Source organism: Qipengyuania sp. MTN3-11 (assembly GCF_042851825.1).
GTDB lineage: Bacteria > Pseudomonadota > Alphaproteobacteria > Sphingomonadales > Sphingomonadaceae > Qipengyuania.
This window is the reverse complement of record NZ_BTGM01000002.1, coordinates 165,478-392,659: the sequence shown is the minus strand read 5'-3', so window position 1 is coordinate 392,659 and position 227,182 is coordinate 165,478. Positions and strand designations below refer to the sequence as shown.

Sequence of the window (227,182 nt, the reverse complement as noted above, 5' to 3'; positions counted from 1 at the left end):
CCTTCCGGACCCGGTTCGCGCAATTCGAGAAATGCGAGGCCCAGTTCCTCGATCACCCGCGCCGCAGCGCCGAAAGTCGCGGCCGGGTTGCTGTCGTCGCATCCCTGCGTTTCGCCGTTCGGCGAAAGCCGCACGCCGACCCGGTCCGCGCCCCAGACCGAAACCAGCGCCTCGCACACCTCGCGCAGGAACCGCGTGCGGTTTTCCGGCGAGCCGCCGTATTCGTCCTCGCGCAGATTGGTGCCGTCGCGCAGGAACTGGTCGACCAGATAGCCATTCGCGCCGTGCAGCTGAACGCCGTCGAAGCCCGCTGCCTTCGCATTGGCAGCGGCCTTGCGATAATCATCGACGACACGGGGGATCTCATCTTTCTCGAGCGCGCGAGCGGGGACATTGTCCTGACGCCCCGTGGGTGTATGCGCGTGGCCGGGGGCCTGGGTGGCGCTGGCAGAGACCGGCGCATCGCCGCCGAGGAAGTCGGAATGGACCAGCCGCCCCATGTGCCAAAGCTGAAGGACGATCTGTCCTCCTTCCTCATGCACGGCTCGGGTCACCTGCTTCCAGCCTTCGGTCTGCTCCTCGCTCCAGATACCCGGTGCGGCAGGCCAGCCGAGCCCTTCGACGCTGATGCCGGTTCCCTCGGTCACGATCAGTCCCGCCGAAGCGCGCTGGCTGTAATAGGTTGCCATCATCTCATTGGGCACGGATCCCGGCTGGGTCGACCGACCGCGGGTGAGGGGTGCCATGACGATGCGGTTCTTCGCCTCGATGGCGCCCATGGCAAGCGGCTGAAACAAGGTGTCGTGCATCTCGCGGGAAAATCCTTTTTGCTGGCGCGGCCCGTGGCGGGAGCTAGGGGGCGTGCATGGCGAAAACAACCGCCCATGCCCCGATAGTCGCGGCTCCCGGCGCATGGCACTTTGCCGCGCTGCTGGGCGGCAATGTAGCGCTCGCCTTCGGGCCGTGGCTCGTGCGCCTTGCCGACACCGGTCCGGTGAGCGCGGGGTTCTGGCGACTGTTCCTGCCGATCCCGCTGATCGGGTTCTTCGCCTGGGTCCAGCACCGCCGCGAGGCCGGCACGGCGACCATCGACCGCGGGCTGGCGGCGCTGTGTGTGGTGGCGGGCATCTTCTTCGCGCTGGACCTCGCCAGCTGGCATATCGGGATCGAACGCACCCGCTTGGGCAACGCGACGTTGTTCGGAAATTCGGGCAGCGTGATCCTGATGGCGTGGGGTCTGGTCGCACTCGGCCGCCGGCCACGGGGGCGCGAAGTGCTGGGGATTGCCGCGGCGCTGGCCGGGGCCGCGATCCTCGTCGGGCGCAGTCTCGAGATCTCGACGGCGACCGCGCTCGGGGACCTGTTCTGCCTGTTCGCGGGGCTATGCTACGCCTTCTATCTTCTGCCGGCGCAGCGGGCGCGGGCGCGGATCGGCCAGTGGAGCGTGCTGCTGATGGTCTGCCTGGCCGCCGCGCCGGTTCTCCTCGGGATCGCCTGGCAGCTGGGCGAGCCGATTTGGCCGACCGACTGGCGGCCGGTGATCGTCCTCGCCGTGACGAGCCAGGTGATCGGACAGGGCCTGCTGGTGTTCTCGTTGCGGCACTTCTCGGCGCTGGTGATCGGGCTCGCGTTGCTGACCCAGCCGGCAATCGCCGCGACCGTGGGCTGGCTGGCCTTCGGCGAGACGCTTTCCCCTATGGACTTCTTCGGCATGATGCTCGTCGGGGCGGCGCTGGTTCTGGCCAAGACCGCCGAACGCGGGCGCTAATGCCCTTCTAGCGGGCGATACGCTGCAGGAACGACTGGTAGCGTGCCTCGACGTCCAGCAATTCCGGACCCGAAAGATGTTCGCGCGCCTGCTCCGCCAGCCGTGTTCCCTCGTCGTGCAGGACCTTGCGCCGGGTTTCGTCGTCGAGCGTCGTCGCCGCGTCGATGATCGTCTCGAAGGCGACCTGGGTGGCGATGCGGTTGGTGGCCACCCCGCCGCGCAGCGATCCGAAGCCACGTTCGACGAAGTGGCGGAAATCGTCGTCCAGCAGCGCCAGATGGGGTTCCTCGCCTTCGTGAGCATAGGTGCGGACCAGCTTGCGCCGCCCCAGTTCGGCGGTTGCCGCACCGAGCCAGTGGAGGGCGGTCACGGCCGTGAAAGGATCGTTGATCCCGGGTGAAAGCGCCCGCAGACCGATCTCGACGAGCTCGTCTATCAGGAATTGCATGTCCTGCGTCGGCGTTCGCCGTCCGCCGAGCGTGAAGCAGTCCCGCACCTCGCCATCGGGCAGGTCCTCGGTGATGTCGAGATCGGTCCAGTAGGCGATGACCACGCGCGGATGGACGAAGTCGCCCGCGCGCACCGCGAGCTTGAGCTTGCCGTTCTCCCGGCGGGCGATCCGCTCCAGCCGCTGGAAATCGATCAGCTGGATATACCCCGTCGTGCGCGCGGCGATCGGCGAGCCCTCCGGCGCGGGTCCAGCCACTTCGCCGTCGTTCTCCTCGGGATAAATATCGCGGATGTCTTCGATGAGGCGCTCGCCGATGCCCTCGAGCACCGTGTTGATGCGGATCGAGGCGGGAATGTGGTTGAGGAAATAGACCAGCACCGCGACCGAAAAGCCCATCAGCACGAAGGCCACCAGCAGCGACAGCTGCGGCACGAAGCCGGGCAGGATCGTCGCCACCGCATCCTCGATGTTCGGCGGCGCTTCGTCCTCCGCGCGCACCGTTCGCAGCACGGTGATGGCATAGACGAAGGTGCCGACGAAGGTGGCCAGGCTGAACTGGTTGCCGCGGTCTTCCATGAAATTGGTCAGCAGCCGCGGGCCGTAATTGCCACTGGCATAGGCGACCGCAGCGATGGTGATCGAGAACACGGTGGACGCGACGCCGATCATCGCGCCCGCGATTACGGTGAGCATGTTGCTCGCCCCGTCGGGCCGGGCGGGCTGAATCCAGCTGATGTCGTTGAGGACGTCCGCGAAGCCGTTGCGGTCTAGCCACAGCGTCCCGCTCGCCAGCACCAGCGCCAGCACGGCGAACAGCGCCGGCAGGAACCAGTAGGTCGCGTTGACGTCGCGCCAGACCTTGCCGATCCGTGCGATCATGCTTCCACCGCCTTGAGCGAGGCTGAGGGCTGCTCGAACCGCGCATAGGCGCGCTCGATATCGCTGCGGTCGGAGGGGTGCTCGGCAGTGCTCACGGCGTGGTCGCGCAATTCACGCGCACTCTCCTTGAGGAAGACGAGCAATCCCGACGGACATCCCTGTTCGCCCAGCAGCGCGCACAGCCGCGCGTAATTGTCGATCATGCGAATGGAGACGGAGGGATAATCGGCCGCGGCCTGGCGAAAGGCCTTGAGCGGGCCCTCGAACAACCCGCGAAAATCCTGCCCCGGCAGCTCGAAGCGCGGCGCGGGCGCATAGGCGGCGACTTCACTTTCCTCGATCCAGGTGGAGGCGTGACCCGATATCGCCGCCGCGAGCCGATCGGCGCAGGCGAGCGCGGTGTAAAAATCGTTGATCCCCGGCGAAAGCGCCCGCGCGGCCACCTCGACCAGCAAGCGAACCTGATAGACGGTGGATTGCACGCCCGAGCGGAAATCGCCGATGGCGATCGCGCGCTTGATCTCACGGTCGTCCGGCGGCGGATTTTCAAAGCGCACCAGCGGCTCACCTTTGAGAACATGCTGGCCGGGCGCGGCGCAAAAGCGGACCGCGCCGGTGTGGGTCGCAAGCTCATCGCGCAGCGCTTCGAGATCGATGCCCTCGACATAACCTTCGCGCGGGGCGGCGATCGTGTGCGCCCAATCGCCTGCGAATGGCGCGGCACCCGTGACGGGCACCGCGACACTCGCCGCTTCGCTCCCCAGATGCGCGATCGAGCGGTCGACGAACATGGTCCGCCCCAGATCGTGGATCGCCACGCCCATCATGCCGATATTGATCAGCTGGAGCGCGAAGACGCCCAGCAGCGCGAAATGGGGCAGTTCGGCCACCGGCGCCTCGGGATCGATCCGCATCAGCACGATCACCGAATAGACCAGCGTGAAGGTCAGCCCCGCCATCGACAGCCGCACCAGCCCCTTGTCGAGCCAGCGATCGACCAGCCGCACGCCGAGATTGCCGGTGGCGAGCGTCAGCACGATCAGCGTGACCGACCAGTAGAGCGTCAGCAGCGCGGTGTTGAGCCCGACCACCGCGATGGCGAGATCCTGCGCGGTGTCGGGCGCGGTGAGGAGATTGAGGCCGTTCTCGTAGAGCCAGCGCCCGGCCATAGCGCGGTCGAACCACAGCGTCGCCGCGCCCACCAGCGGGGCGACCAGCACGGCGACCAGCGGCAGCGACCAGTAATTGGCCACCAGCCGGTGGATCACCCATTGCTTGATGCCCCTCAGCGGGCCCTTGCCAGCCAAACCGCGTGTTCCCTGTCGTTCACGGACGGGGTCATAACGCGTCAGGCGGGGATGGGTGCCTCATTCGGCCTCGCTGCCGATTTCGCGGTTGAGGAATGCCAACAGCAAACCCGCGCGCTTGGCGTCTTCCTCGTGATCCGCGCCCACGGAATGGCCACCTTCCTTGTATTCGTGGTAATAGAAGGTCTGGCCGAATTCCTCGTGCCGTGCCGCCGCCTTGCGCGCGTGGCCGGGATGCACCCGGTCGTCGAGCGTCGAGAGGTAATAGAACGCAGCCGGCGCGTTCTCGATGTCGCGCATGTTCTGGTAGGGCGACCATTCGCGCATGAAGGCCCAGTCTTCCGGCACGTCGGGATTGCCGTATTCGGCCATCCACGAGGCGCCGGCGAGCAGCTTGTTGTAGCGCCGCATGTCGATCAACGGGCTGCCCGAGATGATCGCGCCGTAAAGCTCGGGCCGCTGATTGGCGACCGCGCCGACCAGCACGCCGCCGTTGGAACGGCCCGAAGCGGCGATGCGCCCCGGTTCGGCGAGGCGGCTCGCGACCAGATCGTCGGCCACCGCATGGAAATCGTCGAAGCTGTTCTGGCGCTTCTCGCGCAAGGCCTCCTCGTGCCAGCGCGGACCGTATTCGCCCCCGCCGCGGATGTTGGCGAGGACATAGGCATTGCCTTCCTCCAGCCAGAACAGGCTCAGCGGACCGCTGCGATAGGGCTCGTCGGTGAGGTATTTGGGCGTCTGCGCCGCGCGGAAACCGCCATAGGCGTGGATCAGCGTCGGCAGCGGCCCGGTCGCGCCCTTGGGTCGGACGAGGTAATAGGGGACCCTGGTGCCGTCCTTGGAGGTGGCGAATTTCTGCTCGACCGCGAATTTGGAGGCGTCGAACTGTGCCGGTTCGCTGGCGATCGCCACCGGTTCGCCTTGGGATGGCACCGCGTAGAGCGTCGGCGGGGTCAGCATGCTTTCGACCGTGACATAGGCGGTGTCGCCCTTGCCGCTGGTCTGAGCGATCTGCACCGTGCTGTTGGCGGGCAAGTCCATCGCGCGCTGGGTCCAGCCCGATGCGGTCGGGGTAAGTTCGATGAGCTTGCCCGACACATCGTCGAGCACCTTAACCCACAGCTTGCTTTCCGAAGAGGCGACCTGTTCGACCGCCTGGGTTTCGCTCGGCCGGAAGACCACGGTGGGGGCAGGCTCGGCGCCGCTCAGGACATCGTCGAGCGACCAGGAGAGCAGGGTTCCGGGCTGGGCTTCTCCGCCGGCCGTTTGCAGCGATGAATTGAGCTTGGCGATCAGCGACCCGTTCAGCACCGCTTCGAACTCGGCATCCTCGGGGACCGGAAGGGCGACGGTGCTGCCGTCTTCGCGGACGAGCGATACCTCGTTGGTCCAGAAACTCGGTCCACGGCGGACGAAGCGCCAGCGGGTCTCACCGTCGAGGACCGAGAATCCGCCGATGCTGACGTCGCTTTGTTCGCCCTCGGCGATCAGGCGAGCTTCTTCGAAGGGCGTGCCGCGATCCCACAAGCGAACGAGACGGGGATAGCCCGAATCGGTCATCGTCCCCTCGCCCTCGTCGGTGCCGACGAACAGCGTGTTCTCGTCGAACCAGGCGACGCTGGATTTCGCGGCGGGGAGGGTGAAGCCGTCGGCCACGAATCCGCCGGTGGCCACGTCGAATTCGCGAAGCACGTCGGCATCGGTTCCGCCGGGGCTGAGCGAGATCAGGCAGCGGCGATACTCGGGCGCGAGGCAGTTGGCCCCGTGCCACACCCAGCTTTCCCCTTCCTCGCGGCCCAGCGCATCGACGTCGATCAGAGTTCGCCATTCGGGCGTACCGGCGCGGTAGCTCTCGATCGTCGCGATCCGCCATACCCCTCGCGGGTTGTCGGCATCGCGCCAGAGGTTGGTGACCATGTCGCCGTGGATCGCGCTCGGCATGGCGATCTGCCGGTCGTCGTCGAGGATCTGCTTCGCCCAGGCCCTGGCGATGGGATATTCGGGCTGCGCGGTCAGCACTTCCTCGGTCGCCGCGTTCCATTCATCGACCTGCGCCAGTGCGCGTTCGCCCTGGATTTCCTCTAGCCAGATATACGGGTCTTCGGCGTCGGTATCCTGCGCCGCGAGGGCGATCGGGCTGACGAGGGCAGCCGTGGCGGCGAGGGCGGCGGCAAGGCTGGAAGTAAAGCGCGGCATCGGGGCTCCCGGGTCGTGGTTGGAAGCCCCTGTTATGCAAGCGGGCGGCTGAATGCCAGCCGAAGCCGGATTAGACCTTGCCCAGATCGCCCATCCCGATGGTCCCGCTGGCCATCTCCAGCATGCGGTCGAGGCTGCGCTTGGCCTGCAGCCGCAGGCCTTCCTCGATCTCGATGCGCGGCTCCAGGTCGCGCAGGCAGGCGTAGAGCTTTTCCAGCGTGTTGAGCGCCATGTAGGGGCAGATGTTGCACGAACAATTGCCGTCCGCGCCGGGCGCGCCGATGAAGTTCTTGCTCGGCAGCGCTTTTTCCATCTGGTGGATGATGTGCGGCTCGGTGGCGACGATCAGCGTGTCGCCTTCGAAGGTCTCGGCGAATTGCAGGATGCCGCTGGTCGAGCCGACGTAATCGGCGTGATCGACGATGGTCGGCGGGCATTCCGGGTGCGCCGCGATCGGCGCGCCGGGATATTGCTGCTGCAGCTTGAGCAGTTCGGTTTCGCTGAAGGCTTCGTGGACGATGCACACGCCCGGCCACAGCAGCATCTCGCGGTCGAACTTGCGGCTGAGGTAGCCGCCCAGATGCCGGTCGGGCCCGAAGATAATCTTCTGGTCCTTGGGAATCTGGCTGAGGATCGTCTCGGCGCTGGAGCTCGTCACGATGACGTCGGAGAGCGCCTTCACCTCGGTCGAGCAGTTGATGTAGGTCAGCGCGATGTGATCGGGATGCGCCTCGCGGAAGGCCTTGAATTTTTCCGGAGGGCAGCTGTCTTCGAGGCTGCAGCCGGCATCCATGTCGGGCAGGACGACGATCTTCTCCGGACTGAGGATCTTGGCGGTGTCGGCCATGAACTTCACCCCGCAGAACGCGATGACGTCGGCATCGGTCTCCGCCGCCATCTGGCTGAGCTGAAGCGAATCGCCGACGAAATCGGCGAGGTCCTGGATCTGCGGCTTCTGGTAGTAATGCGCCAGGATCACCGCGTTGCGCTCCTTGCGCAGGCGGTCGATCTCGGAAAGCAGGTCTTCGCCCGTAGGGAGCTTGGTTTCGGCAGTCATCTATCCGTCCGTGATATGCGTGCGGGGTCCATATAGGACGAACGGGCCCCGAGGGGAGGGTGTTCCGATAACGCGGGGGGCTAGAGCGCGAAACCGGGAGGAAGAAAAGCCTCCATCGGTCGCTCCGCCCCAGGCGTGCCGGCGACCACCGCTTCGGTGATCGCGATGCCGGCCGGGGTGTAGGCCAGCAGCATCGATCCGGCGAAGCTCGCGACCACGATCCCCATGCCCCACCAATAGGCCGGGTGGACATGCCCCCGGCGTCTCGCGTCGCGCCCCATCGCGATCGCCGGGAAGACCAGTGTAGCGATGAAAGAAATCGTCCAGGCGTGTGGGATGAGCAGCGGCATCGGCAGCAGACGGCCGAGGCCGGGTCCGACGAGGATGGTCATGGCGCACAACATCAGCCGGCGGTGCCAGCCGTTGTGGCGCCGGGTGCGCAACGACCACAGGGCGAGCCCGCCGAAGCACAGCAAGCCGACGATATTGCTGATCAGGAACTCGTTGACCGAGAAGAAGAAGGGCCCGCCGGTCCTGCGCGCCACGACGATCATGATCGTGACACCCATGGCCACCATCAGCGGTATCCAGACATAGGCGATCTTGCCGAGGCGGATGTGAAGGGCACGCCGACCCGTGGCGATGGTCGCCGATTGCGCGACGAAAAGCGCCAGCCAGCCCATGAACACCGCGGCATGGGCATGGTAGGCAAATGGCACGGCGAAGGTCGAACGACCCATCGCCAGGTTGAGCGAAAACCCGGCGACGATGGTCGCCGACATGGCGATGGCCATGACGAGGAAGAAACGGCGTTCGGCGCGCTCGGCATCGACCGGCGGCAGAACGAAGGACGAGCCAGGCAAGGTGGCCATCGCGAAAACCCTCCGATGCGACCCGGCGTTGATCCGGTGCGACATTTACACCGGGCCGGCTGGCCTTGGAAGACGCTTTGAGCGGACCGGGATTATCCTTCGTCGGCGAAGCGGACGTTCACCACGGCCTCGTCGTAACCGGCGATCTGCAGCGGCACGGTCAGGTTCTGGCGCACCGCCTGCCGCGCGGCCTGGCGGGCGAGGGCAAGAATTTCGGGATTCCTGGCGAAGGCGCTGGCGCGGCGTTCCGCCTGCTGCGAATTGTTCCGGGCTAGGTCGGCGCTGGCATCGCGGGTGACCCATGTGCCTTCGGTAAAGGTGCGCGCCGCGCCCTCGTCGATATTGGGGCGGGTGGTCTGAATCTGCGGCAGGCTGACGGTAAGCGTCTCGGCCTCGGGATCCCAGTCGAAATCCTGGCGGTCCATTCCCGACAGGTCGAGCCGGTATTCGACGCTCGCCGGCACGATCGTCGCTTGCCGGCTGCGCAGGACCGGCACCCCCAGGACGCCGCGCGTATCCTCGCTCTCGGCGACGACTTCGAAGCGCGAGGAAAACACCGTCAGCGAATTCTGCCGTTCGAAGGCGAGCATGGCGCTGCCCACCGGGTCGCCCTCTTCCTGATAGTAGAAGGCCCGCCAGACGAGCCAGGCAACGGCGGCCAGCAGCAGAGCCACGACGATCCACGGCGCGCCGGCGAACTTCTGCAGCGGCGTTTCATGCGACAGCTTGGGGGCGAGCGTGTCGTCGCGGCGGTATCTCAGCTTGCGTGCCATACCTCTTCCTTACGCCCCGCGAGCCCGCGGCGTTCCAGATCGATGAGGTGGGCGGTGACCGAAAGCTGCGCCGCCTTGGTCAGCCGGGGATCGAGCCCCTTGTACATTTGCGGCACCAGATCGGCGGCCGTCCCAGGCGCCTCGCCCAGCAGGCGCAGGATCTGGTTCTCGCGCTGGCGGCGATGGCCGATCATTCCGCGGACCAGCTGGCGGGGCTTTTCCACCGCCGGCCCGTGGGCGGGGTAATAGATGCGGTCTTCCCGCTCGTAGAGCAGGTCGAGACTCTTCATGTAATCGCCCATGTCGCCGTCGGGGGGCACCACCACGCTTGTGGACCAGCCCATCACGTGATCTCCGGTGAAGAGGGCACCGCTTTCCTCGAGTGCGAAGCACAGGTGGTTGGAGACATGGCCGGGGGTCGCGACGGCGGTGAGGGTCCAGCCGGAGCCGGTCATCGCCTCGCCATCTTCCAGCACGCGGTCGGGCGCGTAATCGGGATCGAAACCCTCGTCGGCACGGGGACCGCTCGCGTCGAAGGCGAGGGGAGCGCAGCCGACGATCGGCGCTCCCGTGTCTTTCGCGAGTGGACGAGAGCCGGGCGAGTGGTCCTTGTGCGTATGCGTACACATGATCGCGCGCACTTGTTCGGCGCCGATCGCGGCCTTGATCGCATCGAGATGGGCCTCGTCGTCCGGCCCGGGATCGATCACCGCGCAGCCATCCCCCATCCCGACGATGTAGGTCTGCGTGCCGGTATAGGTGAAGGGCGAAGGGTTGGGGGCCAGCACCCGGCGGACCAGCGGCTCGATCTGCTCGGCGATACCGGTGGGCCAGGGCTCTGGGGGCGCGGAGGGCATGGCCGGACATGTAGGAGGCGGAAGGACGTTTCGCCACCTTGCCGCCGCATCCCGTCTTTCACCCATCCCGGATTTGGGGCTAGATGCCCGCCATGGGAGAAAACATTCTGGTCCTCGACGCCGGGACGACCTCGACCCGAGCCATGCTGTTCGCGCCGGACGGACGGTTGCTCGGGGTCGCTCAGAAGGAACTGACGCAGCACTACCCGCGGCCCGGCTGGGTCGAGCACGACGCGGCGGAAATCTGGTCGCGAACGCTCGCCTGCGCCCGAAGCGTCTGTGCCGAGGCGACCGATGGCGGCGTCGCCGCGATCGGCATCACCAACCAGCGCGAGACCGTGGTGGCCTGGGACAAGGCAACCGGAGAACCGCTCGCCCGCGCGATCGTGTGGCAGGACCGGCGCACCGCGGATGTCTGCGCGAAGCTGAAGGAGGCAGGGCACGAGGACGAGGTTCAGCGCCGCACCGGCCTGCTGCTCGATCCCTATTTCTCCGCCACCAAGATGCGCTGGCTGCTCGACCACGAGGGGCCGGTGCGCGCCGCCGCCCAGCGCGGCGCGCTCGCCTTCGGCACGGTAGAGAGCTGGCTCGTCTTCAAATTGACGGGGGGCGAACACCTGTCCGACGCGAGCAATGCCAGCCGCACGCTGCTGCTTGCCCTCGATGGCGCGCAGTTCGACTTGGGGCTGTGCGAACTCTTCGGCGTGCCGGTACGAAGCCTGCCGCGCGTGGTCGACACGCATGGCGATCTGGCCCGCTGCGATCCGCAATGGCTCGAAGCGCCGATCCCGATCTGCGGCCTGGTCGGGGACCAGCAGTCTGCGACCATCGGCCAGGGCTGCCTGTCCTTCGGCGAGACCAAGGCGACCTACGGCACCGGTGCCTTCGTGCTGACCAACAAGGGCGGCGACATCCCGCGCTCCGACCACCGCCTGCTCGGAACGGTGCTGGCACAGTCCGGCGGTGTCCGGACCTACGCCCTCGAGGGCTCGGTCTTCGTCGCCGGCAGCCTTATCCAGTGGCTGCGCGACAGCCTGGGTCTGATTTCGAGCGCCGCCGAGACCGAAGCGCTGGCTCGCTCGATCCCAGACAGTGGGGATGTAACGATCGTGCCGGCACTGTCCGGCCTCGGCGCACCGCACTGGCGGCCGGAGGCTCGCGGAGTGATCGCGGGGCTGAGCTTTTCGAGCGGCCGGGCGGAGATGGCCCGCGCCGCGCTGGAGGCGATGGCGCATCAGACCCACGATCTGGCGGAAGCCTTCGCCGCCGACGGCGCGCCGTGGACCGGCCTCAGGATCGACGGCGGGATGAGCGCCAACGACTGGATGGCGCAGGATCTTGCCGATGTGCTCGGCATGGCGGTCGAACGGCCCGATTTCGTCGAGACCACCGCGCTCGGCGCGGCGCTGTGCGCGGCGACCGGGGCGGGCATCCACGCGTCTCTGGAAGCGGCGGCCGTGGCGATGCGTGGTTCCGCGCGCAGTTTCGAACCGGCGATGGACGAAGGAACGCGAAGGGCCCGTCTGGGCCGCTGGCGCGCGGCGCTCGCCGCGGCCTAGATCAACCGGTGGCGAAGACCTGGGTCAAACGTCCGTGCATCCGCTCGACCGGGCTGTTGCCGGCTTCTTCGTGTCCGGCATCGAGCCGCGCCGCCCGGGCATAGAGCCTCTCGGTGTCGCGGATCAGCGCCCGGGTCGCGGGCAACAATTGCGCCATCTGCGCCGGATCTGCAGGCCGGTCGTCAGGCAGCCCGCCTGCGTCGCGAAGTTGGCGTTCGGTCAGTTCGCCCGCCAGATAGGCACGGCGGTTGAGCAGCCAGGCGAGAAGATGCATCACTCTGGTGGTTGTCTTGAGCCCCTCGATCGACAGGGCGATCCGCACATTGTCGCGGTCGGGTCCGTCGGTCTCCCGCGCGCGCAGGTCGAAGACGGTGCGCGCCTCGTCGGCCAGCACCAGCGCTTCGGAATAGAGTTCCTCGATGATCGCGCGGCTGAAATCGGGAGTGGTCATGATCGCCTCGGATTACGGCGCGCGCGCCGGACCTGCCAGAGGCTTAACCACGATTGTCCCGGTTTTGGATGCTCCGCGGGTCAGGCGATGATGTCGGGCAGCAACGTGTCCTCGATCGCCGCGATCTGGTCGCGGATGCGCAACTTGCGCTTCTTGAGGCGGGCGATCTGAAGCTGGTCGGTATAGCCCTTCTCGCGCCCGGTCTCGACCAGCGCGGCGATCGCGGTGTCTAGGTCGCGATGCTCGCTCTTCAGCGCCTCCAGCCGCTTTCGAAGCTCCTGTTCGTTCACCCCCACCTCGCGCAACTGGACCGGCGGCCGACTCCGTTCGCCGCTCGTCAGAGGGGGCCGAGCGGTAATCGATCGGGCGGGGGTTCGCAAAAGATTAAAGCTGTGGTTTGATGCTTGTCCGGTGGCTCGCTCCGCCAAGGACGAGTCGCCTGGACCACGGGGTCGCGACCCCACGCACATCAACCGGCAGGAGACAGCCCAATGCAATCATCCCACGTCGAAGCGCTCCAGACCAAGCACGCCGGCCTCGAGGCCAAGCTGCGGCAGGAACAGGCCCGTCCGGCGCCCGACGATGCGGTGATTCGCCAGATCAAGAGACAGAAGTTGAAGATCAAGGAAGAGCTCTCCGCCGGCTGACGCTCCCTTACCAAATCCGCGGGCGCTGCTATAGGCTGGGGCCATGACCGCCGCCGCCAGCGCCCGCCAGATTCTCACCGGCCTCCACGAAGTGATGGCGGGGCGCACCCACGCGCAGGCCAAGCTCGATGCGGTGGTCGAGATCATCGGCGAGAGCCTCGATAGCGAGGTCTGCTCGATCTACCTGCTGCGCGAGGGCGCGCTCGAACTCTACGCCACCCGGGGGCTCAACCCCGAAGCGGTCCACGTCACCCGGCTGGGGCTGGGCGAAGGGCTGACCGGAACGATCGCCAAGAACATCGAGACGCTCAATCTCGCCGAGGCCAAGGCGCATCCCGACTTCCTCTACCGGCCCGAGACCGGGGAGGAGAAGTTCCATTCCTTCGCCGGCGTCCCGATCGTCTACCGCGAGCGCGCGGTAGGCACGCTGTGCGTCCAGCATGTCGATCCGCGGCGCTACGAGGAAGTCGAGATCGAGGCGTTGCAGACCACCGCCATGGTGCTGTCGGAACTGATCGCTCACCACGAATTGATCGACGGCGAGCATGCGCTCGGACTTGGAGAGGCGCATACCGGCCCCGAGGTGATCGAGGGGCTGTCGCTGGTCAAGGGGCTCGGCGCCGGGCGGGCGGTCTTCCACCAGCCCCGCGTCTCGATCGACCAAGTCATGGCGGAGGACATCGAGGCCGAGCGCCAGCGGGTCTACCGGGCCTTCGACCGGATGCGCGAACAAATCGATGCCATGGGCCGCGAACCCGAATTCGGGAAGGGAGGCGAGCACGACGAGGTCCTCGAGACCTACAAGATGTTCGCCTACGACGAGGGCTGGTCGCGGCGCATAAACGAGGCGATCGATTCCGGCCTCACCGCCGAAGCGGCGATCGAGCGGGTCCAGCAACGCACCCGGATGCGGATGCGCGAGATCGACGATCCGCTGCTCGCCGACCGGATGCACGATCTGGAGGACCTTTCCAACCGGCTGCTCCGGATCGTCTCGGGCCAGCTCGGTACCGCGGCAACGCAGGGCCTGCGGCGCGACACCATCCTGATCGCGCGCAACCTCGGCCCGGCCGAACTGCTCGAATACGACCGCCGCCGCCTGAAGGGCGTGGTGCTCGAGGAAGGTTCGGCCACCGCGCACGTCGTGATCGTGGCGCGGGCGATGGGGGTGCCCGTACTGGGGCGGGTGCCGGGCATCCGCCGGCTGGTCAGCGAGGGCGACGACGTTCTGGTCGATGCCGAAAAGGGCACGGTCAGCTTGCGCCCGTCGCAACAGATGCGCGATGCCTTCGCCGGGCGGTTCGAGAAGACGCGGGCGCGCCAGGCGGCCTATGCCGAACTGCGCGACGTCGAACCCTTCACCCGGTGCGGCACGCGGATCACGGTGATGATGAACGCCGGCCTGCGCGACGACGTTTCGGCCCTGCAGCTCACCGGGGCCGACGGGATCGGCCTGTTCCGCACCGAATTCCAGTTCCTGGTCTCCGCGACTTTGCCCCAGCGCGAGCGCCAGCAGCGTCTCTATCGCGACGTGCTCGATGCCGCGGGCGACAAGCCGGTGGTCTTCCGCACTGTCGACATCGGTGGCGACAAGGCCGTCCCCTATCTCGCTTCCGAAGCGATCGAGCGCGAGGAGAACCCGGCGATGGGCTGGCGCGCGCTGCGCCTGTCGCTGGAGCGCGAGGGGCTGCTCAAGGCGCAGGCGCGCGCTCTACTGGAAGCGGCGTCGGGGCGCCGTCTGAGCGTGATGTTCCCGATGGTTTCGGAGCCGTGGGAATTCGACGCAGCCAAGGCGGTGTTCGAGAAGCAGGCCGAGTTCCTGCGCGCGCGGCGAAAGATCCTGCCCGAGGAGATCCGCTACGGCGCGATGCTGGAAGTGCCCGCCCTTGCCGAAGTGCTCGAACTGATCGCCCCGCGGCTCTCGTTCCTGTCCATCGGGACCAACGACCTCACGCAATTTCTCTTTGCCGCCGACCGGGCCAACCCCAAGCTTGCCGAACGCTACGATTGGCTCAGCCCCGCGATCCTGCGGTTTCTCGACCGGGTGATGAAGAACGCGATCGGCCATCCGATCGATATCGGCGTATGCGGCGAGATGGGCGGGCGGCGGCTGGAGGCGCTGGCGCTGATGGGTATCGGCTATCGGCGCCTGTCGATCACGCCGGCATCGGTCGGCCCCATAAAGGAGTTGGTGCGCAAGGTCGATCTGGCCGAAATTTCCGCGGCGATGCAGCGCTGGCTCGCCTCTCCGCCACCGGATTTGCGCGCGGCACTGGAGCAATGGGCCGCCGAGCGCGAGATCGAGACGGATTGAGTTCATCGCGCGTTCGGACCGGCTGGTCCTTTATGATATGATATGATTCGCAACCTTGGTTGACACAGTCGCGGTTGCATCATCTTCGCCGGACAAGGGTAAAGGGTCGAAAAACAGGGATCGCATGGAAGAAGACGTTATCGTCGAGGATGCGCCGGCACCGCCGGCGGGCGCAGGCGAAAGATTGAAGGCGGCGCGCGAGGCTCGGGGACTGGAGATTGCCCAGGTCGCCGCGGAGACCCGCATTCCCGAGCGCCACTTGCTCTCGATCGAGAACGGCGATTTCGATCGGCTGCCGTCGCGCACCTATGCGATCGGTTTCACCCGCACCTACGCCCGGCTGCTCGAACTCGACGAGAAGGAATTGCTCGACGCCGTCCGTGCCGAACTGGCGGCCAGCAATCCGGAACGCAGGGCCTCGCCCGCCAAATTCGAACCCGGCGATCCGGCGCGCGTGCCCTCGCGCGGTCTCGCCTGGCTGTCGGCCGCCGCCGTGGTGCTGTTGCTGGTGGGCGGCTTCTCGTTCTACCGCAGCTATTTCGCGCCCGGCATGGGCCCCGCGCCGCTGACCGACGATCGGCAGCAGGCGGCTCGGGACGCGGACGAGCGCCGCCCTGAGCAAAGGCAGGCCGCCGCCGCCGTGCCGTCGGGTCCGGTGGTCTTCACCAGCGAGATGGATGGGACCTGGGTCAAGTTCTACGATGCCGGGGGCGAACGGCTTTACGAAGCGCAGATGGACGCGGGCGACAGTTTCACGGTACCCGCCGATGCCGAAGGGCCGCAGGTCTGGACGGGGCGCCCCTATGCCCTGGCGATCACGGTCGGCGGCCGCAGCGTCCCCAAGCTGTCGGAAGAGGACGAGATCGTGCGGGACGTGCCGGTGACGGCCGAAGCGCTGCTGGAGCGTGGCAGCGCGCCCTCAGCGAACCCGGCGCCGGCCGCCAGCGCTCCCGGCACTGGGGACGCCTAGCGCCATCCGTGGGCTCGCTGTGCGAATTGGAATGGGATAAGCGCCTTCATCCCCTCGACAGCCGCGCAAGCCTACGCCAATTTTCTTCGATCCAACCGACAGCAGGAGCCTGCCCGCGATGACCGGCCGCAGCCTACACATTCCCGCCCGCAATTTCGCCCTCGCCGGAATGGCGGCCGTCATGAGCGTGACGGCCGTTCCCGTGCTCGCCCAGGATTCTGCGGCCGAAACCCGCATCCGCAAGCTCGAGGCGGAGGTGCGTGCCCTTCAGCGGCGGGTTTTCCCGGGGGCCGACGGCCGCTACTTCGAACCCGAGGTCACCGCTCAGCCGCAGCAGAACAACGCCGGCCCCGCGGTGCCTTCGACGACGGCGGTCACCGATATCCTCGCCCGGCTCGACGCGCTCGAAACGCAGATCCAGCGCCTGACCGGGCAGTATGAAGAAGGCTCCTTCGCGGTGCGACAGCTGACCTCCAGGGTCGAGGCGCTCGAGGCCGCCCCGCCGAGTGCCACCGTTCCGGCGCAGGCCGGGGTTGCGACGGGCAGCCTCTCGACCCCCGCGAGCTCGGGCGGCACTGCTGCGGCCACCACCAATCCTGCGTCCGCGCCGGCCGGCACCGGCTCGGGGCCCAGCGCCGAGCGCCTCGCCGCGGTCCGCGCGATCGCCAAGCCCCAGACCGACGATCCCGGCGACGACGAATATTCCTATGGCTTCCGCTTGTGGGATGCGGGCTATTTTCCCGAGGCGATCCAGCAGTTGACCCTGTTCGTCGAGCGCTATCCGAACCATTCGCGCGTCACTTACGGCCGCAACCTGCTCGGCCGGGCCTATCTCGACGACGGCAAGCCAAACGATGCCGCGCCGTGGTTCCTGCGCAACTACCAGGCCGACAAGAACGCCGCGCGCGCCGGCGACAGCCTGCTCTATCTCGCCGAGGCGATGATCGCGCTGAACGATACCAACCGCGCCTGCATCGCGCTTTCCGAATTCGCCGAGACCTATCCGGCGCTGGCCACCGGACGATTGCAAAGCCAGTATGCCGCGAACCGGGCCAAGGTGACCTGCGATTGATCCGACGCGGCTAGACGAAGCTCTGCGAGAGCGGTTCGCCGCCGCTTTGCGATCGTTACGCCCTCCGGGCAGGCTGGGTCTGGCTGTTTCGGGCGGGGCGGACAGCATGGGTCTTCTGGCGCTGGCCCGCGATGTCATCGCCGACGAGGTGGAAGTCGCGACTGTCGATCATGGACTGCGGGCTGAAGCGGCCGACGAATGCGCGTTGGTGGCGAGCCATTGCGACGCAATCGGGATTCCCTGCCGAATTCTTCCCGTGCGCGTTTCCGAGGGAAACCTGCAGGATCGTGCCCGCGCCGCACGGTACGCCGCGCTGGGCAGGTGGGCACGGGAGCAGGGTCTGGCGGCAATCGCGACAGGGCATCATGCCGACGATCAGGCCGAAACGGTGATCATGCGGCTCAACCGGGGGAGCGGTCTGGCCGGTCTTGCGGGAATCCGACCATCGACCCTGATAGAAGGCTGCTGCGTTCCCGTCATCCGCCCGCTGCTGGGTTTCGGAAAAGCCGAACTGTTGGATTTCGTGAACCGCAGAAGCATTCCCTTCGTAGAAGACCCCAGCAACCGGGACTCAGCTTACGATCGGGTGCGGATCAGGCGCGAACTGGCGCAGGTCGACTGGCTGGACCCGCTGGCCCTCGCGCGCTCCGCAGCGCATCTGGCGGAAGTCGATAGCGACCTGCAAGCACTGGCGGACCGGGAATGGGATCGCGAGGCGGAGGTGGCGGCGACGAGGATCACGGTACCGGTCGGCGAATTGAACGACACGACCGCGCGGCTGATCGCACGGGCAATCGCCACGCTCGGTGGATCGGCCCGGCATGGCGAAGTCATCGGCTTTCTCAAGACCGACGTTTCAAAGGGCAATATCGCCGGGGTTCTGATCGAGAGGGTGGGCAAGACCTGGATCTGTGTCCCGGAACCGCCGCGGAAGAGCCGCTAGGTCGCGATCTCGTCGCCGATGTCGAGGCGCTTGCCGTCGGTGATGATCACCACATCGCCCTTCTTCGCCGTTTCGAACAAACGGTCGGCGAATTCGTCGGGCACGGCGATGCAGCCGTGGCTGGCATAGCCGTTCTGGACCTCGCTGCCGCCGTGGATGGCGACTCCATCCCAGGTGAGGCGCAAGGTCCATGGCATCGGCGCGTTGCCGTATTTTTCCGAAACGTTGTGGCGTTCCTTGGTGAGGATGGGGAAGGTGCCGACCGGCGTCGGATGCTCGTCCGTGCCCAGCATCGCCACCGCGGCGCCGATCTCGTGCCCGCCCTTGAAGGCGGAAATTACCCGCGCCTCGAGATCGACCGTGATCACCAGCTTGCCGTCCTCGGGTGCTTTCTCGGTGTTCCAGTGCCATTCGCCGTATTTCATCGGACCCTCGATCGGCAGGATCGAGTTGATCGTGAAATTCGGATCGGGCCGGGCGGCGACGGCGGCGAACTTCGCTGCGATCGCGGCTTCCGCCCCGAGTAACGGCATCGCAGTTACCTCGGTGGCAACGGGGGGTGCCTCGGCCTCCGCGCTGCCCGAGTGGAAGGCGAGGGCCAGTGCCATCGCCACCACCAAGGTGGCACCGCCGATCCATTTGAACATTGCGCTCATGGAGCCGACCATAGCGACCCGCCGGCGATTCTTCCAGAACTCACCCGGCGGCGTCCCGTAGCGAGACCAGCGCACGGGCGAACTTAAGCGGCTTGGTTAATCCGCCACGCGCGTCACGGTGACCTTCGAGTGCTCGAAGTCATTGGCGCCGAAGCTGGTGAGGAAGCTGACGTCCGCCGCATCGCGCCCGACACCGATCTTCACCGTCTCGGCCGGATCGGCCATGCCGGTCGCATCGACCAGCTGCCAGGTGCCGCCGCCTTCTGTGTCGGGATCGTTGAGGAAGACCTCGGCGATGGCGTGGAAGTCGGGCGGTTCGACGCCGGGGGCGTAACACGCGACGTAACGCGCGGGGATGGTGCTGGCACGGGCGAGAGTCACCATGACATGGGCGAAATCGCGGCAGATGCCTGCCCGCTGGACGAAGGTGTCGAGCGCGCCGGTTCGCGCGTCCGACACGCCCGACTTGTATTCGAAATTTTCGGCGATCCAGTCGCGGATGGCGAGGATGCGCGCGCCGCCCTCGGTCCCGCCGAATTCCGCTTCGACGAACGACTGGAACTTGTCCGCCGGGCAATAGCGGCTGTCGAACAGGTACTGGACCGCCTCGCCGGGCATGTCGTGGGGCAGCAGGCGCTTGAGCGCGCCGAGATCGGGAAGCTGGCGCCGGGGGCGGACCCGGGCGCGGTAGTCGACCTCGAACCGGCCTTGGGCGCGAATCCAGATTCGCTCCCCGATATCGTCCTGCGCCGGCACCCAGGCGCAATGCTCGGCCTCGGTCATCTGCGTATTGCGTTCGAGAAGTTCCTGTTCGGGAATGTCGGCCGCTTCGAACTGGAGAAGCACATCGGTCGGCTTGTCGAGAGTGAAGGCGAAGCGGGTCTTTATGGAAATGGTCACACTCAGCGAACGGCGGGGGGAGAGAAGGTTTCCGAAAACTTGGTCCCTTGGCGGGTTTTCCCTTGCCGGGACCGTCGCCCAACGCATAGCAGGGGCTACGAAGACGGGGGGGAAGCTTTTGATGACGGCCAGATTTAGGGCAAAGACCAAGGCGTGCGCGCTGATGGCGATGCTGGCGGTAGGTACGGCGTTGGCCGCGCCGTTCGCTGCCTCTCCTGCATGGGCGCAGGAGCGCGCCATCGCCTTCACCGGCGCGCGGATCATTCCGATCGCGGGCGCCCCTATCGAAAACGGCACGATCGTCATCGAAGGTGGCAAGATCGTGGCGGTGGGCGCCGATGTCGCCGTCCCCGCCGATGCGGAACGCCGCGATGCGACGGGCCGGACGATCATGCCCGGCATCGTCGATACCCATTCGCATATCGGCCAGGTCGCCGGGGCCGACAGTTCTTCCCCGATCCAGCCCGAAGTGCGGGCGATGGATTCGATCAATCCCCGCGACGCCAGCATCGCCAAGGCCCGCGCGGGGGGCGTGACCACGGCCAACGTCATGCCCGGCTCTGGCCACCTGATGAGCGGCCAAACCTTTTATATGAAGCTGCGCGACGGCAACACGATCGAGGACATCGCGTTCTTCTGGCCCGACGGCGCGGTGATGGGCGGGATGAAGATGGCCAACGGTACCAATCCGATGCGCGCGACGGGCGGGTTCCCCGGAACCCGCGCCAAATCGGCCGCGCTGGTCCGCAGCGCCTTCACCCAGGCCAAGCCCTATTGCGCGGGCAAGCGCGAGAAACCCGATCTGGGCAAGGAGGCGCTGTGCGAGGTTATGTCCGGCCGCCGGCTGGTCCATTTCCATACGCACCGCGCCGACGACATCATGACCGCGGTACGACTGAGCCGCGAGTTCGGTTTCAACCTGCTGGTCCAGCACGGCATCGAGAGCTGGAAGATGGCCGATGAGCTGGCGGCCGCGAACATACCGGTGTCGCACATCACGCTCGACGCGCCCGGCGGAAAGCTGGAGGCGCGCGACGCCCGGCTGGAAGCGGCCGGCATTCTCGAACGCGCCGGCGTGATGGTCTCGCTCCATTCGGACGACGGGATCATCGATTCGCGCTTCCTGCGGCGTTCGGCGGCAGTGGCGGTGCGCGGCGGCATGTCGCGCGACGGTGCGCTCGCCGCGCTGACCATCAACGGCGCGCGGCAGATCGGCCTCGCCGACCGCATCGGATCGCTCGAACCCGGCAAGGATGCGGATCTCCTGATCCTCGATGGCGATCCGTTCTCGGTCTACACCAACGTGCTCGAAACCTGGGTCGAGGGCGAGAAGCTGTTCGACCGCTCGACGGAGGAAGGGCTGCTGATGGCCACCGGCGGATATGGCGCGGGCGATCCCCGCGATCCCGCGGCGCATCACAACGAGCTTCACGGGGAGGCGGAGTAATGAACATGCCGAAAAGATTCGCCGCCGGTCTCGTGTCGGGAGCTGTGCTCGCCTCGGCGCTTGCTGTTCCTTCTCTCGCTCAGGATGTCGCCGTGCGCGGCGGTACGGTGCACACCATGGCCGGTCCTGCGATAGAGGACGGCGTGGTCGTCATCCGCGACGGCAAGATCGTCGCCGTCGGTCCTGCCGCCACGACCCCTGTTCCGCAGGGCCTCGAAACGCTCACTGCGGAAGTCGTGACCCCCGGTCTGGTCGATGCCCGCACCGTGGTCGGACTCGCCGGCTATCTCAATCAGGAAGACGATCAGGACCAGCTCGACGAGGGCGCGCCGATCCAGCCGCACCTGCGCGCGATCGACGGCTACGATCCGGCCGAGACGCTGGTCGACTGGTTGCGCAATTTCGGCGTCACCACGATCCACACCGGCCACGGCCCCGGTACGCTGGTCTCGGGCCAGACGATGGTCGCCAAGACCTGGGCCAGGACCGCAGATGCCGCGGCGATCGTCCCGAGGGCGATGGTCGCCGCCAACCTCGGCCCCGGTTCGCTGGGCGACGAGGGCGGGGCGCCCGGTACCCGGGCCAAGCAGATCGCGATGATCCGCACCGCGCTCACCCAGGCACGTACCAGGGCCGCGCTCGACAACACCGAGCGCGATCAGGCGAAAGGCACCGATGCGGAGGTCCCCGGTCTCGAGGAGCAGGTGATGCGCGAGGTGATCCAGGGTCGCCTGCCGCTGATGGTCACCGCCAACCGCGCGCAGGACATCATGAACGCGCTCAGGCTGAAGGAGGAATTCGGCATCGATCTCGTGCTCGATGGCGCGGCCGAATCCTATCTCCTGCTCGACGAGATCCGCACGGCTGAGGTGTCGGTGATCCTCCACCCGACAATGACCCGCCACGGCGGCGACTATCAGAACGCCAGCTTCACCACCGCCGCCAAGCTGGCGGAAGCGGGCATCCCCTTCGCGCTGCAATCGGGCTTCGAGGGGTACGTGCCCAAGACCCGCGTGATCCTGTTCGAAGCCGCTGTGGCTGCGGCCAACGGACTGCCCTGGAACGACGCGCTGGAGACCATCACCATCGACGCCGCCAGAATCATCGGCGTGGGCGACCGGCTAGGTTCGCTCGAAGTGGGCAAAGACGGCGACGTGGCGATGTTCGACGGCGACCCCTTCGAATACACCACCCACGCGACCGGCGTGGTGATCGGGGGGCAGGTGGCGAGCCGCGCCGTGCAGTAACGCGGGGCTATTCGCCCGACAGGTGCAGCGCCACCTCGCGGCGGTGCGGGCGGGCGCGGTGTTCGATCAGGAAGATGCCCTGCCACGTGCCCAACATCATCCGGCCATCTTCGACCGGGACTGCCAGCGATACGCCGGTGAGTGCAGCCTTGAGATGCGCGGGCATGTCGTCCGGCCCTTCGCTGTCGTGCTCGTAGATGTCGCTTTCCGGAGCGATCCGGCCGAGCCAGGCGACAAGGTCGCGTTGCACGGCGCTGGCGGCATTCTCGTTGATCGTCAGGCTGGCCGAGGTGTGGCGGCACAGCGCCGTCAGCAGCCCGGTGCGGATGCCAGTCCGTTCGATCCAGCCGGCGATACGTGCGGTGAGGTCGATCATCCCGGGGCCGCTGGTGTCGACGGCGAGGATATGGGTGTGATGGCTCACGGTCTGGTGGGCACGCCGAACAGGTCGTGCGCGTCGGCGTCTTCGATGACGGCGTCGATAATGTCGCCCGGCGCGCAATCGCGGGCCACATTGCGCAGGAACACCTGCCCGTCGATCTCGGGAGCGTCGGCCTGGCTGCGGGCGGTTGCGCCGATGTCGCCATCCTCGTCGGGCTCGCCGACCTCGTCGACGATGACGGGCAGGGTGCGACCGACCTTCGCCGCGAGCTTCGCCGCGCTGATGCGTTCGGTGACTTCCATCAACCTTGCGTAGCGCTCCTCCTTGACCTCCTCCGGCACCGGATCGGGCAGGGCGTTCGCCGCCGCACCCTCTACCTGTTCGAAGCGGAAACCGCCGACCCGGTCCAGTTGCGCTTCCTCGAGCCAATCGAGCAGATAGCGGAAATCCTCCTCAGTCTCGCCGGGGAAGCCGACGACGAAGCTCGAACGCACCGCGATGTCGGGACAGATGTCCCGCCAGCCCTTGAGGCGTTCGAGCACCTTCGCCTCGTTGGCGGGCCGTTTCATCGCCTTGAGCACCGCGCGGCTGGCGTGCTGGAAGGGGATGTCGAGATAGGGTGTCAGCAGCCCCTCGGCCATCAGCGGCATGACCTGGTCGACATGCGGGTAGGGATAGACATAGTGCAACCGCACCCAGGGCGGGGTGCCGTCCGCCGTCCGCAAGCCGCCGAGCTCGCGGGCGAGGTCGGTCATGTGCGCGCGGACCTGCTCGCCTTTCCACTCGCGCGCCTCGTGCCGCGTGTCGACGCCGTAGGCCGAGGTGTCCTGGCTGATCACGAGCAGTTCCCTGGTCCCCGCCGCGACCAGCTTCTCCGCCTCGCGCAGCACCGCGTCGATCCGCCGGCTGGCGAGCTTCCCGCGCAATTGCGGGATGATGCAGAAGGCGCAGGAGTGATTGCAGCCCTCGGAGATCTTGAGATAGCTGTAGTGCCGCGGCGTCAACTTCACGTCGGGTTGGGGGATCAGGTCGATGAACGGCCCCTGCGTCGGCGGAGCATGGGTGTGGACCGCCTCGACCACCGCCTCGTATTGGTGCGCACCCGTCACCGCCAGCACGCTGGGATGCGCGGCGCGGATCGCGTCGGCCTCCTCGCCCATGCAGCCAGTCACGATCACGCGGCCGTTCTCCGCGATCGCCTCGCCGATCGCCTGGAGGCTCTCCTCCTTGGCGCTGTCGAGGAAGCCGCAGGTGTTGACCAGCACCACGTCGGCGCCGGCGTAGTCGGGCGACATCGCATAGCCGTCGGCGCGCAGCCGGGTGAGGATGCGCTCGGAATCGACCAGCGCCTTGGGGCAGCCGAGCGAGACCATGCCGACCTTCTTCTGGTCGGGAATCGAGGTGGCGGTGGCAGTCATGATGGCGCGGCCCTCTACACCCGCGAAGGGATTTGCGCTAGCACGGCGTCGGGACGTGCTTCGGGAGGAGAGCGGCGATGAACCTGCTGGACGTAAACTGGGTGGCGGTGGTGATCGCCGCTTTGGCCGGCTTTCTGGTCGGGGGCCTGTGGTACGGTCCGATCATGGGAAGACGGTGGATGGCCGCGATCGGCCTGACCGAGGAAGACATGAAGAGCGCCGATGCCGGCAAGCTCTACGGCTTCACCTTCCTGCTGGCGCTGCTGGCCAGCTGGACGCTGGCCCACACGTTTGCGAGCTACGACCAGTCGCTCGGCTTCATGGTAAAGCTGCTCACGGCGTTCGGCGTGGCGCTGGGGTTCATCGTTCCGGCGCTGTGGACGAACTACCTGTTCCAGCGCGCCGACCGGCGCCTGTTCTGGATCGATGCCGGTTATTGGCTGCTGTTCTATATCGCGATGGGCTTGGTCCACGCGTCGATGGCCTAGGCGGCGGAGCGGAAATCGGATGGGACCGGTCGACTGGACGGCGGTGATCGCCGGATGGGGCGTGGCGGCGCTGCTCGGTGCCGCCTTCTACGGGCGGGCGGCGGTCCCGCGGAGCAATCTCGCGCTGCACGCGCTGGCGGCCCTGCTGCTGTTCGTCAGCATGGCCATGATCGGCCATATGTTCGCGCGGGTCGGGGCGGCGACCCTGCAGGCGAAGCCGTGGCTCTATTTCATGATGGCGGGCGGGCTGGCATCGACCTTCATCGGCCCGGCGGTGCTGATCAATGCAGTGCGCCGGGAGCGTGCGCTGGGGCCGGCGCTCTTCGATGCGGCCTATTGGCTCGTCGCCTTCCTCGCCGCCGGTGCGGTCTTTTGGCTGCTCGGCTGAACCCTCAGACGAGGTCGTCGGCGACGTGACCGTCGCCCTTCTCCTCGCCGCTCAGCGTGGGGATGATCTCGACGATCACATCTCCGGGTAGAAGGCTCTCGCATTCCGATTCCCAGAAACCCAGCGCCCGGCCGTCGCGATAGACCCTGAGGCCGCGCCCGCCGGTGCTGAGCTGCTGGATGGATTTGCCGCATTCCGCTTCGGTGACCTTGCGTTCGACCAGCTGGACGCGGCCCGAAACCGAGGCAAGGTCGGCAAGATATTCGGCGATATGCGCGCCCTTGGCGCTGCCCGCCAGCAACAGGCCGGTGAAGCGCACCGGGTTGATGACATTGGTCGCGCCCGCCTGGCGCGCCAGGCTCTCGTTGTCGTCTGCGCGCACGACCACGCTGATCGGGACATGCGGGGCGAGCGCGCGGGCGGTCAGGGTGATGAGGATGGTGGTGTCGTCGCGTCCGGCGGAGATCAGCACGTTGGCGGCCTGATCGATCCGCACCGCTTTCAAGGTCTCGTCGCGGGTGGCATCGGCGGCCATGATGTTGCAGCCGAGCGCCTCCGCGGCTGCGAGGCGTTCCTCGCTCGGGTCGATCACCACGATGCAGGTCGGATCGGTGCCGCGCTCGATCAGTTCGGCGACCGATTCCTGCCCGGAAATGCCATAACCCAGCACCACGATATGGTTCGACAATTGCTCCTGGATGCGGGCCATTCGCCATTTCTCCCAGCTGCGCTTGATGATGAAATTGTAGGCCGTGCCCACAAAGATGAAGAATACGGCGAAGCGGATCGGGGTCACGATCACCGCCTCGACCAGCCGCGCCCGGTCGCTGATCGGTGCGATATCGCCGAATCCGGTGGTGGTGATCGAGATCATGGTGAAATAGACGACGTCGAGGAAGCTGACCTCGCCGTCGAGATTGTCGACCAGCCCGCCACGATCCCACCAATGGATCATCACGACGATGAAGATCAGGAACAGTGCTGCGCCGAGGCGAATACCGAGATCCCCCCAGACCGGGATCTTCACCGCCCGGCGAAGTGGCTTGAAGCGGGGTCCGCGATAGACGCGGCGTTCCGATCGGGGTTTGAGGCTCTCGAGCTGGTCCGCCATCTACCGCCTGTGTGTCAGCCCGCGTAGCGTTCGGCAAGCGCGCCGAGCGAGCTGTGATGGGTGAGATCGAGCTGCAGCGGGGTGACCGAGACGAACCCCTCGTCGATCGCCTCGAGATCGGTGCCGTGGTCGAGCGTGTGCTCGATCGCCTGCAGGCCGAACCAGTAGTATTTGAAGCCGCGCGGATCGCGCCCCTCGACCACCGTGCCGCGCGAATAATCGTGGAACCCCTGCCGCACGGCGCGGATGCCGTTGACCTGCCCGGCAGCAAGCGGCGGGAAGTTGACATTGACCAGCGTGCGCTCGGGCAGCGGCGTGTCGAGCAGCGGCGCCAGCACTTTCGCGCCCCAGCCGCGCGCGGCATCGAACGTGTCCGCATCGGCATCGCCGTCGCGGCGGGTGACCTGGCTGAAGGCGATGGAGCGGATACCGGCGAGCGCGCCTTCGATCGCGGCGGAGACGGTGCCCGAATAGGTGATGTCGTCGCCGAGATTGGCCCCGCGGTTGACGCCCGAAAGGATCACGTCGGGCTCGGCCTCGACGATCTTGCGAAGGCCCATGGTGACGGAGTCGGTGGGCGTTCCGGTGACCGAGAACTTGCGTTCGCCATGCTTCCTCAGCCGCACCGGTCGGGTGAGGGTGAGCGCATGGCCCATGCCCGACTGCTCCTCGTCCGGCGCGCAGATCCAGATATCGTCGGTGAACTCGCGCGCGATTTCTTCGAGCACCTCGAGCCCCGGCGCATGGACACCGTCGTCGTTGGTCAGCAGAATGCGCATCAGGTCACAGGCTCCAGTTTGGCGATGCCGCCCATGTAGGGTGCCAGCGCTTGCGGTATCGTGACGCTGCCGTCCGCCTCCTGATAATTCTCCATCACCGCCACCAGCGTACGCCCGACTGCGAGGCCCGAGCCGTTGAGCGTGTGGACGAAAGCGGTCTTCTTCTCACCCTCCGGCCGGTAGCGCGCATTCATCCGCCGCGCCTGGAAATCGCCGGTGTTGGAGCAGGAACTGATTTCCCTCCAGGCGCCCTGGCCGGGCAGCCAGACCTCGAGATCGAAGGTTTTGCGCGCGCCGAAACCCATGTCCCCAGTGCACAGCAGCATGCGGCGATAGGGCAGCTCCAGCGCTTCGAGCACGCCTTCGGCGCAGCGGGTCATGCGCTCGTGCTCGGCCTCGCTGTCCTCGGGCCGGCAGATGCTGACGAGCTCGACCTTCTCGAACTGATGCTGGCGGATGAAGCCGCGCGTGTCGCGCCCCGCCGATCCGGCTTCGGAGCGGAAACAGAGCGTGTGCGCGGTGAGCCGCATCGGCTCGGCGAGATCGCCGAGGATCGTGTCGGCGACCGACGCGGTCAGCGGGACCTCGGAGGTGGGGACCAGCCAGCGGCCATCGGTGGTGCGGAAGCTGTCGTCGGCGAATTTCGGCAGCTTGTCGGTGCCGTACATCGCGCCATCGTTCACCAGCACCGGCGGGTTGCATTCGGTGTAGCCGTTCTCGCGGGTCTGGCGGTCGAGCATGAACTGGGCGAGCGCGCGGTGGAGCCGGGCGATGCCGCCGCTCAGGAAGGTGAAACGCGCACCCGAGAGCGCCGCGCCGGTCTCGAAATCCATCCCCAGCGCCGGGCCGATATCGGCGTGCTCCTTGGGTTCGAAGGCAAAGTCGCGCTTGTCGCCCCAGCGGGAAATCTCGACATTGTCCGCCTCGTCCTTGCCCTGCGGGACATCTGCGGCGGGCAGGTTGGGGAGCCCGGCGAGAAGGGCATCGAGCTCGGCCTCGACTGCCTTGGCCTGTTCCTCCATCGCCGGCATGGTGGCCTTGAGTTCGCCAACCTCGGCCTTGAGCGCTTCGGCGGACTCCTTGTCCCCCTTGGCCATCGCCTGCCCGATCGCCTTGGAGGCTTCGTTGCGGCGGCTCTGCGCCTGCTGGACCCGGGTCAGAGCCTCGCGCCGGCGGGCGTCGAGGGCGAGGATGCGGTCGGCGGCGGGCTCGACCTCGCGCGCGCGCATGGCGGCGTCGAAGGCCTCGGGGTTCGACCGGACGAAGGCGATATCGTGCATGGGCCGGCGCTATGCCCGCTCCCAATCCCGATGGCCAGAGGCGGCGTGCGGGGGCGCAATGGCACGCTTGCTTGTCAGCCGGGTTGTGCCCCTTTAGGCGGCGGGCTTCTGCGTCGGTGGAGCGCGGAACGCCGAATACTACGCTGAGCGAGGGCAAACGATTGCAACCCCATCCTCACCGTCCGCCACGGCGGAGCCGCTTCATAGACGGTCTCAACCTCGCGATCCGGGCCGGGCGCGGTGTCGGCCTGATCGAAGCCGTCCGGCTGGAGAAGGACCGCCTGCTCGCTGCAGCAAAGGAAGCGACCGGGCTCGACGATTTCGGCGATCCTTGGTTCGAACGACCGATGGAGGTCCTGCTCGACAGCGTGAAATCCGAAGCGCGCCTCAATCCGGCAGGCGAGGTTTCCGCGGCGGCGCAATTCCATCATGTCCTTCGCGACCGGTTGCTGGCGCAGTGGTGGTTCGAGCGGCACCCCGAAGTCCTCGCTCGCCCGATCAGGCGCCCGGTGGTGATCGTCGGCCCGATGCGGTCGGGGACGACGCGGCTGCACCGCCTGCTCGCCAGCGACAGCCGCTTCGCCCATCTGCGCAGCTTCGAGACCATCAGCCCGGTGCCGCGACCCGAGTTCGAGCGGGTGCTGGCCGGTGAAAGGAAGGATTTCCGCCCGGTTCTGGCTTCCCGGATCATGAATGTCGCGCGGCTCGCCAATCCGCGCACCCTCTCGATCCACCCCACCGGCCCTTACGAGCCCGAGGAGGAGCTCGGCCTGCTGGTCGCCAGCATGTGGGGGATGAAGCACGAAGCGCAGTGGCACGTGCCGACCTATGCCCGCTGGTGCGAGGGCGAGGATGCGACGCCCGCCTATCGCCACATGGCCGATCTGCTGCGGCTGATCGGCTGGTCGCAGCAGGAGAGCTCGCTGCGCCCCTGGGTGCTCAAGACTCCGCAGCACATGCTCGACCTGCCGGCGTTGCTGAACGTCTTTCCCGATGCGCGGGTGATCTTCAGCCACCGCGACCCGCAACAGGTGGTGGGGAGCGCCGCGTCGCTCGCCTGGAACCAGACGATCATCTATTCCGATCATCGCGATCCGGTGCGGCTCGGGCGGGAGTGGCTGCGCAAGACCCGGTTGCAGGTGGAGCGGATGATGGCGGCGCGAGCGGGAATCGCGCCCGAGAACATAATCGACGTGCGCTACGACGACATGGACCGCGACTGGCGCGGTACCATGGAGCGCATCTATCGCTTTCTCGATCTCGACTTCGACCCGGCGGCTCCGGGAATGGAAACTTTCATCGAGCGCTCGCAGAGGCTGAAAAGTCGCCCGCACCACTACAGTCTGGCGCAATTCGGACTCGATCCCGCGCAGGTTTCGGCCGAGTTGAGCGACTATATCCGCGCCTTCGACATTCCGCGCGAGGGCGACTTCGGCGACCGCCGCGCCGCCGCGCGATCCTGATGGGCACGGCGGAACGCCCACGCCTCTCCTTCGTTGCCGAACCAAAGGAGATTTAGCATGATCGGCAAGGTAATCGGAGCATTCGTCGGCGACAGGCTCGCCAAGCAGACCGGCGGCATCAACGGCGCCACCGGCGCGGCGCTGGGCGTGGTCGCGACCACGCTCGTCCGGCGGCTCAGCCTTCCTGCCATGCTCGCTATCGGCGCAGGCGGCTATCTGGCGAAAAAGCTCGCGGACAAGCAGTCTGCGGACAATTCGTCACGCAGCGACGGGTCGCAGCCGCCCCCCACCTCGACGGCACCCAAGACTGCCTAAACCCGCGATCCTTGCTTGAGAAGAGCCGCCGTCATGGCGGCTCTTTTCGTTCAAACCGCATTTTCGTCCCCCACTGTCCGGATCTGCGAAGATTCTTGCGCTCGTGTATGAGGGAGGCCACGCAGCTCGCGGATTGCGAAGGGAGAGACGTTCCATCGGCGGAGATTTCCTCATCGCGCTGGTTGCCGCCGTGCTGGCGGGCTTCGGCGGACGCGACCAGTTGCTGGCAGCGGCTATCGGCGAACGGCTCGGCATCACGAAGCCCCTGATCGGTCTGGCGCTGGCCAGCTCCGCAGCCACGGCTATTCTTGCCGCGTGGTTCGGCGGCGTCATCGGGTCGGATCTGTCCGACAGCGCGGAGACGATGCTGGTGGCGATCGCGCTGTTGATCGTTGCTGCCGAGCTCGTTCGGTGGCGGCCTGCTATCCTTGCGCGCGAACCGACGCATTCGCTCGGCGCGATGACGGTGGTGCTCCTCGCGCGCCAGATCGGCGATCCGCCGCGACTGATCGTCTTCGCGCTGGCTGCCGGGGGTGCCGTACCGATGGCGACCGGAATCGGCGGAGCGGTCGCTACAGTGGCAGGCATGGCGGTTGCACTGGCTATGGGGTATGATGGTCTCGTCCGGCTTCCCCTGGCGACAATCCGGAGGGTTCTCAGCGGCTTGGCTTTTGTGGCCGCAATCGTCATCGGATTGTTGGCGCGCGGATTGATCTGATCATCGATTATATCGATCAGAGCATCGCCGCGAAATCGCGAAACCCTGCCGTTGCCGAGCCGTTGGCAAGGTGAGACGAAGCGACGAAGGGAAAACATCATGAGCAAGCAGAAAAGCAATTCCAAAGCCGGTCTCGCCGCCAGCCTCAACGGTGCTTTGGCCGATCACCTGGCGCTGTATGTGAAAACCAAGAATTTTCATTGGCATGTCGCCGGGCCCCGTTTTCGCGACCTTCACCTCCTGTTCGACGAGCAGGCGAAGCAGATCGTGGCGCTGGTCGACGTCATAGCCGAGCGGGTGCGCAAGAACGACGAGCTCACCCTGACATCGATCGGATCGGTCGCCTCGAACACCCGCATCGCCGATCAGGACGACACGACTCTCGAGCCGGATGCGATGGTCGTCGAACTGCGCGACGACAACCGGAGGCTGCGCGACCGCTTGATCGAAGTGAAGGAAGCGGCCGAAAGCGCCGAGGACAATGCCACCAGCGGCCTTGTCGATGAGTGGATCGACGAGTGCGAGGAGCGCATCTGGTTCCTCGATCAGACAGCAAAATAGCATTCCCGTCTCTCGCCTCGTCCCGGCGTCGATCTTTCGCCTGATCGCGCCGGTTGCACATCGCCTGCGCCATCGCTGGCGCGTCTGGCGGGGAGCGCGGATCGAGGGTGTGACCATGATCGCTCGCGATGGCGAGGGGCGGGTGCTTCTGGTGCGTCATAGCTACGGCCCCGAAGGCTGGCATCTGCCGGGCGGGGGTTTGCAAAGGGGCGAGGATCCGGGCGATGCGGCGGTTCGCGAACTGGCCGAAGAGACCGGCTGCCGTGCCGAAGGCTTGGTGCTGGTCGGTCGGCTGGAAGAGACCCTGTCCGGATCGCCCCACACGGCCCATCTTTTCGCCTGCACCACCCGAGACCCGCCGCAGATCGACGGTCGGGAGATCGCCGAGGCACGGTTTTTCACCATCGATACTCTTCCCGACAGTCTCGGTCATCGGACGAAGGCCCGGCTGGGGATGTGGAGAGCTCGCGAGCGAGCCTGATTCGCTCCGGAATCAGAACAGCGCGAGCTGCGCGGCGCGCGCGGCCTTCTCCTTTCGCGAAAGCCGCTCGACGCCCTCGAGCGAGGAAAGGGTGAGACCCATCAACCGGATCGGGCGGGGCAGGGGGAGCTGATCCTCCAGCAATTCGCGGGCAATCTGCGCGAAGCGCGCCTTCGCCCCGACCAGCTGCGCAACCGACTTCGCGCGCGTGTTGAGGGTGAAATCATTGTATTTGAGCTTGAGCGTGACCGTGCGGCCTTTGGCCCCGTTCCGCTCGATCCGCTCCCACACGATGTCGACGATCCGCTCCAGCGTCTCGCGCAGTTCTTCGGCGGAATGCTGGTCCTCGTGAAAGGTGCGCTCGCCGCCGACGGATTTGCGCTCGCGGGTCGCGCGGACCGGGCGCAGGTCGATTCCGCGCGCGGCGCGGTGCAGATATTCGCCGAAGCTGCCGAAATGAGCGGTCAGCCATGCGAGCTCCTTGTCGGCAAGGTCGGCACCGGTTTCGATCCCCAGCCGCTTGCATTTCTCCTCCGCCTTGGGGCCGATGCCGTGGAAGCGGCGGATCGGCAGCGACTGGACGAAGTCCGCACCCTGCCCGGGGCGGATCACGCAGATCCCGTCGGGCTTGTTCTGGTCGCTGGCGAGCTTGGCGAGGAACTTGTTGTAGCTGACCCCGGCGCTCGCTGTCAGCTTCGTCTTGGCGCGGATTTCCTGTCGGATCATCTCGGCGATGCGGGTGGCGCTGCCGATGCCGAGCCGATCCTCGGTGACGTCGAGATAGGCCTCGTCGAGGCTCAGCGGCTCGACGAGGTCGGTATGATGGCGAAAGATCGCGCGTATCTGGTCGGAGACTTCGCGATAGACCTCGAATCGGCTCTTGCAGAACACCAGATCGGGACACAACCGCTTTGCGGTGACCGACGGCATCGCGCTCCGGACCCCGAACCGGCGTGCCTCGTAGCTGGCCGCGGCGACCACGCCGCGACCGCTCGAACCGCCCACTGCCACGGGTCGTCCTTGCAGTTCCGGATGGTCGCGCTGCTCGACGCTGGCGAAGAAGGCATCCATGTCGACATGGATGATCTTGCGCAGGCCGTCGAGCTCGCGTGCCTCGTCTCCATCGTTGTCGAAAGCGCTATCGGCCATGCGCGAATAGATAGCGTGGCAGGTTGCAAACCGGAACCTTTGCCGCCACTTCGCGCTTTGTGCAGATGCGAACCGAACAGATGGCGACGGGCGAACGGCCCCAGGCCGAAGCCGCCCGCCGTCCGAAGATCGGCGAGCGCGAACTGATCTGGATGATGGCGCTACTGATGGCGTGCAACGCCTTCGGTATCGACGCCATTCTTCCTGCGCTCGATGCGGTAGCCTCCGATCTGGGCGCGGCCGGAAACAGCCGGCAGTTCGTCGTCGGCGCCTATCTCCTGGCGGCCGGTTTCGGCACGCTGGTCCCCGGCGCCTTCGCCGATCGCTACGGTCGACGCCCGGTACTGTTCGTCGCCCTGTTCTTCTACATCACTCTGTCGCTGGCCTGCGCGGCGGCGACGAGTTTCGACATGCTGGTGGCGTTGCGCGCGGCGCAGGGATTCTTCGCCGCCGGCATCATCGCCCTGCCGCCAGCGATCATCCGCGACCGCGTGGGCGGCGACAAGATGGCCCGGATGATGAGCCTGATCTTCGTCATCTTTCTGCTGGTACCGGCGATTGCCCCCAGCATCGGCCAGTTCGTGCTGCATCTGATGGGCGACTGGCGGTGGATCTTCGTTGCCATGGCCGTGCTCGGTGCGGCGATGACGCTGTGGGTGCATATTCGCCTGCCGGAAACCCTGCACGAGGGGGATCGGCAGGACATCCATGTCCCGACGATCCTGCGCAACATGACGAGCGCGGTGACCCTGCGCGAAACGATCGGCTACACGCTGGGCAGCGCGCTGGTGTTCGGCGGGTTGTTCGGCTTCATCAATTCCAGCCAGCAGCTGATCGGCGAGGCCTTCGGCGCGGGCGACGACTTCCCGATGATCTTCGCGATCTGCGCCGGCTGCATGGCGATCGCCAACTGGTCGAACAGCCGCATCGTCGAGCGGGTGGGCGCGCGCCGCGTGAGCCATGTCGCGCTGTTCGTGTTCATCGGCGTCGCCGCCGCCCAGCTCTATTTCGCCAGCCAGCCCGACGAGACGCTGTGGACCTTCGTGCCGCTGATGGCTGCGAACATGAGCCTGCTCGGCTTCATCGGCGCCAATTTCGGCAGCATCGCGCTCCAGCCCTTCCGCCACATCGCCGGTGCCGCTTCCAGCGCGCAGGGTTTCCTGCGGATGACCAGCGGCGCTGCGCTGGGGGCCTTCATCGGCTATTCCTACGACGGGACGGCGCGGCCGCTCGCACTCGCCTTGCTGGCCACCGCGGTGTTGAGCCTTGTGTTCGTGATGTTCAGCGAGAAGGGCGAATTGTTCGGCCCCCCGGTCGCCGAAGACGATTGAGTTCGCGGGGAGGTCAGCCCTCTTCCGCCGGCTCCACCACCGCGAGCACGGCCTCGACCTGGACCTGCCCGCCTTCGCTCGCGGCCAGTTCGGTCACGGTACCGTCGAAGGGCGCGGTGAGCGCGTGCTCCATCTTCATCGCCTCGAGCACCATCAGCCGCTGTCCCGCGGAGACTTTGTCGCCCTCGGCCACATCGACCGCGATGACCTTGCCCGGCATCGGCGCGAGGATCGCGCCATCGCCCGCCGCCGCTGCGCCGGAGCCGCGGGTTTCGGTGTCGAAGCCGAACGCCTGACCGTTGTCGAAGACGACGACGCGCCTGTCCTCGGCAAAGCCCGTCAGTGACGGTTCGAATGGTTCCTCGTCCAGGTCCACGACGTGCGTGCTTCCGCGATGCGTCAGGGCGACGGCATGCCGTGGTGCGCGATTGAGGCGGAAGCCTGCCAAGCCTTCCGGTTGATCGTCGTTCGAAACCATGGCGATCCGCGCCGCGCCGCGAAGCACGGCCTCGTCCGGCTCGCCCGACGGGATCAGCGCGTCGCCCTTGTCCGCGATGAACCCCGTGTCGAGCCGCCCGGCTATGAAATCATTGTCCGACAGCGCGTTGGCGATGAAGGCGGCGTTGGTGCGCACCGGCCAGACCTCCGCTGTCTCGGCCATTTCGACGAGCAGATCGATGGCATCGTCGCGGTCCTCGCCCCAGGCGACAAGCTTGGCGATCATCGGATCGTAATGCGGCGAAATCTCGTCGCCTTCCTCGACACCGGTCTCGATCCGTCCGGCAACGCCGAGATCGAGCCATTCGAGCGGCCCGGTGCTGGGGAGGAATCCGCTCGAGGGGTCCTCGGCGTATAGGCGTGCCTCGACTGCGTGGCCCTCGATGGCGAGCTCGTCCTGCTTAAGCGGAATCGGCTCGCCGCTCGCGACGCGCAGCTGCCACTCGACCAGATCGACCCCAGTGATCTCCTCGGTCACCGGGTGCTCGACCTGAAGCCGCGTGTTCATCTCCATGAAGAATATGCGGTCGGCGCGCAGGCCCTCGCTGGCGTCGGCGATGAATTCGATCGTGCCGGCGCCCTCGTAGTCGACCGCCTTGGCGGCGCGGACGGCGGCGGCGCAGAGTTCCTCGCGCGTCATCTCGTCCATGCCGGGGGCGGGGGCTTCCTCGATCACCTTCTGGTGGCGGCGCTGGAGCGAGCAGTCGCGCTCGAACAGGTGGACGACATTGCCATGGGCATCGCCGAACACCTGCACTTCGATATGGCGGGGCGAGGTGATCCATTTCTCGAGCAGCACCTCGTCGTTGGAAAAGCTGGCCTTGGCCTCGCGCCGGCAGCTTTGCAGCATTTCCTCGAACTGCGCCGCATCGTCGACCTTGCGCATCCCCTTGCCGCCACCGCCGGCGACCGCCTTGATCAGGACAGGGTAGCCGATGGCATCGGCCTCTTTCTTGAGCCTCTCGACCGACTGGTCCTCGCCTTCGTAGCCCGGCGTCACCGGCACGCCGGCTTCGCGCATCAGCTTCTTGGCGGCGTCCTTCAGGCCCATCGCATCGATGCTCGACGGTTTGGGGCCGACCCAGATCAGCCCGGCGTCGATCACGGCCTGGGCGAAACCGGCGTTCTCGCTAAGGAAGCCGTAGCCGGGATGAATAGCCTCGGCGCCGGTCTCCTTCGCGGCGGCGATGATCCTGTCGCCCACGAGATAGCTCTCGGCGGCGGGCGAGGGGCCGATATGCACCGCCTCGTCCGCCTGTCGGACATGCAGCGCCTTGGCATCGGCATCGGAATAGACCGCCACGGTGGCGATCCCCATCTCGCGCGCGGTGCGGATGATGCGGCAGGCGATCTCGCCGCGATTGGCGATGAGGAGTTTCTGGATCATGCGAGCGCGCTAGCCCTGCGATCCGTGCGCATCAAGCTACCACCCGGCGACGGGGCGGAAATCGTGGCGGCTCCAGATGATCGGTTCGACCGGGGCGGGGGGGCTGTTGACCACCGCCTGGCCCAAAGCGCGCAGGATGTGCCACAGCTTTTCCGGTCCGCTCACCACCACACGCCGGTCCCATGCGAGCTGACCTCGGTCGAGCACCTTGCGCCCGATCGCGCCGTAGATGTTGGCTGCCGCCAGCACCGCCCAGCGCTGGCGGAAACGCAACCGTGCGGCACCGAGCCGTGCCGCCGCCTCGTGCTTTTCCATGAGCGCGATGAGGCGCGGCATGATCCCCGCGAGCTTGAAGCGGTTCTCGGGAGACGCGTGGTTGCCGTTCCCCCAGTCCGTTTCCGCCAGCCAGTCGGCGGGGATGTATCTGCGGCCGGCGGCATCGTCCTCGACCACGTCGCGCGCAATGTTCGCCATCTGGAAGGCGATACCGAGGTCGTTGGCCCGGTCGAGTGTTTCGCCATCCTCTTCCGGCACGCCCATGACCCGCGCCATCATGATCCCCACCGCCCCGGCGACGTGGTAGCAATAGCGCAAGAGATCGCGCTCGTTCGCGGGGGCAAAGCGGCTGGCATCGAGCGCGAAGCCAGAGATGACGTCGTTGGCCATCTCCATGGTCAGATTGCATTCGTCGGCGACCAGGCCGAAACCGTCGAAGGCGGCCTCGGCGGTCGGCTGTTCCTCGAAGGCGCGGCGGGTGAGGACGCGGATCGCCTGAATCCGGTCCTCGGCGTTCTTGGGGGTCCCCTGATCTCCTAGCGGCCCACCCCGGTCCTGATTGTCTGCGATGTCGTCGCAGCGGCGACACCAGGCGTAGAGCAGCCAGCTGCGCTCGCGCGTCAGCCGGTCGAACAGCTTGGAGGCGGCGGCGAAACTGTGCGAACCCTTTTCGATCGACTCCTTCGCCTTGCCGACCAGATGCGCGCGGTCTCGCCCGCCGCCGGCGCGCGCGGGGGTGGCGCGGATGTAGCGCGAGGAGACATATGTGCGCGGCTTGTTCAGAGGTCCTCCACCGTCATCCGGAAGATCGGCGTATGCGGCTCGTAACTTTCCATTTTCTCCAGCAACGCGCTTAACGTTTCCTCGGCGATAATTATCCCCTGATGCGCGGGGCGGACGAAACCGACCTCCGCCATATGCCGGTTGAAGGCGATCAGATGGTCGAAGAAGCCGAAGGCGTTGAGCAGGCCCACCGGCTTGGTGTGATAGCCCAGCTGCGCCCAGCTGACCGCCTCCCACAACTCGTCCATCGTGCCGACGCCGCCGGGGATGGTGACGAAGCCGTCGGACAGGTCGGTGAACTTCTGCTTGCGCTCGTGCATCCCGCCGACGAGATGGAGTTCGGTGCAATCGTGGTTGGCGACCTCCGAATTGGCGAGCGCGTCGGGGATCACGCCGATTACCTCGCCACCTGCATCGAGTGCCCCCTTGGCCACCGCGCCCATCAGGCCGAGCCGACCGCCGCCGTAGACCACGCCGATCCCGCGATCTGCCAGCCTCTGTCCGATCTCCCGGGCGAGTTCGATATAGCGCGGATCGGTAGGGGTGGCGGAACCGCAATAGATGGCGAGACGCTGCAAATTCGCACTCACCTGGCCAGATCCTCCAGCATCAGCCCGGCGGTCGCCTTGGCACTGCCGACCACGCCGGGGATGCCCGCGCCCGGATGCGTGCCGGCGCCGACGAGGTAGAAATTCTCGATCGCATCGTCGCGGTTGTGGCCCCGGAACCAGGCGCTCTGCGTCAGCACCGGCTCGAGGCTGAACGCGCTGCCCATGTGGGCATTGAGATCCTGCGCGAAATCCTTCGGCGCATAGTGGAACTTGGTGACGATCCGGTCGTGCAGGCCCGGGATCAGCCGCTTCTCGATCTCGTCAAGCACGCGCTTTTCCAGGATCGGTCCCATCTCGTCCCAGTCGACCGAGAGCTTGCCCATGTGCGCCACCGGAACCAGCGCGTAGAAACTGCTCATCCCATCCGGCGCGACCGAGGGATCGGTGACGCTGGGGTGGTGCAGATAGATCGAGAAATCGGCGGGCAACACGCCCTTGTCGTAGATGTCCTCGAGCAGGCCTTTGTAGCGCGGGCCGAACAGGATCATGTGGTGTGGGATACCGGGCCAAGCGCCCTCGACGCCGAAGTGGACCACGAACAGGCTCGGGCTGAAGCTCTTGCGGCCGAGCGATTTCGCGTAGCTCGCGCCACGCTTGGTCCCGGCCAGCAGGTCGCGGTAGGAATGCATGATGTCGGCGTTGCTGGCGACCGCGTCGAACCGCGCCTTCCAGCCGCTTTCCGTCTCCACCTCGCTTGCGCGCTTGCCGTAGGTGTGGACCCGCTTCACCGGATCGGCGAGCCGGATCGTGCCGCCGAGCCGCTCGAAATGGGTGACCATGGCGGCGATCAGGCGATTGGTGCCCCCCTTGGCCCACCACACGCCGCCATCCTTCTCCAGCTTGTGGATCAGCGCATAGATCGCGCTGGTCTTCATCGGGTTGCCACCGACGAGAAGGGTGTGGAAGCTGAACGCCTCGCGCAGCCGCTCGTCCTCGATGAAATGGCTGACCATCGAATAGACGCTGCGCCAGGCCTGCTGCCTGGCCAGCGCCGGCGCGGCCTTCAACATCGACTTGAAATCGAGGAAGGGCACATGGCCGAGCTCGACATATCCCTTCTGGTAGACGGCAGCCGAATAGTCGAGGAAGCGCTGGTATCCGGCGACGTCTGCGGGGTTGAGCCGCGCGATCTCGTCGAACAGGTGCTGCTCGTCGTTGGAATAGTCGAACTGCGTTCCGTCGGGCCAGGCGAGCCGGTAGAACGGCATGACCGGCATCAGCTCGATGTCGTCGGCCATGTCGTGGCCCGACAGCGCCCACAGCTCGCGCAGGCAGTCGGGATCGGTGATGACGGTAGGGCCGGCATCGAAGGTAAAGCCGTCCTTCCGCCAGTGATAGGCGCGCCCTCCGGGCTTGTCCCGGCCTTCGAGGATCGTGGTCCGTACGCCCGCCGACTGAAGGCGGATGGCGAGCGCGAGACCGCCGAACCCGCTGCCGACGACGCAAGCGGTCTTTCCGGTCGGCTGGAGATCGGTGGCGTCGGCGGCGAGCGTCGTCTCGGCGTTCATCGCCTGTCCCCTTGGACCAGAGGCGCGGATTTGCCAAGCAAAGCGGTCACGGCTTTGCCGATCGGGACCGGCGGCTTGCCGGAAAGGATGCGCAGCTTGTCGAGAGGGGTCGATCGGGCGGCGTAGAAGCGCTCGATCAGCGGCTCGGGCAGGCGGTAGAAGCGCTCGAAGATGCGATAGCGCTCACCAGGGGCGGCGGCTCCGAACAGCATTCGGCCGAGAAGGCGGTAGAAGCGCGTGTTTTCCCAGTGTCGGCGCGCGCGCTCGGCAACGAAGCGAGCCAGTTCAGGGCCATCGTGGGTCTCCGCCGCTCGCGCGATGGCAAGCGCATTCGCCACCGCGATCGGTACGGTGTAGCTCGTCAGCGGGTGGACGAAACCGCCCCGCGCACCGGCCAGGGTCACGCCCGGCTGGTCGAGCGAGGCGCGGTAGGCAGTGAAATCGCCCCCGGTGATCACCGGCAGCATTCCGGTCTCGGCATGCACGACTTCGCCATCCCAGCCCCTTTCGCCCACATACTGCGCGATACGCGCTTCGATGACCGGTCGGTCGAGGCGGGGTTCGTCCTGATAATAGGTATCCTCGAGAAACAGGTCGTTCTCGCCGAGCGGCAGGAGATACATGAACCGGTAGCCGCCGATCTGTTCCACCGCCGCGTCCATGATCACCGGACGGACCACCCCATGCGGCCGCGTCATCCGCCAGTGCTGGCCGAGGAAGGCCTGCCAGCCGCCGGTGAGGTGCGGCGAGGGCGGGGCCTCGCGGCAATCGATCACGCGCGCCGCGCGGATCGTGCTGCCGGTCTCCGACGTGACCGATCCGGCATCGAGCGCGGTGACCCGCGTTCCGGCAAGGATCGCTTCCTGCGGCAGCAACCGGCGCAGCGTCGCATCGAAATCGCTGCTGGCGAGCGAGCGGTAGTCGGCATCGAGCTGCCGGGAATGCGTGGGGAAGCGCACCTCGTTCCCACCGTTCCAGTGCTTGGCGGGGAAGGCCTCCAGCAAGGCCGTGCCCTGTGGGTCGAGATCGCTCTCGAACCAGCTCCAGCGATGGTTGCCGCCGAAGCTGTCGCCCGCCTCGATCAGGGCCACGCGCATGGCCGGGTGAGCGCGGTGCATGGCCAGCGCGATGAGCCCGCCGGCGAGGCCCCCGCCGACCACCGCGATGTCATAGGAGCGCCCGTTCATGCCTTCCGCACTAGGCGCGGCGACCACGCCCGGCAATCACCCGAGGAACGCGTCGGGCTTCCGTCCGTTCGGAGCAGATCACGAACGAGGGGAATAACATGATCGGTCGTCTTGCCTTGGTCGGCGCAACTCTAGCGTTCGCATCGCCGCTCGCCGCACAGGAGGCCGGAGACGACGACACGACACCGCCGTCCTACGAGGGCACGGTGTTCGACGGAGACTATCTCAGTGTCGGTGCGGGCATCGCCTATGTTCCGAGCTACGACGGGTCCGACGATTACGTCATCTCGCCCCTGCCGATCGTGCAGGGCTCGCTCGGCGGGGTCGACATCAATCCTCGCCCGGGCGGGGTGGCGCTCGATTTCATTCCCGACAGCGACGGGTCGGTCGATCTGTCGCTCGGTATCGCCGGTAGGTTGCAGCGCAACCGCGCATCCCAGATCGAGGACCCCGTGGTGCGCTCGCTCGGCGAGCTCGACACGGCCATCGAGGTGGGTCCGACCGCAGGGATTTCCTTTCCAGGCGTGCTCAATCCCTACGACAGCCTGAGTTTCAGCTCCGACGTGCGCTGGGACGTCGCGGGCGCGCACGAGGGCATGGTCGTCGCCCCCTCGGTCACCTATTTCACGCCGCTTTCGCGAGGCATCGCCGCTTCGCTCACTGTGAGCACCAATCACGTCGATGGCGACTACGCCGATTACTATTACTCGGTCTCCCCCGCGGACAGCCTCGTCAGCGGGCTGCCGACATTCGACGCGGATGGCGGCTTCAAGGATGTGGGCGTGACTCTGTTCATGGGTTTCGATCTCGATGGCGATGTGACGAACGGCGGTTTGGCGATCGCCGCGATCGCCGGATATTCGCGCCTCCTGGGTGATTTCGAGGACACCCCATTCACCAGCATCCGCGGGAGTGCGGATCAGTTCCTCGTAGGGGTCGGCCTGGGCTACACTTACTAGCACGGATCACGCCGGTGCCGCTTGCGCTGTCGCTGCGGACGGAGCATGAGGTCCTCCGAAAAGGGGGAATCGCCATGAAACGACTGCACAATCTCGCTCTGGCCGCGCTCGCGACGGCATCGATCCCGATGGCCTCGCCCGCGCTGGCCGATACCACTGTGATCCATGCCGGATCGGTCATCGCCGATCCCTCGAGCTCACCGAGCGGCCCCTCGACCATCACGATCGAAGACGGACGGATCGTGTCCATCGCTTCGGGCCACAACGCCGCGCCCGCGGGTGCCGAAACCGTCGATCTCAGGACCAAGACCGTGGTGCCCGGGCTGATCGATCTGCACGTTCACCTGACCGGCGATCCCGGCGGCGATTTCTGGCGCGAGGCGGTCGAGCCCGATGAATGGGGTGTCGTCGTGGGGGCCAAGAACGCGCGGGTCACGGCACTGGCCGGGTTCACCACGGTGCGCGAGGCTGGGAGCGCGCAGGAAACCGCCTTCTCGTTGCGACGCGGTACGGCCGAAGGGCTGATCCCGGGACCCAGGATCGTGGCCGCCGGACCTCCGCTCGCCATCGTCGGCGGGCATGGCGATGTCACCGGATTCCGTCCCGAGATCAACCGACTGCTCTCCTCCGGCTACACCTGCACCGGGGCGGTGGAATGCGCCGAGAAGGTCCGGCGAGCCAGCCAGAACGGGGCGGACGTGATCAAGATCACCGCCACCGGCGGCGTTCTCAGCCAGCAGGGCCGCGGGCTCGGTGCGCATTTCACCTCGGCGGAGATGGAGAGCATCGCCGATACCGCGCATTCGCTCGGCCTCAAGGTCATGGCCCATGCCCACGGCGCGCGCGGGATCGAGGCGGCGAGCCGGGCCGGGATCGATACGATCGAACACGCAACCTTCCTCGACCAGGCGGCCGCCCGCGCGATGCGCGAGAACGGCACGGTGCTGATCCCCACGCTGATGGCCTTCAAGGGCGTGTCCGAAGGGCTGGGCAAGGGCATCTACACGCCGGTCGTCGAGGCCAAGATTCGCGAGACCTACGAGACCGCGCAGGTGTTCCTGCGCCGGGCCCTCGAATGGGACGTGCCCGTCGCCTTCGGTACCGACGCCGGCGTCTTCGCGCACGGCCGCAATGCCGAGGAGCTGGGCCTGATGGTCGCGCAGGGCATGTCGAACCGCGAGGCCTTCGCCGCTGCGACCACCGTCGCCGCCGAAGTGCTCGAGATGGAAAACGAGATCGGGCGCATCGCGCCGGGCTATTCGGCCGACCTCATCGCCATCGAGGGCAATCCGCTCGACGACGTCACCGTGCTCGAGGATGTCGATTGGGTAATGGTGCGCGGCCGGGTGATCGAATAGGCGCCGCCCGGCGACGTTGCCCATTTCCGAACCGCGTCTGACGATCTTCGCCCGCTGGCCCGAACCCGGGCTTGCCAAGACCCGTCTGATCCCGGCCTTGGGCGCGCAAGGTGCCGCACGAACCTACCGCCGGCTGCTCGAACACACGCTCGCCGAGGCGAGGGGCAGCGGCCTGTCGGTCGAGATGCGGACCACCGGTGCCGAGCCGGACCGCTTCGTCGCTGAATTCGGACGCGGCATCCGATATGTCGATCAGGGACCCGGCGATCTCGGCGAACGGATGGCGAGGGTGCCGGCACCTGCCATCATCATCGGCAGCGATTGCCCCGATTGCGATGCGGCGATGATCCGGCGAGCAGCTTCCGCCCTGCGCGATCATCCGGCGGTGATCGGGCCGGCGATGGACGGGGGCTATTATCTGATCGGCTTTACCCGCGCGCAACCGGCGCTCTTCGCCGACATGGAATGGAGCACCGATACGGTCTTCGAAGAAACCATGCGCCGGTTCGGCGCATTCGGCATCGAGCCGTTCGTCCTGCCCCGTCTGCGCGATGTCGACACGCCCGAGGACCTGTCCCGCTACCCGCAGTTCGCGCCATGAGCCTGTCGGTCGTGATCCCGGTGCTCGACGAGGAGAGGGTCCTTCCGGGGCTCGCGGCGCGTCTGGCGCAACTCGATCCCGCGCCGCAGGAAATCCTGATGGTCGACGGCGGCAGCATGGATGCCTCCGTGGCCATCGCCCGCCAGGCCGGCTGGCGCGTCCTGGCCAGCGAGCGCGGCCGGGCGCGGCAGATCAATGCCGGGGTCGCGGCGGCCGAGGGCGAGCTGGTCTGGGTGCTCCACGCCGACACCCTCCCTCCGACCGATGCCGTGGCGGTCATCGAAGGCACGCTCGCCGACAAGCGGACCGCGCTCGCCAGCTTCACTCCGGTGATCCGCGGTCCGGGTGGCACGCGCTGGGTCACCACTGCGCACAATTGGGCCAAGACCTGGTACGCCCCGCTGATCACCCGACCGCATCTGTTCCTCCGCGGCGTCCGGTTGCTCTTCGGCGATCACGCGATGTTCTTTCGGCGCGCGGACTTTCTCGCCATCGGGGGCTGCACGCCGGGGGACGCGGTGATGGAAGAGGCCGACCTCTGCGTGAAATTCGCCCGGCTCGGCCGCGTCCGCATGGTCGCGCGCCGGGTCGAGACGTCGGACCGGCGGATCGCGGCATGGGGTCCGTGGAAGGCGAACTGGATCTATTTCAAGGTCGGCATGCTCTGGGCCTTCGGCCTGCGCGACCGCATGGCACGGCACTATCCCGATGTCCGCTAGGCGGCGGGAAGAAACCCCTCGCGGATGCAATAATCGATCAGGCGCCGGACGTAGGTCGGGCCGGTCGGCGGACAGGCGCAGCCGGTAATTGCGCGCGAAGTGCTGTCGTCGAAGCGCGGATCGCGCTGGAAGTAGGCGGCGTAGAGCCCGGCGGTCCGCCGGTAGAGCCGCCGTTCGCGGGCTGGCAGGCCGGACGGGTCGAAACGCTCCGGATCGACCAGCTCGGGCGTCCGGAACTGCGGATAAGCGGCGATGCAGCCCGCGAAATCGGCGACCGGCAAGGGGTTGCCCGAGACCAGATGGCAGGTCTTGCCGGCCGCCTCCTCCATTCTCTCCGCAATCGCCACGATCCCGCCGGCGACGTGATCGATCGGCACGAAGTCGAGCGTCGCGATTGCGGATGCGGGCATGTGACGAACCAGACCCAGCGCGATCAGCTTGAAGGCAGCGTAGATCGTGTCGAACTGGCGGATCGCGCCGTCTGAATGCGCGCCGGTCACGATCGAAGGGCGGGCGATCGCCCAGCGCAGTTTGCTCGTCCGCACCAGACGTTCCGCCGCCGCTTTGCTCGCTTCGTAACCATTGGCGAATCCGGCATCGGGGAGCGGATCCTGCTCGGTCACGGTTCCGCTCCGCGCGCCGCAGACATAGGCAGTGCCGACGTGAAGAAAGCCCATATCCCCCGCTTCGGCCAGCGCCAGCGCATGGGCCGTGCCCCCGACGTTCACCGCCGCATAGTCTGCGTCGGAGAGATCGAAGCGGACGCTGGCCGCGCAATGGATCAGGAGTTCGTGGGTCTTCGCAACTCTTTCGAACCGCTCGGCGTCCCATCCGAAGAGGGATCGCGCGACATCGCCTCGCTCGACATTCGCAACCGCGACGGGCTTGCCATCGTTGGCCCGGATTACCGGATGGCGATGGATAATCGCCGTCACTCGATGTCCCGCCGCGACGAGCCGCGCGCAGACCTCTCCGCCGATAAGTCCGGCGGCACCGGTGACGAGAATTCTCAACATTGCTTCCCTGTTGGCCGGCACGCCGCGCGCTGCGCCAGGCCCCACCTGTCCACCTTGGACGGCATCGCCAAGCGAATTCGCGAATTGCGGTTCGATTGTCCCGCCATATCGGCTAGGCCGCCGGCGATGGAATTCACCCATGACGTGATCGTGATCGGCGCCGGTGCCGGGGGCCTGACCGCAGCTGGAGGCTGCGCGCTGTTCGGGCTGAAGGTGGCGCTGATCGAGGGCCACAGGATGGGCGGCGAATGCCTCAACAACGGCTGCGTGCCGTCGAAGGCGCTGATTGCGGCGGCCCGGCGCGCGGCGGTGGCGCGCGAGGAAACGCGGTTCGGGGTGACCCTCGCTGAGCCACAGATCGAATGGGCAGGAGTGCGCGCGCATGTCCGACAGGCCATCGCCGATATCGAACATCACGATTCGGTCGAGACGTTCGAGGCAATGGGCTGCGAAGTCGTTCTCGGAAGGGCGCGACTGACGGGGAAACATTCGGTCGAGGTCGGCGGACGAGCCCTGCGCGCCCCGCGCATCGTGCTCGCCACCGGGTCCGAACCGTTGGTCCCGCCGATCCCCGGGCTGGCCGACATTCCCTATCTCACCAACGAGAACCTGTTCGAGCTCGGCGAACGGCCCGATCATCTGGTGGTAATCGGCGGCGGCGCGATCGGCATGGAGATGGCGCAAGCCTTTCGCCGGCTGGGAAGTGCGGTCACGGTGATCGAATCCGGCCGGGTGATGAGCCGCGACGATCCCGACAGCGTCGCGGTGATCGTCGATGTCCTCCGTGAGGAAGGCGTGCGTTTCGTGCGCGGGAAGGCGCTGCGCGTCGAGGGCGAAGGCGGCTCGGTGCAGGTTTATGTCGAAGGGGAAAAGCCCGTCGCCGGTACGCATCTTCTCGTCGCGACCGGACGCAAGGCACGGGTTTCGGGCTTCGGCGCGGAAGAACTGGGGCTGGCGCTGGGCCAAAACGGTTTCGCGGTCGATGCACGGCGGCGGACCAGCGTCCCCTCGATCTACGCCATCGGCGATTGCCGCGACGGCATTCGGCTCACCCATGTCTCGGGCTACGAAGGATCGAACGTCGCGCTCGAGATCGTGACGGGCCTGCCGACCAAGGTCGATTATTCCGCGCTGCCCTGGTGCACCTACACCGAACCGGAGGTCGCGCAGATCGGTCTGACCGAGACCCAGGCGCGCGAGCAGCATGGCGAGGCGATCACCGTGGTGCGCGAGGAATTCGGCGAGAACGAGCGGGCGGTCGCCGACGGGGCCTGCGCCGGGCACATGAAGATGATCCTGAAGGGCAAGAAGGTGCTGGGCGTGAGCGTGGTCGGCGCGCAGGCGGGCGAATTGCTGCTGCCCTTCGCGCAGAGCATCACCGGCAAGAGCTCGACCTTCGCGCTCGGCAGCGCGATCGTCGCCTATCCGACCCGCAGCGAGATCTCCAAGGCCGCTGCCTTTTCCGCCTGGGAGCCGACCGTGTTCGGCGGCCTGCCGAAGAAATACGCCGCGCTGGTCGCCCGGCTGCGCCGGCGGTTCGCGTGAACCTGAGCAGCAAGAGCCGCAACGCGCCGGAGGGGCCCTCGCCCTTTCGCGTCGAGGCCGCCGCGCTGCCCCGCGAGAAATTCTCCGATCCCCAATGGACGGCGGCGAACGAGCCGCGCGCCAAGGTCCCGCTGACCAAGCTCGAGACGCTGTGGATCAACACCGGGACGCTTTGCAATCTCGCCTGCGCCACCTGCTACATCGAAAGCAGCCCGACCAATGACGCGCTGGTCTATATCGCGGCGGGCGACGTCGCGCGCTTTCTGGACCAGGCGGAGGCGGCGGGCACGCGCGAGATCGGTTTCACCGGCGGCGAGCCCTTCATGAATCCCGATTTCATGGCGATGCTGCGCGACGCGCTCGATCGCGGGTTCGAGGCGCTGGTCCTGACCAATGCGATGAAGCCGATGCGGCGGCACCAGGACGCATTGCTCGACCTGCTCGGGAAATTCGGCGAGCGGCTTACCCTGCGCGTCAGCCTCGATCACCACACGCAGGCGGTGCACGAGGGCGAGCGCGGGCGGGGCACCTGGGATTTGGCGATGGCGGGGCTGCGCTGGCTGAGCGATAGCGGCTTCGCGATCGCGGTGGCCGGACGGTTGTTGCCCGGCGAGGGCGAGCCGGAAGCCCGCGCGGCCTACGGTCGCCTGTTTGAAGCGGAAGGTCTCGAGATCGATGCGGGGGATCCGGCGCGGCTGGTGCTGTTTCCCGAAATGGATGCGACTCGCGACATCGCCGAGATCACGACCTCCTGCTGGGACATCCTCGGCAAGTCGCCAGCCGACGTCATGTGCGCGACCAGCCGCATGGTCGTCCACCGCAAGGGCGAGCCCGCGCCGCGCGTAGCGGCCTGCACCCTGATCCCCCACGATCCCCAGTTCGACATGGGGGGCGAAATGGGGGAAGCCTCGCGCGAAGTATCCCTCAACCACCCCCATTGCGCGCGCTTCTGCGTGCTGGGCGGGGCGAGCTGCTCCGCCTGACATTTGTCGGAACGGGAAGCATCTGCCTGCTGAAACGTAGGGACAGCATGTTCTTCGAAAACACCCTTCTCGATCTCGTCGCGCGCGCCTTCATCCTGGGCGGCCTGGCCCTGACCTGGATCGTGTTGCTGATCCGCGTGAACGGGCTGCGTTCGCTCTCGAAGATGACCAACTTCGACTTCGTCATGACCATCGCCCTGGGCTCTCTGCTGGCCGGCGCGGCACAGGCGAGCCGGTGGGAGCCGTTCGGCCAGGCCACGGCGGCGATGGCGGCGCTGTTCTTCGTCCAGTGGGCTTCCTCGCGCCTTCGCAAGGATTCGGACGTGGCGGAAACGATCATGCAGAACGAGCCTGTCTTCCTCTTCAAGGACGGCAAGTTCTGCGAAGCGGCGCTCGACAAGACCCGCGTCGCCAAGAGCGACGTCATCGCCAAGATGCGCGAAGCAAACTGCCTGTCGCTCGACGATGCCTACGCGGTGGTGCTGGAAACCACCGGCGACGTTTCGGTGCTGCACGGGGGCAAGGCGGAAGACCGGGTGCTCGACGGCGTCCGCTCGGTCTGAAGACTCAGGCTGGCCTCTCGTCCAGCCACCGGGCCAAGGCCACGCCGCCGGTGATGAGAAACGGAATGAGCACGATGCTGAGCGCAACCTTGGCGATGACCTGTCCGACGAGCAGATTGCCGATGTCGAACTCGCCATAGAAGGCAAGGGTGATGAAGATCACCGAATCGATCGCCTGGCTCAGCGCACTCGCGATCGCCCCGCGTGCCATCAGGCCGAAGGTGTTCGTCTCGCCCGCCCCGCGCAGGCGAGAGAAGATCCAGACGTTGAGCAGCAGCGAGACGAGATAGGCGACCGGTCCCGCCGCCATGATCCGAGGGGTTTGCGAAAGCACGGTCTCGAACGCGGCGAGGTCGCCGGCGCGAAATTCGCTCATCTCGGGGGAGGCCGGGAGCGCGAGGACCAGGAATATCAGCGTTGCCGAAACCGCCAGCGGCAGGAACCCCCACCATACCAGCCGGGTCGCGATCTTCTCGCCATAAAGCTGGGCGATGGTGCTGGAGATCGCCACCAGTAGCAGGAACGCAAAGATCCCCGATTCCACCGCCAGGTCGGTGGGCCACAGCTGGACCTGCTTGAATGCGAGAACCCCCGCTAGCACGGTCATCCCGCCGTAGAGCAGGATATAGACGAACAGGCCGCGCTGCATGGCGGCGGCGCGCATTGGGGATGTCATGTCGGCATTGTCGGTCATGTTCGTTCGCGAATTATGACCGTCCCTGCGAAAAGGAAAGCAAACCCTGTGGATGACGGTGAATTGACTCGACCGCCGCGAAAACGGAATAGGGCGGCTGTCTTCCGGGGTCGGGAATAGCAGGAATGCCGCCAATCGTCATGAGCCTGGTCGGGATCGTCGCGATCCTGCTCATCGCCTTTCTGCTGTCCACCGGCAGACGCCGCATCCGTCCGCGCGTCGTCGCTGCGGCCTTCGCCCTACAGGCGCTGATGGCCTTCCTGGTGCTCGCGACGAGCGGCGGGCGGTTGGTGATCCAGTCGATGGCGAACGGGGTTGCGGCGCTGCTGTCCTATGCCGATCAGGGCACCGCCTTCCTGTTCGGCAATCCGGAAAACAACCCGCTGTCGAACACCTTCGCGCTCGCCGCGCTGCCGGTGATCATCTTCTTCGCCGCTTTGGTCTCGATCCTCTACCACCTCGGCATCATGCAGCGGATCGTGCGCTGGGTCGGCGGGGCGATCGGCTGGGTGACCGGCATTTCCAAGGTCGAGAGCCTGGGCGCGGCGGCGAACATCTTCGTCGGCCAGTCGGAAAGCCCGCTGGTCGTGCGCCCCTATCTCGCCGCTCTGGCGCCGAGCCGCCTGTTCACGCTGATGACGGTGGGCATGGCCGGGGTCGCCGGCACGATCCTCGCCGCCTATGCCGGGCTGCTGGGGGAGCAATATCTGCCGTTTCTGCTCGCCGCCGCCTTCATGTCTGCCCCCGGCGGCATATTGATGGCCAAGATCATCATGCCCGACGATGGCGAACCCTCGCCCGAGGCGGAGGGCGAGCTGAGCCTGCCCGCAACCCGGATCAGCGGCGACGGACCCGCCGCCATCACCGAAGGCGACAAGGCGCACGAAGTCGAGGTCGCCGAGACCTTCGAGGACGGTCACCGGCCCGCCAATGTCATCGAGGCGGCGGCGCAGGGCGCGCAGACCGGCGTCAAGCTGGCGGTCGCCGTCGGCGCGATGGTGCTTGCCTTCGTCGCCCTGGTGGCGCTCGCCAATGGACTGCTCGGCGTGATCGGGGGGTGGTTCGGCTATGCGGAACTCAGTTTCCAGATGGTGCTCGGCTGGGTCTTCGCGCCGGTCATGTTCCTAATCGGCATTCCCGAATGGAACCAGGCCCAGATCGCCGGGGGGCTGTTCGGCACCAAGATCGTGCTCAACGAATTCGTCGCCTTCATCGAACTCGGCGCGCTCGATACCGGAACGCTGTCTGCGCGCAGCCAGGCGATCGTCACTTTCGCGCTGTGCGGTTTCGCCAATTTTTCATCGATCGCGATCCAGATGGCGGTCACGGGCGGCTTGGCACCGAACCAGCGGCCGGTTATTGCGCGGCTCGGCCTGCGGGCGCTGGCGGCGGGTTCGCTGGCGAATCTGATGAGCGCCGCGCTGGCCGGCCTGTTCCTCCCCTATTGAGCGCCTGCCCATGTCCGACATCGCTTCCGTATCCATCGCCCGCCCGCTCGAGGACGTCGCCGACGAACTCGGCCGCAGTTTCGAGGAATTCGGCTTCGCCATCATCCGCGACCACGGCATTCCGCAGGTACTGATCGACCGGGCGGAAGCGCTGTCGCGCGAATTCTTCGCCCTGCCGGACGATGCCAAACGCCGTTACAAGCTCGAGGGTGGCGGCGGCGCGAGGGGCTACACCCCCTTCGGCACGGAAAAGGCCAAGGACGCGAAGGTCCACGATCTCAAGGAATTTTGGCACGTCGGGCGCGAATTGCCCGAAGGCCACGCGCTCGCCGAATTCATGGCTCCCAATGTCTGGCCGGACGAGGTCGAGGGCTTCGGTGAGACCTTCACCGAACTCTACGCCGCGTTCGAGACGGCCGGACTGCGCGTGCTCGAGGCTATCGCCATCCATCTCGGCCTGCCGCGCGACTTCTTCGCCGCGACGGTAGAGGACGGCAATTCGGTGATGCGCCTGCTGCGCTATCCGCCGCTCGAAGGCGAGGAGGCCGAGGGCGCGATCCGCGCGGCGGCGCACGGCGACATCAACACCATCACCCTGCTTCTCGGAGCCGAGGAGGCCGGGTTGGAGCTGCTGACGACCGACGGCGAGTGGAAGGCCGTGGCCCCGCCGGAAGGTGCGCTGGTGATCAACATCGGCGACATGCTCGAACGGCTGACCAACGGCCGGCTGCGCTCGACCAAGCACCGCGTGGTCAATCCCAAGGGGGAGGCGGCTTACCGGGCCCGCTATTCCATGCCGTTCTTCCTCCATTTCCGCCCCGATTATGTCATCGAGACGCTGCCATCGTGCATCGACCCGGCGCATCCCGAGGATCACCCGGCACCGATCTCGAGCCACGATTTTCTTCTCCAGCGGCTGCGCGAGATCAACCTCGCCTAGGTCGTAGCGATTCGGCCCCTTGGTTCCCTGTCGAGACCGCGAAGTTCAGTTTCTGCATTTGTGTGACTGAATTGCAACGGCCGCAAACCCTCGGAATCCCGAGCTTTGTGAAACGAAGGACAAGCGGGCGCGAAGGCTTCGCAGCCCCATGTCTTGACGCTGTAACCTTCGCGGTCTTTGGGGCCTTCGCACCCGCAACACGCCGGGTTCGGCAAACCAATTCCAGCTCGACCTTCTCGCGAGAAAACTAGGGGCCTTCCTCGATGAAACTGAAATATCTCCTGGCTGCTTCCACCGTCAGCCTTGCCGCCGCTGCTGCCGTCGTACCGACCTCGGCTTTCGCGCAGCAGATCACGACTTCGATCCAAGGCACCGTCCTCGACGACACCGGCACGCCCATCGAAGGCGCGACGGTGGTCATCACCGACACCCGCACCGGCGCGGCGCGCGACGTGACGACCGGGGCCGGAGGCACTTTCTCCGCCGGGAACCTCACCACGGGCGGGCCCTACACCGTCAGTGCGGAAGCCAGCGGCTTCGAAGGACAGACCGTCAGCGACGTCAACACCAGCCTGCAGGGCCCCACTTCGCTCACCTTCAATCTCGCGAGCGGTTCGGGCGTGATCGTCGTGACCGCGGCCCGCGTCCAGGCAACCCAGCTTGCCGTGGGTCCGGGCTCGAGCTTCTCGGCCGAGGTCCTCGAAACCGCACCCACCTTCAATCGCGACATTCGCGATGTTATCCGCCTCGACCCCCGCGTCAGCCTCGACCGTGACGATGGCGGCTCGGGCCAGGATCGTATCAGCTGCCTCGGCGGCAACGATCGCGGCAACGCCTTCACCGTCGACGGCATCAGCCAGGGCGACGTGTACGGCTTGAACGATACCGGCTTCTCCTCGCGGTCCTCGACCCCCGTGCCCTATGATGCGGTGCGTGAAAGCCAGGTGCAGTTCGCGCCGTTCGACGTGGATTACGGCAATTTCACCGGCTGCGCGATCAACGTCGTCACCAAGTCCGGCACCAACGAATACACCTTCGGCGGCTTCTTCGAATATTCGGACAACGGCCTGCGTGGCGATACCGTCGCCGGGCGCCCCGTGGCCCCGATCGAGGAAGAAAAGCGCTATGGCGTCTATCTCGGCGGACCGATCATCCGCGATCGTCTGTTCTTCTTCGGTGCTTACGAGCATCAGGAAGCGGGCCAGGCGCAGGACGACGGTCCCGTCGGTGCCGGCTTCGCCAACGAACAGACCGGCATCACCGTCGATCAGTTCAACGCGATCTCGGATGTCCTGAGTTCGGTTTACGGGATCGAGACCGGCCCGCTGGTCTTCAGCCGCCCGTTCGAGAACGACCGCTACTTCGCGCGTCTCGACTGGCAGATCAACGACGACCACCGTCTGGAAACGACCTACCAGCGGCTCGAAGAGGGCACGGTGCGTCCTGACGATCTGTTCACCGGCACCTCGCCGCAGGCGGTGGGTCGCAACACCTTCCTCACCAGCGGCACGGAATCGAACTATTATTCCGGTCGCCTCTACTCGCAGTGGAGCGACGACTTCTCGACCGAGCTGCGTTACTCTCGCTCCGAGGTGCAGGATCTCCAGGATCCGATCGGTGGCGGCGAAGCCCAGTCGGCCAACCCGATCCCGCGCATCATCGTCGGCATCGACAACCCGACCGGCATCGACGGCACGGTGCTCGCCGGCCCCGGCAACTCGCGTTCCGCCAACGATCTGCAGACCAAGATCGACCAGTATCGTTTCGTCGCGAACTTCAACGCGGGTGCGCACACGATCAAGATCGGCGCGGAACTCAACCATGCCGACCTGTTCAACCTGTTCGTGCAGAACGCCACCGGCACGCTTGTCTTCCGTAATATCGACGATCTGCGCGAAGGCCTGCTGTCGCCGGGTACCGGCAACAACCAGACCGATACCCGTCCCAACAACGTGGTCAGTGGCTCGACCGAGGGTGCCTTCGGAAACTTCTCCGCCACGGGCAACGTGACCGACGCCGCAGCTCAGTTCACGCGCGACATCTATTCGGTGTTCGTGCAGGACGACTGGCAGATGACCGATCGGCTGAGCGCGGTGCTCGGATTGCGGGTCGATTGGTATGACGGCGGCAACCCCAGCTACAATCCGCAGTTCGCGGCCCGTTACGGTTTTCCGAACACTGCCGGATTCAGCACGCTCGATCCGATCATCATGCCGCGTCTGGCCCTGTCCTACGACGTTGACGACTTCGCCGTGTTCTCGCGCATGAACGTGCGCGGCGGCGTGGGCATCTTCTCGGGCGGCGACCCGCTCGTCTGGTTCGGCAATGCCTTCCAGAACGACGGACGCGGATTCGCGCAGGGAACGACCCAGGATGCCGCCTGCGGCACCGGCCGCATCGACGTGGTGCAGAACGGGCAGTTCACCGGCGTTCCGACCTGCTTCCAGCAATCCGCCTCGGCCCAGGCCGCCCGCGGTCTCGGCGACACGCAGTCGATCAGTCCCGACATCAAGCAGCCTTCGGTCATTCGTGCGAACATCGGGCTCGTGACGGACATGGACTTTGCGCCGAGCGGCTTCTTCAGCGGTTGGAACCTCAATCTCGATTACATCTACAGCCATTATCGCGATCCGCTGACGATCGTCGACCTTTCGCAGACGGTGAACCCGGCTCTGGGTCTGAACGGTTTCACCATCGATGGTCGGCCGATCTATCGGGCCATCGATCCGACGGTTGCCGGGTGTAGCGCCCAGTTGGTCGATCTGAACCCCGGTCCGGTCTACCAGAACGTCAGCGCGCCTTGCTTCAACACGAGCCGCGACGACGAGCTGCAGCTGACCAATGCCGGCAGCTACGATGGGCACGTCGCGTCCGCGATCCTGTCGAAATCGTTCGACGGGGGACTGTTCAGCCAGGGCGGCGGCGTCGATTTCAACCTCGGCTATGCCTATACGGATACCCAGGACCGCCGGAACATGTACAATTCCACGGCCGGATCGAACTACGATCTGACCGCGGCCTTCGACCGTCAGAACCCGGATGCCTCGCGCAGCTTCTTCTCGAGCAAGCACAATTTCTCTACCCGTCTGGCATTCCGCGAAGAATTCTTCTCGGATCTGGCCACCCGGTTCGCGTTGACTTTCATCGCCCGTTCGGGACGGCCCTACAGCCTGACCTTCGCCGGGGGTGCCGTGTTCAACGATTCGGCATCGGGCAACGACAACGCGCTGGTCTATATTCCGACGGGCCGCACCGATCCGAACATCTCGCCGACGTCCAACCTCGACGCCGTCGACCAGCTGGCGGCGTTTGCCGCGGGCCTCGACTGCGCGAGCGACTTCGCGGGCCGGTCGATCGATCGCAACACCTGCTCGAATGACTGGTATTACGACATGGACCTCTCCTTCTCGCAGGAGATTCCCGGTCCGGGCCGGTTCTTCGGGCGCAACGACCGGCTTCGGCTCTACGCGACGATGGACAACTTCCTGAACTTCCTCGACGATGATTGGAACGTGCAGCGTCGCCGCAACTTCGCGGGTCTGCAGGATATCGCTTCCATCTCGGGGGTCGATGCCCAGGGCCGCTACATCATCTCCGGCTTCAACGGCGCCGCCCAGTTCGAGGACGACAACGACATCAACACCAGTTCTTCGGTGTGGCGTCTCAAGGTCGGGATCAGCTACGATTTCTGATCGACGCTCCTGAATACGACGATCGCGGCGGCCCTTCGGGGTCGCCGTTTTCGTTTGGGGATCACGTGGCGGACAGCAACGCCTTCGCCGCGCGCCTTCTGGCCTCGGTGCCCGCGTCGGCAAGCAGGGCATGCTCGAGGACGGCGGCATTGCGGCCCAATTCGCTTTCGCCGAACAGCGCAGCGCTGCCCGCGACCTTGTGCATCAGCGCGGTTATCTCCCGCGCCCGTTCGGGCGCCAATCGTTCTGCGCCGAGCGCCTCTCGTGCGGCCGCGAAGGCTTGTTCGCGGCGCTCACGCCAACGGGTCTCGACACTTGCCGTTCGGGATGCCCGGGGGCCATCCTCGCCAACGATCCGGTACGGCAACCAGCGCCGGAGCACCGCGCGCAAGTCGTCGAAATTGATCGGCCTGGTCAAATGGCCCTGCATGCCGGCCGCCCGCATGGCTGCCGTATCGTCGGCCAGCACATCGGCCGTCAGCGCGATGATCGGCAGGTGCTCGCCCGTGAGGCCGGCCAGCCTCAGCGCCCGAGCCGCTTCGAAACCGTCGCATCCCGGCAACCGCAGCGCCATCAGCACAAGGTCGTAGGGGCGGTCGCCGTGCTCTGCATCCAGCACCCTGTCCACGGCCGCGTCACCGTCGGTTGCGGTTTCCACCATGAGATCGAAGGTGCCGAGCATGTCCTGGATCAGCCTGCGGGTGGCGTCGTAATTTTCGACAAGAAGGAGACGTCCGGTGCCGGGAAAGCGCAGGTGTTCCTCGACCAGATGTCCACGTCGTTCCACCGGCCCGACCGGAACCGTATTCCGATGGGGCAGGCGCAGCACTGCTCGCGAACTGTCTTGCCGCGAAGTTCGGGTGGTGAGCGAGCCGCCAATCTTTCGGGCCAATTCCTTCGAAATCGCGATCGGGAATTGCCTCGCGTTCGAGAGGTCGCCGCCGCCGACTTCGATCACCAAGGCATTTTCTTCGTGAGCCAGGGCAACCGTCACCCCTCCTTCCCGTCCGGCTTGCGCGGCATGCGAAAGGAGATGGCCGAGTATCCGACGCAGGCGGATCGGGTCGGTCGCCGTCACGCGCGGCGTGTTCCGATCAAGGACGACTTCGAGCGTCCGCCCTCCCTCTTCGATCGCCATCCGGTGATTTCCCGCACATTCCTCCACCAACCGGGCAACATCGCAGGAACGGTGCTCGATCGCGACCTCGCCCGCCTCGATCTTGGCGAGGTCGAGCATGTCGTCGAGGATCGCCATCATCGCCCGGCCCGAATGGGCGATGATGTCCGCATACCGCGCCGGCTCCGGAGCGAGCTCGCACTTCTGGAGAATCCCGGCAAAACCGAGCATCCCGTTCATCGGCACCCGTATCTCGTCGCTCATGGAGGCCAGATATCGCCACCGGGCCCGGGCGGTACGCAAGCTATGCCGCTTGGTCCGTGCGAGCCGACGCCGGAGTCGCGAAAGCTCCGCTTCCCGTTGTCGCGCACTCTCGTCCCGGTTCGCCATCGTTCCCCGGTGCCAGATCAGCAGCGCTCCGATCGGAACGGCATAAGCGCAGGCAGTGACGGATACTGTCGCTGCGAGCGGAAGTGCGGCACCGCTTCCAATCTCGATCGTTTCGAGGCCGACATACGCTGCGATTGCGGGAAGTATCGTTCCTGCCAGAGCAGCAACGATCCGACCTGTGCGCTCGTTCAGGACGGGTAACTTGGCAAATTCGCTGCGGCTCGGCATGGCTGCAGCCTAGATCGCAAAGCCGGAGGGAGCGTAAGCGAGCCCCGAACCGATGGATCGAAAGCGGAGTTTTTGACGCGATTGCCGGACCGCGAGCCCAACTTCTCGACGACGAAGCGCAAGCCCAACCCTTGGGTTATCGCGTTGATAGCGATCATCCATATCGGGCTTTTCTATGGCCTGATCCGAGCTCTCGCCCCGGGCGCGGTGCAGTCGGTCGAGCGGTCCGTCGTCTCGGCTTTCACCGTGAATATCACTGCTCCGGACGATCCACCGGAGCCTCTTCCGGAGCCGGACGCCGGGGCTGAGGGCAATCCGGGCGAAATCGCGATCGCCGAACCGGTCGTCGCACCGAGCCCACGGCAGCCGATCCAGAGTCCAAGCCCGCTCCCCCGCGCATCCTCGACAGGCGAGGCCCCCGCTTCGGGCGCGCGAGAAAGCGGGGCGGGGACCGGTGCCGCCGGCAGCGGAGCGGGTACCGGCAGCGGGCGGGGCGGCAGCGGGCAGGGGGGCGGTATCGCCCGACGGCCCACCGTCCGATCGGGCGAGCTCGACACCGCCTCCGATTTTCCGGTTCCTCCGGGCGGACGGCAGACCCGGTTCGGCAAGTCGGTGACCGTCGCCTTCACGGTAACTGCCGAAGGGCGCGCGCGCGATTGCTCGGTGCTGCGCAGCTCGGTCGATCCGCAGACCACGGCCATGGTCTGCCCCCTCGTCGTCGAACGGATTCGCTTCAACCCCGCCACGCGCGCGGACGGTACGCCGGTCGAGGCGCCCTACGGTTACAGGGTGGATTTCAAAGCGAGATGATTTCGTAATCGCGGCGTGATAGGCATTGCACGATGAGCGGTTTCGATCCCAAGGGGCGGATTGTCCCGGTCATCCTTTGTGGGGGTAGCGGAACGCGGCTCTGGCCGCGCAGCCGCAGGGACCGGCCAAAGCCCTTTCTCCCGCTCTTGGGAGAACGGACCCTGTTCCAGCAAAGCCTGGACCGGGTATCCGATCGAAGCGTCTTCGCGCCGCCCCTGATCGTCGCCGGCGAGGGTCACGTCCGGCTGATCGAAGAGCAGGCTTCGCAGGTCGAGGGTCTGCGCGTCCTGGTCGAACCCACGGCGAAAAACACGGCGCCGGCGATTGCGCTTGCAGCCGCCTCTCTGCCTGCGGATGCCATCATGCTGGTCTGTCCCAGCGACCACTACATCGAATATCGCGATGCCTTCGTCGCCGGGGCCAAGGGTGCGGCCGCCCTGGCCCGCGAAGGCTACATGGTCGCCTTCGGGATCGAACCCTCCAACCCCGAGACGGGCTACGGCTATATCCGCCGGGGCGAGGCCCTGCGCGGGGGGCACCGCATCGCCCGCTTCGTCGAAAAGCCCGACCGGGAAACCGCGGAGAGGCTCTTGCAGACCCGAGATTACGTCTGGAACGGCGGCATCTTCGCCTTCCGCGCGGGGGCGCTGCTGGAGGAGCTTCACCGGCATCGACCCGAGATGGCGGATTTGATCGGCGAGTCGATCCAACAGGCCCAGGAAAGCGACGCGAAGATCATGCCCGCCGCCCCGCCGTTCACTCGGATCGTCGGCGAATCGATCGATTATGCCCTGATGGAGAATACCGAATGTGCGGCGGTCGTGTCCGCCGACATGGGCTGGTCGGACATCGGCAACTGGGATGCCCTGATGGCAGCCCGTCCGGCCGATCCCGAAGGCAATCGCCTCGCCGGCCCGGTCGACGCCGTCGAATGTCGCAACGTCATGGTCGACAGCGATGGCCCACGCGTATCGGTCGTCGGGATCGAGGACGCGATCGTGGTGATCGATGGCGACGAGGTGTTGGTGATGTCGCGGGCTGCGGCCCAGTCGGTCGGCAAGCTCCCCGGCGCGCTTGCACAATGAAGCTCGCCACCCGGACGGTCGAGAAGGTCTGGGGGCGGTGCGAATTGCCCGCGCCGTTCGAGCGTACCTATAGCAAGCCGGTCGGAGAAATCTGGTTCGAGCCGCCGGCCATGCTCGACGGGCTGCTGATCAAATACCTCTTCACCAGCGAAAAGCTCTCCGTCCAGGTTCATCCCGGGGAAGGGCAGGCCGGTCCGGGTCAGCCGGGCAAGGAAGAATGCTGGCTGGTTCTGGATGCCGATGCGGATGCGCGGCTGGCGATCGGCTTTCGTCGCGCGGTCTCTGCAGAAGAGATGCGCGCTGCCGCCCGCGACGGTTCCATCGAAGAGCTTCTCCAATGGCATCGGGTGCAGGCCGGCGATTTCTTCTATCTGCCGGCCGGGACGGTCCACGCCATAGGACCGGGCCTGACCCTGGTGGAAGTGCAACAGAACACCGACATCACCTACCGGCTCTACGACTATGGCCGTCCGCGCGAACTGCATCTCGACCAGGCCATGGCCGTAGCCAAGAGCGAGGTCTACGCGGACGATCGGCGACGCAAGGGGGTCGGCCATCGGAGCATCGCCTTGGTCGAAGGACCCTTCTTTCGCCTCGATCTGTGCCTCGGCGCGCCCGGCGAGGAGATGGCTTCGCGCCACGCCGGTACGGTTGCGATCCTGCCGTTGTCCGGCATTATCGCCATCGAAGGCGAAGCGATCGCTGCGGGCGAGTGCGGGGTAGCGCCTGCACTGGAAGCGGTATCCTTCCGGGCCGGAGCGAAGACGCTGATCGCTTCGATGGCGGGCGGTTAGTCCCCGCTGCCGGATTTGTTCTCTTTCAGAATGTTGCCGAGTTCTTCCTTGCCGTAGGGTTTGACCAGCAGCCCTTGCGCACCGATCTCTTCGAGCTTTTCCTCCATTTCGCCGTAGCCCGTGGCGAGCCAGAAGGGGACACCGAGCGCGACCAGTTCAGCCGCGACCCGTTCGCTCGATTCCGAACCGAGATTGTAGTCGACCACGGCGAGGTCGATCCGATTTTTCTTCAAGCTCTCTAGAGCTGAGGAAACGGAGCCGTCGACGATCACCTCCTTCACACCGAGCTGACGGAGGCATTCCTCCGTATCCATGGCGATGATCATGCTGTCCTCGACGACCAACACGCATTCCGGCGCACCCGCGGTGGCGAACTCCGATTTCTCGGTCTCGCGCTTGGCTCTGCGGCGGTCGGCGTGATCGATGTCGGCGCAAACGACGTATCGGCCGGGAATCCAGAAGCGGGCTTCCACGCCCGAGAGCTTGTATTCCAGCTTGGCCTCGCCGTTCAGTTCGTAGGGGATCGATTTCTCGATGATGGTGCTGCCGAAGCCGCGCCGTTCGGGCGGCTTCACCGGCGGGCCGCCGCGCTCGCGCCATTCGATGGTCATGCCCGCCTCGTCGCAGGCAACGTCTATCGTCAGCGATCCCGACTGGTCGCACAGAGCGCCGTATTTGGCCGAATTGGTGATCATCTCGTGAAGCACGAGCGCCAGCACCGTATAGGCCTCCGGGGATACCAGGGCTTCGTCGCCTTGGAGGACGAGCCGCTCGCGCTTGCCGGAAAGATAGGCATCCGCCTCGGAATCGATGAGGTCGCTCAGCGATGCGTTCGACCAGTTCTCGCGGGTGATGTTGTCGTGGGCATTGGCCAGAGCCGCGATCCGCCCGCCGATCAGCCTGGTGAATTCCTCGATATCGATCGCCTCGTGCCGCGACTGGTTGATCAGGCCGCGAATGAGGTTGAGGATGTTGCGCACCCGGTGGTTGAGCTCGGCGATCAGCAATTCCTGCTGCTGCTGGGCGCGGGCGCGCTCCTGCACCGCCTCGTCGGTGATGCGCAGGATCACTTCGAGAAGCGTGACCCTCAGGCCCTCGGCCAGGCGCAGCTCGATGTCGGTCCATTCGGCGCTGCGCCCCTCGACCGACTGTTGCCACGCCTCGAAGCTCTTGCGGGGCGTAAGCCGGTCGCCGTGCGGGCCCGTCTCGACCGGCTTCGAAGGGTTGCCGGCCCAGGTCACCATGTGCCTGAGTTCGCGCCGCCAGAGGATGAAATAGTCGCGCGGGCTGCGGGAAATGGGGATGATCATCGCGCCCGCCGCGGTCACGGGAAAGGCCGCGCTTTGCGGAAACTTCTCGGAGAGGCGGTCGGTCGCGATGACCCGGCTCGAAGCCGCGGCGTTGAGCATCGGGACCAGCGCCCGGAACTCCTCCTCGCTCGGAGCCGAGCCGCGAGCCTGATAAACCCCGTCGACGAAGACGCTCGCTCCGTCGTGGGGGATCGCGCGCTGGATGATCGGCCGCAGTTCCGGCAGGCTCTCGACCAGCGACTGGCCCCCCACCACCGCGCGCATCAACTTGTCGTGGAGATCCTGGCCGATGCGCTGGAAGTTCGATTGGGTCTGGTTGAGCGTGCGTTCGACGACCAGAGAGAACAGCGCGGAAAACAGCTCGGCCCCGGTGCGCAGCGGATAGGACAGGGTCTTGGCCGAATAGTGGTGACAGGCGAACAGCCCCCACAGCTTCCCATCGACGATGATCGAGATCGAGAGCGAGGCGCCGACGCCCATGTTGCGCAGATATTCGATATGGATCGGCGAGACGGCGCGCAGCGTGCTCATGCTGAGGTCGATCGGCTCCCCGTCCATCGAGGCGCCGGGTTCGATCGGGACCGGCTCGGCATCGACATCGGCGATGATGCGGAAGCGGTTGCGCACATAGAGCGCGCGGGCCTGCCTGGGAATGTCCGTGTGCGGATAGCGCAGGTGGAGGAAGGATTCGAGCTCCTCCGCCTTGGCTTCGGCCACCACGTCGCCACTGCCGTCGCTCTGGAAGCGGTAGAGCATGACCCGGTCGAAGCCGAGGATCTTGCGCAGTTCCTCCGCTGCGACCTGGCCCTGGGCCACGAGGTCGCCGACGTCGTCGAGCTTGCGCATGACCGGTTGGAGCATTCGCAATTGTCCTCCGCGGAAATCGTCGCGATGCGGCTCGATTTCCAGGATGGTGTAATGTCCGCTGGCGTGCAGCGCACAATCGAAGCGGTGTTCGGTACCGAACAAGGCGAGATCGAACACCCGTTCGACATCGTCCTTCTCGACCAGCAGCGCAGCCGTTTGCCGGATCGTATTGGCCGCTTCGGGTAGAAACAGGGATTCCAGGGCGCTGCCCGGTTCGGGATTCTCGTCGAGCCCGGCAATTGCAGCGAAATTCGCGGAACGATGCGCCACCAGCCAGTCGCTGGTGATGGCGATCAGCGCGCCGAAATCCTGGATATGGCCGAGCTCGTGGATCGGCTCGCGGTCGCAATTGGTAAGATCGACCCGACGTTCGAGATTCATGCCGCGAGCCTCGCGGCCTGATTTTTCAAAGCCGTCTCGAAGGCGTCGAAAACGCGCAGCGCGGCAGCCACGGCAGCCTCCTCCTGGCTGCTGGGAACCGGACGTTCCAAAATCGGCAGCAGCCGGCGGAAATAGCGGGGCATCGCCGGATCGGACAGAAACCGGTCCGGACCGCTGGCGGCGAGCTTGCGACGGCGGACCAGCATCGCGCGGTTCCCGAGCGACGAGCCACCGAGCGCCCAGGCGATCCCGCGCCAGTCGGCGCCGTCCAGAGGCGCAAGGGGGACCGGTGGGGGCAGGTCGCGACCGAGCGCTGACAAATCGTCCGCGATCAGGGGGGACTGCGCTGGAGGCTCAAGATCGGGCGGGCAATTTCCTGCGATCCAGTCTTCCAATGGCAGTCGCGCGCTGTACTGGACGGCAAGGAAGTCGGCATAGGCCCTACCGTCCGCCGCGCCGTCGGCTCCCATTTTGCGGTCGAGAGCGTCATGCACCGATCGGGTCGATCGCTTCAACGCGTCCCTGAGCGTTCGGGCCCCATCCCTCGCCATTGTGTGCTGTTCCCTCAAATTCTGCCCGGGAGCCATGCTGCCGCGATCGGCTGTGCATAGCTCGGGCCTCCCTCGGATCGAGGCGGTTCTGCCTGTCGGAAAACAACCCCCTTACGCTCGCCTGGTTCCCCGGCGGGGATACGAGCCCTGTGACACGTGGCGGCTCGTGCGGGCCTATTTCTGTTCGAGCAGTTTCTGGCCCTGGTCCCGGATCGCGCCGGCGACCATCGGCTCGGCGAAGGAGAGGGCCGGGGGCAGGTTGACCTCGAAGATCACCTGCCGTTCCTCGATGATGACCTGCCCGTCGATGCCCTGACCCATCGCGCGCACGCCCAGCGTCATATGGTCTTGGTCCGGCCAGCCCGTGGTCACCTTCGCCATCCCGCCGGGAACGAAATCGGCGATCTCGTGGCTGCGCTCGCGGAGCCGACGGCGGACCTCCTCCTTGGGCAAATCGTGGGCGATCGGAACTCGCATCAGGTCTTGTCCTCCAGGGCGGTCGGAGCCGCCGCCCCCTCGCCGAACTTGTAGTCGAGATAGCGATGCTTGATCGCCAGATCGTCGAGCGATCCTTCGGCCAGCTGGCGGGTGATCGAATCGATCTCGCCGCTGATCTTCCCGAGGCTGTCGGTGAGCTGTTCGTCGGGCGTCGCGCCGGCGCGCTTCTCGGTACGCAGATGCGCCGGGATGCGGCGATAGCTGTCGATCATCTCGGGCAGCTGCTCCCCGACCAGGCTGCGCACTTCGCGCGCCTTGGGGTGGTTCTGGTCTACCCCCTGGAGCTGGAGGCCGAGCGCATCGAGCTGTACGCCCATGTCCTCCACGATCCGCGCGGCCGGCGGGGGCAGGGCGGGGCGCTGCGCCTCGAGCCACAATTCGGTGCGACCGACCATCTGCTGCACGTTGCCCTTGTTGATGTCGGTCCGGCTGGGGACCTTAACCTTCGGAAAGTTCGTGAACACGAACGCGGCCACCACCACGGCAAGAGCCACCGCCATCACCCCGGCGAAGCCGATCCCGTCGAGGATCAATCCGGCAACCGAAGCGCCGACCAGGATCAGGAATACTGCGCCGACGAAAAACCCCAACCGCTTCGTCAAATTCTTTCGTCTAGCGCTGGCTGACCCCTTGCCGATCGATCTGACGCGGCGGTGCCTACCCCCATCGCGATTGTCGTCGCGCAGCCGCCGGGCTTCCTCGATGAGCCGGTTCGATTGGGGCGTCAGATCGGCCAAGTCAGCCCTCCAGGCTCAGCAGGCCGGAATCCGCCACCTGCCGCTGCGCCTGGTTCTGGCCTTCGGCGCGGGCGATGTATCCCTTCGACTTTTCGACCTCGCTCGAGAGCAGCGTGACGGTCTGCTTCATGCTGTCGAGCGCGCGCAGCTTGAAGGCGTCGACCTCGTCCATCGTGTCGTAGATGTTCTGGAAGGCCCGCTGCAGCGTTTCGAGCGGAATGGTGGAAGCCGCGGCCTGTTCGTGGATCTTGCCGGTCTGCTCGCGCAGCATCGTGCTGGTGCTGTCGATGATACCGGCGGTGGTCTCGTTGAGCGCAGTGATCTGCCCGAGCACGAGGCGCTGGTTGGTCATTGCCTCGGCCACGGTCACGGCGGTCCGCAGCGCGCCGACCGTCGTGGTGCTCGCCCGGTCGACACCCTTGACCAGCTCGACATTGTTCTTCTTGACCAGGTCGAGCGCGAGATAGCCCTGCACGCTTACCGCCATCTGGGTCAGCAGGTCCTGTGTGCGCTGGCGGACGTAGAACAGCGCGGTCTCGCGGATCGCCTTGGCCTTGGCCGGATCGGTGGCGTCGAGATCGGCCGCCTTTTCCTCCAGCTTCTCGTCGAGCGCCTTGGAGATGTGGATCATCTGTTCGAGATTCCCCATCGCCTCCCACAGCTTCTGCCGTTCGACATCGATCGCAGCATTGTCCATGATCAGTTCGTCCTTGCCGCTGGCCAGGTTCGACAGGATCGACTGGATGTGGGTCTGCGCGCTCTGATAGCTGCGGAAGTAATTGGTCAGCTTGTTGCCGAAGGGAATGATGCCGAGGATCTTGCGCGTCCCCGAAAGCTTGCCGCGCTTGCCGGGATCCAGATCCTCGACCACGCGGCGCAGCTCGGACAGGTTGGCACCGACACCCTCGTCCTTGTCCATCGCGCGGACCGGCCGATCGAGAAAGCGGTTCGACATGCCCGCCGCAGCCATGATCTCCTTGCGGCCCATATTGGTGATCTGGTCGACCTTCTTGCCGAATTCGGGCGAATTGGCATCCTCGTTGACGAGATCGTCGACGAAGCTGTCGACCTTGCTCTGCAGCTTCGACTTCGTCTCTTCCGAGACCGGGACAAGGCCGGCGGCCTTTTCCGGCGCGACGTCGGGCACCGGGTCGGGCGGCGTCAGTTCGAATTCGCCATCGGTTTTGACGGCCACGGGAGCGGCGGCGGAAGAGGTTCGGGTGTTCAGCGTATCGGCCATCGTTTCGTCCTTTGCCACCATTATGGCGACGCCAAGTGTGTTGCGCAACTAAAACGGCTGGATCGCCGGATCGTTCGCGCGTCTCTTTCGTTCGGTCGCCAGTTCCGTCGGTCTATGAGCCTCGTCAGTCTATGGGATCGCGATAATGAATGGCAAGGCGGGAGCTACCACGGCCGTGGCTCCGAACGGAAACGGAACGGCACCGAGCGGATGGATCGAGCGCGCGCTCGACGGAAGGCTCGAGAAATACCGGCGCTGGTGGCGCATGGCGGTGCTCGAGACGGTCGACCAGGAAGAGGTGATAAGGCAACGGCGGGAAGAGGCCTATACCTCCCCGCGGTATCTCTTCATGCTGGCCATGTCGGCTGGCATCGCGATCCTGGGCCTGCTCCTCTCCTCGCCGGCGGTCGTGATCGGGGCGATGCTGATCGCGCCGCTGATGGGCCCGATCATCGGCGCGGGCTTCGCGCTCGCGATCGGCGACTATACCTGGCTGCGCGGATCGGCGGTGGCGCTGGTGGCTGGCACGGTGCTGGGCATCGCGCTGACGGCGCTCATCGTCTTCGTCTCTCCCTTGCAGACCGTAACCGCGGAGATCGCGGCGCGAACCCAGCCGAACCTCTTCGACTTGGCGGTCGCCGTCTTCTCGGCGTTGGCGGGTGCCTATTCGATGATCCGCGGTCGCGCCGGCACCATCGTCGGCGTGGCGATCGCCACTGCGCTGATGCCGCCGCTGGGCGTTGTCGGCTTCGGTCTCGCCACGGCGAACTGGACGGTCTTTTCGGGCGCGCTGCTGCTCTACGTCACCAATTTGGTGACGATCGCGCTGGTCTCGACCATGGTGGCGCGGCTCTACGGCTTCAGCGCGCGGCTCTCGGGCAAACAGACACGCTGGCAGACCGCGTTGATCGTCACGGTTTTCATCGCGCTTGCCGTGCCGCTTTTCTTTTCGCTCCGCGAGATCGTCTGGGAGAGCAACGCTGCCCGACTGATCCGCACGACCATCGTGGCCGAGGCGGGGCCCGAAGTGCGACTGAGTCAGGTCGAATTCGATCTTGATTCGCAGCCGGTTTCGATCTCGGCAACTCTGCTCACGCCCAAGGTCAGAGAGAGCGCGGAAGACGCGAGCGAAAGAGCTCTGGCCGAACAATTGGGGCGCCCGGTGGACCTTTCGCTTACCCAGTTCCTCGTCGGAACCGGCGAGGAGGCCGAGGCGCTGGAGCTGCTCGCTGCACGGGAAAATTCGCGCAATGCGCTGAACGAGGAATCGCGCCTGCTCGAGGAACGGCTGATCGTGGTCGCCGCCAACGGACCGAACAGCATCACGATCGACCGCGATGCCCGCCGCGCGATCGTGAAGGCGAGCATTCCCGGAGCCGATCTGGCGGCGTACCGGGCGTTGGAGGCCCGCATCGCCCGCGCCTCCCCCGAATGGGCCGTGCGCATAGAGCCTCCGCTGATGGCCCTTCCCCAAATACCTTTCGCGGGCGGCGAACCGACGAGGCAGGGAGTTGCCGCGCTCGAACTCGTCGCCTGGGCCGCGCAGCGCAGGGATCAGCCGGTAAGCCTGACCGGCGGATCGCCCGAAACCCGCGAAATCGCCTCAGCGGAGCTGGCCGATCGGGGTGTGGCAGCAACGATGATTGTCGGCGGACCGGTCATGCAGGCCGGCTGGGCGACCTTAGCCGACGACACGCTCCGATAGTGCGGAATCAGGCGGCGAGATCGAGCGGCTGGATTTCGCCCGAGAGATATAGCCGCTTGGCCTTGGCGCGGCTGAGCTTGCCCGAACTGGTCCGTGGCAGAGTGCGCGGGGGCACCAGCTCGACGACGCAGTTCATGCCCGTGATCGAGCGCACCTTGTCCGAGATCTGATCGCGCAACCGCACCCGTTCCTCGGGATCGGAAACGCGGCAATGGACCAGCACGGCCGGTGCTTCCTCCCCGCTCTCGGTTTCGATCGAGAAGGCGGCGATATCCCCGTGATTGAACCCCGGGAGCTGTTCCACCGCCCACTCGATATCCTGCGGCCAGTGGTTCTTGCCGTTGATGATGATCATGTCCTTCGCCCGGCCGACGATGAACAGATAGCCTTCGGCCATGTAGCCCATGTCGCCGGTATCGAGCCATCCGTCGACGAGGCAGTCTTTGGTTGCCTCCTCGTTGCGGAAATAGGAGTGCATCACGCTTTCGCCGCGACACCAGACCTTGCCGATCTGCCGGTCGGACTTGGGGGCATCGTCCTCGCCGCGGATTTCAACATCCATGCCGGGCAAGGGTTTTCCGCAATTGACGATGGCGCGATAGCGCGCGGGCTTGGAAAGATCGCGCGGGCGGCCCGAAAGCCGTTCTTCCTCGACCAGTTCGACCCGGATACCTTCTCCCGGGGGCATGACCGTGACCGCGAGCGTGGCTTCGGCGAGGCCGTAACTCGGCGTGAAGGCCTTGGCTCGGAAGCCGGCCGGGGCAAAGGCGTTGACGAAATTCTGCATGACGTCGGGCCGGATCATGTCCGCGCCATTGCCCGCCGTGCGCCACCGCGACAGGTCGAACCGTTCGGCCACGTGGCTCTGGCTGGAAATCCTGCGCGCGCAGATGTCGTAGCCGAAAGTGGGCGAGTAGGAGAGCGTCGTCCCCTTGTTGCGGCTGATGAGATCGAGCCATGCCAGCGGCCGGCGCGCGAAATGCTCGGTCTTGAGGTAATCGACCGAGACCTGGTTAGCGATGACCGAAAGGAAGCAGCCGACCAGTCCCATGTCGTGATACCAGGGCAGCCAGCTTACCACCCGATCATCCGTGCCGATGTCCATCGACGCAGCATGGCCGTAGAGATTGTGCAGCAGCGCCCTGTGGGTCACCGCAACCCCGGTGGGGAAGCGGGTCGAGCCGCTGGAATATTGCAGATAGCAGATGTCCTCGGGTGTGGCCGTGGGCAGCTCGCATTCGGGGGCCGGTCGTTCCGCGAAGCTTTCCCAATCCTCGCCCGCGCAACCCTGCTTGTCCGCGGCGGCCTTGGCCATTTCCGCGATCTCGCGGGGATAAAGCAGGATCTTCGGGTCGCAGCTTTCGAGCTGAACCGCCAGCTGGTCGATGTAGCTCTCCTTACCGCCGAAGGTGGTCGGCAGGGGCAGCGGCACCGGCCAGGCTCCGACATAGACGCAGGCGCAGAACAGGGCGGCGAATTCCGGGCTGGTTTCGGCGACCAGAGCGACGCGGTCGTTCTTGACGATGCCGAGCGCTGCCATCCGGCGCGCCATCGTCATGGCGTCGTCGCGCATGCGGCTGTAGGGATAGGCGCAGGTCAATTCACCGCGCATATCGTGAAAATTAAGTCCCTTTCCGCTTCGCGCGGCGTAATCGATCGCCTCGCTGAAGGTCGAAAAGTCCGATCTGCGGCGCGGCAGATCGCAGTAGTTCGGCGTCGGCGTGAGAGCGGCGTCGGTCATATAAGCGGAAATACCCGTGATTTGTCAGCGCCTTGCGGCATCCTCATCTGGTTCCGGCAGTGCGCATCTGTGGTGCGATTGCCCGCAAACTTTCCCATTTGATAAGGACTGTGGCACGAATATGACCAATGGACCATAGTCGCCCTTCGCGCCGTCGCAATTCGCGCACGGCCAAGCCGCTCGACCGGGCGGCTCTGAAAGACCTCGCGATGGCCTATGTCGCCCGCTATGCGACGACCTCCGGCAAGCTTGGGCAATATCTCCGGCGCAAGCTGCGCGAACGGGATTGGATCGGGGACGACGCGCCTGAGGTCGACGGTCTGGTGGCGGAATTCGTCGAGCGCGGCTTCGTCGACGACGAGGGCTGGGCGCAGGCGCGCGCGGCGAACCTTTCTTCCCGGGGGTACGGACGCCGTCGCATCGGCGAGAGCCTGCGTGCCGCCGGGATCGGCGAGACCATTCGGGAAGGGACCGCTCCGGGCGAGGGCGAGGCCCGCGAAGCCGCGGTTCGTCTCGCGCGGCGCAGGCGTTTCGGGCCGTTTGGCGAGCCACTTGCCGGAGAGGACGGCGCCAAGCGCCGCGACAAGCAGCTTGCCGCGATGGCCCGGGCGGGGCATGATTTCGCCCATGCCCGCCGGGTGATCGAATCCCCCGGCGAAGACGATCTCGCGAACTGGATCGCCGAGGCCGAAAGCGACGAGGACACCGCCCGATGACCATTCGACTGACCGCCCCGTGCGCCGCACTTGCCGCCTTGGCCTTGACGGCCTGCTCGCCGCAGACGCAGGCCGAAGCCGCGCCGAGGGTCGAGGAGGCTCCTGCGACACATCCGGTCTCGGGCTTGCAGGTGATCCCCCTGACGGTGCGGACGGACAGCGAGGTGCACCGCTTCCGCGTCGAGGTGGCGCGCACTGCGGAGGAGCAGGCCCGCGGTCTGATGTTCCGGACCGAACTGGGGCCGAACGAGGGGATGATCTTCCCGAACGAGCCTCCACAGCCGCGCAGCTTCTGGATGAAGAACACACCTCTGCCGCTCGATATCATCTACATCGGGCCGGACCGGCGGATCCGCAACATCGCCGCCAAGACGACGCCGTATTCGACCGAATCGGTCCCCTCTGTCGGGGCAGTGGTCAATGTTTTGGAGATTCCGGGCGGGCGGGCTGCGGAACTGGGGATCGAGGCCGGGGATAGCGTCGAGTGGTAGGCCTGCTATCCCCGCTTGGACGCCGGACACCAATCGGCTAGGGCCCCGGTCCATGAGCATTTTCGGCAAGATCTTCACCTGGTGGGACGGGGCCACGATCGGCACGCTCCTCCACACGTCGCGCAAGGGCGAAAAGGTCGGGACCGATTCCCAGGGCAACGCCTATTATCGGTCCAAGCCTAAAGGGACGGAGCGCGAGCGCCGCTGGGTCATCTACGAGGGCGCGAACGATGCCAGCCGGGTCCCTTCCGAATGGCACGGCTGGCTGCACGGGGCATTCGACGACGTGCCGGAAAGCAATCTCCCGCCGCCGCGGATCTGGGAAACCGAATACACACCCAATGCCACCGGCACCGCCACTGCCTATCGCCCGGCCGGTGCGCTGGAGCGTGGTGGCAAGCGCGCGGCGGCGACGGGCGATTACGAAGCCTGGTCGCCGGACGCCTGAGCCGATGCGGCGCGCTGTCCTGACGCTTCTGCTGTTCGCTGGCGTGACGGCATGCGGCGAGGAACCGCCGGAACCCCGACCTGTCGAAACCGAAGTGCCGGAAGAACTGCAGGCGAATCGGCCGGCGCCCGCGGTCCCGGCCGAGGAGGCCGGCATCGGGACGCCGCTGGATGAGCGCGTCGCCACGCTGGGCGTGCTCAACAAGCGCAACAACGTCTCGCAGGACATCGAGATGTCTCCTGGGGAGACGCGGCGCATCGGCCCGGTGATCGTCCGCCTGCAGAGCTGCGAGCGCACGGCACCGTGGGAAATGCCGCAGGAAACCGGCGCTTTCGTGCAGGTCCATGTGCAGGACAGCGAGGGTGCGGATTTCCGCCGCATCTTCTCCGGCTGGCTGTTCAAGAACTCGCCCAGCCTCAACGTCGTCGAGCATCCGATCTACGATGTCTGGGTGAAGGACTGCGCGATGGACTTCCCCGGCGAGGAAGACGGCGACGAAGCCGACGACGAGGCCGAACAAGCCGAAGCGTAGCTGTGCCAGGTCTCTGGCAGGCTGGCGGCCGGTGTCCCACGCGCAGCCTTCAACCGTTCGAGATATTCGCTTTGCGGCATGCTCACCGCGCCCATTCGTTGCAGATGATCGGTCATGAACTGGCAGTCGAGCAGGCGATATCCAGCGGCGCGCATGCAGGCGACGAGCCAGGCGAGCGCCACCTTGCTGGCATCGGGAACGCGCGAGAACATGCTCTCGCCGCAGAACACCCTGTCGAACGCCACGCCGTAGAGCCCTCCCACGAGTTTGCCCTCGAGCCAGCATTCGAAGCTGTGCGCGTGCCCTGTGTGATAGAGCGCCAGATAGCTCGCTTCGATCCGGTGGCTGATCCAGCTCTCGGCATGTTCCTCGCGCGGCTCGGCGCAGGCGGCGATGATCGCGGGAAAATCCGCATCGCATGTGACCCGGAACCGGTCGCACCGGATTGTCTTGCGCAGCGATCGGGAGGGGCGAAAGCTCTCAAGCGGGATTATCGCGCGGCTGCGCGGCTCCACCCAGAACAGCTCCGGATCGTCACGGTGATCGGCCATCGGGAAAATTCCCGCGCGATAGGCGCTGAGGAGCAGTTCCGGCGGCACAGGCTGGGCGGGCATAACGGGCGCATGCATGGCGCCCTGCTTAGCATCGCATCGCGCACAAACACATTGTCTTGTCAGGTGCCATGCGCTCCTTTAGGGGCGCGGGCTTGCTGCAGGGGTGTAGCTCAGCTGGTAGAGCATCGGTCTCCAAAACCGAGGGCCACGGGTTCGAATCCTGTCACCCCTGCCATTTCTTCGAGATGGCCCAAGCGATTCACAAACATCTGGCTCCGCTGAAGGTCAGGTCCGTCCGACCGCTAGTGTCGAATGCGATGGCTCCAGCGCAATTCGCCGTGGTCTCCGGCGGGCTGGTTCAAGCCCGCCAGTAGAGCCTTTCGGGATTCGTCACGAGCAGCTTGCGCTGCAGCTCTTCCGTAATCGCGATGCGGGGAATGACGTCGACCAGCGTTCCGTCGTCGGGAACCCTGTGCTCCATGTTGGGATGCGGCCAGTCGGTCCCCCACAGGACACGGTCGGGAAAGGCTTCCACGATCGGTCGGACAACCTCCACGAAATCGTCGAATGGCGGCCCGTGGATCGAGAGCCGCTCGGCACCCGAGACCTTGGTCCAGATATGCGGATGCGTATCGAGCAGTGCCTTGAACGCCGCGATGTCGCGCCCGTCCGGACCCTGCGCGATGTCCGGGCGGCCGAGATGATCGACGACGACGATCGTAGGGATGGCCTCGAGAAAGGGCATCAGCTCCTCGAGCAGGTCCGCCTCGAAATAGACCACGACATGCCAGCCGAGGGGCTCGATCTGCCTTGCGATCTCGAGGAATTTATCCTTGGGGGCATGATCCACGAGTCGCTTCAGGAAGTTGAAGCGCACGCCGCGAATGCCCCCGGCGTGGAGCCGCTGCAATTCGTCCATGCCGATATCGGGATCGACCACCGCCACTCCTCGCGCTGCACCGTTCGACTTGGCGATGCCGGCCAGCGTCGCCGCATTGTCGGTGCCGTGGCAGCTCGCCTGGACGATCACGTTGCGGGAAAAGCCCAGTCTGTCGCGCAGTGCAAACAGCATCTCGGGCGTCGCGTCCTCGGGATGGTATTTGGCCTTGGGACTGAACGGGAAGTCCGCTTCGGGTCCGAACACGTGGACATGCGCATCCACCGCGCCGGGCGGCGGGACAAAACGCGGCGTGGATGGATTGTCGATCCAGGTCTTGCTGCGCGTCATCCGAACACCGCTCCATCCATAAGCTTACGCGCCGTGCGCAGCAATGCGGCGGACACCACCGCGCCATCCGCGTCGACTTCCAGCACGCAGGTCATCTCGCCGGTCGGATGCTCGACCGACAGCGTCTTGCGCTTCCCATCGGGGATCGTTGCCACTGCGGCCGCGGGCGAGCCGGCAATCAAACATGCGGTCGCGACCCCGACCGCGCCGAGCACCCCGATCGAGGCATGGGCGCGCTTGGGGATGAAGCTGCGCACGCTCACCGCGCCCCCGTGGCGCGGCGGGGCGACAAGCATGATCTTCGGCACCGACAATTCGGTCACATCTCCCAAGTTCATCATCGGCCCCGCTTTCAGCCGGATCGCTTCGATCCGGGCCTTCACGTCGTCCGCGTTGTCCAGCGTCTCGCGATCCTCGTAACCGGTGGCCCCGACGTCCGCCGCTTTGAGCACGATGCACGGCATGCCATTGTCGATCAGGGTGCACGGCACACCGTCGATCTCGTCGACCGCGTTCCCGCTGGGCAGCAAGGCGCCGCACGTCGACCCCGCGGTATCGCGAAATTCGATCGGGATCGGCGCTGCGCTGCCGGGCACGCCATCGATCCGCGCATCGCCCGCATAGGTCACCTGCCCGCCGGGCGTGGAGACTGTCGCGACGGCAGTCTGGCCGGTGTTCTCCATGTGGATCGTCACGCGCGTCTCGTCGCCCTTCACCTGCACCAGTCCGCGTTCGATTCCGAAGGGGCCCACGCCGGCGAGCAAGTTGCCGCAATTCTGCTTGTCGGTCACGATCGCTTCATCGACGAACACTTGCAGGAACAGGTAATCCAGATCGACGCCTTCGCGCGCCGACTTGGCCACCACTGCGACCTTGCTCGCAAGCGGATCGGCGCCGCCCATGCCGTCGATCTGGCGGGGGTCGGGCGATCCCATCATGCGCAGCAGAAACGCATCGCGCTGCGCCGTATCGGCAGGCAGATCGCTCTTCAGGAAATAGCCGCCCTTCGATGTGCCGCCGCGCATCCACATGCAGCGCACGCCATCATTCATAGCGCAGCCCCATCGCCTCCAGCTTGCCGCGCATGCCGTAGATATCGAGACCCAGCTCGCCCGCGGCCAGGCGCTGGCGCTTCTCCTCTTCCTTCGCCTCGCGTTCGCGCGCCTTTTCGAGCACCCTTTCGGCATCGCCGCGTTTCACCACGCACACGCCATCGTCATCCGCCACGATCACGTCTCCGGGTTCGATCGCCGCGCCGGCACAGACGATCGGCACATTGACGGACCCGAGCGTCGCCTTGACCGTGCCTTGCGAAAAGACCGCCTTCGACCAGACCGGGAACCTCATTTCGGTCAGGTCGCGCACGTCGCGCACGCCCGCATCGATCACCAGCCCACGGCACCCGCGCGCCATCGCGGAGGTGGCGAGCAGATCGCCGAAATATCCGTCCTCGCAGGGGGATGTGGGGGCCAGGACCATGATGTCGCCCTCCCGCAATTGCTCGATCGCGACATGGATCATCCAGTTGTCGCCCGGCGGGGCGGAAATGGTAACGGCAGAGCCCGCAATCCGTGCGCCCGGGTAGATTGGCCGGATGCGGCTGGCGAGCAGACCGGAGCGACCCTGGGCCTCGTGCACGGTCGCGACGCCGCAGGCGGCGAGCCCGTCCACGACTTCGGGATCCGCCCGTTCGATGTTGCGTATCACGCGTCCAGTCATGTGCACCTCCGAGGCGGTCGCTCCTCGCGTGGCTCTTCCCTGGCAACAAGCAGAAAGCCTGTTCTCGCGATAAGTTTTTGCTATGTCCCGTCGCGATGGACCCCTTTTCCCTCAATCTCCGGCATATCCGCGCACTGTCCGAAATCGTGACCCGCGGCAGCGTTAGCGCTGCCGCCGAGAGCGTTCACCTGAGCCAGCCCGCTCTCACGCAAGGCATTGCCAAGATGGAGCGGCAACTGGGGCTGCGATTGTTCGAGCGCGGCACCAAGGGTATGGAACCGACGCCGGAAGGATTGCTCCTCGCCGAGCGCGCGGCTGCGGCTATTCGCCACCTTCGCGGCGGAGGTCGCGGTGCGCGGGGCATGGCCCACCCCGAACAGCTGTTGACGGCGACACAGTTGCGGGCTTTCGTTGCCCTGGTCGATAACGGTAGCTTCGCCGCGGCGGCGCAGGCGACCGGGCAATCGCAACCTGCGCTTCATCGAGCGGTACGCGATCTGGAGCAGCTGTTCGCGCTGCCTCTGGTGGAGCGGCGGGGGCGTACCGTGGCATTGACCGGCGCCGGGCAGAAACTTGCGCGCGCGGCCCGGTTGGCTGCCTCCGAGCTGACAGCGGGAATTGCCGAAACGCATCCCGAGGAGGACCGTCGGGGTGGCCGCATCATTGTCGGGGCGATGCCACTGTGCCGCGCATTGGTTTTGCCGCGTGCGATCTCCCGCTTTGTTCGCGCGTGGCCACGCGCCAAGATCGATGTGATCGAAGGGTCGTGGAGAGAGCTGGTCGATCCCTTGCGGGACGGGGAAATCGATCTCATGATCGGCGCGCTGCGCGACGATGATCCGCCCGATCTGGTCCAGTCGCCGCTGATGATCGATCGGCTCGCCGTTATCGGTCGCGCGAACCATCCCTTGACGGGCCGAGCCCCGGCGCTGCCCGATCTTGCGCGCTATCCGTGGATCGTCGGCAATGCCGGAAGCCCGCTGCGGGCGCATTGGGAAACGCTGTTCGACGAGGGCGTCGCGCCCGACGCGCCGATCGAATGCGGGTCGGTGATGGTCATCCGCAGTGTGCTGGCCGAAAGCGACTTTCTTACATTGCTTTCGGTCGATCAGGTGGCGCTGGAACTCGACGCGGGGATGCTCGGGATTATTGCCGGACCGCTCGAGCGGGTGGTCCGTACCATCGGTATCAGCCGACGTGCCAGTTGGCGGCCCACGCGCGCTCAAAGCGAGCTGATCGCGCTGGTGGAGGAGGTCGCTCGCGAAACCAGAATTTCGGAAAATCAATAGGCTTCGCGGGCTTCCGATTGGCGTCGTCGGCAAGTCGCTCCCAGATTGTAAGCGATGCAGACGATTTCCTTCATCGGTTTCGGAGAGGCGGGCCAGGCGTTTGCGGCGGATTGGCCGCCAATGCTGGCGAATGCCCGCGCGTACGATGTGAAGACCGACAGTCCGCCGACGCGCGCAGCCAAGTTTGCAGACTATTCGGCATGCGCGGTCGAGGGTTGCGAAACACGCGCCGACGCGCTCGCTGGTGCCGATGCGGTCTTTTCGCTGGTCACGGCGGACAGCGCTCTCGCCGCTGCCGAGGCGGGTGCGCCGCATCTGACGCGGGGGGCGCTCTGGCTGGACATGAACAGCGTTGCGCCGGAGACCAAGCGCGCAGCGGCGGCCGGAGTCGAACGTGCGGGAGGGCGTTACGTCGACGTGGCGGTGATGGCCCCGGTCCATCCCGCTCGCCGCAATGTGCCTCTGCTTGTTTCCGGGCCGCATGCCGAAGCGGGGGCCGGGCTGTTGCGTACGGTCGGATTCGGCAAGGTCCGCATCGTCGATGGGCCGGTGGGTGCCGCGTCCGCGATCAAGATGATCCGGTCGGTAATGGTGAAGGGCATGGAGGCGCTCAGCGCCGAATGCATCCTCGCCGCGGAGGCGGCCGGCGTGCTCGACGAGGTAGTCGCCTCGCTGGAAGCCACTCCGCCCGAGAGTTTCGCGCAGCAGGTCGATTACAATCTGGAGCGCATGATGCTCCACGGCCTGCGCCGCGCAGCCGAGATGGAAGAAGTGGTCAAGACGTTGGACGGGCTGGGCACCGGCAGCGCGATGTCCCGCGGAACGGTGGAGGGCCAGCGTGACATCGGTTCTCGGACGCTGCCTCCGATAGCCGGTCTGCGCGCGAAGCTTGCGGCGCTGCTCGGCGAGGAAGCGGAGCGCGCCGCATGACGCTGATCATCGACTGTCACGGCCACTATACCACCGCACCCGCCGCCCACAGCGACTGGCGCGAAAAGCAGAAGGGGGCCTACCGGGCCGGGGAAACCCCGCCACCTTATCCCGACATCTCCGACGACCAGATTCGCGAAACGCTGGAGGCGAACCAGCTGCGGCTGCTGCGCGAGCGCGGTGCGGACATGACGCTGTTCAGCCCGCGGGCCTCGGCGATGGCACCGCATATCGGCGACGAGGCGGTGGCCAAGGTTTGGTCGCGGGCCAACAACGACCTGATCAAGCGATGCGTGGATCTCTATCCGGAGACGTTCGTCGGCGTGTGCATGTTGCCGCAGAGCCCCAAGGCGGACATGGCTGGATCGGTCGCGGAGCTCGAACGGTGCGTGACCGAACTCGGTTTCGTGGGATGCAATCTCAATCCCGATCCGGGCGGCGGAAAGTTCGAACATCCGCCGCTCACCGATCGCTACTGGTATCCTTTCTACGAGAAGATGGCCGAGCTTGACGTTCCGGCGATGATCCACGTTTCGGGCAGCTGCAACCCCGGTATGCACGCGACCGGCGCCTATTACATCGCCGCCGACACGCTGGCCTTCATGCAGTTGATCGAGGGCGATCTGTTCGCCGATTTTCCCACATTGCGCTTCATCATCCCGCACGGTGGCGGCGCGGTTCCCTACCATTGGGGCCGTTATCGCGGACTGGCCGACATGCTCAAGCAGCCCAGCCTCGATCGGCATGTGATGAACAACGTGTTCTTCGACACCTGCGTCTATCACCAGCCTGGCATCGATCTGCTGGCCGAAGTGATCGAGACCAAGAACATCCTGTTCGGCAGCGAGATGGTGGGGGCGGTGCGCGGCATCGACCCGCAGACCGGGCAGTATTTCGACGACACCAAGCGCTACGTCGACAGCCTCGATCTTTCCGACGCGGATCGCCACGCGATCTACGAGGGCAATGCCCGCCGCGTCTTCCCGCGTCTCGACGCCCAACTGAAGGAACGCGGCCTGTGACCGGACCTCGCGACATCCATGCCTACCTCGCCGAGTTCGAGGACATTCCCGGCACCCGCGTGTTCACCGCCAGCCGCGCGCGGCAGGGATACAAGCTCAACCAGTTCGCGATGAGCCTCATGAAGCCGGAGAACCGCGAGCGCTGGAAGGCGGACGAGCGCGCCTATCTGGAAGATTGGAATCTTACGCCGGAACAGGAAGCGGCGGTGCTGTCGCGCGATTACAATGCGCTGCTCGACCTGGGCGGCAACATCTATTTCCTCGCCAAGGTCTTTTCCACCGACGGGCTCAGCTTCGTTCAGGCGGTCAGCACGATGACCGGCGTTTCGGTGGAGGAATATCAGGCGATGATGAACGCGGGCGGGCGTTCACCCGACGGGGTCCGATCCATCAGGGAGAAGCGCTGACATGGCCCGAATCACCGCCGGAGTTGCCACAAGCCACGTACCTCTGCTGGGCGTCGCGCACGACCAGAAGAAGGATCGCGACGCCTATTTCGGACCGATTTTCGCAGGTTACGACTGGACCCGCGAATGGGAGAGATCGGAGAAACCCGATGTCGTGATCCTGGTCTACAACGATCACGCATCGGCCTTCGACATGAGGATCATTCCGACTTTCGCGATCGGATGCGGCGAACGCTACGCCCCCGCCGACGAAGGCTGGGGCCCGCGCCAAGTGCCCGACGTGATCGGCCACCCCGATCTCGCATGGCACGTCGCCCAGAGCCTGATCCTAGACGAATTTGACATGACGATTATCAACGAGATGGACGTCGATCACGGCCTCACCGTGCCGCTTTCCATGATGTTCGGCGATGTCGCCGAATGGCCGGTCAAGGTGATCCCGCTCGCGGTCAATGTCGTCACTTATCCGCCCCCGTCGGGCAATCGGTGCTGGGCGCTGGGCGAGGCGATCCGCACGGCGGTGGCAAGTTACGACGAAGATCTGAACGTGCAGATCTGGGGCACCGGCGGAATGAGCCACCAGCTCCAGGGTCCGCGCGCCGGGCTGATCAATCGCGAATGGGACAACCGTTTCCTCGATGGCCTGATCGGTGACGGCGATGCGCTGCGCCACATTCCGCATATCGAATATCTGCGCGAGACCGGGTCCGAAGGGATCGAGATGGTGATGTGGCTCATCATGCGCGGCGCGCTCGGCGACCGGACGCAGGCCTTGCACCGCCATTACCACGTCCCGTGCAGCAATACCGCGATCGGCCATCTCGTGCTGCGCCCCGACAATGGCGAGGGATTCGACATGACGGGTAGCAGCGCCGCCGAGCTCGTGGCGGCGCGATAGCAACTCGCTTCCTCCGCGGAGGGACCAAGAAAGGATAGACTATGAAAATCGCCCTCGCAGGCGCCGGCGCTTTCGGCGAAAAGCATCTCGACGGCCTCAAGAACATCGCCGACGTCGAAGTAATTTCGCTCGTCGGCCGCAGGCTCGAACCCACTCGGGCGATGGCTGACAAATACGGTATCGGCCACGCCTGCACCGATCTCGCCGAGGCGCTCGAACAGCCCGGGCTGGACGCGGTGATCCTGTGCACGCCCACGCAGATGCATGCCGAACAAGCGATACAATGCATGGATGCGGGCAAGCATGTCGAGGTCGAAATTCCGCTGTGCGACAATCTCGCCGATGGCGAGGCGGTGCTGGAGAAGCAGAAGGAGACAGGCCTCGTTTGCATGGTCGGGCACACCCGGCGCTTCAATCCCAGCCACCAGTGGGTGAAAAAGCGGATCGAGGCCGGCGAGCTGACGATCCAGTCGATGGACGTGCAGACCTTCTTCTTCCGCCGGGAAAACAAGAATGCCAAGGGCGAGCCGCGCAGCTGGACCGACCACCTGCTGTGGCACCACGCCGCCCATACGATCGACATTTTCCAGTACATGACCGGCGAAGAGATGGTCGACATGCATGTGCTCGAAGGGCCCAAACACCCCGAGCTGGGCATCGCGATGGACATGTCGATCCAGATGAAATCGGCCAAGGGCCAGATCCTTACGCTGGCGCTCAGCTTCAACAACGACGGGCCGCTGGGCACTTTTTTCCGCTACATCTGCGACAAGGGCACGTACATCGCGCGCTACGACGATCTGGTAACGGGCCGCGAGGAAGCGATCGACGTGTCGGACGTGGACGTCTCGATGAACGGTATCGAGCTGCAGGACCGCGAATTCATCGCCGCGATCCGCGAAGGGCGCGAGCCCAATTCCAGCGTCGCGCAGGTCATGCCGTGCTACCGCGCACTCGACCGGCTCGAGAAGCAGCTCGCCGGGGGATGAAACGCCAGGTCGCGATTATCGGCGCCGGGCCTTCGGGCATGCTGCTCGGCCATTTGCTGCGGCAGGCCGGCGTCGACTGCATCGTGCTGGAGCGGCAATCGGCCGACTATGTGCTGGGCCGGATCCGCGCGGGCGTGCTGGAGACCGTGACCACCGATCTGATGCGGCAGCTCGGCCTCGACGGGCGGATGAACGCCGAGGGCATGATCGAGGGCGGGTTCAACCTTGCCGATGGCGAACGCCGCATCCGGATCGATATCGAGGCGCTCACCGGACGGCACGTCATGGTCTATGGTCAGACCGAACTGACCCGCGACCTCATGGATGCCGCCCCGGATCGCGACCTCGAGGTCATCTACGGCGCGGATGCCGTGACGCTGCACGACATCGATGGCGAAGCGCCCTTCGTGACTTACGTGAAGGACCGCGACACGCATCGCATCGAGGTGGATTTCATCGCCGGCTGCGACGGGTTCCACGGCCCTTCGCGCAAGGCCATCCCGGGATCGGCTGTCCGTGAATTCGAGCGCGAATATCCGTTCGGATGGCTCGGCATCTTGGCGGACGTGCCGCCCTGCCATTCCGAGCTGATCTATTCGAACGGGCCTCGCGGTTTCGCGCTCGCCTCGATGCGCTCGCCGTCGCGGAGCCGTTACTACATCCAGGTCCCGCTCACCGACCGTCTCGAAGACTGGCCCGAAAGCAGGCTCTGGGACGAACTCGCACTTCGCTTCGATCCCATAAGCGAGCGTGGCGTCACGCGCGGTGCGGCGCTCGAGATGTCGATCGCGCCGCTGCGCTCCTACGTCTTCGAGACGATGCGCCACGGTCGCCTGTTCCTCGCCGGAGACGCGGCGCATATCGTGCCGCCCACCGGGGCGAAGGGCCTCAACCTCGCCGCCTCGGACATCGCCTATCTCTCGCAGGCGCTGATCGCCCATTATTCGAAAGGGGACGGCAGTGGCCTCGAGAGCTATCAAGACCGCGCCCTGTCGCGCGTGTGGAAGGCAGAACGCTTCAGTTGGTATCTCACCAAGCTGATGCACCGCTTTCCGGAAGACGGCACGTTCGAACACCGGATGCAGATCGCCGAGCTCGACTACGTCGCTGCCTCGCCGGCGATGCAGGAGTCTATTGCCGAAAACTACGTCGGCCTGCCGCTCTAGAGCCGTATCTAGGAAGAAGATGACCATACCCAAACGCCAGCTCGGGCCCTTTACCGTATCTGCCGTCGGGCTGGGGTGCATGAACCTGAGCCATGCCTACGATGTCGTGCCTTCCGTCCAGGATGCCGCGCAGCTGCTCGACCGTTCGCTCGATCTGGGCGTCACGCTGCTCGACACCGCGGCGCTCTATGGCATGGGCGATAACGAACGGCTGCTCGGCAAGGCCGTCGGGCATCGCCGCAACGACTTCACCCTCGCGAGCAAATGTGTCCTGTTCGGCAAGGACGGCAAAAGGGTGCTGGACGGATCGCCTGCTGCGATCGCAGATACGCTCGAGGCATCGCTCGAGCGGCTGCAGACCGATCATATCGATCTCTATTATCTCCATCGGCTCGATCGGAACGTGCCGATCGAGGATTCGGTCGGCGCGCTCGTCCGCGCGAAGGAAGCAGGGAAGATCGGCGCGATCGGGCTCAGCGAGATGTCGGCCGAAACCATTCGCCGGGCGCATGCGGTTCACACGATTGCGGCCGTGCAATCGGAATACTCGCCGATGGTGCGCAACCCCGAAATCGCCGTCCTCGACGCATGTCGAGAACTCGGGATCGGCTTCGTCGCCTTCTCGCCGCTGGCACGCGGGATGCTGGCGGGTTCCGTGCGCGGCGACGATTACGTGGAAGGCGACATCCGCGCCAATATGCCGCGCTTTTCCGGCGATGCGCTCGCCCACAACCTTTCACTGGCAGATCGGTTTTTCGCGCTTGCCGGAGAGGCAGGGTGCACGCCGGGCCAACTCGCGCTCGCCTGGCTGTTGGCGAAGGGGGATCACATCGTGGCGATACCCGGCACACGGCGGGTCGAACGCGTGGAGGAAAACCTCGGGGCCGCAAAGATCGCGCTGTCGCCGGATACGGTCGAACAGATCGATGAACTGTTCGTTCCGGGTGCGGTGCATGGTCCGCGCTATCTTGCAGGCGCGCAGGCCCAGATCGACACCGAGACCTTCCCCGACGAGGAATTGGCCGCGGGTTGACGGCGAACGCCCCGTTTCAGGCGATCATCGCGCCTGTTCGCCGTCGATCATCTGCTGATCGGGCCCTCCGAGGATCAGCGCATCGAGTGCGACGACGCCTTGGCCCTCGGCAAATACCACAACCGGATTGAGATCGATTTCGCGGATCGACGGCGTACCGGACAGGACCTCGCCTAGTCGGGCGATCAATTCAGCCACCGCCTTCACGTCCAGCGCAGGCGATCCGCGATAACCATCGAGCAGCGCGCCCTGTTTCAGGGAACGCAGTTCCGCTGCTATCTCGTCGGTCGGCAGGTCGTGCGGGATCAGTCTGACATCGTGCAGCAGTTCAGCTGTCACGCCGCCGAACCCCACCAGGATCACGGGTCCCCATTCCGGATCGTTCCGCGCTCCGACGATAAGCTCGGTGCCGCGTGCTCCCATCGCCTCGACCAAAACGCCATCCAGTGCGATCGATGCGTCGAATGCCTCGACGTTTGCGAACAAGCTGCTCCATGCAGCCTCCAGAGCCGCATCGTCCGCGATATTCAGCAAGACACCCCCGGCATCGCTCTTGTGGCTAAGGGCTGCCGATTGTGCCTTCAGCACGACAGGATAGCCGACCCGGCCAGCGATCGCCTTCGCTTCTTCCGCGGTTCTGGCGAATGCGCCTTCGGGAAAGGGAATCCCGGTGGAAGCGAGCAATTCCTTGGCGCGGTATTCCGGTACGACGCCGCCGGGCAGCTCGATCTCCACAGCCGCCGTATCGGTCCTGTCGAATGACTTCTCGGCGCGTTTGGAAAGGTATCGCAGGGCTCTGAAGGCGCGGTCGGCCGATGGGAAATACGGCACTCCGAGCGCATGCAGACCATCGATATATTCCGCCGGAACCGGCGCACCATCGTCGAGCCCGGCGAATATCACCGGCTTGTCCGGGTCCAGGGCCTTCACAGCTTCGATGATCGGAGCGAATTTGCGGGCCGACGTGGCCTCGTCGGTCTGAATTATCGCCAGCACCAGCGCCGCGAACCGATCATCGCTCAGCAAGGGCTCGATGGTGCGGCGATAGAGATCGGGATCGACGAGCGCCTGCGCCGTCAAATCCATCGGGTTGGACACGGGGATGAAATCCGGGATTCCGGCGCGCATCGCCTTCGCGGTGGCACCCTCGACCTGCGGCAGCTCGAGCCCGATGCGCTCCGCCAGGTCCAACGTCAGCGCCTTGAACGCACCGGATTCGGTCAAGACCGCCGTTCCCCCCGGCCGTACCGGCTTGGCGCGGGCGACGATGTCGATCACGTCGCCCAGCGCCTCCAGATCCTCGACCAATATGACCCCGGCTCGCTCTACCTTGGCCTTCATGAGCTGCCAGTCGCCGGCGATGGCGCCGGTATGTGTGGCTGCACTCTCCCGCGCGGCGCTCGAGGTCCCCGGGTGCAGCAGGACGATATGCTTGCCTGCGGATCGGGCCCGCTCGGCGAGTGCCAAGAAGCGGGCGGGTTTGCGGAACTGTTCGACGATCATCGCGATCGCCGGAGTAGCGGGGTCGTCGATCAGGTGAGCGACATAGTCCTCAACCCCCGACGCCGCCTCGTTCCCGGTCGAGACAGATACGGTGATGCCCAGCCCCTTGGCGATCAGCGTGGTTCCCAGCACCACGGCCATCGCGCCCGATTGGCTGACGATGCCGACCGCGGGCTTGCCAGCCAGCTCGAGTACCGGCGTCTCGACGAAGGTCAGCGGTATACCGGCTTGATGGTTGATCAGCCCGAGGCAGTTCGGCCCCTCGACCACCATGCCGTGCTCCCGTGCGATCCGCGCCACTTCGGCTTGGGCGGCGATGCCTTCGTCGCCGCCTTCGGCAAACCCGGCCGAGAAGATGATCGCCGCGCCCACCCCGCGCGCAGCCAGCGCCTGGATTGCGGGCAGAACCGCGGGCCCGGGGATCGCGAGGACGGCTGCATCGATTCCCTGCGGAAGCTCTTCGATGGATTTCAGGCACGGACGCCCGTCGATCTCGTCGCGCTTCGGGTTGATGAGATGGATTTCGCCCGCAAAGCCATGCCGGTCGAGGTTGCGCAGCACCGAATTGCCGAGCGCGCCGGGCGTGGGCGAGGCACCCACGATCACGACCGAACGCGGGGCGAGGAGGCGGGCAAGATCGGGCATCGGGTTCGCTTCTTCTCGAGCGCCTTCCCTTCGGGCAGGGCGCTGCAAGTCCATTACGCCTCCACGCGGTCCTTGTCGTAGGCGCCGAGGCCGGGCTTGTAGCTCTTCTCGTCGATGAACTGCTTGATGCCTTCCTTGCGGCCGTCATTGTCGAAGCTGTTGGCAGCTTCTTGCGCCCGGATGAGGTAATCCTCGGCGTCGTCATAACTCATGATGCCGACGCGGCGGACGGCGTCCTTGGTTGCCTTGAGCGCGACCGGATTCTTCTTGAGCAGCACGTTCGCAACTTCGGTCACGCGATCCTTGAGCTGGGCCAGCGGCAGCGATTCATTGACCAGGCCCCATTCCGCCGCGGTCTTGCCGTCGATATTCTCGCCCATCATCGCGTGATACATCGCCTTGCGGAAAGGCATCAGCTCGGTTGCGACCTTCGTCGCGCCGCCGCCCGGCAAGATGCCCCAGTTGATTTCGGACAGGCCGAACTGCGCGTCGTCGGCGGCAAAGGCGAGGTCGCAAGCGAATAGCGGCCCATACGCTCCGCCGAAGCACCAGCCGTTGACCATCGCGAGGGTCGGCTTCTGATACCACCGCAGGCGGCGCCACCAGCCATAGGCCTCCCGCTGCGCCTGACGGCTGGCACCCAGACCTTGCGCCTCGGTTTCGCGGAAATATTCCTTGAGGTCCATGCCGGCGCAAAAGGCCTCGCCTTCGCCGGTCAGCACCAGCACGCCGACATCGTCGCGGAACTCCAGCGCGTCGAGCACCTCCATCATGTCGCGGTTCAGCGTCGGGCTTTGTGCATTGCGCTTGTCCGGGCGGTTGTACTTCACCCAGGCGATCCCGGCTTCAACGCTGTATGCGACGACGCCGTTTGTGCTCAGTTCGGTCATGGAATGTCCTTCAGTCTTGACGCGCCGCCCAAGTGGCGACCCGAAAATTGGTTCTTCGTCAGATCGGATAGTGACCCGGCTCGGTCTCGATGGTGATCCAGCGAAGTTCGGTGAAGCTGTCGATGCCAGCGCGGCCGCCGAACCTGCCATAGCCCGACGCCTTGACTCCGCCGAACGGCATCTGCGCCTCGTCGTGAACCGTCGGTCCGTTGACGTGGCAGATGCCGGACTTGATCTGTCGCGCGACCTTGAGCCCGCGAGCAGTGTCGCGTGTGAAGACCGAAGCCGAAAGCCCGTATTCGGTGTCATTCGCCAGTTCGATTGCATGATCCTCGTCGCGGGCGCGGATCACGCCGACGACGGGACCGAAGCTTTCGTCGCGAAACAGCTTCATGTCCGGGGTCACCTTGTCGATGACGTGTGCGGGCATCAATACGCCCCCGCCCTTACTCAAGACATCGCCGCCGTTCACCTGCACCGCGCCGTTCGAAACCGCCTCGGCGATCAGCGACCGCACATGCCCGACGGTCTTGCTGTCGACCACCGCGCCCAGCGGAGTCTTGCCCTCGCGCGGGTCGCCGACCGGCATCGTTCCGACCTTCGCCGCGAACTTGTCCACGAACGCATCGGCGATGCTGTCGACGACGATGATCCTCTCGGTCGACATACAGATCTGGCCTTGGTTCATGAACGCACCGAACGCGGCGGCCTTGACCGCTTCGTCGATGTCGGCGTCCTCAAGCACGATCAGTGGCGCCTTCCCGCCAAGTTCGAGCAGAACCGGCTTGAGATGATCCGCCGCCCGCTTCGCGATGATCCGCCCGACTGCGGTCGAACCGGTGAAATTGATCCGGCGCACATGGGCATTGTCGATCAAGGCGCCGACGATTTCGGCCGCATCCTTCGGGGCGTTGGTGACGATGCTGACTGCCCCTTCGGGCAATCCCGCTTCGGCAAACGCTTCGGCGATCAGGCTATGGGTGCGCGGGCATTGCTCGCTCGCCTTCAGCACCACGGTGTTGCCGCAAGCGAGCGGCACCGCGATCGCGCGCACGCCGAGAATGATCGGCGCGTTCCACGGCGCAATTCCCAGAATGACCCCGACCGGCTCGCGCAGCGCCATCGCGATGCAACCGGGTTTGTCCGACGGGATGATTTCGCCCCCGATCTGGGTGGTGAGCGCGGCAGCCTCGCGCACCATGCCGGCGGCAAGCATTAGGTTGAACCGCGCCCACCCCTCGGTCGCACCGATCTCGTCCATCATCGCCTCGACGAACGCGTCAGCCTTGGCCTCAAGCGCATCCGCGGCCTTGTTGAGTGCGGCACGGCGGGCATTCGGACCCAAATTCGACCATGCCGGGAAGGCCGCCGCCGCCGCCTCGGCCGCAGCATCGGCGTCTCCGACACTTGCGGCCATGGCGGTCGTCGCCACCTCGCCGGTTAGTGGATTCAGCCGGGTGAAAGTGGCGGAACCGGTGCGTTCGGGGGCAATAGTCGCCATGGTCGCTCTCCTCGAATTAGTTATGCTATATAGCTAAAAAGATTGGTGCGCAAGTCTTCGCCGTCAGGTCGTTGGCGCCTCGGGCTGCTGCCAGCCGCGCAGTCCGAAAAGTGCAAGGGCGGCGATGGTCGATCCAAGACCCATGAGAATCGCGACGGTTTGCAGCTGATATCCCGCGGCGAATAGGAAGCCGGCCAGTGCCGGTGCCAGCGCCGAACCTCCACGTCCGATCCCGATCACAAAACCCGTCGCGGTTGCTCGCGTCCCGGTCGGGAAGGACTGGGCTATCAATGCGTACAGACCGACGACGCCCGCATTGGTGGCGAAGCCCGCAAGGGCGGCCACCAGCGACAGACCCGTCAGATCGTCCGCGCCCCGCCCGAACAGGATCACGAGCGCGGTGGATCCGATCATCGCGAAGATGGTGAGACCGAGCAGCCGCACACGCGCCGTCAAGAGACCCAGAAGCAGTGAGCCGCTGGCCCCGCCTATGCTCGCCCAGACGAGGACACCGGCGGCGGTGGACAGCACGAAACCCATGTCGACGACGATCTTCGGAATCCATTTCAGAATGAAATAGAACGTCATGATGTGAGTGAGGTAGGCGATGGTCAGCAACAGGGTGGCGCGGACAAGCGCCGGTGTGAACAGGGCGACAAGCGGAGCCTTGTCGCTCTTGGTCTCGGGCTCGGGCAGCGCATCGATCGCCGGGTGTCCCATTCGCGCCAGGGTTCGGTTGATGCGGCGCAGTGCATCGGGGGGGCGCTTGTGCATCAGGAATGCGATCGATTCCGGGGCCCGCCAAAGCACGATCGGAACGAAGCACAGGCTCGCGACGGCCCCGAAGACGAAAACCGCTCTCCAATCGAAATAGTTCAGCAGGACGGCCGAGATCAGGCCTCCGACGATCGTGCCCACCGGATATCCCGCCGCCATCAGCACGACCGCAAGGGAGCGCCGTCTGTCGTTCGCCGCCTCTGCGACGGCGGCGTTCGTCGAGGCGAGCATTCCGCCGATCCCCAGACCCGTCAGCACTCGCCAGGCCGAAAGCGTGGTGACCTCGTCAGCCGTCGAGGCACCCAGCATTCCGATGGTCATCAAGGCGAGACAGCCCAGGATCGTGGCGCGGCGACCGATCCGGTCGGCCACGCCGCCCAGCAGCAAGGAGCCGACCGCCATGCCGACGAGCTCCATCGACAACACGATGCCCAGCGCGGCACGGTCGATCCCCCATTCCGCCGCAATTCCGGGCGAAGCGAAACTGATGGACAGTACATCGAAACCGTCGAGAGCGTTGAGGCCTATCATCGTCCCGACGACACCCCACTGGAAGCGCGACATGGGCGCGCGCTGGATGACTACCCGCGGATCCGTGGACATGTCCTCTCCTGGCCTTTCAATTCCCGCTCACTGCGGTCGAATGCTACGCTTTGTAAACAGTTCGCTCGATCGGAATGCGCCAATCCGAGGAGACCGGGGTGTGGAAGTGTATCAACGGTTTCCGCAGTTGGATGACCAAGAACAAGGAATCGAAACGGGGCTATTCCCACTTGGCCCGCCCCCTCGGCCGATCTGCCGCGCCGGGCACGCGACGAGCAACAGCGCCCCGGGCTAGCCATGTATCGGGCAACACTCGTCAGAACTCGGCCGACACCTGGACGTACCAGTTCCGCGGCCGCGCGAAGATCCGTTCGGCGTAGCCCAGCGTTCCCAGGGATGCGTTGCCCTGGATGAGATAACGTTCGTCCAGCACGTTGATTACGCCGGCGGTCACTTCGAAGCGATCGTTCAGGTCCAGCGAGAGAGACGCGTTGCCCGTGAAATAGCCATCTTCCTCGATCACCGGGACGCTTCCGGTGATGAACGTGATCTTCGAGGTATAGCTCCCGTCGATACGCGACGTCAGCGTGGTCCCGCCACCGATGTCGAATTCGTAGGCGATCCCGAAGTTCGCCTGCAGATCGGGGGTGAACGGCAGGTCATCACCCGGTGCAACGGTCGCGGTCGCGCCCGGAACCGGCGTGATGGTCTGAATTTCATCGTCCAGATAGCCGGCACCCGCATCGACGATGAGACCCCACGGCGACCGATAGCTGAGCTCGCCCTCGAGGCCGCGTATGCGCGCTTCGCCGGCATTGAACAGCAAGGGAACCACGCCCTGCCGGAAGATCAGCTGGATATCGTCGTACTGCGCCTGGAATGCGGCCAGATTGACCCGGACACCCGCGAAGTTCGTCTTGACCCCGACTTCGTAGCTGGTGACCGTTTCTTCATCGAACGGCAGCGGCACGAAGCCGGCGGGGGGAGCGTTGTAACGGGTATTGACCCCCCCCGATTTGAAACTGCGCGCATAGGAAAGATAGGCGCTGACCGCATCGCTGAAGCGGTATTGCACGTTGGCCGATCCGGTCAGGGCCGAAAAGGTATCGGTGAACGGCCGGTCGAAGATGAATAGGGGCCCGCCCTCGGGAATGGCCAAGCTCGGCAACGGATCCGGATCCGGCTGGTTCGCCGGGAAGAGGTTGAATACCGTCCCCTGGAAGGTCTTGCGATCGGTGGTGTAACGCAGCCCACCCGTAACCTCGACACCCGATACGGGTTCGACACTGACTTCGCCGAACACTGCCAGCGAATCCGTCTCCAATCGCGAGACTTGCAGATCGCGGCTCGCAGGACCACCGGCAAGGATCGATCCGATCACCGGCGGAGAGGGCGGAAAGGACAGCGGAACGGTCGCACGTTCGTGGGTGACTTCGTTAAAGTAATAGCCGCCGAGTATCGCGCTGACGCCGGTCCAGTCCAACTGCATCTGGACTTCCTGGCTGAATTGCGCCGACTGAGCGCCCACGTCGGTGGTTATCAGCAGGAACGGCGTATTGTCCGCATCGCGGATGCCGCGCGAGTCGGTCTCCCGATACGCGCTGATCACCTTCATGGAGACCACGTCGGTCAGATTGATATTTCCGGTCGCGGCGATGCCCCAGACTTCGGATTCACTCAGGACATCGGCGGTGCCGCCATTGACGAAATCGCCGCGTGCCTGGAAATCGTTGGCACAACGCGGATCGTCAATCAGCGGTACGTTGGGCGCTCCGAACCGCGGATCACCCGGGGTGAGCGGCGCGAAGGGAATGGTCGCGCCCGGGCAACCGGCCGCCACACTTACGATCGCCGCGACGGGCGCCTGTTCGTTGATACCGGCAAAAGTGAAGGGCGCTCCGTTCTCGTCGCGCCGATTATAGTCGCCGCGCACGTAAAGGTCGAAGTCGCTCGACGGCTCCCATTTCAGCGCGCCGTTCAAGGAATAGCTGTCTTCGTTGCCCAGATCGAGCCCGTCGAAAGCACGAATCACATAGCCGTCGCGCTTGCGGAAACCGCCGGAAACCCTGGCTGCGACGGTTTCTCCGACAGGGATATTGAGCGCGCCGAACCCTTCGTAGAGATTGTCTTCCCCGACCCGAAAGCGCCCACGACCCCCGAACACGCCGATCTCCGGCTGCCGTGTCCGTACCAGGATCGCACCGCCGATCGTGTTGCGCCCGAACAGGGTGCCCTGGGGGCCACGCAGCACCTCGACCCCCTCGATATCGCCGAAATCGATAGCGCCACCAACCGCGCGGCCCAGGTAAACCTCGTCGAGATAGATGCCCACGCCAGGATCGACCGCCGCGGTGGGGTCGACCTGGCCGACGCCGCGTATGAAGACGACGGATGACGACGAATTGCCGGAAAGCTGGCCGGCCGGCTTGAACTGCAGGCTGGGCGTAATCCGTTCGAGATCCTGGGTCTGCTGGATCTGACGATCCTGAAGCATCTCGCTGCTGAACGCGGAGATCGCGATCGGCGTGTCCTGAAGGCTTTCCTCGCGCCGGCGGGCCGTGACGACGATGACATCGTCGCTGCTATCGGCCTGCTCGCCGTCGTCGGTGCCCCGATCGTTCTGTTCAACCTGCTCGTCTGCCTGCGCCGCGACCGGGGACGCGAAGCCAAACGAGCAAAGGGCGACGAGCGCCGCAGCGCTGCAAGTCGTGCGACCCCGCACGCGGAGTGTGCTTCCAACCATCATATCCTCCCCCAATGTCTCGGGCATTTGTTCGCACCGACGACGCGACCGACTATCCCATCCAACCTTGTTTTGGTCAATAACTGTTATGTCATAAACCGAACCAAACGTGCTGTTCGATCAAATGGCCCCGAGCGCAGTGAGCGCAGTCACTCCTGCGGCTTCCCGGTCCGCCAACCCTGATGGTAGGTTTCGCGCGCCACGCGGGAGTAGGGCACCGGGCTGACCACCGCACGCACCTCGATTTGCTTGTGCGGCTCCACCGTCGTCTTGCGAGTTCCGCCGCCCGGCTCCCCCCACACGACCCGCAGCTCGGTGCCGACCGGGATTTCCGGGTCGATCGTCGCGAGGCTCAGTGCCGATTTCTCGTTGTAGCTGTAGCCGGTGAACATCGACAGGCCGACCGTGCGGCCATCCGCGTCGATCACCTTGTCGTAATTGGACGAGGCATAATTGGCGAGCGGCAGATCGAAGAATTTATACTGCTCTCCATCCGGATCGAACAGCGAGGCGAAGATTTTGGTCATGTCCTCGCCATTCCATGCGAGCGTGACCTTGCGACGCTGCGTTTCGGGGGCGATCGCCTCGAGCGCTTCGCGGCCGTGGAAATCGTGATCGAACTTCACGAACGGGCCGTAACCCAGTTCGTAGGGCGTCAGGTAATAATCCTCGATGTCGTCGGATACGAAGCTGCCGCCGATCGCTCCGGTCGCTTCGTAGCTGTCCGCGCCCAGCCATTCGCGATAGGGCTTGAGCTTGTCGCCGGTGTAGATTGCGGGAAGGGGCGAAGGTATCCAGCCGCTTTCCAGCGTATTGGAGGGATAGGCGCGGCTGCCGCAGGGGACGATCCCGAATTCCTCGCCCGCTTCGAGGATCGCGCTGCGGATTTCTTCCTGCTGGTCATAGGGTCCCCAGATTTCCAGCCCCGGTGCGCCGGACATGCCGTGGCGCAGCGTGCGAACCTTATGGCCGGCGATGTTCATTTCGCTCATGTTGAAGAACTTGAGCTGTTCGAGCGGCCCCCCGTGGAGCTTCTCGATGATCTCCCAGGCGCGGGGCCCTTGGATCTGGAAGCGCCAATTGACGCGCTTGACGGGCTTGCCCATCGGGCGCGACGGGCTGCGGTCATCCTTGACGATCCGTACGTCGTAGCCGCCCGTTTCGGCATGGAACATCAGCCAGTTGGCCGCCGGGGCCCGGCCGACATAAACGAACTTTTCCTCGGCAAGCCAGAACAGGATGCCATCGCCGATCACGTGGCCGTAAGGCGTTGTCGGCACGTATTGCTTCGCCTTGTTGACGGCGAAGCCCTTCATGGAGTTGACGGCGGTGTCGCCGATCAGCTTGAGCGCGTCGGGCCCTTCGATGAAGAGATCGACCATGTGGTGCGACTGGTCGAACAGCACCGCCGAGTGCTGCCATGCCCATTGTTCGGAGCGCCAGTTGTGGAATTCTGGAGCTACGACCGGATAGACATACGCGCCGATCTGCGAATTGCGCAGCATCTCTACCGGATTACCCGCAGCCTCCAGCACCTGCTCCAAATTGCTTGCCGTCATCGATCGTTCCTCTCTCGCATCTTAGGTTCGAACCGCCGCGTCCCGGGCGCTTTCCCTTTTCTATCCTTGGGAATATTGGTATGCAACACATACGAAAAATCGGCATGCCTGGTGTTCACCAGTTAATTCGGAACGCAGGGCCTTGGCTTGCGCGGCGGTGGACGGGGCGGAGGCTATCGCGCAGGAGGGCATCGACGAAGCAGGGGAACCGGGTTTGACGAACGAGGCGGAGCCGGACCACGCGGGCGCGGTTGAGGACAAGGGCGGGGTCGGCGCGATCGGCGATATTCTGGGATTCCACATCCGGCTCGCCCACGGGGCGGTGTATCGCCATTTCATGGAAACCTTCGCCCATCTCGACCTCACCCAAAAGCAGGTCTCGGTAATGTGGTTGGTGGACGAACACCCGGGCATCGCCCAGACCGACCTGGCGCGGCGTCTGCAGATGGATCGCGCAACCGTCATGGCGATCGTCAACCGCCTGCAGGCACGCGACTTCCTCGAACGAGGCCGCTCCCAGAGCGACCGGCGTCGCCAAACCCTGTCGCTCCGACCGGCGGGAAAGGACGCTCTGGCGGACGCACGTCAGGCGATCCAGGCGCACGAAGCATGGCTGAAAGCGCGATTCAGCGAGCGCGAGGTCAAGCAGTTGATCGGGTTGCTCGAGCGGATCCACCATTGATGCGTCCGACCGCCAGCGGCCCTGCGTGCGAGATCTGATCGCGACACGGCCGAACTCGAGGCCGAGGCAAATCGCCGCTTCGCGGCGTGCGCTTTAAGGTCAAGATTGACTAGCCAGCGCGAAAGTGTTCTGCCTCTGCGCCATGGTTGGGGATCAGGACAGCGTCGGGGCACTTGATCCGTTGGTTGGCTACCACCTGCGCCGAGCCTTCGGCGCCTTCTCCGGCGATTTTACCGCGGCGATGGAAGGCACGGGGATGCGCCAAGTTCTGGTCGGCGTATTGGCGGTGGTCGCGCGAAGCCCCGGTATCAATCAGGGAGCAGTGGGCCGGGTTCTGGACATCAAACGCGCCAACATGGTCTCGCTCATAAACGAGCTCGTCGAAGCCAAGCTTCTGACGCGCGAAACCGATCCCCAAGACCGCCGGGCATTCGCGCTGGCTGTCACTGATCGCGGACGCGAAGTTCTGGCCGATTCTCTCGCCCGGATCGAGGCGCACGAAGCGCGAATGCTTGCGGGATTCACCGAAACCGAACGCGCGGCTCTGCTTGAGTTGCTGCGGCGGATCGAACGGCGTGCAGGGGATTCCGCCTGACTCCATCCGCGATCAGGGTTAGAGTCCTGGCGGCACGTCAGCTCCAGTCTTCGCGAACCTTCAGCGGCCCGTCGCCGTAAAGGTAATCGGGATCGAACTGCGCGTAGGCTTTCAGTGCCGCCCAGTCGGAGGTGTAGAGATCGCCGCGGCGGATTTCTGCCAAGCCCATGTCGCGCAGCTTGCCGACCGCGCGGTTGGCGTGGATCGCGCTCACCCCGCACATGTCGGCCATGTCGAACTGAGTGAAGGGCGTGCGCAGAGCGCGGGTCACGCTGCGCCCGATCAGTTCCAGCCGCGCGTGCAGTTCCGAATAGAGATGGGCGATACGCCGCGGCGCGTCGAGTTGCTCCAGCGTCTGGATCCATTTGCGATGGATCGCCGCATCCAGCAGTGTCGCGAACCACATCGCGCGAGCGATCCCGGGCCGCTCGTGCATGACACGGCTCAGAGTATCGTGGCTGACGCAGCCGACTTTCACTCGACCGGCGGCATCGATGTTGTGGTCGAGCCGCTTGAGCGCGAAGCCATGCAGATCGACGAAATCGCCGGGAACATGGACTCCGGTGATATAGCGCTTGTCCCGGCTTTCAACGGTTCGGAAGATGTAGCCTTCGATCAGGATGGTGCTGCGATCGGTCTTGCGGCCCCGTTCGAGCAGGCGGGCACCATCCTCGTGCTGTTCGACGGTTTCGACCAACTGCTCGATATAGGCGAGGTCGTCGCCGCTGAGGTTGCGCCTCAGACGGCCTGCCAGGAAGTCGCCGGTGAGGGGATACTGAAGGCCCCCGGTGCCTGCGTCGGTCGCGTACATGAGCGGCGATAAAGCAAGTCGAACCGCCCCGGTCTATTGACGGATGTTAGCTTTCTGTTCTTTTTGTGCGGTACGCCTGAAGCATTGGCCGCAGCCCGTTCAGGCGGCGATCGTACGCAGTGCGAGCGCGCCGTCGCCGTAGAGATAGTCGGCCGAGAAATCGGCGTAGTCCTCGAGTTTGTCGCGGTCGCGGATGCGAACTTCGCCGCGCTGGAAATCGGCGATTCCCTTGCTCCGAAGCTCGGCCAGGGCGCGGTTGGCGTGGATCGCGGTGGTGCCGCACATCTGGGCGATGTCGGTCTGGCGCAGCGGGGTGTCGAAACCGTCGGCATACCCCAGCCCGACCATTTCCAGACGCCGCCAGATCTCCGCGAAGACATGCGCGATGCGGCGCGGCGCGGTGAGCTGTTCCAGCTTCATGATCCATTCGCGGTGCATCGCCGCATCGAGCAGGGTCTGGAACCACAGCAGCCGGGCGAGGTGCGGGCGGCGCTGCATGATGTCGAGGATGGCGGCGTGGGAGACATGGCCGAACCGGGCCGGACCGATGCAGTCGAGATTGTGATCGAGCCGCTTCAGCGCGAAGCAATGCAGATCGACGAAATCGCCGGGTACATGGAAGCTTACCGCGTAGCGCCGCCCGTCGTTCTCGATGGTGCGGACTACGAAGCCCTCGATCAGCAGCGTAGAGCGATCGCATTGCTCGCCGCGCTCGACGATCCGGTCGCCATCCCCGGCCGTGCTGGTCTGTTCGACGAGGCGCTCGAGCTCTTCCTTTTCCGCCTCGCTCATGTCGTGCCGAAGACGCCCGGCAAGGAACCGTCCCGTATTCGGGAAGCGCGCGATCTCTTTCGCCAAGTCCATTGGGTCCTCCTGTCGGGGAAATGCCGGCGGCGGGCGGCTGTTCCATCCGTACCCCGCATCGATGTTAGCTTTGCATTCTACACGTCTGGGCCGCGTTTTCGCCTTATGCCCAAAACGAATTGCCGCAAGCCGTGAAGATTGCCGTCCTCGCGCATATCCGCCACGCCATCGCGCAGCCCTTCAGCGGCGGCATGGAATCGCATTGCGACATGCTGTGCCGGGCATTGCGCGCGGCGGGTCACGAGGTCGTACTCTTCGCTGCCGGAGGCTCGCAGGATGCCGCGCTCGTGCCGATCTGCGACGCGCCCTACGAACGGGTGCTGCCCTGGCACGTCTATCGCGGATCGAGCGAGCTTTCCGCCTATCAGCGTACGGCGTTCGAGAAGGTGATGCTGACGATCGCGGCAGGCGATTTCGACGTCGTTCACAACAATTCGCTCTACCCCTCGATCATCGACTGGATGGCGGAGGCGGGGGTACCCTGCGTCACATCGCAACATGTGCCGCCCTTCGGCGCGATGTCCGACGCGGTGCTGCGCAACATCTCCCTGCCGCATGCCGGTTTCACCGTAACCTCGCACAATCAGCGCGAACTGTGGGCCGAGCGTGGATGTGCGCAGGTCGGAGTGGTCCCCAATGGCGTCGACACGCAGCTCTGGTCGCCAACCCCGGATCGCGGCGACTATTTCACATGGACCGGACGCATCGTGCCGAACAAGGGTCTGGCCGAAGCGGTTCGTGCCGCCCGCATCGCCGGGGTCAAGCTGCGGATCTACGGACCGATCGAGGATGCCGCCTATTTCGCCACGAGCGTCGAGCCCCTGCTTTCCAACGGGATCGAATTTCACGGCCATCGCTCCATCGAGGGGCTTGCCGGCGAAGTCGCGAGGGCCAAGGGAGCGCTGGTGACCCCGCTGTGGGACGAGCCCTTCGGTCTGGTCGCCGCCGAGGCGCTGTCCTGCGGGACTCCCGTGGTCGGATTCGACCGCGGAGCCTTGCGCGAAGTGGTCGGAGATTGCGGCGTTCTGGTGGAAGGCGGCGATATCGCGGCGCTGGCCCGCGCGATCGCGCAGGCCGACGTGATCGATCGCGCTGCCTGTCGCGAACGTGCCGTGACCAGCCTGTCGGTCGACGCGATGATTGCCGGTTACGAAGAGGCCTACGCCGCGGTCATTGCGGGTGCGCGACTGGCGGCGCTGCCGCGGCTTTCCTGGTCTTCCAGCTTTTCCAGCACCCAGGCGCTGCTGGCATAGGGCTGATGCTCCTGCTGGCGGGTCAGCGCCAGATGCGCCTCGGAAGGATCGCGCAGCTTGCGCCAACCCCCGGAGCCATCCGATTCGATCAGTCCCATCAGACTAAAGGCGCGCAACCAGTGATCCATCGTCGAATGCCCCCACTTGCGTGCGAAGACGGCGGCATTGGCAAGGACGCTGTCGAGATGATGCACCGGGGGCATGTGATGCTTGTGATACTGGTGGTAGGCCTTGGCCCCGCGCACCCACCACAGAGGCACGCCGTTCGACGTCGCGACGCGGCCGAAGTCGGTGTCTTCCCCGCCATAGCCGACGTAGTCCTCGTCGAATCCACCGAGTTGCGCGAAGGTTGCCTTCCGCATCGCGAAATTGAGCGACCAGAAGCAGCGATAATCCTCGCAGCTTCCGAGAAATCCAGGGGGCGGACCGGCGCGCTCGCTGTGCTCGACCGCCAGTTCCTCGAAGGTCTCGAAGTCGATCCCGCCGACCGTTGCGCCGCTCGGCAGATAGCCGACCTCGCCCATAAAGATGCCGTCCTCCAGCGCGAGTGCCGCGGCGTAGTCTTGGATCAGCGAGGGGGCAGGGATGCAGTCGACGTCGAGGAAGACGAGCATTTCGCCTCGCGCATGTTCGGCGGCGACATTGCGAGCCTTGGCGAGACAGATCGCGTCGGTTCCCAGAACAATCTGGCGGATCGGAAAACCCGTCTCCGGAAGCTCGTACCGCCGGTCCTGCATTGCGGCGACGACCAGTTCGCATGGCGGCCGTCTCGAATGATTGAGGCCGCGGACGAGATACTGCAGATGTTCGTCGCGTCCGTGGGCGAGGGTGCAGACAGAGATCGTCATGCGACCGCCTCCAGCCCGGGACGGTCCGTCGCGCCCTGCCACAGGTTCGTTGCCAATTCGCTCAGCCAATCCGCCGCTTCCGTGGCGGGATCGGGCTCGATCAAGGCGCGCTGGCGTTCGGTGTCGATCAGCGCGGCGGCGCTCCACAATCTTTCCCAGGCAGCGGCGTGGGAAGGCCAATGCCGGGCCACCGCGGCAAGCCCCTCGCGGTCGAGGACTTCGGCCTTGCAGCATTGCTCGTCGAAATATCGCCACTCGGGGACGACCACCCACGGCCTGCCTGCGGCGAGCACCATGTGCACGGTGGTGTTGCCGCACGAGGATACCACGCGGTCCGCGGCGACGATCCATTCGCGCGGGTTCTCGACCCAGCCGCGATGTTCGAGATTGCCCGGAGGCGTCTCATGCCATTCGCTGCGGACCTTGCCGATGGTGACCCACCGGCTGTCGGGCTCGGCTCTGGCGCCGAGCGTCAGCGGCGCGGTGGGGCTTCCTTCGCCGCCACCTCCGGCAATCACCAGGACCAGATCGTCCTCCGGATCGAGACCGAGCCGCACTCTGGCTTTGGCTTTTTCAATCGGGGACGAACAATCGATCCCGACACCGGAAAAATAGCGCGTCTTTGCACGCAGCCGGGCGGGGCGATCCTGCTGTTCCAGTGCCTCGGCGTAGGGGGCGAGCAATCCCACGGCGCCGTCATAGGCGGCCATGTGCCCCGGATCGCCACGCTCCCCATGCTGCAGCACGGCGACATGCGGTACGGAGCAAAGCCGCGCCAGTTGCGCGAGTTCGGCCGAGACATCGGTCACGAAAAGAGCGGGGCGCCGTTCGGCGAACCCTTGCGCGATTCGGGAAAAGGCGGAGGTGATGCCCGGCCAGCCGAGTGGCGCGCAGTGAACGGTCTCCGGCATGGGGAGTGCGGACATCGCCGGGGCTTCCCGCCCGGTCGGTTCGAAGAGCGAGGGGATCGTTTCCAAAACTATTCGCGGATCGAGTTCGGGAAAGATATCGTCGCGAGCGCAGAACAGCGTGACGGGACGCCTGTCGGCAAGGCGATTGGCGATCGCCGCCGCGCGCTCGGCGTGACCGCGTCCCTGGTGATGAACGAAATATCCGATCGGTCCGTTTCCGCTCATCGTTCGCCTCCAGCTCGACGTCGACCGTTCACCTGCCTCGACCGAAACTGCGCCAGCACGCCTTCCAGCGCGCCCGACGCGTGATGGCGGCGGGCGAGATAGACGTTGGTGCGGTCCGCCAGCCCGGCGATCTCCTGCGCATGATTGCCCACCAGGATAGCGTTGTGGCACTCGGTCAGCATGTCAGCATCGTTGCCGCTGTCTCCCGCGGCGAAGATGTCCGTCGAAGGGATACCGAAGCTGTAGGCGACATGCCGCATGGCGGCCGCCTTGCCTGCGGAAACGGGAAGGACGTCGAGCAGCCGGTCGTGACTGAAGATCACTTTCGCGCGCAGACCGTGGTGGTGGAGAAGTGCCCGCACTTCGCCCACCAGCGCCGGCGTCTCCGCAAAATAGCTGCGCTTGAATGCGCGTTGGTCGCAGGGCGCCTGCGGGACGAGACCTTCGATGCCTGCAAGCAAGGCGGAAATACGCTCCGGCTGCCAGTCGACCGCGATTTGCGCGGCGAATTCCGGGTCGAGCCGCAGGCCCTCCGTACCCTCGCGATAGACCTCGGTGCCGACCGAGGTGATCCACGCGATCGGTGCCGGGAGGCCCCATTCCCCGACCAGCCGCCTCGCCTCGACGATCGAACGCCCGGTAGCGACGACGAAGCCGAACTCCGGCCGGCGGCGGAAGAACCCGGAAAACCGCAACGCCCCCCGATCGCAGCCGGTCAGAGTGTTGTCGAGATCGCTGACGACAAGGCGATTTGGGCATGGGCAGGAATAGGACCGAGGTTCGACGACACTGCGAGCGATCGCCATGAACCCTTCGGCATAACCGTCCCAGTCCATCGCCATGCTTCGCAGCAGGCCGTTTCGCGAGCAGCGTTCCCACGCCGCGCGGTCGAATATCAGCCGCTCGACGGCTTGCGCTATGGCGACGGTCGAATGGGGGTCGACGAGCAGGCCGTTCTCGAGCTCGCCGACGATGTCCTGCGGCCCCCCGACCTGCGTCGCGACGACGGGCAAGCCGTGCGAAGCCGCTTCGATCAGCGTGAGGCCGTAGGGTTCGATCAGCGCCGGATTGACGAACACGCCTCCGGTCCGGACCGCGCAGCGATAGAGCGCCTCGACATCCGGCCGCGAATGGCTTTTCGGATAGGCCACCGATCCGTAAAGATCGTGCCGGTCGATGGCGTTGACGATGTCGCCGAGCACTTCGTTCTGCTCGGGCTCATCCGCCCGCAAATCGCTCCGCAGTCCCGCGAGAACGACCAGATTGCACCTTTCGCGCAATGCCTGGTTCTTGCCGAAAGCCTCGACCAGCGCAGCGAGGTTCTTCTTGTGCACCGGGCGCGCGATCGCGAGCACCATCGGCTTGTCGGGATCGCGCAGGAACGGCTCGACAAGCACCCTTCCGCGCGCATGGGAAACGGACGGTTCCGGTCTTGTCACGCCGGGGATCAAGCGATGTATCCTGCCGATTTCGGCCGATGGGTATGCGAGCAATTGCCGCTCGCACTCGTCGCGCGAGGAACCGATGATTGCGCGAGCTCCGCGGATTGCGCGGTCCTCCTCGGCGATCCGCATGTCGAGCGCAGCGCTGTCGCCTCCGACCGCCTCGCGCTTATCCATTCCGAGGGAATGAGCGGTGTAGACGAAGGGTATGCCGAGAGCTTCTTCCACCCTGGCAGCAACATCCGCAGCATCGGCAAAATGCGCGTGGATGAGATCGGGTAGTCGGTCGCGCGCGCGGAAGTCGGCGATCAAGGCTTCGGTAAAGCCCGATCGGTCGGCATGAAGTGCTGCCTTGGCCAGATAGCGCGGATCGCCGCTGTCGATCCGCCGGATGACGCATTTGGCGCCGATCCATTCCTCACGACGCGCGTACTCCGGGCCCAGCCTTGCATCTTCGAACCGCCGTGTGACAATCTCTGCCAGGGCGACATCCCCACGCCGTGCCAGCGCGCCCATCTCGCCCAGAATATAGCCGATATGGCCGCCGGTATCCTCGGTAATCCCGTATTTGACAGGCTCACCCTTCAGACAGCCCCCCAAGGCCAGCGAAACGATGTGCAAGGTGCGTCCCTTTCGAAGTCTACCCCCACCGAACCGGGGTGGCGGGCCGGTGCCGTCAGAACAAATCAATGTTTGGAGCGTGGCCGATCGCAATCCATCGCTTCGATGAACGACATTGTGTGCCCGACCGAGGTGGTTTGCGCGGACAACACAGTCCTGTTAGCCTGCGGCCAACGGAGGGTATCCCAATGCTTGAACTGCAAGGTGTGACGCACGTCTATCCCAACGGCGTGCGTGCGCTCGACGACGTGTCCTTGTCGATTCCGAAGGGGATGTACGGTCTGCTCGGCCCCAACGGCGCGGGCAAGTCGACGCTGATGCGCACCGTGGCCACGCTGCAGACCCCCACCGAGGGGCGAATCACCTTCGGCGACATCGACGTCATCGAACAGCCCGAACGCCTGCGCGAACGGCTGGGTTACCTGCCGCAGGATTTCGGCGTCTATCCGCGCGTTTCCGCCTACGACATGCTCGATCACATGGCGGTTCTGAAGGGCGTGGCATCGTCCAGCGACCGCAAGGCGACAGTCGAGACGCTTCTCAACCAGACGAACCTGTGGAGCGTGCGGAAGAAGGCGATCGCCGGCTTTTCAGGCGGCATGCGCCAGCGCTTCGGCATCGCCCAGGCGCTGATCGGCAATCCCGAACTGATCATCGTCGACGAGCCGACCGCCGGCCTCGATCCCGAAGAACGCAACCGCTTCCTCAACCTCCTCGCCGAGATCGGCGAGAACGTGGTGGTCATCCTGTCCACCCATATCGTCGAGGATGTGGCCGACCTCTGCCCGCGGATGGCGGTGATCAGCGATGGTCGCATCCGGCTCGAGGGCGCGCCGCGCGACCTGATCGACCAGGCGCGCGGCACGGTATGGGCCAAGACCATCGCGCGCGACGAGCTCGGCGCGATGCGCGAGCGCCACGAGGTCATCTCGACCAGGCTTTTCGCCGGACGGACGATCATCCACGTGCTGTCCGAAAGCGATCCCGGCGACGGGTTCGAGCCGGTGTCCGGTGGGCTCGAAGATGTTTACTTCTCGACGCTCGCCAGGACCCGGCGCGGCCCCTCCGAAGACGCTCTGGCCGCCTGAGGAGCCGCGCAAACATGTTCGCAAAGATTGCCGCCTTCGAGGTCCGCTACCAGTTCCGCAATCCCGTGTTCTGGGTCGCGGTGGTCCTGTTCTTCCTTCTGACCTTCGGCGCCACGGCGAGCGAGAACATCCAGATCGGCAGCGGCGGGAACGTCCACGTCAACGCGCCTTACGCGATCGTCCAGACGCATCTCGTCCTGACGCTGTTCTTCATGTTCGTTTCCACGGCCTTCGTCGCCAATGTGGTCGTGCGCGACGAGGAAAGCGGCTTCGGGCCGATGGTCCGCTCGACCCGCGTGGGGAAGGTCGACTACCTGCTCGGCCGGTTCGCCGGCGCATTCCTTGCGGCGGCAACCGCCTTCCTCAGCGTGCCGCTGGCGGTGTGGCTGGGCTCCTCCATGCCGTGGGTCGATCCCGAGACGGTCGGGCCGAACCGCCTTGCCTGGTATGCCGAAGCCTACCTGCTCTATGGGCTGCCCAACGTCTTCATGGCGAGCGCGTTGTTCTTCGCCGTGGCGACGATGACCCGCTCGATGATGTACACTTATGTCGCGGTGGTGGTCTTCATCGTCCTAAACGTGGTCCTGGGAACGATCGGGCAGAGCCAGCCGCAATTGCGCGACTTCATAACTTATGCCGAGCCATTCGGTCTCGCCGCCTTCGGCCTCGAGACGCGTTACTGGACTGCAGCGGAGATGAACTCGCAGCTCCCCGCTTTCGCGGGAGCCATCGCCTGGCAGAAATTGCTGTGGTCCGGCATCGGGGTGCTCGCACTGGTCCTCGCGCTGCTGCGCTTCCGCTTCGGCGAGAGGGGCCTTTCGGCCCGCAAGGCCCGGCGCCGCGCGAAGAAGGAAGCAAAGCTCGCCGCCGGAACTCCGCGGATCGTCGAAGTGCTTCCCGGTCTCGATCCCGACCGCGCAGGCTGGGCGCGGCTGGTTTCGCGCACGCGCTTCGAAGTGTCTCAGGTGGTGAGGAGCCCGGCCTTCTTCATCCTGCTCGCCATCGGGCTCTTCAACACTTTCGGCGCGCTTTATTTCGGCAACGAACTCTACGGGACGCCGGCCCGCCCCGTCACGTTCTCGCTGATCGAGCCGCTGATCGGCAGCTTCGTCCTGATTCCGGTCATTATCGCCATATACTACGGTGGGGAACTCGTGTGGCGCGACCGCGAGCGCAAGATGCACGAGATCATCGACGCAACCTCCGTACCGGGCTGGAGCTACATGGTCCCCAAGACCGTGGCGGTGGCCCTGGTGCTGTTCGCAACCGTGCTGATATCGGTGGTCGGGGCGATGCTCATCCAGCTTGCCCGCGGCGTGACGCCCGAATTCGGCAAGTTCTTCTTCTGGTACGTGCTGCCGCTGTCGGTCGATATGGTGATCCTCGCGATCCTGGCGGTGTTCGTCCAGGCGCTGAGCCCGAACAAATACATCGGCTGGGGCATCATGGTGCTCTACATCGTCGCCCAGCTCGTTCTGAACTCGCTCGGTTTCGAGCATCCGCTCTATTCCTACGGCGACACCGGCCAGACGCTGGTATCCGACCTCAACGGCACCGAGGTCGGGGGTGCGGCGAGCTGGTGGCTGCGGCTCTATTGGGGCGCCTTCGCCCTGATGCTCGCAGTGCTTGCGCACCTGCTCTGGCGCCGGGGTGCGGACGCCGCCCTGCGGCCACGGCTCAGGCGCCTGCCCCGGCGTCTCGTCTCGCCTTCGGGTGCACTCCTCGCCGGCGGGCTGCTCGTCGCGATCGCAACCGGAAGCTTCCTGTTCTGGCAGATGAACATCGTCGAGGATTACCGGACGCAGGACGATGCCGAAGCGTTGCAGGCGCGGTACGAGAAGAAATATCTGCAGTACGAGAACGTTGCCCAACCCGCCGCGACCGCGGTGGTGCTCGACGTCGATCTATATCCCTCCGAAACACGGATGGAGGCGCAGGGCCGGGTCGATTTCGTCAACGATACGGGAGAACCCATACGGCAGCTGCATCTGCGCCTTCCCGATCCGCTGATCGAGATCCGTCGGATCGAGGTCCCCGGCGCGCGGCTGACCATGGAGGACGACGAGTTCAACTACCGCATCTTCACCTTCGACGAGCCTCTGGCGCCGGGAGAGGCTGGCCGGTTCACTTTCGCCACCCGCCGCTGGCAGCAGGGGCTGCGCGCCGGGGGTGACGATACAAGGCTGGTGGAAAACGGCACCTTCCTCGCCAACAGCGAATTCATGCCGCAGATCGGCATGAACCGTGCCGGCCTGCTGCAGGACCGCGCGACCCGGCGCAAATACGGGCTCGAGCCCGAACTGCGCCCCGCCAAGCTCGAAGACGAAAGCGCGCTGGAGAAGAATTACATCGGCGCCGACTGGGTGACCGCCGATATCACCGTGAGCACAGTTCCCGGCCAGACCCCCGTCGCCCCCGGCGTCCGCGTGTCGGACCAAACCGTGGACGGACGTCGGACCGCGCGCTTCGTTTCCGAAAGCCCGATCCTCTCGTTCTTCTCGATCCAGTCCGCCGATTATGCGCTGGCGGAACGCGGGGCGGACGGGGTGAATTTGCAGGTGTTCTACCACCCCGAACATGATTTCAACGTGGAGCGGATGCTCACCGCGATGGAACGCGCGCTCGGCTATTACCGCGCGAACTTCGGCCCCTACCAGTTCCCGCACGCGAGGATCATCGAGTTCCCCGGCTACGCCACCTTCGCCCAGGCCTTCGCCGGGACCATGCCCTATTCCGAACGCATCGGCTTCATCGCCGACAATGCGGCGAAAGAGGACATCGACTACGTTACCTACGTCACCGCGCACGAGGTCGCGCACCAATACTGGGCGCACCAGCTGATCAGCGCCGATCGCCAAGGCGGGACGATCATGGTCGAGACGCTGGCGCAATATTCCGCGCTGATGGTGATGAAGGAGCTCTATGGCGAGGACAAGATCCGCCGCTTCCTCAAGTTCGAGCTCGACAATTATCTCAACGGGCGCGGGAGCGAGATCATCGAGGAGCTGCCGCTCGAACGGGTCGAGGATCAGGGTTACATCCACTACCGCAAGGGCGCGGTGGTCATGTATCTGCTGCAGGACAGACTGGGCGAGGACCGCGTCAACGCGATGCTACGCAATCTGCTCGACCGCTATCGCTTCAAGGGCCCGCCCTATGCCAGCTCGACCGATCTGGTCGACGGTTTTCTGGGGCTCGCGCGCAACGAGAGCGAACGCCGGCTGGTGCGCGACCTGTTGCAGAGGATCACGATCTACGACCTCAAAGCCGAAGAGGCGGTCGTGCGCGAACTGCCAGACGGACGGTTCGAGACCACGCTCACGGTCGACGCGGGCAAGGCCTATGCCGACGGGCAGGGCAAGGAGCGAGATTCGCGCCTCGATGTGCCTATCGAAGTGGGCCTGTTCCTCGAGGAACCCGGCGACGGGGCCTTCGATCGAAGCAAGGTGCTCTATCTTGAACGGCGGCTGATCACCTCCGGTCGGCAGCCGATCAAGATCGTCACCCGCCGTCGGCCGGTTCACGCCGGCATCGATCCCTACAACAAATTCATTGATCGCAACTCGGAAGATAATCTAACCGAAACGACCTGATATGATATTGGTAAATGGCGGGGGTCGCATTCCCGTTGCAGGCGTCAGCGACGAGGATTTGAATGACGGAAGGATCGTCAGATGGTTCGGAGAGCCGGCGTGAGCCGCGCCATGTGGTGCAGGTCGCCGGCAATTACCGCGCCCGCAACCGTGGCGGCGGGACCAAGGACATATGGATCAAGGACATCTCCGAGACCGGTTGCCGCTTCTTCGACAAGTTCTCGATACTCGAAGTCGGCAGCTCGATCCTGTTTCGCGTCGGCAACGTGGGGCCGATCTCGGCCCAGGTCCGCTGGCGGGAGAAGAACGTGGTCGGCATCCAGTTCGATCAGCCGCTCTATCCCAGCGTGCTCGAGCATATCGTCGCGACCATGAATATCGGCCAGGCTGACGCGGACTGACGGCTAGAAGCCGTAGCGCAATCCCGCCCACAAGGTTCGGGGTGTCCCGAGGTCCACCGTGCCGTCGGCATTGCGGGTAACCACGGTTTCGCCGGTCAGGTTCTCTCCCCGCAACACCAGCGACAATCCGCCCGCCAGCGGTGCTTGCACATAAGCACCCAGAGTTGTCGCCGGGGGCAGGCGATCGGTCTCGATGTCGCTTTCGAACTGGGCACCGACATGGCGCAGGGTCAGTGCCGCGAGCCAGTCGCTAGCCGGCCGCCAGCTCGCCGTCGCCGCGGCTGCCCAACGCGGGGTCTGGGCCGGCCGGTTGCCATCGAGAGCGACCGAGGTGCCGCGGCCGACGACCTCGGCATCGGTATAGGCGAGGGTGCCGTCGAAGCCGATCGCACCGAGCGCCGCCCTGACGCCGAACTCGATCCCGCGCGCCTCGATCGCCGGGAGATTCTGCCGCTGCCGCAGATCGGGCGCGAGAGTGACATTGGCGATCGCGCCGGCTACGCGGTTGTCGAACGCCGTCAGCGAGAGCTCGACATTGGTGACCGGCGTGATGTCGAAACCGGCTTCGAAACCCTCCAGTTCCTCGTTCTCCAGCTCCGCGTTCGCCAGAGTCACGACCGGGAAGACGACGAAGGGCCGCAGCAATTCGTTCAGAGTGGGCAGGCGCAGTCCTCGATAAGCGGCCCCGCGCAAGCGCAGCGCGTCGTTGGCCTGCCAGGCAGCCCCCGCTCGCCAGGAAAGCGTCCAGTCCGATCGGGCCGGTGTCAGGGTCCGCTCGACCACCCCGCCGGCAGGGTCGCGCGCGATATAGAACCCTTCGCCGATCCGCGTGCGGTCGGCGCGCAGTCCTCCGGTGAGCACCAGATCGCCGAGGGTCCAGTCGTCCTCGACGAAGAGCCCGATGTCCGCTGTCGATCCGCCGGCCCGGCGTCGTTCGGTAACCGCGCCGGTGAAGGCGCTGTAGGCGTCCTCTTGCAGTTCCCCCTCGGCCTTGCGGTAATCGGCGCCGATCCGCAGCGTATGGCCCCCGCCGAGAGGCGGTCGCAGCTCGAGCTTCCCTCCGATTCCGGTCGAGGGAGTGTTGCGCTGGTCGAGAACGCGGACGAAGCGGGTCGAACTGATCACCACATTGGAGAAGTTGCGCGCCTGGACATAGGCGAGCGCGTCGAACTGCCAGCGTCCGCGCCCGATCAGCCGCAGGCTGGCATCGGTCCCTTCCGCAGTGCTGTCCGCCCCCGCGAAGCGCAGTGTGCGGCGATCGTCGAAGACCAGGCCGCTCGCCTGCAACTCGATGTCCGGGGTGATCGGCGCGACCCCCCGCAGGCTGGCGGACCAGCTGTCGTACCGTGCCCTGGCACTGGCGGGCACCTGCTGGTCGCGCGGCGTGGTGAAGAACCCCTCGGACCGGTCCCATCGCCCTCCGGCGACCACGAAACCAGTGCCGAGCTCGGTCGCCAATTGCGCGCTTGCCTCGGTGGCGCCGCGATCGTTGGCCAGCAGGCTTGCGGTCACGGGGGCCAGCGTCTCGATCCCGGCGCTTTCGAGCTCGATCGTCCCGGCGAGCGCGCCCGCACCGAAGGGGCCCGATCCCCCGCCGCGCGTCACCCGGATACTCGCGAGCCGCTCGGTGGCCAAGGCGCCGAAGGGGATGTAGCCGAAGAACGGATCGGCGATCGGCACCCCGTCGAGCAGCACGAGCGCGCGGCTGGTGGCGTTTCCGCCGAGCGCGCGCAGGGTGACGCCCTGTGCGCTGGGATTGGCCGAGCGACTGTCCGAGCGGCGGAATTGCTGGAAGCCCGCGACCGCGCCAAGCACGTCCTCGACCCGGCCCGAAGGCGCGGTCACGATCTGCTCGCGGTCCAGCTCGCGCGAAGCATAGGCGGGTGTCGCCGGAGTGTCTTCCAGTCCCTCGCCGGTCACGATGATGATCGGCTCGGCATCTGCGGAATCCTCGGAATCTTGCGCTTGCGCACTGATCGGAACCGCGAAGGCGAGAAGGCTGAAGAGTGTGAGCGACCGCATGGCCGCGCGCTTGCCGCCATCGGTTGCGCATTGCAACGGGGCTGGCGCGCTGGCCGTGCTTGGGTTACGTTTGCGTCAAGCTGGAGAGGAGGCTGTACATGACCGATCCGAGGACCGATTTCGACGTGTTGATCGTGGGCGCGGGCATTTCCGGGATCGGGATGGCGGCGCACATGACCGCCAAGAGCCCCAGCCGGAGCTATGCCATCCTCGAACGGCGCAAGAACCTCGGCGGCACCTGGGACCTGTTCCGCTATCCCGGCATTCGCTCGGACAGCGACATGCATACGCTCGGCTTCGACTTCGAGCCGTGGAAGCACGAGAAATCGATCGCAGACGCACCCGCCATCCTCGATTATCTTCATCGGATCGTCGACGAGCGCGGCATCCGGGAGAACATTCGACTGGATCACAAGGTCGTCTCGGCCGATTTCGACAGCGGGGCCGCCCGCTGGCAGGTTGTCGCCGAAACCGCGGACGGCGAGAAGAAGCGGCTGACCGCGAACTGGCTCTATCTCGGTTCGGGTTATTACGACTACGACGAGCCCTACGACCCGGGCTTCGCGCTCGACGCCTTCGAGGGCAGGGTGGTCCATCCGCAATTCTGGCCGGACGATCTCGACTACGCGGGCAAGCAGGTCGTGGTCGTGGGTTCCGGTGCGACCGCCGTGACCATCGTCCCGTCGATGGCGCGCGAGGCGGCGAAGGTCACCATGCTCCAGCGCACCCCGACCTGGATGTTCGGGCGTCCGGCCAAGGACAGGGTGGCGAATTTCCTGCGCAGGTTCCTGCCGGAGGAAACCGCCTATCGGATCACGCGCTGGAAGAACATCAAGCTGCAGGCTTTCGGGTTCAAGCGCGCGCGCACCCGGCCCGAAAAGATGGGGCAGGGGCTGCACAAGCGGATCGAGAAGGTGCTCGGCGAGAATTTCGACCGCGCGACCTTCACTCCGCCCTACGACCCCTGGGACCAGCGGCTTTGCCTGGTGCCCGACGACGATCTGTTCCACGCGATGAACCAGGGTCGCGCCGAGATCGTGACCGGGCGAATCGAGGCATTCGAGGCGAAGGGCATTCGGCTGGCCGACGATCGCTTCGTTCCCGCCGACGTGATCGTCACCGCCACTGGCCTCAAGCTGTGCGTCGCCGGCAAGATCGCTGTCTCGGTCGACGGCGAGCCCGTCGATTTCGCGGAGCATTTCTATTACAAGGGCTGCATGTTCTCGAACGTGCCGAACCTGGCGGTGGTGTTCGGCTATCTCAACGCCAGCTGGACACTGCGGGCGGACATCAATTCCGACTATGTCTGCCGCGTGCTCAACCACATGGAACGCACCGGGGCGGATATGGCGGTGCCCGTTCTGGCAGAGGACCACGGGCTGGAGGAGGACGACATCTTCGATTTCTCCAGCGGCTATATCCAGCGTTCCAAGCACATCATGCCGAAGAACGCGGTCGAATTTCCCTGGCGGCTCAACCAGGAATATATCGTCGATCGCAAGCGTATGACGGAAGAGCCCGTGACGGACGGCATCCTCGAATTCTCCCGCGCGCGGGCGGACCGGGCCGAGCCGCGCTCGCTCGAAGCGGCCGAGTAGCCAAGAGTCTTTTCGCGCGGTAATCGCCCGGATCATGAGCGAACGCATCTACACCGCCGGGCTGGTCGTGATCGGCGACGAGATCCTCTCGGGCCGCACGCATGACCGGAACATCGCGCAGGTCGCCAGCTGGCTGCAGGTGCAGGGCATCCGCCTGATGGAGGTGCGGGTGGTTCCCGATGTCGTCTCGCGGATCGTCGAGGCGGTCAACGCCGTGCGCGAGGGGTACGATTATCTCTTCACCACCGGCGGGATCGGCCCGACGCACGACGACATCACCGTCGATGCCGTGGCCGAGGCGCTGGGAGTGCCGGTGGTCGTCCATCCCGAGGCGAAGGCCATGCTCGCGCGCTATTATGCGAGCATCGGCAAGGAACTGACCGAGGCGCGGTTGCGCATGGCACGGGTGCCCGAAGGCGCCGAGCTCATCCCCAACCGCATGTCGGGCGCGCCCGGCATCCGCATCGGCAAGATCCACCTGATGGCGGGCGTGCCGCACATCACTGCGGGCATGCTCGATGCGCTGACCGGTACGCTCGAGGGCGGTGCGCCGTTGCTGTCGGAGACCATCGGCTGCTGGACCCCCGAAAGCGAGGTCGCCGACATCCTGCGCCAGGTGGAAAAGGCGCATGCCGCCTGCCAGATCGGCAGCTATCCCTTCTTCCGCGAAGGCAAGGTGGGGGCCAATTTCGTCGTCCGGTCGACCGATGCGGGCGATCTCGGGCGCTGTGTCGACAGTCTTTGCGACGGGCTCGCGACCGCGGGGTTCGATTTCACGCCCGGCGGAATCTGACAGGCCACGCCGAAAACCCACCTTTAACCTCCGCGCGCTAAGGTACGGACATGACCGGCGTCTTCATCACGATCGACACCGAATATTCCTATGGGCTCGCCGCTCGCCGCCGACCGGTGAGTCGCGAGGAGAATTTCGCGCGCTCGATCTCCTGCGAAACGGCGGAGGGGGCGGTCGGCATCGGCTATCAGATGGACCTGTTCGAACGTCACGGCCTCAAGGGCGTGTTCTTCGTCGATCCGATGCCCGCGCTGGTTTACGGGACCGAGGCGATCGCCGATGTCGTCGGGCCGATCGTGGACCGCGGGCACGACGTGCAGCTCCATCTCCACGCCGAATGGCTCGCGCTGGCGGGTCCGGCCAATCCGCTCGGGAACCGGACCGGCCGCAACATTCGCGATTTCACCTTCGACGAGCAATGCACGCTGATCGACCATGCGCGCTCGGTGCTGATGGCCGCCGGGGCACCGCGCCCGGTGGCGTTCCGGGCCGGCAATTACGGTGCCAACGACGACACGCTGCGCGCTCTCGCGGAGCTCGGCTTCACGCACGAGACCAGCCATTGCCCCGGCATCGCCGCGAGCGAGAGCGAATGCGGGATCGCGCTGGGCAGCGAGGATCGTCATCCGACGTCGCGCTGGGGCGTGGTCGCGGTGCCGATCGGCTGCATCGACAATTTCGGCGGGGGCTTGCGCCATGCGCAGCTGACTGCGCTCTCGGCGCCGGAGATGCGCGCGGCGCTGCTCCATGCCCGCGACGAGGCGTTCGCCAGTTTCACCCTGGTGTCGCACAGTTTCGAGCTGCTGTGCCGCGACCGGCGGCGGATCAACCGCATCGTCCGCCGTCGCTTCGAGAACCTGTGCGAGACGGTCGCCGAACTGCCGGGCATCGACAGCGCGACCTATGCCGCGAACCCACCGTCGCCGGCGAAGCGGGACGAGCCGCGCCCGGTGCTCCCGCTCAACGGCGTGCGCAGCGGGTTGCGGGTCGCCGAACAGGCAGTGGCGAATGCGCTCTATGCCCGCGAATGGCCACGCCGCGCGAGGGAAACGGCGACGATGGGCATCTTCATGGTGTGCTAGGTCTGCCGCGGCGCCTGGCCGCGCCGACCGGCAAAAACGGAAGGGGCCGGCGATCCGCATCGCCGGCCCCTTCGCATTGTCGGTTTCGAGCAGGAAAGCGCGCTTACGCCCCCTCGACCTCCGCGAGATCGACCTTGAGGCCCGGGCCCATGCTGCTGGTCAACGAGATCTTGCGGACATACTTGCCCTTGGATCCGCTCGGCTTGGCCTTGACCACGGCCTGGGTCAGCGCTTCGAAGTTCTTCTTCAGGTCCTCGTCCTTGAAGCTGAGCTTGCCGATGCCGGAGTGGATGATGCCCTGCTTCTCTACGCGGAATTCGACCTGGCCGCCCTTGGCGTCCTTCACGGCCTGCTCCACGTTCGGGGTCACGGTACCGAGCTTGGGGTTCGGCATCAGACCCTTGGGGCCCAGAACCTTGCCCAGACGCCCGACCACGCCCATCATGTCCGGCGTGGCGATCACACGGTCGTAGTCGAGATTGCCGTTCTGCATCTCTTCCATCAGGTCCTCGGCCCCAACCTTGTCGGCACCGGCGGCCAACGCCTTGTCGGCATTGTCGCCCTTGGCGAACACCGCGACGCGCACGTCCTTGCCGGTCCCGCTGGGCAGCGAGACCATGCCGCGGACCATCTGGTCGGCGTGGCGCGGATCGACGCCGAGATTCATCGCCACTTCGACGGTCTCGTCGAACTTCGCCTTGTGCTCGCGCAGCGTGGCGAGTGCCTCGTCGACGGTGTAGAGCTTCTCGCGGTCGAGCTCGTTCGCCTTCTGCTGCTTCTTGCTTGCCTTGGCCATCGGTTCAGCCCTCCACCACTTCGATGCCCATCGAACGGGCGCTGCCGGCGATGATCTTGACCGCCTGGCCGAGATCGTTGGCGTTGAGATCCTCCATCTTGGTCTGCGCGATCTCTTCCAGCTGGCTGGTCTTGATCGAGCCGATGATGTTCTTGCCGGGCTCCTTGGAGCCGGACTTGATCTTCATAGCCTTCTTGATGAGGAAGCTCGCGGGCGGGCTCTTGGTGATGAAGGTGAAGGAACGGTCGGCATAGACGGTGATCTTCGTCGGGATCGGCATGCCCTTTTCCAGGCTGTCGGTCGCGGCGTTGAACGCCTTGCAGAATTCCATGATGTTGACGCCGCGCTGGCCTAGCGCGGGGCCGATCGGCGGGGAGGGGTTGGCGGTGCCGGCGGGCACCTGAAGGTTGATGTAACCTTCGATCTTCTTGGCCATTGCTGGCCTCCTTTCTCACTGTCGCCATGTGCCGTGAGGCGCATGGCTCATGTTATGCGGTCAAGCGGATCGCCGAGGCCATCCTCCCGCGCGGAATTCCCGATGGATTGGGAAGGCGCGCAGATAGCGAAATCCCCTCACGAACGCAAGCGGTCTCGGGGCGCCACGAGCGTTCACGGCCGACCAGATCGACGGTTCCTTGGCGAGAGGCGTCAGCGGCCCACAGACGAGACCTGGATTCCGCCGAGCGAAAAATCTGACTAATCAGTATGGACAGGATCGATAATGCGAATTAGTCGCAATCGCAAGAATGGCGCCGTGAGGGACGGCGTGAGCGACAGGGGCTCTCATGAAATTCATTACTGCATGCACTGCTTTCACATATGCGACCGGTGCGTTTTTCACCGCTTCTGCGGCTTTCGCCCAGAACGGCGACCCCGGCGCGGCACCCCTACAGGAGGACGGTGCGGAGGCCGGCGACAGCGGCGATACGATTATCGTCACGGGGCGCGCGCAGAAGCTTTACCGCGTCGACGAAACACTATCGGGCAAGCTCGAAACGCCTCCGCTCGAATCGAGCCTGGTCATCACCACGATCACCGAACAGTTGATCGAGGACCAGGGGGCGCGGGATGCGCAGGATCTCTATCGCAACATTTCCGGGGTGAGTTTCTTCTCCTATGCCGGCGTGACCGCGCGTGGTTTTCGCCAAGAGGAGATCTTCTACGACGGGCTTCGCGGCGATCCCTACGCGGGCTTTTCCGTCCCACAGCTCTTCAACATAGAGCGGGTCGAGTTCCTCAAGGGCCCCAGCGGGATGCTCTACGGTCCCGGCGCTCCGGGCGGCCTGTTCAACTACATCACGAAGAAGCCCGACGCCGGAGAATTCTCGGGTCGGGTAAAGGGGATCGTCGGAACCGAGGATCGCTTTGGCGGGTCGGGCGAGATCAATGCGCCGCTCGGTGGCGGGTTCGCGGCCCGCGGCGGATTGTTCTACGAGGACCGCGGCACCTTCCGCTTCAACGCCGCCTCGCGCACTCTGATCGCCGATGGCGGCCTGTCCTTCGAAGAAGGGCCGGGCAAGATCATCCTCCAGGCGACCCGTTACGATCAGGAACTCGATGCCAATCGGTTGCGCGGTGTGCCGGTCGACGATGATGGCGAATTCCTCACCAGCCGCCGCTGGAATCACAACGAGCCGACCGATTTCCTCAATCTTCGCTCGGACGTATTGCAGGCGCGGGCCGAGGTCGACGTGTCAGCCGGCCTGCGGTTCGACGTCACGGCCCGCTACAACGATGCCGTGGAAGTGCAGAACTATCACGAACCGCGCGGCCTGTTCGATTCCGACGGCGATGGGGTCATCGATGCGTCGATCCGCGAGTTCCGCGACCAGATGCGCCATCAGGAAACCTTTTCGCTCGGAGCCAACGCGGCATGGTCGAGCGACCTTGGCGGGGGAATGCGAAACAGGGTACTGATAGGCGGGGATTTCTTCGATTCCAGCACCTTCTTCCTGGGCCGCTCGCTGCGCGGTGGGACCACGGACAGACCGGGCCTGCCCAATCCGCTGAGCCTGTTCGATCCGCAATACGGGCTCTCCGATCCCGCGACGTACAACCAGGGTCCGTTCAACGAGACCCTTACCGACAGCGAGCGGTTCGGGGTCTATCTGCTCGACGAATTGACCATCGGGCGGCTCATCCTGACCGGCGGCATCCGGTTCGATCGTTTCACCGACAATGCGAGCGGTACGATCTTCGAGGACGAGCAGGAGACTTACCGCGCCGGTGCGGTCTACCGGATCACGGACGACATCTCCGCATTCGCGCAATATGCCGACAGCTTCGAGCCTCAGGCTGCAACGTCGCAGAACGCACTCGCGGGTGGGCCTTTCGCGCCCACCACCGGTGACATTTACGAAGGTGGGGTGAAGACCGCGCTGATGGGCGGGCGGGTCCAATCCAGCCTTTCAGCCTATCGCCTGAGGCGTACGAACATCCTCCAGGTCGATCCTCGGGGCGATGTCGGCGGCGACGGCGTGGACGATCTCGTGGCGCTCGGTGAGATCACCAGCAAGGGCATCGAATTCGACCTCGCCGCCGACATCACGCCCGACTGGGTGGTGACGCTGGCCTATGGCTACAACGACACGCGGATCACCGGCGACAACGGCGGGGGCGGCTTCTCCAATGCCGTGGGCGATCGCTTCGCCAATGCGCCAGAACATCAGCTGGGTTTCTGGACCCGCTATCAGTTCCGCCGGCTCGGCCTCGCCGCCGCGGTGGGTGGGGACTACGTCTCGAGCCGCCTCAGCATCGACGGCCAGCCGGTCGATCCCTACATGGTCTTCGACGCCTCGCTGATCTACGAGACGGGACCGATCCGCGCGTTGGTGCGTGTCGACAACCTTTTCGACAAGACCTACGCCGCGTCCGGCTTCATCGAGCGCACCGGGCATTTTCCGGGAGAGCCGCGTTCGGTCTTTGTCGAGCTCGGCTACAGCTTCTGATGGAACTGGCGCGGCACGTGGCGGATGGACCGATCGCTGGTGCCAGAGCCGTGCCCAAGCCGGCCCGGACCTGGTGGACAATCCACCAATGGGTGGGCTTGAAGCTGAGCCTGTTCATGACCTTCATCCTTTTTACCGGCACGCTGGCGGTGATGAGCGCGGAGATCGACTGGCTGCTGCAGCCCAGCCTCAGAGTGTCTCCGGTGAGCGTCGAGGGACCCGTCGCCTGGGCCGAGATCGCCGAGAACGCGGCCCGCCATCCGGGCGTTGCCAAAGCCAACCGGATCGACGCGCCCACCGCCTCCGCCTTCGCCGCCAAGGTGACAGTAGAGAACGGGGCGGGGGACCTGTTCTTTCTCCACGCACACCCCACGACCGGAGAGATAACGGGGACCGGTCCGTGGGTCGGTGCTCAGCGGGTGCTGCGCAACATGCACCGGCATCTCAATCTGCCGGTCTGGATCGGCGTGCCGATCGTCTCCTCGCTCGCCTTTCTCCTGCTGGTGAGCCTGGTCTCCTCGTTCATCGTCTACAAGAAGTGGTGGCGCGGGTTCGGCAAGCCGCTGCGAAGCCGAGACGCGCGGACCTGGTGGGGCGATTTCCACCGGCTGGCCGGCGTCTGGTCGCTGTGGTTCGTGGCACTGATCACACTCACCAGCATCTGGTACTTCGTCGAGAGCCTTGGCGGCGAGGCACCGCCGCATCCGGGGGTCGAGCGCGAAGCCGATGCGGGTCCAATACGCCCCGGCAATATGGCAGCATCGATCGACGCCGCCCTCGCAGCCTATCCGGGGCTCGAGGTCGATGCGGTGCAATTGCCGGGAGAGGACGGGGTTCTGCAGGTCACCGGGGATTTCGAGGCGGTGCTGGTGCGTCCGCGATCGAATGCCGTCTTCGTCGACAGCCGCACGGCTCAGGTTCTGCTGACGACGGATGGACGCGATCTCGGCCTCCATCAGCGGATCAGCGAAATGGCCGACCCGCTGCATTTCGGCTTTTTCGGCGGCTACTGGACCAAGGTGCCATGGTTCCTGTTCGGTCTGGCATTGACCGGCCTCGCCGTATCGGGCGCGGCGATCTACTCGTTGCGCATCGCGCGCGAGCGCGGCGACCGCCCTCGGCTTGCCCGAGGCTTCAAAGGCATGTGGCAAGGGATGGCCGGCTGGCGCTGGCTTTCCGCCGGTCTGATCGGCGTCGGCTTTGCGTTCCTGGCCGTGCTCGTGGTCTCGAACTGACGCTCCAGGCGCCGGGAAAACGTTGCGCCGCTCTAAGCGACGCAACGGACGCTATTTCGAAAGTTCGACTTCCTCGAAGTCCAGCTCCACCGGCGTGGCGCGGCCGAAGATCGAGACCGAGACCTTGACCTTCTGCTTGTCGAAATCCAGCTCCTCGACAAGCCCGTTGAAGCTCGCGAAGGGGCCACCCAGCACCTTGACCTGGTCGCCAATCTCGTAATCGACGCTGATGTCCTTCTTGGGCGCCGACTTAGCTTCCTCCACCCCGCCGAAATAGCGCGCCGCTTCCTTTTCGGAAATCGGCTGCGGCTTGTTGTTGGTGCCGAGGAATCCGGTCACCTTGGGCGTGTTCTTGACGAGGTGATAGACATCGTCGGTGAGGTTGAGCTTGGCCAGCACGTAGCCGGGCATGAATTTGCGCTCGGTCTGGACCTTCTTGCCGCGCTTGATCTCGGTCACGGTCTCGGTCGGGACCTCGACCTCCTCGACGCCTTCGGAAAGACCCAGCCGCTCGGCCTCGGCGATGATCGCGTCGCGCACTTTGTTCTCGAAGCCGGAATAGGCGTGGATGATGTACCAGCGTGCCATGGTGTCGGTGTTGTCCCGTTGAACTTGCGTGAAAGGCTTAAGCGAGGGTGAGAAGCCACTGGACGACCGCGCCGAACAGTGAATCGACCCCCAGGAAAAACAGCGAGAGGACGATCATCATGATGAAGACGAAGATCGCCGTGCGGATCGTCTCCTCACGGGTCGGCCAGACGACCTTGCGGGTCTCGGCGCGTACCTGATTGACGAACTCCGCGGGCGATGTCTTGCGGGTCTTGTCGGCCATCGGCGGTCTGCTCACTCTCTTCGTCTTGGTCGTCGCGTGCTTCGGGACGGGTCTCAGGTAGGGTTTCGCGCCGCCCCGGTTCAAGACCGGGAGGGGCTTTTTGCCTGAGATGTCCGGAAAGACGGGCGAGTCCCTAGGCCCGGCCGCGCGCAAAAGCAAGCCGCCCGCGCCGCCCCGAAAAAGTCCGGGCCCCGCACTGGTATTCCCCTGCCCGGGCCTCTAGCGTGCCGGCTTTCGAGGTTCGAAACCCGAAGGGGGAATTGAGGGAATGAGCGCACAAGTGCCGCAGAGCATGGGCGAGAGACTGGTCGCACCGGTCACCAACGTATCGGATTTCATCTGGGGCGGCACCTGGAACGGGGAGGCCGTGATACCCTTTCCGCCACTGGCGCTGATCCTGCTCGGCGTCGGCCTGTGGTTCATGGTCGGCCTGCGGTTCTACCCGATCACTCGCTTCGGGGCGGCGCTGAAGGCGCTGTTCGCCGGGCGCAAGGGATCGGGCGCGGGCGAGATTTCGCCCTTCGCCGCGCTTTCGACCGCGCTCTCGGGCCAGGTCGGCACCGGCAATCTGGCCGGCGTCGCCACCGCCATCGCGCTGGGCGGGCCGGGGGCGATCTTCTGGATGTGGATCACCGCGCTGTTCGGCATGGCACTGGCCTTTGCCGAAGGTTCGCTCGCCATTCGCTATCGCGAGACCACCAGCGATGGGATCAAGCGCGGCGGACCGATGACCTACATCATGATGGGGCTGGGGCCGAAGTTCACCTGGCTGGCCATCCTGTTCTGCATCGGCACGCTGTTCAGCGCGCTCGTCACCGGCAATTCGATCCAGGCGAACGAGGTCGCCAGCGGGCTGAACGAACTGTTCGGCTGGGAACGCTGGTTCGGCGGCCTGGTGGTCGCAATCGCGGTGTTCGTGGTCATCATCGGCGGGATCAAGTCGATCGGCCGGGTTGCCGAAAGCGTCGTGCCGTTCATGGCGGCGACCTACATCGTCATGGCGGTGATCGCGCTGATCCTCAATTTCGGCGATCTTGGCGAGACCTTCGGCCGCATCTTCGCGGGCGCATTCAACTTCCAGAGCGCAAGTGGCGGGTTCGCCGGGGCGGCGCTGATCCTCGCGATCCGGGCGGGTGTGGCGCGCGGGCTGTTCTCCAACGAAGCGGGGCAGGGCTCGACCCCGATCGCCCACGCCGTCGCGCAGACCGACGATCCGGAACAGCAGGGCCGCATGGCGATGCTGGGCACCTTCATCGACACCATCGTGATCTGCACCATGACGGCGCTGGTGATCCTGACCGTGCAGGGCGATTTCACCTATCAGGGCCAGGCGGTCGACCATGTCTGGCAGTCCGATCTGGGCACCACGGCGATGAGCGGCTTCGTGACCACCTCGGGCGCCTTCGCCGCCGCCTTTCCCTACGAGATCGCGCAGATCCCGCTGGGAACGCTGGTCGCCTCGATCGCGCTGATCCTGTTCGTCTTCACCACGCTGCTCACCTGGTCCTATTACGGCGAGCGGGCGATCACCTTCATCTACGACCGGGTGCCGGGCTCCAGCCGGGGCGGCGAGAAGGTGCTGCACATCATCTGGCGCGTGGTGTGGTGCATCGCCATCTTCGTCGGCGCGACGCAGCCCTCGCAACTGGTCTGGCGGCTGGGTGACATCTCCAACGCCACCATGCTGCTGCCCAACGTGATCGGGCTGGCGCTGCTGTCGGGCGTGGTCTTCGCGCTGGCGCGGGGGAACCGCACCGCCGGGCGGACCTACACCGAGGCAACGCCGGAAGAGCCCGAGGAGTACTGACGGGCTCCGACCGGAAAGCAAGAAAGGGGCCGGCGGCGCGTAGCCACCGGCCCCTCTTTCTTTGCGAAGTCCCTCAGCGGGCCCCGAACAGCCTCTCGAGGAAAGTAGGCTGATACATCGGCTGGATCTTCCCGTGGGTCATGCGGCGCAGGCTCGCGTCGTTGAATCCCTTGGGGTCGGTCCAGCGGTCGGGGCGACTGCTGCGGAAGGTCAGGCTAGACATGGTCATGCTCCATGGTTCAGTCGGGCCCTCCGTCCGGGATGAGAACCGCCAAGGCAGCGGGCGGGTTCCCGAGGGACGTGCTACGATGGCAGGGGACCGTGTCCCTGCGGCAACGCTCGCCGGGTCCACACAAGTGCCAGCAGGGCGAACGCGGCCAGCGGCATCAGGTTCATCTCCAGCGGGAAAGCCGCCGCACGGGTCGCGTAAGGCGCGAACCAGAGACCAGCGAGGGCAAGCTTCTCGTAGGGGCGGAATCCGCGCGCGAGACCTTGCTCGACCAGCCACAGGGTCGGGACGATCAGGAACGGCAGATCGTAATTGAACAGATAGGGCGGGGCGAGCGCGGTTGCCGCCAGCACGGCCGCGCCGCTCGCGCGTGGATCGCCGTCGAAATGCCGCCACGATGCGAGTGCCATCCCGATCATGGCCAGTGCGAGGACGCTGGCGCCGCCGATCGCGGTTGGCTCGCCGAGATGGTGCCGCAGCTGCGCATACCAGCTCGCCATGCGGATCAGGAAGTCCGCGCCACCGGCAGCCATCAGCGCCCCGCTCGCGGCCCAGCTTTCGGTGTAGCCGGAGATGGTTTCGCCTCCGAACACGAGCCAACTCGCCAGCAGCAGCCCGGCCAGCGTGGCACCCGCGGCGATGAACGCGCTCCACCGCCTGCCCGCGGCCAGCCAGAACGGCAGCAGCAGGGCGAGATGGGGCTTGATCACGAGTGCGCCGATCGCGGCGCCCGCGCGGATCGGTCGTCCAGCCGCGAGCATCGTGACTGCCGCGACCAGCAGCGCTCCCGTCAGCAGCCCGTTCTGTCCATGCGTCGCCGCAACCAGCGCGCCGGGGTAGGCGAGGACCAGCGGCCACAGGCGCGGAAAGGCGCGGACGCCGGCCCAGGCCCACAGCGCGTAGGTTATCGAGGTCCAGGCGATCCAGGCCAGCGGGTAGGGCAGCGAGCCGAACGGCGCGACGGCGAAGAGGAAGGGCGGGGGATTGACGAAGACGAACCAGCCCTGCGACCCGGTGCCGGTCTGGATGGCTTGCTGGGTGGCAATATCGTAGGCGGCGGCGGGATTGCCGGCCAGCACCGCCTTGCCGGCCCCCCAGAAGGCGAGAAAGTCGCTTCCCGTGCTACCGACGGCGTCGCGCCAGGCGAACCACAGGACGGCAAGCGATGCCAGGCCGACCATCGCCGCATAGGCCCGAACCCGCGGGCCATCGAGCCAGCCCGCATCCCTCAGTGCCTCACGCAGCGTCATGGCGCAGGTCTATAGTCGCCGGGGGTGCCGTTCCAGTCCGGCGCATGGCGGCGCTGGGGAAAGCCCACCTGCCTCGCGCTAATGGAATCTTATCCCATCGCGGCTATGGCCCGGTCCGATCATCCAGCGAACGGGAGTATGCATGCGCGGCGAGGACAGGCTCAGGGTCAGCGTCATCGGACTGGGATACATCGGTCTGCCGACCGCGGCGGTGATCGCGCGGTCCGGATGCCCGGTGGTCGGCATCGACACATCCCAAACGGTGGTCGACACGATCAATCGGGGCGAAATCCATATCGAGGAGGCCGATCTCGACGGTCTCGTCCACGCCGTGGTCCAGAAGGGGCTGCTGCGCGCCGCGACCGCGATCGAGCCGGCGGACGTCTTCCTCATAGCTGTCCCGACCCCGTTCCTCGCGCACGAGGACCGCACGCCGGACCTCTCCTACGTACTGTCGGCGGTGGAAAGCCTCGCCGGCGCGCTCGAGCCCGGCAACACCGTGATCGTGGAATCGACCTGCCCCGTCGGCACGACCGAGAAGGTCCGCGACGCCATCGCCGCGGCGCGTCCCGATCTCAAGCTGCCCGGTCTTGCCGAGGGCACTCCGGATATCGCCATCGCCTATTGCCCCGAGCGGGTGCTGCCAGGCCGCATTCTCGAGGAGTTGACGCACAACGACCGGTCGATCGGCGGCGTCACCCCGCGCTGCGCGCGCAAGGCGCTCACCTTCTACAAGCGCTTCGTCAAGGGCACCTGCATCGCCACAGATGCGCGGTCGGCGGAAATGACCAAGCTGGTCGAGAACGCCTACCGCGACACCAACATCGCCTTCGCCAACGAGCTGTCGATGATCGCCGATGCGCAGGGGTTGGACGTCTGGGAGGTGATCCGGCTGGCCAACCGCCATCCGCGGGTCAACATCCTCCAGCCCGGGCCGGGTGTGGGCGGCCACTGCATCGCGGTCGATCCGTGGTTCATCGTCCACGGCGCGCCCGAGCAGAGCCGGCTGATCCGCACCGCGCGCGAGGTCAACGATGCCAAGATGCATCACGTCCTGGCCAAGGCGCGCGAACTCGTCGCCGCCGCGCCCGAAGGCAAGACTGCCTTCCTCGGCCTGTCCTTCAAGGCCAACATCGACGACTTCCGCGAGAGTCCGGCGCGCTTCGTCGTCGCCAAGATCGCCCGCGAATTCGGCGATGCGATCATGGTGGTGGAGCCGCATGCGAACGAACTCCCGCCCGAGCTTGCCGACACCGGCGCGGCGCTGGTCGATATCGACACCGCACTCGAGACCTGCCCGAAGATCGTGATGCTGGTCGACCACGACCTGTTCAAGGCGATCCCGGCGTCGGAACTGGCCGACAAGACGGTCTACGACACGCGCGGCATCTGGAGCTGAAGGCTCCCCTACGTCCCCCGCCGGGGAAACATCAGCCCCTGCCGATCGAGGTGTAGCGAAAGCCCTGACGCTGCATGTCCTCGGGGCGGTAGATGTTCCTGAGGTCGACCATGACCGCCGCATTGGCGAGCGATTTCACCCGATCGAGGTCGAGCGCGCGGAACGCGTCCCATTCGGTAACGATGGCGATCGCGTCCGCCCCCTCGATCGCCTGATAGGGATCGTCGCACATTTCCACCTGCGGCAGCATCGGCCGGGCGAGTTCCATGCCCTCGGGATCGTAGGCGGCGATGGCGATCCCGGCATCGCTCAATGCCTGGGCGATGGCGATTGCGGGCGAATCCCGCATGTCGTCGGTGTTGGGCTTGAAGGTGAGGCCGAGCAGCGCGACCCGCTTGCCGCGCGCCGCCTCCGCTCCGCCCAGCGCGTCGATCACCTTGCGGCCCATCGCCCGCTTGCGGCTCTCGTTGACCTTGACGACCGCTTCCACGATCCGCGTCGGGCTGTCGTAATCCTCGGCGGTCTTGAGCAGCGCCAGCGTGTCCTTGGGGAAGCACGATCCGCCATAACCCGGCCCGGCGTGCAGGAATTTCTTTCCGATGCGGTTGTCCATGCCGATCCCGCGGGCCACGTCCTGAACGTCGGCCCCCACCTTTTCGCACAGATCGGCCATCTCGTTGATGAAGGTGATCTTGGTCGCCAGGAAGGCATTGGCGGCGTATTTGATCAGCTCGCTGGTGCGCCGGCCGGTGAACAGGATCGGGGATTCGTTGAGGAACAGCGGCCGGTAGACCTCGCGCATCACCTCGCGGGCGAATTCGTCCTCGGCACCGATCACGATCCGGTCGGGGCGCTTGAAATCTCCGATCGCCGCGCCTTCGCGAAGGAATTCGGGATTGGAGACCACCGCAACCCTGTGCGTGCAGCCGCTGTCGGCGATGATCCGCTCGACCTCGTCCCCGGTGCCGACCGGCACCGTCGATTTCGTGACCACCACGCAGTCGTTCGTCAGGGCAGCGCCGATCTCTTCGGCTACCGCGTGGACGAAACTCAGATCGGCATGGCCGTCGCCACGGCGACTGGGGGTGCCGACGGCGATGAAGATCGCGCCCGCCCCCGCGATACCCTCGGCGAGACTGGTGGTGAAGGACAGCCGGCCGGCGCGGGCATTGCTCTCGACCAGTTCGGCAAGGCCGGGCTCGTAGATCGGCATCACGCCGTCGCGCAGCCGGGCCACCTTCGCCTCGTCCTTGTCGATGCAGACGACCTCGTGGCCGAAATCGGCGAAGCATGCCCCTGACACCAGGCCGACATAGCCCGAGCCAACCATCGCGATTTTCATGACCGTCCCCCGACGTGCTCGATCTCGATTGCGCCATCGCGTTCGACGGCCTGGATGAAGACGCGCTCCTTCCCCTCAAGCATGAGCGCGGTCAAGCGCCCCGAGCGAAAAGCGCCGGTATCGATACCGATCCGCGTGCCGCGGTCCTCGACGTCCTCGAAGATCGTGTGACCGTGGACGACGACATGGTCGTGGCTCTCGGTGCTGTTCAGAAACCGCTCGCGAATCCAGCGCAGGTCGCTGCTGCGCTGCTGGTCGATCGGCCGCGACGGATCGATACCGGCGTGGACGAAGAGATAGTCGCCGGCGATGATCATGTCCTCGAATCCGGCCAGAAACTCTCGATCCTCGCGCGGCACGATCTCGGCGATCTCGTCCTGCAGTTCCGCAAGGGTGAGGGAATTGTAGGTGCCGCGGTCGAGGCCGTAGCTCAGCACAGTCTCGCGCCCGCCGTGCTTGAGGAAATGCCGCAGCATCTCGGTATCCTCGAAGCTTTGCAGAAACATTTCCTCGTGATTGCCGGCGATATAGCGGACCGGGCGGCGTTGCCCCCAGTCGCGGGCCGAGCGGATGACGCCGGCACTGTCCGGCCCGCGGTCCACGAGATCGCCGAGCAGGACGATGGTGGTGTCGGCATCGTCGCGGGCCGCATCGTCAGCGTCGACCGCTTCGATGAGAGCGTCGAAGAGATCGCGGCGCCCGTGAATGTCGCCGACGACGTAGAACCGCTGACCCTCGGGCACGGTGGCGAGGGGGGCGCGCGCCGTTTGCGGACGGAAAAACTGTTTGAGCGATGCGATCATGAAAAAACCGAACGGGCCGGCTGGCGAAGGGTTTCGCAAACGGCGGTGACGGGCCAATAGCCTCGGTCCGACAAAATCGCAATGAACGCCTTCGCAGTTGCAAAATTGCTACAGATTGTCTTCGCAACCGCAAAAATACCGATTTGGCGCTTGCGCTGTCATGCGAATTGCTGAAACATAGTGTCACATCTGCCCGAGAAGTGCGCACGAATGATGCGTACCCGGCAGGCGTGCAGGTGGGACGAAGCGACAACCAGTCCAAGGGAATTTGTCATGCTCACGTCCTTTCGCGGCCGCACGGCTGCGTCCATGCTTCTATTGTCCCTCGCCGCCGCTCCGGCCTTCGCGCAGGACACGACCGAAACGAACACCGGCCTTCCGGACAACGACGCCGCCGCCTCCTCCGGCTTCGAGGTTTCCGGCAACGTCGCCATCGTCACCGACTATCGTTTTCGCGGGGTGTCGCTCTCAGGAGGCGATTTCGCCGTACAGGGCGGCGTGGACCTGGCTCACGAGAGCGGTTTCTACATCGGCACCTGGGCATCCTCGATTTCCGGAGGTCCTTCCTTCGGCGAGCTCGAGGTGGACGTCTATGCCGGCTACGGGCACGAATTCGACAACGGTCTGACGATGGATGTCGGTCTGCTCTACTACATCTATCCTACCGAGGATATCGGCGCGAACGTCAACTATTGGGAACCATACGCTTCGGTCGGCTTCGCGCTGGGGCCGGTGAGCACCTCGGTGGGCGTGGCCTATGCCTGGGAACAGGATTCGCTCGGCGGCGACGACAACCTCTACGTCTACACCGATTTCGAAGCGGGCCTTCCGAACACGCCGGTCACTCTGGCCGCCCATCTCGGCTATACCGACGGCGTACTCGCGCCGCCGTTCCTGAGCGGCCTCAGCGCCGACGACAGCGGTTTCGACTATTCCATCGGCGCGAGCACCACGGTGCTGGGCGGCCTGTCCCTGGGCGTGTCCTATGTCGGCGTCGATGGCCCTTCGGTCGACGGTTTTACCGACGACACGATCGTGGGCACCCTGGCCTACAGCTTCTGATCGATCGCGTGGGGGCGCAGCGCGGCGCGCTGCCCCTCGCGAGACGCCGCCGTCAGCCCGGGTTCGCCAGACCGCGGTTGTCGCCGGGATGCTCGGTGGTCATGCGCAGGATGGTGAAGCCGACGACGGCGGAGATGAGCGATCCCAGCAGGATGCCGATCTTCGCTTCTTCGATATACTCCCGCATGCCGGGGAAGGCGAGTTCGCCGATGAACAGCGACATGGTGAAGCCGATCCCGCACAGGATCGAGATGCCCCAGATTTCCGGCCAGTTGGCGTTTTCCGGCCGGGGGGCGAAACCGACGCGTTCGGCCGCGTAGATCGCGCTGAAGATGCCCACCTGCTTGCCCAGGAACAGGCCAGCGGCAATCGCGATCGGCAACGGCGCGAAGACACCCTCAAGGCCCAGGTCCGACAGATCGACACCGGCATTGGCGAAACCGAAGATCGGCACGATCAGATAAGCGCTCCAGGGTGCCAGCCCGTGTTCCAGCTTCTCCAGAACGGAACCGCCGTCGCGCTTGAACATGGGCACCGTGAAGGCGGCCACCACTCCGGCGATGGTTGCGTGGACGCCCGAATTCAGAACGAAGAACCACAGCACCAGAGCCATGACGATGTAAACCGCCAGGGAGGTCACACGCATCCGGTTGAGCCCGACCATGATGCCGAGCACCACGATGCTGCCGATCAGCCAGGTGAGATCGATGGTGGCGGTGTAGAACATGGCGATCACCAGGACCGCGCCTATGTCGTCGACGATCGCCACGGTCAGAAGGAACAGCCGCAGCGAGGACGGCACCCGGCTGCCAAGCAGGCCGAGAACGCCCATCGCAAAGGCGATGTCGGTGGCGGCCGGAATCGCCCAGCCGCGCGCCAGGAAGGGGTCCGCCTCGCGCACGAAGAACATGTAGACGAGTGCCGGCACCACCATTCCGGCGGCCGCGGCGAGCACGGGCAGGCGCCGCTGACGCGCGGTGGAAAGCTGTCCGGCGATGAGCTCGCGCTTCACCTCTAGACCCACGACGAAGAAGAAGATCGCCATCAACCCATCGTTGACCCACAGGTGCAAGGTGTTGAGTTTGAAAACATCCTTGTCGAACAAATAGCCGTGGAAGAGCGTGTAGTATTCCTCGCGAAAGATCGAATTGGCCGCCACCATCGCCGCGATGGCGATGAGGATCAGCAGGATGCCCGCCGACGCGTCGCCGACGAACAGCGCGCGGACGGGAGCGAAGAGGCGTGAGATGGTGCTGCGGCTTGCGGTCATGACGGGGCCGGGCTTTCGATGAATTGTGCGCACGTTGCAAGAGCGGCTTTGGGCGGGTAATCGGCGATCGGGGGACATGGCAATGGATCTGGGGGGATTCACCGCTGTCGATTGGTTCGTGCTGGTGCAGCACGAACTGTTTCTTTTCGCCGCCGCCTTTTTCCTGATCGGCGCGGTCGACGAGATCGCGATCGACGCCATCTACCTGTGGTTGCGGATCACGGGCAGGGTGGGGCGCGAAGAACGGCTCGGCCCCTGTATCGAGGGTGCCGCTCTCGCCGGTCCGACGGCGATCTTCATCCCGGCATGGCGCGAATCCCGGGTCATCGGCGTTACCATACGCCACGCGCTGGCAGCCTGGCCCCAGGCGGAGCTGCGCCTCTACGTCGGCTGTTATCGCAACGATCACGAGACGCCGGCCGCGGCTCTGGTCGGTGCCGACGGCGATTCGCGGGTCCGGATCATCCGCCACGATCGGGACGGCCCCACTTGCAAGGCGGACTGTCTGAACCAGCTTTACCAGGCGCTCGAAAGAGACGAGCAACTAGAGGGCTGGTGGGCCCGGATGGTCGTGCTTCACGATGCCGAGGACATGGTCGATCCCGCGGCGCTCAAACTGATGGAGCGCGCACTCGAAGGTGCCGCATTCGTGCAGCTTCCGGTCATGGCATTGCCCCGGCCCGGGTCGCGTTGGATCGGCGGCCATTACACGGACGAATTCGCCGAGGTCCACGGCAAGACGATGGTGGTACGCGACGCGCTGGGAGCGGGGGTCCCCGGAGCCGGCGTCGGGTGTGCGATCGAACGGGATGTCCTGCACCGCTTGTCAGTACGCAATCACGGCGAGCCCTTCGCCGCGGGTTCGCTGACAGAGGATTACGAGCTCGGGCTCGACATCGCCGCGCTGGGCGGGCGGACGCGGTTCGTCCGCGCACATGCCGCCGACGGGCGACTGGTAGCGACAAGGGCCTATTTCCCGTCGAACGTCCACGATGCGGTGCGCCAGAAGACCCGCTGGGTGCATGGCGTCGCCTTGCAGAGCTGGGACCGGCTGGGCTGGCGCGGCGGCTTTCGCGACGTGTGGATGCAGATGCGCGACCGCCGTGGGCCGCTGGCGGCGATGCTGCTCGGTCTGGCTTATGTTCTCGTGATCCTTTCCGGCGCACAGATCGCGCTCGCCGCGATCGGTATCGTGCCCTCGATCCGATTGTCGCCGCTGCTGGAGACGGTACTGTTCCTCAACCTTGCCGCGCTTGCCTGGCGGGCGCTGATGCGGTCCTGCTTCACCGCGCGCGATTTCGGATGGCGGGAGGGCCTGTTCGCCATCCCCCGGACCCTGGTGTCCAATGTTATCGCCATCATTGCCGGACGCCGGGCGATCGCCGCCTACCTGCGAACCCTAATGGGCGAGCCGGTGCGATGGGAAAAGACCGAACATCGCGACCACCCGGCGCTCGCCGAAGCCCCCGCGGCGACCTCGTGAACTCCACGGCCGCCCCCGTCGTTCGCCCCGGGAGGCCATTGCTGTTTCTCTATTTCCTGATCGCGGGATGGGTCGGCATAAGGGTCGCGATCGGCTCTCTCCCCTTCGAGATCGACGATCTGCCCGTGCGTCTGGCCGCGAAGGAAGCGATCTTGCAATCCGAGGTGCCTTACGCCGGAGGCTCGCGGCAAGATGCGAAGCCGCTCTTTTCCGAGCGGGTTGCTCCGACCGGCATTCGGACCACCCGGATCGCGGCTGACAAGGCGAGATCGCTTCTCCCGACAAAGACCTCCCCAGCCTTCGGGTTCGGGATGGGCCCCTGGCTGGATCGGATGGCATCGTCCGGACATGCGGTTGCGGGCTCGCCAGTGAGGCGCTCGTCCGCATCACAGGATGATTTGTGGATGGCAGAGATGGCCGGAGCTCGGGCCTCGTCGGACTTTGCCGCGTCGATGGAGGAACAGCCGTCCGGACTCCCGCTGTCGACCGAACCGCGCCGCGGCATGCAACTGGCCGATCGGCTCAGCGTCGACAGCTGGCTGTTCATCCGCGAGGGCGGCGCCAGCGGAGCAGCGGTGGGCACCGGCGCTCCCTTCGCCAGCTACGGGCGAAGCCAGGCGGGGGCGATCCTCCGCTATCGCCTGGCGCCGGACAGCCGCCTCGAACCGGCCGCCTATCTCCGCGCCGACGGCGCGCTCGCAGGCGAGGGCGAGCGCCAAGGGGCGGTCGGGCTCAGTTTCCGACCGGTCGCCGCATGGCCTTTGCGCGCCCATGCCGAGGCACGGGCCACGCGGCAGGGGGGACGCACCGACGTGCGGCCCGCCGCGTTCGTGACGGCCGGAACCGATGCGGTGGTCCTTCCCGCGGGTTTCGCGGCGCGCGCCTATGCCCAGGCGGGCTATATCGGTGGCCGCTTCTCGAGCGCTTTCGCCGACGGCCGGATCGTTGCCGATCGCGAGATCACGCGTTTCGATCTCGGCGCACTGCGATTGGGCGGGGGGATTTGGGGCGGGGCGCAGCGCGGCGCGCAGCGTCTCGACGCCGGACCCAGTGCTACCCTGTCGGTGGGCATGGGCGCTCTTCCGGCGAATATCTCGCTCGACTACCGTGTTCGGCTTGCCGGGGATGCCGTACCGGGAAGCGGCGCGGCGCTGACCCTTTCACGATCCTTTTAAACCGTCCAAACGGACCGGCGCGCCTTTCAACCGGCTCGCCGCTGCGATAGGGGCGGAGGATGGACGTCTACCTCCCTATCGCGAATCTTGCGGTGAACGGGTTGTGGATCGTCCTGCTCGGTGGTCTGACGGGAATTCTCTCGGGACTGTTCGGGGTCGGCGGAGGGTTTCTCACCACGCCCCTGCTGATCATCTTCTACGGCATCCCGCCCACGGTCGCAGCCGCCAGCGCCTCGACGCAGGTGACGGGCGCCAGCGTCTCGGGCGTCATGGCCCATGCCAAGCGGGCCGGAGTGGATTACCGGATGGGTGCGGTCACCGTGGTCGGCGGGTTGCTGGGATCGGGCATCGGAGCCCTGCTGTTCCGCTTCTTGCGCAGCGTCGGGCAGATCGATGTGGTCATCAACGCGCTCTACGTGCTGCTGCTGGGCTCGATCGGGGCGCTGATGATGCGCGAGGCGGTGCAATCGATCCGCGGCACCGCTCCGGCCCAGGTCCGCCGCCGTCGCCACCATCCGTTGGTCGCCTCGCTCCCCTGGCGGTGGCGGTTCTACCGCTCCGGGCTCTATATCTCGCCGCTGGCACCGCTGATCCTGGGTATCCTGGTCGGCATTCTGACCATGCTGATGGGCGTGGGTGGGGGCTTCATCCTCGTTCCGGCAATGCTCTACGTCCTAGGCATGAGCGCCAATGTCGTTGTCGGCACCAGCCTGTTCACGATCCTCTTCGTCACCATCGTTACCACGATGATGCATTCCCTGACGACCAAGGCGGTGGACATCGTGCTGGTCGCGCTGCTGCTGATCGGCTCGGTCACCGGCGCCCAGATGGGCACCCAGTGGGCGGCCAGGATCAAACCGGAATGGCTGCGGCTGGCCCTTGCATCCATCGTGCTGTTGATAGCCATCCGCATATTCATCGGCTTCTCGATCCGGCCCGACGAAATCTTCACGGTGTCGCCGTTGTGAGAGTGCTGCTGGCCTTGATTTGCGCCCTGACGCTCACGGCCCAGCGCGACCCGGTGCTGGTGCCCGAGGTCAGCCAGCACGAGGTACAGGTCCGCCAGGGCTTCACCGGCACGGAACTGTTGCTGTTCGGCGCGGTGCTCGACCCCGCACAGCGAACCACCGGCCAGCAATACGACGTGATCGTCGTTCTCAAGGGGCCGTCCGAACCGATCCGCCTGCGCGAGAAGGAACGGATCGGAGGGGTCTGGATCAATGCCGACAGCAGTGATTTCCGCTCCGCCCCCTCCTTCTTCGCCGTCGCCAGCACCCGCCCGATAGACGAGATCGTCGACGAGAAGACCGCGGCGATCTACGAATTCGGCACGCGCTACATCCAGCTAAGCCCGAGCGGAGCGATCGATCCCGAGGAACAGGCGCGCTTCGCCGCCGGCCTGGTCGACCTGCGGACCCGGATGGGCCTCTACAAGGAGGATATCGGCGGCGCGACCCTGCGCGAGGACATCCTCTACCAGGCGCGGATTTCGCTGCCGTCGAACGTTTCGACGGGCATCTATACCGCCGAGACATTCGTGGTCACCCGCGGACGGGTGATCGCCTCGGCGATTTCCGAGGTGGAGGTGCGCAAGGTCGGCTTCGAACGGGCCGTGGAATACAACGCCCAGGAAAACTCGCTGCTCTACGGCCTGGCGGCCGTGCTCCTGTCGATCGGCATGGGCTGGGCGGCAAGCCGGTTCTACGCAATGATCTGAGGCGCTTCGGCCCGAAAGACCTTCGGCACCGTTGACCCGATCTTAACCGGCCATCGCCTAATTTCCTCGAACGTCCATGCCGCTTGGCGCGCGGCGGGTGTTTCTGGGGATCCGGCCTTTCATGAGCGAAATGAACCACGACAGCTTCCGCACCTTCGATCCGGCCGGCGAGGACGGCGCGGTGCCACCGCCGCGCCGGTCGCTACGCGAGCGCATACGGCTCGGCGAACCCTCCGAAACACCGCAGCAGCAAGCGAATCCCGATGCGCCACCGGCGGAGGGGATTGTTGGCGGCAATGCCATGCAGCCGATCGGTGTGGTCCTCGAGATCGGCGGTTCGGGTTCGCAGATCGCGATCGACATCCAGCGGCTCAACGAATGTATGGAAGACGAAGATCCGTCCATCGCGCTCGCCGGGCAGGTCGGCAGCCAGATCAAGATCAGGGTCAACAACAACTGGTTGCTCGCCAGTGTTCGCAATCAGAAGCAGGATCGTCGTGCCGAGGGCTCGATCATCACCAATATCGATTTCCTCGGCGAGGGGCAGGAGGAAAAACTCACCGGCAAGCTGCACGGCTTCAAGCGCGGCGTGACCCGCTATCCCGTACCCGGCGCCTGGGTCTATCCCGCCACTACCGCCGATCTCGAGCAGGTCTATGCCAGCGACGGCCGCGATTCGATTACGATTGGCAAGGTCTATCCGACCAAGGACATCCGCGCCGGGCTTTATATCGACGCTTTGCTGGGTAAGCATTTCGCGCTGCTGGGGTCGACCGGCACCGGTAAGTCGACCAGTACCGCGCTCATTCTCCACCGTATCTGCCAGGCTGCGCCAGACGGGCACATCGTCATGATCGACCCGCACGGGGAATATTCGGCGGCGTTCCGCCAGACCGGTGTGATCCTCGACGTTTCCAACCTGCAGATGCCCTATTGGCTGATGAATTTCGAGGAGCATTGCGAGGTACTTCTGAGCTCGTCCGGCAATGACCGGCAGGTCGATGCGGACATTCTCGCCAAATGTCTGCTGAAGGCGCGCGGCAAGAGCAGGCTCGCCAACACGATGGGAAAGATCACGGTCGATTCGCCGGTTCCCTATCTGCTCTCCGACCTGTCGAACGAGCTTCAGGACCAGATGGGCAAGCTCGACAAGGCGACCAATTCGGCGCCCTACATGCGGATCAAGAACAAGCTCGACGAATTGAAGGGCGATCCGCGCTACCAGTTCATGTTTTCGGGCATGCTGGTCGGCGACACCATGGCGGAGTTCATTTCGAAGATCTTCCGTCTTCCCGCCAACGGCAAGCCGATCTCGATCATCGACGTGTCGGGCGTACCGTCCGATATCACTGCCACCGTGGTCGCGGTTCTCAGCCGGCTGGTCTTCGACTTCGCCATCTGGGGGCGCGAGGAAAAGACCGCACCGGTGCTGCTGGTCTGCGAGGAGGCGCATCGCTACGTTCCGAGCGAACAGCATGCGGACGGCAATTCGGTCGGCAAGATCCTCTCGCGAATCGCCAAGGAAGGGCGCAAATACGGCGTCAGCCTCGGCCTCATCACCCAGCGGCCCAGCGATCTGGCCGAAGGCGTGCTGTCGCAATGCGGCACGATCATCTCAATGCGGCTCAACAACGATCGCGACCAGGAATTCGTCCGCGCGGCAATGCCCGAAGGCGCACGCGGCTTCCTCGATTCGATCCCCGCGCTGCGCAACCGCGAATGCATCATCTGCGGCGAGGGCGTGGCGATCCCGATCCGGGTCAATTTCGACACGCTCGAGGAGGCCAAGCGCCCCGCCTCCGACGATCCGAGCTTCCTCGAACTGTGGAGCAATCCCGGCGGCGAGGAGGATGCGGTCGAGCGCATCGTCCAGCGTTGGCGCAGCCAGGGCTAGGTCCCGCGCGTATCCCCGTAAAGGTGGATGTGCAGCCGGTCGCTCATCCGGAAACCGTGTTCGAGACATAGCGGCGCGAGCCATTGCTGGCGGGCGCGCAAGCTGGCGCTGTCCGTGCCTTCGGCCATCAGGAAGATGCGTCCGGCGGGAATGCGATAGCGGGCCCGCAGTGCCAGCACCTCGTCGAGGTCGCCCGCCTCGGCCACCACGAACTTGAAGAAGGCGCGCGGGTCGGTGGCGTAGAAATCGAGCCGTTCTGGCAGAAGCGCGAGTTCGGCCGGATTGCCGCTGTGCGCCAGCTTGGGGCTGACGTTGTACTGATCGATACGGATGTCGAGCCGGGGTGGAGCGACGGTGGTGCCGTTGGTCTCGACCTCGACCGCGATATCCGGCAACAGGTCGAGCAGATCGGCGAGCGCGGGAGCCTGGAGCAGCGGCTCGCCGCCGGTGATCACCAGCCGCGACTGGCCGAATGCCGCAATACGCTCGGCGACCTCCGTCGGATCGAGCGTCACCTGATTGGCCTTGCGCGCGAAAGTCGGCTCGGAGCGATGCGGACGCTCGTCGCCCTCGAAGTGCCAGGTATAGGCCGTGTCGCACCAGACGCAGGCGAGGTTGCAGCGCGAGAGGCGCAGGAACGCGACCGGCACCCCGCTGCTCGGTCCTTCGCCCTGGAGGCTGGCGAAGATTTCCGCATTGCCGCCGGGCGCGTCCGTGGCGAGGACGAGACGGCTCACTCCAGCCGCGCCAGCGCCGCTTCGATCCGCTCGATCTCGGCCTCGTGGTGCGCGTAGTCCGCTCGCGCTTTCTCGACCGCCTCGGGCTTGGCACGCTCGACGAAATTGGGATTGCCGAGCCGCCCGGCGAGCGATTGCGCTTCCTTGCGGCTGGCTTCCAGCGCCTTCTCGAGACGCGCCTTTTCCGCGCCGATGTCGACGATTCCCGCCAGCGGCACGACGATGGTGTCGCCCCCGGCCGCGATCTGCATCGCCGGACCGTCCGGCGCAGCGCCGACATGGACCGGGGTCAACCGCGCCAGCCGCTCGACCGCGGCAGACGCGCGATCGAGTACGCCTTGTGCCACGGCCGAAGGATCGGCGATCCATGCTGCGAGCTTCGCGCCGGGGGCGATGCAGAGCTCGCTCTTGGCGGCGCGGGTGGCGGTGGTGAGGGCGATGACCCAGTCGATCGCGGCGACGGCATCGGCATCGACCTGCGCCTCCGGCTTCGGCCATTCGGCAGTGATCAGCGGATAGTCCGCCCGATTACCCTGTTTCGACCACAGCTCTTCGGTGACGAAAGGCATGAACGGGTGGAGCATGACCAAGATCTGGTCGAGCGCCCAGCCGGCGACTTCGCGGGTCTCCGCCTTCGCCGGGTTTTCGCCCTCGCCAGAGAAGACGGGTTTGATGAGCTCGAGATACCAGTCGCAGAACCGGTCCCAGACGAAATGATAGACGGTGTTCGCCGCCGCATCGAAGCGCAGCTCGGCCATCGCCTCGTCGAGCGAGGCGACGGTCTGCGCGACCTCGCCGATGATCCACTGGTTGGCAGCGAGCCGCGCAGGCGGGGCGGCGATGGTCGTGCTGGCGCCGATACCGTGCGACTGGCAGAAACGGGTCGCATTCCACAGCTTGGTGGCGAAGTTGCGATATCCCTCGACCCGGCTCTCGTCCATCTTGATGTCGCGGCCCTGGCTTTCCATCGCCGCCATGAAGAACCTGAGCGCGTCCGCACCGTAGCGGTCGATCAGGCCCAGCGGGTCGACGACATTGCCCTTGGATTTGGACATCTTCTGTCCGTCGGGCGCGCGCACCAGACCGTGGAGATAGAGCCGCGGCCAGGGGTTCTCGCCGGTCAGATGCCGCCCCATCATCATCATCCGCGCATCCCAGAAGAACAGGATGTCGAAGCCGGAGACCAGCAGCGAGTTGGGATAATGCTTTGCAAAAAGTTCGGTCGTCTCGGGCCAGCCGAGCGTGGCGAAGGGCCAGAGAGCTGAGGAGAACCAGGTGTCGAGGACGTCCTCGTCGCGGGTCAGTGCCACGCCATCGCCCCCCTGGGCCTGTGCCTCTTCCTCGGTCTCCGCGACGAAGACGTTGCCTTGCGCGTCGTACCAGGCCGGGATCCGGTGCCCCCACCATAGCTGGCGGCTGACGCACCAGGGCTGGATGTTCTCCATCCAGTTGAAGAAGGTCTTTTCCCAGCTCTTCGGCACGATCTCGATCGCGCCCGATCGCACCGCTTCGATGGGCTTTTGCGCCAGGGTCTCGGCATCGACGTACCACTGGTCCATCAGCATCGGCTCGATCACGACCCCGCCGCGATCGCCGAACGGCTGGGCGATCGGCTTGTCCTCGACCCCGATCATCAACCCTTCGGCATCGATATCCGCGACCACCTGCTTTCGCGCCTCGTAGCGGTCGAGCCCCCGATACTGGTCCGGCACGAGGTTGAGCGCGTCGATCTCTTCCGCATCCAGCGGCTCGCCTCGGGCTATCGCCATGGCCCGCGCCGCCGCCTCGGCATAGGGCGCGCCGTCGCTGCGCATGGCGGCGGCCTCGTCCATCAGCCGGTACATCGGAATGCCGTTGCGCTGGGCCACGCCGAAGTCGTTCTCGTCATGCGCCCCGGTGATCTTGACCGCGCCGGAACCGAAGTCGGGATCGGGATAATCGTCGGTGATGATCGGGATGAGCCGGCGATGCGCCTTCGGGCCCACCGGGATCTGGCAGAGCTTGCCGACGATCGGGGCATAGCGGGCATCGTCCGGATGGACCGCGACGGCGCCGTCGCCGAGCATGGTCTCGGGCCGCGTGGTGGCGATCGAGATGTAGTCGCGCTCTTCCTCGAGAGTCACATTGCCCTCGGCATCGCGCTCGACATAGGTATAGGTCTCGCCGTCCGCGAGCGGATATTTGAAGTGCCACATGTGCCCGGGCACCTCGCGGCTCTCGACCTCGAGATCGCTGATCGCGGTCTTCAGCTTGGGGTCCCAGTTGACCAGCCGCTTGTCGCGATAGATCAGCCCTTCGCGGTGCAGGTCGACAAAGACCTTCACGACCGCGCGGCTGAAATGCTCGTCCATGGTGAACTGCTCGCGGCTCCAGTCCATCGAGCAGCCGAGACGACGCAGCTGGCGGGTGATCGTGCCGCCGCTCTCCGCTTTCCACTCCCACACCTTGTCCACGAATTGTTCGCGCGTGTAATTGGTGCGCTTGTCCTGCCGTTGTTCCAGCTGACGCTCGACCACCATCTGCGTGGCGATGCCGGCATGATCGGTCCCGACCACCCACAACGCGTCCTTGCCGCGCAGCCGCTCGTAGCGGATGACGATATCCTGCAGCGTGTTGTCGAGCGCGTGGCCGATGTGCAGGCTGCCAGTCACGTTGGGCGGCGGGTTGACGATGGTGAAGGCCTCGGCCTCGGGGCGGTGGGGGCGGAACAGGCCGTTCTCTTCCCAATGCGCGTACCAGCGCTGTTCGATCTCTGCCGGGTCGAAGGTCTTTTGCAGTTCGGAGCTCATGGGCTGGCGCTTTGCCAGCGCCCTTGTCGCGGCGCAACATTGTCGCAAGCCGCTTGTGGCGCGGGCGATGTGCGCATAAACGCCTGTCCCCATGGAGGGCAGGGCCGATTTCGATATTGAGGAGGATGCGGGCGAAGGTGCCGTGCTCTTCCTGAAAGGCCCCTGGCTTGTCGCCACCATCGGCGCGGTCGAGGACGATCTCGCCGCGATCGACCGGCAGATCGCACGGATCGACCTTTCGGGTATCAGCGAGATCGACACGGTCGGGGCATGGATGACCTGCAGCCTCGCAGAGCGCTTCGATGCCGAGGTGACCGGAGCCGGCGAACGCGCCGCGCGACTGGTCAAGGCGGTCGAGGACATGGGCTTCGAGGGTGATATCGCCGCGCCGCGCGCGCCATTGCTGGCACGCGTTGCCGAATCCGCAGGAGAGAAGGTTTACCACGCTGGGACGGGGTTCCGCGGCGTTATCGGCTTCCTGGGAGCGCTGATCGTCGCCTTCGGCAGCGTCATCCGCCACCCCTCGCGCTTTCGCGGCAAGGCGCTGGTGCGTCAGCTCGAGCTCGTCGGCGTTTCCGCGCTGCCGATCGTCGGCTTGATGAGCTTCTTGATCGGCATCGTGATCGCCCAGCAGGGCGCCGTACAGCTCGCCCAGTTCGGGGCCGAGACACTGACCGTGAACCTCGTCGGGCGGATCACTCTGCGCGAACTCGGCGTGCTGATGACCGCGATCATGGTAGCGGGTCGCTCGGGTTCGGCCTTCGCGGCGCAGATCGGCACTATGCGGCTGACCGAAGAGGTCGACGCGATGCGCACAATCGGCATCAATCCGATGGAAGCGCTGGTGGTGCCCCGGGTGCTTTCCGCGATCCTGATGATGCCGCTGTTGGGCTTCTACGCCTCGGCGGTCGCGATCATCGGCGGGGCGGCGATTTCCAGCCTCTATCTCGGCATTCCGTTTCTGAACTTCCTCCAGCGTATCCAGGAAGTGGTGCCGACCTACGATCTGTGGGTCGGGCTGATCAAGGCTCCGGTCTTCGGGCTGATCGTCGCGCTCGCGGGGTGCTATCATGGCATGCAGGTCAAGGGGAATTCGGAAGAGGTCGGCCTGCGCACCACCATGGCGGTGGTCACCGGCATTTTCGCGGTGATCGTGCTCGACGCCTTCTTCGCCGTGTTCTTCACCAACGTCGGGTGGGCGTGATGGCGCTGGACGAACACGACCGCGAACTCGGTCGACACCAGCGCTTTCGCGGCGAATTTCCGCTGGAAGTGGAAGGGCTGGTCAACCGCTTCGGCGACCAGACCATCCACGACGGGCTCGACCTCAAGGTCAGGCGCGGGGAAATCCTCGGCGTGGTCGGCGGCTCGGGCACCGGCAAGTCGGTTCTGATGCGTTCGATCATCGGGCTGCAGATCCCCGACGAAGGGCATATCGAGGTCTTCGGTCGCTCGATCACCGACGCCGATCCCGATGAGGTACTGGGCATTCGCGATCGCTGGGGGGTCCTCTTCCAGGGCGGAGCGCTGTTCTCGACCCTGACGGTGGGCGAGAACGTCGAGGTACCGCTCAAGCAATTCTTCCCCGAGCTTTCCGACGATCTGCGGCACGATATCGCCCGCTACAAGGTCAAGCTCTCCGGCCTGCCGGAAGAAGCGGTGAACAAATACCCTGCCGAGCTTTCGGGGGGCATGAAGAAGCGCGCCGGGCTCGCCAGGGCACTCGCGCTCGACCCCGAGCTGCTGTTCCTCGACGAGCCCACCGCCGGGCTCGATCCAATCGGTGCCGCGGCCTTCGACCAGCTCACACTCGAGCTCAAGAAGACGCTTGGCCTCACCGTGTTCCTGATCACGCACGATCTCGATACGCTGCACGAGATCTGCGACCGCGTTGCGGTGCTCGCCGACAAGCGGGTGATCGCGGTCGACACGGTGCCCAATTTGATGGAGCTCGACCATCCCTGGATACAGGAATATTTCAACGGTCCGCGCGGCCGCGCCGCGCTGACCGCGCAGGCGCTCGACGAATTGCGCAAGCACATGGACATGCCCGTCGCCGCGCGAACCGTCAAAGCGTTGGACAAAAACCCGGCTCCGAAGGCATAGAGGGAAGCGAATGGAAACGCGCGCAAATCATGTCTGGGTGGGGGTGGTCTCGCTGGTCCTGCTCGCCGCGCTGGCCGCCTTCGTCGTCTGGCTCGCCCGGCTGGGCGAGGGCGACCAGAAGGAATACGACGTCTTCTTCCAGCAATCGGTATCGGGCCTCGCCAACGGCAGCCAGGTGTCCTTCGCGGGCGTGCCGGTGGGGCAGGTCAGCCAGATCCGCCTGTGGGAGAGGGATCCCGAATTCGTCCGCGTGCGGATCAAGGTGCGCGAGGAGGTGCCGATCCTGATCGGCACCACCGCGACCATCCAGTCGAGCTTCACCGGCGTTTCCACCATCCTGCTCGATGGCGCGCGCCGCGGCCGTCCGCCGATTACCTGCGAAACCACCGCCTGCACCGAAGGCGTGCCGATCATCCCGCCCAAGGCCGGTGGCTTCGGAGAGATCCTCGCCAACGCACCGCTGCTGCTCGAACGGCTGGCGACGCTGACCGAACGGCTGACCATGCTGCTCGACGATCGCAATCAGGAACAGCTTTCGGGCATCCTCGCCAACACCAACCGCGCAACCGCCGAGCTCGCCAACGCCGCGCCGCAGGTCGAACGGACGATGGCGGAACTGCAGGTCACTTTGCGCGAGGCCAGCGAGACGCTCGACCAGTTCGAAAAGGTCACGGCCTCCACCGACCGGATCCTGAACCAGGAGGGCGCCCAGATCGCTCAGCAATTGCGCGCCACGCTGACCTCGGCCAGCGGTGCCGCCGAAGCGCTGGAACAGACCCTCGAAGAAGCGCGGCCTGCCACCAAGCAGTTGACCGAAAGCACCCTGCCGGCGGCGGAAGCAACTCTGCGCGACCTGCGCGCGACCAGCAAGGCGCTGCGCCAGGTCACCGAGCAGATCGAAAGCGAAGGCGTGGGATCGCTCGTCGGCGGGCCCAAGCTTCCCGATTACGAACCGTGAGGTCCCCGATGAAGCCATTCCGCTTTTTGCCGGCGCTTGCAGCCGCCGCCCTGCTGTCCGGTTGCGTCAGCTTCGGCGAGGATCCGCCCGAGAGCCTGTTGACGCTGACGCCCACGGCGATGGCCACTTCCGGGGTGGGTGCCACCGGGACACCCGACAGCGCCATCGCGCTGGTCGAATTCGGGGCCCCGCAACGGCTCGACGTCACGCGTGTCCCGGTCCAGGTAACCGACAGCACCGTCGCCTATGTCCAGGATGCGGTGTGGGTGGAAAAACCCGCGCGGCTGTTCCGCCGACTCATCGCCGAGACGATCCGCGTGCGCTCGGGCCGCCTGGTGATCGACGGCGACGATCCCGGCGTCATGGCCGCCACTCGGCTGCACGGAACGCTGCGCGATTTCGGCTACGATGCCCGAACCGGCGATGTGGTGGTGGCGATCGACATGGCCCGCAGCGGCGAGAGCGCGCAGGTCACGACGCGGCGCTTCGAGGCGCGGGTCCCAGGCGTGCTGCCGGAAGCCGGCCCGGTCGGCGTGGCGCTCAACCAGGCAGCGAACGAAGTCGCCGGCGAGATCGCCGCGTGGGCCGCCGGATAGGTTAGGCCCGCGCCGCGCGCGCGAATTCCAGCGCCGAGAGAAAAGCAGTTCTGCGCTCGCTCCGCCGCGCCGCGGCTTCCACGTCCACGCCCCAGCGCTCGGTCTGCCAGTCTTCCTCGAGATTGGCCGCATCCCACAGCGCTTCGCCGTCGGCATCGGGTTCCAGCGCCGCGAGACCGATGCACAGCGAGGCCGAGAGCGACGTGAGAGTTTCCAGCGCGGCCATCCTGAACGGGTCCGGTCGCTCTATCCTTTTGCGAAGCGCGGCGAGCGTCTCCGCCGAGGGCGCGCGGGGCACGACACCGCTGACCCGTTCCATGCGGATGCCCTCGCGCGCTTCCAGCGCGGTCACCAGCGGTTCCCATACCTCTTGTTGCCGCCGCCAGAGGGGCTCTTCGGGATCGGCGCGATAGCACAGCGTGTCTGTTTCGGCATAGGCAAGCAGCTTGTCGATCACGCCGTTGCGGTCGGCGGCAACGACATCGATCGCATAATCGGCCATGTCGCGATGGGGCAGACTGCGGGGGTCGATCTCGTCTGCCTGTCCGCGCCATTCGCCCGCGAGCAATTCCGCCAATATCCTGGTCGGAACCACTTGAGGCTTCCTGCCCTGGGTCAACACTACACGATGGTCGAGCGCGACCGACCACCCGCCGTCGACTTCGCGCACTGTCACGTTATCGTAGAAGCGTTTCATTTCTTTCCTGTTTTCCAGCGTCGGGCCAATTGGCGCGGAATAAGGAAGAACCCGGCCGCACCCGCGACCAGCAAAATCCCGCCCAGCAGCGGATCGTCGCCGACCCTTTCCGCATAGAGCGCCGCACCGGCCAGTACCACCAGGAGGCACCACAGCCTCATAACTTGGATCAGGGCGAAGCGCCGAAAGGCCGGATCCCGCTCAGCCACGGATCATCTCCTCTAGCTCTTCCATGGTTTCGGCGACCGCTTCCGCCCCGGCATCGCGCAGTTCGTCCGGCTCGTGATAGCCCCAGGCGACTCCGATCGCGCGCACTCCGGCCGCGCGGGCCATGGCGATGTCGAACACCGTGTCGCCGACCATGACCGCCTCTCCGGGGCTCGCCCCCGCTTCGAACAGCGCCGCTTCGAGCATCGCGGGATCGGGTTTCGAGGGGTGACGGTCCGCGGTCTGGAGCGAGATGAAATAATCGGCAATCCCGTGGGTGGCGAGGCATGCGGCGAGGCCGCGGTCGCTCTTGCCGGTGGCCACCGCCAGGAGCCACCCTTCGGCATGGAGCCGTTCGAGCAGCGCCGCCATGCCGTCGAACAGCGGCTCGCGCAGTCGGCCTTCGCTGCGGGCAGCGAAGAAACTGTCCTTGTAACCCTGCACCGCCACCGCGCGCCGATCCTCGCTGGCATCGGGAGCGAGCCGCAGCAACGCCTGGGGAAGGCTCAACCCGACCATGCGGCGGATCGTGTTGCGGTCGGGAGCTGCCAGTTCGGCACAGGCGAAGCCGGCCTCCATCGCCTCGCAGATCGCCGCCTGCCCGTCGACCAGCGTGCCGTCGCAATCGAAGATCGCCAGGCGCGTCAGGACGCCACCAGCCGCATGAGCTGGGCGAGGGCGGGTGATCCGCTGGCCTCCTGGCCGGTGGCGATGGCCTCGCGCACAGCGGCGGGCTGCTTTTGCGAGAGTTTCAGCGTCGGCCGCCAGGCGAGCACTTCCATTTCGAACCCGACGATCCCCGACAGGAGCTTGCGCCAGGTCTCGCGCGAACTTTCCTCAGCCCGCCAGGGCTCGCCGGAAAGCCGCTCCTCGTTCCGCTCGATCAGCCGGTGCAGCAATGCTTCCAGCCCTTCCTCGGCCATCTTCCGCACCCGCCCCTCAAGCTCCAGCGCGACGTAGTCCCAGGTGGGTACGGTATCGCGATCCTCGTACCAGCGGGGCGAGACATAGGCATCGGGTCCGTTCACCACCGCCAGCGCGTTCGCGCCGTCGAGATGCCGCGTCAGCGCATTGCCGCGCGACAGGTGGAAATGGATGGCGCCGTCGCCGGTCGAGACGATCGGGGTGTGCGCCACCCGCGGGCCGTCGGGGGTGGTGAGGAAGATCATCCCGAAGCCGATCTGGTCGATCAGCGCTTCGAGCAGCGCGCGGTCCTCGCTCCGGAAGGCGGAGTTTGGATGCATCAGCGCTTCTTGCCGGGCTGGCCCGGTTTCGAGGTCGCCCGGCTGCGGCGTTCGCCCCGGCGCGCCTTGCGATACTGCTTCGCGTGCTGGCGGGCCGCCTGCTTCTTCTCCGCGCGGCTGCGCTCGGGTGCCTCCTCGGGCGTGGGGCTGGCATCGGAGAGGCCCGGATCGAAGCCGAGCTGCTCCATGCTCGCCGCGAAATGCTCGGGCAGGTCTGCGGTCGCGTCGATCTTTTCGCCCCGCCCATTCTCGTCCTTGGGGCCGGAAATGATCAGCCGGCGGGCGTGGAGGTGCATCTTGCGGCTGATGCTGCCGGTGAGGAAGGCGTCCTGCCCGCCATACTTGCCATCGCCGACGATCGGGTTGCCCATCGCCGCGCAGTGGACCCGCAGCTGGTGGGTGCGCCCGGTTAGCGGCTCCAGCTCGAGCCAGGCGGCCCGATTCCCGGCGCGCTCGATGACGCGGTAGCGGGTCTTCGCCGGCTGGCCGCCGTCGGGATCGACATGCATCTTCTCGCCGCCGGTGCCCGGCTGCTTGGCAAGAGCGGCGTCGATCACCCCTTCCGAGACCTCGGGCACGCCGATCACAAGCGCCCAGTAGATCTTCTTGGCGCTGCGCCCGGCGAAACGCTTGGAATAGGATGCCGCGCTTCCCGGTGTGCGGGCGACCAGCAGCACGCCCGACGTATCCTTGTCGAGCCGGTGGACCAGCCGCGGCCGCGGCGCGTCGCCTTCGACATAGGCATCGAGCAGTCCGTCGACATGCCTGGTCGTCTTGGTTCCTCCCTGCGTCGCCAATCCGGGGGGCTTGTTGAGAACGATCGCCGATTTCGTGCGCAGGATCACGAGGTCCTCGGCGAGCGCGCGTTCCTGGGCAGAAAGCTCGCGTTGCTTGCGCTCCTGCCGGTGGGACGAGGCACCCCCGGGGGGCACGCGCAGCTCCTGCCCTTGGCGCAGGCGGTCGTCGGGCTTCGCGCGCCCGCCGTCGACCCGGATCTGCCCGGTGCGCGCCCATTTCGACACCGTGCCGAAACCGATCTGCGGCAGGTGGCGCTTGAACCAGCGATCGAGGCGGATGCCGTCGTCGTCGACCTCGACCGTGAACAGGCGGACTTCGTCGGACGGCGTCATGCCACCACCCGCATGGCCCAGAGGCCGAAGATCAGCCCGCTGATGCCGAGCGCGAAGGAGAGGAAGGCATAGAGCCCGGCGATCGTGTACTGCCCCCGCTCGATCAACAGAACCATCTCGAGGCTGAAGGCGGAAAAGGTCGTGAAGCCGCCCAGCAGGCCGACCCCGATCAGCAGGCGGAGTTGGTCGCCACCCTCGCCGGCATGGCGGGCCAGCCACCCGGCGAGCAGGCCCATCAGCAGACTGCCGAGCGCATTGACCGCCAGCGTCGCCCAGGGGAAGATGCCCATGGCCGGCGCGCCCAGCCACGCGGTCATCGATCTGCCGGCCTGATAGCGCAGCGCAGCGCCGAAGGCACCGCCGATGGCGACGTTGATCGTGGCGGCAAGGGGGGACAGGCTCGACATCTGCGGGGGCCTTAGCGGTCTCGCCCGCCGGTTGGAAGCCGCACCGCGCCATGCCCTTGGCACTTGCCTCGATCAGCTCTTCGGACTATGTGCGCGCCATTCGAGCCGGTCCGGAACGGATTCGGCGCGCTTTTCGTTAATACGACGGAACCGTTTTCAAGGAGGCAAAACCCGCGGCGCGGGCTCTGGCCCGCTTAGTGAGGTGTTGGAATTTATGCAGATCATCGTTCGCGATAACAATGTCGACCAAGCCCTGCGCGCGCTCAAGAAGAAGCTGCAGCGCGAAGGTGTCTATCGCGAGATGAAGCTGCGCCGCCATTACGAAAAGCCGAGCGAGAAGCGTGCACGCGAGAAGGCTGCCGCCGTCCGCCGCGCTCGCAAGCTCGAGCGCAAGCGCATGGAGCGCGACGGTTCGAAGTAAGTCGCGCTTGATGCGACACGACAGCTAAGCCATGAGGGCGCGGACGAAAACTCCGCGCCCTTTTGCGTATCAGGACCCAACCCAATGACCGAAGTGACCCGCGTCCCGCTCCAGCCCATCGCCAAGGGCTCGCTGACCAAATTGTGGCTGGGCGTGATCGTTCTCGTCCTGCTCGGCGCCGGGCTCGCCTGGGCTGCGGTGCCCAAGGGTGTCGAGGTCGAAACGCTGGTCGAGGGCACCGGGCCGAGCCCGCAGGCAACCGACGTCGCTTTCGTCCGCTATGTCGGCATGCTGCCGGACGGCACGGTGTTCGACCAGTCTCAGGACATTCCGCTTCCAGTCGAGGGCATTTTCCCGGAGGGAAATCCCCTGCCGCTCGACCGCATGGTCCCCGGCTTTACCGAGGGCGCGACCCAGATGCGCGAGGGCGGGAAGTACCGCCTGACTATCCCCGCCGCGATGGGTTATGGCGAGGAAGGCCGGCAGGATCAGATGGGCAACGACGTGATTCCGCCCAACTCCGACCTGGTGTTCGAGGTCGAGATGATCGAGTTCATGAGCGCCGAGGAGTTCCAGCAGAAGCTCCAGACGCTGCAGCAGGCGATGCAGATGCAGCAGAACCTTGGTGGCCAGGGCGGCGCGCCGGGCACCGGGGCACCTCCTCCCGGCGCGGTCGTTCCGCCGCCCGTTCCGGTCCAGTAGGTTTGGCGCCGAGGCCGCTTGATGGCGCGCGCGCGCGCGGCTAGTGCGCGGCCATGTCAGTTACCCGTGAAGAAGTGGCCAGGATCGCCAGCCTCGCGCGCATCCGCACGCGCGACGAGGAGCTCGATCGCATGGTCCCCGAACTCAACAACATCCTCGCCTGGGTCGAGCAGCTCGGCGAGGTCGATGTTACCGGCGTCGAGCCGATGACGGCGGTGATTCCCAACACCCTGCGTCTGCGCGCCGACGAGGTCGACGCCATTCCGGAGACCGCGGGTGGCCGGCGCGAGGACATTCTCGCCAACGCGCCCGCTGCCGAACACGGCTTCTTCGGCGTGCCCAAGGTGATCGAATGAGCGATCTGACCCAGCTCGGCGTCAAACCGATCCGCGACGGGGTCGCATCGGGCGAATTCACCGCGCGCGAAGTGGCCGAGGCGTTCAACGCGGCAGTCGCGGACGCGGCCGAACTCAACGCCTTCATCGTCACCACCCCCGACCATGCGCTCGCCGCCGCCGACGCGGTCGACGCGCAACGCGCGAAGGGCGAGCAACTCGGCGCAATGGGCGGGGTGCCCATCGGCATGAAGGACCTGTTCTGCACCGACGGCGTCCAGACCACCGCCGCCAGCCACATCCTCGAAGGTTTCGTGCCGCGCTACGAGAGCACGGTTTCGGGCAAGCTGTGGAATGCCGGCGCGGGCATGCTCGGCAAGCTCAATCTCGACCAGTTCGCCATGGGTTCGTCGAACGAGACCAGCCATTTCGGCAACGTCGTCTCGCCCTGGCGCAGGGCGGGCGGCGCCAACACCGACATGTCGCCGGGCGGCTCTTCGGGCGGTTCCTCCGCCGCGGTCGCCGCGCGGATCGCTCCGGCCGCCACCGGCACCGACACCGGCGGCTCGATCCGCCAGCCCTCGGCGTTCGCCGGAATCACCGGGATCAAGCCCACCTATGGCCGGTGCAGCCGCTGGGGCGTGGTCGCCTTCGCCAGCAGCCTCGACCAGGCCGGGCCGATGGCCCGCAGCGTCGAGGATTGCGCGATCATGCTCGGCGCGATGGCGGGGTTCGATCCCAAGGACGCGACCAGCCTCGAGATGGACGTGCCCGACTGGGAAGCCGCGCTCGACGCCGATCTCAAGGGCAAGCGCATCGGCATCCCGCGCGAATACCGGATGGACGGCACCGACCAGGCGATCCTCGCCAGTTGGGAGCGCGGCAAGGAATGGCTGCGCGACGCGGGCGCGGAGATCGTCGACATCTCGCTGCCGCATACGAAATACGCGTTGCCCGCCTATTACATCATCGCGCCGGCCGAGGCCTCGTCCAACCTCGCGCGCTACGACGGCGTGCGTTACGGCTTGCGCGATCTGCCCGACGGGGCCGGCCTCCAGGACATGTATGCCGCCACGCGCGAGGACGGCTTCGGGGACGAGGTCAAGCGCCGCGTGTTGATCGGCACCTACGTGCTGAGCGCCGGCTTCTACGACGCCTATTATACGCAGGCGCAAAAGGTCCGCGCTCTGGTGGCGAAGGATTTCGAGGCCGCCTGGGCGCATTGCGATGCGATCCTCGCCCCGACCACGCCGACCGCCAGCTTCCCGCTGGGCGAGAACAGCGACGATCCGCTGGCCATGTACCTCAACGACGTCTTCGCCGTCCCTGCTTCGCTTGCTGGTCTGCCCGCGATGAGCGTGCCCGCCATGCTCAACCCCGACGGCCTGCCGCTCGGCCTCCAGATCATCGGCAAGCCCTTCGACGAGCAGGGCGTGCTGAACGCCGGCCTCGCGATCGAGCAGCGCGCCGGGTTTGCGGCGCAACCGGAGAAATGGTGGTGAGCGAATACCGCATCAAAGGCACGACCGGCGAATGGGAGGTCGTGATCGGCCTCGAGGTTCACGCGCAGGTGACGAGCAAGGCCAAGCTGTTCTCCGGCGCCTCCACCGCGTTCGGGGCGGAGCCGAACTCGCAGGTCAGCCTCGTCGATGCGGCCATGCCCGGCATGCTGCCGGTGCCCAACCGCGAATGCATTCGCCAGGCGGTGCGCACGGGCATGGCGATCGAGGCCGAGATCAACGCCTGGAGCCGCTTCGACCGCAAGAATTATTTCTACGCCGATCTTCCGCAGGGCTACCAGATTTCGCAGCTCTATCATCCGCTTGTCGGCGAGGGTTCGCTGACGATCGAGGCGGACGAGAAGGCGGGCATACCCGAAGACAAGGTCATCGGCATCGAGCGGATCCATGTCGAACAGGACGCCGGCAAGCTGATGCACGACCAGCACCCGACGATGAGCTACGTCGATCTCAACCGCAGCGGGGTTGCGCTGATGGAGATCGTCAGCCGCCCGGACATGCGTTCGCCCGCCGAAGCAGGTGCTTACGTGCGCAAGCTGCGGTCGATCCTGCGCTACGTCGGATCGTGCGACGGGAACATGGAAGAAGGCTCGATGCGCGCCGACGTGAACGTCAGCGTGCGCAAGCCGGGCGACGAATTCGGCACGCGCACCGAAACGAAGAACGTCAATTCCGTGCGTTTCGTCATGCAGGTCATCGAATACGAGGCGAACCGCCAGGTCGAGGTGCTCGAGAACGGCGGCACGGTCGACCAGGAAACCCGCCTGTTCGACGTCGCGAGCGGCACCACGCGGACCATGCGCTCCAAGGAAGACGCGCACGACTATCGCTATTTCCCCGATCCCGACCTGCTGCCGCTCGAACTCGACGAGGACTTCCTCGCCGAATGCCGCGCCAGCCTGCCGGAGCTGCCCGACGCCAAGCGCACGCGTTACGAAACCGAACTCGGCCTGACGCCCTACAACGCCCGCGAACTGACCGCCGAGGTCGAGACCTTCGCGCGTTTCGAGACGCTTCTGGCCGAAACCGCCGCTGCGACGGGCAGACCCGAGAAGGACGTCGCCACCCCGGTCGCCAACTGGGCGCTCTCGGTCGCGCCGGGGGTGATGAAATCGTTGGGCGAGGAGGCCAACCCCTCCAACGCCACGGCCAAGGCGCAGGCCCGCATCCTCGCCATGCAGGACAAGGGCGAGATTTCCGGCGGCCAGGCCAAGGAAATCTACGAGATCGTGCTGCGCGACGGCGGCGACCCCGAAGCCATCGCCGACGAAAAGGGTCTGAAGCAGGTCAGCGACACCGGCGCGATCGAGGAGGCGATCGACGCCATCATCGCCGCGAACCAGGACAAGGTCGCCGAATATCGCGGCGGCAAGGACAAGCTGTTCGGCTTCTTCGTCGGTCAGACGATGAAGGCGATGCAGGGCAAGGCCAATCCCGCGGTGGTGAACCAGATCCTGAAGGACAAGCTCGACGGCTGATCCGCGCGCGATGACCGCCATCGTCCTTGTCCAGCCCGAGATACCCGGCAACACCGGCGCGGTGGGGCGAACCTGCGTGGCGCTGGATATGGAGCTGGTGCTGATCCATCCGCTCGGCTTCGTCATCACGGACACGCGGCTCAAGCGTTCCGGTCTCGACTACTGGCAGCATATCCGGCTGGCCGAATTCCGCAGCTGGCAGGCCTTTCTGGATAAGCGGCGGCCGCGCCCCGACCAGCTGTTCCTGTTCGAGGAATTTGCGGGCCGCAGCTTCTACGAGCCCGATTATCCCGACGATGCCTATCTCGTCTTCGGGCGCGAGACCAAGGGCATTCCGGAGCGGATCGTCGCCGACCATCGCGCAAGCCTCGTCGGCCTCCCGATGCTCTCGGACAAGGTGCGCTCGCTCAATCTGGCCAACACGGTCAGCGCCGCCGCCTATCAGGCGATGCGGGGCCAGTTGACGCGCTGACCGGTCTGCGATCCCGGCATCAGCCGCCGAAGCGGGCTTTCAACTGGATGCCGTAGAAGCGCGGCTCTGCCGGGATGAACGTCGGCACGCCAAAGGCACCTCCGGTGTTGCCCGCATCGAGCAGGTAATCCTCGTCGGTCGCGTTGCGGATAAAGCCGGCGACCTCGAACATCTCGTCGGCGAAGCTGAGGCCGGCGCGGGCATTGAAGAGGGTCACCGGCCCTTGCGAGATAAGTGCGCTGTTGGGCACTTCGAAGAAGATCCGGCTGCGATAGGTCACGCTGGGGGTGGCGAAGAAGCGGATTCCGTCGGCCACCGGAGCATCGATGGTGAAGCCGGCCGCTCCCTGCCATTCCGGCTGCAACCGGAACCGCGCGCCGGAGAACGTCGGGGCGATCGCATTGTCCTCGTCGATACCGCCGTCGATGTAGCCGACATTGCCGAAGATCTGCAGCCAGTCGGTGGGGGTGACGAAAAGCTCGGCCTCGACCCCGAGGTTGCTGGCCTTGCCCACGCTCTGGGTCACGAAAGCCCCCGTTGGCTGGCCGTCGGCGTCGAGCTGCGGCACGCTGACCTGGAATCCGTCATAGACCTGGTAGTAGACGCCCAGCGATCCGGAGACCGTACGGTTGGAGAATTTGAGCCCGCCCTCGTAGTTCCAGACCACTTCCTCCGGGACGAGCTGAAGGCTGGGAACAGCGCCGGTCGGGCCGTTGGCGGCGCTCAACTGGACGACCGGCGAGCGGCGGCCCTTCGAGACTGTGGCGAAAACGTTTACGTCGGGAGACAGGCGGTAGAGCACGTTGAAGCGCGGCAATATGGCGGAGAAACTGCGGTCCGCTTCGAACACCCGTCCGCCGGTGTCGACCTGTCCCGGGATCAGCGGCGCGCCGCTCAGCACGGAATCGGGAACGTCGGTGACGTAGCCTGACTTGCGCTGCTCGATCAGCAAACGGGCGCCGGCGGTCAGCTCCAGACTGGGGGTCGGGATATAGGTCACGTCGGCGAATACCGAATAGCTCTGGTTGTCGCCGCGGTTCTCGAATTCGGAGCGATAGGGGATATTGGTGATGCCGGCCGCGGGCACGCTGCCGTCCGGCGCCACGCACGGCAGTGCCCCGAAGGGTCGGCCCGCGGGCGGCACGCCGAACAGGCCGGTCAGACACTGGAGGAACAGGCCTTCTTCGGTGGAGAAGGGGACGTTCTGGCGACCCTTCTCGGTGAAGAAATTCCACCCGAACGAGGCTCGCCACATCGGACCGGCATAGGCGAAGCGCCCTTCATGGCTGAACTGCCACCCATCGGCTATCTCGTTGAATTCCAGGAAGGGCGCTGCCGATCCATCGGCATCGAACACCTCCTCGCTGTCGAATTCGCGGTAGCCGTTGACCGTGGTGAACGTCATGCTGTCGGTCAGCGCGTATTCCGCGGCCAGGTTGACGTCGTAGACATCGCGCACGAGCGACAGCTGCGAATTGCCGAGAGCCTGCTCGGAAAAGGGCGAACCGCCCAGATTGGCAGGGCCGAAGGGGTCCGCGGGGCCGGCTTCGGTCGGGAAGGTTCCGGAGATGAAGGGCGTCCCGCCGTTGCGCTGGCGGTCGTAGGTGCCGATCAAATCCACCGTCAGGTCATCGTTGGGAGTGAAGCGCAGCGATCCGCGAACGCCGAGCTGGTCCTGCGAATACAGTTCCTCTTCCTGCGAAGCGGCGAGATTTTCGACATAGCCGTCGCGGGTGCGCCATTCGAAAGCGATGCGTCCGGCGATGACATCGGACCCGGCATTGAGATGCCCGCCCAGCAGGGTCTGGTCGAAATTGCCATATCCGCCGCGCAGCTCTCCCGAAAATCCCGGCTCCGGCTTGGCGGAGACGAGGCTGATTGCTCCCACCGCCGATGCCGTCCCGAACAGCGTCGCCTGCGGCCCCTTGATCACCTCGACCCGGTCGAGATCGTAGATCGCCTGATAGGAACCGCGCGAACGGGAGATGTCGACGCCGTTGTAATAGAGGGTCACGCGGGGACCCTGCTGCGAGGAACCGGAATCGGAGGTGATGCCGCGGATCACGATGCCGGGGTTGTTGGCGCTCTGCTCCTGGATGTTGAGCCCGGGAACGTAGTTCGACAGTTCGTCGAGATCGCTGATCCCCAGGTCCTCGATCCGTTCGCCGGTGTTGGCCGAGATGGTGATCGGCACGTCCTGCGCGCGCTGTTCGATCTTCTGTGCGGTGACCACGATGACGTTGCCGCCTTGCGAAACGTCCTCGCCGTCCTGTCCGGTCGCATCCTGGGCCACCGCCGGGGTCAGGGGCAGGACGACGGTGGCAAGCAGCAGAGGGCGTAGGGAAAACCGGGTCATGGCAGGGTCACCTCAAGGTCTCGGAAGGGTCGAGCATCGCCGCTAGATACTTGCCGTGACAGGACGGCGACGTTTCGATGGCGATTGAGAGACTGTCTGTCTGGGGGCGACGGTCGGCTCTTCGTCGATCTATCCATACTCCGGGCGAAAGCGCACTTGCCGCTGGAATTTCCGAAGCCTAGCGTTTGCCGCATCCGTGCGCGGCAACCCGCGCGCTTGATTGGGGACTTTACGACTATGCGCAAAACGGCCTTTTCCGCCGCCCTGCTCGCCTGCGCGGCGAGCCTGCCCTTCGCCGTGCCGGCGGCCGCCAAGGAGGGCATGTTCACGCCCGACCAGTTGCCCTCGATCGCCAGCGACCTGCGCCAGACCGGGCTCGAGCTCGATCCCGAGACGCTGACCGACCTCACCGCATTCCCGATGGGTGCGATCGTCTCGCTCGGCGGCTGTTCGGCGAGCTTCGTTTCGCCCGAGGGGCTGGTGGTCACCAACCACCACTGTGCGCGCGGATCGGTGCAGTACAATTCGACCGCCGAGAACAATTATCTGGTGGAAGGCTTCCTCGCCAAGACCAAGGCGCGTGAACTGCCCGCCGCGCCGGGATCGCGCATCTATGTTACCACCGAGGTGACCGACGTGACGGACCGCATTCGTTCGGGCACCGACAGCCTCGCGCCCAACGCCCGCTACGATACGGTCGAGCAGCGCCAGAAGGACATCACCGCCGAATGCGAGCGCGAGCCGGGCTATCGCTGCCAGGTCGCGAGCTTCTACGGCGGTTCGCAGTACAAGCTGATCAAGCGGCTCGAGATCCGCGATGTGCGCCTGGTCTATGCCCCGGCCGATTCGATCGGCAAATACGGCGGTGACATCGACAACTGGCAATGGCCGCGCCACACCGGGGATTTCTCGTTCTACCGGGCCTATGTCGCGCCGGACGGCTCGGCGGCCGACTATGCCGAGAACAATGTCCCCTACCGGCCCGAACATCACCTCAAGGTCAGCGCCGCGGGACTCGACAACGGCGATTTCGTCATGGCCGCGGGCTATCCCGGATCGACCTCGCGCTATGCCACTTTGGCCGAGGTCGAAGACACGTTCGGCTGGCAGTATCCGCTTCAGGTCGGTCTCTACAACGAGTGGATCGACACGATCGAGGCAACCGCACCCGAAGGTTCGGACGCGCGGGTGAAGTACGAATCGCGCCTCGCCAGCCTCAACAATGTCGAGAAGAACCTGCGCGGGCAGATCGACGGCGCGCGCCGGGTCGGGCTCGTCGACCGGCGGCGTCAGCGGGAGACTTCGCTCGCCGACTGGATCGCAGCCGATCGTTCGCGCGCCTCCTACGCACGGGCGACCCGCGAACTGCAGGCGCTGAGCGCCCAGGAAGCGGCGGCCGGGCGGCAGAACCTGTGGTACGGTCTCGCGACGAACTCGCAGATGCTGTCGGCGGCGGAGCGGCTCTATCGCCTCTCGCGCGAACGCCAGTTGCCCGATGCCGAACGCGAGCCCGGCTATCAGAAACGCGACATGACCTTCTTCCGGCAAGGCCTTCAGGCGCTCGACCGGCGTTACGATCCGGCGGTCGACAAGGCCGAGTGGATGTTGTTCCTCGGCAAATATCTCGACCAGCCGGCCGCGGCACGGGTGCCCGCGCTCGACAGGGCCCTGGGGCTGACCGGGACGGTCGACCGCGCGGCGGTAGAACGGCGGATCGACGGTTACTACGCCGCCACCGATCTCGACGATTCGGCGACGCGCCTCGCGCTTATGGAGGCCAGCCCGTCGCAGCTCGAGGCGAGCGGCGACCCCTTCATGAAGCTGGCGGTCGCGCTCTACGATTACGAGCGCCAGCTTGAGCGGCAGAGCGAGGAACGCGCCGGCCGCATGCTCGCGGTGCGCCCGGCCTATATGGAAGCGATCACCGAGTGGCAGCGGTCGCAGGGGACCAACACCTATCCCGATGCCAACAGCACGCTGCGCGTGACCTACGGCACGGTGCTGGGTGGCATTCCGCGCGACGGGATGGCCTACCTGCCCTTCACGACCGTGGAGGGCATCCTTGAGAAGGATACCGGCGAGGAACCGTTCAATGCGCCTGAGAAGCTGCTCGAGGAAATCCGCCAGCAGGATTACGGGCAGTACGCGCTCGACAGCATCGGCACCGTGCCGGTGAACTTCCTCTCCGACCTCGATTCGACCGGCGGGAACAGCGGTTCGGCGACGCTGAATGCGCGCGCCGAGCTGGTCGGGCTGCTGTTCGACGGGACGTTCGAGAGCGTCAATTCGGACTGGGATTTCGACCCCAAGACGACCCGCACGATCCATGTCGACACCCGCTACATGCTGTGGGTGATGGACAAGGTCGACGGGGCCGACGCGCTGATCGAGGAAATGGACATCGTCCGCTAGAGACGCTGTCTGCCCAAAACGGGAAAAGGCCGCCGGATCGCTCCGGCGGCCTTTCTATTTTCGCTGCGCGATGGGTTCAGCCCTGGCGTTCGCCGGTCAGCGGCATGTCGCCGAAGGCGCCGGCATTGACCTTGCCGGTCAGCTGGTCGCCGTTGACCGTGGCTTCGCAATTCAGCGTCATCGGCATGGGCACGGTCATGTCCATCTTCCAGTTCAGCGTGTCGCCGTTGATGGTGCCGTCCTTGACGTCCATCGAGCCCATGCCCCCGGCCATCGAACCGGTGAAGCTGTTGCCATCGTCGCCGGGGACGACCGTGAAGGTGCCCTTCTGATCGCCCATCGGGCTCTTGACGACGGTATCGTAGGTTCCGGCTACGGACATTTCATCTCTCCTGAATAGAAACGGATCGGTTGCTCAAATCGCGAGGCGAACAATCGGCCTTGCTGACAACCATGTCAACAAGGCCGATGGCGCTACTGGCCCATCTCGCGCACCTCGATCGGCAGGTCGAGCTGTTCGAGCTGCGGGCGGACCTTGGCGGCATCGCCGACCACCACCCAGACGAAACGGTCGCCGTCGATGGCTGCCCGCGCGGCGGCATCGAGGCTGCCAACCGTCTGTGCGCGGTAACGGTCCGCCAGGCTTTCCTGATAGTCGTCCGGGCGGCCGTAGAGCGCGTTGCTCTGCATGGCGCCGAGGACCGCATTCGAGGTTTCGTACTGGCCCGGAAGCTCGCCGATCTGGGCGGTCACGATACGGGTCAGCTCGTCTTCCGAGACTCCGCGCGAGTCGAGGAATTCGCCGGTTTCGCGCACCAGTTCCGCCAGCGCGTCGCCGGTGCGATCGGCCTGGACGGGGGCGGAAACAAAATAGCTCACCGCATTCTCCAGCGCCTGAGGCGCGCCGCGCACCCCGTAGCTCCAGCCCTTGGTCTCGCGCAGGTTCATGTTGAGCCGGGCGAGGAAATTGCCGCCCAGCGCGTTGTTGGCGTTGAGGAAATCGACGTAAGTCGGATCGCGCGGATCGGCCGGGGTCAGCTGCCCGCCGAGAATGAAGCTCTGCGGCGAGTTGGGCCGGTTGATCAGCACGATGCGGCTTTCCGCGGGCATAGCCGCCATCTCGCCGAAGGACTTGGTGCCCTTGGGGGTGGCGGGTGCGCGCCAGTCTCCGAACACCGCGTTCATAGACGCGACGATCTCCGCGAGCGGACGGTCCGAAACCACGAAGACCTGGCCGTTGTCCGGCCGGATCCAGCGGTCCTTGAACCCGGCGATGTCCGCCCTGGTGATCGAATTGACCGATTCCACCGTCCCGCTGCCCGGTCCGCCATAGGGGCTGGTCTCGCCGTAGACGATCGGTGTCAGGGCACGGACGGCCAGCGACTGCGGCGTCCGCAACTCCTGCTCGATCCCGGTGATCTGCTGGGCGCGAACCCGCTCGATCTCCGCCGGGGCGAATGCGGGGTTGCGGATGATGTCGCTCATCAACTCCAGCGAAGGAACGAGGTTCGACGAGAGGGCCGAGAGCGTGAAGGTCGAGCGATCGGACCCGCCGCCCAGCGCTATGTTGGCCCCCAGGCGCTCGCGCGCTTCAGCGATCTCCTGCGAGGTCATGTCGGTCGTGCCCTCGTCGAACAGGCCGAGGGCCAGCGTCTCGAGCCCGCGCTTGTCTAGCGGATCGGCAGCGGAGCCGGCATCGAAGGACATCGCCACATAGGTCGCCGGGACGGTGTCGCGCTGCGCGTAATGCAGCTGCATGCCGTTCGCGAGCTGGGTGTGCTGCACGTCGGGGAAATCGAGCTGCGCGGTAGTGGAGATCGGCGGCTTGGGCCGCTCCTCGGTCACGGTTATCTGCTGTTCGGCGGCCTCTTCCTCGGCCGTGCTGGGCGCCGCCGCACCGACCGATGCGGCTTCGGTGTATTCCCCCTCGCGCTCGCCGGGCTCGAGCACCAGCGTCATGGCCGGGCGGGTCATCCAGCGCTGCATCGCCGCCTGGACCTCGCCCGGCGTCAGCGTCGCAAGGATCTCGAGCTGGCGAGCGAAGAAGTCGGGATCGTCGGCAAGAACCTCGCCCGAGGCCAGCGTCACCGCCTTGCCGCCGAAGCCGCCGACCTGCTCTAGCCCGCGAATGGTGCTGGCGACCGTGCTGGTCGCGGCGCGGCGGACCTCGTCTTCGGTCGGGCCGGTGCGGATGAAGTCGGCGATCAGCGCGTTCAGCCGTTGCTCGACCACCGCCGGATCCACTCCAGGTCGCGCGGTGGCGCCGACGTTGAGGATGCCGACGCGCTGGAAGGAGAAATTGCCTGCCGATACGCCGACGGCGAGCTGCTCGTCGCGGACCAGCGCCTGATCGAGGCGGCTCGAGGCGAGACCGCCGAGGATCTGCGTGCCAACGGTCAGCGCGGTGAGTTCGCGGTCGAGGATTCCGGGGGCGGTCCAGTATTTCGAGATATTGGTCGCGGCGACCTGGTCCTTCATCACCGTGCGCACGTCGGCCGGCAACTCGGTCACCTCCGCCATCGCCGGCTCGTTCACCGGACCACGCGCGATCGGGCCGAAATACTTCTCGACCATCGGGCGGGCCTGGGCGGCCGAGATGTCGCCCGCCAGCACCAGCGTGGCGTTGTTGGGCCCGTAATTGTCGCGGAACCAGTTCTGCACCGTCTCCATGCTCGCCGCGTCCAGATCGGCCATCGAGCCGATCGGCGTGTGGTCGTAGGGGTGGGGCTTGGGAAACAGGGTCTCGATGATTTCGTAGAACACCAGGCCGCCCGGCTGGTTGTCGCCCTGGCGCTTCTCGTTCTGGACGACGCCACGCTGGTTATCGAGCTTCTGCTGCGTGATCGCGCCGAGCAAATAGCCCATGCGGTCGCTTTCGAGCCAGAGCGCGCGCTCGAGGGCGGGCGTCGGCACGGTCTGAAAATAATTGGTGCGGTCGAAATTGGTCGTGCCGTTGTAATCGGTGGCGCCCATTTCCTGCAGGTACTGGAAGTAGTCCTCGGGCGCGTTCTCCGAGCCGTTGAACATGAGGTGTTCGAACAAATGGGCGAAGCCGGTCTGGCCCTGCGGTTCGTCCTTGGAACCGACATTGTACCACACCGCCACCGCGACGATCGGGGCCTTGCGATCGGTGTGGACGATCACGTCGAGCCCGTTCTGGAGAGTGAACTTCTCGTAGGGGATCTCGACCTCGTCGATCAGGGAGGCGAGTTCGACCGGTTCCGCGGCCGTCCCGTCGGCGATCGGAGCGGTCGAGGCGGGCGCGCGCGCCATGTCGCCGGTCGATGTGGTCGAACAGGCGGCGAGCACCAGCGAGGCGACGCCGGTGGCGAGTACGGATTTGATGCGCATGATTTTCCCCGGAAATCTAGGTTCGTAGAATGGTTTGGACGCTACCGCCTCAGCGGCCGCTCGTCACCCGCTTTCGCGAGACGGCATTGGCGAGGACATCCTCGCGCCAGAAATGGACCGGCTTCAAGCGATGCTGGACGAAGAGCGTCGCCTGATCGGCGAAATGCGGGCTGGCCGGCCGCGTGGTGGCGGCCCCGAAAGGCTGGATCGAACGCGAGGAGACGCGCTCTCCCGGCTCCCATTCGACCCACTGGATGAAGCTGTCGCCGTGGCGCACTGCGAGCCGTCCGTCGGGCTCGACGGTCCAGGTGGTGGAGGCCCGCAGCGTGTCCGAACCGCCATCGAGCGGAAGGTCGACATCGCCCTGCCGCAACCGCAGCAACTCGCTCATCGGCGGGTCGATCCGGCCGAAATGAGTCATCAGGTGATCCACCGCCGCTTCGAGCTCTTCGCGCGGATCGGGCGGGGGGCCGTTCTGGTATTCCGCGCTCATGAAGTCGCGGACCATCAGCAGCGCGAGGCTGTCGGCCCGCCCGATGTTGTCGGCGGTCAGGTCCCAGGTGAAGAGCAGATTGCGCGCCCGGGCGAGTTCGGGATCGTCCGACAGGTCGAGCGCGCGCAGATGGGCGTACATATCTTCGAGATAGCCGGTCATCTCGTAGGCGGTATCGTATTTGATCGCCTCCAGCGCCTCGCGGTCGAGCGTGCCTGCTTCGCTCAGCAACTTCCACGAGCGGCGCGAGCGGTTGGTCTGCTTGAGCTCGATCCCGAGCTCGGGCGCGAAGTCTCCCGGATCGAGATCGCTGCCGCGGCCGGCAGCGGTGAAGGGCGTGTTGTTGGCGTTGTAGAGCCAGCCCGAGGCCGGGTTGAAATAGCGCGGCAGCTGCGAATAATCTACCGGACCCGACCAGATCAGCCGGGGGTCGTCGCCCGGCAGGATGCCGCGCCAGTCCGGACCCGCCGGCCGGTCGGGCAGGGCGGCGTTGTAGACATAGGCGATGTTGCCTTCTCGGTCCCCGTAAAGAAAATTGGTCGAGGGGATGTCCATCCGCGCCAGGATGGCCTCCCACTCCTCGAAGGTCTGCGCCTTGTTGAGCCGGTAATAGGCGTCGAGCTGGCCGAGATTGTCCATCCCGCCGTAGCGAATGGCGTAAGCGCCGCTGTCGTTGACGATCACGGGCCCGTGCACGCTGCGATGCACCGTCCGCCTTATCGGCAGGACCACCGGTCCGATCCTGACCGGCAGGGTGACCGTCTTGGCCTCCAGGTCGAGCCAGCGATCGCCCAGGCGATATTGCGTCCCGTCATCGTTCAGCACCAGCTTGTAGACGTCGACCATGTCGGGTCGGTTGACGGTGTTCGTCCATCCCAGTTCCTCGTTGTGACCGAGGAAGGGGAAGGGGCTGCCGGGGAAGTTTGCACCCGCATAATGCCAGCCTTCGCCGCTCTCGACTACGAGCTCGTACCAGGCGACCCCGCCGCGCCAGGGCTGGTGGCTGTTGGAGACGAGCACCGTCGGCCCGCCGCTCTTTTCCGGAGCGACGACGAAGGCGTTGGACCCGGCGAGCGTGCCGTCCTCGGACCAGGGGAGGGGGTAAGCCCGGTTGCTTGCCTGGTCGTCGTCTTCGCGGATCACCCGGGCGGGGGCGATGCCGTCGCCCTCGGGAGCGCGCGGCTCAGGGATGGCGGGGCCGTATTCCGGGCGCAGCGGCTCGTTCTCGACCAGTGGCTGGATGACCGCGTTGAGGCCGAAGAAGAACGGCTGGCGCAGCGCGAAGCCGGCAGCGACATCCATCCCGTTGACCGGGAAGAGGTTCGCCAGCCTGACTTCGCCGGGATGGTCGCGCGCGAAATCGTTGAGCCCGGTGGCATAGGCTTCGAACAGCGCGCGCGTATCGGCGGGAAGCTCGGGATAGTGCCGCTCGGCGGTGCCGCGCGCGTCGAGCAGGTGATAGGCATAGTCGACGCCCGCACCTTCCTGCCCCGCGAGCGCGCCGTAACGCCCGCGGCTCATCGCCACCACGTCCTGCAGGGTGAAGAAATCGTCCTCCGCATGGGCGACGGCGACACCGTAGGCGACATCGGCATCGGTGGCGCCGTAGATGTGCGGCACGCCGAATTCGTCGCGCACGATCTCGGCGGTGTAGACACGGTCCGGCGAGCCTTCGATGTCGCGATCGGCCCAGAACGGCTCCCACGTCGCCAGCGCCACGAAGGCGATCAGCACGAGCACGAGCAGCAGAAATCCGAGGCGCGACAGCCGTTTGGTCATTAAGTCTCTCCCTGCCACCTGATTAGCCGAGACCGGGCCGGGAACAAGAGGCCCGCCGGGAAAAAATCCGGGAGGCGACTGGTCGGGCATTCCGGGCTGCTATATGCAGGCAACACACCGGACAAATTGTCCGGCACTGCTACTTGTGTTGCCATTGTGCAACATTACATCGAGCGTATCACCGACGTGAGGTATCGCCATGAATCTCGAGAAATTCACCGATCGCGCCAAGGGCTTCCTCCAGTCCGCCCAGACCGTCGCCATCCGCATGAACCACCAGCGGATCAGTCCCGCGCATCTGCTCAAGGCCCTGCTCGAGGACGACCAGGGCATGGCCGCGCAGCTGATCCAGCGCGCGGGGGGAAATCCGGGCGTCGCGATCACCGAAGTCGATACGGCGCTCGGCAAGATTCCCGCCGTGTCGGGCGGCGGTGCGCAACAGACGCCCGGGCTGGACAACGACGCGGTGCGCGTCCTCGACCAGGCGGAACAGCTCGCCGAAAAGGCGGGCGACAGCTTCGTGCCGGTGCAGCGGCTGCTCCAGGCGCTCGCCCTGTCCGACACTTCAGCGGGCAAGGCGCTCAAGGCAGCGGCTGTCGATGCGAAATCGCTCGAGGCGGCGATCCAGGACGTGACCGGCGGGCGCACCGCCGACAGTTCCGGCGCCGAGGAAGCCTACGACGCGATGAAGAAATACGCCCGCGACCTCACCCAGGCGGCGCGCGACGGCAAGCTCGATCCCGTGATCGGGCGCGACGAGGAAATCCGCCGCACGGTGCAGATCCTCGCGCGGCGGACCAAGAACAATCCCGCGCTGATCGGCGAGCCCGGCACCGGCAAGACCGCTATCGCCGAGGGGCTCGCGCTGCGCATCGCCAATGGCGACGTGCCCGATTCGCTGAAGGGCCGCACGCTGATGGCGCTCGACATGGGCGCGCTGATCGCCGGCGCGAAATATCGCGGCGAGTTCGAGGAACGCTTGAAGGCCGTACTCGACGAGGTGAAGGGGGCTGAAGGCCAGATCATCCTGTTCATCGACGAGATGCACACGCTGATCGGGGCGGGCGCGAGCGAAGGCTCGATGGATGCCTCGAACCTGCTCAAACCCGCGCTCAGCCGCGGCGAGCTGCACTGCATCGGCGCGACCACGCTCGACGAGTATCAGAAATACGTCGAAAAGGACCCGGCGCTGCAACGCCGCTTCCAGCCCGTCTATATCGACGAGCCGAGCGTCGAGGACACGATCTCGATCCTGCGCGGGGTCAAGGACAAGTACGAGCTGCATCACGGTGTGCGCATCACCGACGGCGCGATCGTGGCGGCGGCGCAGCTGTCCAACCGCTACATCCAGAACCGCTTCCTGCCCGACAAGGCGATCGACCTGATGGACGAGGCCGCGAGCCGCATCCGCATGGAGGTGGAGAGCAAGCCCGAGGAGATCGAGGCGCTCGACCGGCGGATCATCCAGCTCCGCATCGAGGAGCAGGCGCTGCAGAAGGAAAGCGATGCCGCTTCCAAGGACCGGCTGGAGAACCTGCGCAAGGAGCTGTCCGAGCTCGAGCAGCAGTCGAGCGAACTGACCACGCGCTGGCAGAACGAGCGCGACAAGATCCATGCCGAGGCGCGGATCAAGGAAGAACTCGACCAGGCACGGATCGAGCTCGAACAGGCGCAGCGCGCCGGCGATCTCCAGAAGGCCGGTGAACTGCAATACGGGCGCATTCCCGAGCTCGAAGCCAGGCTGGAAGCGGCGTCCGGCCAGACCGAGAACGCGCTGCTGCGCGAGGAGGTGACCGAGGACGACATCGCCGGCGTGGTCAGCCGCTGGACCGGGGTGCCGGTCGACAGGATGATGGAGGGCGAGCGCGAGAAGCTGCTCGACATGGAGAACATCCTGGCGAAACGGGTGATCGGCCAGAGCCAGGCGATCGACGCGGTGTCCAAGGCCGTGCGGCGCGCACGGGCGGGTCTGCAGGACCCGGGGCGGCCGCTGGGCAGCTTCCTGTTCCTCGGCCCCACGGGCGTCGGCAAGACCGAACTGACGAAGGCGCTCGCCGGCTTCCTGTTCGACGACGACGATGCCATGGTCCGCATCGACATGAGCGAATTCATGGAGAAGCACGCGGTCGCCCGGCTGATCGGCGCGCCCCCGGGCTACGTCGGTTACGACGAGGGCGGAGTGCTGACCGAGGCGGTGCGTCGCCGCCCCTATCAGGTGGTGCTGTTCGACGAGGTCGAGAAGGCGCATTCGGACGTGTTCAACGTGCTGCTCCAGGTGCTCGACGACGGGCGGCTGACCGACGGGCAGGGCAGAGTGGTCGACTTCTCGAACACGCTGATCATCCTCACCAGCAATCTCGGCAGCCAGTTCCTCACCCAGATCGAGGATGGCGCGGATGTCGACAGCGTCGAGCCGCAGGTGATGGACGTGGTCCGCGCCCATTTCCGCCCCGAATTCCTCAACCGGCTCGACGAGATCATCCTGTTCCACCGTCTGGCGCAGGAACACATGGCGCCGATCGTCGATATCCAGATCGACCGGGTGCAGAAGCTGCTGCGCGACCGCAAGATCACCATCGACCTGACCGAGGCGGCCAAGCGCTGGCTCGGCCGGGTGGGATACGACCCGGTCTACGGCGCGCGGCCGCTGAAACGCGCCGTGCAGCGCTACGTCCAGGACCCGCTGGCCGACATGATCCTGCGAGGCGCGGTGCCCGACGGCAGCACCGTGGCGATCGACGAGGGCGACGGCGAGCTGGCGATGACCGTGGTTTAATTCCGATCGAACCGAACAACAAAAAGGGCGGGGATCGCTCCCCGCCCTTTTCGATTGGACAGCTTTCGGAGCCTAGAGCCCCGGAATGCTGTCGAAGTTTACCCTGATGCCCGCATAGTAATACCGTCCGCGCCAGCCGGTGGGCGTGTCGCGGGTACCGACGGCGGGACGCTCGTTGGTGAAGTTGTTCACACCGAAGAAGAAATTCGCGCGTTCGTCCGAGGTCTCGAATTCGGCCCGCAGATCGTGGACGAACCGCGAATCGATGGTGATGAATTCCGGCGCCGCCCGGTCCGGATTGGCGGCCAGCACGTCCTTCTCGTAGCGCAGCTGATCTCCGATATAACGGAAGCCGTAGTTGAGGGTGAAGTTGTCGGTGATGAAGGTGAAGTCGGCATTGCCGGACCATTTCGGCGCGCCGCTTTCCCCGCGATCGTCGTCGAGCGTGCCGCCGTTCGACGGGATGAAGGCCAGCTTGTCGAGATAGCCCAGCGTGCCACGCGCCTCGATCCGGCTGTTCGAACCCACGTTCATGCCGTAGCTCAAGGTCACGTCCGCACCCGCCGTTTCGAAGAAGGCGACGTTGACCGGCGAGAGGCTGTAGCCGACGACGAAGCCGGTCCCCTGCTCGCGCTGCACGAGATCGCAGAACTGGTTGTCGAGCGTCGGCGAATCGACGCAGAACTCGGCCAGTTCGGTTAGCGATGTGGTGTTGATCGCCTGCTCGAGCCGGATGTCGTACCAGTCGACGCTGAGGGCCAGACCCGGCAGGAAGCGCGGTTGCAGCACGACACCCGCGGTCCAGGTCGTCGCCTCTTCGGGTTCGAGGTTCGGATTGCCCGAGACGCGGCCTTCGATGCTGGCGCTGGAGGCGATGTCGGACCCGTAGTCGTAGGTGTCGAAATCGGCGCCCAGTCCTTCGATCAATGCCCGGCAATTGGCCGCACGCACCGGCGCACCGCTGGTGATGTTCACCGGATCGCAGGGATCGGCGATGAAGGAGAAGGTACCGGTCGCCGGCGCGAACAGCTCGGTGATGTTGGCCGCGCGCGAAGCCTGCGAGTAGCTGCCGCGAACGCGGATGTCGGAGATCGGCGCGTAGATGCCCGCGACCGACCAGCTGTCCGAATAGCCCGAGGTCGAATAGTCCGACAGGCGGACCGCCGCGGTCAGTTCCAGCAGTTCGGCGAAAGGCAGATCGGCGAGGATCGGAAGCGAGAGCTCGGCGAAACCTTCGTAGACATCGTAGCTGCCGACCTCGTCGTCGAGCAGCGCCAGGTCCGCGAGGACACCCGTGTTCGGATCGAAATCGGAAACCTGCTTGGAGATCGGATCGAAGATCGAAACGCTCTTTTCGTGACGGTACTCGCCGCCGAGGACGAAGCCGATCGGGCCACCCGGCAGCTCGAAGAACTGGCCGAAATCGCCCGCGATGAAGCCGTTCACGACCTGCTGGGTGATGGAATAGCTGTTGTTGAGGTCGGTGTTGATGAAGTCCAGCGCGGCCTGGCTGGCGACGTTGGGTCCGAAGATGTTCAGCGGAACACACTCGCCCGGCGTGAACGTCTGGGGGGCTTCACCATAGTTGAAATTGCCCGAATCGACGATGCCCGATCCGTCGATCGAACTGCGGCAGACGATGTTGCCGTTGGGCGTGCCGGTCAGGAACTCGCCCTCGTCGACCGCGTCGAGAGCGGCAAAGTAACGGTCCGCGATGCGGTAGTTGTTGAGCGTGAAATCCGATTCGTTGCGTCCGTAGACGTAGCTGACTTCGAAGCGCGCGTTGTCCGAGATGTCGCCATCGAAACCGACCACGCCGCGGTAAAGGTCGCGGTTGATCCGTTCGCTGCGAATTCCGAGATCGAAATTGTCGCGGTTGACCAGGACGCCGCCGAAATCGCCGCGCGCATCCACGGCATCCCGCACGTTTTGCGGGATCAGCGGGTTGTCGTTGGATACGAAGGTGAAGAAGTCGAACGAGGGCTGGGCGACCGTGAAGTTCTCCGACTTCACATATTTGCCCTCGGCAAAGAACCGGATGCCGGGCGTGATTTCGTAATTGCCGAAGAGATTGAACGAATGATGCTCCGTGGCAGCCTGGAGATCGCCCTGGTAGCTGGCGACGGGGGTGTCGTCAGAATTGGCGTCGCCCGCCGAGAGAAAGTTGGAGTTGGGCAGGAAGAGCGACGAGCGATAGGGACGGCCGGTTCCGTAGAATTCGGCCACCTGGCTGTTGTCGATCACCAGCGCGCCGCCCGGCGCGCTGTCGGCATAGCCGATGAAACGAAGCGGGATCTGGTCGAAGACGGCGGGATCGTCGGGAATGTCGTCGGGGTTGCGGACCAGACGGATGGCATCGAAGCGGCCTTCGGGGCGGTCTTCCGAACGCACGCGACCGTCCTGGCGGAATTCGTAGGCGCCCGAGATGTTGCCGCGACCGTCGCCGAAATTCATGCCGGCGGCGACCGAGCCGTAGTAGCTTTCGGCGTCGCCATACTCCGAAATGCCGCCCTGGCCGCGCATTTCGATGCCCTCGAAGTCCTGGTCGAGGATGAAATTGACCACGCCGGAAACACCATCGGCACCATAGACCGAGGACACGCCGCCGGTCAGCACGTCGACGCGTTCGACCAGCGCGATCGGGATCGAGTTGATGTCGACCGCGCCTTCGCCGGCGAGGCCGGCCACATGGCGGCGCCCGTTGACCAGCACGAGGGTACGGTTGGCACCGAGATTGCGGAGGTTGAGAACGTTGACGCCCGCGCCCCCGAAGCGTGCCTCGGAACCCGATGCGTCGAAGCTGTCTTCGGAATTGAAGAGCGCCGGCGTGTCCTTGAGGATGTCGACGAGGTTGGTCTCGCCCGAACGCTGGATCGTGTCCGCATCGATGGTGACGACCGGGTTGGGGCCGGCGATCTCGGGATTGCGGTTCAAGCGGGTGCCGGTCACGACAATCGTGCCTTCACCTTCTTCGGAGCTGGCGGTTTCCGGAAGATCGTCGGACGTGTCCTGCGCCATTGCAGGAGCGGCGACGGCGAATCCGGCGATAGCGGTTCCGGTGAGAAGAGCGGTGCGGCAGCGCGCCGCAAGGAAAGGCTTTTTCATGACGAAGATGGTCCTCTTGTCGATCCGTAATCCGGAAAGGGTGGTGATCGATACTGTCCCAGGGTTCATTCATTTTCGATGCGGAAGGCAAGGCAAGAGACCCGATTGTGGCAATTCGGCGTGTTAAAGTTCGAAGACAGTGGCCGTTCTGCAACATTTGATGTCGCCGCGCCGAGACCGTCCCCGCTTGGGCTGGAGAGCCCGGACATCGGGAACGGGGACCGCCGGAGCGGAAGAGAGGACGCCGTCCGGCGGTGTTTCGGGCTTTGTCTCCCGGCCTCCGGTCGCGCGGTTCCTGCTCTTCCAAATGTTGACGGTAGGGCGGATTTGCCTGCATCATTCCCCGGCGCGGCCGCACGGCGGCCCTTTCGGGAGCGAGACATGAAAGTGAAGAATTTGGCGCCGGTCTGGGTCGGCGGTCTGGCGACGATCGGGGCGCTGTTGTCGCCGACATCGGCGGGGGCGCAGGATTTGCTCGAGCGGTACGATCTCTGTGCCGAAACGGCAGACGATGCGGCCCGACTCGCCTGCTTCGACCGGACATACCGCGAAGAGAGGGAATCCCGCGCGGCGCGTGCCGAGGCGGAGCGGGCGCGCCTCGCCGATCGGTTCGGACTGTCGGCGATCCAGATTGCCGAACGCGAGGAAGAAGCCCTTGCGGAAGCGGAAGCCTCGACCGATCCGCTTCGTATTGCCGCGGCCGAACAAGCGGCCCAGCAGAGGGAGGAAGAGAGCGAGGTCGTAAGCGAGGTTACCGACGTGTTCACCGATGAATCGCGCCGGCCCGTGGTGCTGTTGTCCAACGGCCAGGTCTGGCGGGCGACGTCGAACCGGACGTTGCGCGGTGCGCCGCGGGCTGGCTGGACCGCCACCGTCAGGCAGACCTGGTCCGGTGGCTATCGCATGACCTTCGAGGAGAAGAACGGCTATCTCGGTGTCGGCCGGGTGCGCTGATCGAGGCTGCCTTCGCCGGCTCCGATAAGGGAGGCGAGGCTTTCCCGCTTGTCGGACACCTGTCGAACGGCGCCCGTCCGTTTCCGGGAATAGCAATCAAACTGGAAGATAAAAAAAGGGGGGCTCTCAGAGCCCCCCTTTCCTTTTGTTCGTCCGGTTTCGCGCTTCTTAGAAAGAAGTGCTCACGCGGAAGACGTATTCGCGGCCGAGGAAGCCATCGCCGTAGGGCGAATAGAAGTTCCCGTTCGCGGCAGGGAACGGCACGCCTTCGTTGAACAGGTTGTTGACCGTCGCCTGGAACTTGAAGTTGTCGGCGACGTCGAAACCGAGCGTCAGGCTGAAGACGAGATAATCGCCGACCTTCGAGAACGGTTGCGTCTGGTCGTTCTCGAGATCGAAGGCGACCTCGTCAACGTACGTCCCGGTCAGAGAGGTCGAGAACGGCCCCTTGCTGAAGCCGATGGTGCCGTTGAACGAGTGGATCGGGTTGCCGATCTCGCCACGATTGTCGTTCTCGACGTCGGCGATGATCGTGCGCAGCGAGTCGCGGTAGAAGTACCGCAGCGCAAGATCGATGTCGCCCATGTCGCTGCCATCGCCGAACACGTCGCCGATGCCGAAGCCGTAACGAGCCGAGGCCTGCAGGCCCGAGAACTCGAACAGACCCGCGTTCGACTGGCCGGTCAGCGCGTCGATGATCTGGCCATCGGGTCCACGCGTGAACTGGCTGCAGGTCGGAGCCGTCGGGAAGCTCGTGCTGTCGTAGCAGGCACGAAGGACGTTCGTGAGCGACAGTGCGGTGATCGCATTGGTCACTTCGATGTCCACCCAGTCTGCCGTGATGGTCAGACCCGGCACGAAGCGCGGCTGCAGGATGACACAGGCAGTCCAGCTCTTCGAGGTTTCGTTGGCGAGGTTCGGGTTACCGCCGGTGCGAATGCGCTGCGAAGCTTCGTCGATGACCGAGTCGAAGTTCGCCGGAAGCCCGTCGGCAGCACAGTTGGCGGCACGTGTCGCGTCGCCTTCGCCGATGAACTCCACGTCGCACGGGTCGTTGGCGAAGGAGAAGGTCTCCACGATCGGCAGGAACAGCTCGGTGATCGCCGGCGAGCGAACGGATTCGGTATACGAACCGCGGAGCGTGATGTCGCGGATCGGGGCGAACTGCCCACCCACCGAGTAGATCACGTCCGAACCGGAACGGCTGTTGTCGATGTAGCGGACCGAAGCGTCGAACTCCAGGCGATCGATGAACATGTCGTTCGAAGGCTGGATGATCGGGATCAGGACTTCCGCATAGGCTTCGCGCGTGTCGAACTCGCCCGTGACCGGGGAAATCGCGACCGAACGGCCGAGCCCTTCCTGCAGGAAGGCGTCGGGCGTGAAGCCCTGCTCTTCCTTGCGGTATTCGGCGCCGACGTTGAAGGCGATCTCGTTGTCGAACAGATCGAACAGACCACCGCCGATGTTGGCGTTGAAGATGGTCTGACGGTTGCGCGATTCGGAGTTGGTGAACGCCGTGACGAAATCGATCGCCGCCTGCGACGGTGCACCCTCGCCGAAAAGGTTCAGCGGCACACAGCCGGTGACCGCGTTGGTGCTGGCGGCGGCGCCGGTCGGCGGGTTGAGCGTGACGCGGCAGACGATCTCACCAGTGGTGGGGTCGCGAACCGCATCAACCGCGTTGACGAAGTTGGCCTGCACCAGCTGCGTTGCGGACGAGATCGCCTGGGATTCACCGTAGGAAGCCGAAACGCTCCAGTAGAAATTCCGATCGCCGACCTCGAAGTCGCCGTCGAAACCGCCGACCCCGCGGAAGAGTTCGAGCTGCTGGAAGTTCGCGTTCGAACCGCCCAGAAGGTCGAAGCCGGCACGCTGGATGAAGAAACGCGTTTCGTCGTTCACCCCGTCGCCGTTGCGGTCGAAGTTGAGGTTCGCCACGCCGTCGCCGTCGGGATCGAAGCTGCCGGCGAGCACCCCGCGCGCCTGCGCGTTCAGGAACGGGTTGGACAGGTAGACCGGCAGCGCTCCGCTCGGCGCACCGAACAGCGCGGACTGGTAAACCGGCTGGTTGGCCAGTTCCACCGCTTCGTTGCGCGAATAGTTCGCTTCGAAGAAGAAGCGAACATTGTCGGTCAGGTCGTAGTGACCGAGCGTGAAGAGCGAGTAGCGCTCGAGATCGGAAAGGATCTGACCCGACCGGTTGAGGATGAGCCCGTCGCCGCCCGACGAACTGACGACGTCGATCGGATCACCCACGTCGAACGGAACGAGATTGCCGTTGGGCGCGAACTGCACCGGGGTCCCGCTGGCGTCGGTGAGGAAGCCCAGGCCCGTGTTCGAAGAGGGACGGCCGCCGGCAGTCAGGAGCGCGATGCGGCGGTCGAGAATGTTCACCGTCGGCGAATTGCGGAAGTTGTTGCGACGGCCTTCCTCGGTCCGGAGAACGAGCACGCCGTCCTGCTTGGCGTATTCGAAGTTGACCGCGATGTTGCCGCGACCGTCGGCGAAATTGCCGCCGGCGGTAATCGAACCGGTGTAGCTCTTGCCGTAGCCTTCCTCGAAGATGCCCATCTGGCCGGTGGCCTCGAAACCTTCGAAATCGTCCTTCAGGATGAGGTTGACGGTACCGGCGATGGCGTCGGAGCCGTAGGTCGTGGCGCCCTTGACCGCCAGAACGTCGATCCGCTCGACCAGGCTGACCGGGATGACGTTGAGGTCGACCTGCAGGCCGGCGGCCGCGCCACCGAAGTTGGAGGCGGTGTTCGAGGAGACGAAGCGGCGGCCGTTGACCAGGGTCAGCGTGCGCTGCGAACCGATACCGAACAGGTTGACGAAGTTCTGACCGACCGAGAAGCTCGACTGGTCACCGCTCGAGGACACCGGCGTACCGAAGCCGGGCACCTCGTTGATGGCGTCGGCCACGTTGGTGAAGGCGCGCTGCTCCAGCTCTTCCTCGCCGATCGCGGCAACGAGAGGTGCGGAGCTTTCGATTTCCGGCCGCACGATGCGCGAACCGGTGACGACGATAGGCTCGCCGACGAATACTTCGTCCTCTTCCGCCTGATCCAGCGTGTCATCGGAAGCATCCTGCGCCAGCGACGGCGACGAAGCCATGGCGATGGCGAGCGCCACCGTGGCCGTGCCGATCCTGAAATTCGTTAGCTTTCTCATGTGGTACAATCCCCATTTTAACTCTCTGCTTCGCAGAGGAACTAGTAACATTTCCGATGCGGCGAGCGACCTTTCCGTCCCCACTGCACCTGGAAGCCACAGACCGGAAACAGCCAGATCGCATGCCGCCTATTTCCCTGATCTCGCCTTTGCCTATTGGTCCCTCCATGTGAAGAAGAACCCCACAGCAAGCGGCGAGATTGCGCGGTGCTGTAACTCAATTGCAACAGTGGAATCGTGCTCCGTGCACGATCGCGGGGCAATTCGAGCGAGCCGACGGGCCTGCCGGCAACAGGGCTCGTTCCCTTCCGTGTGGCGGGCGGAAATGCCACCGTCAGGCTCACTTGACGCTAACGTAACCCTCCCATAGGTCCGTAGCGAAACGAAACCCGAAGGAGAGTTCGCCCATGCCCGAAGCCTATATCGTCGAAGCCGTCCGCACCGCCGGGGGGCGTCGGGGTGGCCGGTTGGCCGGGGTTCACCCGGTCGATCTCGCCGCGAAGTCGCTCGATGCGGTGATGGAGCGCGCGGGTCTCGAGGCCAAGGCGGTCGACGATGTCGTGATGGGCTGCGTCAGCCAGGGCGGCGAACAGGCGATGCAGGTCGGGCGCAACGCGGTGCTCGCGGCGAAGCGGCTGGGCGAGGGCGTCCCCGCGGTCACCATCGACCGCCAGTGCGGATCGAGCCAGCAGGCGATCCAGTTCGCCGCGCAGGCGGTGATGAGCGGGACGCAGGATGTCGTCATCGCCGCCGGCGTCGAGAGCATGAGCCGCGTGCCGATGGGCTCGACCGCGATGTTCCACATGAAGGAAGGGTTGGGGAACTACAAATCGCCGGGGCTCGAGGAGAAATATCCCGGCATCCAGTGGTCCCAGTTCATGGGTGCCGAGATGATCGTGAAGAAGCACGGCTTCACCAAGGACCAGCTCGACAGCTTCGCGCTCGGCAGCCACCAGAAGGCGATCAAGGCGACCGAGAGCGGCGCCTTCGAGAAGGAGATCGTGCCCGTCGCGATCGAGACTCCCGATGGCGACCAGATGCACACGGTCGACGAGGGCATCCGCTTCGACGCGACAATGGAAGGCATCGCCGGGGTCAAGTTGCTGAGCCCGGAGGGCACGATCACCGCCGCCTCGTCCAGCCAGATCTGCGACGGCTCGAGCGCGGTGCTGGTGGTCAGCGAGCGGGCGCTGAAGGAGCACGGGCTCACGCCGCTGGCGCGCATCCACAATCTGACGGTCACTGCGGGCGATCCGGTCATCATGCTGGAAGAACCGCTCTTCGCCACCGATCGCGCTCTGGAGCGGGCCGGCTTGAAGATCGGTGACATCGACCTGTTCGAGGTCAACGAGGCCTTCGCGCCCGTGCCGCTCGCCTGGCTCAAGCATACCGGCGCCGACCCCGACAGGCTCAACGTCCACGGCGGTGCGATCGCGCTCGGCCACCCGCTCGGCGCGAGCGGCACCAAGCTGATGGCGACGCTGGTCCATGCGCTTCACCGGCACGGCAAGAAATACGGCCTGCAGACGATGTGCGAAGGCGGCGGCGTCGCCAACGTCACCATCGTCGAGGCGCTGTAATCGCGAAGTCTTAAAACCGAGAGGAAATTCCATGGAAATCAGCAGCAAGACCCCCGCCGTCGTCACTGGCGGCGCTTCCGGCCTCGGCGAGGCCACCGCGCGCGCCATCGCCGCGAAGGGCGCCAAGGTCGCGATCTTCGACATGAACGAGGAAAAGGGCGAGGCGGTCGCCAAGGATCTCGGCGGCATCTTCTGCAAGGTCAACGTGACCAGCGACGAGGATGTCGATGCCGGTTTCGCCAAGGCGCGCGAGGCGCATGGGCAGGAGCGCATCCTGGTCAATTGCGCGGGCATCGGCAATGCCATGAAGACCGCCAGCCGGTCCAAGGAAGACGGCAGCATCAAGCATTTCCCGCTGTCCGCCTTCGATTTCGTGATCCAGGTCAACCTCGTCGGCACCTTCCGCTGCATCGCCAAGTCAGCGGCGGGCATGCTGACGCTCGATCCGCTGTCGGAAGACGGAGACCGCGGCGCGATCGTCAACACCGCCAGCGTCGCCGGCGAGGACGGGCAGATGGGCCAGGCAGCCTATTCCGCATCGAAGGGCGGAGTGATCGGGATGACGCTGCCCATCGCGCGCGATTTGATGAGCGAGGGCATCCGCGTGAACACCATCCTGCCCGGCATTTTCAACACCCCGCTGATGAATGCCGCACCGCCACAGGTGAAGGACGCGCTGGCCGCCAGCGTGCCGTTCCCCAAGCGGCTCGGCAACCCGGAGGAATATGCCATGCTCGCGCTGACCATGATCGAGTGCGGCTATTTCAACGGCGAGGATGTGCGCCTCGACGGCGCGATCCGCATGGCGCCGCGTTGATCCGCCGCGCGCTTTCCTACCCGACTGCGCCGGCCTAGACTCGGGCGCATGATCGCAGACATTCGCCCCCGTTCGCCCGCCTGCGAGGCCGCGAGCGGGGGCGCTTCGTTTTCTTCGTCTGGACCGTGTAACACCCGGTCCATGTCCAACATCCGCAGGGGGGTGCCGTCATGACGGACTACAGCCAGATCAAGCTCGACATCGCGGACGGGGTCGCCACGATCGCGCTGCACCGGCCGGAGAAGATGAACGCCTTCACCCGCGCGATGATGGCCGAGTTCATCGACGCGCTCGATACGACCGACGCCGACGACAGCGTGCGCGCGGTGATCGTGACCGGGCACGGCGATCGCGCCTTCTGCGCCGGGGCGGACCTGACGCCGGAGGGCGGCGGCCACGTCTTCTCCGATCCGAACCCGGTCGAGGACCTCTCCGACCAGCGGGTGCGCGATGGCGGCGGGCGGCTGACGCTGCGGCTGTTCAACTCGAAGAAGCCGCTGATCGGCGCCTGCAACGGCGTCGCCGTCGGTGTCGGAGCGACGATGCAGCTGCCGTTCGACATCAGGCTCGCCAGCGACAATGCCCGGTTCGGCTTCGTATTCGCCCGGCGCGGGATCACGCCCGAAGCCGCCTCGAGCTGGTTCCTGCCCCGGCTCGTCGGCATGCAGACCGCGCTCGAATGGTGCATGACCGGGCGCATCTTCGATGCCGGGGAGGCGCTGGATCGCGGCCTCGTGCGGTCGGTGCATCCCCAGGGGGACCTCATGGATGCGGCGCGCGGTATCGCTCGCGAGATCGCCGACAACACCTCCGCCGTTTCGGTCGCGATGACCCGGGCGATGCTGTGGCGGCTGGGAGCGGGCGGACATCCGATGGATGCGCACCGGATCGACAGCCGTTCGATCTATCGCCTCAGCCGCAGCAAGGATGCGAAGGAGGGCGTCGCCAGCTTCCTCGAGAAGCGCTCGCCCCGCTATCCCGATACGGTGAGTAAGGACATGCCCGATTTCTACCCCTGGTGGGAGGAACCGGAATACCGATAGTTGCGTTTGCAACCTGCATGATCATCGAAATCCAGCCATGACCGGCCGTCCCGCCCAGCGCCTCGCCGGGTTCCTGCCCTATCAGCTCTCGATCGCTTCGAATGCGGTTTCGACGCGGATTGCCGAGCAGTATCGCCGCCGGTTCGACCTCAAGACCACCGAATGGCGGATCATGGCGGTGCTCGGCGACTCCGGCGCGCTGACCCAGCGCCAGCTCTCGCAGATGACGCTGATGGACAAGGTGCCGGTCAACCGCGCCTGCCGCAAGCTGGAGGATCGCGATCTCGTCGCCCGCCGGCCGAACGAGCGCGACGGGCGATCGCACCTTCTGGAGCTGACGGCGGAGGGGAGGGCCGTGCACGCGCGGATCATGCCGCTGGCACAGGCGATCGAGAGCGAGCTCTTCGGCGTGCTCGATCAGGCCGAGCGGGAGACGCTGCGCGATCTCCTGGTCCGCGTGCGCGAGGCGGCGGGGGAGTTCGACGCGGAGAGCCTGGTGGATTGAGCCGGGCGCCGCCCTCCGCCGTCGGCCGTTGCTACAGGCCGCCGGAGAAGGCGTCGGCGATCGAACAGGCCGCCGGGCCGAGGATGACGATGAACAGCACCGGCAGGATGAACATGATCAGGGGCACCGTCATGATCGCCGGCAGGCGCGCGGCCTTCTCTTCGGCGCGCATCATCCGCTCGTTGCGGAATTCCGCCGAGAGCACGCGCAGCGCCGATGCCAGCGGCGTACCGTAGCGTTCGGTCTGGACCATGGTGGTGACCACGCCTTTCACCGCTTCGAGGTTCACGCGGTAGGCAAGGTTGTCGAAGGCCTTCTTGCGTTCGTTGAGGAACGACAGCTCGATCGCGGTCAGGGCGAACTCGTCGCCAAGCTCCGGATAGGCGCGGCCCAGTTCCTTGGCGACGCGGTTGAATGCGGCGTCGACCGTCAGACCGGCTTCGGCGCAGATCACCAGCAGGTCGAGCGCGTCCGGCAGGCCCTTGCGGATCGCATCGGTGCGCTTGGTCGCGACGTTCTTGAGGTAGAGTTCGGGGCCCTTGTAGGAGAGGAAGGTGATCAGCGCGACCGCCATCACTCGCTTCATCTGCCAGTCCGGATAGATCTGGACGACGTAAAGCATGACGAAGGCAAATCCGCCGAAGAGGATCGGCAGGACCATCCGCGCGCCGATCAGCAGGACGGCCAGTTCCTTGTTGCGGAAACCGGCCCAGGCAAGTTGCTGCTGCATCGAGGCGATCTGGGTGTCCTGCAGCACCTTCATCGTGCCGAGGGTCTCCTTGACCTTCTCCGTCGTGTCGGACTTGCGAACCAGGGACTGCCGCTTCTTCGCGGACGCCGTGACGATGCCGGCCTTCAATTCCTCGCGCCGGGCATTCAGCGCCTTGACGCGCTTGTTCATCGGGTCTTTGATCGTGACTGCGGTGTAGACGGCGAACACCACCGCCAAGGCCGCGACCCCGGCAAGGATCGAGCCGACGAAAATCACGTCGAAGCCGAGTAGCGTGGGGCTGGCGGGAGAGTTCACCATGGTTTCGGTCTTTCCGTATCGCTCAGATTTCGAAGCTGACCATCTTGGCCATGATGAAGGCGCCGATGCCCATCCACACCAGCCCGCCGAGGCCGGTGACGACGAGGCGCTCGTCGACGAAGAATTCTCCGACGTAGCCGGGGTTGATCCACCAGATCATCGTGAAGACGATGAACGGCAGCGCTCCCACGATGTAGGCCGAAGCCTTCGATTCCGAACTCATCGCCTTGATCTTGAGCTTCATCTGGCTGCGCTTGCGCAACACATCGGCGAGATTGGACAGGGTTTCGGCGAGATTGCCGCCGGTCTCACGCTGGATGGCGAGAGTGATGCAGAAGAAGTTGAATTCGGGTATGCCGATCCGGTCGGCCGTCTCCTGAAGGCCTTCCTCCATCGTCCGGCCGATCTTGATGCGTTCGACGATGCCCTTGAATTCCTCGCCGACCGGGCCCGGAACCTCCTGAGCGACGACCGAGAGCGTCTCGGTTACCGGGAGGCCGGAACGCAGGCCGCGTACGAGCAGTTCGATCGCGTCGGGAAACTTGGCATTGAACTTGTTCGTGCGCTTCTTGATGTGCCAGCCGACGATGAAATGCGGGATGCCGGCACCGAAGAACAGGCCGACCCCCAGCGAAAGGCCGAGCGATCCGGTTCGCAGGAACATCAGCAGCGCGAACACCAGGACAAGGCCGCCCGAAGTGTAGAAATACTGGCTCAAAGACCATTTCTTGCCGGTCCGGTCGAGCCGGATGGCCAGCGCCTCGATGCGCGATGTCGAGCCTGCGATCTTCTGGAACCTCGGCTTGCGCGAGGCGATCGCTTTCTTGAGTTGCGATTCGACTTTCGTCTGCATGCTTTCGGAATGGCGGTAGCGGACCTGTTGCAGACGCCGGTGGCTGGCTTTTGCCGCCGAGGGTCCGCCCATGAGGGCATAGCCGAGCAGCAGGAACGCCATCAAGCCTGCGAACATCAGCACCAGCTGTATCGAATCCATGGCGTGTTACACCCTTCCCGTTTCATCCGGCCGAACCGCGGGGTCGCTGCCAGCGGAGCCCCCGCACGGTAAGGCTATCCGGCAGCGTCGATCGTCGCCGGCTTGTCCTTCTTCGCGAGCAGCGATTTGAAGTCGAAATTGCCCAGCAGCGATTTCTTCTCTCTTGCATCGCTGCTTGCGGGACCTTCCTCGCCATCGCCCGCGGTGGCGATCCGCAGGGCGAGATCCTTGATGGAGGCAATCGCCTTGCTTTGCGGGTTTGCTTCGAGCAGCGGCTGTCCGAGCTTGGCGGCATTGGCGGCGGCCTTCTGGTCGAAACCGATCGAATAATCGATCGAGCGCTCGATCGACGCCTCGAAATCGGCCCTGCTGATTTCGGTAACCCCGGTCTGCACCTTGTTGGCGACTATCACCGTCTCCGCATGTTCGGCATGGGTCTTGAGCCACGAAAGAATGCGGATCGTATCGCGGGCCGAGGCCAGCGTCATCTCGGTGGCGAGAACCACCAGGTTCACATTGCTCAGCAGATGCGGGAAGTTGATCAGCATGTTGCGTGGCATGTCGATCATCGTCACATCGAAGGCATGGCGGAACTCCTCCTCGAGCTGGAGGAAGGCCGCGCCGTCGGTCATAAGCGGCGAATTGATCGGCGCTTCGGCAGAAAGGATCGCAAGGTTGTCGTGAGCGCGGATCATCGCGCGTTCGATGAACAGCCCGTCGATGCGGCTGGGATTATCGATCGCATCGGTCAGCCCACGTCCCGGCTCGAGGTCGAGCGCCAGTGCACCCGTGCCGAAATGGATGTCCAGATCGAGCAGCGCGGTCTGCATGTTCTTCTTGGTGGCGAGGTACCAGCCCAGCGAGGTCGCCAGGGTCGATGCTCCGACCCCGCCGCGAGTGCCGACGATGGCGGCAGAGACATGGCGCTTGGCCTGGTCCTGTTCGCTGACCCGCGGCGCGGCGAACACGGCCTGTGCCTGGTTCAGCGCGTCGCGCAGGACGCTCGCGGAGAGCGGCTTGAGCAGGTAGTCGTGGATGCCGCTGGCGAGCAGGTCGCGGTAGAGGCGCACGTCGTTGACCTGGCCGATGGCAATCACCACCGTGCCGGGCTCGCAAACCTCGGCGAGCGCGTTGATGTCGTTGAGCGGGTCGCCGCTTTCCGACAGATCGACCATCAGGATGTTCGGGCTGGCACTCACGCTGAGCGACTGGATGGCGTTGCGCAGTCCGCCCTTGTTGCATTTCTCGGGCTGCCAGCCGAGTTCGATCACGACCGGGCGCAGCACATCGAGCGCGGCTTCGTCGCAGATAAAGGCGGCAAAGGCGTCGCGGTTGCCCTGCGTGCCTGCTTTCCAGGGTGCATTCATCGTCGTCTTCCTCTGCTTAAGTTCAACCGCCGCCGCCGGCAGCCTGGGCGGAGCTCACTTCGGAGAGGCCGGCCGCACCGGTCGGCTCCTGCTCGCGATAGGTACGGATGGCCTTGGTCGCGGTGGTCACCACCGTTTCGCCCGTGCCCTTCTGGCCCGAGATAAGGTCTTCCGGATTGGCCACCATGGCCGCGAGATTGGTGTTGATCGCACAGCCGTAGTTCGACGAAGTGCCGTTGTCGTAAGCAAGCTCGCTCTTGGCCGACCAGTCGGGGCAGGTCGGAACCGAGGCGGAAGAGCGGGTGAGCACGATACGCGCCTGGCCGGGCTGGACGTAGCCCACCGTCACCGGAGCGCCTTCGGCCAGCAGCACGCCGCGTCGGCCCGCGAGATCCTGCACCGCCTCGCGTACGGCGGGGGAGGCCGCAGGATCGTCGAGCGCGATCCGGTCGCCGTAACGAAGGTCCATCGCATCGAACCAGCTCAGCACGCGCTGCTGTTCGGACACCGGAAGACCGCCGGGGGTGGTGGCGACATCGAGCGTGAAATTGCTATGTTCGACCACCGGCTGGTGGACGCTGTAGAGCGTGCGGTTGGTCGTGGCCGTGGTGCCGCAGGCAGAAACGCTCAGGCCCAGGACGAGGGCGGCGGAAATCCGCTTGGTGGTGATGGTGCTCATCGTCTGTATCCCTCTTACTTGAAGCTGAAGCCGGGAACCGCGGGATCGGCCTCGGCGGTGCGTTCCTCGCGACGCGCCTCGGCCTCGACCGGAGCGCTGGCGGCATCGTAGGAAACCTGGGGCACCGCCTGTCCAGCCGCGGGACCCGTAGAGGTGGGCATCGGCCTGGTGGCACCGCTGACGCCGTCGTTCTCGAGGAAGCCGAGCAGGCGCTGGGCATCGTTCGGGGACCGGAAACCGTCGGTGGGAAGTCGGATGTCGCGATCGTCCACGGGCTTGACCAGATAGGGAGTGACCACGATCACCAGTTCGGTTTCGCCCCGCTGGTATTCGGTCGATCGGAAGAGATTGCCGAGGATGGGGACGTCGCCCACACCCGGAGCCTTGTCGATCGAATTCTGCGAATTGGCCGACATGAGCCCGGCGATCATGAAGCTCTGGCCCGAACCCAGTTCGACGGTTGTTTCGGCCCGGCGCACGGTCAGTGCCGGGATGGTGAAGCCGTCGAGCTGGACTGCGCCCTGGGTCGAGAGTTCCGACACTTCCGGTCGGACGCGGATCGAGATGCGCCCATTGGCGAGCACGGTCGGCGTATATGCGAGGCTGACGCCGAAGTTCTTGTACTCGACGGTCGTGGAGCCGAGGCCCTGGCTCAGCGGGATCGGGAATTCGCCGCCCGCGAGGAATTCGGCCGTTTCGCCCGAGAGTGCGGTCAGGTTTGGCTGCGAGAGCGTGGTGACCATGCCCTGCCGCTCGGCGAGATCGAAGGCGCTACCGATGTCGAGCCCGAGAAATCTGCCGAAGGCGGCGATGGTCGAGCCGGTACCCGTGCCGATGACACTCGAGCCGGGACGTTCCTCGATAGCGCCTGTCGCCGGGTTTATGAAACGGTCGATGACCGTACCACCCGTGCCCAGCGAACCTCCGGGAGCCAGCCGACTGATGCCGCCATTGGTGATTCCGAACTTGAACCCGCTGGTGCTGTCGATTGTCGCCAAATTGGCGCCGATCGCGCGCACGAAGTTCTTGCTCACTTCTGCAAAGCGGACCTGCAGGTTGACCTGCAGCGGCGTTGCCATCTTGAGCCGGCTTATGACGTTCGCTTCTTCGCCGACGAAGGCCTGGACCAGTGCCTGCGCTTCGGCGGCATCCTCGGGAGCGGCGACGGTGCCGGTCAGCAGCACCGTGTTCGTACCCATGGTGGCGACGTAGATGCGCGCTTCCGGCATGGCGAGGGCGAGCATCTGGTCGATGCTGCCGATGTTCGAGCCCACGCGGATGTTCGCCGACCAGATGATGTCGCCGCCGGCGTTGCTGGCATAGACCGTTGTCTCGCCGCCCGACTTGCCGAAGACGTAAAGCTGGCGCTGCGACTTGACCTGGACATCGGCGACGTTGTCGTCGGCGATGAAGACATCGGCCATCGAGCCCGGGACATTGACGAGTTCGCCGCGGCCGATCGAAAGCACGATCTCGCTGGTGGGGCGGACCACCGACTGGGCTTGCACCCCGGTCGCCGGCACGCTTGCCAGCGGCGCGAGCGCCAGGCCGGCGAGCAGCACATTCTTGATAAGACGACGTTTCATGAGACTAGCCCCCTGATGGCTTGTTCTTAGCGCAGCGTGGCCGCGGCTCCGGGCACCGATCCGGTTCCCTTCGCCATTCCGGCGGATTGCTGATTGAGGATCGTGTTCGCCGAGGTGCGGGTCGTTCCGACCGGCACTTCTTCGGCTTCCTTGCCGCGAGTCACCGTTACCGTCGGGCCTCTGCGGACGGGGCGGCTGGCGGGCGATGGGTCGCCGGGTGCTGCGGGTGCGGTCGTTTGGGTTTCCTGGCGCGGCGTCTGCGAAGGCATGGTGCCGCGCTGAAACCGCGAGACGTCGGCGCCGGTCGCGAAGGTGCTGCGGCCATCGTCGGGACGGGCCATGGCTTCGCGCAGCAGGCGTTCTTCTTCCTGGGGCGTCGCATCGTCGGGGATGACGACGTTGCCGGCGGCAAGGGCGCGTTCGAGCTCGCTCGAATTGTCGGCCAACGAGCGCAGCGTAAAGCTGAGCGTGCCGATCGTCTGGGCGACCGCAATCTTCTCGGCGATCTTGGGAGTCGCTTCCAGCGTCACCGTGGTGCTTGTGCGGACCACGGTCTTGCCTTCGGCGGTCTCCTGATCGGTCGCCTGGTCCGTCGCGAGCACGCGAAGGTTGCGAATGATGGTTTCCGAAGCCTTGAGCGACTGACCTTCGGTGCCTTCGACTGTCTGGGTCAGAACCATGTCGACGCGGTCGCCGGGAAAGATGAAGCCCGCCACGCCGGTCCGGGCATCGACCGGAACAGTGATGGCGCGCATCCCGGGGGTCAGAGCGGCGGCGAGAAACCCGCGATCGCCGGGGCTCACCAGCGAGCCTTGCGTGACCGGCTCGCCGGCGGTGACCGGATGCCGCACGACGGTGCCGAGCAGCGTGCTGATATCGCTCTCGCCCTCGATGAAATAGGCATCGCGAACCAGTTCGGCGGGCCATTGCTGGAACCCGAGGGAATCCGCGGTGATGATCGTTCCGACCGGCAGCGCGCGCTGCGCCACCAGAACCTTGGGTCCGCTGGGAACCGTGGCTGCCTGTGCTTCTGGTGCCGCGGCCCCGGCGAACATGCTCCGTGCGACCAGAGCAGTGCCGATCGCGACGATCAGCGCACATGCCAGCAAAACCAGCTTCTTCCTGTCCATGGCTAATCTAGCCCCCTGATTGGTCCGCGGCGAATTGGCGGACGCCTATGGTTTCCCGGCTTACGGCCGGATTGGTTAAGATCGGGTTGTCATCCGATCATGGAAATTGCGCTGTCCCGGGCGAGACCCTCGGTGCCGATCACCCACAGCGCGCCGAAGGCGATTGCCACTCCGTAGGGGATGGCGATGCGGTCGCGGCGGCGGCGCGTGATGTGCCAGGCGCCGAAGACGATGGTGAGCACGCCGCCGGCGAGTGCCATGACCACGACGAGTTTGAGAAAGGCAGCCGGCGGTATCCACAATGCCAGCGCGGTCAGCAGCTTCACGTCGCCACCACCCATCATCCTGATGGCGAAGAGCCCTGCGCAGACGGCGAAGGTCGCCAGCGCCACGCCCAGTTGCTGGGCTATGCCGGGCCACGGATCGAGGCCGCTGGCCCACCAGAAGGCGGGCGCGGCGATGGCGATCGCGGCGTTGAGCCAATTGGCGATCCGGCGGCTCTTGAGATCGGTGAAGCCCGCGAACAGCAGCGCGATTGTCAGCGCCCCGAGCAGTCCGTAATAGGCGTATTCCTGAAGCATCCGGGTCCCCGAGATAAGTCTCACGGGCAGTGCTACAGATCATGGCTTACCAATTAGTAACCACGAGGAGTTCGGTATCAGCGACGCCGCCGCCGTTCGGACCGACCGGGAAACCCCGATCGATCGCCGCGCGATCCCATCGGCGGCGCGCGAGAGCGAATGGCTGGCGGCGGACGGACATCGCCTGCGCCGGATCGACTGGCCCGGCGCCGCGGAGCGTCCGCGCGGGTCGATCCTGTTCTTCCCCGGACGGGGCGACAATTACGAGAAGTACCTCGAAATGCTAGAGGAATGGCACCGGGCCGGCTGGAGGGTCACCGCGGCCGACTGGCGCGGGCAGGCTGGATCGGGCCGGCTGGGCAAGGATGCGACCACCGGTCACGTGGGCGACTTTTCCGTCTGGCTCGACGATCTCGCGGCGTTCTGGACCGAATGGACGGCGCAGACGCCGGGCCCGCATGTCCTTGCCGGGCATTCGATGGGCGGCCACCTCGCCCTGCGCGCGGCGATCGAGCGTCGGGTTCGGCCAGATGCGCTGGTGCTTTCCGCGCCGATGCTCGGCATGGCCGGGCCGCCTCTCCCCCTGCCGCTCCTACAGGGAATTGCGCGGGCGATGACCCTGATCGGCGCGCCGAGCCGGCCGGCGTGGAAGTGGAGCGAGAAGCCTGGCGAGATGCCGGCCGGACGTCAGGAGCTTCTCACTCACGATCTTGATCGCTACGCCGACGAGCTCTGGTGGCGCACCGAACGCCCCGAACTGGTGATGGGGCCGGGCAGTTGGGGCTGGGTCGAACGCGCCTATGCCTCGACCAGGGCGATGTTCGCCGCCGGGCGGATGGAGGCGATGCATGTCCCGGTGCTGATCGTCGCGACCAGCAAGGACCAGCTGGTCAGCCATGCCGCGATCGAAAGGGCCTGCGCGCGGCTCCCCGATTGCGAGCTCGTCGACTTCGCCGACGACGCGCATCACGAGATCCTGCGCGAGGCCGACCCGGTCCGATCGCGGGCCATGGCCACCATCGCCGGTTTCCTCGATCGCAAGGTGCCTGCATCACGGTGAGTCGATACGATTTCGCCGTCATCGGTGCCGGCATGGCCGGGGCGAGCCTGGCTGCCGAACTGGCCGGTTCGACGAGCGTGCTGCTGCTGGAGGCCGAGGATACGCCGGGCTATCACGCGACCGGGCGCTCGGCGGCGTTCTGGGAGGAATGCTACGGCGGTCCCGAGATCGTCCCACTTACCCTCGCTTCCGGTCCCTATCTGCGCCAGCACGGCTTCCTGCATCGCCGCGGGGCGCTCTACATCGGTCGGGACCGCGATGCCGACGCGCTCGATGCTTTCCTGGCGCGCTTTGCCGGAACCGGGGCGGCGATCGAACGGGTGGGGCGAGCAGCTTTGCGCGACAGGTTGCCCGGACTGCGGCCCGACTGGACCGGGGCGGTCTGGGAAGAGGCCTGCGCCGACATCGACGTGGCCGGCCTCCACGCGCATTACCTCCAGCTCGGCCGGCGCAGGGAAGTGCGACTGGAAACCCGCGCCCGGGTTTCCCGGCTCGAGCGCGGGCCGGACGTTTGGAGGATCGATACAGAGGATGGGCGGCGGTTCGATGCCGACGTGATCGTCGATGCCGCCGGCGCATGGGCCGACCGGATCGCAGGGCTTGCGGGTGCGCGGCCGCTCGGGATCCGGCCCTTGCGCCGCACGGTGGTGCAATTGCGAACCGATCCGCAGGCTCCCGCAGACCTTCCGCTGGTGCTGGACATTTCCGGTCGGTTCTATTTCAAACCGGAGGCGGGTCGGTTGTGGCTCAGCCCCAACGACGAGGCTCCGAGCGAACCCTGCGATGCCGCGCCCGACGAGCTTGCGGTGGCCGAGGCCATCGACCGCTTCGAAGCGGTGATGGGCTGGCGGGTCGAGGCGGTGGAGCGCAAATGGGCGGGCCTGCGCAGCTTCGCGCCCGATCGCCGGCCAGTCTACGGCCCCGACCCGCGGGTACCGGATTTCGTCTGGTTCGCGGGGCAGGGGGGCTACGGTATCCAGACCGCCCCCGCCGCCGCCCGGCTTGCCGCTCAGATTCTCCTCGGCGAACCGCGCGACGAAATGACACGCGGGCTCGACCCTTCGCTCTATGCACCCGAACGGTTCGGCTGAGACCGGTCAGGCGAAGGCGGCCTGCTGCGCGGCATCGCTTGCCAGCTTGTCGACCCGCTCGTTCTCGGGATGGCCGCTATGCCCGCGAACCCATTGCCATTCGACCCGGTGACGTTCGGTCAGTGCGATCAGTTCGTGCCATAAATCGGCGTTGCGCACGGGCTTCTTGCTGGCATTCTTCCAGCCGCGCCGCTGCCATCCCGCGACCCATTTGGTGATCCCGTCGATCAGATATTTGCTGTCGGTATAGAGCGTGACCTCGCACGGTTCGATCAGCGCGCCGAGCGCGCGGATCGCGGCGGTCATCTCCATTCGGTTGTTCGTCGTATCGGCTTCGCCGCCCGACAATTCCTTCTCGTGCCTGCCCAGCCGCAGCAGAGCGGCCCAGCCGCCGGGCCCGGGATTGCCCTTGCAGGCCCCATCGGTGAAGATCTCAACGCGCTTCATGGAAATGCCTTCTGGCGCCTATCCCGATAGAATTCCAGCCGCCGCACGAATTCCATCGGATCCTTGCGCCTGACGAGCGCGTCGGCCGGGGTGTCGAACCAGTCTTCGGTCCGGCTGGCGACGAATCGCAGGCAACCCGCCTGCGCCAGAATGGGCAGGCTGTCGCGCTCATCGGGATCGAGGCGGCGGACGCTTTCGTAACCGTCGACCAGCGCTCGCCCAATCGCAGGTTCGAATGCATCGCCGCTCTGATCGAAGCTCCAGGCGGCGTGGGTGACGGCAAGATCGTAGGCCATCGCTCCTTCGGCCGCGAAATAGAAGTCGATCAGTCCGCTTACCGTATCGCCCAGCATCAGGACATTGTCTGGGAAAAGGTCGGTGTGGATGATCGATCGGGGCAGGTCCTGCGTTGCCTCCCGGGCGATGTCGTCGGCTACATCGGCAATGGCCGCGAGTCGCGGATCGAGCCTGCGCAGCCGGTCGGGTGCAAACCGGAAGAGGACCTTGGCGGAATGATCCGGCGTCAGAGGATTGGGACGGCTGCGAGCGAAATCCATGCCGGCGAGATGAATGTCTGCCAGTGCCGCGCCCGCGGACCGGGCCTGGACCGGCGTCGGCTTCGAGGGCGAGACGCCGGGGAGGAACTCGATCAGCGCCACCGCCTTGCCGTCGATCTCGCGATATCCGGCCCCATGGGTATCGTGAATCGTCGCCGGTACCGCACAACCCTTGGCTGCCAGATGATCTAGAAGGCCGAGGAAGAAGGGAAGTTCGTCGGTATCGATCCGGCGTTCGTACATGGTCAGCACGTATCGCGCGCCAGTGCCGTCGCGTCCGGTCGTCTCGATCAGCCAGTTGCTGTTGGAAATGCCCTCGGCAATCCCCTTGGCCGAGACGAGTCGGCCCACGTCGTAGGCGGCAATCAGCTCGGCGAGGCGTTCCGAGCCGAGATGGGTGTAGACCGCCATCCCTCCCGGGCTGCCTATTCGCTGAGTTGCCGGGGCAGCTTGAAAACCATCTTCTCCTCGGCGGCGGTAATCGTCCGCTCTTCGACCTCGCGCCACTCTGAAAGCTTGGCCACCACCTCGCGGACCAGCGTCTCGGGTGCCGAGGCCCCGGCGGTCAGGCCGACCGTTCCGACGCCCACCAGCCAAGCGGGATCGATGTCGTCGGCGCGCTGGATCAGGCGCGCATCGGTTCCCAGGCGTTCGGCAACCTCCACCAGCCGCAGCGAATTGGAAGAATTTGGCGCGCCGATCACCAGCACCAGGTCGCTCGCCGGGGCGATCCGCTTAACTGCTGCCTGACGGTTCGAGGTTGCGTAGCAGATGTCTTCCGCCTTCGGACCCACGATCTGCGGGAATCGCTTTTCCAGCGCGGCAACGATTTCCGCCGTGTCGTCGACCGAGAGCGTGGTCTGGGTGAGATAGGAAAGCGCCTCGTCCGGTCCGAAATCGAGCCTGGCGACATCCTCCAAAGTCTCGACCAGCGTCATGCTGCCTTCCGGCACCTGTCCCATTGTCCCGATCACTTCCGGGTGCCCGGCATGGCCGATGAAAAGGATATGCTGCTCTTTCTCGATCTGGCGTTCCGCCTGGCGGTGGACCTTGCTGACCAGCGGGCAGGTCGCATCGACGTAGAGCAGTTCCCGCCGTTCGGCCTCGGCCGGTACCGATTTGGGCACCCCGTGCGCACTGAAGACCACGGGGCGTCCGTCGGGCACCTCGTCAAGCTCCTCGACGAAGATCGCGCCCTTCTGCTTCAACCCCTCGACCACGTAGCGGTTGTGGACGATCTCGTGCCGGACATAGACCGGCGCGCCGTATTTCTCGAGCGCCCGCTCGACGATTTCGATCGCGCGATCGACCCCGGCGCAGAAGCCGCGAGGGGCCGCGATCAGCAGCGTCAGCATGGGCCGGGCGGCCGGATCGGGGCGGGTGGAATGCAAGGGGGCGTTCATATCCCGCCCCCTAGCGCTTTGCCGCGCGTCAAGCTAGGGCGCGCGAGGTCACGACCAGCCAGGGAACGTTCCGCGAATGCGCAGCCGAAATTTTGCCAGATCCTGTCTCACTCTCGCAGCCGGGGCAGCGGCGCTGGCGGGATGCGCGCGCGAAGGCGAACTGGTTCTCGACCAAGGTGTGGGCATTTCCGCCGTGCGCAGTGTGTGCCCGGCGGTCGGCATTCCCGACTACACCGGCGACATCACCACGTTTCGTGCGCCGAATTCGCGACTCGCCAGCGATCTCGACGTGACCGCGGCGATCACCAATCTGCGTTCGACCTGCAACGATACCGGCGAACGCATCTATGCCGAGGCGACATTCGACGTTCTGGCTCGCCGGACCGACACGCGTGGTGCGCGGCAGGTCCAGCTGCCCTATTTCGCCACCGTGTTGCGCGGCGGCAGTGCGGTCGTCACCAAGCGGCTCGGTACGGTCACGATCAATTTCGCCGACGGCCAGGAACGCGCTCAGACCACCGGAACCGCGGGAGCTTTCGTCAATCGTGCGGAAGCGACCCTGCCGGAGGACATTCGCGAACAGATCACGCGCAGGCGCCGGGCCGGCGATGCCGATGCCGCGATCGATCCGCTGACCGACCCGGCGGTCCGCGCGGCAATCCAGCGCGCGACGTTCGAATTGCTGGTCGGCTTTCAGCTCAGCGAGGATCAGCTGGCCTACAACGCCACGCGTTGATCGCGCGCAGGCGCCTATTGGCGAGCGCTGTCCGCTGGGCTAGGCGCGCGCGGCAATGACCCGACCCCAGACGCTTCACGCCGCCTTCGCCGAGAAGGTCGGCGCCGCCCTCAACGCGCTCGAACTCGAAGGTGCGCTGCCCGCGGATGTACCACGCGACGGCGTCGCCGTGGAGCCACCGCGCGACACCGCGCATGGCGATCTGGCGACCAACGCGGCGATGGTGCTGGCCCGGCACGCCCGCACCAGCCCGCGCGCGCTGGCGGAAAAGATCGGCGTCCACCTGGAGAACGATCCGGATATCACCGGCGTCGACATCGCCGGGCCCGGCTTCATCAACCTGCGGCTCTCGGACGCGGCGTGGCGGCGCGAACTGCTGGCGATCGCGGAACTGGGCGCGGATTACGGCCGCTCGGCGATGGGCGGCGGCAAGCGGGTCAATGTCGAATTCGTCTCCGCCAATCCCACCGGGCCGATGCACATGGGCCATTGCCGCGGGGCGGTGGTCGGCGATGCGCTCTCGCGCCTGCTCGAATTCGCCGGTTTCGAGGTGATCCGCGAATATTACGTCAACGATGCGGGCGGGCAGGTCGACACGCTCGCGCGTTCCGCACACCTGCGTTACCGCGAGGCTCTGGGCGAGGATATCGGGGAGATCCCCGAAGGCCTGTATCCGGGCGACTATCTCAGGCCGGTCGGCGAGGCTCTGGCACGGGAGCATGGCGATCGCTTCGTCGCGGCGCCGGAAGCGGACTGGCTGCCGCTGTTCCGCCAGCAATCCGTGGCCGCGATGATGGATAGGATCCGCGCCGATCTGGCGCTGCTGGGCATCGAGCACGATGTCTTCGCCAGCGAAGCGGCATTGCAGGCGGCGGGAAAGCCCGAGGAAGCCGAGGCCTGGCTGCGGTCCAGGGACCTCGTCTACGACGGCGTGCTCGAGGCGCCCAAGGGCAAGGCCCCGCCCGAGGATTGGGAACCGGTCGAACTTCCCCTGTTCCGCTCGACGAAATTCGGCGACGACCAGGATCGTCCAATCCGCAAGTCCGACGGCAAGTGGACCTATTTCGGGGCCGATCTCGCCTACCACTTCCAGAAGGCGGAGAATGCCGACGCGCTGATCGATATCTGGGGCGCGGACCATGCAGGCACGGTCAAGCGGATCAAGGCCGCGGTGGCCGCGCTCACCCAGGGTGCGGGGCGCGACGTTCCCTTCGATGTCAAGCTCGTCCAGATGGTCAAGCTGATGCGCGGTGGCGAACCGGTCAAGATGTCCAAGCGCTCGGGCAATTTCGTCACCATCGCCGACATGGTCGAGGAGGTGGGCAAGGACGTCGTGCGCTTCACCATGCTGACCCGCAAGCCCGACGCACAGATGGAATTCGACTTCGCCAAGGTGGTCGAGGCGAGCCGCGAGAACCCGGTGTTCTACTTGCAATACGCCCACGCGCGCATCCGCTCGACTTTGCGCAAGGCCGGGCTCGAACCGTCGAGCCAGCATCTCGACCTGCTCGGAGAGACCGAAATCGCGCTGGTGCGGGAGGCGGCCCAGTTCCCCCGTGTCGTCGAGAGCGCGGCGCAGGCGCGCGAGCCGCACCGCATCGCCTTCTTTCTGGGCGATCTCGCCGCCGCCTTTCACGCCTTCTGGAATGCCGGCAACGACGATGCTTCCAAGCGGATCATCCAGTCCGATAGTGAGACACTGACTTCCGCCCGGCTTTTCCTCGCCGCGCAGATCGGACAGGTTATCCGGAACGGCCTGTCGATCCTGGGGGTCGAGGTCGTCGAGGAGATGTGATCATGACCGTTGCGCGGGAATTCCACACGCCGGAGGGCGAAGAGGGCGCCTATGACGGCGAGGAATTCGCCTTTGCCGACGACGACGAAAGCCTCCCCTGGCTCGAAGCGGACGAGGACGACGAGCCGCAGGGCTTCGACACCACGCGCCTGATCGCCATCGCGGTCGGCATGGTCCTGGTGCTCGGGGCGATTGTCGGCGGGATCTGGTGGCTTTCCAATTCGGGCGTCGGTGGCGGCCCGGAGCCGGACGGCTCCATCGTCGCGGCGCCGGAAGGACCTTACAAAACGGCGCCCGAGAATGCCGGCGGCAAGACCTTCGAGGGAACCGGGGACACCAGCTTCGCGGTGGGCGAAGGGCAGACGCGCGAGGGACGGCTCGCCGAACGTCCGGATCAACCGGCGGAGACCTCGCCTCCTTCCTCCAGCGAAGACGAAGCCAAGCCCGTGCCTGCGCGCGGGCAATCGCTGCCCGATGGCACCGCAGTCCAGGTCGGTGCCTATTCCAGCCGCGCCGACGCCGAGGCCGGATGGCAGACCATCACCCGGCAGACCGACCTGCTGTCGGGCGTCGATTATCGGATCGTCGAGGGACAGGCCGATATCGGCAGGGTCTATCGCCTTCAGGCGGTCGGCGGCAGCGGAGAGAACGCGCGCCGCCTGTGCCGGGCTCTGACCGGCGCCGGAGTGCCTTGCACGGTCAAATAGGACGGGCCGAGTCCGGCTTGCGTCGATTTCCACATTTCGCGGCTTCCGGCACCTTGCGGGAACCACGGCAAACTGCGATTTTCCCTGGCCATGGTACCCGCAATCTTCGGCCTGAGCGGTCCGGTGCTGTCCGGAGAGGAACGCGCTTTCTTCGCCGACGCCGATCCGGTGGGCTACATCCTCTTCGCCCGCAATTGTGTCGATCGGGCGCAGCTCCGTGCCTTGACCGACGATCTCCGGGCCATCCACGGGCGCGACAGGCTGATCGTCTCGATCGACCAGGAAGGCGGGCGGGTGGTGCGGATGAAGCCTCCCGAATGGCAGCGCTATCCCGCAGGACAGGTCTTCGACGAACTGTACCGGGTTGCACCCGCCAGCGCGATCGAGGCGATTCGCGTCAACGCCGAAGCGATGGGGCGCGAACTCGCCGAGTGCGGCGTGACGGTCGATTTTCACGCGCCCTTCGACGTCCGCCGCGAGGACACCGACGACGTGATCGGCGATCGGGCCTTGGGCAGTGAACCGATGCAGGTCGCGGCTCTGGGCCGCGCGCTGCTCGATGGACTGGGCCGGGCAGGTGTGGTGGGGTGTCTCAAGCATATGCCGGGACATGGGCGAGCGACGGCGGACAGCCACAAGGAGATGCCCGTCGTCCACGCCTCCGCCGAGGAGCTGGACGCCGATATCGCCCCCTTCCGCGCGTTATCGCATCATCCTCTGGGAATGACCTGCCACCTCATGTTTCCGGCCTGGGATACCGAGCACCCGGCCACCCAATCGCCCCGGATCATCCGCGACATCATCCGCGATGCCATCGGGTTCGACGGACTGCTGCTGACCGACGACATCGACATGGAAGCGCTGGCCGGCACCGTCCCGGAACGCTCGGAGCGCGCTCTGGCTGCGGGTTGCGACATCACTCTCAACTGCTGGGGCAAGATCGACGACATGATCGGTATCGCCACCCGCAATCCCACGCTGACGCCCGAAGCGGCGGAACGCCTGTCCCGCGTCCATGCCGCGATGGGCGACCCTGTGGACGGTGCAGACACGGGGGAATTGCTGGCCAAGCGCGATGCTCTCATCGAAGCGGCGGGCATCGGCGTGTGACCGGCGACGGGCTGCTCTTCACCGACGATCTGCCTGCTTCGCAAGAGGATGGTTGGGAGGGCATCGCTCCCGATACGGAAAACGACGCCGCGGCTCCGGACGGAGCGCTCTATCTGGAGCTCGACGGGTGGGAAGGCCCGCTCGATCTGCTGCTCGATCTCGCGCGGCGGCAGAAGGTCGACCTTCGGCACATTTCGATTCTCGCGCTGGTCGATCAGTACCTGGATTACATCGAGCGGGCCGAGGCGCTGCGGCTGGAACTGGCGGCGGATTATCTGGTCATGGCCGCCTGGCTGGCATTCCTCAAATCTTCGCTGCTGTTGCCGAAGGACGAGCAGGAGGAGCCGAGCGCCGAGGAGCTGGCGCTCAAGCTGCAACTGCGGCTTCAGCGTCTGGGTGCGATGCGCGAGGCGGCGGCGCGGCTCATGGCCCGCGACAGGATCGGGCGGGACGTGTTCCTGAGGGGGGAACCGGAAGGCCTGCGGATCGACCGGCGGACACGGTGGAAATGCGATCAATACGCGCTGATCGAGGCCTATGGCCGGGTGAAGGCGCGCACCGCCCCGGCAGTGCACATGGTCCGCGAGCGCCCGGTGATGACTCTCGACAGCGCGCTCGACCGGGTTTCGGCGATGCTCGGGGTCACTCTCGACTGGGTCGAATTGCGCGATTTCCTGCCGCCGCATGCCGAGCCCCGTCTGCGGCGCTCGGCGCTGGCATCGAGCTTCGTCGCCGCGCTGGAACTCGCGCGTCTGGGGAGGGCGGAACTGGAGCAGAACGAGACCTACGGCGCGCTGCGCCTGCGCCGGAGGCGCCAATGACCGAAACCGAGAAGGCGATAGAAGCGGCTCTGTTTGCCGCCGAGGAGCCGATGAGCGTCGAGGAGCTGTCGCGCTTTCTCGGCGACGCACCGTACGGCGACATCCGTGACGGGCTCGAGGCGCTTGCGGAGCATTACGCCGAGCGCGGCCTGCGCATCGTCGAGCGAGGCCGGCGCTGGCATTTCGAGACCGCGCCGGAGCTCGCCCATTTCCTGCGCCGCGAGCGCGAGCAGGTGCGCCGGCTGAGCCGCGCGGCGACCGAGGTGCTGGCGATCGTCGCCTATCACGAACCGGTGAGCCGCGCCGAGATCGAATCGATCCGCGGCGTGCAGACTTCGGGCGGAACCCTCGACGTGCTGATGGAGGCCGGCTGGATCCGCATCGCGGGGCGGCGCGAGGTTCCGGGCCGACCGACGATCTACGCGACCACGCCGGAATTTCTCGACCACTTCGGCCTCGCCAGCCGCCGCGACCTGCCCGGCATCGCCGAACTGCGCGCCGCCGGGCTGCTCGACCCGGTCGAGGAGGCGTTCGAGGCGCTCGTCGAAGCGGACGAGCCGGCGGTCGAGGAATCGTTCGACGAAGCCCCTGCCGGGACCGGCTAGGATCTTCGCTGGCGCTCCGACCGACGAGGGCCTATATCCAGCGGACAGTATACAAAGGTCCAACTCATGTCGCTCGGCCCCTGGCAACTCGTCATCATCGCAATCCTGGTCCTCGTGCTCTTCGGGCGCGGGCGAATCTCCGAAATGATGGGCGACTTCGGCAAGGGCATCAGCAGCTTCAAGAAGGGCATGAAGGAAGAGGAGGAGGGCGTCTCCAAGCCGGCACCCCGCCTCGAAGGCCCGTCGCACGAAGCCAAGCCGGCCGGTGAGGTGGCGAGCGATCCGCGCCCGGCCGAGAAGACCGAAACCCCCTCCTGATCGCCGGATAGCGCCGCGTGTTCGATATCGGCGCCATGGAGCTGCTGATCGTCGTCGTCGTGGCGATCCTGGTCATCGGCCCCAAGGACATGCCGATGGCACTGCGCAGCGCGGGGCGCTGGATCGGCAAGATGCGACGCATGTCCAATCATTTCCGCGCCGGGATCGACAACATGATCCGCGAGGCCGAGCTCGAGGACGCCGAGAAGGAATGGCGCGAGCGCAACGCGAAGATCATGGCCGATCATCCGGGCGCTGCCGAACAGGTGCGAGAGCCCGAAAATCTGCTGACCGACGATGTCATGGAGCCACTCCCTTCGAACGGAGCGGGCTCCGATCGCGATCGGGAAGGAGGGGGCGCGCGGGCCGAGGCGACCGTCGGGCGGTCGAGCAACCAGGAACCACAGGCCGAGCCTGAACTGCCGCTCGAGAAATCGAAATCGCCGACGGAGCAGCCGGACTGATGGGTGTCATCCGCGATATCGACGATACCCAGGCGCCGCTGCTCGATCACCTGATCGAGCTCCGCGCGCGGCTGATGCGCTGCGTGCTGGCGCTCGTAATCGCCTTTTCGATCTGCCTCTATTTCGCCGATCCGATCCTCGGCTTCCTCATCCAGCCGCTCAAATCCTCATTCCCCGATGGCGAGGGACAGCTGATCTTCACCAAGCTCTACGAGGTCTTTTTCGTCGAGCTCAAGGTGGCCTTGTTCGCAGGATTCTGCCTCAGCTTCCCGATCATCGCCAACCAGCTATGGGCCTTCGTCGCGCCGGGCCTCTACGCCAAGGAAAAGCGCGCCTTCTTGCCGTTTCTCCTGGCGACGCCGGTGCTGTTCACAGCTGGTGCGGCGCTTGCCTATTACGTCGTGATGCCGACTGCCTTCACGTGGTTCCTGGGTTTCGAAGGCGAGGCGGGGGGGCTGGCCATTCAGGCGCTGCCGACTGCGAACGAGTACCTCGGGCTGGTGATGCAGTTCATCCTCGCCTTCGGGATCAGTTTCCTGCTGCCGGTTCTGTTGCTGCTTCTCCACCGCGCCGGGATCGTGTCGCGGGCGCAACTGGTGAGTGCGAGGCGCTACGTTATCGTTCTCATCGTGGCGGTGGCCGCGATCATCACCCCCCCCGATCCGGGTTCGCAGCTGATACTCGCGATACCGCTGCTGCTGCTCTTCGAAGGTTCGCTGGTGCTCATGCGGATCACCGAACGCCGGGCGAAGACGGACGGCTCATCTGCAGAAGAATTGCCCGGTTCCTGACAGGGACGGGACGACCGGCCGTGAGTTTCCACAAAAAAACGGGGCCAAAAGGCCCCGTTTTCTCGATAACTATGGCGCAGAAGTTATGCGCTGATCGGATTCTCGTCGTCATCGACGGCGATCACGATCGCACCGATGATCGCGGCTGCGGCGAGAATGCCGAGGATCGCGCCACCGCCGCCAAGCTCGGAAGCATCGTCGACAGGAGCCACGGTGCGCTCGGCAGCGACGGCCGGAGCGACCGCAAGCGTAACGGCTGCGGCTGCGGCGGTAAGGGTTCCCAACTTCATCATTTCGTCTCCTTCGAGAACTGAGTTTCTTGAACTATTTGACCCGCTGATAGGCGAGCCGGTTTTCCGATGCAAGGGTCAATTGCCCGCCGCACCGGCGCAAAGTATGACTATGGACTGACAGGATCGTCGTCCTCCGAGAGGAAGACGATGGCCGCCGCGACCGCGGCAATGCCCAGAACGAAAAACAGCGTACTCTCACCGCCCAGAGCACCGCCCAGGGCGTTGGAGCCCTCTACCGGAGCAGCGTCGCGGACAGGTACGGCCCGTGCCTGCTGGGCAGTGACGGGGGCCGCTGCGAGTGCCATTGCAGCACTTGCCAGAACAATCCGCTTGGTCGTCATTTTCGTCCTTTCCGTAGCCGATCGGCCCACTTTCGAAGGCTCTATGTTGGGTCAATGGTTTCGGCCAGGTTAACGTGCCGCGTTGCGCCCGCTATTTCGGCGAAACGTCCAATCGGTGCGATGGGCGGTGCCATGCGCCGGGCTGAAGTGCCTCATTCGGCGCCAAAGACCCTCTCGCCTCCGACCCAAGTCCCCAGAACTCGCGTCTCCCGCAATTCCGATGGGCTGGCCAGCAGTGGATCCCTGTCTACAAGCACGAAATCGGCTCTTTCCCCGCGAACCAGACGCCCGAACCGTCCTTCCGCGAAACCGGCATAGGCGGCATTGGAGGTGTAGCCCGCGAGGGCCTGCTCACGTGTGACCCGCTGTTCCGGCATCCAGCCGCCGAAGGGCTCGCCATTGGCATCGGTGCGGGTGAAGGCGGCCGCCAGACCGGGGAACGGATCGGGTGATTCCACCGGGGCATCCGATCCGAAGGCGAGCCTGCCCCCGGCAGAAAGGATGGCGTTCCAGGCGTAAGCGCCGGATAGTCTCGCGGGGCCCAGCCGCGCCTCGGCCATCGTCCGGTCCGACGTCTGGTGAGTGGGCTGCATCGATGCGATGATCCCGTGATCGCCGAACAAAGGCAGGTCGGCCGGATCGACGATCTGCGCATGTTCTATCCGCCAGCGCCGGTCGCCGGGGAAGCTTTCGGCGATCTCGTGTATCGCATTCAGTGCTTCCGCATTGGCGGCGGTGCCGATGGCATGGATCGCCGGCTGGAACTGGCCGTTCGCGGCGCGCACCAGGATGTTGCGGAACTGGGCGGACTGCATCAGCGGCAGCCCGGTATTGCCGGGATCGTCGGCATAGGGTTGCTTGAGCCAAGCCCCGCGCGAGCCGAGCGCGCCGTCGAGATAGAGCTTGACCCCATTGAGCCGCAGGCGATCCTCGTAGAGCCAGGGCGTCGGCCGAGCGCCCGCGATCAGCTCCATGGTATCGGGACCCGCGGCATAGGACATGATTCGCAGGCTCAGCGCCCCACGATCGCCGGCGCGGCGGTAAGTCTGCCAGTCCTCGATCGTGGTGCCCATGTCGGCCACCGCGGTAATGCCCACGGAATGCAGCAGCTTCTGCGCTTCGGCGAAGGCGAGATCGCGTTCGGCGGGACGCGGGGCGGGAATGGCACCGGCGATAAGTTCCTCCGCCGCATCGACGAAGACGCCCGAGGGTCGCTGCGATCCGGGAAGGCGTTCGACCCGACCGCCGGCCGGGGGCTGGCTCGCCTCGGTGATGCCGGCGGCCTCCATGGCAAGCGTGTTCGCCCAGCCGGCGTGGCCGTCGACACGGGTCAGGTAGACCGGACGATCGGATACCGCCCGATCGAGTTCCTCGGCGGTGGGAAAGCGTCCCAGACCCCACTTCTCCTGGTTCCAGCCGCGTCCGAGGATCCAAGGACGCGCGGGATTCTCGGCTGCGAAGCGGGCAATCTCGGCCAGCGCCTCGTCGAGCGAACTGGTCTCCGATAGATCGAGCGTGAGCTGGGCAAGGCCAAGGCCCATGACGTGCAGATGCGCGTCGATCATGCCTGGAATGAGGACCTGCCCCCGGCCGTCGAACTGATAATCGACGTCGCGCGGTCGCTTGTCGCCGCGATCCAGGACCTGCTGGATGCGGCCGTCGTCGCCGATCCACAGCGCGTTGAAACGATCGATCTCGCCGTTCTCGTCGATCCTGACCCCCTCGACATTCTCAATCAGCTGGTCGGCCAGGGCCGGGGTGGCGGCAATCAAGGTCAGGGCGAATGCGGCGGCGCGGGCGACTTGGGGAGCGATCTTCATGGCGGGGTCGGTTAGGACAAAGCGCCCGACGGGGAAAGGCCCAAGCGCGTTGCGCAGAGGACGGGCGAGCCCTAAGCGACGAAGCCATGAACGCGACAGAAACCCTCCCGAGCCCGGCCACCGACCGGCTGACCATCGACGACGTCAGGGCGGCCGCAAGGCGCATCGACGGCGCGGTGGTCAAAACCCCGATGCTGCATTCGCAGACGCTGTCGCAGATCGCCGGCGCCGACATTTGGCTGAAATTCGAAAACCAGCAATTCACCGCGGCCTACAAGGAACGCGGCGCGCTCAACGCCCTGCTGTTGATGGACGAGGCCCGGCGCGCGCGCGGCGTCATCGCCGCATCGGCGGGCAATCACAGCCAGGGGCTGTCCTATCACGGCACGCGTCTCGGCGTGCCCGTGACCATCGTTATGCCCGCCACCACGCCGAGCGTGAAGGTGATGCAGACCGAAAGCGTGGGCGGGAAGGTCGAACTGTTCGGCGAAACCTTCGACGAGGCCTATGCTCACGCTCGAGAGATCGAGCGTGCGCGCGGGCTCACTTTCGTCCATCCGTTCGACGATCCGAACGTCGCGGCGGGGCAGGGCACCGTAGCGCTCGAAATGCTCGAGGCGCAGCCGGATCTCGATTGCCTGGTAGTGCCGATCGGCGGCGGCGGGCTGATGAGCGGTATGGCGACGGTTGCTCGCGCTCTCGATCCCGCCATCGAGCTGGTCGGCGTACAGGCGGAGCTGTTCCCCTCGATGTATGCGCACATCAAGCGCGCCGACATGGCGTGCGGCGGGAACACCTTGGCCGAGGGGATCGCGGTCAAGGCACCGGGAGAATTCACCCGCGAGATCATCGCCGCGCTGGTCGACGAAATGCTTCTGGTCGACGAGGCGGCGCTGGAACATGCGGTCTCACTGCTGCTCCAGATCGAGAAAACCGTCGTCGAGGGCGCCGGTTCGGCCGGGCTGGCGGCGGTATTGTCCAACCCCGAACGCTTTGCCGGCAAGACCATCGGGCTGGTGTTGTGCGGGGGCAATATCGACACGCGCCTGCTCGCCAACGTGCTGCTGCGCGATCTCGCGCGCAGCGGGCGGCTGGCGCGGCTGCGGGTCGAGCTGCAGGATCGGCCCGGCGCGCTGTTCGCCGTGATGCGCGAATTCCACGCCCACAACGTCAACATCATCGAAATCTATCATCAGCGCATCTTCACCTCGCTGCCGGCGAAGGGCCTGTTCGCCGATATCGAATGCGAGGCGCGGGACGCGGCTCAGATCGACGCCTTGATTGGGAACCTGCGCGGCAAGGGCTATTCGGTCGATCCCTTCGATCTCTGAGCGCGGCCACGCAATTCGTGGTTAAGAAACTTTTACCCTTCCGGAGAAACATGCATAAGGGTCTCTCACAGGCGCAACCGCGATTCAGCGAGAGGACCAGAAAACACCCGTGTCGGCCCCGATCCGCTTTCCCCGCTTCTTCGTTACCGCACCGTCGCCCTGTCCCTATCTTCCGGGCAGGACCGAGCGGAAGGTCTTCACCGAACTCAAGGGCGAGGCGGCAGACGAGCTGAACGAGGCGCTCGGCCGGATCGGGTTCCGCCGCAGTCAGACGGTCGCCTACCGGCCCAGCTGCCTCGACTGCCAGGCCTGCATCTCGGTCCGGGTCGTCGCCGACGAATTCCGTCCGTCGAGCACGCAGAAACGCAACATCAAGCGCAACCGCGACCTCGTCGCCACCGAATGTCGACCGTGGGCGACCGCGGAGCAATTCGAGCTGCTCCAGCGCTACCTCGCGGTCCGCCATCCCGGCGGGGGCATGACTCATATGGAAGAGTCCGATTTCGCTGATATGGTGGAACACTCACCAGTATCGAGTTATATGATCGAATACCGGGAACCGGGGGTCGGGTCGCAGCAGGGTCGCTTGGTGGGTGCGTGCCTAACGGATTTCCAGGGTGACGGGCTGTCGATGATCTACAGCTTCTACGAACCCGAACACGAGGCACGGTCGGGACTTGGGAACTACATCATCCTCGATCACATGCGGCGTGCCCGGGACCGCGAGCTCCCCTACGTCTATCTCGGCTATTGGGTCGAAGGGTCGGAGCGGATGCAGTACAAAGTCCGTTACCGACCGCTCGAACGGCTTACGCGCAACGGGTGGGAGCGTGTCTCCGACAGCGAGCAGAAGCGCCTCATCGCCGCTGCCACCGCCCCTGGCGGGCAGCGCGATCGCGAAGCCCTGCCGAGCAAGGACGGCGAACCGTCGCGCTATCGCATGGTTGGCTAAGGCGGCCTTCCGCAATTCCTTGAAATCCGCTGTCGGCGTCCTGGCGCTGGCGCATTCGGCTCTCGTCCTGGCCCAGGATACTGCGCCTCCCAGGCTCGAGGACCTGATTCCCGACAGCGCGGTGGAGAACCCCGACGACTGGGCCCAGCAGGGCGTGGAAGGTGAGATCGAGGAGGTCGCACCGGAAATCGAACCGGACACGCCGATCGGCCCGCTGCCGGGCGAAACTCTGGCCTGGCCGGACGAGATCGAACTGCCGCCGCTCGATTCCCTCGAGCCCGAGGAGGACATCGAGTTTGCCGATCTGGACATCGCCGGGCCGGAAGTGACCTTCGCGGATGCGGAGACCCGGCAGATCACCGACGAGCTGATCCTCGGCTTCCCCCAGCTCGAACCGCCATTCACCGAAGACGGCGATTTCATCGAGCGTTTCGCAGCGCTCTCGACGATCCGCGAACTCGACAGCGACGAGGACAATCTCGCCCAGCTGGCCGCGCGCGCCCGCGAGGACGAGGAACTGCTGGGCGAGCTGCTGCGGGTCTACGGCTATTACGACGGACGCATCGTGCGCAGCATCGGCGGGGTCGAACCCGGCGAGGACCGGTCCGAGACCCGGCCGGTGGTGCGTTTCGACATCATCCCCGGCGAACGGTTCACCTACGGTGCGATCGATCTCGGCAATCTGGCGAGCGCGCCGGACGCGGGCGTCCTGCGAGACAGTTTCGAGATCCAGCCCGGCGATCCGCTCAACAGCGACAAGATCGTGGAAGAACAATTCGATCTCGACCGCATGCTGGGCGAAACCGGCTATCCCTTCGCAGCGATCGACGCGCCGCAGCTGCTGATCGATCACGAGCGGACCGAGGGCGATCTGACGCTGGCGGTCGAACCTAACGGCAAATACGTCTTCGGCGAGGTCACCAGCAACGATCCGCGTTTCCTCTCCGGCCGTCATTTCTCGACAATCGCCCGTTTCGATCCCGGCGATGTCTATCAGCGAAGCCTCCAGTTCGATCTGCGCCGCGCGATCACCGCCACCGGGCTGGTCTCGTCGGTCACGGTGACCCCGCGCGAGGTTCAGCCGCCGCAAGGGGACGAGCCGGGGGTGGTGGCGATGGACGTCGCCGTCGAGCGAGCCGAGCTTCGGACCATCGCCGGGGCCATCGGCTACGGTTCGGAAGAGGGCTTCCGCATCCAGGCGAGCTGGGAGCACCGCAATCTCTTCCCGCCCGAAGGCTCGCTCCGGCTGCGCGGGATCGCCGGGACCCAGGAGCAGCTCGCCGGAGTGACCTTCCGCAAGAACAATTTCCGCGGCCGCGACCGGGTGCTCACGGTCGATGCCTTCGCCACCACGATCGACAGCCCCGCATTCGACGCCAATACCGTCTCGCTGATCGCCAATTACGAACGGCTCTCGACCTTGCTTTTCCAGAAGCCGCTGAGCTGGTCGGCGGGGATCGAGCTGGTCGCCACCGACGAGCGGCCGCCGGTGGTGAACGGCGTGGTTCAGCCGCGCCAGACCTTCTTCGTCGCCGCACTTCCCCTCTACACGCAGCTCGACACCAGCGATGATCTGCTCGATCCGACACGCGGCTTCAGGCTCTCGGCGCGGCTTTCGCCCGAGGTTTCGCGTAGCAACGGCATGCAGAGCTTCTATCTGCGCGCCCAGACCGACGGCAGCTATTACCAGCAGATCAACGACCGCGTGGTTCTCGCCGGGCGGGTGACCTACGGGATGATTCCCGGCGCGCCGCTTCAGGCTATCGCCCCGTCGCGGCGCTTCTATGCCGGCGGCGGCGGCTCGGTCCGCGGTTACGGCTTCCGCGAGATCGGCCCGACAAATGCGCTCGGCGAGCCCTCGGGCGGGCGCTCGTTGGTCGAGGTTGCGGCGGAGGCGCGCATCCGCACCGGCTTCTTCGACGGTGCGCTGTCGGTGGTGCCCTTCGTCGATGCCGGCTCGGTCAGCCCGTCGGTCACTCCGGACTTCGACGAAATCAAGATCGGCGCCGGTATCGGCGTGCGTTACGCGACCGGTTTCGGGCCGATCCGCGTCGATGTCGGGGTGCCGCTCAACCCCGATCCGGACGATTCGCCGGTGGCGGTCTACGTCTCGCTCGGGCAGGCCTTCTGATGGCGGGCGAGGGCGAGACCGACGATCTGCCGGACGGCGAGCTTGATGGCGCGTTTGACAGCGAGTCCGAGCGCGAACCGCGCCGCCGTTCGCGCGTGTTCGGACGACTGGGCAAGGTCGGAAAATGGACGCTCGGGATCGTCGCAGCTTTGGTGCTGCTCGTTGCCGGGGCGGCGGTGCTGCTCAACACGCCGATCGGCGAGCGCTTCCTCGCCAGCCGGATCGCCGCGACCACGCTGCCCAACGGGCTCAACATCCGCATCGGCCGGATCGAGGGCAATCTCTATGGCCGGGCGGTGCTGCACGATGTGGTCCTGTCCGATCCGCAAGGGCAGTTCCTCACCATTCCGCGCGCAGAGGTCGACTGGAACCCCGGAGCCTGGCTCAGCAACCGCCTGGAGATCGACGAGTTCGCCGCGCGCCGCGCAACGCTCACGCGCATTCCGGAATTTCTTCCGAGCAAGGAGGACGGGCCGATCCTGCCCGGCTTCGACATTTCCGTGGACCGGCTCGAGATCGACAATCTCACGCTCGCGGCGGGGATCGCCGGCGATGCGCCGCAGACGGTCGATCTGCTGGCGGAAATGCAGGTCGAGGACCGGCGGCTTATGGTCGCATCGCGCGGCTCGCTGGGGTCGGACGACCGCTTCGCCTTCAACATCGACGCCGAACCCGACGGCGATGTCTTCGATCTCGGGCTCGACTACCGGGCCAGCGCCGACGGGGCACTCGCCGGCCTGCTCGGGCTGGACGAAGCCTATCGCGCGCGGATCGTCGGCGACGGGACCTGGACCCGCTGGGACGGGGCGCTGGTGGTGCGGCGCGAGGACGAGCGCTTCGCCGCCCTGAAGATAACCAACCGGTCGGGCCGCTTCGGCCTGCTCGGCGAGATCGATCCGGGTGGCCTGCTCGGCGGCACGCTCGGTTCGGCGCTGGGCGAGACGGTGGCGCTGAAGGCCGAGGCGACGATCGAGGACCGCCGGTTCGACGGCGAATACGCCCTGCGCGGCCGGGCGCTCGCCATCGATGCCGAGGGCCTGATCGACCTTGCCGACAACCGGGTCGAGACCCTCTCGCTCGATGCGCGGCTGACCGATCCGGCGCTGTTCGGCGACGGCCTGCTGATCGAGGACGCGCGCCTGCTGGCCACCGCCGGCGGCAGTTTCGACGACCTGACGATCGAACATACGCTCCAGCTCGAACGGCTGGTCAGCGGCGACACCGAACTCGCCGGGCTGACCCAGCGCGGCATCGCCATTTACGACGGGTCGCGCTGGCGGTTGCCGCTGGCGGCCACGGTGGAGCGGGTCGCGACCGGCAACGATCTGCTCGACCCGCGGCTGGTGCGCGGCCGGCTCGATGGCGAGATCGTGCTCGCGGGCGACCGGCTGCTGTCTGACGATCTCCGCATCGCCTTTCCCAACACGACGGCCGCGCTGGCGCTTCGCGGCGACCTTTCCGCCGGCACCTACCGCGTCACCGGAGACGTGCGCGCGCGGCAGCTGGTGCTCGATCAGGTCGGACGGACCGACGGCTCGGCCCGCATCGATCTGACGCTGGGCGGTGCGACCCCTTGGCAAATGCGCGCCAATGTCGCGGCGCAGATCTCGCCGGTCAGCAACGACACCGTCGCCAACCTCGCCGGCGATCCGATCCGCCTGCGGGGCGGTATCCGCATCGGCGCCAACATTCCGCTGGTGTTCAATGATTTCTCCATCGCCGCGAGCCGGCTCACCGCCCGGCTCGACGGACGGGTCGAGGACGGGCGCACGACGATCGCCGGGTCGGGCCGTCACGTCGAATACGGGCCTTTCACCATCGAGGCGGCGCTCGACGACAGTGGGCCCAATGCCGTGCTGGTCTTCGCCGATCCCCTGCCTGCCGCGGACCTGCGCGACGTCCGCGTCGCGATCTCGCCGACCGACGAGGGTTTTCGCATCGAGACCGAGGGTCAGTCGCTGCTCGGCCCCTTCGACGGGTTGCTGGGTCTCTATGTCCCTGCAGGCGGGCCGACGCGTATCGACATCGAACTGCTGACGGTGACCGACACGCAGGTGCGCGGCGATCTCACCCTTCTCGACGGCGGGGTCGCGGGCGATCTGGCGCTCTCGGGCGGCGGGCTCGACGGCACGATTGCCCTCCAGCCGCGCGGGTCCGGCCAGGGTGTCGACATCGCGTTGCGGGCGCGCAATGCGCGCTTCGGCGGAACTTCGCCGATCACCATCGCGCGCGCGAACATCGAAGCCGAGGGCCTGATTGCCGAGGGCAACACCACCTTTTCCGGCACGGCGCGGGGCGCGGGACTGAGTTACGGCACGCTGTTCCTCGGTCGCTTCGCCGCGCAGGGTCAGTTGCGCAACGGGGTCGGCCAAGTCGATGCGTCGGTCGCCGGCCGTCGGGGTGGCAGCTTCCGGCTCGACCTCAACGCCGGAATCACGCCCGAACGGATCGCGCTCGCGGCGCGCGGGCAATTCGCCGGCAATCGCATTTCGATGCCGCGGCGCGCGGTGCTCACCCGGCTCGACGACGGCGGCTGGCAGCTGGCGCGCAGCCAGCTCAATTACGGCGACGGCGGCCTGATCGCCAGCGGTCGCTTTGGCGGCGGGCGGACCGCGCTCGACCTGCGTCTGGCCGGGATGCCGTTGTCGCTGGTCGACGTCGCGGCAGGCGATCTCGGTCTCGGCGGGACTATCTCGGGGATCATCGAGTACGGTGTCGGCCCGGGCGGGCTACCCCGGGGGACGGCGCGGGTGAAGGTCGACGATCTGACGCGCTCCGGGCTGGTCCTGTCCTCGCGTCCGGTCGATCTCGCGTTGGTCGGAGAGCTGGACGAGGATTCGCTTGTCGCCCGCGCGGTGCTGCAGAACGAGGACATCCGCCGAGGCCGGATTCAGGCGAGCATCACTGGCCTGCCGCGAAGCGGGGACCTGGTGCAGCGCCTGCGGGCGGGGCGGCTCGACGCCCAATTGCGCTATCAGGGCGCGGCGGAGAGTCTGTGGCGCCTCGCCGCCGTCGATGCCTTCGACCTCACCGGACCGGTGTCGGTCGCCGCCGATGCCACCGGATCGCTCGCCAATCCACAGGTGCGCGGATCGATGGCGAGCGATGACCTGCGGGTGCGCAGCTCGCTGTCGGGCACCGATGTGCGCGACGTCACCGCGCGCGGCCGGTTCTCCGGCTCGCGGCTGCGGCTGACCCGCTTTGCTGGCTCGACGGCCAACGGCGGGACGGTCAGCGGCAGCGGCATCGTCGACCTGCAGGGCCTGGGCGAGCGGGTCGAGGGCCGCTTCACCGAGGTCCGCGGGCCGACGCTCGATCTCAGGGCCTCGGCCAAGAACGCGCGGCTTCTCAACGCCAACGGTCTCAGCGCCACGATCACCGGGCCTTTGCGGATCGTCTCGAATGGATTGGGCGGGACCATCGCGGGGCGGGTGCGGATCGACCGGGCCAGCTGGCGGCTCGGCACCGCCGCCGAGGACATGCGCCTGCCGCGCATCAGCACCCGCGAGGTCAACCGTCCCGACGACGTCAGCCCCGAAGCCACGGCGAGCCGCCCTTGGCGCTATCTGATCAACGCGCGCGGCCCGAGCCGGATCGACGTCGATGGCATGGGCCTCGACAGCGAATGGGGGGCGGATATCATCCTGCGCGGCACCACCGCCGATCCCCGCATCGGCGGCGAGGCGGAGGTCGTTCGCGGTTCCTACAGCTTCGCGGGAACCCGGTTCGAGATCACGCGCGGGCTGATCGAATTCGACGAGAACGAACCCATCGATCCCCGGCTCGACATCCGCGCCGAGACCGAGGCGGACGGGATCGACGTCGAAGTCCGCGTCGGCGGCAATGCCCAGGAGCCGGAGGTATCCTTCACCTCGACCCCGGCGCTGCCCGAGGAAGAAATCCTCGCGCGGCTGCTGTTCGGTGGCTCGATCACCTCGCTCTCGGCGACCGACGCGCTGCAACTGGGGGCGGCGCTGGCGAGCCTGCGCGGCGGGGGCGGGCTCGACCCGATCAACCAGCTGCGCAGCGCCATCGGCCTCGACCGCCTGCGGATCGTCTCGGCCGACCCGGCGCTCAATCGCGGGACGGGCGTGGCGCTGGGCAAGAATTTCGGGCGCCGGTTCTATGTCGAGCTGATCACCGACGGCCGCGGCTACAGCGCGACCGAAGTCGAGTTCCGGGTGACCAGCTGGCTTTCGCTCCTGGCTTCGATTTCCACCATCGGCCGCGAGAGCATCGTCGCCGAAGCCAGTCGGGACTACTGACCCGTAAGCGGCGTTTCGGCTTCGGGGACGAGCACGGTATCGATCGGAATGACGGTGCCGTTGCTGGCGGCGAGTGCGGGGCCGGCAAAGCGCGCCGAAGCGCCACTGCTGTCGGTGATCGTAATCGCCTCTTCTTCGCGCGAGAAGGTCACGGTGCCACCCCCGTAGGTGGTCATTTCGACTGCGCCGTCCTGCTGCTCGATGGCCGTGGCGATCGCCTCCGGGGTAACATGGCCCGGCAAGATGTGCTCGCGCAGCACGCCGACCAGCATCGGGCGCTGTCCTTCCTCGAGCAGCAGATCGCCCCGTGCGCCCAGCGCCTCGAACGCCGCGTCTTCGGGCGCGAGTAGCGTGTAGATACCGGAGCCGTCCATCAGGGAAGACAGGCCTGATTCCTCCACCGCCTCGCGGATTCGATCGGAATCTTCCATATTGCCCAGCACACCCGCCAGCGTGTCGTTGCTGTCCTCGACTGTCGCGGTCTCGCCGTTATCCGCATCGGTCGCCACCGGACCGCAGGCCCACAGCATGATTGCGGTCATGCCCAGCGTCGCCAAGGCTCTCATCGGTTTGGGGGAAGTCATCCTGGCCATTCTCTCCTCAGCCCAGAAGGTCGATGGCAGCCGACACGATCTGTGTCGTCGGGTCGATCTCGTAAACATAGCCGTCCGAATAGCGGTATTGGGCTTGCGGGGTGTCGTAATAGCGGTCGCGCTGCGAATAGGGCACGTTGTAGACGTCGTAGCCGGCCGGGGCCGGCTGCCCGACCACGAATTCGTCGCCGGTAAGCAAGGCGGCGATCGACTGGATCGCCGATGTCCCGGGATCGACCCGGTAGATCACATCGTCGGCGTAACGATAGCTTTCCGGCCCACCGAGCCCGTAATAATCGACGTAATAGTCCGGCACCCGGTAACTTTCGTAGGATTTGGGCCAGATATTCCCGAGCGCCAGTGCCCCGCCCAGCAGAGGCAGATAGCTGGCGATGCCGCCATCGTTTCCGAGCTGGAGGAGGTATCCGTCGTCGTAATAATAGGGCCCGTCGTCGAAACCGCTGTAGCCGAAATATCGCGGGCGGTAGCTGGTGCCGAACACGGTGCGCCGGTCGCGGACCTGGCCGGGCGGTGTGCAGCCGTTCCGTCTCGCCGCGAGACCGGGAGGACAGCCGGAAATCAGGTTTGTCCGGGCTCGGTGCAAAGAAAATACTTCGCCACGACCAACGTGGGCGGCGGGATAATGCACACGATCACCCCGAAAATCCCGGGAAGAGCCTCGATGCGATGGCGGGCCGTCCGGGGGGCGTGCGGCTGATTTCGCAGCTGGGCGCTGGTCCGGCCGTTTCATATCTGCATCGCCGCGCGAGGGCACACGACTATCGGGAGGGCGCCTTTCGTCCTGGCGTTCGGGAGACCATCCCGGTTGCCGACCCTTCTCTGGCGGTCGATCCGGAGTGGCTGCCGGACCCTTCTGCGCTGCGGGAGGCGATCCCGGCCGGCCTTTCTCGTTGCCGCGGCCTTTCTCCTGAGCCGGAAGCGATGATCCGACCATCATGGCGAAGGCCGCGGCGCCTATCGCCAAATACTTCATTTGTTAACTCCTGTGCATGGAGCAACGGAATCCCGGCAGAGCGGTTCCACCAATCGTCGCACTGGCGCCAACGCGAGGGGCCGGGTCGCGTCATCCGGATCGGTAGAGGGCCGCCTCTGCCGCGCGGCGGCGGACCAGTCCCCTGAGGACCCGACCACCGGCGTGCTTCCACCGGGCGAACTCGCCCGCGGCACCCGCGTGATCGCCCGCTCTGTGCCTGCGCGTCAGGGTAGCGCGGGCGATGGCCCCGGTGTTGTAGTGGAAGCTCACCAGCGCATCGAATTGCGCCTGTGAGGTCGGCGCGCCATCGAGAGCTTCGATCACTTCGGCCGCGTATCGCTCGAGATCTTCCTCCAGCCGCGCATCGCACCGTTCGCGCGTCCAGACCGTCGCCGGACCGATGCCGGCGCCGGTAGCACCCCAGCCGATGGTCCAGGGTGCCCCGCCGGTGCCCGGATCGGGATAGGCCTCGACCAGGTCATCATTTCGCACCCTTGCGCAACCTTCGAAGCTCTTGATGAGTTCGACGCCTTCGGGTCCGATGCGATGCCCACTTTGCACTTCGGGCCTTGCGCCAAGCGCGGCATCGAGAGCGTCGTCGATCCTGTCCACCTCGCTCTGCCGGAACGGGCGTCCGATCAGGCGGCGGAGGTAATCGAACAGGGGCTTGCGGTTCATCGGCGGGCCTCGACGGGAGATTGAGGCAGGCGAACTAGGCCGGAAATGCGTGTGTAGGAAAATGCTTTCTCTCGAGGCTTCCGGGGTGCTCTAGAGGGGTGACAAGACCTCTTGACTGACAAGAACTCTTTACTGTAAAGAGGGCTTTACAGGAAACGGAGTGATTCGGGTTGAACAATCGGGTGAGAACGCACCGCGAAGCGAAGGCTTGGAGCCAGGGCGAACTCGCCCGCAGGCTCGGTGTTTCGCGGCAGACCGTCAATGCGGTCGAGACCGACAAATACGATCCCTCCCTGCCGCTGGCACTGCGCATGGCGAAACTCTTCGACGTGGCGGTGCCGGACCTTTTCCTCGATGAGTGGGAGCCGAAAGAATGATGCAGATCGAACAGGCGCCTCGAGGCGCTTCGCAGACGACCAGGTGGGGTTCGCTCGCCTTCAAGGTAGGCACTGGCGCGATAGCCGGATTTTTTGGGGCCCTGGGACTCCTGACGCTGATGGGCAGCGGGGCGCTTGGAACGCTCGACCCTTCGCGGGAAATCGCAGCGCTGGTTGGCCTGATCTACCTTCTGTCGGCTGCAGTGGTGGGTTTGGGGCTCCTATCGCCCGGGATCGGGGCGCGTCTGCTCAATGTCGAGGATGCGGCGGAAATCGGCGAGATGCGCGCGATGCTGGTTTGGAGCACAGCAGGCACGTTCGCGATCGCCGCGGTCTTCATGTTCGCCGCCTTCGCGGCTCCGGCCGGAACGATCCCAGCGCCCTGGGCCCTTGCCGGGATCGTCGTGTCGTTCGCTCTTGCCTGGTATGCCGGTCACCGCCAGCGGCGTCACGTCGACGAATTGATGCGAACTGTTTCTTCGGAATCGGTGGTCCTCGCATTTTACCTGTCGGTGATGTTCGGCGGGGGATGGGCATTGCTCTCCCATCTCGAAATGGTCGCCGGCCCGAGCCCGATCGACTGGTTGAGCATGTTCGGCGGGTTCATGCTGCTGGCCTGCTTCGTCGTGATCGTCCGGCGGGGAATGGTCCGCGCGGGCTGAACGTCGTCCCGCCACAAAAAAGGGGCACCCGGTTCGCGCCGTGTGCCCCTTTCTTCGTTCCGCCTTCCGGCGCGCGGGTTGCGCGTCAGGAACTGTAGTACATGTCGTATTCGACCGCGCATGGCGTGGTTTCGACCCGCAGGACCTCTTCCCACTTCAGCTCGGCATAGGCGTCGATCTGGTCCTTGGTGAAGACATCGCCCTTGAGCAGGAATTCGTGGTCGGCTTCGAGCGCCTCCAGCGCCTCGCGCAGCGAACCGCATACGGTCGGCACGTCGGCGAGCTCGGCCGGGGGCAGGTCGTAGAGGTTCTTGTCCATCGCCTCGCCGGGATGGATCTTGTTCTGAATCCCATCGAGCCCGGCCATCAGTAGCGCCGAATAGGCGAGGTAGGGATTGGCCATCGCATCGGGGAAGCGGAACTCGACCCGCTTCGCCTTCTCGCCCGCGCCATAGGGGATGCGGCAGGACGCCGACCGGTTGCGCGCGGAGTATGCCAGCAGCACCGGCGCCTCGAAACCCGGGACCAGCCGCTTGTAGCTGTTGGTGGTCGGATTGGTGAAGGCGTTCAACGCCTTGGCGTGCTTGATGACGCCCCCGATGTAATACAGGCAGTTGTCGGACAGGCCGGCATAGCCGTTGCCGGCGAAGGTCGGCTTGCCGTTGTCCCAGATCGACATGTGGGTGTGCATGCCCGACCCGTTGTCGTCCTTGATCGGCTTGGGCATGAAGGTCGCGGTCTTGCCGTAGGCATGCGCGACCTGATGCACGACATACTTGTAGATCTGCATGTTGTCGGCGGTCTCGACCAGGGTCGAGAAGGTCAGGCCCAGCTCGTGCTGCGCGGCCGCGACCTCGTGGTGGTGCTTGTCGCAATTGAGGCCCATCTCGATCATTGTCGAGACCATCTCGCCGCGGATGTCGACCGCGCTGTCGACCGGGGCGACGGGGAAATAGCCACCCTTCGCGCGGGGACGGTGGGCCATGTTGCCGGCCTCGTATTCGCGTCCGCCATTGGTCGGCAACTCGATGTCGTCGATCGCGTAGCCCGAGGCGGCGTAGCCATCCTCGAAACGCACATCGTCGAACATGAAGAACTCCGCCTCGGGGCCGACATAGACCGTGTCGCCCACGCCGACAGACTTCATGTAGGCCTCGGCGCGCTTGGCGGTGGTGCGCGGATCGCGCGCGTACCATTCGCCGGTCGAGGGTTCGACGATGTCGCAGAAGACGATCATCATCGGTTCGGCGCTGAACGGATCGACATAGACCCGCTCGAGATCGGGCTTCAAGATCATGTCGCTCTCGTTGATCACCTTCCAGCCGGCGATCGAGGAACCGTCGAACATCAGTCCGTCCTCGAACTCGTCTTCGGTCAGGATTTTGGCGACCATGGTCAGGTGCTGCCACTTGCCCTTGGGATCGGTGAAGCGCAGGTCGACCCACTCGATGTCCTCGTCCTTGATGCGTTTGATGATGTCGCCTGCTTTTGCCATTTTCGGTCTCCGTAGGGATTGAGTGGATCGGGTGTGGGCCGGGCTTGTGCCGGGCCCGCGAAGTCAGATCGCGGCGTCGTCCTTTTCGCCGGTGCGGATGCGAAGTGCGCTTTCGATGGTGCTGACGAAAATCTTCCCGTCGCCGATACGGCCGGTCTGCGCGGCGGCGGCGATGGCCTCCACGGTGCGCTCGGCCAAATCGTCGCCGACCACGACCTCGAGCTTCACCTTGGGCAGGAAGTCCACGACATATTCCGCGCCGCGGTAGAGTTCGGTGTGGCCCTTCTGCCGGCCGAAGCCCTTGGCTTCGGTCACGGTGATGCCGGAAACGCCGATTTCGTGCAGAGCCTCCTTCACCTCGTCGAGCTTGAAGGGCTTGATGATCGCTTCGATCTTTTTCACGTCGCTGGCATTTCCGTTTCTGAATATCTCGTGGTCGGGAAGCCCCCGTCCGGGTTTACGTCTTCGCGCCCACACGCGTTCCAAGAATCATGCCAAGAGCATGGGCCGTTTTTGCCGGGGAGGGAAGGGCGCGCACGGAAAGGATTGCTCATTTTCGTGGCTCCCTCTGCCTAATTTTCGGGCAGCCTCAACCCGCTGGTCGCGGGCAGGTCGCACATGAGGTTGAGGTTCTGGACCGCGGCGCCGCTGGCTCCCTTGCCGAGATTGTCGAGCCGCGCGACGAGGCGGGCATGTCCGCTCTCGGTATTCCCGAAGACGAAAAGCTCGAGTTTGTCGGAGGGCACTGCATCGCGTTCCAGGAGGAGCTCGAGGACATCGCTGTCCGGACGAACGGAGACGACCTTGGAGCCCTCGTAGAACTCCCTCAGCACATCGCGCAGGGCATCGGGCGTCGGCTCGCCCTCCATGGCGCCGAGGTGCAGCGGAACCTCGAGGATCATGCCGCGATAGGCGGGCACCACGGCGGGGGCGAAGATCACATCGTGTTCGAGCCCGGCGTGGGCCTTCATCTCGGCCCGGTGCTTGTGCGCCATGTCGAAACCGTAGGCCCGGAAGGCGGGCGCGCCATCGGCCTCGAACCGCTCGATGAGTGCCTTGCCGCCGCCCGAATAGCCGCTGACGGCATTGACGGTGAAGGGCCAGTCGGCGGGCAGCAGTCCGGCCCGCAGCAGCGGCACGACGAGGCCGAGGAAACCCGTCGGATAGCACCCCGGATTGCTCACCCGCCGCGCTTGGGCGACGCGCTCGGAACCGACGAGTTCGGGGAAACCGTAGCACCAGCCCTCCGCGGTGCGGTGCGCGCTGGAAGCGTCGATGACCCGTGTTCCTTGTGCCGGGTCGATCAGTTCGACGGCCTCCCTGGCGGCATCGTCGGGCAGGCAGAGGATGGCCACGTCGGCCTCGTTCAAGGCTTCGCGCCGCGCCGCCGCATCCTTGCGCCGGGAAGGATCGAGCCGCAGGAGTTCGAATTCCTCGCGCTCCTCCAGCCGATCGAGGATTTCGAGCCCCGTGGTCCCCGCTGCGCCGTCGACGAAGATCCTATGCGCCATCGTGGCTCGCAAGATCGCCGGTAGGGACATAGCCGCTCGGTCCCTCGGGCCCGCGGGCGACCCAGGCCCAGGCGCCGGAATAGTCCAGTACCTCGATGCTGGAACCGCCGGCGAGCCGTTCGACCTCTTCGGCTTCCTCGCGCGGCGACAGGCGCATATGCGACCCGGCGCTACCGATCGTACGATGGGTGGGGATCACGTAATGCGCACACAGATATCGGCCTGCGAGGGCGATATGCGCGAGGTCGCCGCGCAGGGGCAGCGTTCCGGCCGCGGGCCGTTCGACCGGGTCGGTCAGGCCGACGCCATCATCCGGTAGTTGGTAATCGATCGGCACGCTCACCTGGCGCTTGCTCACCCCTGTTGTCGGTTCGCGCCGCGCTTAGCGGGGGGTCGGTCCCCCGGCAAGTCGCGCTCCCGCCTAGGTCCCGGAATATCGCGCCCGGAGCATGTGCCATGCGGCGCGCAGGCCATAGGCCTCGCCGCCCTTGGGCCGCCCTGGCTTGGCCGTGGGTCGCCAGGCGTAGGTGTCGAAATGGGCCCAATCGATCCCGTCTCCCACGAATTTGTCGAGGAACAGCCCGGCGACGCTGGCCCCGGCAAAGGCGTTGCCGTGGGCGTTGTTTGTATCGGCGATGTCGGAAGCCAGCCACTCGCCATAGGCTTCGGGCAGGGGAAGGCGCCAGGGCTGATCGTCATGCGCCTTGCCCGCCTCGACAAGCGCCTGCGCGGTCTCGTCCCGGCGAGTCATCAGGGCGGGGAGTTCCGGGCCCAGCGCAACCCGCGCCGCGCCGGTCAGCGTGGCGAAGTCGATGATGAGGTCGGGGTTCTCCTCGCTAGCCCTTGTCAGTGCATCGCCCAGGATCAGCCGCCCCTCGGCATCGGTGTTGCCGATCTCGACCGTCAGTCCCTTGCGGCTCCTCAGCACGTCGCCGGGGCGGAAGGCGTTGCCCGCGATGGCATTCTCGACCGCCGGCACCAGCAGGTGGAGCCGCACCGGCAGGCCGGCACCCATGATCAATCCGCCGAGCGCCAGCGCATGGGCCGCGCCGCCCATGTCCTTCTTCATCAGCAGCATACCGTTGGCGCTCTTGACGTCGAGCCCGCCGGAATCGAAGCAGACCCCCTTTCCGACAACCGCCAGCACCGGATCGCCCGGCTTGCCCCAGGTCAGGTGCAGCAGCCGCGGCGCATGGCTGCGTGCGGCCGCCCGGCCGACGGCATGGACCATCGGGTAATCCTGCTCCAGCGTGTCGCCGCGGACCACCGTCAATTCGGCCTTGTGCGATTTGGCGAGTGCCTCCGCCTGTGCCTCCAGCGTGGCGGGCCCCATGTCCTCGCCCGGCGTGTTGACCAGGTCGCGGACCAGGCAGACCGCCTTGGCTTCGGCGATCGCGGCGTCGATCCGGCCCGTCTCCCTGGTCACGAGGACGCGCGGACCGACGGGCTTCTCCGGCTTCTTGTAACGGTCGAAGACATGCTGTGCGGTCTGCCAGCCATGGAGTGCGGGGCCCGGATCGCGGCCTTCGAGACGATAGGTGCCCTGCGGAAGCGCCTCGGCCAGCTTGGCGAGGCACCAGCTCGAAAGCTTGTCCGGATCGGCGACGCCGCCGACCGCGAACCAGCCGTCGCCGTCGGGAACGATGCCGGTCTGATAACCGCCGCCGTCGAATCTCTGCGCTTCCAGCGCCGCACGCTGGCCCGCGTTGAGCGATTTCGCCCAGGCGCCGAAGCCGTCCTTGTTCACGAGATGGATGGCAATCGCTTCCTGCCCGCGATCGGGCTGGATTAGCGGTTCGCTGTCGGCCATAATTCTGTCTGCCCCGTCCTGCTTGTTCTTTGCCAAGGTAATCCTATGCCCCGCAGCCTGTTCCTGATCGCCGCCCTCCTGTCCAGCACCGCCTGTTCCTCCGCCGACGAGATCGAGAACGAGGTCGGGGTCGAACGGAGCCAGGCAAGCGCGCCGGATGGGGCCGAGGCCGAGGCGGCCGAGGCGGTCGCCTTCGTCGACAACACTGGGGAGGGGGTCGCCGAGCGCATGTTCGCCTATTCCTGGCCCGCGGAAGTCAGCGCGATCGAACCGCTGGCCGCCGAGCTTGCCGCCGAACGCGACAAGGCGCTCGCCGAGCAGAAGGCGGAATACGAGGCGGCGCAGGCCGATTCGCCCGAGGATTGCGATCCCTGCCGCACCCGCAGCGCCGAAACCGAATGGCAGGTGGTCGCCGACCTGCCGCGCTTCCTCAGCCTCAGCGCCGGTTTCTCGGTCTACACCGGAGGCGCGCACGGCAATTACGGGACCCGGAGCCTGGTCTGGGATCGCGAGGCGGGACAGCGGCTGGCGGCGACCGATCTGTTCCGCAGTCCGGGCGGTCTCTACGGTGCGATCTCGCGGCGCTATTGCGCGGCGCTCAACGCCGAGCGCGAGGAACGGCGGGGCGAGCCCGTCGACCCCGACGACGAATATTTCGGCGACTGCCCGGGGATCGACGAGCTCACGGTGCTTCCGGGCTCGTCGAACGGCCGCACATTCGACCGGATCGGCGTGATCGCGGATCCCTATGTCGCCGGCTCCTACGCCGAAGGGTCCTACGAGGTCACCCTGCCAGTCGACACCGCGGTGATCGACGCGGTCAAGCCGGAATATGTCGATGCCTTCTCGCTCGGCGCTCGCAAATAGCGCACACAATCGCTACATTCCCGCGATGACCGAATATCAGCTGATCGAAGCCGACGAGACCGTCTACCGCGACGGGTCCATCAAGCTCCACGGGCCCGAAGGGTTCGAGGGGATGCGCCGCGCAGGGCAACTCGCCGCCAGCATCCTCGACGACATCGCCACCATGGTCGCGCCCGGCGTCACCACCGCGGCGATCGACGACCGGGTGCGCGAGCTGACGCTGGCGGCGGGCGCGGTGCCCGCGACGATGGGCTATCGCGGCTACGCGCACAGCTGCTGCATCTCGGTCAACCATGTGATCTGCCACGGGATTCCGAGCGAGAAGGCGCTGAAGGAAGGCGACATCGTCAATGTCGACGTCACCCCGCTGCTCGACGGCTGGCATGGCGACACCAGCCGGATGTTCTTCGTCGGCGACGTGCCGCTGAAGGCCAGGCGGCTGGTCGATGTCACCTACGAATGCCTGATGCTCGGCATCGAGGCGGCGCAGCCCGGCGCGCGGCTCGGCGATATCGGCGCGGCGATCGAGGCGCATGCGCGGCAGTTCCGCTATGGAGTGGTCCGCGAATTCTGCGGCCACGGCCTCGGCCGCCTGTTCCACGACGCGCCCGAAGTGATCCACGCCGCCCGCGCCGGGACGGGGCCGGAGCTGAAGCCTGGTATGTTCTTTACCATCGAACCGATGATCAACCTCGGCAAACCCCACGCCAAGGTGCTGAGCGACGGCTGGACCGCCGTGACCCGCGACAAGAGCCTCTCCGCCCAGTTCGAGCATTCGATCGGCATCACCGAAACGGGCAACGAGATCTTCACGGCGAGCCCCAAGGGATTGCACCAGCCGCCTTATTATTGATGGGCTAAAGAGCTCAATGACTGTCGACTTCCTCATTGACGGCATGCTGTCAGGCACGGGTATCCGAGATGCGGTCAATGGCGGCTATGTCGATCCGACTAGCATTGGAATCTCAGGTGCGGCCTTGGAGCATCTGAACCAATGGCAGAAATTCTATGAGCAAGCTCACTTTGCCGGGTTTCCTGTCGACAAGGTAACGGAGCTCGACGAGCAAGGGTTGTTACTTACGAAAGAGATTTCAAAAGCCAACCCAGACAAGACCTTTGCCTACTTCTCAGACGGGCTGATGAAACGGCTTCCGCCCGACGCTGGCTAACTCTCCCGCGCCGCCCTTATCGCCGCGCCCGCCGCGAACGGCGCAACCGCACATAACCCCAAGCTGATCGCCGCCGTCAGCGCCAGTCCCGCCGTATCGGGCCGCGAGAGCGCGCCGGCGCCGAAGATCAGGATCGGTACGGCGAGCGGGATCACCATCAGTCCGGCGAGCGCGGCGCCGCCCCGCAGGCTCGCAGTCAGCGCGGCGATGGCGAGGCCGATGGCGGCGAGGCCGGGGGTGCCCGCGAGGAGGCCGAGCAGCAGGCGGCGCAGCGTCTCGCCGCCCAAGTTGAGCAAAGCGGCGGCGGGCAGGGCGGCGAGCAGCAGCAGCGGGGCGAAGGCGAGCCAATGGGCGATCATGCGGCTGGCCATCGCCAGTTCCTCGGACACGCCGCGCAGATGCAGCTGGTCGAACACGCCGTTCTCGAGATCGCCCGTCACCAATCTCTCTAGGGGAAGGATCGCCGCGAGCAGCGCCGCCACCCAGATCACTCCGCCGCCGGTGCGCGCCAGCAGGTCCGGCTGCGGCCCCACCGCGAAGGGGAACAGCATCGCCACGGCGAGGAAGAACAGCAGCGGCAGCAAGGTCCCGCCGCGCCGTCCGCCGGGGAGCAGCGTCGCGAGATCGCGGCGGAGGAGTGTCGCGATCACGCGGCGAACTCCGCCAGCGGCAGGGTCCGCCCGCCGGGGAGCGCGATCGGCTGGTGCGAGGCGACGAGACAGACGCCTCCGTCCTCGCAGTGCCGGGCGATCAGCGTCTCCGCCACCGACTTCGCTTCGCTGTCGAGCCCGTTGAGCGGCTCGTCCAGCAGCCACACCGGAGCCTCGCTCGCCAGCAGCCGCGCCAGCGCCGCGCGTTTGCGCTGGCCGGTCGAGAGGTAGCGCACCGGAACGTCGAGCAGGTCGGTGAGGGCGAGTTGTTCGCGGTGTGCCGCCGCGTCACCATGCCCATCGAGCCGGCGCCAGAAATCGAGCGCGGGGCCCAGTGGCACGCTCTCGTCGAGCGCCAGCCGCTCGTCGACCAGGCCTACTCTCCCCTCGCGCGACACGGACCCGGCGAAGGGCCGCAGGAGGCCGGCGAGGATGCGGATCAGGCTCGACTTGCCCACGCCGTTCGCGCCCGTCACATGCAGCGCCTCGCCCGGGCCGAACGCGAGCGACAGTCCGCGGAACAGCAGCCGGTCGCCGCGACGGCAGGCGAGGTCGGTCGCGGCGAGGCGGGCTTGCATGGCAAGAGCGCTTAGGCAAAAGGCCCGCATCGAACAAGCTGCCCCACGAGCTACGAGGAACGAGCGATGCCGGTCGAGGAACTGAACGCGGACGAACGCGCGAGCTGGATGCGTGCGCTCAAGAAATGGTCGCTGACGCGTGAGGACAAGGCGATCGAGCGGACCTTCGAGTTCGCCGATTTTTCCGAGGCCTGGGCGTTCATGAACCGCGTCGCGCTGATGGCCGAAAAGCGCGACCACCATCCCGAATGGTTCAACGTCTACAACAAGGTCGAGGTGACGCTGACCACCCATGATGCGGGCGGCCTCAGCTTGCGCGACGTCAACATGGCCAAGGCGATCGACAAGCTGGTCTGAGCGCGCGCCCCGGCCGTCATTCCCCCATCGGGCGGGTGAAGGCCTTGGCCCGCTTGCGCACCCGGCCCGGCAGCCATTTCGCCCCGAAGGCGACCTGCCGCGCGGTCTTCCCCACCAGCCAGTGGAGCCTGTCGCCATGGACCGCGTCCCAGACGGCCTGGGCGACGTCGTCGGCGCTGGTCAGTTCCAGCCCCGCCGCGGCGACCCGCTGGCGGATCGATTCATTGCTGCCCTTGTTGGGCGAATGGTCGAGCAGCGGCGTCTCGATGAAACTGGGACAGATGCTGGCGACCTTGATGCTGTGTTCCGCCCACTCGGCGTCGAGGCTTTCGGTCATCCCGCGCACGCCGAACTTGGTCGCCGAATAGACAGACGCGCCGCCGGTGCCGTAGATCCCCGCCGCGCTCGCAGTGTTGACCAGCGCGCTGCCCGGCGCGGATTTCTTGAGATAGGGCAGCACCGCCTGCGCACCCCAGAGCACGCCCTTGAGATTGATGTCGAGGCAGCGCTCGATCTCCTCGGCGCCGTTGTCCTCGAGCGCGCCGCCGAGCGGAATGCCGGCATTGTTCGCCAGCACGTCGATCCGGCCGCCGGTGGCGATGGAGAAGCCCTCGAGCGCCTCGTCCCACGCCGCACGGTCGCGGACGTCGAACTTGTGGTGGAACACGAAGCCGTGGCCGATCATGTCCTCGGTCGCCAGCATGCCGTGCTCGTCGACATCGCCGAGACCGACGAACCAGCCCTCGCGCCCGAAGCGCAGCGCGATCGCCCGTCCGATCCCCGACGCGCCGCCGGTGATGAAGATTGCCTTGCGTTCCCCCAATGTCCCTCTCCGTTTCGAATTGCTACCCGTTCAGAGTGCAGGGTTCGCGTAGACGTGCCAAGTGAAAATCGCCATCGCCCCGCGATGGGGCCGCCAACCTTCGGCCAGCGCGCGGGTCTGTTTTTCGTCGGGCCGCGCATCGAGCTCCAGCAGCCGCGCCACCCCTTCCTGCACGGCGAGGTCGCCGGCGGGCCAGATGTCGGGCCGCCCTTCGGCAAAGAGCAGATATATCTCGGCGGACCAGCGGCCGATCCCCTTGATTTTGGTGAGTTCGGCGATGGCGTCCTCGTCGTCTTCCGGCAGCGCATCGAAATCGACCTCGCCCTTCGCCACCAGCTCGCACAGCGACCGGGCGTAGCCCTGCTTCTGACGCGAGAGCCCGCAGGCGCGCAGCTGGTCGAAATCCCGCGCCAGCAATTCCTGCGGCGCGAAATCCTTGCCGAGCTCCGCCTCCAGCTTGCCCCACACGGAAGAGGCGGACGCGACGGAGACCTGCTGGCCGACGATGGTGCGCAGCATGGTCATGTGGCCGGTCTCGCGCATGCGCGGCTCGGGATAGCCGGTGCGGGCCAGCGCGGCGGCGATCCTGGGTTCCCCGGCGGCGGCGGCGTCGATCCCGGTGCGGATCTGTTCTGCGGTCAGTCCCACAACCCTGCCTTCTTGCAATGAAAGGGCTTGCGCCCTAGCAGCGCGGCGACTGCAAAACCATTGGAAGCCTCGTTTCTGCCATGCCCAAACTGACCGTCACCACCCGCGAAGGCGAAACCTCCGAGATCGAGGTCGAGGATGGCCTGACGGTCATGGAAGCGATCCGCGACAACGGTTTCGACGAGCTGCTGGCGCTGTGCGGCGGGTGCTGTTCCTGCGCCACCTGCCACGTCCATGTCGATCCGGCCTTCGCGGACCGCTTGCCGGCAATGAGCGAGGACGAGGACGACCTGCTGGAATCGACCGATCACCGCAACGCCACCTCGCGCCTCGGTTGCCAGATCCCCTTCACCGCCGATCTCGACGGGCTGAAGGTCACCATCGCTCCGGAAGACTGAGGGCGCCGAGGTGTCGGCAGCCGGCCCGGTCGAGGACACGCTCGCGCTGATCGGCAACACGCCGCTGGTCCGTCTCGCCGGGCCCAGCGCCGCCGCGGGCTGCGACATCTTCGGCAAGTGCGAATTCGCCAATCCCGGCGGTTCGGTGAAGGACCGCGCGGCGCTGTACATCGTCCGCGATGCGGAGGCGCGGGGCCTGCTGAAGCCGGGCGGCACGGTGGTGGAAGGCACTGCGGGCAATACCGGCATCGGCATCGCCCTGGTCGCCAATGCGCTGGGCTATCGCACGATTATCGTCATGCCCGACAACCAGTCGCGCGAGAAGATGCAGACGCTGCGCGCGCTCGGGGCCGAATTGGTCACCGTGCCGCCGACGAAGTTCGCCGATCCGGCCCATTTCGTCCACACCAGCCGCCGCCTGGCGGAAGAGACCGAGGGCGCGGTCTGGGCCAACCAGTTCGACAACACCGCCAACCGCAAGGCGCATATCGAGGGGACCGCGGCCGAGCTCTGGGCGCAGCTCGACGGCCGGATCGACGGGTTCACCTGCGCCGCGGGCACCGGCGGGACCATCGCCGGCGTGGGCATGGGGCTGAAGGCTTTCGATCGGGACTGCGTGATCGCGCTTACCGACCCGCATGGCGCGGCGCTCTACAATTACTATGCCTGCGGCGAGCTGGCCTCCGAAGGTTCCTCGGTCGCCGAGGGGATCGGCCAGGGGCGGATCACCGGCAATCTCCAAGGCGCGCCGATCGACACGCAGTTTCGCATTGCGGACGAGGAGGGGCTGCACTGGGTCGGGAAACTGCTCCAGGAGGAAGGACTGTGCCTCGGGCTTTCCAGCGGCATAAACGTCGCCGGGGCGGTGGCGCTGGGCCGCAAACTCGTCGCCGATGGGCGCCGGGCCCCGCGCGTCGCGACTGTGCTGTGCGACAGCGGTTTTCGTTATCTTTCCACGCTTTACGATCCGGAATGGCTGCGCGCCAAGGGCCTGCCGGTGTTCGATTGGCTCGATCGGGATTGACCCGCTGAATCTCTCGGCTAGGCTTAAGGCGATGAATGCGAGGTCCGAACCGCAGCGTCCGTCCCCCGGTGCACGCGCCGGGAAGGAAGGCGAAGGCGAATTCGCCCCACCGCTGGGCGGCACGCGCGCGCAGGCGATGCAACGCCTCCAAGTGGGCGCGGCGGGCGTGCTCGCGATGTTCGTACTGATCGGGTTGGTCAGCGTGATCGAGAACCGGGCCCAGCAGACCGAAGCGGGTGCCGTGCCGGAAGCGGCTTCGACCGCCGAGCCCGGTACTGCCGCGCCCCGGTCCGATCCGCTGGTCGAGGCCGGCGTGGTCCCGGACCTGCCGGAAACGCCCACGCCGACCGCTTCGGCACCTCCTCCCATCCTGCGCGAACAGGGCCCGGGTCCCGACGGCGAACGATCGCAGCCGATTGAACGCTAGGTCGTTCCTGCCGTTGGCGGCAGTGCTGGCGCTGGCCGCATGCGATGCCGCTGTCGCTCCGGGTGCGGACGCGCTCCCAGAAGATCGCACATCGACTGTCGGGCTCATGTCGACGCTGCCCATCTACTGGCCGGAAAGCGAGGCTTTCGGCGACTTTCTTCGCGAGCAAAGCGAGCCGGGCTGGGTGCGCCGGACGATCGAGGCGGACCATCGCTTGCAGCCGATCGACACGCTAGCCGCGGAGACGCTTTCGGGGGTCGATCTACTCCTGCTGGCGCAGCCGCGCGCGCTGTCGCCCGCCGAAAACGTGGCTCTGGACGATTGGGTGCGTGGCGGAGGGCGGGTGCTGTTGTTCGCAGACCCGATGCTCACCCGGCATTCGCATTTCCCGATCGGCGACCGGCGGAGGCCACAGGACGTCGTCCTGCTCTCGCCGATCCTCGGGCGATGGGGTCTCGAGCTGACTTTCGATGCGGGCCAGCCGGAGGGTGAGCGTGACATTGCCACCCCGGACGGTGCCTTGCCGGTGAATCTCACCGGTCGCTTCCAGCCGCGCGAGGGCGGGGAAGCCGCATGCGCGACCGAGGCCGATGGCGTGATCGCCAGCTGCCGGATCGGGCGGGGCAGGGCCGTGCTGGTGGCAGATGCAGCCCTGCTCGACGGCGAGGATGGGGCGGTCGACGAGCAGCGCCGGGAACGATTGACCGCCCTGCTCGCACTGGCTTCTCGTTGATCCTGGGGATTTCCCGGGACGACCGTTCCCCGATATCGCAGTGACCGCACCTGCCACCGAAAGTCAGTGACATAATAGGAACAATACCACCGGCGCCCAAGCCGATGATATCGAGATTTACTCCATGAAATCAGAAGTATAATCCTATTTCCCCAAATATCCCGCAAATTTCCCTTCCATCCCGAGCCGTCTCGCGGTAATTCCAACGGACATCGGACACACCGGCTCTTGCCGAGTCCCGCTCGTCGCGGGGCACGCTGCTCGCGCTTGCGCGATTGTGGCGGCGGGAAAGGCGTGTCCGCGGGGATGAGCGCAGACATGGGGCAAGGGGCGCAAGAGAGGTGCAGGTTTTCGGAGGATACAGTGGACAGGCCTGGTCGCCCGCGGGCGACAAGGGCCGCTACGTGCTCCCTCCGCTGTTCCGCAAGGCGGTCAGGGAATCCTCCGACGGCCGCGTTCTCTGCCTCGCCAAGCACGACCGCTGGAACTGCCTCACCGGTTTCGGCCTTTCCCGCAAGTCGGAACTCGAAGCGCAGCTCGACCGCGAAGAGGACCGCGCGCTCGCACGCGGCCTGGATTTCGACCGTGAAGTGCGCTCGAGCCAGCTGAACGGTTTCGTCGAGCTGCCCTTCGACGACAGCGGTCGCTTCGTCATGCCCGAATATCTGCGCGATCTCGGCCAGATCGAGGACGGTCTGTATTTTCAGGGCGGCGGGCGCTTCTTCACGCTCTGGAACCCTGCCGAGCTGATGCGGATGGGCGACGAGTGGGCCGCCGCAAAGGCCGCCTGCGCGGCATTGGTTGCCGAGGCCGAAGCCAAGGGGAAGCGCAAGTGACGGCGCCGCACATCCCCGTCCTCCTCGACGAGGTGATTTCCGCGCTCGACCCGCAACCGGGCGATCTGGTGATCGATGCGACCTTCGGCGCCGGCGGCTACACCCGCGCGCTGCTCGATCGCGGCGCGACGGTCCATGCCTTCGACCGCGATCCCGATGCCATCGCGGCGGGCCGCGAGTGGCGCGAAGCCGGGGAAAACCCGCCGCGGCTTATTCTCCATCCGAACCGCTTCTCCGAAATGGTGGACGCGCTCGGATCAGCCGGAGTCGCGCGGGTGGACGGCGTGGTGATGGATATCGGTGTGTCCTCGATGCAGCTCGATCAGGCGGAGCGCGGCTTCGCCTTCTCGCTCGACGGTCCGCTCGACATGCGGATGAGCCAGGACGGGGAAAGCGCGGCCGATTTCCTCAACACCGCCGATCAAGAGGCGATCGCCGACGTGCTCTACACCTATGGCGAGGAGCGCCAGTCGCGGCGTGTCGCACGCGCCATCGTCGCCGCGCGCCCGCTGGCGACGACAGGCGATCTCGCCCGCGTGGTCCGCCAGGCTCTGGGCCATCGGCCGCACGACAAGAAGGATCCGGCCACCCGCAGCTTCCAGGCGATCCGCATCCATGTGAACGCCGAACTGGAGGAACTCGAACGGGGCCTGGAGGGCGCGGAGACGTTGCTCGCGGAAGGCGGCAGGCTCGCCGTGGTCAGCTTCCACAGCCTCGAAGACCGTATCGTCAAGCGCTTCCTGCGCGCTGCCTCCGAGAGCCGGGGCGGATCGCGCCACCTTCCGCTCGCCGAAGGTACCGAGCCGCGTTTCGCGCAGGTCAGCAAGGCGATCCGGCCGGGCCAGGACGAGATCGCGCGCAACCCGCGCGCCCGTTCTTCGGTGCTGCGGCATGCGGTGCGCACCGCCGCACCGGCGAGGGTGGCGGCCTGATGGCGTCCAAGGCTCCACCCGTCGGCAGCCGCCTGCGGCACATCGGCTGGGCCGCGGCGCTGGGCTGCGCGCTGGCCGGGTTCCTCGGGCTCACGTTCCACGTCAACGCCATCAAGAGCGAGGTGCGACTGGTCGAGCGCAAGATCATCGCCCTCCAGCGCGAGAAGCTGATGCTCGAGACCGAATTCCAGACGCGCGCCAGCCAGCACCAGCTCTCCAAGTGGAACCGGCTCGAATTCGGTTACGGCGCGCCGCGGGCGGACCAGTATCTCGAAAGCGAGCGCCAGCTCGCCTCGCTCGGCAGCCCGCGCGGGTTGAACGCCCCCGAACCGATCCGCGTCGCGCGCGCCGAGCCGGTCGAGGAGGAGAGCATGTTCGGTGAATGGGTCTCCCCGCTGACCGGCAGCAGCCTTGCCGACGAAACCCGCGACGCGGCGGACAAGGCCGGTCCTGAGACTGGACGCGAGCCCGGGCGCGGAGGCGTAAGTCTCGCTCAGCGTCTTGCCGCCGGCACGGGACCTGCCGCCGGCGCAGAGTTCCGCCAATGAACGCGCTGAGCGGCTTCGGCAGCTTCGTTCCCGCCGGTCCCGCCACCTTCGTGCCTCGCCACGACAGCGCGCGCGTGCAGATGACGACCGCGCGCCAGACGGCGATCACCACGGCCAAGCTGCGGGTGCTGTGGCTGGTCCTGGGCTTCGCCTTCGTGGCGCTGGTCGCGACGGTGCGGGTCGGTTTCCTCGGCATGAGCGACCGTGCCGTGGCGGCGACCTCGCTCGCCGATGCGCTGCTGCCGCCGCGCGGCGAGATCGTCGATCGCAACGGCGTGCCGCTGGCGCGCGCCTTCCCCGCCTATGCCCTGTGGTTCAATCCCGAGGCGCTGGGCGAAAGCGGGTCACCGCTGGTGAAATCGCCCGAACAGGTCGCTTCCGAGCTCAAGGCGATCTTTCCCGACCTCGACGAGGCGCGGGTCGCGAGCCGGCTGGCAGCGGGAAAGCAGGGCTATCTGCGCCGCCGGGTGCTGCCCGAGGAGGCGAACCGGGTGCAGGACATCGGCGAACTGGCGCTGGAGATGCCGCAGGAGACCGACCGCCACTATCCGCAGGGGCAGATGGGCGCGCATGTGCTCGGCTATGTCGGCGCCGACGGCAAGGGCCGGGTCGGCATGGAAGAGGTGCTCGACGACCGGCTTTCCGATCCCTCGCGGCGCGGCACCCCCGCCATGCTCAGCATCGATGTGCGCGTGCAGGGCGCGCTCGAGGACGAGCTGCGGCGGGGGATGAGGCTGGTCGATGCCATGGGCGGTGCGGGCATCGTCCTCGACGTCGACAGCGGCGAGGTGCTGGCGCTGGCGAGCCTGCCCGAGTTCGATCCCAACAAGATCGACGAGCGCGGCGCGAACCTGATGTTCAACCGCGTGACCAACCAGGTCTACGAGCTGGGTTCGACCTTCAAGCCGCTCACCGTCGCCGCCGGGATCGATGCCGGCACCATCCGCGACATGGGCCGGCGCTACCCGGCAACCCCGTTCCCGATCGGCGGCTACACGATCAAGGATATGCACAATTACGGGGCCTCACTGAACACCCCGGAAATGCTGATCCATTCCTCCAACGTCGTCACCGCGCGGATGGTCGAGGAAATGGGCGCCAACCGGTTGAAGCGGGTCATGGCCGATCTCGGCATGAACGAGCGGCCGCATATCGAACTGCCGGCCAAGGGCTTTCCGCTGTGGGCCAAGGGCGACTGGCCGCTGCTGCGCGGCATGACGGTGGGCTACGGCCACGGCATTTCGGTGACCCCGCTGCACCTGGCCAGCGCCTATGCAACCATGGTCAACGGCGGAATCTGGCGCCCGGCGACCCTCCACAAGCTCGAGCCGGGCGAGGCGCCCAGGGGCCGCCGCGTGTTCAAGGCCTCGACCAGCGCGCGCATGCGCCAGCTGCTGCGGATGATCGCGCTCTACGGCACCGGGCGCAACGCCGATGCCGTCGGCTACCGGGTCGGCGGCAAGACCGGAAGCGCCGAGAAGCCCGGTGTCGGCGGGTACCGCAAGACCACGCTGGTCTCCACCTTCGCCGCGGCGTTTCCGATGGACAATCCGCGCTACGTCATCATCGCCATGCTCGACGAGCCGAAGGGCACCGTGGCCTCCAGTTTCCAGCGCACGGCCGGCTGGACCGCGGCGCCGATCGTCGGCCGGCTGGTCCCGCGCATCGGCCCGATGCTGGGCGTCCGTCCCGACGAGCACCGCGACGTCGACATTTCCGATCTCAAGCCGCTGGTGCCCGAGGCCAACCGGTGAAGCTGTCGAAGATCCTCGAAGGCGCCGGGCTCGATCCCGCCGGGTCTGGCGATGCCGGCGACGCGAACGTCACCGGCTTCGCGATCGACCACCGCAAAGTCGCGCCCGGCACGGTGTTCGGCGCGTTTCGCGGGGCGCAGGTCAATGGCGAGGATTACGTCCCGGCCGCGATCGCGGCGGGGGCGGTGGCCGTGGTCGCCCGCCCGGAAGTCTCGGTCGGCGGCGCGGTGCACATCGCCAACGACAATCCGCGCCGCGCCTTCGCGCGGGCCGCGGCGCAGTTCTTCACACCCATGCCCGCGCATGTCGTCGCGGTCACCGGGACCAACGGCAAGACCTCGACGGTCGAGATGACGCGCCAGATCTGGCGCATGGCGGGCGAACGCGCGGCGAGTATCGGCACGCTCGGCGTCACCACGCCCGACGAGAGCGTCTCGACCGGGCTGACCACGCCCGACGTCGTCACTTTCCTTTCCAACATGAGCGGGCTCGCGCGCGAAGGCGTGAGCCACGTGGCGTTCGAGGCTTCGAGCCACGGCCTGTCGCAATACCGCAACGAGGGTGTCCGGCCCGAAGCGGTCGCCTTCACCAATTTCAGCCGCGACCATCTCGATTACCATGCCGACATGGAGGAATATTTCCTCGCCAAGATGCGTCTGTTCGACGAGGTCGCGGCGGACGGCGCGACGGCGGTGATCTGGATGGGCGCGGAGGCGAGCGACTGGACGGCGCGCGCTCTCGATCATGCGGGGCGGCGCGGGCTCGTACCCTTCACCGTGGGCGAACGCGGCGAACATATCCGGCTGACGGCGCGCGAGGCGACCCCGCTGGGCCAGGAACTCACCATCGAGCATACCGGCCAGAAGCGCACGATCCGCCTGCCGCTGATCGGCGCCTATCAGGTTTCCAACGCGCTGACCGCAGCCGGGCTGGCGCTCGCGACCGGGATCGAGGCGAGCCGCGTTTGGGATGCGGTGGCGCGGCTCCAGCCGGTGCGCGGGCGTCTCGAACGCGCGGTGATCGCGCCTTCGGGCGCGCCGGTCTATGTCGACTACGCACACACCGCCGATGCTCTGGAAGCGGCCATCCTCGCCCTGCGCCCCCACGTCGAGGGCAAGCTGATCACCGTGTTCGGCGCGGGCGGCGACCGCGACCACGGCAAGCGCGCCCCGATGGGCGAAGCAGCGGCAAAGCATTCGGACCGCGTCATCGTGACCGACGACAATCCGCGAGGCGAGGACCCGGCCGCGATCCGCCGTGCCGTTATGGCGGGGGCGGGCGAGGGCGCGCGCGAGATCGGCGATCGCCGCGCCGCGATCGGCGTCGCCATCTCCGAGGCGGGGCCGGGCGATATCGTGCTGGTCGCAGGCAAGGGACACGAAAAGGGTCAGATCGTGGGGTCGGGAGAAGATATGCGGGTATTGCCGTTCGACGATGTCGAGGTGGCGCGCGAATGCGCCGCGCGGACGAAGGGAGGAACCGCGGAATGAGCGCGGCGATCCTCCAGCATCCCGCGGTCAAGCCCTGGCCGATCCTCCCGCGCGACCGGTTGCCGCTGGCGCTGTGGAGCGCCGCCGCGATCGCCGAGGCGACCGGCGGCACGGCCAGCGGCGATTTCGAGGTCTCGGGCGTCGACACCGACAGCCGCGACATCCGCAACGGCGACCTGTTCGTGGCGCTGAAGGGGGAGGCGATGGACGGCCACCGCTTCATCGACACCGCCTTCGCGAACGGCGCCACCGCCGCGCTGGTCGACCGCCCGGTGGAACATCCGCACGTGCTGGTCGAGGACACGACCGCCGCGCTCCACGCGCTCGCCGCCGCCGCGCGCCAGCGGGCCGATGCCCGGATCGTCGGCGTCACCGGGTCGGTCGGCAAGACCGGGGTCAAGGAAGCGATCTTCGCCGCGCTCGAGCGCGCCAGCCGCGGGCAGGCGCACCGATCAATCCGCAGCTACAACAACCATGTCGGCGTGCCGCTCAGCCTCGCTCGCATGCCCGCGCGCAGCCGCTACGGCGTGTTCGAGATGGGCATGAACCACGCGGGCGAGATCGCCGCGCTGACCGATCATGTCCGCCCCCATGTCGCGGTGGTCACCACCATCGCCCCGGCGCATATCGAGAATTTGGGCAGCGAGGAGGCGATCGCCGACGCCAAGGCGGAAATCTTCGGCCGGCTGGTCGCCGGCGGAACCGCGGTGATCCCTGCCGACAGCCCACATTTCGCCCGGCTGCGCGATCATGCCGAAAGGGCGGGCGCCGAGGTCGTCAGCTTCGGCACCGTGCGCGGGTCCACCGTTCGCCTGCTCGACGCGATCCCCAGCGCCAATGGCGGCAGCCTGGTCACCTGCGAATATCCCGAAGGGCGAATGTGCTTCACCGTCGCCGAGCCGGGCGAGCACTGGATCATGAATTCGCTCGCCGTCATTGCCGCCGTCCGGGCCTGCGGGGCGGACCTCGCCGCCGCAGGGCTCGCGCTCGCCGAGATGGGCGGGCTCAAGGGCCGCGGCGCGCGTCATCACGTCGCCGCCGCGGGCGGCAAGGCGCTGGTCATCGACGAGAGCTACAACGCCAACCCCGCCAGCATGCGCGCCACGCTCGCGCAGCTCGGCCATACGCCCGCCGGGCGCCGGATCGCGGTGCTCGGCAGCATGAAGGAACTGGGCGAGTTCGGCCGCGCCTTCCACATCGCGCTCGCCGAGCCGATTGCCGCCGCCAAGGTCGATCACGCGATCCTCGTGGGCGAGGAAATGCGCGTCCTCGGTCTCGAATTGGGGAAAGCGCAGGGTCAGTCGCTTGGCTTCGACGGCAGTTTCACCCATTGCGAAGATGCTGCCAAGGCTATCGAGGCGCTGGAGGAATTCGGCATCGTTTCCGGCGACGCCATTCTCGTCAAGGGTTCGAATTCGGTGGGTCTGGGCAGGCTGGTGGAACACCTCACGCGCCGGGAAGGCTGACGACAGGCACCGATGCTCTATCTCCTCGCCCAATGGTTCGAATTCGAAGGCATCTTCAATCTCGTCCGCTACCAGACCGCGCGTACCGGCGCGGCCTTGCTGACGGCATTGCTGATCGGCCTCGTCATCGGCCCCAAATTCATCGCCGTGCTCCGGGTCCGCCAGGGCAAGGGCCAGCCGATCCGCGCCGACGGGCCGCAATCGCACCAGGCCAAGGTCGGCACACCGACCATGGGCGGACTGATGATCCTGGTGGCGACCTTCCTCGCGCTCATCCTGTGGATGGACCTGTCCAACCCCTTCGTCTGGGCCTGCCTCGCGGTCACCGGCGGGTTCGGCTTCATCGGTTTCCTCGACGATTACGACAAGGTGACCAAGGCGAGCCACAAGGGCGTATCGGGACGGACGCGGCTGGCGCTGGAATTCCTGGTCGCCGGAATCGCCAGCTGGATCATCGTCAGCCAGATCAACACCTTCCTCTACGTGCCCTTCTTCAACAATCTCGGCTTCGAGCTGGGCTGGGCCTATTACGTCTTCGCCGCCTTCGTGATTGTCGGCGCGGGCAATGCGGTGAACCTGACCGATGGGCTCGATGGCCTCGCTATCATGCCGGTGATCATCGCCGCGGGGACCTTCGCGATCATCGCCTATCTGGTCGGGCGCGTGGACTATTCCGAATATCTCGGCATCCCGCACGTGCCGGGGGCGGGGGAACTGGCGATCTTCTGCGCGACCATCATGGGGGCGGGGCTCGCCTTCCTGTGGTTCAACGCGCCGCCGGCCGCCGTGTTCATGGGCGACACCGGGTCGCTGGCGCTGGGCGGCGCATTGGGCGCGATCGCGGTGGCGACGCATCACGAGGTGGTGCTGGCGGTGGTCGGCGGACTGTTCGTGTTCGAGGCGCTGTCGGTGATCATCCAGGTCTTCTGGTTCAAGCGCACCGGCAAGCGCGTCTTCCGCATGGCGCCGATCCACCACCATTTCGAACAGCTCGGCTGGTCCGAGAGCAAGGTCGTGATCCGGTTCTGGATCGTGGCGATCGTCCTCGCGCTGATCGGCCTCTCGACGTTGAAGCTGCGGTGATCGTCTCGCCCGCCTGGAAGGGCAAGCGCTTCGCCGTGCTCGGCCTGGCGCGCTCGGGCCGGGCCACGGTCGAGGCGCTGCTGGCGGCCGGGGCCGAGGTGCTGGCCTGGGACGCAAAGCCCGAGGCGCGCGAACCTTTCGCGGGCCGCGTGGCGCTGGCCGATCCGCTGGAGGCCGACCTCACCGGCTACGACGGCGTTGTGGTCAGCCCCGGCGTGCCGCTCAACACCCACCCCATCAAGCCGCATGCGATGAGCTTCGGAGTGCCGGTAATCGGCGACATCGAACTCTTCGCGCAGGCCCGCGCGCACCTCCCGCCGCACAAGGTCGTCGGCATCACCGGCACCAACGGCAAGAGCACCACCACCGCGCTGGTCCACCACATCCTCAAGACCGCGGGCGTGCCGACCACGATGGGCGGAAATATCGGCCTGCCGATTTTGGAGCAGAAGCCGTTGCCCAAAGGCGGGGTCTTTGTGCTGGAGCTGTCGAGCTACCAGATCGACCTGACGTTCTCGCTCGATTGCGATGTGGCGGTGTTGTTGAACGTGACGCCAGACCATCTGGATCGGTATGATGGGGATTTTGAAGCTTACGCGGCGAGCAAGGCGCGGCTGTTCGAGA

General features: G+C 65.9%; 208 protein-coding genes and 1 tRNA gene (2 of these 209 running past the window's edge). 113 read left to right on the top strand and 96 right to left on the bottom strand.

Annotation, left to right across the window (positions count from 1 at the left end; translation table 11 throughout):
• Nucleotides 1-809: the 5' portion of an alkene reductase gene (locus ACGHN1_RS09105; protein ID WP_390550523.1), read on the bottom strand. The gene continues 280 nt to the left of window position 1, outside the view; only the first 809 of its 1,089 coding nucleotides appear in the window; the start codon lies at nt 807-809; its stop codon lies off the left edge, out of view.
• Nucleotides 810-865: 56 nt separating this feature from the next.
• Between ACGHN1_RS09105 and ACGHN1_RS09100 the strand changes: the two genes are divergently transcribed.
• On the top strand, nt 866-1,768 hold the full coding sequence (locus ACGHN1_RS09100; protein WP_390550521.1) for a DMT family transporter: 903 nt from the start codon (nt 866-868) through the stop codon (nt 1,766-1,768).
• 7 nt (nt 1,769-1,775) lie between these two features.
• Here ACGHN1_RS09100 and ACGHN1_RS09095 read toward each other — a convergent pair whose 3' ends face one another.
• From ACGHN1_RS09095 to ACGHN1_RS09065, 7 genes are all read right to left on the bottom strand, one after another.
• Nucleotides 1,776-3,098 carry a DUF2254 domain-containing protein gene (locus ACGHN1_RS09095; protein ID WP_390550519.1) on the bottom strand — a complete coding sequence of 441 codons (1,323 nt, stop codon included), beginning with the start codon at nt 3,096-3,098 and terminating at the stop codon, nt 1,776-1,778.
• The gene (locus ACGHN1_RS09090) at nt 3,095-4,405 is read right to left on the bottom strand and encodes a DUF2254 family protein (protein WP_390550517.1); all 1,311 of its coding nucleotides are present in this window, start codon (nt 4,403-4,405) and stop codon (nt 3,095-3,097) included. The genes ACGHN1_RS09095 and ACGHN1_RS09090 overlap by 4 nt, the downstream gene beginning before the upstream one ends.
• 60 nt (nt 4,406-4,465) lie before the next feature.
• Complete coding sequence (locus tag ACGHN1_RS09085) at nt 4,466-6,601, bottom strand: prolyl oligopeptidase family protein (protein WP_390550515.1); 2,136 nt, start codon at nt 6,599-6,601, stop codon at nt 4,466-4,468.
• A 70-nt stretch (nt 6,602-6,671) separates the two neighbouring features.
• The gene (nadA, locus tag ACGHN1_RS09080) at nt 6,672-7,658 is read right to left on the bottom strand and encodes a quinolinate synthase NadA (RefSeq protein WP_390550513.1); all 987 of its coding nucleotides are present in this window, start codon (nt 7,656-7,658) and stop codon (nt 6,672-6,674) included.
• Between the two features lie 80 nt (nt 7,659-7,738).
• Nucleotides 7,739-8,530, bottom strand: coding sequence for a hypothetical protein (locus ACGHN1_RS09075; RefSeq protein WP_390550511.1), 792 nt, complete (start codon nt 8,528-8,530; stop codon nt 7,739-7,741).
• Nucleotides 8,531-8,622: 92 nt separating this feature from the next.
• A complete protein-coding gene (locus ACGHN1_RS09070; RefSeq protein WP_390550509.1) occupies nt 8,623-9,303 on the bottom strand; it encodes a DUF4230 domain-containing protein in 681 nt (226 codons plus the stop codon).
• Nucleotides 9,288-10,160, bottom strand: a complete 873-nt coding sequence (locus ACGHN1_RS09065) for an MBL fold metallo-hydrolase (protein ID WP_390550507.1) — start codon at nt 10,158-10,160, stop codon at nt 9,288-9,290. Before ACGHN1_RS09065 ends, ACGHN1_RS09070 begins: the two co-directional genes overlap by 16 nt.
• Before the next feature lie 92 nt (nt 10,161-10,252).
• Here ACGHN1_RS09065 and ACGHN1_RS09060 point away from each other — a divergent pair, with 92 nt between their 5' ends.
• On the top strand, nt 10,253-11,719 hold the full coding sequence (locus ACGHN1_RS09060) for a glycerol kinase (protein WP_390550505.1): 1,467 nt from the start codon (nt 10,253-10,255) through the stop codon (nt 11,717-11,719).
• A gap of 1 nt (nt 11,720) precedes the next feature.
• Here the strand turns inward: ACGHN1_RS09060 and ACGHN1_RS09055 are convergent, their stop codons facing one another.
• Together ACGHN1_RS09055 and ACGHN1_RS09050 are read right to left on the bottom strand one after the other, a co-directional pair.
• Entirely contained in the window at nt 11,721-12,170 is a 450-nt protein-coding gene (locus ACGHN1_RS09055) for a DUF1465 family protein (protein ID WP_390550503.1), read from the bottom strand.
• An 80-nt stretch (nt 12,171-12,250) separates the two neighbouring features.
• Nucleotides 12,251-12,460, bottom strand: a complete 210-nt coding sequence (locus ACGHN1_RS09050; protein WP_390550501.1) for a YdcH family protein — start codon at nt 12,458-12,460, stop codon at nt 12,251-12,253.
• Nucleotides 12,461-12,661: 201 nt separating this feature from the next.
• Here ACGHN1_RS09050 and ACGHN1_RS09045 point away from each other — a divergent pair, with 201 nt between their 5' ends.
• The 5 genes from ACGHN1_RS09045 (at nt 12,662) to tilS (ending at nt 18,116) form a co-directional block, all read left to right on the top strand.
• Nucleotides 12,662-12,817 carry a YdcH family protein gene (locus tag ACGHN1_RS09045; protein ID WP_390550499.1) on the top strand — a complete coding sequence of 52 codons (156 nt, stop codon included), beginning with the start codon at nt 12,662-12,664 and terminating at the stop codon, nt 12,815-12,817.
• Nucleotides 12,818-12,860: 43 nt separating this feature from the next.
• Complete coding sequence (gene ptsP, locus ACGHN1_RS09040) at nt 12,861-15,131, top strand: phosphoenolpyruvate--protein phosphotransferase (protein ID WP_390550497.1); 2,271 nt, start codon at nt 12,861-12,863, stop codon at nt 15,129-15,131.
• Between the two features lie 124 nt (nt 15,132-15,255).
• Nucleotides 15,256-16,101: a helix-turn-helix domain-containing protein gene (locus ACGHN1_RS09035; protein ID WP_390550495.1), complete on the top strand. Its 846-nt coding sequence runs from the start codon at nt 15,256-15,258 to the stop codon at nt 16,099-16,101.
• A 118-nt stretch (nt 16,102-16,219) separates the two neighbouring features.
• A complete protein-coding gene (locus ACGHN1_RS09030) occupies nt 16,220-17,173 on the top strand; it encodes a tetratricopeptide repeat protein (protein ID WP_390550493.1) in 954 nt (317 codons plus the stop codon).
• A 46-nt stretch (nt 17,174-17,219) separates the two neighbouring features.
• Nucleotides 17,220-18,116, top strand: coding sequence for a tRNA lysidine(34) synthetase TilS (gene tilS, locus ACGHN1_RS09025; protein ID WP_390550491.1), 897 nt, complete (start codon nt 17,220-17,222; stop codon nt 18,114-18,116).
• Here the strand turns inward: tilS and ACGHN1_RS09020 are convergent.
• Both ACGHN1_RS09020 and ACGHN1_RS09015 read right to left on the bottom strand, forming a co-directional pair.
• The gene (locus tag ACGHN1_RS09020; RefSeq protein WP_390550490.1) at nt 18,113-18,772 is read right to left on the bottom strand and encodes a L,D-transpeptidase family protein; all 660 of its coding nucleotides are present in this window, start codon (nt 18,770-18,772) and stop codon (nt 18,113-18,115) included. The genes tilS and ACGHN1_RS09020 overlap by 4 nt on opposite strands.
• 96 nt (nt 18,773-18,868) lie before the next feature.
• A complete protein-coding gene (locus ACGHN1_RS09015) occupies nt 18,869-19,672 on the bottom strand; it encodes a transglutaminase family protein (RefSeq protein ID WP_390550488.1) in 804 nt (267 codons plus the stop codon).
• 121 nt (nt 19,673-19,793) lie between these two features.
• On the opposite strand from ACGHN1_RS09015, the gene ACGHN1_RS09010 reads away from it, so the two are divergent.
• Both ACGHN1_RS09010 and ACGHN1_RS09005 read left to right on the top strand, forming a co-directional pair.
• Nucleotides 19,794-21,119, top strand: coding sequence for an amidohydrolase family protein (locus tag ACGHN1_RS09010; protein WP_390550486.1), 1,326 nt, complete (start codon nt 19,794-19,796; stop codon nt 21,117-21,119).
• 5 nt (nt 21,120-21,124) lie between these two features.
• Complete coding sequence (locus ACGHN1_RS09005) at nt 21,125-22,366, top strand: amidohydrolase family protein (RefSeq protein WP_390550484.1); 1,242 nt, start codon at nt 21,125-21,127, stop codon at nt 22,364-22,366.
• A gap of 7 nt (nt 22,367-22,373) precedes the next feature.
• Here ACGHN1_RS09005 and ACGHN1_RS09000 read toward each other — a convergent pair whose 3' ends face one another.
• Entirely contained in the window at nt 22,374-22,790 is a 417-nt protein-coding gene (locus ACGHN1_RS09000; RefSeq protein WP_390550482.1) for a secondary thiamine-phosphate synthase enzyme YjbQ, read from the bottom strand.
• Nucleotides 22,787-24,166: a 30S ribosomal protein S12 methylthiotransferase RimO gene (gene rimO / locus ACGHN1_RS08995; RefSeq protein ID WP_390550480.1), complete on the bottom strand. Its 1,380-nt coding sequence runs from the start codon at nt 24,164-24,166 to the stop codon at nt 22,787-22,789. Before rimO ends, ACGHN1_RS09000 begins: the two co-directional genes overlap by 4 nt.
• A gap of 77 nt (nt 24,167-24,243) precedes the next feature.
• Between rimO and ACGHN1_RS08990 the strand changes: the two genes are divergently transcribed.
• Together ACGHN1_RS08990 and ACGHN1_RS08985 are read left to right on the top strand one after the other, a co-directional pair.
• Entirely contained in the window at nt 24,244-24,654 is a 411-nt protein-coding gene (locus ACGHN1_RS08990) for a DUF1761 domain-containing protein (RefSeq protein ID WP_390550478.1), read from the top strand.
• Between the two features lie 19 nt (nt 24,655-24,673).
• A complete protein-coding gene (locus tag ACGHN1_RS08985) occupies nt 24,674-25,042 on the top strand; it encodes a DUF1761 domain-containing protein (protein WP_390550476.1) in 369 nt (122 codons plus the stop codon).
• Nucleotides 25,043-25,046: 4 nt separating this feature from the next.
• Here ACGHN1_RS08985 and ACGHN1_RS08980 read toward each other — a convergent pair whose 3' ends face one another.
• The 3 genes from ACGHN1_RS08980 to serS are packed head-to-tail and all read right to left on the bottom strand — an operon-like array spanning nt 25,047 to nt 28,212.
• Entirely contained in the window at nt 25,047-26,153 is a 1,107-nt protein-coding gene (locus tag ACGHN1_RS08980; RefSeq protein WP_390550473.1) for a potassium channel family protein, read from the bottom strand.
• 14 nt (nt 26,154-26,167) lie between these two features.
• Nucleotides 26,168-26,932, bottom strand: coding sequence for a 5'/3'-nucleotidase SurE (gene surE / locus ACGHN1_RS08975; RefSeq protein ID WP_390550471.1), 765 nt, complete (start codon nt 26,930-26,932; stop codon nt 26,168-26,170).
• Nucleotides 26,932-28,212 (bottom strand): serine--tRNA ligase, encoded by a 1,281-nt coding sequence (serS, locus tag ACGHN1_RS08970; protein ID WP_390550469.1) that lies wholly within the window; start codon nt 28,210-28,212, stop codon nt 26,932-26,934. The genes surE and serS overlap by 1 nt, the downstream gene beginning before the upstream one ends.
• 161 nt (nt 28,213-28,373) lie before the next feature.
• Between serS and ACGHN1_RS08965 the strand changes: the two genes are divergently transcribed.
• From ACGHN1_RS08965 to ACGHN1_RS08945, 5 genes are all read left to right on the top strand, one after another.
• Nucleotides 28,374-29,675 carry a sulfotransferase family protein gene (locus ACGHN1_RS08965; RefSeq protein WP_390550467.1) on the top strand — a complete coding sequence of 434 codons (1,302 nt, stop codon included), beginning with the start codon at nt 28,374-28,376 and terminating at the stop codon, nt 29,673-29,675.
• A 57-nt stretch (nt 29,676-29,732) separates the two neighbouring features.
• Nucleotides 29,733-29,990: a hypothetical protein gene (locus ACGHN1_RS08960; protein WP_390550465.1), complete on the top strand. Its 258-nt coding sequence runs from the start codon at nt 29,733-29,735 to the stop codon at nt 29,988-29,990.
• A 133-nt stretch (nt 29,991-30,123) separates the two neighbouring features.
• Entirely contained in the window at nt 30,124-30,708 is a 585-nt protein-coding gene (locus ACGHN1_RS08955; protein ID WP_390550463.1) for a hypothetical protein, read from the top strand.
• Between the two features lie 99 nt (nt 30,709-30,807).
• Nucleotides 30,808-31,269, top strand: coding sequence for a Dps family protein (locus ACGHN1_RS08950; RefSeq protein ID WP_390550461.1), 462 nt, complete (start codon nt 30,808-30,810; stop codon nt 31,267-31,269).
• Nucleotides 31,270-31,384: 115 nt separating this feature from the next.
• Entirely contained in the window at nt 31,385-31,750 is a 366-nt protein-coding gene (locus ACGHN1_RS08945; RefSeq protein ID WP_390550914.1) for an NUDIX domain-containing protein, read from the top strand.
• 12 nt (nt 31,751-31,762) lie between these two features.
• On the opposite strand, the gene dinB is transcribed toward ACGHN1_RS08945, so the two are convergent.
• Nucleotides 31,763-32,899 carry a DNA polymerase IV gene (gene dinB / locus ACGHN1_RS08940; protein WP_390550459.1) on the bottom strand — a complete coding sequence of 379 codons (1,137 nt, stop codon included), beginning with the start codon at nt 32,897-32,899 and terminating at the stop codon, nt 31,763-31,765.
• A gap of 65 nt (nt 32,900-32,964) precedes the next feature.
• On the opposite strand from dinB, the gene ACGHN1_RS08935 reads away from it, so the two are divergent.
• A complete protein-coding gene (locus tag ACGHN1_RS08935) occupies nt 32,965-34,230 on the top strand; it encodes a multidrug effflux MFS transporter (protein ID WP_390550913.1) in 1,266 nt (421 codons plus the stop codon).
• Nucleotides 34,231-34,243: 13 nt separating this feature from the next.
• Here the strand turns inward: ACGHN1_RS08935 and ACGHN1_RS08930 are convergent, their stop codons facing one another.
• From ACGHN1_RS08930 to crtY, 5 genes are all read right to left on the bottom strand, one after another.
• Nucleotides 34,244-36,115 carry an acetyl/propionyl/methylcrotonyl-CoA carboxylase subunit alpha gene (locus ACGHN1_RS08930; protein WP_390550457.1) on the bottom strand — a complete coding sequence of 624 codons (1,872 nt, stop codon included), beginning with the start codon at nt 36,113-36,115 and terminating at the stop codon, nt 34,244-34,246.
• Between the two features lie 36 nt (nt 36,116-36,151).
• Nucleotides 36,152-37,066 carry a phytoene/squalene synthase family protein gene (locus tag ACGHN1_RS08925; protein WP_390550912.1) on the bottom strand — a complete coding sequence of 305 codons (915 nt, stop codon included), beginning with the start codon at nt 37,064-37,066 and terminating at the stop codon, nt 36,152-36,154.
• 104 nt (nt 37,067-37,170) lie between these two features.
• Complete coding sequence (locus ACGHN1_RS08920; protein WP_390550911.1) at nt 37,171-37,752, bottom strand: TIGR00730 family Rossman fold protein; 582 nt, start codon at nt 37,750-37,752, stop codon at nt 37,171-37,173.
• 8 nt (nt 37,753-37,760) lie between these two features.
• A complete protein-coding gene (locus ACGHN1_RS08915; protein WP_390550455.1) occupies nt 37,761-39,293 on the bottom strand; it encodes a phytoene desaturase in 1,533 nt (510 codons plus the stop codon).
• A complete protein-coding gene (crtY, locus tag ACGHN1_RS08910; RefSeq protein WP_390550453.1) occupies nt 39,290-40,480 on the bottom strand; it encodes a lycopene beta-cyclase CrtY in 1,191 nt (396 codons plus the stop codon). The genes ACGHN1_RS08915 and crtY overlap by 4 nt, the downstream gene beginning before the upstream one ends.
• A 98-nt stretch (nt 40,481-40,578) precedes the next feature.
• Here crtY and ACGHN1_RS08905 point away from each other — a divergent pair, with 98 nt between their 5' ends.
• The 4 genes from ACGHN1_RS08905 to ACGHN1_RS08890 all read left to right on the top strand — a co-directional run bounded on the left by ACGHN1_RS08905 (nt 40,579) and on the right by ACGHN1_RS08890 (nt 44,117).
• A complete protein-coding gene (locus tag ACGHN1_RS08905) occupies nt 40,579-41,439 on the top strand; it encodes a MipA/OmpV family protein (RefSeq protein WP_390550451.1) in 861 nt (286 codons plus the stop codon).
• 74 nt (nt 41,440-41,513) lie between these two features.
• Nucleotides 41,514-42,797, top strand: coding sequence for an amidohydrolase family protein (locus ACGHN1_RS08900; RefSeq protein WP_390550449.1), 1,284 nt, complete (start codon nt 41,514-41,516; stop codon nt 42,795-42,797).
• Between the two features lie 16 nt (nt 42,798-42,813).
• Nucleotides 42,814-43,398: a TIGR04282 family arsenosugar biosynthesis glycosyltransferase gene (locus ACGHN1_RS08895; RefSeq protein ID WP_390550447.1), complete on the top strand. Its 585-nt coding sequence runs from the start codon at nt 42,814-42,816 to the stop codon at nt 43,396-43,398.
• Nucleotides 43,395-44,117, top strand: a complete 723-nt coding sequence (locus tag ACGHN1_RS08890) for a glycosyltransferase (protein ID WP_390550445.1) — start codon at nt 43,395-43,397, stop codon at nt 44,115-44,117. The genes ACGHN1_RS08895 and ACGHN1_RS08890 overlap by 4 nt, the downstream gene beginning before the upstream one ends.
• On the opposite strand, the gene ACGHN1_RS08885 is transcribed toward ACGHN1_RS08890, so the two are convergent.
• The gene (locus ACGHN1_RS08885; protein ID WP_390550443.1) at nt 44,114-45,133 is read right to left on the bottom strand and encodes an SDR family oxidoreductase; all 1,020 of its coding nucleotides are present in this window, start codon (nt 45,131-45,133) and stop codon (nt 44,114-44,116) included. The two genes, ACGHN1_RS08890 and ACGHN1_RS08885, sit on opposite strands and share 4 nt — an antisense overlap.
• Before the next feature lie 126 nt (nt 45,134-45,259).
• Between ACGHN1_RS08885 and ACGHN1_RS08880 the strand changes: the two genes are divergently transcribed.
• The 3 genes from ACGHN1_RS08880 to ACGHN1_RS08870 are packed head-to-tail and all read left to right on the top strand — an operon-like array spanning nt 45,260 to nt 48,224.
• The gene (locus tag ACGHN1_RS08880; protein ID WP_390550441.1) at nt 45,260-46,678 is read left to right on the top strand and encodes a dihydrolipoyl dehydrogenase family protein; all 1,419 of its coding nucleotides are present in this window, start codon (nt 45,260-45,262) and stop codon (nt 46,676-46,678) included.
• On the top strand, nt 46,675-47,661 hold the full coding sequence (locus tag ACGHN1_RS08875) for a radical SAM protein (protein ID WP_390550439.1): 987 nt from the start codon (nt 46,675-46,677) through the stop codon (nt 47,659-47,661). Before ACGHN1_RS08880 ends, ACGHN1_RS08875 begins: the two co-directional genes overlap by 4 nt.
• 47 nt (nt 47,662-47,708) lie before the next feature.
• Nucleotides 47,709-48,224, top strand: a complete 516-nt coding sequence (locus ACGHN1_RS08870) for a DUF421 domain-containing protein (RefSeq protein WP_390550437.1) — start codon at nt 47,709-47,711, stop codon at nt 48,222-48,224.
• A gap of 4 nt (nt 48,225-48,228) precedes the next feature.
• On the opposite strand, the gene ACGHN1_RS08865 is transcribed toward ACGHN1_RS08870, so the two are convergent.
• A complete protein-coding gene (locus tag ACGHN1_RS08865; RefSeq protein ID WP_390550435.1) occupies nt 48,229-48,918 on the bottom strand; it encodes a queuosine precursor transporter in 690 nt (229 codons plus the stop codon).
• Nucleotides 48,919-49,043: 125 nt separating this feature from the next.
• Between ACGHN1_RS08865 and ACGHN1_RS08860 the strand changes: the two genes are divergently transcribed.
• The 3 genes from ACGHN1_RS08860 to ACGHN1_RS08850 all read left to right on the top strand — a co-directional run bounded on the left by ACGHN1_RS08860 (nt 49,044) and on the right by ACGHN1_RS08850 (nt 54,998).
• Nucleotides 49,044-50,366 carry a NupC/NupG family nucleoside CNT transporter gene (locus tag ACGHN1_RS08860; RefSeq protein ID WP_390550433.1) on the top strand — a complete coding sequence of 441 codons (1,323 nt, stop codon included), beginning with the start codon at nt 49,044-49,046 and terminating at the stop codon, nt 50,364-50,366.
• Between the two features lie 10 nt (nt 50,367-50,376).
• On the top strand, nt 50,377-51,306 hold the full coding sequence (locus ACGHN1_RS08855) for an isopenicillin N synthase family dioxygenase (protein WP_390550431.1): 930 nt from the start codon (nt 50,377-50,379) through the stop codon (nt 51,304-51,306).
• A 263-nt stretch (nt 51,307-51,569) separates the two neighbouring features.
• A complete protein-coding gene (locus ACGHN1_RS08850; protein ID WP_390550429.1) occupies nt 51,570-54,998 on the top strand; it encodes a TonB-dependent receptor domain-containing protein in 3,429 nt (1,142 codons plus the stop codon).
• A 61-nt stretch (nt 54,999-55,059) separates the two neighbouring features.
• Here the strand turns inward: ACGHN1_RS08850 and ACGHN1_RS08845 are convergent, their stop codons facing one another.
• On the bottom strand, nt 55,060-56,379 hold the full coding sequence (locus ACGHN1_RS08845) for a response regulator (protein WP_390550427.1): 1,320 nt from the start codon (nt 56,377-56,379) through the stop codon (nt 55,060-55,062).
• A gap of 426 nt (nt 56,380-56,805) precedes the next feature.
• Between ACGHN1_RS08845 and ACGHN1_RS08840 the strand changes: the two genes are divergently transcribed.
• The 3 genes from ACGHN1_RS08840 to ACGHN1_RS08830 are packed head-to-tail and all read left to right on the top strand — an operon-like array spanning nt 56,806 to nt 59,422.
• Nucleotides 56,806-57,543, top strand: coding sequence for a TonB family protein (locus ACGHN1_RS08840; RefSeq protein ID WP_390550425.1), 738 nt, complete (start codon nt 56,806-56,808; stop codon nt 57,541-57,543).
• A 32-nt stretch (nt 57,544-57,575) separates the two neighbouring features.
• The gene (locus tag ACGHN1_RS08835; protein WP_390550423.1) at nt 57,576-58,628 is read left to right on the top strand and encodes a mannose-1-phosphate guanylyltransferase; all 1,053 of its coding nucleotides are present in this window, start codon (nt 57,576-57,578) and stop codon (nt 58,626-58,628) included.
• The gene (locus ACGHN1_RS08830; protein ID WP_390550421.1) at nt 58,625-59,422 is read left to right on the top strand and encodes a class I mannose-6-phosphate isomerase; all 798 of its coding nucleotides are present in this window, start codon (nt 58,625-58,627) and stop codon (nt 59,420-59,422) included. Before ACGHN1_RS08835 ends, ACGHN1_RS08830 begins: the two co-directional genes overlap by 4 nt.
• Here the strand turns inward: ACGHN1_RS08830 and ACGHN1_RS08825 are convergent.
• The 5 genes from ACGHN1_RS08825 to ACGHN1_RS08805 all read right to left on the bottom strand — a co-directional run bounded on the left by ACGHN1_RS08825 (nt 59,419) and on the right by ACGHN1_RS08805 (nt 65,006).
• Nucleotides 59,419-61,980, bottom strand: a complete 2,562-nt coding sequence (locus tag ACGHN1_RS08825; RefSeq protein ID WP_390550419.1) for an HWE histidine kinase domain-containing protein — start codon at nt 61,978-61,980, stop codon at nt 59,419-59,421. The two genes, ACGHN1_RS08830 and ACGHN1_RS08825, sit on opposite strands and share 4 nt — an antisense overlap.
• Nucleotides 61,977-62,495, bottom strand: a complete 519-nt coding sequence (locus ACGHN1_RS08820) for a biliverdin-producing heme oxygenase (protein ID WP_390550417.1) — start codon at nt 62,493-62,495, stop codon at nt 61,977-61,979. The genes ACGHN1_RS08825 and ACGHN1_RS08820 overlap by 4 nt, the downstream gene beginning before the upstream one ends.
• A 210-nt stretch (nt 62,496-62,705) precedes the next feature.
• Entirely contained in the window at nt 62,706-63,008 is a 303-nt protein-coding gene (locus ACGHN1_RS08815) for a polyhydroxyalkanoic acid system family protein (protein WP_390550414.1), read from the bottom strand.
• Nucleotides 63,008-63,766: a hypothetical protein gene (locus ACGHN1_RS08810; RefSeq protein ID WP_390550412.1), complete on the bottom strand. Its 759-nt coding sequence runs from the start codon at nt 63,764-63,766 to the stop codon at nt 63,008-63,010. The genes ACGHN1_RS08815 and ACGHN1_RS08810 overlap by 1 nt, the downstream gene beginning before the upstream one ends.
• 1 nt (nt 63,767) lies before the next feature.
• The gene (locus tag ACGHN1_RS08805) at nt 63,768-65,006 is read right to left on the bottom strand and encodes a toxic anion resistance protein (RefSeq protein ID WP_390550410.1); all 1,239 of its coding nucleotides are present in this window, start codon (nt 65,004-65,006) and stop codon (nt 63,768-63,770) included.
• Nucleotides 65,007-65,181: 175 nt separating this feature from the next.
• Between ACGHN1_RS08805 and ACGHN1_RS08800 the strand changes: the two genes are divergently transcribed.
• Complete coding sequence (locus ACGHN1_RS08800; protein WP_390550408.1) at nt 65,182-66,711, top strand: DUF389 domain-containing protein; 1,530 nt, start codon at nt 65,182-65,184, stop codon at nt 66,709-66,711.
• A 7-nt stretch (nt 66,712-66,718) separates the two neighbouring features.
• Here ACGHN1_RS08800 and ACGHN1_RS08795 read toward each other — a convergent pair whose 3' ends face one another.
• Nucleotides 66,719-68,452, bottom strand: a complete 1,734-nt coding sequence (locus ACGHN1_RS08795; protein WP_390550406.1) for a fatty acyl-AMP ligase — start codon at nt 68,450-68,452, stop codon at nt 66,719-66,721.
• 128 nt (nt 68,453-68,580) lie between these two features.
• On the opposite strand from ACGHN1_RS08795, the gene ACGHN1_RS08790 reads away from it, so the two are divergent.
• From ACGHN1_RS08790 to ACGHN1_RS08775, 4 genes are read left to right on the top strand one after another with little or no spacing between them, the layout of a single operon-like run.
• Nucleotides 68,581-69,168 (top strand): regulatory protein RecX, encoded by a 588-nt coding sequence (locus tag ACGHN1_RS08790; protein WP_390550404.1) that lies wholly within the window; start codon nt 68,581-68,583, stop codon nt 69,166-69,168.
• Nucleotides 69,165-69,659, top strand: coding sequence for a DUF192 domain-containing protein (locus ACGHN1_RS08785; RefSeq protein WP_390550402.1), 495 nt, complete (start codon nt 69,165-69,167; stop codon nt 69,657-69,659). Before ACGHN1_RS08790 ends, ACGHN1_RS08785 begins: the two co-directional genes overlap by 4 nt.
• A gap of 52 nt (nt 69,660-69,711) precedes the next feature.
• Complete coding sequence (locus ACGHN1_RS08780) at nt 69,712-70,107, top strand: NADH:ubiquinone oxidoreductase subunit NDUFA12 (protein WP_390550400.1); 396 nt, start codon at nt 69,712-69,714, stop codon at nt 70,105-70,107.
• A gap of 4 nt (nt 70,108-70,111) precedes the next feature.
• A complete protein-coding gene (locus ACGHN1_RS08775) occupies nt 70,112-70,639 on the top strand; it encodes a DUF2155 domain-containing protein (protein WP_390550398.1) in 528 nt (175 codons plus the stop codon).
• Here ACGHN1_RS08775 and aat read toward each other — a convergent pair.
• A complete protein-coding gene (gene aat, locus ACGHN1_RS08770) occupies nt 70,546-71,253 on the bottom strand; it encodes a leucyl/phenylalanyl-tRNA--protein transferase (protein WP_390550396.1) in 708 nt (235 codons plus the stop codon). The two genes, ACGHN1_RS08775 and aat, sit on opposite strands and share 94 nt — an antisense overlap.
• Nucleotides 71,254-71,352: 99 nt before the next feature.
• On the opposite strand from aat, the gene ACGHN1_RS08765 reads away from it, so the two are divergent.
• Nucleotides 71,353-71,428: transfer RNA gene (locus ACGHN1_RS08765), tRNA-Trp, on the top strand.
• A 123-nt stretch (nt 71,429-71,551) separates the two neighbouring features.
• Here ACGHN1_RS08765 and ACGHN1_RS08760 read toward each other — a convergent pair.
• Genes ACGHN1_RS08760 through ligK form a run of 3 tightly spaced genes read right to left on the bottom strand, consistent with a single transcriptional unit; the run spans nt 71,552 to nt 74,140 of the window.
• Nucleotides 71,552-72,421 carry an amidohydrolase family protein gene (locus tag ACGHN1_RS08760; RefSeq protein WP_390550394.1) on the bottom strand — a complete coding sequence of 290 codons (870 nt, stop codon included), beginning with the start codon at nt 72,419-72,421 and terminating at the stop codon, nt 71,552-71,554.
• A complete protein-coding gene (locus ACGHN1_RS08755; RefSeq protein WP_390550392.1) occupies nt 72,418-73,473 on the bottom strand; it encodes a 4-oxalomesaconate tautomerase in 1,056 nt (351 codons plus the stop codon). Before ACGHN1_RS08755 ends, ACGHN1_RS08760 begins: the two co-directional genes overlap by 4 nt.
• Nucleotides 73,466-74,140 carry a 4-carboxy-4-hydroxy-2-oxoadipate aldolase/oxaloacetate decarboxylase gene (ligK, locus tag ACGHN1_RS08750; protein WP_390550390.1) on the bottom strand — a complete coding sequence of 225 codons (675 nt, stop codon included), beginning with the start codon at nt 74,138-74,140 and terminating at the stop codon, nt 73,466-73,468. The genes ACGHN1_RS08755 and ligK overlap by 8 nt, the downstream gene beginning before the upstream one ends.
• A 95-nt stretch (nt 74,141-74,235) precedes the next feature.
• On the opposite strand from ligK, the gene ACGHN1_RS08745 reads away from it, so the two are divergent.
• Genes ACGHN1_RS08745 through ACGHN1_RS08710 form a run of 8 tightly spaced genes read left to right on the top strand, consistent with a single transcriptional unit; the run spans nt 74,236 to nt 81,874 of the window.
• Nucleotides 74,236-75,429: a LysR family transcriptional regulator gene (locus tag ACGHN1_RS08745; RefSeq protein ID WP_390550388.1), complete on the top strand. Its 1,194-nt coding sequence runs from the start codon at nt 74,236-74,238 to the stop codon at nt 75,427-75,429.
• A gap of 54 nt (nt 75,430-75,483) precedes the next feature.
• Entirely contained in the window at nt 75,484-76,359 is an 876-nt protein-coding gene (locus tag ACGHN1_RS08740) for a DUF1932 domain-containing protein (RefSeq protein ID WP_390550386.1), read from the top strand.
• Nucleotides 76,356-77,381: an amidohydrolase family protein gene (locus tag ACGHN1_RS08735; RefSeq protein ID WP_390550384.1), complete on the top strand. Its 1,026-nt coding sequence runs from the start codon at nt 76,356-76,358 to the stop codon at nt 77,379-77,381. Before ACGHN1_RS08740 ends, ACGHN1_RS08735 begins: the two co-directional genes overlap by 4 nt.
• The gene (gene ligA / locus ACGHN1_RS08730) at nt 77,378-77,788 is read left to right on the top strand and encodes a protocatechuate 4,5-dioxygenase subunit alpha (RefSeq protein ID WP_390550382.1); all 411 of its coding nucleotides are present in this window, start codon (nt 77,378-77,380) and stop codon (nt 77,786-77,788) included. The genes ACGHN1_RS08735 and ligA overlap by 4 nt, the downstream gene beginning before the upstream one ends.
• A gap of 1 nt (nt 77,789) precedes the next feature.
• Nucleotides 77,790-78,686: a class III extradiol dioxygenase subunit beta gene (locus ACGHN1_RS08725; RefSeq protein WP_390550380.1), complete on the top strand. Its 897-nt coding sequence runs from the start codon at nt 77,790-77,792 to the stop codon at nt 78,684-78,686.
• Between the two features lie 41 nt (nt 78,687-78,727).
• On the top strand, nt 78,728-79,675 hold the full coding sequence (locus ACGHN1_RS08720; RefSeq protein WP_390550378.1) for a Gfo/Idh/MocA family oxidoreductase: 948 nt from the start codon (nt 78,728-78,730) through the stop codon (nt 79,673-79,675).
• Nucleotides 79,672-80,841, top strand: a complete 1,170-nt coding sequence (gene pobA / locus ACGHN1_RS08715) for a 4-hydroxybenzoate 3-monooxygenase (RefSeq protein ID WP_390550376.1) — start codon at nt 79,672-79,674, stop codon at nt 80,839-80,841. Before ACGHN1_RS08720 ends, pobA begins: the two co-directional genes overlap by 4 nt.
• Nucleotides 80,842-80,860: 19 nt before the next feature.
• The gene (locus ACGHN1_RS08710; protein WP_390550374.1) at nt 80,861-81,874 is read left to right on the top strand and encodes an aldo/keto reductase; all 1,014 of its coding nucleotides are present in this window, start codon (nt 80,861-80,863) and stop codon (nt 81,872-81,874) included.
• 24 nt (nt 81,875-81,898) lie between these two features.
• On the opposite strand, the gene ACGHN1_RS08705 is transcribed toward ACGHN1_RS08710, so the two are convergent.
• From ACGHN1_RS08705 to ACGHN1_RS08680, 6 genes are all read right to left on the bottom strand, one after another.
• A complete protein-coding gene (locus ACGHN1_RS08705; protein ID WP_390550372.1) occupies nt 81,899-84,022 on the bottom strand; it encodes an acetate--CoA ligase family protein in 2,124 nt (707 codons plus the stop codon).
• A gap of 53 nt (nt 84,023-84,075) precedes the next feature.
• On the bottom strand, nt 84,076-84,912 hold the full coding sequence (locus ACGHN1_RS08700; protein ID WP_390550910.1) for a p-hydroxycinnamoyl CoA hydratase/lyase: 837 nt from the start codon (nt 84,910-84,912) through the stop codon (nt 84,076-84,078).
• A gap of 58 nt (nt 84,913-84,970) precedes the next feature.
• Nucleotides 84,971-86,413 (bottom strand): aldehyde dehydrogenase, encoded by a 1,443-nt coding sequence (locus ACGHN1_RS08695; RefSeq protein WP_390550370.1) that lies wholly within the window; start codon nt 86,411-86,413, stop codon nt 84,971-84,973.
• 63 nt (nt 86,414-86,476) lie between these two features.
• Nucleotides 86,477-87,793, bottom strand: a complete 1,317-nt coding sequence (locus ACGHN1_RS08690) for an MFS transporter (protein WP_390550368.1) — start codon at nt 87,791-87,793, stop codon at nt 86,477-86,479.
• Between the two features lie 256 nt (nt 87,794-88,049).
• Nucleotides 88,050-90,455 carry a TonB-dependent receptor gene (locus tag ACGHN1_RS08685; RefSeq protein WP_390550366.1) on the bottom strand — a complete coding sequence of 802 codons (2,406 nt, stop codon included), beginning with the start codon at nt 90,453-90,455 and terminating at the stop codon, nt 88,050-88,052.
• A gap of 170 nt (nt 90,456-90,625) precedes the next feature.
• A complete protein-coding gene (locus tag ACGHN1_RS08680) occupies nt 90,626-92,035 on the bottom strand; it encodes an aminomethyl transferase family protein (RefSeq protein ID WP_390550364.1) in 1,410 nt (469 codons plus the stop codon).
• Between the two features lie 142 nt (nt 92,036-92,177).
• Between ACGHN1_RS08680 and ACGHN1_RS08675 the strand changes: the two genes are divergently transcribed.
• On the top strand, nt 92,178-92,717 hold the full coding sequence (locus tag ACGHN1_RS08675; protein WP_390550362.1) for a MarR family winged helix-turn-helix transcriptional regulator: 540 nt from the start codon (nt 92,178-92,180) through the stop codon (nt 92,715-92,717).
• Between the two features lie 142 nt (nt 92,718-92,859).
• Nucleotides 92,860-93,312: a MarR family winged helix-turn-helix transcriptional regulator gene (locus ACGHN1_RS08670; RefSeq protein WP_390550360.1), complete on the top strand. Its 453-nt coding sequence runs from the start codon at nt 92,860-92,862 to the stop codon at nt 93,310-93,312.
• A 37-nt stretch (nt 93,313-93,349) separates the two neighbouring features.
• Here the strand turns inward: ACGHN1_RS08670 and ACGHN1_RS08665 are convergent, their stop codons facing one another.
• Nucleotides 93,350-94,123 (bottom strand): Crp/Fnr family transcriptional regulator, encoded by a 774-nt coding sequence (locus ACGHN1_RS08665; protein ID WP_390550358.1) that lies wholly within the window; start codon nt 94,121-94,123, stop codon nt 93,350-93,352.
• A 99-nt stretch (nt 94,124-94,222) separates the two neighbouring features.
• Nucleotides 94,223-94,987, bottom strand: coding sequence for a Crp/Fnr family transcriptional regulator (locus ACGHN1_RS08660; RefSeq protein WP_390550356.1), 765 nt, complete (start codon nt 94,985-94,987; stop codon nt 94,223-94,225).
• 131 nt (nt 94,988-95,118) lie between these two features.
• Between ACGHN1_RS08660 and ACGHN1_RS08655 the strand changes: the two genes are divergently transcribed.
• Nucleotides 95,119-96,240: a glycosyltransferase gene (locus tag ACGHN1_RS08655; RefSeq protein ID WP_390550354.1), complete on the top strand. Its 1,122-nt coding sequence runs from the start codon at nt 95,119-95,121 to the stop codon at nt 96,238-96,240.
• On the opposite strand, the gene ACGHN1_RS08650 is transcribed toward ACGHN1_RS08655, so the two are convergent.
• The 3 genes from ACGHN1_RS08650 to ACGHN1_RS08640 are packed head-to-tail and all read right to left on the bottom strand — an operon-like array spanning nt 96,147 to nt 100,266.
• Nucleotides 96,147-97,088, bottom strand: a complete 942-nt coding sequence (locus ACGHN1_RS08650) for a glycosyltransferase family 2 protein (protein WP_390550352.1) — start codon at nt 97,086-97,088, stop codon at nt 96,147-96,149. The two genes, ACGHN1_RS08655 and ACGHN1_RS08650, sit on opposite strands and share 94 nt — an antisense overlap.
• Nucleotides 97,085-98,224, bottom strand: a complete 1,140-nt coding sequence (locus ACGHN1_RS08645; RefSeq protein WP_390550350.1) for a hypothetical protein — start codon at nt 98,222-98,224, stop codon at nt 97,085-97,087. The genes ACGHN1_RS08650 and ACGHN1_RS08645 overlap by 4 nt, the downstream gene beginning before the upstream one ends.
• Nucleotides 98,221-100,266, bottom strand: a complete 2,046-nt coding sequence (locus tag ACGHN1_RS08640) for an HAD-IIB family hydrolase (protein ID WP_390550348.1) — start codon at nt 100,264-100,266, stop codon at nt 98,221-98,223. Before ACGHN1_RS08640 ends, ACGHN1_RS08645 begins: the two co-directional genes overlap by 4 nt.
• A gap of 209 nt (nt 100,267-100,475) precedes the next feature.
• Here ACGHN1_RS08640 and ACGHN1_RS08635 point away from each other — a divergent pair, with 209 nt between their 5' ends.
• From ACGHN1_RS08635 to ACGHN1_RS08625, 3 genes are all read left to right on the top strand, one after another.
• Nucleotides 100,476-101,375, top strand: a complete 900-nt coding sequence (locus tag ACGHN1_RS08635; RefSeq protein ID WP_390550346.1) for an ABC transporter ATP-binding protein — start codon at nt 100,476-100,478, stop codon at nt 101,373-101,375.
• A 14-nt stretch (nt 101,376-101,389) separates the two neighbouring features.
• Nucleotides 101,390-104,968, top strand: coding sequence for an ABC transporter permease/M1 family aminopeptidase (locus ACGHN1_RS08630; protein WP_390550344.1), 3,579 nt, complete (start codon nt 101,390-101,392; stop codon nt 104,966-104,968).
• Between the two features lie 62 nt (nt 104,969-105,030).
• Entirely contained in the window at nt 105,031-105,369 is a 339-nt protein-coding gene (locus ACGHN1_RS08625; RefSeq protein ID WP_390550342.1) for a PilZ domain-containing protein, read from the top strand.
• A 3-nt stretch (nt 105,370-105,372) separates the two neighbouring features.
• Here the strand turns inward: ACGHN1_RS08625 and ACGHN1_RS08620 are convergent, their stop codons facing one another.
• On the bottom strand, nt 105,373-107,391 hold the full coding sequence (locus ACGHN1_RS08620) for a TonB-dependent receptor (RefSeq protein ID WP_390550340.1): 2,019 nt from the start codon (nt 107,389-107,391) through the stop codon (nt 105,373-105,375).
• Nucleotides 107,392-107,489: 98 nt separating this feature from the next.
• Here ACGHN1_RS08620 and ACGHN1_RS08615 point away from each other — a divergent pair, with 98 nt between their 5' ends.
• Genes ACGHN1_RS08615 through ACGHN1_RS08605 form a run of 3 tightly spaced genes read left to right on the top strand, consistent with a single transcriptional unit; the run spans nt 107,490 to nt 110,864 of the window.
• Nucleotides 107,490-108,989 (top strand): flavin-containing monooxygenase, encoded by a 1,500-nt coding sequence (locus ACGHN1_RS08615; RefSeq protein WP_390550338.1) that lies wholly within the window; start codon nt 107,490-107,492, stop codon nt 108,987-108,989.
• Between the two features lie 34 nt (nt 108,990-109,023).
• The gene (locus ACGHN1_RS08610) at nt 109,024-109,782 is read left to right on the top strand and encodes a competence/damage-inducible protein A (RefSeq protein ID WP_390550336.1); all 759 of its coding nucleotides are present in this window, start codon (nt 109,024-109,026) and stop codon (nt 109,780-109,782) included.
• Between the two features lie 50 nt (nt 109,783-109,832).
• Nucleotides 109,833-110,864, top strand: a complete 1,032-nt coding sequence (locus ACGHN1_RS08605) for a hypothetical protein (RefSeq protein WP_390550334.1) — start codon at nt 109,833-109,835, stop codon at nt 110,862-110,864.
• 103 nt (nt 110,865-110,967) lie between these two features.
• On the opposite strand, the gene rplA is transcribed toward ACGHN1_RS08605, so the two are convergent.
• Together rplA and rplK are read right to left on the bottom strand one after the other, a co-directional pair.
• Nucleotides 110,968-111,660: a 50S ribosomal protein L1 gene (gene rplA, locus ACGHN1_RS08600; RefSeq protein WP_390550332.1), complete on the bottom strand. Its 693-nt coding sequence runs from the start codon at nt 111,658-111,660 to the stop codon at nt 110,968-110,970.
• 4 nt (nt 111,661-111,664) lie between these two features.
• Nucleotides 111,665-112,096 (bottom strand): 50S ribosomal protein L11, encoded by a 432-nt coding sequence (gene rplK / locus ACGHN1_RS08595; RefSeq protein ID WP_390550330.1) that lies wholly within the window; start codon nt 112,094-112,096, stop codon nt 111,665-111,667.
• Between the two features lie 349 nt (nt 112,097-112,445).
• On the opposite strand from rplK, the gene ACGHN1_RS08590 reads away from it, so the two are divergent.
• Nucleotides 112,446-114,608: a TonB-dependent siderophore receptor gene (locus ACGHN1_RS08590; protein WP_390550328.1), complete on the top strand. Its 2,163-nt coding sequence runs from the start codon at nt 112,446-112,448 to the stop codon at nt 114,606-114,608.
• Nucleotides 114,609-114,625: 17 nt separating this feature from the next.
• Nucleotides 114,626-115,843 (top strand): PepSY-associated TM helix domain-containing protein, encoded by a 1,218-nt coding sequence (locus ACGHN1_RS08585; RefSeq protein ID WP_390550326.1) that lies wholly within the window; start codon nt 114,626-114,628, stop codon nt 115,841-115,843.
• Between the two features lie 51 nt (nt 115,844-115,894).
• Here ACGHN1_RS08585 and nusG read toward each other — a convergent pair whose 3' ends face one another.
• Nucleotides 115,895-116,431: a transcription termination/antitermination protein NusG gene (nusG, locus tag ACGHN1_RS08580; RefSeq protein WP_390550324.1), complete on the bottom strand. Its 537-nt coding sequence runs from the start codon at nt 116,429-116,431 to the stop codon at nt 115,895-115,897.
• A gap of 37 nt (nt 116,432-116,468) precedes the next feature.
• Entirely contained in the window at nt 116,469-116,675 is a 207-nt protein-coding gene (gene secE, locus ACGHN1_RS08575; protein ID WP_390550321.1) for a preprotein translocase subunit SecE, read from the bottom strand.
• 268 nt (nt 116,676-116,943) lie between these two features.
• On the opposite strand from secE, the gene ACGHN1_RS08570 reads away from it, so the two are divergent.
• Complete coding sequence (locus ACGHN1_RS08570) at nt 116,944-118,482, top strand: alanine/glycine:cation symporter family protein (protein ID WP_390550319.1); 1,539 nt, start codon at nt 116,944-116,946, stop codon at nt 118,480-118,482.
• 73 nt (nt 118,483-118,555) lie between these two features.
• Here the strand turns inward: ACGHN1_RS08570 and ACGHN1_RS08565 are convergent, their stop codons facing one another.
• Both ACGHN1_RS08565 and ACGHN1_RS08560 read right to left on the bottom strand, forming a co-directional pair.
• Nucleotides 118,556-118,705, bottom strand: a complete 150-nt coding sequence (locus tag ACGHN1_RS08565; RefSeq protein WP_390550317.1) for a hypothetical protein — start codon at nt 118,703-118,705, stop codon at nt 118,556-118,558.
• A gap of 80 nt (nt 118,706-118,785) precedes the next feature.
• Entirely contained in the window at nt 118,786-119,961 is a 1,176-nt protein-coding gene (locus tag ACGHN1_RS08560) for a glycosyltransferase family 87 protein (protein ID WP_390550315.1), read from the bottom strand.
• Between the two features lie 142 nt (nt 119,962-120,103).
• Between ACGHN1_RS08560 and wecC the strand changes: the two genes are divergently transcribed.
• Nucleotides 120,104-121,360, top strand: coding sequence for a UDP-N-acetyl-D-mannosamine dehydrogenase (gene wecC / locus ACGHN1_RS08555; protein ID WP_390550313.1), 1,257 nt, complete (start codon nt 120,104-120,106; stop codon nt 121,358-121,360).
• A gap of 31 nt (nt 121,361-121,391) precedes the next feature.
• On the opposite strand, the gene ACGHN1_RS08550 is transcribed toward wecC, so the two are convergent.
• Together ACGHN1_RS08550 and ACGHN1_RS08545 are read right to left on the bottom strand one after the other, a co-directional pair.
• A complete protein-coding gene (locus tag ACGHN1_RS08550; protein WP_390550311.1) occupies nt 121,392-122,702 on the bottom strand; it encodes a UDP-glucose dehydrogenase family protein in 1,311 nt (436 codons plus the stop codon).
• On the bottom strand, nt 122,699-123,505 hold the full coding sequence (locus ACGHN1_RS08545) for a metallophosphoesterase (protein WP_390550309.1): 807 nt from the start codon (nt 123,503-123,505) through the stop codon (nt 122,699-122,701). The genes ACGHN1_RS08550 and ACGHN1_RS08545 overlap by 4 nt, the downstream gene beginning before the upstream one ends.
• A gap of 309 nt (nt 123,506-123,814) precedes the next feature.
• Here ACGHN1_RS08545 and ACGHN1_RS08540 point away from each other — a divergent pair, with 309 nt between their 5' ends.
• On the top strand, nt 123,815-124,567 hold the full coding sequence (locus ACGHN1_RS08540; protein ID WP_390550307.1) for a TorF family putative porin: 753 nt from the start codon (nt 123,815-123,817) through the stop codon (nt 124,565-124,567).
• Nucleotides 124,568-124,619: 52 nt separating this feature from the next.
• Here ACGHN1_RS08540 and nhaA read toward each other — a convergent pair whose 3' ends face one another.
• On the bottom strand, nt 124,620-125,837 hold the full coding sequence (gene nhaA / locus ACGHN1_RS08535) for a Na+/H+ antiporter NhaA (RefSeq protein WP_390550305.1): 1,218 nt from the start codon (nt 125,835-125,837) through the stop codon (nt 124,620-124,622).
• An 82-nt stretch (nt 125,838-125,919) separates the two neighbouring features.
• Here nhaA and ACGHN1_RS08530 point away from each other — a divergent pair, with 82 nt between their 5' ends.
• From ACGHN1_RS08530 to ACGHN1_RS08510, 5 genes are all read left to right on the top strand, one after another.
• Nucleotides 125,920-127,320, top strand: a complete 1,401-nt coding sequence (locus tag ACGHN1_RS08530; protein ID WP_390550303.1) for a glycosyl transferase family protein — start codon at nt 125,920-125,922, stop codon at nt 127,318-127,320.
• Nucleotides 127,321-127,724: 404 nt separating this feature from the next.
• Complete coding sequence (locus ACGHN1_RS08525) at nt 127,725-128,495, top strand: hypothetical protein (protein WP_390550301.1); 771 nt, start codon at nt 127,725-127,727, stop codon at nt 128,493-128,495.
• Nucleotides 128,496-128,554: 59 nt separating this feature from the next.
• Nucleotides 128,555-129,463, top strand: a complete 909-nt coding sequence (locus ACGHN1_RS08520; protein ID WP_390550299.1) for a sulfite exporter TauE/SafE family protein — start codon at nt 128,555-128,557, stop codon at nt 129,461-129,463.
• Complete coding sequence (locus tag ACGHN1_RS08515; RefSeq protein ID WP_390550297.1) at nt 129,460-130,212, top strand: TIGR02186 family protein; 753 nt, start codon at nt 129,460-129,462, stop codon at nt 130,210-130,212. Before ACGHN1_RS08520 ends, ACGHN1_RS08515 begins: the two co-directional genes overlap by 4 nt.
• 301 nt (nt 130,213-130,513) lie before the next feature.
• Complete coding sequence (locus tag ACGHN1_RS08510) at nt 130,514-132,106, top strand: ATP-binding protein (RefSeq protein ID WP_390550909.1); 1,593 nt, start codon at nt 130,514-130,516, stop codon at nt 132,104-132,106.
• Here the strand turns inward: ACGHN1_RS08510 and ACGHN1_RS08505 are convergent.
• Together ACGHN1_RS08505 and ACGHN1_RS08500 are read right to left on the bottom strand one after the other, a co-directional pair.
• Nucleotides 132,103-132,843, bottom strand: coding sequence for a 7-carboxy-7-deazaguanine synthase QueE (locus ACGHN1_RS08505; protein WP_390550295.1), 741 nt, complete (start codon nt 132,841-132,843; stop codon nt 132,103-132,105). The genes ACGHN1_RS08510 and ACGHN1_RS08505 overlap by 4 nt on opposite strands.
• The gene (locus tag ACGHN1_RS08500; protein WP_390550293.1) at nt 132,840-135,632 is read right to left on the bottom strand and encodes a valine--tRNA ligase; all 2,793 of its coding nucleotides are present in this window, start codon (nt 135,630-135,632) and stop codon (nt 132,840-132,842) included. Before ACGHN1_RS08500 ends, ACGHN1_RS08505 begins: the two co-directional genes overlap by 4 nt.
• Nucleotides 135,633-135,723: 91 nt before the next feature.
• Between ACGHN1_RS08500 and ACGHN1_RS08495 the strand changes: the two genes are divergently transcribed.
• From ACGHN1_RS08495 to ACGHN1_RS08480, 4 genes are read left to right on the top strand one after another with little or no spacing between them, the layout of a single operon-like run.
• Nucleotides 135,724-136,836, top strand: a complete 1,113-nt coding sequence (locus ACGHN1_RS08495; protein ID WP_390550291.1) for an MlaE family ABC transporter permease — start codon at nt 135,724-135,726, stop codon at nt 136,834-136,836.
• The gene (locus ACGHN1_RS08490; protein ID WP_390550289.1) at nt 136,836-137,738 is read left to right on the top strand and encodes an ABC transporter ATP-binding protein; all 903 of its coding nucleotides are present in this window, start codon (nt 136,836-136,838) and stop codon (nt 137,736-137,738) included. Before ACGHN1_RS08495 ends, ACGHN1_RS08490 begins: the two co-directional genes overlap by 1 nt.
• Nucleotides 137,739-137,748: 10 nt before the next feature.
• On the top strand, nt 137,749-138,696 hold the full coding sequence (locus ACGHN1_RS08485; protein WP_390550287.1) for an MlaD family protein: 948 nt from the start codon (nt 137,749-137,751) through the stop codon (nt 138,694-138,696).
• An 8-nt stretch (nt 138,697-138,704) separates the two neighbouring features.
• On the top strand, nt 138,705-139,292 hold the full coding sequence (locus ACGHN1_RS08480) for an ABC-type transport auxiliary lipoprotein family protein (protein WP_390550286.1): 588 nt from the start codon (nt 138,705-138,707) through the stop codon (nt 139,290-139,292).
• A 1-nt stretch (nt 139,293) separates the two neighbouring features.
• On the opposite strand, the gene ACGHN1_RS08475 is transcribed toward ACGHN1_RS08480, so the two are convergent.
• From ACGHN1_RS08475 to crcB, 6 genes are read right to left on the bottom strand one after another with little or no spacing between them, the layout of a single operon-like run.
• On the bottom strand, nt 139,294-139,989 hold the full coding sequence (locus ACGHN1_RS08475; protein WP_390550285.1) for an ATP12 family chaperone protein: 696 nt from the start codon (nt 139,987-139,989) through the stop codon (nt 139,294-139,296).
• Nucleotides 139,986-140,198: a hypothetical protein gene (locus ACGHN1_RS08470; RefSeq protein WP_390550283.1), complete on the bottom strand. Its 213-nt coding sequence runs from the start codon at nt 140,196-140,198 to the stop codon at nt 139,986-139,988. Before ACGHN1_RS08470 ends, ACGHN1_RS08475 begins: the two co-directional genes overlap by 4 nt.
• Nucleotides 140,191-140,844: an HAD-IA family hydrolase gene (locus tag ACGHN1_RS08465; protein ID WP_390550908.1), complete on the bottom strand. Its 654-nt coding sequence runs from the start codon at nt 140,842-140,844 to the stop codon at nt 140,191-140,193. Before ACGHN1_RS08465 ends, ACGHN1_RS08470 begins: the two co-directional genes overlap by 8 nt.
• The gene (locus ACGHN1_RS08460) at nt 140,841-141,440 is read right to left on the bottom strand and encodes an FMN-binding negative transcriptional regulator (protein ID WP_390550281.1); all 600 of its coding nucleotides are present in this window, start codon (nt 141,438-141,440) and stop codon (nt 140,841-140,843) included. Before ACGHN1_RS08460 ends, ACGHN1_RS08465 begins: the two co-directional genes overlap by 4 nt.
• Entirely contained in the window at nt 141,440-142,570 is a 1,131-nt protein-coding gene (locus ACGHN1_RS08455) for an RluA family pseudouridine synthase (RefSeq protein ID WP_390550279.1), read from the bottom strand. The genes ACGHN1_RS08460 and ACGHN1_RS08455 overlap by 1 nt, the downstream gene beginning before the upstream one ends.
• Complete coding sequence (crcB, locus tag ACGHN1_RS08450; RefSeq protein WP_390550277.1) at nt 142,567-142,977, bottom strand: fluoride efflux transporter CrcB; 411 nt, start codon at nt 142,975-142,977, stop codon at nt 142,567-142,569. Before crcB ends, ACGHN1_RS08455 begins: the two co-directional genes overlap by 4 nt.
• 214 nt (nt 142,978-143,191) lie before the next feature.
• On the opposite strand from crcB, the gene rpsU reads away from it, so the two are divergent.
• From rpsU to ACGHN1_RS08420, 6 genes are all read left to right on the top strand, one after another.
• A complete protein-coding gene (gene rpsU / locus ACGHN1_RS08445) occupies nt 143,192-143,398 on the top strand; it encodes a 30S ribosomal protein S21 (RefSeq protein ID WP_273677232.1) in 207 nt (68 codons plus the stop codon).
• Nucleotides 143,399-143,482: 84 nt separating this feature from the next.
• Nucleotides 143,483-144,100, top strand: a complete 618-nt coding sequence (locus ACGHN1_RS08440) for an FKBP-type peptidyl-prolyl cis-trans isomerase (protein WP_390550275.1) — start codon at nt 143,483-143,485, stop codon at nt 144,098-144,100.
• 53 nt (nt 144,101-144,153) lie between these two features.
• The gene (gatC, locus tag ACGHN1_RS08435) at nt 144,154-144,456 is read left to right on the top strand and encodes an Asp-tRNA(Asn)/Glu-tRNA(Gln) amidotransferase subunit GatC (RefSeq protein ID WP_390550273.1); all 303 of its coding nucleotides are present in this window, start codon (nt 144,154-144,156) and stop codon (nt 144,454-144,456) included.
• On the top strand, nt 144,453-145,937 hold the full coding sequence (gene gatA / locus ACGHN1_RS08430) for an Asp-tRNA(Asn)/Glu-tRNA(Gln) amidotransferase subunit GatA (RefSeq protein ID WP_390550271.1): 1,485 nt from the start codon (nt 144,453-144,455) through the stop codon (nt 145,935-145,937). The genes gatC and gatA overlap by 4 nt, the downstream gene beginning before the upstream one ends.
• Nucleotides 145,928-147,433 (top strand): Asp-tRNA(Asn)/Glu-tRNA(Gln) amidotransferase subunit GatB, encoded by a 1,506-nt coding sequence (gene gatB, locus ACGHN1_RS08425; protein ID WP_390550269.1) that lies wholly within the window; start codon nt 145,928-145,930, stop codon nt 147,431-147,433. The genes gatA and gatB overlap by 10 nt, the downstream gene beginning before the upstream one ends.
• A 10-nt stretch (nt 147,434-147,443) precedes the next feature.
• Complete coding sequence (locus ACGHN1_RS08420) at nt 147,444-147,905, top strand: tRNA (cytidine(34)-2'-O)-methyltransferase (RefSeq protein ID WP_390550267.1); 462 nt, start codon at nt 147,444-147,446, stop codon at nt 147,903-147,905.
• 19 nt (nt 147,906-147,924) lie between these two features.
• On the opposite strand, the gene ACGHN1_RS08415 is transcribed toward ACGHN1_RS08420, so the two are convergent.
• The gene (locus ACGHN1_RS08415) at nt 147,925-150,261 is read right to left on the bottom strand and encodes a TonB-dependent receptor (protein ID WP_390550265.1); all 2,337 of its coding nucleotides are present in this window, start codon (nt 150,259-150,261) and stop codon (nt 147,925-147,927) included.
• A 237-nt stretch (nt 150,262-150,498) separates the two neighbouring features.
• Between ACGHN1_RS08415 and ACGHN1_RS08410 the strand changes: the two genes are divergently transcribed.
• Nucleotides 150,499-152,673 (top strand): S46 family peptidase, encoded by a 2,175-nt coding sequence (locus ACGHN1_RS08410; RefSeq protein WP_390550263.1) that lies wholly within the window; start codon nt 150,499-150,501, stop codon nt 152,671-152,673.
• A gap of 76 nt (nt 152,674-152,749) precedes the next feature.
• Here ACGHN1_RS08410 and ACGHN1_RS08405 read toward each other — a convergent pair whose 3' ends face one another.
• From ACGHN1_RS08405 to ACGHN1_RS08395, 3 genes are all read right to left on the bottom strand, one after another.
• Complete coding sequence (locus ACGHN1_RS08405) at nt 152,750-153,055, bottom strand: hypothetical protein (RefSeq protein WP_390550261.1); 306 nt, start codon at nt 153,053-153,055, stop codon at nt 152,750-152,752.
• A gap of 92 nt (nt 153,056-153,147) precedes the next feature.
• The gene (locus tag ACGHN1_RS08400) at nt 153,148-156,024 is read right to left on the bottom strand and encodes a M16 family metallopeptidase (protein ID WP_390550259.1); all 2,877 of its coding nucleotides are present in this window, start codon (nt 156,022-156,024) and stop codon (nt 153,148-153,150) included.
• Nucleotides 156,025-156,073: 49 nt separating this feature from the next.
• A complete protein-coding gene (locus tag ACGHN1_RS08395; RefSeq protein WP_390550257.1) occupies nt 156,074-158,296 on the bottom strand; it encodes a penicillin acylase family protein in 2,223 nt (740 codons plus the stop codon).
• Nucleotides 158,297-158,495: 199 nt separating this feature from the next.
• On the opposite strand from ACGHN1_RS08395, the gene clpB reads away from it, so the two are divergent.
• On the top strand, nt 158,496-161,072 hold the full coding sequence (gene clpB / locus ACGHN1_RS08390; protein WP_390550255.1) for an ATP-dependent chaperone ClpB: 2,577 nt from the start codon (nt 158,496-158,498) through the stop codon (nt 161,070-161,072).
• 72 nt (nt 161,073-161,144) lie between these two features.
• On the opposite strand, the gene ACGHN1_RS08385 is transcribed toward clpB, so the two are convergent.
• Nucleotides 161,145-164,177, bottom strand: a complete 3,033-nt coding sequence (locus ACGHN1_RS08385; RefSeq protein WP_390550253.1) for a TonB-dependent receptor domain-containing protein — start codon at nt 164,175-164,177, stop codon at nt 161,145-161,147.
• A 381-nt stretch (nt 164,178-164,558) separates the two neighbouring features.
• Between ACGHN1_RS08385 and ACGHN1_RS08380 the strand changes: the two genes are divergently transcribed.
• A complete protein-coding gene (locus tag ACGHN1_RS08380; protein ID WP_390550251.1) occupies nt 164,559-165,131 on the top strand; it encodes a hypothetical protein in 573 nt (190 codons plus the stop codon).
• Nucleotides 165,132-165,299: 168 nt separating this feature from the next.
• Here ACGHN1_RS08380 and ACGHN1_RS08375 read toward each other — a convergent pair whose 3' ends face one another.
• Complete coding sequence (locus ACGHN1_RS08375; protein ID WP_390550249.1) at nt 165,300-168,305, bottom strand: TonB-dependent receptor domain-containing protein; 3,006 nt, start codon at nt 168,303-168,305, stop codon at nt 165,300-165,302.
• Nucleotides 168,306-168,712: 407 nt separating this feature from the next.
• Here ACGHN1_RS08375 and ACGHN1_RS08370 point away from each other — a divergent pair, with 407 nt between their 5' ends.
• The 4 genes from ACGHN1_RS08370 to ACGHN1_RS08355 all read left to right on the top strand — a co-directional run bounded on the left by ACGHN1_RS08370 (nt 168,713) and on the right by ACGHN1_RS08355 (nt 172,250).
• Nucleotides 168,713-169,885, top strand: coding sequence for an acetyl-CoA C-acetyltransferase (locus ACGHN1_RS08370; protein ID WP_390550247.1), 1,173 nt, complete (start codon nt 168,713-168,715; stop codon nt 169,883-169,885).
• Between the two features lie 31 nt (nt 169,886-169,916).
• Complete coding sequence (locus ACGHN1_RS08365) at nt 169,917-170,702, top strand: SDR family NAD(P)-dependent oxidoreductase (protein WP_390550245.1); 786 nt, start codon at nt 169,917-169,919, stop codon at nt 170,700-170,702.
• A 170-nt stretch (nt 170,703-170,872) separates the two neighbouring features.
• On the top strand, nt 170,873-171,745 hold the full coding sequence (locus tag ACGHN1_RS08360) for a crotonase/enoyl-CoA hydratase family protein (protein WP_390550244.1): 873 nt from the start codon (nt 170,873-170,875) through the stop codon (nt 171,743-171,745).
• Nucleotides 171,746-171,782: 37 nt separating this feature from the next.
• Nucleotides 171,783-172,250, top strand: a complete 468-nt coding sequence (locus ACGHN1_RS08355; RefSeq protein ID WP_390550242.1) for a MarR family winged helix-turn-helix transcriptional regulator — start codon at nt 171,783-171,785, stop codon at nt 172,248-172,250.
• A 31-nt stretch (nt 172,251-172,281) separates the two neighbouring features.
• Here ACGHN1_RS08355 and ACGHN1_RS08350 read toward each other — a convergent pair whose 3' ends face one another.
• The 7 genes from ACGHN1_RS08350 to ACGHN1_RS08320 all read right to left on the bottom strand — a co-directional run bounded on the left by ACGHN1_RS08350 (nt 172,282) and on the right by ACGHN1_RS08320 (nt 179,617).
• Nucleotides 172,282-173,280: a type II secretion system F family protein gene (locus ACGHN1_RS08350; RefSeq protein ID WP_390550240.1), complete on the bottom strand. Its 999-nt coding sequence runs from the start codon at nt 173,278-173,280 to the stop codon at nt 172,282-172,284.
• Between the two features lie 22 nt (nt 173,281-173,302).
• Nucleotides 173,303-174,274, bottom strand: coding sequence for a type II secretion system F family protein (locus tag ACGHN1_RS08345; RefSeq protein WP_390550238.1), 972 nt, complete (start codon nt 174,272-174,274; stop codon nt 173,303-173,305).
• A gap of 74 nt (nt 174,275-174,348) precedes the next feature.
• On the bottom strand, nt 174,349-175,641 hold the full coding sequence (locus ACGHN1_RS08340) for a pilus assembly protein CpaE (protein ID WP_390550236.1): 1,293 nt from the start codon (nt 175,639-175,641) through the stop codon (nt 174,349-174,351).
• A gap of 22 nt (nt 175,642-175,663) precedes the next feature.
• On the bottom strand, nt 175,664-176,320 hold the full coding sequence (locus ACGHN1_RS08335; RefSeq protein ID WP_390550234.1) for a CpaD family pilus assembly protein: 657 nt from the start codon (nt 176,318-176,320) through the stop codon (nt 175,664-175,666).
• A 14-nt stretch (nt 176,321-176,334) separates the two neighbouring features.
• Nucleotides 176,335-177,906, bottom strand: a complete 1,572-nt coding sequence (locus ACGHN1_RS08330; protein ID WP_390550232.1) for a type II and III secretion system protein family protein — start codon at nt 177,904-177,906, stop codon at nt 176,335-176,337.
• Between the two features lie 26 nt (nt 177,907-177,932).
• A complete protein-coding gene (gene cpaB / locus ACGHN1_RS08325; protein ID WP_390550230.1) occupies nt 177,933-179,036 on the bottom strand; it encodes a Flp pilus assembly protein CpaB in 1,104 nt (367 codons plus the stop codon).
• 89 nt (nt 179,037-179,125) lie between these two features.
• Complete coding sequence (locus ACGHN1_RS08320) at nt 179,126-179,617, bottom strand: prepilin peptidase (RefSeq protein ID WP_390550228.1); 492 nt, start codon at nt 179,615-179,617, stop codon at nt 179,126-179,128.
• Nucleotides 179,618-179,669: 52 nt separating this feature from the next.
• Here ACGHN1_RS08320 and ACGHN1_RS08315 point away from each other — a divergent pair, with 52 nt between their 5' ends.
• Both ACGHN1_RS08315 and ACGHN1_RS08310 read left to right on the top strand, forming a co-directional pair.
• Nucleotides 179,670-180,677 (top strand): alpha/beta hydrolase, encoded by a 1,008-nt coding sequence (locus ACGHN1_RS08315; protein ID WP_390550907.1) that lies wholly within the window; start codon nt 179,670-179,672, stop codon nt 180,675-180,677.
• Nucleotides 180,674-181,768 carry an NAD(P)/FAD-dependent oxidoreductase gene (locus tag ACGHN1_RS08310; RefSeq protein WP_390550226.1) on the top strand — a complete coding sequence of 365 codons (1,095 nt, stop codon included), beginning with the start codon at nt 180,674-180,676 and terminating at the stop codon, nt 181,766-181,768. Before ACGHN1_RS08315 ends, ACGHN1_RS08310 begins: the two co-directional genes overlap by 4 nt.
• Before the next feature lie 6 nt (nt 181,769-181,774).
• Here ACGHN1_RS08310 and rnhA read toward each other — a convergent pair whose 3' ends face one another.
• From rnhA to ispH, 3 genes are read right to left on the bottom strand one after another with little or no spacing between them, the layout of a single operon-like run.
• Entirely contained in the window at nt 181,775-182,215 is a 441-nt protein-coding gene (rnhA, locus tag ACGHN1_RS08305) for a ribonuclease HI (RefSeq protein WP_390550224.1), read from the bottom strand.
• Nucleotides 182,212-183,183, bottom strand: coding sequence for a homoserine kinase (locus ACGHN1_RS08300; protein WP_390550223.1), 972 nt, complete (start codon nt 183,181-183,183; stop codon nt 182,212-182,214). Before ACGHN1_RS08300 ends, rnhA begins: the two co-directional genes overlap by 4 nt.
• 14 nt (nt 183,184-183,197) lie before the next feature.
• On the bottom strand, nt 183,198-184,175 hold the full coding sequence (ispH, locus tag ACGHN1_RS08295) for a 4-hydroxy-3-methylbut-2-enyl diphosphate reductase (protein WP_390550221.1): 978 nt from the start codon (nt 184,173-184,175) through the stop codon (nt 183,198-183,200).
• Nucleotides 184,176-184,251: 76 nt separating this feature from the next.
• Between ispH and ACGHN1_RS08290 the strand changes: the two genes are divergently transcribed.
• From ACGHN1_RS08290 to tatC, 9 genes are all read left to right on the top strand, one after another.
• Nucleotides 184,252-184,911, top strand: coding sequence for a hypothetical protein (locus ACGHN1_RS08290; RefSeq protein WP_390550219.1), 660 nt, complete (start codon nt 184,252-184,254; stop codon nt 184,909-184,911).
• A 55-nt stretch (nt 184,912-184,966) separates the two neighbouring features.
• Nucleotides 184,967-186,706, top strand: a complete 1,740-nt coding sequence (gene argS / locus ACGHN1_RS08285) for an arginine--tRNA ligase (protein WP_390550217.1) — start codon at nt 184,967-184,969, stop codon at nt 186,704-186,706.
• A 2-nt stretch (nt 186,707-186,708) separates the two neighbouring features.
• Nucleotides 186,709-187,413 (top strand): SPOR domain-containing protein, encoded by a 705-nt coding sequence (locus ACGHN1_RS08280; RefSeq protein ID WP_390550215.1) that lies wholly within the window; start codon nt 186,709-186,711, stop codon nt 187,411-187,413.
• 90 nt (nt 187,414-187,503) lie between these two features.
• Nucleotides 187,504-188,523, top strand: coding sequence for a beta-N-acetylhexosaminidase (gene nagZ, locus ACGHN1_RS08275; RefSeq protein ID WP_390550213.1), 1,020 nt, complete (start codon nt 187,504-187,506; stop codon nt 188,521-188,523).
• Nucleotides 188,520-189,344: a segregation and condensation protein A gene (locus ACGHN1_RS08270; RefSeq protein WP_390550211.1), complete on the top strand. Its 825-nt coding sequence runs from the start codon at nt 188,520-188,522 to the stop codon at nt 189,342-189,344. Before nagZ ends, ACGHN1_RS08270 begins: the two co-directional genes overlap by 4 nt.
• A complete protein-coding gene (gene scpB, locus ACGHN1_RS08265) occupies nt 189,341-189,949 on the top strand; it encodes an SMC-Scp complex subunit ScpB (RefSeq protein ID WP_390550209.1) in 609 nt (202 codons plus the stop codon). The genes ACGHN1_RS08270 and scpB overlap by 4 nt, the downstream gene beginning before the upstream one ends.
• Nucleotides 189,950-190,015: 66 nt before the next feature.
• On the top strand, nt 190,016-190,267 hold the full coding sequence (gene tatA, locus ACGHN1_RS08260) for a twin-arginine translocase TatA/TatE family subunit (protein WP_390550207.1): 252 nt from the start codon (nt 190,016-190,018) through the stop codon (nt 190,265-190,267).
• Nucleotides 190,268-190,284: 17 nt separating this feature from the next.
• The gene (tatB, locus tag ACGHN1_RS08255; protein ID WP_390550205.1) at nt 190,285-190,731 is read left to right on the top strand and encodes a Sec-independent protein translocase protein TatB; all 447 of its coding nucleotides are present in this window, start codon (nt 190,285-190,287) and stop codon (nt 190,729-190,731) included.
• A complete protein-coding gene (tatC, locus tag ACGHN1_RS08250; protein WP_390550203.1) occupies nt 190,731-191,522 on the top strand; it encodes a twin-arginine translocase subunit TatC in 792 nt (263 codons plus the stop codon). The genes tatB and tatC overlap by 1 nt, the downstream gene beginning before the upstream one ends.
• Before the next feature lie 83 nt (nt 191,523-191,605).
• On the opposite strand, the gene ACGHN1_RS08245 is transcribed toward tatC, so the two are convergent.
• From ACGHN1_RS08245 to ACGHN1_RS08235, 3 genes are all read right to left on the bottom strand, one after another.
• Complete coding sequence (locus tag ACGHN1_RS08245) at nt 191,606-191,815, bottom strand: hypothetical protein (protein ID WP_390550200.1); 210 nt, start codon at nt 191,813-191,815, stop codon at nt 191,606-191,608.
• Nucleotides 191,816-191,922: 107 nt separating this feature from the next.
• Nucleotides 191,923-192,156 carry a hypothetical protein gene (locus ACGHN1_RS08240; RefSeq protein ID WP_390550198.1) on the bottom strand — a complete coding sequence of 78 codons (234 nt, stop codon included), beginning with the start codon at nt 192,154-192,156 and terminating at the stop codon, nt 191,923-191,925.
• A gap of 152 nt (nt 192,157-192,308) precedes the next feature.
• Entirely contained in the window at nt 192,309-193,976 is a 1,668-nt protein-coding gene (locus ACGHN1_RS08235) for an amidohydrolase (protein WP_390550196.1), read from the bottom strand.
• Between the two features lie 86 nt (nt 193,977-194,062).
• On the opposite strand from ACGHN1_RS08235, the gene ACGHN1_RS08230 reads away from it, so the two are divergent.
• The 4 genes from ACGHN1_RS08230 (at nt 194,063) to ACGHN1_RS08215 (ending at nt 202,655) form a co-directional block, all read left to right on the top strand.
• The gene (locus ACGHN1_RS08230; protein WP_390550194.1) at nt 194,063-195,307 is read left to right on the top strand and encodes a threonine ammonia-lyase; all 1,245 of its coding nucleotides are present in this window, start codon (nt 194,063-194,065) and stop codon (nt 195,305-195,307) included.
• Nucleotides 195,308-195,416: 109 nt separating this feature from the next.
• Nucleotides 195,417-196,259 carry an arginyltransferase gene (locus ACGHN1_RS08225; RefSeq protein ID WP_390550192.1) on the top strand — a complete coding sequence of 281 codons (843 nt, stop codon included), beginning with the start codon at nt 195,417-195,419 and terminating at the stop codon, nt 196,257-196,259.
• Between the two features lie 19 nt (nt 196,260-196,278).
• Nucleotides 196,279-198,390, top strand: coding sequence for an autotransporter assembly complex family protein (locus ACGHN1_RS08220; RefSeq protein ID WP_390550190.1), 2,112 nt, complete (start codon nt 196,279-196,281; stop codon nt 198,388-198,390).
• Nucleotides 198,390-202,655 (top strand): translocation/assembly module TamB domain-containing protein, encoded by a 4,266-nt coding sequence (locus ACGHN1_RS08215; RefSeq protein WP_390550187.1) that lies wholly within the window; start codon nt 198,390-198,392, stop codon nt 202,653-202,655. Before ACGHN1_RS08220 ends, ACGHN1_RS08215 begins: the two co-directional genes overlap by 1 nt.
• Here the strand turns inward: ACGHN1_RS08215 and ACGHN1_RS08210 are convergent.
• The 3 genes from ACGHN1_RS08210 to ACGHN1_RS08200 all read right to left on the bottom strand — a co-directional run bounded on the left by ACGHN1_RS08210 (nt 202,649) and on the right by ACGHN1_RS08200 (nt 204,920).
• Nucleotides 202,649-203,239: a fasciclin domain-containing protein gene (locus ACGHN1_RS08210; protein ID WP_390550185.1), complete on the bottom strand. Its 591-nt coding sequence runs from the start codon at nt 203,237-203,239 to the stop codon at nt 202,649-202,651. The genes ACGHN1_RS08215 and ACGHN1_RS08210 overlap by 7 nt on opposite strands.
• 16 nt (nt 203,240-203,255) lie before the next feature.
• Nucleotides 203,256-203,750, bottom strand: a complete 495-nt coding sequence (locus ACGHN1_RS08205; protein WP_390550183.1) for a hypothetical protein — start codon at nt 203,748-203,750, stop codon at nt 203,256-203,258.
• Between the two features lie 582 nt (nt 203,751-204,332).
• Nucleotides 204,333-204,920: a lysozyme gene (locus ACGHN1_RS08200; RefSeq protein ID WP_390550181.1), complete on the bottom strand. Its 588-nt coding sequence runs from the start codon at nt 204,918-204,920 to the stop codon at nt 204,333-204,335.
• A 170-nt stretch (nt 204,921-205,090) separates the two neighbouring features.
• Between ACGHN1_RS08200 and ACGHN1_RS08195 the strand changes: the two genes are divergently transcribed.
• Both ACGHN1_RS08195 and ACGHN1_RS08190 read left to right on the top strand, forming a co-directional pair.
• Nucleotides 205,091-205,297, top strand: a complete 207-nt coding sequence (locus ACGHN1_RS08195) for a helix-turn-helix transcriptional regulator (RefSeq protein WP_390550179.1) — start codon at nt 205,091-205,093, stop codon at nt 205,295-205,297.
• Nucleotides 205,294-205,959 (top strand): hypothetical protein, encoded by a 666-nt coding sequence (locus ACGHN1_RS08190; RefSeq protein ID WP_390550177.1) that lies wholly within the window; start codon nt 205,294-205,296, stop codon nt 205,957-205,959. Before ACGHN1_RS08195 ends, ACGHN1_RS08190 begins: the two co-directional genes overlap by 4 nt.
• 85 nt (nt 205,960-206,044) lie before the next feature.
• On the opposite strand, the gene glnA is transcribed toward ACGHN1_RS08190, so the two are convergent.
• From glnA to ACGHN1_RS08165, 5 genes are all read right to left on the bottom strand, one after another.
• Nucleotides 206,045-207,454, bottom strand: a complete 1,410-nt coding sequence (gene glnA, locus ACGHN1_RS08185) for a type I glutamate--ammonia ligase (protein WP_390550175.1) — start codon at nt 207,452-207,454, stop codon at nt 206,045-206,047.
• Between the two features lie 63 nt (nt 207,455-207,517).
• Nucleotides 207,518-207,856 carry a P-II family nitrogen regulator gene (locus ACGHN1_RS08180; protein WP_390550173.1) on the bottom strand — a complete coding sequence of 113 codons (339 nt, stop codon included), beginning with the start codon at nt 207,854-207,856 and terminating at the stop codon, nt 207,518-207,520.
• A gap of 170 nt (nt 207,857-208,026) precedes the next feature.
• The gene (gene argC, locus ACGHN1_RS08175) at nt 208,027-208,965 is read right to left on the bottom strand and encodes an N-acetyl-gamma-glutamyl-phosphate reductase (RefSeq protein ID WP_390550171.1); all 939 of its coding nucleotides are present in this window, start codon (nt 208,963-208,965) and stop codon (nt 208,027-208,029) included.
• Nucleotides 208,955-209,323, bottom strand: coding sequence for a hypothetical protein (locus ACGHN1_RS08170; RefSeq protein ID WP_390550169.1), 369 nt, complete (start codon nt 209,321-209,323; stop codon nt 208,955-208,957). The genes argC and ACGHN1_RS08170 overlap by 11 nt, the downstream gene beginning before the upstream one ends.
• A gap of 63 nt (nt 209,324-209,386) precedes the next feature.
• On the bottom strand, nt 209,387-210,775 hold the full coding sequence (locus tag ACGHN1_RS08165; protein ID WP_390550167.1) for a leucyl aminopeptidase family protein: 1,389 nt from the start codon (nt 210,773-210,775) through the stop codon (nt 209,387-209,389).
• A 45-nt stretch (nt 210,776-210,820) separates the two neighbouring features.
• Here ACGHN1_RS08165 and ACGHN1_RS08160 point away from each other — a divergent pair, with 45 nt between their 5' ends.
• Genes ACGHN1_RS08160 through ACGHN1_RS08150 form a run of 3 tightly spaced genes read left to right on the top strand, consistent with a single transcriptional unit; the run spans nt 210,821 to nt 212,811 of the window.
• Nucleotides 210,821-211,642 (top strand): DUF4163 domain-containing protein, encoded by an 822-nt coding sequence (locus ACGHN1_RS08160; RefSeq protein ID WP_390550165.1) that lies wholly within the window; start codon nt 210,821-210,823, stop codon nt 211,640-211,642.
• Between the two features lie 25 nt (nt 211,643-211,667).
• Entirely contained in the window at nt 211,668-212,495 is an 828-nt protein-coding gene (gene map / locus ACGHN1_RS08155) for a type I methionyl aminopeptidase (protein WP_390550163.1), read from the top strand.
• 16 nt (nt 212,496-212,511) lie between these two features.
• Nucleotides 212,512-212,811: a hypothetical protein gene (locus tag ACGHN1_RS08150; protein ID WP_390550161.1), complete on the top strand. Its 300-nt coding sequence runs from the start codon at nt 212,512-212,514 to the stop codon at nt 212,809-212,811.
• On the opposite strand, the gene ACGHN1_RS08145 is transcribed toward ACGHN1_RS08150, so the two are convergent.
• The gene (locus tag ACGHN1_RS08145) at nt 212,808-213,461 is read right to left on the bottom strand and encodes a heme exporter protein CcmB (protein WP_390550159.1); all 654 of its coding nucleotides are present in this window, start codon (nt 213,459-213,461) and stop codon (nt 212,808-212,810) included. The two genes, ACGHN1_RS08150 and ACGHN1_RS08145, sit on opposite strands and share 4 nt — an antisense overlap.
• Nucleotides 213,458-214,039, bottom strand: coding sequence for a heme ABC exporter ATP-binding protein CcmA (gene ccmA, locus ACGHN1_RS08140; RefSeq protein ID WP_390550157.1), 582 nt, complete (start codon nt 214,037-214,039; stop codon nt 213,458-213,460). The genes ACGHN1_RS08145 and ccmA overlap by 4 nt, the downstream gene beginning before the upstream one ends.
• Nucleotides 214,040-214,105: 66 nt before the next feature.
• Here ccmA and ACGHN1_RS08135 point away from each other — a divergent pair, with 66 nt between their 5' ends.
• Nucleotides 214,106-214,396 (top strand): 4a-hydroxytetrahydrobiopterin dehydratase, encoded by a 291-nt coding sequence (locus tag ACGHN1_RS08135; RefSeq protein WP_390550155.1) that lies wholly within the window; start codon nt 214,106-214,108, stop codon nt 214,394-214,396.
• Between the two features lie 16 nt (nt 214,397-214,412).
• Here the strand turns inward: ACGHN1_RS08135 and ACGHN1_RS08130 are convergent, their stop codons facing one another.
• The gene (locus ACGHN1_RS08130) at nt 214,413-215,219 is read right to left on the bottom strand and encodes an SDR family oxidoreductase (RefSeq protein WP_390550153.1); all 807 of its coding nucleotides are present in this window, start codon (nt 215,217-215,219) and stop codon (nt 214,413-214,415) included.
• Between the two features lie 30 nt (nt 215,220-215,249).
• The gene (locus tag ACGHN1_RS08125; protein WP_390550151.1) at nt 215,250-215,867 is read right to left on the bottom strand and encodes a DNA-3-methyladenine glycosylase family protein; all 618 of its coding nucleotides are present in this window, start codon (nt 215,865-215,867) and stop codon (nt 215,250-215,252) included.
• An 80-nt stretch (nt 215,868-215,947) separates the two neighbouring features.
• Here ACGHN1_RS08125 and ACGHN1_RS08120 point away from each other — a divergent pair, with 80 nt between their 5' ends.
• From ACGHN1_RS08120 to murD, 12 genes are all read left to right on the top strand, one after another.
• Nucleotides 215,948-216,265 (top strand): 2Fe-2S iron-sulfur cluster-binding protein, encoded by a 318-nt coding sequence (locus ACGHN1_RS08120; protein WP_390550149.1) that lies wholly within the window; start codon nt 215,948-215,950, stop codon nt 216,263-216,265.
• Between the two features lie 10 nt (nt 216,266-216,275).
• A complete protein-coding gene (locus ACGHN1_RS08115; protein ID WP_390550147.1) occupies nt 216,276-217,289 on the top strand; it encodes a cysteine synthase A in 1,014 nt (337 codons plus the stop codon).
• Between the two features lie 31 nt (nt 217,290-217,320).
• A complete protein-coding gene (locus tag ACGHN1_RS08110; RefSeq protein WP_390550145.1) occupies nt 217,321-217,716 on the top strand; it encodes a hypothetical protein in 396 nt (131 codons plus the stop codon).
• Nucleotides 217,717-217,822: 106 nt separating this feature from the next.
• Complete coding sequence (locus ACGHN1_RS08105) at nt 217,823-218,449, top strand: DUF4350 domain-containing protein (protein ID WP_390550143.1); 627 nt, start codon at nt 217,823-217,825, stop codon at nt 218,447-218,449.
• A 341-nt stretch (nt 218,450-218,790) separates the two neighbouring features.
• A complete protein-coding gene (locus tag ACGHN1_RS08100) occupies nt 218,791-219,285 on the top strand; it encodes a division/cell wall cluster transcriptional repressor MraZ (RefSeq protein ID WP_390550141.1) in 495 nt (164 codons plus the stop codon).
• Nucleotides 219,282-220,217: a 16S rRNA (cytosine(1402)-N(4))-methyltransferase RsmH gene (gene rsmH, locus ACGHN1_RS08095; protein WP_390550139.1), complete on the top strand. Its 936-nt coding sequence runs from the start codon at nt 219,282-219,284 to the stop codon at nt 220,215-220,217. The genes ACGHN1_RS08100 and rsmH overlap by 4 nt, the downstream gene beginning before the upstream one ends.
• Entirely contained in the window at nt 220,217-220,765 is a 549-nt protein-coding gene (locus tag ACGHN1_RS08090; protein ID WP_390550137.1) for a hypothetical protein, read from the top strand. Before rsmH ends, ACGHN1_RS08090 begins: the two co-directional genes overlap by 1 nt.
• Nucleotides 220,766-220,845: 80 nt before the next feature.
• A complete protein-coding gene (locus ACGHN1_RS08085; protein WP_390550906.1) occupies nt 220,846-222,519 on the top strand; it encodes a peptidoglycan D,D-transpeptidase FtsI family protein in 1,674 nt (557 codons plus the stop codon).
• Entirely contained in the window at nt 222,516-224,009 is a 1,494-nt protein-coding gene (locus ACGHN1_RS08080) for a UDP-N-acetylmuramoyl-L-alanyl-D-glutamate--2,6-diaminopimelate ligase (RefSeq protein ID WP_390550135.1), read from the top strand. The genes ACGHN1_RS08085 and ACGHN1_RS08080 overlap by 4 nt, the downstream gene beginning before the upstream one ends.
• On the top strand, nt 224,006-225,475 hold the full coding sequence (murF, locus tag ACGHN1_RS08075; RefSeq protein WP_390550133.1) for a UDP-N-acetylmuramoyl-tripeptide--D-alanyl-D-alanine ligase: 1,470 nt from the start codon (nt 224,006-224,008) through the stop codon (nt 225,473-225,475). The genes ACGHN1_RS08080 and murF overlap by 4 nt, the downstream gene beginning before the upstream one ends.
• Before the next feature lie 12 nt (nt 225,476-225,487).
• On the top strand, nt 225,488-226,558 hold the full coding sequence (mraY, locus tag ACGHN1_RS08070) for a phospho-N-acetylmuramoyl-pentapeptide-transferase (RefSeq protein ID WP_390550131.1): 1,071 nt from the start codon (nt 225,488-225,490) through the stop codon (nt 226,556-226,558).
• On the top strand, nt 226,555-227,182 hold the 5' portion of the coding sequence (gene murD / locus ACGHN1_RS08065; protein ID WP_390550129.1) for a UDP-N-acetylmuramoyl-L-alanine--D-glutamate ligase. It continues 707 nt past the right edge of the window; the window shows 628 of its 1,335 coding nt (coding positions 1-628); it begins with the start codon at nt 226,555-226,557; its stop codon lies beyond the right edge, outside the window. The genes mraY and murD overlap by 4 nt, the downstream gene beginning before the upstream one ends.

Bases quoted from the DNA above. Each gene is read 5' to 3' on its own strand.
- ACGHN1_RS09100 (WP_390550521.1), top strand. From the start codon at position 866: ATGGCGAAAACAACCGCCCATGCCCCGATAGTCGCGGCTCCCGGCGCA.
- ACGHN1_RS09095 (WP_390550519.1), bottom strand. From the start codon at position 3,098: ATGATCGCACGGATCGGCAAGGTCTGGCGCGACGTCAACGCGACCTAC.
- ACGHN1_RS09085 (WP_390550515.1), bottom strand. From the start codon at position 6,601: ATGCCGCGCTTTACTTCCAGCCTTGCCGCCGCCCTCGCCGCCACGGCT.
- nadA (WP_390550513.1), bottom strand. From the start codon at position 7,658: ATGACTGCCGAAACCAAGCTCCCTACGGGCGAAGACCTGCTTTCCGAG.
- ACGHN1_RS09075 (WP_390550511.1), bottom strand. From the start codon at position 8,530: ATGGCCACCTTGCCTGGCTCGTCCTTCGTTCTGCCGCCGGTCGATGCC.
- ACGHN1_RS09070 (WP_390550509.1), bottom strand. From the start codon at position 9,303: ATGGCACGCAAGCTGAGATACCGCCGCGACGACACGCTCGCCCCCAAG.
- ACGHN1_RS09065 (WP_390550507.1), bottom strand. From the start codon at position 10,160: ATGCCCTCCGCGCCCCCAGAGCCCTGGCCCACCGGTATCGCCGAGCAG.
- ACGHN1_RS09060 (WP_390550505.1), top strand. From the start codon at position 10,253: ATGGGAGAAAACATTCTGGTCCTCGACGCCGGGACGACCTCGACCCGA.
- ACGHN1_RS09055 (WP_390550503.1), bottom strand. From the start codon at position 12,170: ATGACCACTCCCGATTTCAGCCGCGCGATCATCGAGGAACTCTATTCC.
- ACGHN1_RS09045 (WP_390550499.1), top strand. From the start codon at position 12,662: ATGCAATCATCCCACGTCGAAGCGCTCCAGACCAAGCACGCCGGCCTC.
- ptsP (WP_390550497.1), top strand. From the start codon at position 12,861: ATGACCGCCGCCGCCAGCGCCCGCCAGATTCTCACCGGCCTCCACGAA.
- ACGHN1_RS09035 (WP_390550495.1), top strand. From the start codon at position 15,256: ATGGAAGAAGACGTTATCGTCGAGGATGCGCCGGCACCGCCGGCGGGC.
- ACGHN1_RS09030 (WP_390550493.1), top strand. From the start codon at position 16,220: ATGACCGGCCGCAGCCTACACATTCCCGCCCGCAATTTCGCCCTCGCC.
- ACGHN1_RS09020 (WP_390550490.1), bottom strand. From the start codon at position 18,772: ATGAGCGCAATGTTCAAATGGATCGGCGGTGCCACCTTGGTGGTGGCG.
- ACGHN1_RS09010 (WP_390550486.1), top strand. From the start codon at position 19,794: ATGACGGCCAGATTTAGGGCAAAGACCAAGGCGTGCGCGCTGATGGCG.
- ACGHN1_RS09005 (WP_390550484.1), top strand. From the start codon at position 21,125: ATGCCGAAAAGATTCGCCGCCGGTCTCGTGTCGGGAGCTGTGCTCGCC.
- rimO (WP_390550480.1), bottom strand. From the start codon at position 24,166: ATGACTGCCACCGCCACCTCGATTCCCGACCAGAAGAAGGTCGGCATG.
- ACGHN1_RS08990 (WP_390550478.1), top strand. From the start codon at position 24,244: ATGAACCTGCTGGACGTAAACTGGGTGGCGGTGGTGATCGCCGCTTTG.
- ACGHN1_RS08985 (WP_390550476.1), top strand. From the start codon at position 24,674: ATGGGACCGGTCGACTGGACGGCGGTGATCGCCGGATGGGGCGTGGCG.
- ACGHN1_RS08980 (WP_390550473.1), bottom strand. From the start codon at position 26,153: ATGGCGGACCAGCTCGAGAGCCTCAAACCCCGATCGGAACGCCGCGTC.
- surE (WP_390550471.1), bottom strand. From the start codon at position 26,932: ATGCGCATTCTGCTGACCAACGACGACGGTGTCCATGCGCCGGGGCTC.
- serS (WP_390550469.1), bottom strand. From the start codon at position 28,212: ATGCACGATATCGCCTTCGTCCGGTCGAACCCCGAGGCCTTCGACGCC.
- ACGHN1_RS08960 (WP_390550465.1), top strand. From the start codon at position 29,733: ATGATCGGCAAGGTAATCGGAGCATTCGTCGGCGACAGGCTCGCCAAG.
- ACGHN1_RS08950 (WP_390550461.1), top strand. From the start codon at position 30,808: ATGAGCAAGCAGAAAAGCAATTCCAAAGCCGGTCTCGCCGCCAGCCTC.
- ACGHN1_RS08945 (WP_390550914.1), top strand. From the start codon at position 31,385: ATGATCGCTCGCGATGGCGAGGGGCGGGTGCTTCTGGTGCGTCATAGC.
- dinB (WP_390550459.1), bottom strand. From the start codon at position 32,899: ATGGCCGATAGCGCTTTCGACAACGATGGAGACGAGGCACGCGAGCTC.
- ACGHN1_RS08935 (WP_390550913.1), top strand. From the start codon at position 32,965: ATGCGAACCGAACAGATGGCGACGGGCGAACGGCCCCAGGCCGAAGCC.
- ACGHN1_RS08930 (WP_390550457.1), bottom strand. From the start codon at position 36,115: ATGATCCAGAAACTCCTCATCGCCAATCGCGGCGAGATCGCCTGCCGC.
- ACGHN1_RS08915 (WP_390550455.1), bottom strand. From the start codon at position 39,293: ATGAACGCCGAGACGACGCTCGCCGCCGACGCCACCGATCTCCAGCCG.
- crtY (WP_390550453.1), bottom strand. From the start codon at position 40,480: ATGAACGGGCGCTCCTATGACATCGCGGTGGTCGGCGGGGGCCTCGCC.
- ACGHN1_RS08905 (WP_390550451.1), top strand. From the start codon at position 40,579: ATGATCGGTCGTCTTGCCTTGGTCGGCGCAACTCTAGCGTTCGCATCG.
- ACGHN1_RS08900 (WP_390550449.1), top strand. From the start codon at position 41,514: ATGAAACGACTGCACAATCTCGCTCTGGCCGCGCTCGCGACGGCATCG.
- ACGHN1_RS08890 (WP_390550445.1), top strand. From the start codon at position 43,395: ATGAGCCTGTCGGTCGTGATCCCGGTGCTCGACGAGGAGAGGGTCCTT.
- ACGHN1_RS08885 (WP_390550443.1), bottom strand. From the start codon at position 45,133: ATGTTGAGAATTCTCGTCACCGGTGCCGCCGGACTTATCGGCGGAGAG.
- ACGHN1_RS08880 (WP_390550441.1), top strand. From the start codon at position 45,260: ATGGAATTCACCCATGACGTGATCGTGATCGGCGCCGGTGCCGGGGGC.
- ACGHN1_RS08870 (WP_390550437.1), top strand. From the start codon at position 47,709: ATGTTCTTCGAAAACACCCTTCTCGATCTCGTCGCGCGCGCCTTCATC.
- ACGHN1_RS08865 (WP_390550435.1), bottom strand. From the start codon at position 48,918: ATGACCGACAATGCCGACATGACATCCCCAATGCGCGCCGCCGCCATG.
- ACGHN1_RS08860 (WP_390550433.1), top strand. From the start codon at position 49,044: ATGCCGCCAATCGTCATGAGCCTGGTCGGGATCGTCGCGATCCTGCTC.
- ACGHN1_RS08855 (WP_390550431.1), top strand. From the start codon at position 50,377: ATGTCCGACATCGCTTCCGTATCCATCGCCCGCCCGCTCGAGGACGTC.
- ACGHN1_RS08850 (WP_390550429.1), top strand. From the start codon at position 51,570: ATGAAACTGAAATATCTCCTGGCTGCTTCCACCGTCAGCCTTGCCGCC.
- ACGHN1_RS08845 (WP_390550427.1), bottom strand. From the start codon at position 56,379: ATGAGCGACGAGATACGGGTGCCGATGAACGGGATGCTCGGTTTTGCC.
- ACGHN1_RS08835 (WP_390550423.1), top strand. From the start codon at position 57,576: ATGAGCGGTTTCGATCCCAAGGGGCGGATTGTCCCGGTCATCCTTTGT.
- ACGHN1_RS08830 (WP_390550421.1), top strand. From the start codon at position 58,625: ATGAAGCTCGCCACCCGGACGGTCGAGAAGGTCTGGGGGCGGTGCGAA.
- ACGHN1_RS08825 (WP_390550419.1), bottom strand. From the start codon at position 61,980: ATGAATCTCGAACGTCGGGTCGATCTTACCAATTGCGACCGCGAGCCG.
- ACGHN1_RS08815 (WP_390550414.1), bottom strand. From the start codon at position 63,008: ATGCGAGTTCCGATCGCCCACGATTTGCCCAAGGAGGAGGTCCGCCGT.
- ACGHN1_RS08805 (WP_390550410.1), bottom strand. From the start codon at position 65,006: ATGGCCGATACGCTGAACACCCGAACCTCTTCCGCCGCCGCTCCCGTG.
- ACGHN1_RS08795 (WP_390550406.1), bottom strand. From the start codon at position 68,452: ATGACCGACGCCGCTCTCACGCCGACGCCGAACTACTGCGATCTGCCG.
- ACGHN1_RS08790 (WP_390550404.1), top strand. From the start codon at position 68,581: ATGGACCATAGTCGCCCTTCGCGCCGTCGCAATTCGCGCACGGCCAAG.
- ACGHN1_RS08785 (WP_390550402.1), top strand. From the start codon at position 69,165: ATGACCATTCGACTGACCGCCCCGTGCGCCGCACTTGCCGCCTTGGCC.
- ACGHN1_RS08780 (WP_390550400.1), top strand. From the start codon at position 69,712: ATGAGCATTTTCGGCAAGATCTTCACCTGGTGGGACGGGGCCACGATC.
- ACGHN1_RS08775 (WP_390550398.1), top strand. From the start codon at position 70,112: ATGCGGCGCGCTGTCCTGACGCTTCTGCTGTTCGCTGGCGTGACGGCA.
- aat (WP_390550396.1), bottom strand. From the start codon at position 71,253: ATGCCCGCCCAGCCTGTGCCGCCGGAACTGCTCCTCAGCGCCTATCGC.
- ACGHN1_RS08760 (WP_390550394.1), bottom strand. From the start codon at position 72,421: ATGACGCGCAGCAAGACCTGGATCGACAATCCATCCACGCCGCGTTTT.
- ACGHN1_RS08755 (WP_390550392.1), bottom strand. From the start codon at position 73,473: ATGAATGATGGCGTGCGCTGCATGTGGATGCGCGGCGGCACATCGAAG.
- ligK (WP_390550390.1), bottom strand. From the start codon at position 74,140: ATGACTGGACGCGTGATACGCAACATCGAACGGGCGGATCCCGAAGTC.
- ACGHN1_RS08745 (WP_390550388.1), top strand. From the start codon at position 74,236: ATGGACCCCTTTTCCCTCAATCTCCGGCATATCCGCGCACTGTCCGAA.
- ACGHN1_RS08740 (WP_390550386.1), top strand. From the start codon at position 75,484: ATGCAGACGATTTCCTTCATCGGTTTCGGAGAGGCGGGCCAGGCGTTT.
- ACGHN1_RS08735 (WP_390550384.1), top strand. From the start codon at position 76,356: ATGACGCTGATCATCGACTGTCACGGCCACTATACCACCGCACCCGCC.
- ACGHN1_RS08725 (WP_390550380.1), top strand. From the start codon at position 77,790: ATGGCCCGAATCACCGCCGGAGTTGCCACAAGCCACGTACCTCTGCTG.
- ACGHN1_RS08720 (WP_390550378.1), top strand. From the start codon at position 78,728: ATGAAAATCGCCCTCGCAGGCGCCGGCGCTTTCGGCGAAAAGCATCTC.
- pobA (WP_390550376.1), top strand. From the start codon at position 79,672: ATGAAACGCCAGGTCGCGATTATCGGCGCCGGGCCTTCGGGCATGCTG.
- ACGHN1_RS08710 (WP_390550374.1), top strand. From the start codon at position 80,861: ATGACCATACCCAAACGCCAGCTCGGGCCCTTTACCGTATCTGCCGTC.
- ACGHN1_RS08705 (WP_390550372.1), bottom strand. From the start codon at position 84,022: ATGCCCGATCTTGCCCGCCTCCTCGCCCCGCGTTCGGTCGTGATCGTG.
- ACGHN1_RS08700 (WP_390550910.1), bottom strand. From the start codon at position 84,912: ATGACCGAACTGAGCACAAACGGCGTCGTCGCATACAGCGTTGAAGCC.
- ACGHN1_RS08695 (WP_390550370.1), bottom strand. From the start codon at position 86,413: ATGGCGACTATTGCCCCCGAACGCACCGGTTCCGCCACTTTCACCCGG.
- ACGHN1_RS08690 (WP_390550368.1), bottom strand. From the start codon at position 87,793: ATGTCCACGGATCCGCGGGTAGTCATCCAGCGCGCGCCCATGTCGCGC.
- ACGHN1_RS08680 (WP_390550364.1), bottom strand. From the start codon at position 92,035: ATGACGGCAAGCAATTTGGAGCAGGTGCTGGAGGCTGCGGGTAATCCG.
- ACGHN1_RS08670 (WP_390550360.1), top strand. From the start codon at position 92,860: ATGGTTGGGGATCAGGACAGCGTCGGGGCACTTGATCCGTTGGTTGGC.
- ACGHN1_RS08665 (WP_390550358.1), bottom strand. From the start codon at position 94,123: ATGTACGCGACCGACGCAGGCACCGGGGGCCTTCAGTATCCCCTCACC.
- ACGHN1_RS08660 (WP_390550356.1), bottom strand. From the start codon at position 94,987: ATGGACTTGGCGAAAGAGATCGCGCGCTTCCCGAATACGGGACGGTTC.
- ACGHN1_RS08650 (WP_390550352.1), bottom strand. From the start codon at position 97,088: ATGACGATCTCTGTCTGCACCCTCGCCCACGGACGCGACGAACATCTG.
- ACGHN1_RS08645 (WP_390550350.1), bottom strand. From the start codon at position 98,224: ATGAGCGGAAACGGACCGATCGGATATTTCGTTCATCACCAGGGACGC.
- ACGHN1_RS08635 (WP_390550346.1), top strand. From the start codon at position 100,476: ATGCTTGAACTGCAAGGTGTGACGCACGTCTATCCCAACGGCGTGCGT.
- ACGHN1_RS08630 (WP_390550344.1), top strand. From the start codon at position 101,390: ATGTTCGCAAAGATTGCCGCCTTCGAGGTCCGCTACCAGTTCCGCAAT.
- ACGHN1_RS08625 (WP_390550342.1), top strand. From the start codon at position 105,031: ATGACGGAAGGATCGTCAGATGGTTCGGAGAGCCGGCGTGAGCCGCGC.
- ACGHN1_RS08620 (WP_390550340.1), bottom strand. From the start codon at position 107,391: ATGCGGTCGCTCACACTCTTCAGCCTTCTCGCCTTCGCGGTTCCGATC.
- ACGHN1_RS08615 (WP_390550338.1), top strand. From the start codon at position 107,490: ATGACCGATCCGAGGACCGATTTCGACGTGTTGATCGTGGGCGCGGGC.
- ACGHN1_RS08610 (WP_390550336.1), top strand. From the start codon at position 109,024: ATGAGCGAACGCATCTACACCGCCGGGCTGGTCGTGATCGGCGACGAG.
- ACGHN1_RS08605 (WP_390550334.1), top strand. From the start codon at position 109,833: ATGACCGGCGTCTTCATCACGATCGACACCGAATATTCCTATGGGCTC.
- rplA (WP_390550332.1), bottom strand. From the start codon at position 111,660: ATGGCCAAGGCAAGCAAGAAGCAGCAGAAGGCGAACGAGCTCGACCGC.
- rplK (WP_390550330.1), bottom strand. From the start codon at position 112,096: ATGGCCAAGAAGATCGAAGGTTACATCAACCTTCAGGTGCCCGCCGGC.
- ACGHN1_RS08590 (WP_390550328.1), top strand. From the start codon at position 112,446: ATGAAATTCATTACTGCATGCACTGCTTTCACATATGCGACCGGTGCG.
- nusG (WP_390550324.1), bottom strand. From the start codon at position 116,431: ATGGCACGCTGGTACATCATCCACGCCTATTCCGGCTTCGAGAACAAA.
- secE (WP_390550321.1), bottom strand. From the start codon at position 116,675: ATGGCCGACAAGACCCGCAAGACATCGCCCGCGGAGTTCGTCAATCAG.
- ACGHN1_RS08570 (WP_390550319.1), top strand. From the start codon at position 116,944: ATGAGCGCACAAGTGCCGCAGAGCATGGGCGAGAGACTGGTCGCACCG.
- ACGHN1_RS08565 (WP_390550317.1), bottom strand. From the start codon at position 118,705: ATGTCTAGCCTGACCTTCCGCAGCAGTCGCCCCGACCGCTGGACCGAC.
- ACGHN1_RS08560 (WP_390550315.1), bottom strand. From the start codon at position 119,961: ATGACGCTGCGTGAGGCACTGAGGGATGCGGGCTGGCTCGATGGCCCG.
- wecC (WP_390550313.1), top strand. From the start codon at position 120,104: ATGCGCGGCGAGGACAGGCTCAGGGTCAGCGTCATCGGACTGGGATAC.
- ACGHN1_RS08550 (WP_390550311.1), bottom strand. From the start codon at position 122,702: ATGAAAATCGCGATGGTTGGCTCGGGCTATGTCGGCCTGGTGTCAGGG.
- ACGHN1_RS08545 (WP_390550309.1), bottom strand. From the start codon at position 123,505: ATGATCGCATCGCTCAAACAGTTTTTCCGTCCGCAAACGGCGCGCGCC.
- ACGHN1_RS08540 (WP_390550307.1), top strand. From the start codon at position 123,815: ATGCTTCTATTGTCCCTCGCCGCCGCTCCGGCCTTCGCGCAGGACACG.
- nhaA (WP_390550305.1), bottom strand. From the start codon at position 125,837: ATGACCGCAAGCCGCAGCACCATCTCACGCCTCTTCGCTCCCGTCCGC.
- ACGHN1_RS08530 (WP_390550303.1), top strand. From the start codon at position 125,920: ATGGATCTGGGGGGATTCACCGCTGTCGATTGGTTCGTGCTGGTGCAG.
- ACGHN1_RS08525 (WP_390550301.1), top strand. From the start codon at position 127,725: ATGGCAGAGATGGCCGGAGCTCGGGCCTCGTCGGACTTTGCCGCGTCG.
- ACGHN1_RS08520 (WP_390550299.1), top strand. From the start codon at position 128,555: ATGGACGTCTACCTCCCTATCGCGAATCTTGCGGTGAACGGGTTGTGG.
- ACGHN1_RS08510 (WP_390550909.1), top strand. From the start codon at position 130,514: ATGCAGCCGATCGGTGTGGTCCTCGAGATCGGCGGTTCGGGTTCGCAG.
- ACGHN1_RS08500 (WP_390550293.1), bottom strand. From the start codon at position 135,632: ATGAGCTCCGAACTGCAAAAGACCTTCGACCCGGCAGAGATCGAACAG.
- ACGHN1_RS08495 (WP_390550291.1), top strand. From the start codon at position 135,724: ATGGAGGGCAGGGCCGATTTCGATATTGAGGAGGATGCGGGCGAAGGT.
- ACGHN1_RS08490 (WP_390550289.1), top strand. From the start codon at position 136,836: ATGGCGCTGGACGAACACGACCGCGAACTCGGTCGACACCAGCGCTTT.
- ACGHN1_RS08485 (WP_390550287.1), top strand. From the start codon at position 137,749: ATGGAAACGCGCGCAAATCATGTCTGGGTGGGGGTGGTCTCGCTGGTC.
- ACGHN1_RS08480 (WP_390550286.1), top strand. From the start codon at position 138,705: ATGAAGCCATTCCGCTTTTTGCCGGCGCTTGCAGCCGCCGCCCTGCTG.
- ACGHN1_RS08475 (WP_390550285.1), bottom strand. From the start codon at position 139,989: ATGAAACGCTTCTACGATAACGTGACAGTGCGCGAAGTCGACGGCGGG.
- ACGHN1_RS08460 (WP_390550281.1), bottom strand. From the start codon at position 141,440: ATGCATCCAAACTCCGCCTTCCGGAGCGAGGACCGCGCGCTGCTCGAA.
- ACGHN1_RS08455 (WP_390550279.1), bottom strand. From the start codon at position 142,570: ATGACGCCGTCCGACGAAGTCCGCCTGTTCACGGTCGAGGTCGACGAC.
- crcB (WP_390550277.1), bottom strand. From the start codon at position 142,977: ATGTCGAGCCTGTCCCCCCTTGCCGCCACGATCAACGTCGCCATCGGC.
- rpsU (WP_273677232.1), top strand. From the start codon at position 143,192: ATGCAGATCATCGTTCGCGATAACAATGTCGACCAAGCCCTGCGCGCG.
- ACGHN1_RS08440 (WP_390550275.1), top strand. From the start codon at position 143,483: ATGACCGAAGTGACCCGCGTCCCGCTCCAGCCCATCGCCAAGGGCTCG.
- gatC (WP_390550273.1), top strand. From the start codon at position 144,154: ATGTCAGTTACCCGTGAAGAAGTGGCCAGGATCGCCAGCCTCGCGCGC.
- gatA (WP_390550271.1), top strand. From the start codon at position 144,453: ATGAGCGATCTGACCCAGCTCGGCGTCAAACCGATCCGCGACGGGGTC.
- gatB (WP_390550269.1), top strand. From the start codon at position 145,928: ATGGTGGTGAGCGAATACCGCATCAAAGGCACGACCGGCGAATGGGAG.
- ACGHN1_RS08420 (WP_390550267.1), top strand. From the start codon at position 147,444: ATGACCGCCATCGTCCTTGTCCAGCCCGAGATACCCGGCAACACCGGC.
- ACGHN1_RS08415 (WP_390550265.1), bottom strand. From the start codon at position 150,261: ATGACCCGGTTTTCCCTACGCCCTCTGCTGCTTGCCACCGTCGTCCTG.
- ACGHN1_RS08410 (WP_390550263.1), top strand. From the start codon at position 150,499: ATGCGCAAAACGGCCTTTTCCGCCGCCCTGCTCGCCTGCGCGGCGAGC.
- ACGHN1_RS08405 (WP_390550261.1), bottom strand. From the start codon at position 153,055: ATGTCCGTAGCCGGAACCTACGATACCGTCGTCAAGAGCCCGATGGGC.
- ACGHN1_RS08400 (WP_390550259.1), bottom strand. From the start codon at position 156,024: ATGCGCATCAAATCCGTACTCGCCACCGGCGTCGCCTCGCTGGTGCTC.
- ACGHN1_RS08395 (WP_390550257.1), bottom strand. From the start codon at position 158,296: ATGACCAAACGGCTGTCGCGCCTCGGATTTCTGCTGCTCGTGCTCGTG.
- clpB (WP_390550255.1), top strand. From the start codon at position 158,496: ATGAATCTCGAGAAATTCACCGATCGCGCCAAGGGCTTCCTCCAGTCC.
- ACGHN1_RS08385 (WP_390550253.1), bottom strand. From the start codon at position 164,177: ATGAAAAAGCCTTTCCTTGCGGCGCGCTGCCGCACCGCTCTTCTCACC.
- ACGHN1_RS08380 (WP_390550251.1), top strand. From the start codon at position 164,559: ATGAAAGTGAAGAATTTGGCGCCGGTCTGGGTCGGCGGTCTGGCGACG.
- ACGHN1_RS08375 (WP_390550249.1), bottom strand. From the start codon at position 168,305: ATGAGAAAGCTAACGAATTTCAGGATCGGCACGGCCACGGTGGCGCTC.
- ACGHN1_RS08370 (WP_390550247.1), top strand. From the start codon at position 168,713: ATGCCCGAAGCCTATATCGTCGAAGCCGTCCGCACCGCCGGGGGGCGT.
- ACGHN1_RS08365 (WP_390550245.1), top strand. From the start codon at position 169,917: ATGGAAATCAGCAGCAAGACCCCCGCCGTCGTCACTGGCGGCGCTTCC.
- ACGHN1_RS08360 (WP_390550244.1), top strand. From the start codon at position 170,873: ATGACGGACTACAGCCAGATCAAGCTCGACATCGCGGACGGGGTCGCC.
- ACGHN1_RS08355 (WP_390550242.1), top strand. From the start codon at position 171,783: ATGACCGGCCGTCCCGCCCAGCGCCTCGCCGGGTTCCTGCCCTATCAG.
- ACGHN1_RS08350 (WP_390550240.1), bottom strand. From the start codon at position 173,280: ATGGTGAACTCTCCCGCCAGCCCCACGCTACTCGGCTTCGACGTGATT.
- ACGHN1_RS08345 (WP_390550238.1), bottom strand. From the start codon at position 174,274: ATGGATTCGATACAGCTGGTGCTGATGTTCGCAGGCTTGATGGCGTTC.
- ACGHN1_RS08340 (WP_390550236.1), bottom strand. From the start codon at position 175,641: ATGAATGCACCCTGGAAAGCAGGCACGCAGGGCAACCGCGACGCCTTT.
- ACGHN1_RS08335 (WP_390550234.1), bottom strand. From the start codon at position 176,320: ATGAGCACCATCACCACCAAGCGGATTTCCGCCGCCCTCGTCCTGGGC.
- ACGHN1_RS08330 (WP_390550232.1), bottom strand. From the start codon at position 177,906: ATGAAACGTCGTCTTATCAAGAATGTGCTGCTCGCCGGCCTGGCGCTC.
- cpaB (WP_390550230.1), bottom strand. From the start codon at position 179,036: ATGGACAGGAAGAAGCTGGTTTTGCTGGCATGTGCGCTGATCGTCGCG.
- ACGHN1_RS08320 (WP_390550228.1), bottom strand. From the start codon at position 179,617: ATGCTTCAGGAATACGCCTATTACGGACTGCTCGGGGCGCTGACAATC.
- rnhA (WP_390550224.1), bottom strand. From the start codon at position 182,215: ATGAAGCGCGTTGAGATCTTCACCGATGGGGCCTGCAAGGGCAATCCC.
- ACGHN1_RS08300 (WP_390550223.1), bottom strand. From the start codon at position 183,183: ATGGCGGTCTACACCCATCTCGGCTCGGAACGCCTCGCCGAGCTGATT.
- ispH (WP_390550221.1), bottom strand. From the start codon at position 184,175: ATGAACGCCCCCTTGCATTCCACCCGCCCCGATCCGGCCGCCCGGCCC.
- ACGHN1_RS08290 (WP_390550219.1), top strand. From the start codon at position 184,252: ATGCGCAGCCGAAATTTTGCCAGATCCTGTCTCACTCTCGCAGCCGGG.
- argS (WP_390550217.1), top strand. From the start codon at position 184,967: ATGACCCGACCCCAGACGCTTCACGCCGCCTTCGCCGAGAAGGTCGGC.
- ACGHN1_RS08280 (WP_390550215.1), top strand. From the start codon at position 186,709: ATGACCGTTGCGCGGGAATTCCACACGCCGGAGGGCGAAGAGGGCGCC.
- nagZ (WP_390550213.1), top strand. From the start codon at position 187,504: ATGGTACCCGCAATCTTCGGCCTGAGCGGTCCGGTGCTGTCCGGAGAG.
- scpB (WP_390550209.1), top strand. From the start codon at position 189,341: ATGACCGAAACCGAGAAGGCGATAGAAGCGGCTCTGTTTGCCGCCGAG.
- tatA (WP_390550207.1), top strand. From the start codon at position 190,016: ATGTCGCTCGGCCCCTGGCAACTCGTCATCATCGCAATCCTGGTCCTC.
- tatC (WP_390550203.1), top strand. From the start codon at position 190,731: ATGGGTGTCATCCGCGATATCGACGATACCCAGGCGCCGCTGCTCGAT.
- ACGHN1_RS08245 (WP_390550200.1), bottom strand. From the start codon at position 191,815: ATGATGAAGTTGGGAACCCTTACCGCCGCAGCCGCAGCCGTTACGCTT.
- ACGHN1_RS08240 (WP_390550198.1), bottom strand. From the start codon at position 192,156: ATGACGACCAAGCGGATTGTTCTGGCAAGTGCTGCAATGGCACTCGCA.
- ACGHN1_RS08235 (WP_390550196.1), bottom strand. From the start codon at position 193,976: ATGAAGATCGCTCCCCAAGTCGCCCGCGCCGCCGCATTCGCCCTGACC.
- ACGHN1_RS08230 (WP_390550194.1), top strand. From the start codon at position 194,063: ATGAACGCGACAGAAACCCTCCCGAGCCCGGCCACCGACCGGCTGACC.
- ACGHN1_RS08215 (WP_390550187.1), top strand. From the start codon at position 198,390: ATGGCGGGCGAGGGCGAGACCGACGATCTGCCGGACGGCGAGCTTGAT.
- ACGHN1_RS08210 (WP_390550185.1), bottom strand. From the start codon at position 203,239: ATGACTTCCCCCAAACCGATGAGAGCCTTGGCGACGCTGGGCATGACC.
- ACGHN1_RS08200 (WP_390550181.1), bottom strand. From the start codon at position 204,920: ATGAACCGCAAGCCCCTGTTCGATTACCTCCGCCGCCTGATCGGACGC.
- ACGHN1_RS08190 (WP_390550177.1), top strand. From the start codon at position 205,294: ATGATGCAGATCGAACAGGCGCCTCGAGGCGCTTCGCAGACGACCAGG.
- glnA (WP_390550175.1), bottom strand. From the start codon at position 207,454: ATGGCAAAAGCAGGCGACATCATCAAACGCATCAAGGACGAGGACATC.
- argC (WP_390550171.1), bottom strand. From the start codon at position 208,965: ATGGCGCATAGGATCTTCGTCGACGGCGCAGCGGGGACCACGGGGCTC.
- ACGHN1_RS08165 (WP_390550167.1), bottom strand. From the start codon at position 210,775: ATGGCCGACAGCGAACCGCTAATCCAGCCCGATCGCGGGCAGGAAGCG.
- ACGHN1_RS08160 (WP_390550165.1), top strand. From the start codon at position 210,821: ATGCCCCGCAGCCTGTTCCTGATCGCCGCCCTCCTGTCCAGCACCGCC.
- map (WP_390550163.1), top strand. From the start codon at position 211,668: ATGACCGAATATCAGCTGATCGAAGCCGACGAGACCGTCTACCGCGAC.
- ACGHN1_RS08150 (WP_390550161.1), top strand. From the start codon at position 212,512: ATGACTGTCGACTTCCTCATTGACGGCATGCTGTCAGGCACGGGTATC.
- ccmA (WP_390550157.1), bottom strand. From the start codon at position 214,039: ATGCAAGCCCGCCTCGCCGCGACCGACCTCGCCTGCCGTCGCGGCGAC.
- ACGHN1_RS08135 (WP_390550155.1), top strand. From the start codon at position 214,106: ATGCCGGTCGAGGAACTGAACGCGGACGAACGCGCGAGCTGGATGCGT.
- ACGHN1_RS08120 (WP_390550149.1), top strand. From the start codon at position 215,948: ATGCCCAAACTGACCGTCACCACCCGCGAAGGCGAAACCTCCGAGATC.
- ACGHN1_RS08110 (WP_390550145.1), top strand. From the start codon at position 217,321: ATGAATGCGAGGTCCGAACCGCAGCGTCCGTCCCCCGGTGCACGCGCC.
- ACGHN1_RS08105 (WP_390550143.1), top strand. From the start codon at position 217,823: ATGTCGACGCTGCCCATCTACTGGCCGGAAAGCGAGGCTTTCGGCGAC.
- ACGHN1_RS08090 (WP_390550137.1), top strand. From the start codon at position 220,217: ATGGCGTCCAAGGCTCCACCCGTCGGCAGCCGCCTGCGGCACATCGGC.
- ACGHN1_RS08085 (WP_390550906.1), top strand. From the start codon at position 220,846: ATGACGACCGCGCGCCAGACGGCGATCACCACGGCCAAGCTGCGGGTG.
- murF (WP_390550133.1), top strand. From the start codon at position 224,006: ATGAGCGCGGCGATCCTCCAGCATCCCGCGGTCAAGCCCTGGCCGATC.
- mraY (WP_390550131.1), top strand. From the start codon at position 225,488: ATGCTCTATCTCCTCGCCCAATGGTTCGAATTCGAAGGCATCTTCAAT.